General features: G+C 71.9%; 143 protein-coding genes, 2 tRNA genes and 2 pseudogenes. 102 read left to right on the top strand and 45 right to left on the bottom strand.

Annotated features, from left to right (window positions below; translation table 11 throughout):
* Window positions 1-857 precede the first annotated feature (857 nt).
* The 5 genes from rplU (at window position 858) to ABEA93_RS27280 (ending at window position 4,897) form a co-directional block, all read left to right on the top strand.
* Window positions 858-1,172 carry a 50S ribosomal protein L21 gene (gene rplU / locus ABEA93_RS27300; RefSeq protein ID WP_345678451.1) on the top strand — a complete coding sequence of 105 codons (315 nt, stop codon included), beginning with the start codon at window positions 858-860 and terminating at the stop codon, window positions 1,170-1,172.
* Window positions 1,173-1,177: 5 nt separating this feature from the next.
* A complete protein-coding gene (gene rpmA, locus ABEA93_RS27295) occupies window positions 1,178-1,432 on the top strand; it encodes a 50S ribosomal protein L27 (RefSeq protein WP_345678439.1) in 255 nt (84 codons plus the stop codon).
* A gap of 87 nt (window positions 1,433-1,519) precedes the next feature.
* Window positions 1,520-2,962, top strand: a complete 1,443-nt coding sequence (obgE, locus tag ABEA93_RS27290) for a GTPase ObgE (RefSeq protein ID WP_345678438.1) — start codon at window positions 1,520-1,522, stop codon at window positions 2,960-2,962.
* 64 nt (window positions 2,963-3,026) lie between these two features.
* Window positions 3,027-4,157: a glutamate 5-kinase gene (gene proB, locus ABEA93_RS27285; RefSeq protein WP_345678437.1), complete on the top strand. Its 1,131-nt coding sequence runs from the start codon at window positions 3,027-3,029 to the stop codon at window positions 4,155-4,157.
* A gap of 137 nt (window positions 4,158-4,294) precedes the next feature.
* Window positions 4,295-4,897: a hypothetical protein gene (locus tag ABEA93_RS27280; RefSeq protein ID WP_345678436.1), complete on the top strand. Its 603-nt coding sequence runs from the start codon at window positions 4,295-4,297 to the stop codon at window positions 4,895-4,897.
* A 22-nt stretch (window positions 4,898-4,919) separates the two neighbouring features.
* Here ABEA93_RS27280 and ABEA93_RS27275 read toward each other — a convergent pair whose 3' ends face one another.
* Window positions 4,920-6,506, bottom strand: a complete 1,587-nt coding sequence (locus ABEA93_RS27275) for a fatty acyl-CoA synthetase (protein ID WP_345678450.1) — start codon at window positions 6,504-6,506, stop codon at window positions 4,920-4,922.
* Window positions 6,507-6,764: 258 nt separating this feature from the next.
* On the opposite strand from ABEA93_RS27275, the gene ABEA93_RS27270 reads away from it, so the two are divergent.
* The 4 genes from ABEA93_RS27270 to ABEA93_RS27255 all read left to right on the top strand — a co-directional run bounded on the left by ABEA93_RS27270 (window position 6,765) and on the right by ABEA93_RS27255 (window position 11,096).
* Window positions 6,765-8,027: a glutamate-5-semialdehyde dehydrogenase gene (locus ABEA93_RS27270; protein WP_345678435.1), complete on the top strand. Its 1,263-nt coding sequence runs from the start codon at window positions 6,765-6,767 to the stop codon at window positions 8,025-8,027.
* 77 nt (window positions 8,028-8,104) lie between these two features.
* Complete coding sequence (locus ABEA93_RS27265; protein WP_345678434.1) at window positions 8,105-8,665, top strand: SCO2584 family spore wall biosynthesis protein; 561 nt, start codon at window positions 8,105-8,107, stop codon at window positions 8,663-8,665.
* 70 nt (window positions 8,666-8,735) lie between these two features.
* Complete coding sequence (locus ABEA93_RS27260) at window positions 8,736-9,959, top strand: SCO2583/SCO2584 N-terminal domain-containing protein (RefSeq protein WP_345678433.1); 1,224 nt, start codon at window positions 8,736-8,738, stop codon at window positions 9,957-9,959.
* Between the two features lie 75 nt (window positions 9,960-10,034).
* Window positions 10,035-11,096 (top strand): SCO2583 family membrane protein, encoded by a 1,062-nt coding sequence (locus ABEA93_RS27255; RefSeq protein ID WP_345678432.1) that lies wholly within the window; start codon window positions 10,035-10,037, stop codon window positions 11,094-11,096.
* 2 nt (window positions 11,097-11,098) lie between these two features.
* Here ABEA93_RS27255 and ABEA93_RS27250 read toward each other — a convergent pair whose 3' ends face one another.
* A complete protein-coding gene (locus tag ABEA93_RS27250; protein WP_345678431.1) occupies window positions 11,099-12,304 on the bottom strand; it encodes a M48 family metallopeptidase in 1,206 nt (401 codons plus the stop codon).
* Window positions 12,305-12,673: 369 nt separating this feature from the next.
* Here ABEA93_RS27250 and ABEA93_RS27245 point away from each other — a divergent pair, with 369 nt between their 5' ends.
* Entirely contained in the window at window positions 12,674-12,844 is a 171-nt protein-coding gene (locus tag ABEA93_RS27245) for a hypothetical protein (protein WP_345678452.1), read from the top strand.
* Between the two features lie 155 nt (window positions 12,845-12,999).
* Entirely contained in the window at window positions 13,000-14,367 is a 1,368-nt protein-coding gene (locus ABEA93_RS27240; RefSeq protein ID WP_345678430.1) for a TerD family protein, read from the top strand.
* 21 nt (window positions 14,368-14,388) lie between these two features.
* Here the strand turns inward: ABEA93_RS27240 and ABEA93_RS27235 are convergent, their stop codons facing one another.
* From ABEA93_RS27235 to ABEA93_RS27220, 4 genes are all read right to left on the bottom strand, one after another.
* Window positions 14,389-14,661, bottom strand: a complete 273-nt coding sequence (locus ABEA93_RS27235; protein ID WP_345678429.1) for a hypothetical protein — start codon at window positions 14,659-14,661, stop codon at window positions 14,389-14,391.
* A 153-nt stretch (window positions 14,662-14,814) separates the two neighbouring features.
* Window positions 14,815-15,027 carry a hypothetical protein gene (locus ABEA93_RS27230; protein ID WP_345678428.1) on the bottom strand — a complete coding sequence of 71 codons (213 nt, stop codon included), beginning with the start codon at window positions 15,025-15,027 and terminating at the stop codon, window positions 14,815-14,817.
* Window positions 15,024-15,761, bottom strand: coding sequence for a hypothetical protein (locus ABEA93_RS27225; RefSeq protein WP_345678427.1), 738 nt, complete (start codon window positions 15,759-15,761; stop codon window positions 15,024-15,026). The genes ABEA93_RS27230 and ABEA93_RS27225 overlap by 4 nt, the downstream gene beginning before the upstream one ends.
* 127 nt (window positions 15,762-15,888) lie before the next feature.
* On the bottom strand, window positions 15,889-16,263 hold the full coding sequence (locus ABEA93_RS27220) for a hypothetical protein (protein ID WP_345678426.1): 375 nt from the start codon (window positions 16,261-16,263) through the stop codon (window positions 15,889-15,891).
* A 195-nt stretch (window positions 16,264-16,458) separates the two neighbouring features.
* Here ABEA93_RS27220 and ABEA93_RS27215 point away from each other — a divergent pair, with 195 nt between their 5' ends.
* The 5 genes from ABEA93_RS27215 to ABEA93_RS27195 all read left to right on the top strand — a co-directional run bounded on the left by ABEA93_RS27215 (window position 16,459) and on the right by ABEA93_RS27195 (window position 20,940).
* Window positions 16,459-16,917, top strand: a complete 459-nt coding sequence (locus tag ABEA93_RS27215) for a helix-turn-helix domain-containing protein (protein ID WP_345678425.1) — start codon at window positions 16,459-16,461, stop codon at window positions 16,915-16,917.
* 162 nt (window positions 16,918-17,079) lie between these two features.
* Window positions 17,080-17,697, top strand: a complete 618-nt coding sequence (gene nadD, locus ABEA93_RS27210; RefSeq protein ID WP_345678424.1) for a nicotinate-nucleotide adenylyltransferase — start codon at window positions 17,080-17,082, stop codon at window positions 17,695-17,697.
* Window positions 17,694-19,712: an LCP family protein gene (locus ABEA93_RS27205; protein ID WP_345678423.1), complete on the top strand. Its 2,019-nt coding sequence runs from the start codon at window positions 17,694-17,696 to the stop codon at window positions 19,710-19,712. Before nadD ends, ABEA93_RS27205 begins: the two co-directional genes overlap by 4 nt.
* A gap of 176 nt (window positions 19,713-19,888) precedes the next feature.
* Window positions 19,889-20,299: a ribosome silencing factor gene (rsfS, locus tag ABEA93_RS27200; RefSeq protein ID WP_345678422.1), complete on the top strand. Its 411-nt coding sequence runs from the start codon at window positions 19,889-19,891 to the stop codon at window positions 20,297-20,299.
* Window positions 20,296-20,940, top strand: coding sequence for a histidine phosphatase family protein (locus tag ABEA93_RS27195; RefSeq protein WP_345678449.1), 645 nt, complete (start codon window positions 20,296-20,298; stop codon window positions 20,938-20,940). Before rsfS ends, ABEA93_RS27195 begins: the two co-directional genes overlap by 4 nt.
* 60 nt (window positions 20,941-21,000) lie before the next feature.
* On the opposite strand, the gene ABEA93_RS27190 is transcribed toward ABEA93_RS27195, so the two are convergent.
* Entirely contained in the window at window positions 21,001-21,666 is a 666-nt protein-coding gene (locus ABEA93_RS27190) for a helix-turn-helix transcriptional regulator (protein WP_345678421.1), read from the bottom strand.
* A 108-nt stretch (window positions 21,667-21,774) separates the two neighbouring features.
* Between ABEA93_RS27190 and ABEA93_RS27185 the strand changes: the two genes are divergently transcribed.
* The 7 genes from ABEA93_RS27185 to ABEA93_RS27155 all read left to right on the top strand — a co-directional run bounded on the left by ABEA93_RS27185 (window position 21,775) and on the right by ABEA93_RS27155 (window position 26,964).
* Window positions 21,775-22,911, top strand: a complete 1,137-nt coding sequence (locus ABEA93_RS27185; RefSeq protein WP_345678420.1) for an LLM class flavin-dependent oxidoreductase — start codon at window positions 21,775-21,777, stop codon at window positions 22,909-22,911.
* Between the two features lie 208 nt (window positions 22,912-23,119).
* Window positions 23,120-23,875 (top strand): glucose 1-dehydrogenase, encoded by a 756-nt coding sequence (locus tag ABEA93_RS27180; RefSeq protein ID WP_345678419.1) that lies wholly within the window; start codon window positions 23,120-23,122, stop codon window positions 23,873-23,875.
* Between the two features lie 215 nt (window positions 23,876-24,090).
* The gene (locus ABEA93_RS27175; protein ID WP_345678418.1) at window positions 24,091-24,870 is read left to right on the top strand and encodes a glucose 1-dehydrogenase; all 780 of its coding nucleotides are present in this window, start codon (window positions 24,091-24,093) and stop codon (window positions 24,868-24,870) included.
* A 1-nt stretch (window position 24,871) separates the two neighbouring features.
* The gene (locus ABEA93_RS27170; RefSeq protein ID WP_345678417.1) at window positions 24,872-25,822 is read left to right on the top strand and encodes an alpha/beta hydrolase; all 951 of its coding nucleotides are present in this window, start codon (window positions 24,872-24,874) and stop codon (window positions 25,820-25,822) included.
* Window positions 25,823-25,893: 71 nt separating this feature from the next.
* Window positions 25,894-26,667: a glucose 1-dehydrogenase gene (locus tag ABEA93_RS27165; RefSeq protein ID WP_345678416.1), complete on the top strand. Its 774-nt coding sequence runs from the start codon at window positions 25,894-25,896 to the stop codon at window positions 26,665-26,667.
* Between the two features lie 104 nt (window positions 26,668-26,771).
* A tRNA-Ala gene (locus ABEA93_RS27160) sits at window positions 26,772-26,844 on the top strand.
* 47 nt (window positions 26,845-26,891) lie between these two features.
* Window positions 26,892-26,964 (top strand) — tRNA-Ala (locus ABEA93_RS27155).
* A gap of 334 nt (window positions 26,965-27,298) precedes the next feature.
* Here ABEA93_RS27155 and ABEA93_RS27150 read toward each other — a convergent pair.
* A complete protein-coding gene (locus ABEA93_RS27150) occupies window positions 27,299-28,072 on the bottom strand; it encodes a FadR/GntR family transcriptional regulator (RefSeq protein WP_425585111.1) in 774 nt (257 codons plus the stop codon).
* Window positions 28,073-28,245: 173 nt separating this feature from the next.
* On the opposite strand from ABEA93_RS27150, the gene ABEA93_RS27145 reads away from it, so the two are divergent.
* The 8 genes from ABEA93_RS27145 (at window position 28,246) to ABEA93_RS27110 (ending at window position 38,536) form a co-directional block, all read left to right on the top strand.
* Window positions 28,246-29,604: a glutamine synthetase family protein gene (locus tag ABEA93_RS27145; RefSeq protein WP_345678415.1), complete on the top strand. Its 1,359-nt coding sequence runs from the start codon at window positions 28,246-28,248 to the stop codon at window positions 29,602-29,604.
* Between the two features lie 52 nt (window positions 29,605-29,656).
* Complete coding sequence (locus ABEA93_RS27140; RefSeq protein ID WP_425585110.1) at window positions 29,657-31,033, top strand: aldehyde dehydrogenase family protein; 1,377 nt, start codon at window positions 29,657-29,659, stop codon at window positions 31,031-31,033.
* A 57-nt stretch (window positions 31,034-31,090) separates the two neighbouring features.
* A complete protein-coding gene (locus ABEA93_RS27135; protein WP_345678414.1) occupies window positions 31,091-31,855 on the top strand; it encodes a 3-oxoacyl-ACP reductase in 765 nt (254 codons plus the stop codon).
* 79 nt (window positions 31,856-31,934) lie between these two features.
* Window positions 31,935-32,657, top strand: a complete 723-nt coding sequence (locus ABEA93_RS27130) for a gamma-glutamyl-gamma-aminobutyrate hydrolase family protein (protein ID WP_345678413.1) — start codon at window positions 31,935-31,937, stop codon at window positions 32,655-32,657.
* Between the two features lie 118 nt (window positions 32,658-32,775).
* Window positions 32,776-33,408: a lysoplasmalogenase family protein gene (locus ABEA93_RS27125; protein ID WP_345678412.1), complete on the top strand. Its 633-nt coding sequence runs from the start codon at window positions 32,776-32,778 to the stop codon at window positions 33,406-33,408.
* Window positions 33,409-33,745: 337 nt separating this feature from the next.
* A complete protein-coding gene (leuS, locus tag ABEA93_RS27120) occupies window positions 33,746-36,631 on the top strand; it encodes a leucine--tRNA ligase (protein ID WP_345678411.1) in 2,886 nt (961 codons plus the stop codon).
* A 303-nt stretch (window positions 36,632-36,934) separates the two neighbouring features.
* On the top strand, window positions 36,935-37,534 hold the full coding sequence (locus ABEA93_RS27115) for a hypothetical protein (protein WP_345678410.1): 600 nt from the start codon (window positions 36,935-36,937) through the stop codon (window positions 37,532-37,534).
* A gap of 156 nt (window positions 37,535-37,690) precedes the next feature.
* Window positions 37,691-38,536 (top strand): DegV family protein, encoded by an 846-nt coding sequence (locus ABEA93_RS27110; RefSeq protein WP_345678409.1) that lies wholly within the window; start codon window positions 37,691-37,693, stop codon window positions 38,534-38,536.
* A gap of 77 nt (window positions 38,537-38,613) precedes the next feature.
* Here ABEA93_RS27110 and ABEA93_RS27105 read toward each other — a convergent pair whose 3' ends face one another.
* Window positions 38,614-39,063 carry an SgcJ/EcaC family oxidoreductase gene (locus ABEA93_RS27105; protein WP_345678408.1) on the bottom strand — a complete coding sequence of 150 codons (450 nt, stop codon included), beginning with the start codon at window positions 39,061-39,063 and terminating at the stop codon, window positions 38,614-38,616.
* 167 nt (window positions 39,064-39,230) lie between these two features.
* On the opposite strand from ABEA93_RS27105, the gene ABEA93_RS27100 reads away from it, so the two are divergent.
* The 4 genes and pseudogenes from ABEA93_RS27100 to holA all read left to right on the top strand — a co-directional run bounded on the left by ABEA93_RS27100 (window position 39,231) and on the right by holA (window position 45,068).
* Window positions 39,231-40,220, top strand: a complete 990-nt coding sequence (locus ABEA93_RS27100; RefSeq protein ID WP_345678407.1) for a sigma-70 family RNA polymerase sigma factor — start codon at window positions 39,231-39,233, stop codon at window positions 40,218-40,220.
* A gap of 141 nt (window positions 40,221-40,361) precedes the next feature.
* A complete protein-coding gene (locus ABEA93_RS27095) occupies window positions 40,362-41,636 on the top strand; it encodes a helix-hairpin-helix domain-containing protein (protein ID WP_345678406.1) in 1,275 nt (424 codons plus the stop codon).
* A pseudogene (locus ABEA93_RS27090) lies at window positions 41,633-43,786 on the top strand (ComEC/Rec2 family competence protein); the annotation flags it as partial. The gene ABEA93_RS27095 and the pseudogene ABEA93_RS27090, both read left to right, overlap by 4 nt.
* A gap of 304 nt (window positions 43,787-44,090) precedes the next feature.
* Window positions 44,091-45,068 (top strand): DNA polymerase III subunit delta, encoded by a 978-nt coding sequence (gene holA, locus ABEA93_RS27085; RefSeq protein WP_345678405.1) that lies wholly within the window; start codon window positions 44,091-44,093, stop codon window positions 45,066-45,068.
* Between the two features lie 352 nt (window positions 45,069-45,420).
* On the opposite strand, the gene rpsT is transcribed toward holA, so the two are convergent.
* The 3 genes from rpsT to ABEA93_RS27070 all read right to left on the bottom strand — a co-directional run bounded on the left by rpsT (window position 45,421) and on the right by ABEA93_RS27070 (window position 47,056).
* Window positions 45,421-45,687, bottom strand: a complete 267-nt coding sequence (gene rpsT, locus ABEA93_RS27080; protein ID WP_345678404.1) for a 30S ribosomal protein S20 — start codon at window positions 45,685-45,687, stop codon at window positions 45,421-45,423.
* Window positions 45,688-45,815: 128 nt separating this feature from the next.
* Window positions 45,816-46,133 (bottom strand): antibiotic biosynthesis monooxygenase family protein, encoded by a 318-nt coding sequence (locus tag ABEA93_RS27075; RefSeq protein ID WP_345678403.1) that lies wholly within the window; start codon window positions 46,131-46,133, stop codon window positions 45,816-45,818.
* Window positions 46,130-47,056, bottom strand: coding sequence for a phosphotransferase family protein (locus tag ABEA93_RS27070; protein WP_345678402.1), 927 nt, complete (start codon window positions 47,054-47,056; stop codon window positions 46,130-46,132). The genes ABEA93_RS27075 and ABEA93_RS27070 overlap by 4 nt, the downstream gene beginning before the upstream one ends.
* A gap of 86 nt (window positions 47,057-47,142) precedes the next feature.
* On the opposite strand from ABEA93_RS27070, the gene lepA reads away from it, so the two are divergent.
* From lepA to hemW, 3 genes are all read left to right on the top strand, one after another.
* Window positions 47,143-48,999: a translation elongation factor 4 gene (lepA, locus tag ABEA93_RS27065; protein WP_345678401.1), complete on the top strand. Its 1,857-nt coding sequence runs from the start codon at window positions 47,143-47,145 to the stop codon at window positions 48,997-48,999.
* A gap of 419 nt (window positions 49,000-49,418) precedes the next feature.
* A complete protein-coding gene (locus ABEA93_RS27060) occupies window positions 49,419-51,314 on the top strand; it encodes an AMP-dependent synthetase/ligase (protein WP_345678400.1) in 1,896 nt (631 codons plus the stop codon).
* Between the two features lie 157 nt (window positions 51,315-51,471).
* The gene (gene hemW, locus ABEA93_RS27055; RefSeq protein ID WP_345678399.1) at window positions 51,472-52,692 is read left to right on the top strand and encodes a radical SAM family heme chaperone HemW; all 1,221 of its coding nucleotides are present in this window, start codon (window positions 51,472-51,474) and stop codon (window positions 52,690-52,692) included.
* Between the two features lie 65 nt (window positions 52,693-52,757).
* On the opposite strand, the gene ABEA93_RS27050 is transcribed toward hemW, so the two are convergent.
* From ABEA93_RS27050 to ABEA93_RS27025, 6 genes are all read right to left on the bottom strand, one after another.
* Window positions 52,758-53,078, bottom strand: coding sequence for a type II toxin-antitoxin system PemK/MazF family toxin (locus ABEA93_RS27050; protein WP_345678398.1), 321 nt, complete (start codon window positions 53,076-53,078; stop codon window positions 52,758-52,760).
* 23 nt (window positions 53,079-53,101) lie between these two features.
* A complete protein-coding gene (locus ABEA93_RS27045; RefSeq protein ID WP_345678397.1) occupies window positions 53,102-53,347 on the bottom strand; it encodes a hypothetical protein in 246 nt (81 codons plus the stop codon).
* A 55-nt stretch (window positions 53,348-53,402) separates the two neighbouring features.
* On the bottom strand, window positions 53,403-55,382 hold the full coding sequence (locus tag ABEA93_RS27040; protein ID WP_345678396.1) for a dynamin family protein: 1,980 nt from the start codon (window positions 55,380-55,382) through the stop codon (window positions 53,403-53,405).
* A gap of 55 nt (window positions 55,383-55,437) precedes the next feature.
* Window positions 55,438-58,035 (bottom strand): dynamin family protein, encoded by a 2,598-nt coding sequence (locus ABEA93_RS27035; RefSeq protein WP_345678395.1) that lies wholly within the window; start codon window positions 58,033-58,035, stop codon window positions 55,438-55,440.
* A 286-nt stretch (window positions 58,036-58,321) separates the two neighbouring features.
* On the bottom strand, window positions 58,322-60,049 hold the full coding sequence (locus tag ABEA93_RS27030) for a hypothetical protein (RefSeq protein WP_345678394.1): 1,728 nt from the start codon (window positions 60,047-60,049) through the stop codon (window positions 58,322-58,324).
* The gene (locus ABEA93_RS27025) at window positions 60,046-62,298 is read right to left on the bottom strand and encodes a dynamin family protein (RefSeq protein WP_345678393.1); all 2,253 of its coding nucleotides are present in this window, start codon (window positions 62,296-62,298) and stop codon (window positions 60,046-60,048) included. The genes ABEA93_RS27030 and ABEA93_RS27025 overlap by 4 nt, the downstream gene beginning before the upstream one ends.
* 427 nt (window positions 62,299-62,725) lie before the next feature.
* Here ABEA93_RS27025 and ABEA93_RS27020 point away from each other — a divergent pair, with 427 nt between their 5' ends.
* The 3 genes from ABEA93_RS27020 (at window position 62,726) to ABEA93_RS27010 (ending at window position 65,661) form a co-directional block, all read left to right on the top strand.
* Entirely contained in the window at window positions 62,726-63,544 is an 819-nt protein-coding gene (locus tag ABEA93_RS27020) for a hypothetical protein (RefSeq protein ID WP_345678392.1), read from the top strand.
* An 80-nt stretch (window positions 63,545-63,624) separates the two neighbouring features.
* The gene (locus ABEA93_RS27015) at window positions 63,625-64,410 is read left to right on the top strand and encodes a hypothetical protein (protein ID WP_345678391.1); all 786 of its coding nucleotides are present in this window, start codon (window positions 63,625-63,627) and stop codon (window positions 64,408-64,410) included.
* A 363-nt stretch (window positions 64,411-64,773) separates the two neighbouring features.
* Complete coding sequence (locus ABEA93_RS27010) at window positions 64,774-65,661, top strand: phenylalanine 4-monooxygenase (RefSeq protein WP_345678390.1); 888 nt, start codon at window positions 64,774-64,776, stop codon at window positions 65,659-65,661.
* Between the two features lie 105 nt (window positions 65,662-65,766).
* On the opposite strand, the gene ABEA93_RS27005 is transcribed toward ABEA93_RS27010, so the two are convergent.
* The gene (locus ABEA93_RS27005; protein ID WP_345678389.1) at window positions 65,767-66,615 is read right to left on the bottom strand and encodes a DUF3097 domain-containing protein; all 849 of its coding nucleotides are present in this window, start codon (window positions 66,613-66,615) and stop codon (window positions 65,767-65,769) included.
* A 20-nt stretch (window positions 66,616-66,635) separates the two neighbouring features.
* Entirely contained in the window at window positions 66,636-67,313 is a 678-nt protein-coding gene (locus ABEA93_RS27000; RefSeq protein WP_345678388.1) for an MBL fold metallo-hydrolase, read from the bottom strand.
* A 182-nt stretch (window positions 67,314-67,495) separates the two neighbouring features.
* Between ABEA93_RS27000 and hrcA the strand changes: the two genes are divergently transcribed.
* The 5 genes from hrcA (at window position 67,496) to ABEA93_RS26975 (ending at window position 71,988) form a co-directional block, all read left to right on the top strand.
* Window positions 67,496-68,512 carry a heat-inducible transcriptional repressor HrcA gene (gene hrcA / locus ABEA93_RS26995; RefSeq protein WP_345678387.1) on the top strand — a complete coding sequence of 339 codons (1,017 nt, stop codon included), beginning with the start codon at window positions 67,496-67,498 and terminating at the stop codon, window positions 68,510-68,512.
* On the top strand, window positions 68,513-69,640 hold the full coding sequence (gene dnaJ, locus ABEA93_RS26990; protein WP_345678386.1) for a molecular chaperone DnaJ: 1,128 nt from the start codon (window positions 68,513-68,515) through the stop codon (window positions 69,638-69,640).
* Window positions 69,641-69,737: 97 nt separating this feature from the next.
* Window positions 69,738-70,769: a nitronate monooxygenase gene (locus ABEA93_RS26985; RefSeq protein WP_425585109.1), complete on the top strand. Its 1,032-nt coding sequence runs from the start codon at window positions 69,738-69,740 to the stop codon at window positions 70,767-70,769.
* Window positions 70,770-70,823: 54 nt separating this feature from the next.
* Window positions 70,824-71,564, top strand: a complete 741-nt coding sequence (locus ABEA93_RS26980) for a 16S rRNA (uracil(1498)-N(3))-methyltransferase (protein ID WP_345678385.1) — start codon at window positions 70,824-70,826, stop codon at window positions 71,562-71,564.
* Window positions 71,565-71,625: 61 nt separating this feature from the next.
* Window positions 71,626-71,988 carry a histidine triad nucleotide-binding protein gene (locus tag ABEA93_RS26975; RefSeq protein ID WP_345678384.1) on the top strand — a complete coding sequence of 121 codons (363 nt, stop codon included), beginning with the start codon at window positions 71,626-71,628 and terminating at the stop codon, window positions 71,986-71,988.
* A gap of 20 nt (window positions 71,989-72,008) precedes the next feature.
* On the opposite strand, the gene ABEA93_RS26970 is transcribed toward ABEA93_RS26975, so the two are convergent.
* The gene (locus ABEA93_RS26970; protein WP_345678383.1) at window positions 72,009-72,329 is read right to left on the bottom strand and encodes a VOC family protein; all 321 of its coding nucleotides are present in this window, start codon (window positions 72,327-72,329) and stop codon (window positions 72,009-72,011) included.
* Between the two features lie 196 nt (window positions 72,330-72,525).
* On the opposite strand from ABEA93_RS26970, the gene ABEA93_RS26965 reads away from it, so the two are divergent.
* The 15 genes from ABEA93_RS26965 (at window position 72,526) to ABEA93_RS26895 (ending at window position 90,058) form a co-directional block, all read left to right on the top strand.
* Window positions 72,526-73,440, top strand: coding sequence for a ribonuclease Z (locus tag ABEA93_RS26965; protein ID WP_345678382.1), 915 nt, complete (start codon window positions 72,526-72,528; stop codon window positions 73,438-73,440).
* Between the two features lie 76 nt (window positions 73,441-73,516).
* Window positions 73,517-74,629, top strand: a complete 1,113-nt coding sequence (locus ABEA93_RS26960; RefSeq protein ID WP_345678381.1) for a M48 family metallopeptidase — start codon at window positions 73,517-73,519, stop codon at window positions 74,627-74,629.
* Between the two features lie 237 nt (window positions 74,630-74,866).
* Window positions 74,867-76,957 (top strand): PhoH family protein, encoded by a 2,091-nt coding sequence (locus ABEA93_RS26955; RefSeq protein ID WP_345678445.1) that lies wholly within the window; start codon window positions 74,867-74,869, stop codon window positions 76,955-76,957.
* A gap of 5 nt (window positions 76,958-76,962) precedes the next feature.
* Complete coding sequence (ybeY, locus tag ABEA93_RS26950) at window positions 76,963-77,442, top strand: rRNA maturation RNase YbeY (protein WP_345678380.1); 480 nt, start codon at window positions 76,963-76,965, stop codon at window positions 77,440-77,442.
* Between the two features lie 102 nt (window positions 77,443-77,544).
* Complete coding sequence (locus ABEA93_RS26945) at window positions 77,545-78,861, top strand: hemolysin family protein (protein ID WP_345678379.1); 1,317 nt, start codon at window positions 77,545-77,547, stop codon at window positions 78,859-78,861.
* A gap of 238 nt (window positions 78,862-79,099) precedes the next feature.
* Window positions 79,100-80,479 (top strand): hypothetical protein, encoded by a 1,380-nt coding sequence (locus tag ABEA93_RS26940; RefSeq protein ID WP_345678378.1) that lies wholly within the window; start codon window positions 79,100-79,102, stop codon window positions 80,477-80,479.
* Window positions 80,480-80,600: 121 nt separating this feature from the next.
* Complete coding sequence (locus ABEA93_RS26935; protein ID WP_345678377.1) at window positions 80,601-80,942, top strand: cytidine deaminase; 342 nt, start codon at window positions 80,601-80,603, stop codon at window positions 80,940-80,942.
* Between the two features lie 43 nt (window positions 80,943-80,985).
* The gene (gene era, locus ABEA93_RS26930) at window positions 80,986-81,948 is read left to right on the top strand and encodes a GTPase Era (RefSeq protein WP_345678376.1); all 963 of its coding nucleotides are present in this window, start codon (window positions 80,986-80,988) and stop codon (window positions 81,946-81,948) included.
* A gap of 455 nt (window positions 81,949-82,403) precedes the next feature.
* Window positions 82,404-84,170 carry a 2-isopropylmalate synthase gene (gene leuA, locus ABEA93_RS26925; RefSeq protein ID WP_345678375.1) on the top strand — a complete coding sequence of 589 codons (1,767 nt, stop codon included), beginning with the start codon at window positions 82,404-82,406 and terminating at the stop codon, window positions 84,168-84,170.
* Window positions 84,171-84,338: 168 nt separating this feature from the next.
* Window positions 84,339-85,247: a TauD/TfdA dioxygenase family protein gene (locus ABEA93_RS26920; RefSeq protein ID WP_345678374.1), complete on the top strand. Its 909-nt coding sequence runs from the start codon at window positions 84,339-84,341 to the stop codon at window positions 85,245-85,247.
* Between the two features lie 199 nt (window positions 85,248-85,446).
* The gene (locus tag ABEA93_RS26915) at window positions 85,447-86,067 is read left to right on the top strand and encodes a TerB family tellurite resistance protein (protein ID WP_345678373.1); all 621 of its coding nucleotides are present in this window, start codon (window positions 85,447-85,449) and stop codon (window positions 86,065-86,067) included.
* Window positions 86,068-86,378: 311 nt separating this feature from the next.
* Entirely contained in the window at window positions 86,379-87,131 is a 753-nt protein-coding gene (gene recO, locus ABEA93_RS26910) for a DNA repair protein RecO (protein WP_345678372.1), read from the top strand.
* A 68-nt stretch (window positions 87,132-87,199) separates the two neighbouring features.
* Entirely contained in the window at window positions 87,200-88,084 is an 885-nt protein-coding gene (locus ABEA93_RS26905) for an isoprenyl transferase (protein ID WP_345678371.1), read from the top strand.
* A gap of 64 nt (window positions 88,085-88,148) precedes the next feature.
* Window positions 88,149-89,240 carry a permease gene (locus ABEA93_RS26900; protein WP_345678370.1) on the top strand — a complete coding sequence of 364 codons (1,092 nt, stop codon included), beginning with the start codon at window positions 88,149-88,151 and terminating at the stop codon, window positions 89,238-89,240.
* Window positions 89,237-90,058, top strand: a complete 822-nt coding sequence (locus ABEA93_RS26895; RefSeq protein ID WP_345678369.1) for a TIGR03943 family putative permease subunit — start codon at window positions 89,237-89,239, stop codon at window positions 90,056-90,058. The genes ABEA93_RS26900 and ABEA93_RS26895 overlap by 4 nt, the downstream gene beginning before the upstream one ends.
* A 27-nt stretch (window positions 90,059-90,085) precedes the next feature.
* On the opposite strand, the gene ABEA93_RS26890 is transcribed toward ABEA93_RS26895, so the two are convergent.
* From ABEA93_RS26890 to ABEA93_RS26870, 5 genes are all read right to left on the bottom strand, one after another.
* Entirely contained in the window at window positions 90,086-92,506 is a 2,421-nt protein-coding gene (locus ABEA93_RS26890; RefSeq protein ID WP_345678368.1) for a hypothetical protein, read from the bottom strand.
* Between the two features lie 218 nt (window positions 92,507-92,724).
* On the bottom strand, window positions 92,725-93,141 hold the full coding sequence (locus ABEA93_RS26885; protein WP_345678367.1) for a Fur family transcriptional regulator: 417 nt from the start codon (window positions 93,139-93,141) through the stop codon (window positions 92,725-92,727).
* The gene (locus tag ABEA93_RS26880) at window positions 93,138-94,100 is read right to left on the bottom strand and encodes a metal ABC transporter permease (RefSeq protein WP_345678366.1); all 963 of its coding nucleotides are present in this window, start codon (window positions 94,098-94,100) and stop codon (window positions 93,138-93,140) included. The genes ABEA93_RS26885 and ABEA93_RS26880 overlap by 4 nt, the downstream gene beginning before the upstream one ends.
* Complete coding sequence (locus tag ABEA93_RS26875; protein WP_345678365.1) at window positions 94,097-94,876, bottom strand: metal ABC transporter ATP-binding protein; 780 nt, start codon at window positions 94,874-94,876, stop codon at window positions 94,097-94,099. Before ABEA93_RS26875 ends, ABEA93_RS26880 begins: the two co-directional genes overlap by 4 nt.
* Entirely contained in the window at window positions 94,867-95,835 is a 969-nt protein-coding gene (locus ABEA93_RS26870; protein ID WP_345678364.1) for a metal ABC transporter substrate-binding protein, read from the bottom strand. Before ABEA93_RS26870 ends, ABEA93_RS26875 begins: the two co-directional genes overlap by 10 nt.
* A 130-nt stretch (window positions 95,836-95,965) precedes the next feature.
* On the opposite strand from ABEA93_RS26870, the gene ABEA93_RS26865 reads away from it, so the two are divergent.
* Window positions 95,966-97,348, top strand: a complete 1,383-nt coding sequence (locus tag ABEA93_RS26865; RefSeq protein ID WP_345678363.1) for a glycine--tRNA ligase — start codon at window positions 95,966-95,968, stop codon at window positions 97,346-97,348.
* A 142-nt stretch (window positions 97,349-97,490) separates the two neighbouring features.
* Here ABEA93_RS26865 and ybiA read toward each other — a convergent pair whose 3' ends face one another.
* Entirely contained in the window at window positions 97,491-98,117 is a 627-nt protein-coding gene (gene ybiA, locus ABEA93_RS26860) for a riboflavin biosynthesis intermediates N-glycosidase (RefSeq protein WP_345678362.1), read from the bottom strand.
* A 191-nt stretch (window positions 98,118-98,308) separates the two neighbouring features.
* Here ybiA and dusB point away from each other — a divergent pair, with 191 nt between their 5' ends.
* Complete coding sequence (dusB, locus tag ABEA93_RS26855; protein WP_345678361.1) at window positions 98,309-99,496, top strand: tRNA dihydrouridine synthase DusB; 1,188 nt, start codon at window positions 98,309-98,311, stop codon at window positions 99,494-99,496.
* A 464-nt stretch (window positions 99,497-99,960) separates the two neighbouring features.
* On the opposite strand, the gene ABEA93_RS26850 is transcribed toward dusB, so the two are convergent.
* Together ABEA93_RS26850 and ABEA93_RS26845 are read right to left on the bottom strand one after the other, a co-directional pair.
* Window positions 99,961-101,130, bottom strand: coding sequence for a CobW family GTP-binding protein (locus ABEA93_RS26850; RefSeq protein ID WP_345678360.1), 1,170 nt, complete (start codon window positions 101,128-101,130; stop codon window positions 99,961-99,963).
* 41 nt (window positions 101,131-101,171) lie between these two features.
* Window positions 101,172-102,158 carry an AraC family transcriptional regulator gene (locus tag ABEA93_RS26845; RefSeq protein ID WP_345678359.1) on the bottom strand — a complete coding sequence of 329 codons (987 nt, stop codon included), beginning with the start codon at window positions 102,156-102,158 and terminating at the stop codon, window positions 101,172-101,174.
* Window positions 102,159-102,239: 81 nt separating this feature from the next.
* On the opposite strand from ABEA93_RS26845, the gene ABEA93_RS26840 reads away from it, so the two are divergent.
* From ABEA93_RS26840 to ABEA93_RS26830, 3 genes are all read left to right on the top strand, one after another.
* Window positions 102,240-103,085 (top strand): NmrA family NAD(P)-binding protein, encoded by an 846-nt coding sequence (locus ABEA93_RS26840; protein ID WP_345678358.1) that lies wholly within the window; start codon window positions 102,240-102,242, stop codon window positions 103,083-103,085.
* A 273-nt stretch (window positions 103,086-103,358) separates the two neighbouring features.
* Entirely contained in the window at window positions 103,359-106,094 is a 2,736-nt protein-coding gene (gene ppdK, locus ABEA93_RS26835) for a pyruvate, phosphate dikinase (RefSeq protein ID WP_345678444.1), read from the top strand.
* Window positions 106,095-106,259: 165 nt separating this feature from the next.
* A complete protein-coding gene (locus ABEA93_RS26830) occupies window positions 106,260-106,928 on the top strand; it encodes a TetR/AcrR family transcriptional regulator (RefSeq protein WP_345678357.1) in 669 nt (222 codons plus the stop codon).
* Window positions 106,929-107,111: 183 nt separating this feature from the next.
* Here ABEA93_RS26830 and ABEA93_RS42190 read toward each other — a convergent pair.
* Window positions 107,112-107,483: pseudogene (locus ABEA93_RS42190) on the bottom strand (peptidoglycan DD-metalloendopeptidase family protein); the annotation flags it as partial.
* An 813-nt stretch (window positions 107,484-108,296) separates the two neighbouring features.
* On the opposite strand from ABEA93_RS42190, the gene rpsB reads away from it, so the two are divergent.
* The 6 genes from rpsB to rlmN all read left to right on the top strand — a co-directional run bounded on the left by rpsB (window position 108,297) and on the right by rlmN (window position 114,331).
* Window positions 108,297-109,211, top strand: a complete 915-nt coding sequence (gene rpsB, locus ABEA93_RS26825; RefSeq protein WP_345678356.1) for a 30S ribosomal protein S2 — start codon at window positions 108,297-108,299, stop codon at window positions 109,209-109,211.
* A 177-nt stretch (window positions 109,212-109,388) separates the two neighbouring features.
* A complete protein-coding gene (gene tsf / locus ABEA93_RS26820) occupies window positions 109,389-110,222 on the top strand; it encodes a translation elongation factor Ts (protein WP_345678355.1) in 834 nt (277 codons plus the stop codon).
* A 159-nt stretch (window positions 110,223-110,381) separates the two neighbouring features.
* Window positions 110,382-111,146 (top strand): UMP kinase, encoded by a 765-nt coding sequence (gene pyrH / locus ABEA93_RS26815; RefSeq protein ID WP_425585114.1) that lies wholly within the window; start codon window positions 110,382-110,384, stop codon window positions 111,144-111,146.
* Window positions 111,147-111,182: 36 nt separating this feature from the next.
* Window positions 111,183-111,740: a ribosome recycling factor gene (gene frr, locus ABEA93_RS26810; protein ID WP_345678354.1), complete on the top strand. Its 558-nt coding sequence runs from the start codon at window positions 111,183-111,185 to the stop codon at window positions 111,738-111,740.
* 152 nt (window positions 111,741-111,892) lie between these two features.
* Window positions 111,893-113,110 (top strand): phosphatidate cytidylyltransferase, encoded by a 1,218-nt coding sequence (locus ABEA93_RS26805; protein ID WP_425585113.1) that lies wholly within the window; start codon window positions 111,893-111,895, stop codon window positions 113,108-113,110.
* A 117-nt stretch (window positions 113,111-113,227) separates the two neighbouring features.
* A complete protein-coding gene (gene rlmN, locus ABEA93_RS26800) occupies window positions 113,228-114,331 on the top strand; it encodes a dual-specificity RNA methyltransferase RlmN (protein WP_345678352.1) in 1,104 nt (367 codons plus the stop codon).
* Between the two features lie 677 nt (window positions 114,332-115,008).
* On the opposite strand, the gene ABEA93_RS26795 is transcribed toward rlmN, so the two are convergent.
* Window positions 115,009-115,824 (bottom strand): ABC transporter ATP-binding protein, encoded by an 816-nt coding sequence (locus ABEA93_RS26795; RefSeq protein WP_345678351.1) that lies wholly within the window; start codon window positions 115,822-115,824, stop codon window positions 115,009-115,011.
* Window positions 115,825-115,997: 173 nt separating this feature from the next.
* Here ABEA93_RS26795 and ABEA93_RS26790 point away from each other — a divergent pair, with 173 nt between their 5' ends.
* Window positions 115,998-116,843, top strand: coding sequence for a tyrosine-protein phosphatase (locus tag ABEA93_RS26790; protein ID WP_345678350.1), 846 nt, complete (start codon window positions 115,998-116,000; stop codon window positions 116,841-116,843).
* A gap of 151 nt (window positions 116,844-116,994) precedes the next feature.
* Here the strand turns inward: ABEA93_RS26790 and ABEA93_RS26785 are convergent, their stop codons facing one another.
* The 4 genes from ABEA93_RS26785 to ABEA93_RS26770 form a co-directional block, all read right to left on the bottom strand.
* Window positions 116,995-118,371 (bottom strand): NAD(P)/FAD-dependent oxidoreductase, encoded by a 1,377-nt coding sequence (locus ABEA93_RS26785; protein ID WP_345678349.1) that lies wholly within the window; start codon window positions 118,369-118,371, stop codon window positions 116,995-116,997.
* Window positions 118,368-119,024: a pyridoxamine 5'-phosphate oxidase family protein gene (locus ABEA93_RS26780; protein WP_345678348.1), complete on the bottom strand. Its 657-nt coding sequence runs from the start codon at window positions 119,022-119,024 to the stop codon at window positions 118,368-118,370. The genes ABEA93_RS26785 and ABEA93_RS26780 overlap by 4 nt, the downstream gene beginning before the upstream one ends.
* A gap of 154 nt (window positions 119,025-119,178) precedes the next feature.
* Window positions 119,179-120,573, bottom strand: a complete 1,395-nt coding sequence (locus ABEA93_RS26775; protein WP_345678347.1) for an aspartate aminotransferase family protein — start codon at window positions 120,571-120,573, stop codon at window positions 119,179-119,181.
* On the bottom strand, window positions 120,558-121,049 hold the full coding sequence (locus ABEA93_RS26770) for an Lrp/AsnC family transcriptional regulator (RefSeq protein ID WP_345678346.1): 492 nt from the start codon (window positions 121,047-121,049) through the stop codon (window positions 120,558-120,560). The genes ABEA93_RS26775 and ABEA93_RS26770 overlap by 16 nt, the downstream gene beginning before the upstream one ends.
* A gap of 239 nt (window positions 121,050-121,288) precedes the next feature.
* On the opposite strand from ABEA93_RS26770, the gene ABEA93_RS26765 reads away from it, so the two are divergent.
* Both ABEA93_RS26765 and ABEA93_RS26760 read left to right on the top strand, forming a co-directional pair.
* Entirely contained in the window at window positions 121,289-122,725 is a 1,437-nt protein-coding gene (locus tag ABEA93_RS26765; protein ID WP_345678345.1) for a gamma-aminobutyraldehyde dehydrogenase, read from the top strand.
* 267 nt (window positions 122,726-122,992) lie between these two features.
* On the top strand, window positions 122,993-124,204 hold the full coding sequence (locus ABEA93_RS26760) for a polyamine ABC transporter substrate-binding protein (protein ID WP_345678344.1): 1,212 nt from the start codon (window positions 122,993-122,995) through the stop codon (window positions 124,202-124,204).
* Here ABEA93_RS26760 and ABEA93_RS26755 read toward each other — a convergent pair.
* Window positions 124,191-125,447, bottom strand: a complete 1,257-nt coding sequence (locus tag ABEA93_RS26755) for a cation:proton antiporter (RefSeq protein ID WP_345678343.1) — start codon at window positions 125,445-125,447, stop codon at window positions 124,191-124,193. The two genes, ABEA93_RS26760 and ABEA93_RS26755, sit on opposite strands and share 14 nt — an antisense overlap.
* 195 nt (window positions 125,448-125,642) lie before the next feature.
* On the opposite strand from ABEA93_RS26755, the gene ABEA93_RS26750 reads away from it, so the two are divergent.
* The 3 genes from ABEA93_RS26750 (at window position 125,643) to ABEA93_RS26740 (ending at window position 128,662) form a co-directional block, all read left to right on the top strand.
* Entirely contained in the window at window positions 125,643-126,518 is an 876-nt protein-coding gene (locus ABEA93_RS26750; protein WP_345678342.1) for a DNA-processing protein DprA, read from the top strand.
* A 173-nt stretch (window positions 126,519-126,691) separates the two neighbouring features.
* The gene (locus ABEA93_RS26745) at window positions 126,692-127,282 is read left to right on the top strand and encodes a hypothetical protein (RefSeq protein WP_345678341.1); all 591 of its coding nucleotides are present in this window, start codon (window positions 126,692-126,694) and stop codon (window positions 127,280-127,282) included.
* A 180-nt stretch (window positions 127,283-127,462) separates the two neighbouring features.
* Entirely contained in the window at window positions 127,463-128,662 is a 1,200-nt protein-coding gene (locus ABEA93_RS26740; RefSeq protein WP_345678340.1) for a geranylgeranyl reductase family protein, read from the top strand.
* Between the two features lie 273 nt (window positions 128,663-128,935).
* Here the strand turns inward: ABEA93_RS26740 and ABEA93_RS26735 are convergent, their stop codons facing one another.
* Window positions 128,936-129,733, bottom strand: a complete 798-nt coding sequence (locus ABEA93_RS26735) for a hypothetical protein (protein ID WP_345678339.1) — start codon at window positions 129,731-129,733, stop codon at window positions 128,936-128,938.
* A 16-nt stretch (window positions 129,734-129,749) separates the two neighbouring features.
* On the opposite strand from ABEA93_RS26735, the gene ABEA93_RS26730 reads away from it, so the two are divergent.
* A complete protein-coding gene (locus tag ABEA93_RS26730; protein ID WP_345678338.1) occupies window positions 129,750-130,328 on the top strand; it encodes a hypothetical protein in 579 nt (192 codons plus the stop codon).
* A gap of 174 nt (window positions 130,329-130,502) precedes the next feature.
* Entirely contained in the window at window positions 130,503-132,629 is a 2,127-nt protein-coding gene (locus ABEA93_RS26725; protein ID WP_345678337.1) for a serine/threonine-protein kinase, read from the top strand.
* Window positions 132,630-132,689: 60 nt separating this feature from the next.
* On the opposite strand, the gene ABEA93_RS26720 is transcribed toward ABEA93_RS26725, so the two are convergent.
* A complete protein-coding gene (locus ABEA93_RS26720; protein WP_345678336.1) occupies window positions 132,690-134,303 on the bottom strand; it encodes a PucR family transcriptional regulator in 1,614 nt (537 codons plus the stop codon).
* Between the two features lie 397 nt (window positions 134,304-134,700).
* On the opposite strand from ABEA93_RS26720, the gene ABEA93_RS26715 reads away from it, so the two are divergent.
* The 7 genes from ABEA93_RS26715 to ABEA93_RS26685 all read left to right on the top strand — a co-directional run bounded on the left by ABEA93_RS26715 (window position 134,701) and on the right by ABEA93_RS26685 (window position 143,446).
* Complete coding sequence (locus ABEA93_RS26715; RefSeq protein ID WP_345678335.1) at window positions 134,701-136,197, top strand: gamma-aminobutyraldehyde dehydrogenase; 1,497 nt, start codon at window positions 134,701-134,703, stop codon at window positions 136,195-136,197.
* A 118-nt stretch (window positions 136,198-136,315) separates the two neighbouring features.
* Entirely contained in the window at window positions 136,316-137,461 is a 1,146-nt protein-coding gene (locus ABEA93_RS26710; protein WP_345678334.1) for an ABC transporter ATP-binding protein, read from the top strand.
* Window positions 137,458-138,378 carry an ABC transporter permease gene (locus ABEA93_RS26705; RefSeq protein WP_345678333.1) on the top strand — a complete coding sequence of 307 codons (921 nt, stop codon included), beginning with the start codon at window positions 137,458-137,460 and terminating at the stop codon, window positions 138,376-138,378. Before ABEA93_RS26710 ends, ABEA93_RS26705 begins: the two co-directional genes overlap by 4 nt.
* 2 nt (window positions 138,379-138,380) lie before the next feature.
* A complete protein-coding gene (locus tag ABEA93_RS26700; RefSeq protein WP_345678442.1) occupies window positions 138,381-139,175 on the top strand; it encodes an ABC transporter permease in 795 nt (264 codons plus the stop codon).
* A gap of 39 nt (window positions 139,176-139,214) precedes the next feature.
* Window positions 139,215-140,627 (top strand): NAD(P)/FAD-dependent oxidoreductase, encoded by a 1,413-nt coding sequence (locus ABEA93_RS26695; protein ID WP_345678332.1) that lies wholly within the window; start codon window positions 139,215-139,217, stop codon window positions 140,625-140,627.
* 218 nt (window positions 140,628-140,845) lie between these two features.
* Window positions 140,846-142,348, top strand: coding sequence for a CoA-acylating methylmalonate-semialdehyde dehydrogenase (locus ABEA93_RS26690; protein WP_345678331.1), 1,503 nt, complete (start codon window positions 140,846-140,848; stop codon window positions 142,346-142,348).
* A 297-nt stretch (window positions 142,349-142,645) separates the two neighbouring features.
* Complete coding sequence (locus ABEA93_RS26685) at window positions 142,646-143,446, top strand: tyrosine-protein phosphatase (RefSeq protein WP_345678330.1); 801 nt, start codon at window positions 142,646-142,648, stop codon at window positions 143,444-143,446.
* Window positions 143,447-143,549: 103 nt separating this feature from the next.
* On the opposite strand, the gene ABEA93_RS26680 is transcribed toward ABEA93_RS26685, so the two are convergent.
* Window positions 143,550-144,995: an APC family permease gene (locus tag ABEA93_RS26680; RefSeq protein WP_345678329.1), complete on the bottom strand. Its 1,446-nt coding sequence runs from the start codon at window positions 144,993-144,995 to the stop codon at window positions 143,550-143,552.
* A gap of 390 nt (window positions 144,996-145,385) precedes the next feature.
* Between ABEA93_RS26680 and ABEA93_RS26675 the strand changes: the two genes are divergently transcribed.
* A complete protein-coding gene (locus ABEA93_RS26675) occupies window positions 145,386-146,321 on the top strand; it encodes an NAD(P)H-dependent flavin oxidoreductase (protein WP_345678328.1) in 936 nt (311 codons plus the stop codon).
* Window positions 146,322-146,327: 6 nt separating this feature from the next.
* On the opposite strand, the gene ABEA93_RS26670 is transcribed toward ABEA93_RS26675, so the two are convergent.
* The gene (locus ABEA93_RS26670; RefSeq protein ID WP_345678327.1) at window positions 146,328-147,332 is read right to left on the bottom strand and encodes a phosphatase PAP2 family protein; all 1,005 of its coding nucleotides are present in this window, start codon (window positions 147,330-147,332) and stop codon (window positions 146,328-146,330) included.
* Between the two features lie 448 nt (window positions 147,333-147,780).
* On the opposite strand from ABEA93_RS26670, the gene ABEA93_RS26665 reads away from it, so the two are divergent.
* Window positions 147,781-148,329, top strand: coding sequence for an STAS domain-containing protein (locus ABEA93_RS26665; RefSeq protein ID WP_345678326.1), 549 nt, complete (start codon window positions 147,781-147,783; stop codon window positions 148,327-148,329).
* A gap of 159 nt (window positions 148,330-148,488) precedes the next feature.
* Here ABEA93_RS26665 and gabT read toward each other — a convergent pair whose 3' ends face one another.
* Both gabT and ABEA93_RS26655 read right to left on the bottom strand, forming a co-directional pair.
* Window positions 148,489-149,847, bottom strand: a complete 1,359-nt coding sequence (gene gabT, locus ABEA93_RS26660; protein WP_345678325.1) for a 4-aminobutyrate--2-oxoglutarate transaminase — start codon at window positions 149,845-149,847, stop codon at window positions 148,489-148,491.
* A gap of 166 nt (window positions 149,848-150,013) precedes the next feature.
* Window positions 150,014-152,413: a type IV secretory system conjugative DNA transfer family protein gene (locus ABEA93_RS26655; protein ID WP_345678324.1), complete on the bottom strand. Its 2,400-nt coding sequence runs from the start codon at window positions 152,411-152,413 to the stop codon at window positions 150,014-150,016.
* 225 nt (window positions 152,414-152,638) lie between these two features.
* Between ABEA93_RS26655 and ABEA93_RS26650 the strand changes: the two genes are divergently transcribed.
* From ABEA93_RS26650 to ABEA93_RS26610, 9 genes are all read left to right on the top strand, one after another.
* On the top strand, window positions 152,639-154,201 hold the full coding sequence (locus ABEA93_RS26650; protein WP_345678323.1) for a PucR family transcriptional regulator: 1,563 nt from the start codon (window positions 152,639-152,641) through the stop codon (window positions 154,199-154,201).
* Between the two features lie 151 nt (window positions 154,202-154,352).
* A complete protein-coding gene (locus ABEA93_RS26645; RefSeq protein ID WP_345678322.1) occupies window positions 154,353-155,795 on the top strand; it encodes an aldehyde dehydrogenase family protein in 1,443 nt (480 codons plus the stop codon).
* 137 nt (window positions 155,796-155,932) lie between these two features.
* Window positions 155,933-157,201 carry a 1-deoxy-D-xylulose-5-phosphate reductoisomerase gene (dxr, locus tag ABEA93_RS26640; RefSeq protein ID WP_345678321.1) on the top strand — a complete coding sequence of 423 codons (1,269 nt, stop codon included), beginning with the start codon at window positions 155,933-155,935 and terminating at the stop codon, window positions 157,199-157,201.
* A complete protein-coding gene (locus ABEA93_RS26635) occupies window positions 157,198-158,499 on the top strand; it encodes a M50 family metallopeptidase (RefSeq protein WP_345678320.1) in 1,302 nt (433 codons plus the stop codon). The genes dxr and ABEA93_RS26635 overlap by 4 nt, the downstream gene beginning before the upstream one ends.
* Before the next feature lie 269 nt (window positions 158,500-158,768).
* Window positions 158,769-159,926: a flavodoxin-dependent (E)-4-hydroxy-3-methylbut-2-enyl-diphosphate synthase gene (gene ispG, locus ABEA93_RS26630; RefSeq protein ID WP_345678319.1), complete on the top strand. Its 1,158-nt coding sequence runs from the start codon at window positions 158,769-158,771 to the stop codon at window positions 159,924-159,926.
* Window positions 159,927-160,136: 210 nt separating this feature from the next.
* The gene (locus ABEA93_RS26625) at window positions 160,137-161,678 is read left to right on the top strand and encodes an alpha/beta hydrolase (protein ID WP_345678318.1); all 1,542 of its coding nucleotides are present in this window, start codon (window positions 160,137-160,139) and stop codon (window positions 161,676-161,678) included.
* A 98-nt stretch (window positions 161,679-161,776) separates the two neighbouring features.
* Entirely contained in the window at window positions 161,777-163,282 is a 1,506-nt protein-coding gene (locus ABEA93_RS26620) for an alpha/beta hydrolase (protein WP_345678317.1), read from the top strand.
* Between the two features lie 107 nt (window positions 163,283-163,389).
* Window positions 163,390-164,235: a GNAT family N-acetyltransferase gene (locus ABEA93_RS26615; RefSeq protein ID WP_345678441.1), complete on the top strand. Its 846-nt coding sequence runs from the start codon at window positions 163,390-163,392 to the stop codon at window positions 164,233-164,235.
* Window positions 164,236-164,257: 22 nt separating this feature from the next.
* A complete protein-coding gene (locus ABEA93_RS26610) occupies window positions 164,258-164,791 on the top strand; it encodes a GNAT family N-acetyltransferase (protein ID WP_345678316.1) in 534 nt (177 codons plus the stop codon).
* A gap of 57 nt (window positions 164,792-164,848) precedes the next feature.
* Here ABEA93_RS26610 and ABEA93_RS26605 read toward each other — a convergent pair whose 3' ends face one another.
* The 3 genes from ABEA93_RS26605 to ABEA93_RS26595 are packed head-to-tail and all read right to left on the bottom strand — an operon-like array spanning window position 164,849 to window position 166,727.
* Entirely contained in the window at window positions 164,849-165,733 is an 885-nt protein-coding gene (locus ABEA93_RS26605) for an aminoglycoside phosphotransferase family protein (RefSeq protein WP_345678315.1), read from the bottom strand.
* A gap of 41 nt (window positions 165,734-165,774) precedes the next feature.
* Window positions 165,775-166,248, bottom strand: a complete 474-nt coding sequence (locus ABEA93_RS26600; protein WP_425585107.1) for a ferritin-like domain-containing protein — start codon at window positions 166,246-166,248, stop codon at window positions 165,775-165,777.
* The gene (locus ABEA93_RS26595; protein WP_345678314.1) at window positions 166,245-166,727 is read right to left on the bottom strand and encodes a hypothetical protein; all 483 of its coding nucleotides are present in this window, start codon (window positions 166,725-166,727) and stop codon (window positions 166,245-166,247) included. Before ABEA93_RS26595 ends, ABEA93_RS26600 begins: the two co-directional genes overlap by 4 nt.
* Before the next feature lie 215 nt (window positions 166,728-166,942).
* On the opposite strand from ABEA93_RS26595, the gene rimP reads away from it, so the two are divergent.
* The 4 genes from rimP to ABEA93_RS26575 form a co-directional block, all read left to right on the top strand.
* Window positions 166,943-167,473 (top strand): ribosome maturation factor RimP, encoded by a 531-nt coding sequence (gene rimP / locus ABEA93_RS26590; RefSeq protein WP_345678313.1) that lies wholly within the window; start codon window positions 166,943-166,945, stop codon window positions 167,471-167,473.
* Between the two features lie 3 nt (window positions 167,474-167,476).
* Window positions 167,477-168,511: a transcription termination factor NusA gene (gene nusA / locus ABEA93_RS26585; RefSeq protein WP_345678312.1), complete on the top strand. Its 1,035-nt coding sequence runs from the start codon at window positions 167,477-167,479 to the stop codon at window positions 168,509-168,511.
* 9 nt (window positions 168,512-168,520) lie between these two features.
* The gene (locus ABEA93_RS26580) at window positions 168,521-168,880 is read left to right on the top strand and encodes a YlxR family protein (RefSeq protein ID WP_345678311.1); all 360 of its coding nucleotides are present in this window, start codon (window positions 168,521-168,523) and stop codon (window positions 168,878-168,880) included.
* A gap of 97 nt (window positions 168,881-168,977) precedes the next feature.
* The coding region (locus ABEA93_RS26575) for a translation initiation factor IF-2 N-terminal domain-containing protein (protein ID WP_345678310.1) at window positions 168,978-169,418 on the top strand (441 nt) is incomplete at its 3' end.

The following is a 169,418-nucleotide window of genomic DNA, read 5'->3' as shown; positions in this document are numbered from 1 at the left end:
CCCCGCCGCGCGACCCGCCCCGCGGCCTCGCCGGACGCGGCCGCGGAGGGCGGCGACGGCTCGGGCGGCGCCGGCGGCGAGCCGGCCCAGGAGCCGGTCAGCGCGACGTCGGGAAGCTGAGCGGCGCCGGGCGACCGGCGACGCGGGTTGTGTGAGGCGCGGGCGCTCCCACCGGGAGCGCCCGCGCCTCATTTGCCGGTCTGATATTCACCGGTGGAAGGCCCCCTGACGGGTCCGGTTTACCACCGCGGGGGTGTGGGGTGGCGGGGGCTGTCCACAGGCTGCTGCGTGGTCGCGGGGGGTTGTCCACAGAGCTCGGTCAAGGGACGTCTTCCCGCCACCACCGCGTCGGGAGGCGGGTGTGGTCGGCCTCGCCCCCGAACCGGCCGCGCGTGCCCGCCGCGACCCGCCGGGCTGTGGGGTGGCTGCGCCGCCGTGCTGTGCGCGGCAGGCGCCCGGCGTGCCTGCCCTGCCCCGAGAAGCCGCTGCGTTGTGCGTGGCAGGGCTCCCGGCCGCCCCGGCTCGGTGCCTGCCCTTTGCCTGCCCTGACCCGAGAACAGCTCTCCCGGCCAATGCGGCGCTGTATCGCACACCGTCAGGGCCTCCCCGCCCCGGGCCGAACCCTCGCCACACCCGCCCCACCACCCCCCTCCGCCCCTGCTCCGAGCGTCCGCCCCCGCCTACCCCACCCCGGTTTGACCCGCCCGGCGAGGCATCCGTACTCTTGACCGTCGGCATGCTTATGCCACGTCTCTGAGCACCCACCTCCCGGCGGTCGCCGCCGGGGGAGGCTGCCCGGCATCGGCCGGGGTCGGCTGGCGTCAGAGACTCCGTTCGAACAGAGAGTGGGCTTCGCGGTGTACGCGATCATCCGCGCCGGTGGCAGGCAGCACAAGGTTGCCATCGGTGACGTTTTCCAGGCCGACCGGGTCCAGACCGGCCCCGGCGAGACCGTCGAGCTGCCCGTGCTGCTCCTGGTCGACGGCGAGTCCGTGACGAGCGACCCGTGGGTCCTCGCAGGTGTGAAGGTGACGGCCGAGGTCGTCGACCACACCAAGGGCAAGAAGATCGACATCCTGAAGTACAAGAACAAGACCGGCTACCGCAAGCGCATGGGTCACCGCCAGCAGCACACCCAGCTGAAGGTCACCGGCATCGAGACCGGGAAGTAGAGGACATGGCACACAAAAAGGGCGCATCGTCCACCCGTAACGGCCGTGACTCCAACGCCCAGCGGCTCGGCGTGAAGCGCTTCGGCGGCCAGCTCGTGAACGCGGGCGAGATCATCGTCCGCCAGCGCGGCACCCACTTCCACCCGGGTGCCAACGTCGGCCGTGGCGGCGACGACACCCTGTTCGCGCTCGCCGCCGGTGCGGTCGAGTTCGGCACGCGCCGCGGTCGCCGCGTCGTGAACATCGTCCCGGCGGCCTGACGCCCGAGGGACCCCCTTGCACAACCCGAAGGCGGACCGCTCCAACGGTCCGCCTTCGGGCTTTGTCGGCAACACCTGGAGGCAAACGTGACCACCTTCGTCGACCGCGTGGTACTGCATGTCGCGGCGGGCAACGGGGGCCACGGGTGCGCCTCCATCCACCGGGAGAAGTTCAAGCCGCTCGGCGGCCCGGACGGCGGCAACGGCGGCCGCGGCGGCGACGTGTCGCTCGTCGTCGACCCGAACGTCACGACCCTCCTGGAGTACCACCACTCGCCGCACCGCAAGGCCACCAGCGGCAAGCCCGGCGCCGGCGGCAACCGCAGCGGCGCCGACGGCAGCGACCTCGTGCTGCCCGTCCCGGACGGCACCGTCGTCAAGCGCGTCCACGCCGACGGCACCGAAGAGGTCGTCGAAGACCTCATCGGCAACGGCACCCGCTTCGTCCTCGCCCAGGGCGGCCGCGGCGGGCTCGGCAACGCCGCCCTCGCCTCCCCGCGCCGCAAGGCCCCCGGCTTCGCGCTGCTCGGCGAGCCCGGCACCGGCGGCGACTACGTCCTCGAACTCAAGACCGTCGCGGACGTCGCCCTCGTCGGCTACCCCAGCGCCGGCAAGTCCTCGCTGATCGCCGCGCTCAGCGCCGCGCGCCCGAAGATCGCCGACTACCCCTTCACCACGCTCGTGCCGAACCTCGGCGTGGTCACCGCCGGCGACATCGTCTACACCGTCGCCGACGTCCCCGGCCTCATCCCCGGCGCCAGCGAAGGCAAGGGCCTGGGCCTGGAGTTCCTGCGCCACGTGGAACGCTGCAAGGCGCTCGTCCACGTCCTCGACTGCGCGACCCTGGAACCCGGCCGCGACCCGATCAGCGACCTCGACACCATCGAAGCCGAACTCGCCGCCTACGGCGGGCTCGACGACCGGCCGCGCATGGTCGCCCTCAACAAGACCGACATCCCCGACGGCCGCGACCTCGCCGACCTGGTCCGCGCCGAACTCGAAGGCCGCGGACTCAAGGTCTACGAAGTCTCCGCCGTCAGCCACGCCGGCCTCCGCGAACTCTCCTTCGCCATGGCCGGGTTGGTCAAGGAAGCCCGCGACGCCGCACCGCCCGCCGAGGCCACCCGCGTCGTGCTGCGCCCGACCGCCGTCGACGACAGCGGCTTCACCGTCAAGCGGCGCGGCGACAGCTTCATCGTGCGCGGCGCCAAGCCCGAACGCTGGGTCCGCCAGACCGACTTCTCCAACGACGAGGCCGTCGGCTACCTCGCCGACCGGCTCGCCCGCCTCGGCGTCGAAGAAGCCCTGTTCGAAGCCGGCGCGCGCCCCGGCGCCGAGGTCGTCATCGGCGACGACGAGACCGGCGTGGTGTTCGACTGGGAGCCCACCATCGCCACCGGCGCCGAAATGCTCGGCCGCCGCGGCGAAGACCAGCGCTTCGACGCGCCGCGCCCCGCCGTCCAGCGGCGCCGCGACCGCGAGTCGATCGCCGGTGAATACGAGGACTTCGACCCGTTCGCCGGCGACTGACCGCCGGAAACCCCAGGTCGATCGGGAGGCCTGACTACACGTCAGGGGAGTGGGAGTACGCCGGATGTCAGCCCCGGACCGGCGCGCGGACGTCCTGTCCGCACGCCGCATCGTGGTCAAGGTCGGATCGTCGTCCCTGACCACCGCCGCCGGAGGCCTCGACGCGGACCGCGTCGACGCCCTCGTCGACGTCATCGCCGCGAAGCGCGCCGAAGGCACCGAGATAGTCCTCGTGTCCTCCGGCGCCATCGCGGCCGGCCTCGCGCCGCTGGGACTCGACCGCCGACCGCGCGACCTCGCCACCGCCCAGGCCGCCGCGAGCGTCGGCCAAGGCCTCCTGGTGGCCCGCTACACCGCCTCCTTCGCCCGCTACGGGCTGCGCGTCGGCCAAGTGCTGCTCACCGTCGACGACATGACGCGCCGCACGCACTACCGCAACGCGTACCAGACGCTCGACAAGCTCCTCACCCTCGGCGTGCTGCCGGTCGTCAACGAGAACGACACCGTCGCCACCGAGGAGATCCGGTTCGGCGACAACGACCGCCTCGCCGCCCTCGTCGCCCACCTGGCGCACGCCGACCTGCTCGTCCTGCTCTCCGACGTCGACGGCCTCTACGACGGCGACCCGGTCAAGCACACCTCGTCCCGCATCGCCGACGTCCGCGGCCCCGAGGACCTCGCCGGCGTGGAAATCGGCAAGGCCGGCCGCGCGGGCGTCGGCACCGGCGGCATGGTCACCAAAGTCGAAGCCGCCCGCATCGCCACCACCGCCGGCATCCCCGTCGTCCTCACCGCCGCCCGGCACGCCTCCGACGCGCTCACCGGCAAGCCGACCGGCACGTTCTTCCACCGCACCGGCGTCCGCGGCGCCGACCGGCTCCTCTGGCTCGCCCACGCCACCACCGCGCGCGGCCGCCTCGTCCTCGACGCCGGCGCCGTCGACGCCGTCGTCGACGGGCACAAATCCCTCCTCCCGGCGGGCGTCACCGCCGTCGAAGGCGGCTTCACCGCGGGCGACCCGGTCGACCTTGTCGACGAAAACGGCAACATCATCGCCCGCGGACTGGTCAACTTTGATGCAAAGGAACTCCCCGGACTCCTCGGCCGCTCCACCCACGAGCTGGCCCGGGAAATGGGACCGGCGTACGAGCGCGAGATCGTCCACCGCGACGACCTGGTGCTGCTGCGCCGCTGACGTGAGCGACACGGGAGCCGCCCCGTGCAGGCCCGGCGGGCCGCCCCAGGCCGCCGGAAGGGCGCTCCGTGTCACCGACGGGAGGCGGACCGGTGCAGGGACGTGGCAGGGAGCTGCCCTGGGAGGCCGCACGATCCGTGCGGTCGGACGGTGACGGCCAGGAACACGGAAGCAAGGAACGGGGCGGGAAAGAACGCGGAAGCCGCGAGCGCGGCACCCGCGACGGCGGCGACACCGGAGCACGCGAAGCCGCGCCCCGCGACATCGCCCCTCGCGACGGCACACCGCGCGAACTCGAACCCCGCGCCCTGGGCCCCCGCGACCGCGGGATACGCGGCGGCATGGGCCGCACCGGCGGCGGCCGCGAACCCGACCGCCGCAGCGAGCCCATCCGGATAGAAGAAACCCGCATGTGGCACATCACCCTGACGGTCGCGGGCGCCGCCGTACCGCAGGACGAGATCAGGCGCGCCCTCGAACAACTGGCCTACGACCACCCGTTCCTGCTCGCCGGGCGCTACGCCCCCGACCACGCCGAAATCCGGTACTGGGAAGAGGCCCGCGACCTCCAGGACGCCGCCGCCCTCGCGCTCCGCCTCTGGGGCGAACACCGCCGCTCCGCCGGACTCCCGCCCTGGGAGATCGTCGGACTCGAAGTCGTCGACCGCGGCACGTGGCAGCAGCGGGCGAAATCCCCCGGCACCGGACCGATAGTGCCGGGCGGCGTCCAACCGTTCTGAGCCGCCCGGCTCGGACCTCGGGTTACTCCTCGGCCTTCTCCTCGGCCAAGTGCGCGTAGGTGTCGCGTAGTTCGCGTTTGAGGATTTTGCCGCTGGGGTTCTTCGGGAGTGCGTCGGTGACGACGACGTATTTGGGGACTTTGAACCCCGCGAGGTGGGCGCGGCAGTGTGCGGTGATGTCGTCGGGGTCGGCCTTTTCGCCTGCTTTGAGGACGACGACGGCGGTGACGGCTTCGATCCAGTAGGGGTGGGTGATGCCGAAGACGGCGGCTTCGGCGACGGCGGGGTGGGTGTGGATGACTTCTTCGACTTCGCGGCCTGCGACGTTCTCGCCGCCGGTTTTGACCATGTCCTTCTTGCGGTCGACGACGGTGAGGTAGCCGTCGGTGTCGAGGGTGCCGAGGTCGCCGCTGTGGAACCAGTGGTTGCGGAAGGCCTCGGCGGTGCGGTCGGGGTCGTTCCAGTAGCCGAGCATGGTGTGGGGTCCGCGGTGGACGATCTCGCCGACGGTGCCGGGCGGGACGGGCCGGTCGTGGTCGTCGACGACGCGGGTTTCGACGTTGAGTCCGGCGCGGCCCGCGGAGCCGGCCTTCCGCTCCTGGTCGTCGGGTCCGAGGATCGTGGCGACGGGGGACATCTCGGTCTGGCCGTAGAAGTTGTAGAGGGCCAGGTCGGGGAGGCGGCGGCGGAGTTCGGCCAGGACTTCGACGGGCATGGCGGCGGCGCCGTAGTAGCCCTTGCGCAGCGTGGTCAGGTCGCGGGTGTCGAAGTCGGGGTGGCGCAGCAGCGCGATCCAGACCGTGGGCGGGCAGAAGAGTTTGGTGACGCCTTCTGTCTCGATCGTGGCCAGGATGGTGGCGGCGTCGGGTGCTCCGAGGATGATCGAGGTGGCGCCGAGGTAGACGTCCGGGGTGAGGAAGCAGTGCAGTTGGGCGCAGTGGTAGAGCGGGAGGGCGTGGATTTCGATGTCGTCCGCGGCCATGCCGCCGTCGACGATCGCGGTCGTGTACTGGGCGAGGAGGTTCCGGCTGGTCATGACGGCGCCTTTGGGGCGGGATTCGGTGCCGGAGGTGTACATGATCTGGACGGGGTCGTCGTCGTCCAGGTCCACGTCCGGGCACGGGGCGTCCGAGGTGCCGAGGTCGGTGAAGGGTTCCCAGCCGTCGACCGGGTCGCCGCCGATGACGGCGTGGACCTTGAGCGCGGCGGGGTCGAGGTCGGCTTCGGCGAGGGCGGCGTCGGCGGTGGCGGTCAGGTCGGCGCCTGCGATCACGCCGGTGGCGCCGGCGTGGGTGAGGACGTAGGCGACTTCGGGGGCGGTGAGCATGAAGTTGACCGGGACGGAGACGGCGCCGAGGCGGGCGAGCGCGAAGTAGGCGACGGCGAAGCCGTGGGAGTTCCGGGCGAGCAGGACGACCCGGTCGCCCTTGGCGATGCCGCGGGCGGCGAGGGCGGCGGCGGTGCGGGAGACCAGCGCGTCCAGGTCGGCGTAGGACTGGCGCAGGTCGCCGTACACGATCGCGGTCTTGTCCGGAGTACGCACCGCGGACCGGGCCAGCAGATCGGCAAGCCCGTGCCGCCGGGCCCGCACGGCGGGGGTGATGGGCATCTCCGAGGTCACGAGGCGCTCCGTTCGTCGGGTTCGTCGGGTCCGTCAGGTCTCCGCCGGGCGGGTTCCGTCGGCCGGCCGCGACGCAAAAGCGCCGGTCAACCGGCCGGGCAGGGTGCACATTGTGGTCCGGGTCACGGGCCAGCGGAAGACGTACCCGCTCCGCCCGCCGGAATTGCGTCCGCCGCGCGGCCGTGCGGCGTCTCGACAGGCGGAAAACCCTCCGGGAAAGCTCCGGCCCCTCGGTAGGCTGGCGGCATGACCAGCAGTGAATCCTCCGCCGTCCTCGCCACCGCACGCCGCGCCCGGGAAGCCGCCGCGGTGCTCGCGCCACTCGCGCGGACGCAGAAGGACACCGCGCTGCTCGCCATCGCGGACGCGCTGGTCGCCCGTTCCGCGGAGATCGTCGCCGCGAACGCGCAGGACATCGCGAAGGCCCGCGCCAACGGCACCAGCGAAGCCATCGTCGACCGGCTCACGCTGACCGACGAGCGGATCGCGGCGATCGCGTCCGACGTCCGCGACGTGGTCGGGCTGCCCGACCCGGTCGGCGAGGTCGTCCGCGGCTCCACGCTGCCCAACGGGCTCGACCTGCGCCAGGTGCGGGTGCCGCTCGGCGTCGTCGGGATCATCTACGAGGCACGCCCGAACGTGACCGTGGACGCCGCCGCGCTGTGCCTGAAGTCCGGAAACGCGGTGCTGCTGCGCGGCTCGTCGTCGGCGTACGCGTCGAACACGGCGCTGGTCGCGGTGCTGCGCGACGCGGTCGAGTCGGCGGGGATCCCGGCCGACGCCATCCAGCTCGTGCCGGGCGAGAGCCGCGACAGCGTCACCGAGCTGATGACCGCGCGGGGCTTGGTCGACGTGCTGATCCCGCGCGGCGGAGCGTCGCTCATTCGCACCGTGGTCGAAGGCTCGACGGTGCCGGTGATCGAAACCGGGGTCGGCAACTGCCACGTGTACGTCGACGCCGATGCCGACCTGCAGATGGCCGTCGACATCCTGGTCAACTCCAAGGCCCAGCGGGTGTCGGTGTGCAACAGCGCCGAGACGCTGCTCGTGCACGCGGACATCGCCGACGCCTTCGTGCCGGTCGCGCTGGCCGCGCTCAAGGACGCGGGCGTGACGGTGCACGGCGACGCGGCCGTGCAGAAGTACTCCGGCGACGTGGTGCCGGCGACGGACGAGGACTGGGACACCGAGTACCTGTCCTACGACATCGCCGCGGCCGTCGTCGACTCGCTCGACGACGCGGTGGCGCACATCCGGCGGCACACGTCGGGGCATACCGAGGCCATCGTGACCCGTTCGCAGCAGGCCGCGCGGCGTTTCGTGAGCCACGTGGACTCGACCGCGGTCATGGTCAACGCGTCCACCCGGTTCACCGACGGCGGCCAGTTCGGCTTCGGCGCCGAGATCGGCATTTCCACCCAGAAGCTGCACGCCCGCGGGCCGATGGGCCTGCCCGAGCTGACCTCGACGAAGTACGTGGTCACCGGCGACGGGCACACGCGCGGCTGACCCGGCTTTACCCGGAGCCCCGGATGCAGTAGGGCAATTTCGTTCCCCCGGGGCTGCCGCGGTAATAGTGTGGTGGAGTGCCCGATTCGCCAGGGTCGGAAAATCCGGACGGCCCGCCGGAGTTCGGGGAGAACCCCGACCACGCGGGGGACGACGTGTCCTCCGTGGTCTTCGACGAGCACTTCGTCGCGGCAGCCCTCGTCCACGAGCCGTCGGCCGCGGAGCGCATGCTCGCCTCGGCCCCGCCGACGCCTCCGCCCGGCGTCGACCCGCCCGACCTGTCCGACGCGCCGTTCCTGCTGCACCCGCCCCAGGTGGGCTGGGAGCACGACGGAACGTTCGACAGCGACCCGCTCGAGCTGCACGAGCCGACCGGCGCGGCCGGGACGGGCTGGTGGCGGCAGTCGGTGGCGTGGGTGCTGGCGCTGCTGATGGGCGTCGGGGTGGTGGCGATGGCGGTGACGGCGGTGGCGCCCGGCCGCGCCGGCAACCCCCAGGGCCCCAAGCCGACCGTCGGCCCGGCCGTCCCGGGCGGCGAACCGCTCACGAGTACGACGGCCCCGGCCACCGCCCCCGCGGCCGCGGTCGCCCCGGTTCCGTGCGTGGCGGCGCGTCCGCCCGCGGTGGGGTGCAGCTGAAACCTCGGATCGTTGTGATCCCCCTCACCCGCCTCCACTCCTTGTCGGCGCCATCCGCTAAGTTGCGCCCGTGTCTGAGCGTCAGGGGGCCGGCCGGGAGCCGGACGCGTCGGGGGAATCGTCGGATCCGTTCGAAGGGCTCGTGCTCGACGAGGACTTCGTCAAGGGTGCGGAGAAGTCCGAAGGCTCCGCGCGGGCGCGCATGCTCGCCGCGAAGTGGCGGGAGAACCCGCCGGAGCGCATCGGGTTCCGGGAGGCCGCGGACACGCCGCGGCGCCGTGGCCGCCTCCGCGGCCCGCGCACCGGCCGCGGCTCCGCCGCGCAGGACCGCTCGGACCGCACCGGCGTGAAGGTCGCCGTCGTTTTCGTCGCGGTCGCCGCCCTGCTGCTGCTCGGTTCCAACCAGGGCGTCTTCCGTGACCTGTTCGGCGGTTCGGACGCGGACGACACCGCGAGCCCGCAACTGCCGGTGTTCCCGCAGAACCGGACTGCGTCCGCCACCCCGCGGGCCCCCGAAACAGCCACCCGCGACCAGCCGTTCGCGGGCTCGCCGGCCAACGGCTACAACGACGGCGAGAGCGGCATCGTCCCGCCCGATGCCACCAAGGTCGGCGACTTCTCCGCCACCGAGGTCAAAGCCGCGCTCGACACCCACCGACGGCTGCTGGTGCTGGGCAACCTCGACGCCACGACCTTGCGCGGCGGCTACCCGCAGGGCTTCATCGACCTGATCGACCCCGTCGACCCGATGGTCGGCGAGCTGCGCGGTGCACTCAAGACCCCCACCGCGGACCACGACCCGCTGGCCTGGATCACCCGCTTCGACCCGGCGCAGGCCGAACTCGTCGGCCCGGTCGTCAAGGTCACCGGCATCATGGCATTCCGCCTCGACCAGAACGGCGGCCTGGTCGTCGAGTCGGACTACTCGTTCGTGTATCCGGTGGCCAAGCCCGGCAGTTCCGAGGTCACGCGGGTGGTGGTGCGCCGCACCTTGCAGACCCAGGTCTACAAAACCGGCACATTCCGTCAGACGCCGCCCGGCACGGCGTGGGTGTCCGGCGGCGAGGTGCGGCAGTCCGGCGGGTCCTGCGAACGGCAGTACGGGTACGTGCACCCCGCCTTCCCCTCGGACGCCAAGGCCTCCGGCGGCTGCGGGCCGCAAGGTGATCCGTACGACCGCACGACCCCGCTCCCCGGCGGCACCGGCGCGGTCTCGGTGGCGCCGCCCGCGATCGCGGCCGCGTGGCCGGAACCGCCGTACGGCGCCGGGACAGCTGCCCCACAGCTGTCCTGACCACCCGTCAGAACCCTTTCCGATCACCGTATTTCCGCAGTTCCGGGCGAGACTCGGGCGACCTACCATGGAGTCATGTCCGGTCGGGGCGAACCCCCTGATGGCCGCCTCGGGGGCGGGTCCGACGGCGAGGACGAATTCCGCGTCGTGTTCGACGAGTCGTTCGTCCGGGCCGCCGTGCTCCACGAGCCGACGGCGCAGGAGCGGATACGCACCGGGAGAGGACCCCGGCGCCTGCGCCGGATCTTCGGCGTGCCCGCGGGCACGTTCCGGGTCGTGGCGGTCGCCGTGGTCGTCGTGCTGGTGATGACAGGAGCGCTGTACTTCGGCGCGCGGCGCGGGCATCCGACGTCGGTGCGGACGTCGGGCGGGCCCGCCGTGCTGATCCGGGTGTCGCTGGTGCCGGGGGAGGGCGTCGCGGTGTCGAGCGGCCCGTACGGCACCGATCCGTTCGCCGGCACCGCCGCCGCGACCTGGCACGACGGGCGTGCCGGGATCACGCTGCCCGATCTGGCGGGCACGGCGCACTTCAGCGCCCCGCAGGTCCGCGAAACCTTCGAACTCGTCCGCGATTTCGTCAGCAGCACGCAGCTCGATCCGAACGTGTGGCGAGGCGCCCGCCCCACCGCCGCCCTCGGCGCCATGGAATCCGACCAGCGCGACCACCTGACCGCCGCGCTCGACCACCCCGCCGACGACGACCTGCACGCCGCGACCGGCTGGGTCACCCGCTTCGACCCGGCGCTGGTCTCGGCCGCGGACACCAAGGCCCGGATCATGGCCGTCGCCACCGCATCCGAGCCGCACACCGGCGAACTCCGGTTCACCGTCGACGGGATCGTCGCCTACGCGATACGCGGCCCCGGCGCCCCGGTGTGGACCCGCTTCGTCGTCCACCGCGTCTGGGAGTTCGCCGTCGACGCGGCCGCCCTGCGGCACGGCACCCTGCACGTCGTCCGCATCACCACGATCGCCGCCCCGCAAGCGTGCACGCCCGACACCGCGGCGTTCTTCCGGCCGATGGCGGCAACCACCGCACCGCCTGCCGGCACCGGCACGCCGCACCCCGGCACCGACCCGTGGCGGCTGGGCGCGGCGACCGAAGCCACGTGCGGGATTCTGGGCGCCGCGGTGTGAGATCAGGCGGTGCCGGGCCGGGACTCCCCGTCGTCGGCCGCATCCGGCGTGGCGGGCCCGGACGTCCCGCCCTCGGCGGAGCCCGGCGCAGCCGCCCCCGAGCCGTCCGAAGCCGGCCCTGCCGAGCCCGCTCCGTCCGACGAACCCGCCGCGAAGCCCGCGAACTTGTCCCGCAGCTTGCTTCCGGCGTCCGCCGCGCCGCCCGCGAAGTCGCGGAGCAGCCCGAACAGCGGGTCGGCGGTCTGCCGCACCGATTCCCGGTACGCATCGGCGGACGCCTTCGCCTCGGTCCGCACCGAGGCGTCGCGGTCGTCGTCCCGGCGCGGGTAGTCGCCTGCCATGATCTCCGCGAAGTCCGGGCCGTCCGCCCAGCGCTTCAGCTGCGCGACCCGGACGACGGGGAACGGGTGCGAGCGTCCGATCACGTTCATCAGCTTGAGGACGCTGTCGCGGACATCCGTCGCCGCGTCGTATTCGGCGGCCTGCGCGAGGAATTCGTCGGTGCTCATCTCGTGGAGCTGCGACCCGCCCGCGATCTTCATGAGCGCCCGCATCGACACCTCGGGGTCCTGCCCGACGAGCAGACCGGCGCGGTCGCAGCTGAGTTCGGACTTGCGGAACCACTCCCGCAGCCCCGCGATGAGCGCCTGGATGCCGAGGGTGCCGAGCGGGATGCCGGACAGGCCGGCCGCCAGGTTGGTGAGGATCAGCAGCATCGTCCGGTAGACCGCGTGGCCGGACAGGATGTGCCCCATCTCGTGGCCGACGACGGTGCGCATCTCGTCGTCGTCGAGGAGTTCGACGAGCCCGGTGGTGACCACGATGAACGGCTTGTCCATGCCGATCGCCATCGCGTTCGGCTGCGGGTCGAGCGTGACGTACAGCTCGGGCACCGACGGCATGTCGAGGATGTACGCGGCCTCCCGGCATATCTCGTGCAGCCGCCGGAACTGCTGGTCGCTCGTCCGCACGCTCCCGGCGAGGAACGCCAGCCGCACCGAACGCTCCGACAGCATCCCGGACAACTGCTTGAGCACCAGGTCGAACCCGTTGATCTTGCGCAGCGCGACGAGGGCACTGCGGTCGGCCGGATGCTCGTACGCCCGCGACGAGATCCCCGGGAACCGGGTGCGCTGCCGGGCGGGTGCCTTCCCCGCGCCCGCCCCCGCGCCGTCGCCGTTGCCGGGCTGCTTGGCCGTGTCGGACATGGGTCCGTCCCCCTCGCACTCGCCGCTGTTCGTCCGTCTTTCAGCGTAGGCGCCCGGCGATGGCCCGACACGGGGACAACCCTCGGCATTCGACGCGTCGTTCGACCGGACGCCGAGCGGAACCGGACCGGAAGGCGACCGGAACCCCACGGGAAACCGGCGGGAATCCGGCGGGAATCCGTGCCGGATCGGGCGGGTGGGATGGGAGTGCGCGGCAACCGATCGGGGCAAACGGTGATCCTGCGCGCGCATGTCGCGACAGGCTTCCGTACGATGGCGTGCGCGGCCGCACGGCCTGCGCGGGAACTCCGGGTTCGGGGGGACCGCGGGGGCGGCGGGGCCGCCGTCCGACGACCAGACACTTAAGGGTTGACCACGATGACCGAGCAGGCCATGACCGTCCTCACCCGCCTCGCCAGCGAGGGCGGGGAGCACGGCGGGAGTCACGAGAGCTTGAGCCCGCTCGGCGCCGGCCTCGGTGCGTTCATCACGCTGCTGATCCTGCTCATCATCACGCTGTCCTTCAACAAGGACCGCTGACCCGCGTTTTCCGCACCGCACCGGGGCCGCCGAGCGGCGGCCCCGGCTTTGTGCTGCCCGGGGACGAAACGCGCCCGGGGTTCCCGCGTTTTCGCGGCCGCCGCGCGTTATCGTTCGGGGCGGACCGGGTGGGAGCGGGACAGGGGAGGGGCGCAATGCGTACGTTCGCGATGGGCGAGAAGGCCAGACTTGCGGATCTGACCGGAGCCACCGCGCTGCGGGTCGAGGTGGCCGGCACGGCACCGGGCGCCGACATCGCGGCATTCTGCTTCGCGTTGGACGCGTCCGGGCGGATCCCCGCGGGACGGGGACCGGTCAGCACGGCGCGTCCGGCCTCGCTGGAGAGCGCGGTCGCGCTGGTCTCCGGCGGCGGCGCCGACGCGGCCTTCGACCTCGACCTCGACGCGGTCGCCGACGACGTGCACCGGCTGCTGTTCGTGATCGCCTCGGTGGGTCTGGAAATCGGCCTGCACGGCGCAAGCGTCGCCATTTCCGCGGACGGCGCAGACGTCGCCGCGTTCGCGATGCCGCCCGGCACCCTGAAGGGCCAACGGGCCCTCATCCTCGGCGAGGTCTACCGGCGGGACGGCTGGCGCTTCGGCGCCGTCGGCCAGGGCTACCGCGACGGGCTCGACCAACTGGTGCGCGACCACGGGGGCGACCCGGCGGACGTCGCGCCGGAGGCGGCCGCCGAGGTGGTCGACGCGGCCGAGCCAGAGGCTCCCGCCGTGGCCACCCCGGAGCCCCAGCCCGAACCCGAAGCGTCGGTCGCGCCCGAAGCCGAAGCGTCGGTTGCGCCCGAAGCCGAAGCCGAGGCCGTCGAGCCCGAGCCCGGCGAGCCGGAAGCCGCGCCCGCCGAGCATGCGGCTCCGGTCGAGCCGGAACCGGAACCGGAGCCCGAGGCCGCCACCCCCTCCGCCGAAACCGCCGCCGACGAACCCCCGTCCGTCACCGACGTCCCCTGCCGGATGCCCGTCCCCACCGCCGTCACCTACGAAGGGTCCGGCGACCGCATCCTGCGGATCGCGCGGCCGGTGCCCGAGGGGCCGGTCGTCGCGGAGATCACCGGCACCGGCGCCGGGAACTTCGCGGTCTGGACGCTCGATGCGGCACTCGAACAGGACAAGCTGCTGGTCAACGAGATCGGCGCCTGCCACGGCCGGATGCTGCTCGACGAGCGCGGCACGCACACCGAGCGGCTGAAGATCGAAAGCGACGGGCCGTGGACCGTCGTGATCCACCCTCCGACCGCGGCGCCGTGGTTGACCGGTCCGGTGACCGGCGACGGGCCCGAGGTGCTGCGCTGGACCGGGCCGCGCACCGTCGTCGCGATGACACACGCGGGGTCCAGCAACTTCATGGTGCGGGCCTACGCGGAAGCACTGACGCCGGGCGAGGACCCGTACCTGGCCTCGCTCGCCAACGCGATCGGCCCGTACGAAGGCGAGTCGATCATCCCCGTAGGCCCGTGCCTCCTGGAGATCGAGGCGGACGGCGACTGGACGCTGACCCCGGAGGGGTGACCGCCTCCGGGCGCGCCGGGGTCACCGCCCGGTCGCCTGCCAGACCGTGAGGCACATGCTGCCCACCGCCGTGAGCGCGGCGAGCGACGGCACCGGCCAGCGGGCGCGTTCCAGGACGTGGATGCGCTCGTCGTGTTCGGCGAGCACCTTTTCGGCCTGGTCGGCGCGTTGCAGCAGCAGCGCCAAGTCGCCGCGGGTGGTGGCGAATCCGACATCCACGCTGCGTCTCAGTTCGGCGATTTCGAACGCTATCCCGGCCGGGTCGGGTGCGGATTCCGTGGTCCTGCTGATCATGAGCCGGCCTCCTCGGGGCTCGCGGACAAAGCAAAACGGCGAAGCCGATGCCCCCTCGGTGGGCACAGCTTCGCCGCTGCCTCCAGTGTGATCGAGATCGCCGGTATTCGCAAGTGTGTTCGAATCAATGAGGCGTGGCGCGGCGGCGCGCGGTCAGCCGGGTGCCGGCCGCCGGCGGGCGCGGCGTTCCGCCCGGAACACGTCCTCCAGGCGGAACAGGTTCTCCCGCCCCCGCTTCCCCGCGGGGGCGAGATGTCCGAGCTGGACCCACTTGCGGATCGTCGCCGGGCCGACGGCGACCTCGGGGGCCGCCTCGCCGGCCGTCACCAGCGCCGGAGCCGCCGCCCCGGACGGGGCGCGGGTCACGCCGCCGCCTCGGCGAGTTCCTCCACCGCGCAGCCCACCAGCAGGGCGAGTTCGGCCCACTCGTCGCGCTCCCAGCGGTGCCGCGCGCCGGGTGCGATGTGGCAGGCGCATGTCTCGTCGTCGCAGCGGCAGCCCGGGTTCACGCACAGCACGATGTGCCGGGCCGCGAACGCCCGCAGCGACACCGAATCGCAGAGCGGGCAGCGCGGCCGGATCCGCCGGATCGGCTCGGTGTCGCCGAGGGCACGGGCGCAGCGCCGGGCCATCCGGCGGAGTTCGGACTGCACGTGCTCGGCCAGGTCGGCATCGCGTTCGACCGCGTCGAGCAGGCGCAGGACGCGGATCAGCCGCGCCGTCACGTCGCCGGCGGGCGGCGCCGGATAGCCGAGCCGGTCGTGGACGGCCTCCTCCAGTTCGGCGATGCTCGCGGTGATGTCGATGCCGGCGTCCAAGGCCGCGAGGTTCAGCGGCGCCGAGCCGTCGCCGGGCGGTGTGCGGTCGTGCTGGGCGTTCCACAGCGCCGCGGCGCGGTCCTCGGCGGCTTCCGCGGCCCGGCGGGCCAGGGCGTCCGCGGACGGGTCCGGCGCGGCGGGCGGTCGTCGACGCGGCCCGGCGGCCAACTCCTCGTGCAGCTCCGGGAATTGCCGCAGGAGCGAGTCGATGGCGCGGCGGGCGCGCCCGGTGAAGCCGTCGCTGCGCGGGGTGCGGCGGCGCGGTCGGGCGGTACGGGTCACGGGGTCCTCCTGGCGCGAGTGCGGTCGGGGGAGGGGCGGATGGCGGGTGGTCGGTGTCGTGGTCGTGAGGTGGCGGTCGTCGAGGTGCCGGTCGATGCGTCGCGGAGGAGGCCGAAGCCGCGGCGGCTCAGTTCGCTGCCGTGTCGCGCAGGCGGGTCCAGGCGGCGGTGGCGACGACGAGGGTCGTCGTGCCGTCCGGGTGCGCGGTGGCCGTGCGTACCGCGTCCAGGACGGCGCGCACGGCGCCGCGTATCTCGGCGTCGGCGTGCGCGGCGCGGGCGAGGCGGAGCAGTTCGGCGTCCAGCGCGCGGAGGGCGTCCAGCGCGCGATGGCGCGGCGCGCCCGGTCCGGGGGACGTTCCGGCGGCTCCGGCGGGGCCGTGCTCGGGGGCGGCCCGGTGGTCCGGTCCCGACTCGGGGTCTTCCGCGGGCTCCTCGGCGGGTTCGGCCGCCGCGGGGGCGGGCGACTGCCGCGGGATGCCCGGCGCGCCTGGCTTGCTCATGTCGGACACACTCTTCGATCTCGCGCCTTTATCGAACTGAAGTTCGATCGGACGTCCACGTTAGCGGTCTGCGTACCTGCTGTCCACGCAATGCGTACCGATCGGAGGGGCGTGGCGGACCGGCCGGGTACGCTGCGTGTCGACAGGTGTGCAGCCATGCGCCGGGGTGTGCGCGGGCGTCGGGGAACGGGAGCGATGAACCGTCTGAAGCGGCTCGTGGAGGGCTGGATCGACGCGGAGCCCGGGCGCAACGCCCGCAAACTCGCCGACGCCGCGGGAGTCAGCCGCACCACGGTCTATTCACTGCTCGCCCGCACCGGCCAGTCCCGCCGGATGGTCGAACGCGCCACCCTCGAAGCCCTCGCGGCCGGCATGGGCGTCCATCCCAACCTCCTCATCGAGGCGGCCCGCGACGACGCCGGGTACTGGACGGACGACAGCGGCCCGGCCGCCAATCCCCGCATCCGCGCGTTGCAGACCGCCCTCGACGACCTCACCGACGCCGAGGCGGAGGAAGTCGCCGAAGTCGCCGAGGTCGTGCTCCGGCGGGTCCTGGCCCGACGGGCGGCCGCGGGGCAACTCCCGCTCGGCGGAGTCCCGGAGCAACGCCACCGGAATGCCGCCCGCCCGGCCGGAGAACCCGCGGCGGGCTGACCCCGCGTCCCGTCCTCGGCGCCTCGACCCGGCGATTCCCGGCCACCCCGGCGGGGCCTTGCACCGGGCCGGCATCGCCCCTGCCCCGCCCCCGCCCGGCTCTCCGACACCTCGGCCCCGGGGCGTGTGCTTCCGTGAGCCTGCCCTATAGATTTGCCGCCCATGGACGATGGCACGGCACAGCGCACCAGACGCGTGGGCGTCATGGGCGGCACGTTCGACCCGATCCACCACGGCCACCTGGTGGCGGCGAGCGAGGTCGCGGGGCTCTTCGGACTCGACGAGGTCGTCTTCGTGCCGACCGGCGAGCCGTGGCAGAAAACCCACCGCGAGGTGTCGCCGGCCGAAGACCGCTACCTCATGACGGTCATCGCCACCGCGTCCAACCCCCGGTTCTCGGTCAGCCGGGTCGACATCGACCGGCCGGGCCAGACCTACACCGTCGATACACTCAAGGACCTCAGCCGGGCCGCCGGCGAGGGGACCGAACTGTTCTTCATCACCGGCGCGGACGCGCTGGCCCAGATCATCTCCTCCTGGCGCAACGCCGAAGAACTGTTCGGGCTCGCGCACTTCGTGGGCTGTACCCGCCCGGGGCACACGCTGTCCGACCCGGGTTTCCCGGACGGCGGGGTCAGCCTCGTGGAGGTGCCCGCACTGGCGATCTCCTCCACGGACATCCGCCGGCGCCAGCGCGACGGCGAGCCGATCTGGTACCTGGTGCCGGACGGCGTCGTGCAATACATCAGCAAACGAGGGCTGTACCGAGGGGCGACATGACCGGACCGGGCGAACGGCGAGGCGGGCCCTACGGCGAAGAGCCGTACCGCGACGGCACCACCGGCCCCGAGGGCTACGACCCCGCGGCCACCTACGGCACCTACCAGCAAGGCCAAGGCGACGGCTACGGCCAGGGCTACCCGCCGAACCCCGAATACGGCACCGCCGTACCCGGCCAAGACCAAGGCCAGTACGGCTACGACACCCCGGCCTACGAGAACTCCGCCTACGAGTCCCCGGCTTACGGCACCCCTTACGGGCAACAGCAGTACGACCCGCAGCAATACGCCCAGGCCCCCGGCCGGCCGCCGACCCAACCCCAGGCCCCGGGCTACGGCTACGAAACCGGCTACGACTCCGGTGCCTACGCCGCCCCGCAACCGGCCCAGCCCGGCTATGCCCCGCCGTCGGACTACGACTCCGGCGCCTACGCCCCCTACGACGGCCAGACCTACCCGGCGTCCGGCGTCCGCCCCGACGCGGCCCCGCAGGCGCCCGGCCAGGTGCCCGGGCAGACCGCCTACGGGCGCGCGCAGACCGCCGCCGCGCCCGCCGAGCCGCAGGTCCGCCGCCCCGGGTCGACCGACCCGGCTGAATCGTCGAGCACCACCGGCTCGTACCGCGTCCAGGTCGGCGGCACCGGCACCGCCGCGCGCCCGTCCACCCCGGCCGCGCCCGCCGCACCACCCCCGGCCGCTCCTCCCGCCCCGCCCATTCCGGGCCGGCCGCGTCCCGCGCCGCCCAAGGGTGCCGCGGGGCGTCCCGGCCGGGCGAACAGCGAGCGCGTCGGCTACGACGACGACGAGTTCGCGTTCGTCGACGACGAGGCCGAAGAGTCCGAAGACGTCATCGACTGGCTGAAGTTCGCCGAGACGCGCTCCGAACGCCGGGACGAACGCCGCAAGCAACTCCGCGGCCGCGCAATAGCGTTGCTCCTCGCGCTGGTGCTGGCCGGCGTGGGCGTCGGCGGCTACTTCGCCTACACGACCTGGTTCAAGGACGACGCCAAGGCCGCCCAGCAGACGAGCGGCGGCGCGGTGCTGATCCAGCTGCGCGGCAAGGACGGCCAGGCGCTCGCGAGCGCGGTGCTGGCGAACGACCCGACGCGCGGCACCGCCTCGATGATGACCGTGCCGTCGGTGACCATCGTCAACACCCCCTCGGCGGGCCCGGTCCCGCTCGGCAGCCTGATGGCGAGCGACGGCGCGGGTGCGTCCCGGGAAGCGCTCGCGCAGCTGATCGGCATCAAGATGGACGGCTCGTGGGTCGTCAGCGAGCCCGTGCTGCAAGGCCTCGTCGACATGGTCGGCGGTATCGAGCTCGACGCCGATGTGGAGGTCAAGGGCCCGGACGGGCAAGTGCTGGTGCCGCGCGGCAAGTCGAACGTGCGCGGTGCCGCGGCCCGCGCCTACGCCGCCTACCGGGTCCCGGGGGAGGCCCCCGGCCTCGGCTCCGACCGGTTCGGCCGGGTCGTCAACGGCGTGCTGCGCGGCCTCCCGCAGAAGCCCGACCTGGTCGCGAGCCTGCTGCGGAACCTCGCCAACGTGTCCGACCCGTCGCTGCCCGACGCCCGCCTGGCCGACCTCCTCACCGAGATGGCCAAGGGCGTGCAGACGCAGAAGTTCACCTCGGCGGGCCTGCCCGTGCAGCCGGACGGCATGCTCGACACCGCCGCGGCCGGAACCGTGGTCAAGAACATCCTCGGCGGCACCGTCACCGTGCCCCGCGCCGAAGGCCCCGCCCGGGTCATGGTCGGGGACGCCAGCGGCAAGAACAACGCCGCCGAGTCGGTGCGCGTCAAGATGGTCAACGCCGGCTACACCTTCGTGCCCGGCGGCCCGGTCGACGCGAAGGCGAAGCCGACCACGATCATCCAGTACAGCGACGACGCCCGACTGGAGACCGCCAAGCAGATCGCCCTCACCCTGAACCTGCCCGAGACCGCGGTCACCAAGGCCCAAGGGCAGATGCTCGCGGACATCGTGATCACGCTCGGCCAGGACTACAAGCCGTAACCGGGGCCGCGGGCGGGGCCGGGATCCGGGGGACCGGGCCCCGGCCCCGCTTGCGGCCTGCCTCATGAGGCCTCACTCGGCCTCACTCGGCCTTGCCCGGCCTTACTCGGCGGCGGCGACCCCGCGCGGTGTGAGAACCTGGAAGGCATCCTTCGTCGCCTCAGGAAAAGTTGATCGTGACCGCCACTCCCCACGCCATCGAGCTTGTCATCGCCGCCGCCGAGGCGTGTGCCGAGAAGCAAGCCACCCAGACCGTCGCCTACGACGTGAGCGAGATCGTCGGCATCACCGACGCCTACGTGCTCGCCTCGGCGCCCAACGACCGCCAGGTCAAGGCCATCGTCGACGAGGTCGAGGAGCGGCTGCGCGAACTGGGCGCGAAGCCGGTCCGCCGCGAGGGCGACCGCGAGGCCCGCTGGGTCCTGCTCGACTACATCGACATCGTCGTGCACGTCCAGCACGCCGAGGAGCGCGCCTACTACCGGCTCGAGGGCCTGTGGAAGGACTGCCCGCAGATCGAGCTGCCCGAGTCGGTGCAGCAGGTCAACCGCGACCGCGCCGCGTCCCCCGCCGAGGACGCGAGCTGAGCGCGCGCGACGCCCGCCGCATCCTGCTCTGGCGGCACGGGCAGACCACCTGGAACGTGGAGCGCCGGTTCCAAGGCCAGACGGACATCCCGCTGACCGACACCGGCGTCGCCCAGGCCCGCCGGGCCGCCCGGCTGCTCGCCGCGCTGCGGCCCGACGCGATCCTCGCGTCGGACCTGACGCGCGCCGTCGACACGGCCAACGAACTCGTGGCGCTCACGGGTCTCGAACTGGCCACCGACAAGGGCCTGCGGGAGACCTACGCGGGCCAGTGGCAGGGCCTCACCAACGCCGAGATCGAGGCGCGTTTCCCGGCGCAGTTCGCCGCCTGGCGGCGAGGTGAGCCGGTGCGGCGCGGCGACGGCGAACTGGAGACCGAGGTCGCGGACCGCGCGGTCGCGGCCGTGACGCAGGCCGTCGAGGCGCTGCCGGACGCGGGGACACTGGTCGTCGTCTCGCACGGCGGCGCGATCCGCTGCCTCATCGGCCGCATGATCGGCCTGCCGGAAGACAACTGGGGCTCGCTCGGCGCGCTGTCGAACTGCTGCTGGTCCGTCCTCGGCCCGGGCGCGCGCGGATGGCGCCTGCTCGAACACAACGCGGGGACGCTGCCCGAGCCGGTGCTCGGCGACGAGGTCTGAGCGGCGGGTCCGAGGTACTTCGAGATGTGCGGCGGCGCCGGGCCTTGAGCCCGGCGCCGCTCAGTTCTCCGGGCCGTCTCCGGCGGCGGACGACGGCGCGGCGGGTGCGGGGCCGCCGGCGCCCGAGCGGTCGGCGGTGTGTTCCTCGCCGTGCTCGTACAGTTCGTCCAGGTCCGCCAACATGCCTTCGGCCAGGTCGCGTTCGGCCTGGTAGTAGCGCTCCGCCCAGCGCAGCGCGAGCTTGGCGAACGGCCAGCGGTCCTGCGAGGCCTCTTCCGACGAATGCACTTCGGCGAGCGTGCGGTCGGCCCAATCCCGGTGCTCCGCAACGGTCTTGCGCAGCTCCTCGGGTTCGGACAGGAACCCCATCCAGACGCGCAGCACGACACCGTGCTTGAGGACCGGCGGGCCCGCGGGGCTTTCGCGCATCCAGCGTTCGAGCGCGGCGCGACCGTCGTCGGTGATCGTGTAGAGGCGCTTGTTGCGGAGTTCGTCCTGGGACGCGATGCGCGACACCGCGAAGCCGAGCTGCTCGAGGCGCTTCAGCTCCGTGTAGATCTGGCTGAGGGCCGGGCTCCAGTAGAAGTAGCGCAGCGACGCGTCGGCCCACTTCTTGAGGTCGTACCCGGAGCGTTCGCCCGGCATGGACAGCAGTCCGAGCACCGCCCACGCCGTGTTCGGCAGCTTCGGCAACGGCGTCGGATGCGGTGCGGGGGCGTCGCTCATCGGGGTCCCTCCCTTTCGTCCAACTGATTCTACGTCAGTTCACCCCTTGACGTCGCAGACTGTCATACATCTAATTGGAGTATTCCACGCGAGACTCAGGAGTACGGCATGCAGTTCTCGATGATCTTCGAGGCCCAGATGGCCAACCCGACCGCCGAGCACGAGCGGCAGGTCATCCTCGACTCGGTCGAGCAGGCCGTTTACGCCGAGGAGATGGGCTTCGACCGCGTCTGGGCCGTCGAGCACCACTCGACCAAGTGGTACTCCCACATGAGCGCGCCCGAGATCTTCCTGACCTGGGTGGCCGCGCGCACCTCCCGCATCCGCATCGCGCACGGCGCCGTGTGCATGCCCTTCAACTTCAACCACCCCGCGCGCGTCGCCGAGCGCATAGGCATGCTCGACACGCTGTCCGGCGGCCGCCTGGACGTCGGCGCGGCCCGCGGCGGCACCCTCCAGGAGACCAGCCTCGTCGGCGCGGACATCGAGACGACCAAGGCCCAGGTCGAAGAGGCGCTGCGCATCCTGGGCGCCGCCTGGCAGAAGGACGAGCTGGAGTACAACGGCGAGCTGATGCAGATCAGCCCCCACCCGATCCTGCCGCGCCCGGTGCAGACCCCGCACCCGCCGCTGTTCCTCGCGTGCAGCAAGCAGCCGAGCCTCGTCGAGGCCGCCAACATGGGCGTCGGCGCGCTCGTGCTCGGCTTCGCCGGCCCGGACGAGGTCGCGAACCTCAACAAGATCTACCGCGACGCGATCGAGGCCCGCGACGGCTCGCAGTTCGTGTCCACCGTGCAGAACAACCACCTCGTGGCGCTGTGCCCGACGATCGTCTCCGAGGACGGCGACACCGCCCGCCAGGTCGGCGCCCGCGGCCAGCGCTTCTTCGCCCAGTCGATCGCGCACTGGTTCTCCGGCGGCAAGTCGGGCATCCCGGACGAGGCCGTGGTCGACGGCGTCGACCACGTCAAGGAGATCCAGGAGGCCGCCGAGCAGCAGGTGGCCATGCTGCACGAGGCGAAGATCCCGGTGACGGTGAACGCCACGGCGACGTACAACATCAACCACGCGTACGGCACCGCCGAAGACGCGATCGGCTACGTGCAGAAGCTGATCGACGCGGGTGCGGACGAGATCATGTGCCTCATCCAGATGGGCACCGTCCCGCAGGAGGCGTGCATGGAGACCATCCGCATCTGGGGCGAGAAGGTCATCCCGCACTTCCGCGCGAAGTACGGGAACTGACCTCCGGAGCTCCGGCCGGGGCCCGACGCGAGTGCTGCCACGCGAGTGATGTGCGCGACACGCACCGCGTGGGCAACCGGCCGGAGCCGGGCGGCGACTGACGCCGCGTCAGACCGGGTCGCCCGTTCCGGTGCGGAGGACTGGAACGGGCGACCCGACCCATGTGTAATCCGTACCGACTCATGGCGTCTATGAAAGGGCCTGCCACGTGACCAGCCTGGACGGCAAGGTAGCCATCATCACCGGAGCCGCGCGCGGCATGGGCGAGGCCGAGGCCCGGCTCCTCGCCGCGCACGGGGCACGCGTCGTGCTGACCGACGTGCTCGAGGAAGAAGGCACGGCGGTCGCCGCGGACATCGGCTCCGCGGCTCTTTTCGTGCGGCACGACGTGTCGTCGGCGGAGGACTGGGCGCGGGTCGTCGCCGCGGCCGTCGAGACCTTCGGCGGCGTCGACGTGCTGGTGAACAACGCGGCGATCCTGCGGCACGCGCTGGTGATGGAGGAGACCGCGGAGAACCTGGAGCGGGTTCTGCAGGTGAACCTGTTCGGGGTCTTCCACGGGATCCAGGCCGTAGTGCCCGCGATGGTGGAACGCGGCGGCGGGTCGATCATCAACATCTCGTCGCTGGCCGGGCTGCAGGGCATTCCGCGGCACGGGGCCTACGGGGCGGCGAAGTGGGCGGTGCGGGGGCTGACCAAGACCGCGGCGCTTGAGCTGGGCGAGGACGGGATCCGGGTGAACTCCGTGCACCCGGGCGGCGTGGACACCGCGATGCTCGGCCGAAGCGTCGAGCGCGGACGCGGGAACTACCCGGCGGTGCCGCTGCGGCGGATCGGGGAGCCGGAGGACATCGGGGAGCTGGTGGTGTTCTTGGCTTCGGATGCTTCGTCTTGGATGACGGGGACGGAGTTTGTGATTGATGGGGGGTCTACGGCGGGGATTGTGCCGCCGATGCGGGGCTGACTCACGCCCTCATAGGGCCCTCCCTCCTCCCACCACTGCGGGACGAGGACCGTGTGGGAGTCCCTCCCCCGCCCCCACCGCCATCGGACTCGGCCGACCCCCGAAGTCTCACCTCGGCGGCCCCGCCCCGTCACTTTTGAAAATCCCACCCTGTGGATAACGGCCCGCCTGTGGACGAAAGCCGCCACACAAGCCCAACCCAGAAAGCCACCACCATGACCGAACTCCAGGGCCCCAACCTCACCGACAAGGTCGTCATCATCACCGGCGCGGCCGGCGGACTCGGCGCGGCCTCGGCCCGCCAGGTCGTCGCGGGCGGCGGCAAGGTCGTCATCACCGACCTGCAGGAGGAGGCCGGCCGCAAGACCGCCGACGACCTCGGCCCGAACGCCCGCTTCCACGCCCACAACGTCGCCGACCCCGCCCAGTGGCAGGCCGTCGTCGACTTCACCCTCGCCGAGTTCGGGCGCATCGACGGCCTCGTCAACAACGCGGGCGTCACCGCGGGCGGCCCGTTCGCCGAGGAGTCGCTGGAGAACTTCGAGCGCGTCATCAAGATCAACCTGACCGGCGTGTGGATGGGCATGCAGGCCGTCATCCCCGCGATGAAGGCGGCGGGCGGCGGCTCGATCGTCAACATCTCCTCCGCCGCCGGCCTCATGGGCCTCCCGTACACCGGCTCCTACTCGGCGGCCAAGTGGGCGGTCCGCGGCATCGGCAAGACCGCCGCGATCGAGCTGGCCGGCGACAAGATCCGGGTCAACTCCGTGCACCCCGGCATGATCTACACGCCGATGACCGCCGTCGTCGGCATCAAGCCCGGCGAAGGCGGCTACCCGAAGGCCCCGATGGGCCGCGCGGGCGAAGCGGAGGAGGTCGGTTCCGCGGTCGTCTACCTGCTCTCCGACGCCGCGTCGTACGTCACCGGCTCCGAACTCGCCGTCGACGGCGGCTGGACCGCCGGCCCCACCGTCCGGAACACCGTGGAAGGCTGACATGCCCCAAGACGCCCTGGCCCCGGAAGTCCGCCAGCTCATAGACATGATGACGGCGACCTTCCCGCAGGTCGGCACCCAGGTCGCGGACGCCGCCGAGGCGCGCCGCATCCTCGCCGCCGCTCCCAAATCGCCCGCCCCGCCGATCCCCGTCGCGGACGTGCAGGACCGGACCATCCCCGGCCCCGCGGGCGAACTCCCGGTACGGATCTACCGACCCGCCGGGTCCGAGGCGTCCGCCGCGCTCCCCGTCGTCGTGTTCCTGCACGGCGGCGGGTGGGCGCTCTGCGGCCTCGACAGCCACGACGGCACCTGCCGCGCGTTCGCCAACGCGACCGGCGCCGTCTTCGTCTCCGTCGACTACCGCCTGGCGCCGGAAACCCGCTTCCCGGGCGCCGCCGAAGACGCCTACGCCGCCTACTTGTGGGCCCGCGAGCACGCCGCGGCCATCGGCGGCGACCCCGCCCGCATCGCGATCGCCGGCGACTCCGCGGGCGGCAACCTCGCCGCCGCCGTCTGCCTCATGGCCCGCGACCGCGGCACCGCGCAGCCGACGTTCCAGCTCTTGGTCTACCCGGTGCTCGACCACCGGCGCGGCACCGACTCGTACCGCGACAACGCCGAGGGCTACTTCCTGACGGCCACCCACATGAGCTGGTACTGGGAGCAGTACATCGGCCCCGACGGCGACCCCGCGCACCCGTACGCGTCGCCCGGCACCGCCCCCGACCTCGCCGGGCTCGCCCCCGCGTTCGTCGTCGCCGCCGCGCTGGACCCGCTGCGCGACGAAGGCGCGGCGTACGCGGTCCGCCTCGCGGAAGCCGGCGTCCCCGCCGCATACGGCGTCTACGACGGCATGTTCCACGGCGCGATCGGCATGGGCGCCCTCGTGCCCGCCGCCGCGACCGCGTTCGCCGACGCCACCGAAGCCCTGCGCAAGGGCCTCGCGTAACCCCGCGCACCCCGCACCGGCTTTCGTGCCGGGCCCGCCGCGGCGGGCCCGGCAACCCCGAGGAGTGACCCATGGCACAGCTCACCGACCAGCTCACCGGCAAGGTCGCCGTCATCACCGGCGCCGCACGCGGCCAAGGCGAGGCCGAAGCCCGCCTGTTCGTCGCCCGCGGCGCGAAGGTCGTCATCACCGACCTGCTCGAAGAAGAGGGCGAGAAGGTCGCCGCGGACCTCGGCGACGCGGCCGTCTTCGTCCGCCACGACGTCTCGTCGCCCGACGACTGGAACCGGGTCGTCACCGCCGCCCTGGACGCCTTCGGCCGCATCGACGTCCTCGTCAACAACGCCGCGATCTACTGGACCAAGGCGTTCCAGGACGAGACCCTCGAAGGCCTCGACAAGATCTTCAAGGTCAACTTCCAGGGCGTCTTCCTCGGCATGCAGGCCGTCCTGCCGACGATGAAGGCCCAGCGCTCCGGCTCGATCGTCAACATCTCGTCGCAGTCCGGACTCGAAGGTCTCCCGTCGCACTCCGCCTACGGCGCGACCAAGTGGGCCGTCCGCGGCCTCTCCAAGACCGTCTCCCTCGAGGTCGGCGAACACGGTGTCCGCATCAACTCCGTGTACCCCGGCGTCATCGACACCCCGATGATCGCCAAGGTCGGCGTCGAACGCGGCGAAGGCAAGTTCCCCGCCGTCCCGCTGCGCCGTGTCGCCGCGCCCGAGGAGGTCGCCGAGACCGTGGCCTTCCTCGCCTCCGACGCGGCCTCCTACATGACCGGTGCGGAACTCGTCGTCGACGGCGGCATGACCGCCGGCGCGGTCCCCGCCACCGGCCGCTACTGACCGCGCTGACCTGCGGAAACGGCCGCCCGGGTATCGGTTAGGAAGTTGCCCGGTCGACCATGTAAAGTAATCCCTGGCCAGTCGGGCAACCGACTGCCGGGTGAGGGGCTATAGCTCAGCTGGTAGAGCACCTGCATGGCATGCAGGGGGTCAGGAGTTCAAGTCTCCTTAGCTCCACTCACACAATTGAATCGACCGCCGGTCTGCGTGAGGGCGGTCACCCCGGGGCTATAGCTCAGCTGGTAGAGCACCTGCATGGCATGCAGGGGGTCAGGAGTTCAAGTCTCCTTAGCTCCACTCGGGTCGAGGGCGACGTATGTCTGTTGGTGAACAGACCTCGTCGCCCCTCGTCGTTTTTTGGCGCTTCGCGCCGGTGGGGGGCTTCGCCACCCCACACCCCCCCAAAGCCCGCGTGGTCAGGGAGCGCCGGTGGCGAAGCCTGGTCACCCCAGCTCCCCACCCGGCCGGCCTGGTCGACCGGGGATGCGCGGCTGGTCTACCAGAGTCGGGACGAGTTCTGGGGGGAGCGGGCCGGCGGGTCGCCGCATTGGATGGGGCGGTTGCTGGAGATGGTGCGGTCGGAGTTGGTGGCGGCGCGGGGTGGGATGGTGCTCGACGTGCGGTAGTGCCCTCAGGCCAGGAATCCCCGGAGCAACGCCGCGGTGCCTTCGAGGTGTTCGATCGTTGCCAGCCGGGCCGCGTCCGGGTCGCCTGCGAGGACGGCTTCGACGATGGCCTGGTGCTGGACCGCGCTGTGCGCGATGTTGCGGTCGAGGACGGGTATCGCGTTCAGCAGGTCGTTGAGGCGCATGCGGACGTCGGCCGCCGCCGCGGTGAGCGAGGAGGAGCCGGCGAGTTCCGCCAGGGTGAGGTGGAAGGCGGTGTCGAGGCGGCGGTAGTCCTCGGGGGCCGCGGTGTCGACGGCGGTGAGGCGGGCGAGGAGGAGTTCGCGCTGCGCGTCGGTGAGGCCGCGGGCGGCGAGGACTTGGACGGCGCCGACTTCCAGGACCTGGCGGAATGTGAGCGCGTCGTCGAGGGCCGGGCCCATGTCCTCGGCGCGGCGGCGGGCTTCGCCGGGTTCCGGGGCGGGGAGCGGGCCGGTGACGAAGGTGCCGCCGAAGCGGCCGCGGCGGACTTCGACATGGCCCGCTTGCTGGAGTGCGCGCAGGGCCTCGCGGAGGGTGATGCGGCTGACGCCGAGGCGCGCGGCGAGGTCGCGTTCCGCGGGGAAGCGGCCGCCCGGCGGGACGACGCCCAGTTTGATCGCGGCCATCAGGCGTTCGACGGTCTCCTCGAACGCGTTGCCCGCCCGTACCGGACGCAGCACGGCATCGGCCGTCGGGTCGCTCCACCCCTCGAATGCGGATGCGGATTCGGACGCGCGTTCGCCGGCGTCGGTCGGCACTCTTCCACCCCCTCGGTTCCGCTCCGGGCGTCGGTCGGGTCGGCACCGAATTTCTTTCGGCAGTTCAGACCAATCAATGGACTGATGTTAGACCAATGAGATTGGATAGCCCGGAACGTCCGTACGAGCATGACGGACGGCCGGAGAGCGGCGTGTCCCAGGGGAGGACGGCGATGGTCCACGAGCAGCCGTACGACATGGAGTGGCTCCGCACGCAGGTCGCGTCCGGCGTGATCGACACCGTCCTGGTGGCGTTCACCGACATGCAGGGCCGGCTTCAGGGCAAGCGGCTCTCCGCCCGGTTCTTCCTCGAAGAAGTCCTGCACCACCACACCGAGGGCTGCAACTACCTGCTCGCCGTGGACATCGACATGAACACCGTCGACGGCTACGCGATGAGTTCATGGGAGAAGGGCTACGGCGACTTCGTCCTCGTCGCCGACCACGCGACGCTGCGCCCGGTGCCGTGGAACGAGGGCACGGCCATGCTCGTCGCCGACCTCCGGTGGACCGACGGGACGCCGGTCGTCGCCTCGCCGCGGCAGATCCTCAAGGCGCAGACCGACCGGCTGGCCGCCCTCGGGCAGCAGGCGATGGTCGGCACGGAACTGGAGTTCGTCGTCTACCGCGACACGTACGAGGACGCCTGGCGGCGCGCATACCGCGACCTGACGCCGGCGAACCAGTACAACGTGGACTACAGCGTCCTCGGCACCGCCCGCGTCGAGCCGCTGCTGCGGCGCATCCGCAACGACATGGCGGGCGCCGGGCTGTACGTCGAATCGGCGAAGGGCGAATGCAACCTCGGCCAGCACGAGATCGCGTTCCGCTACGACGAAGCCGTCCGCACCTGCGACCACCACAGCATCTACAAGAACGGCGCCAAGGAGATCGCCGCGCAGATGGGCATGAGCCTCACCTTCATGGCCAAGCCCAACCAGCGCGAAGGCAACTCCTGCCACATCCACCTCTCGCTGCGCGGCGGCGACGGGCCGGTGCTCGCGGGGGACGGGCCGCACGGGCTGTCCAAGGCCGGCGAGCACTTCCTGGCCGGGCAGCTCGCCACCCTGCGCGAGTTCACGCTCCTGTACGCGCCGAACATCAACTCGTACAAGCGCTTCCAGCCCGGCAGCTTCGCGCCGACCGCGGTGCAGTGGGGCGTCGACAACCGCACCTGCGCGCTGCGGCTCGTCGGCCACGGCCTGTCGCTGCGGGTGGAGAACCGGGTGCCGGGCGGCGATGTGAACCCGTACCTGGCGGTCGCCGGGATGATCGCCGCGGGGCAGTACGGCATCGACAACGAACTGCCGCTGATGCCCGCGCAGACCGGCAACGCGTACACCTCGGGCGCGGAGAACGTCCCCACCACGCTCCGCGAGGCACTCGACCTGTGGGAGAAGAGCGAACTCGCGCGCACCGTGTTCGGCGAGGACGTCCACGCGCACTACGCCAACGCCGCCCGCGTCGAACTCGCCGCGTTCGAAGCCGCCGTGACCGACTGGGAGATGTACCGCGGCTTCGAACGCATGTAGCGCCGACGAGCGCCGCCGCACCACCCCGAGAACCACGTGAGAAAGGGCCGCCATGGCCGAGATGGCCGACGACGTCTTCGACGTGACCAACCCGGCGACCGAGGAACTCGTCGCCCGTGTCCCCATGGCCGACGCCGCCCAAGTCGACTCCGCCGTACGCCGCGCCGAGGCCGCCTACCCCGCGTGGCGGGCCGTGTCTCCCGGCGACCGGGCCCGCCTGCTGCGCCGGTTCGCGGAACTCGTCGACGCGCACACCGACGAACTCGCCGCGCTGGAGGTCGCCGAAGCCGGGCACCCGGTCGGCAACGCGCACTGGGAAGTGGGCAACCTGCGCGACGTCCTGCACTACTACGCGGGCGCTCCGGAACGGCTGACCGGCCGTCAGATCCCGGTGCCGGGCGGCATCGACGTCACCTTCCACGAGCCGTTGGGCGTCGTCGGGCTGATCGTGCCGTGGAACTTCCCGCTGCCGATCCTCGGCTGGGGGCTGGCCCCCGCGCTGGCCGCGGGCAACGCGGTGGTGGCGAAGCCGGCCGAACTCACGCCGCTCACCGCGATGCGCGTCGCCGAACTGGCGCTCGACGCGGGCATCCCCGAAGGCGTGTTCCAGGTGCTGCCGGGCCGCGGCGCGGTCGCCGGGCGCGCGCTCGTCGACCACCCGGACGTCCGCAAGATCGTGTTCACCGGGTCGACCGCGGTCGGCAAGGAGATCATGGCCCGCGCCGCCGGGACGCTGAAACGGGTGACGCTGGAACTCGGCGGCAAGAGCGCCAATGTGGTGTTCGCGGACGCGGATCTGGAGAAGGCCGCGGCTGCGGCGCCGATGTCGTTCTGCGACAACACCGGCCAGGACTGCTGCGCCCGCAGCCGCATCCTCGTGCAGCGCGACGCGTACGAGAAGTTCCTCGCGTTGCTCGAGCCGCACATCCTCGCGGTACGCGCCGGCGACCCGAACGACCCCGCGACCGCCATGGGGCCGCTGGTGTCCGCGGCACAGCGCGACCGGGTGCGCGGCTACGTCCCGGACGACGCGCCGGTGGCGATCCGCGGCACGGTGCCCGAAGGCAAGGGCTTCTGGTACCCGGCGACCGTGCTGACGCCCGCGGATCCGCTGGACCGCACCGTCACCGAGGAGATCTTCGGGCCGGTCACCGCGGTCGTGCCGTTCGACGACGAGGCGGACGCGGTCCGCATCGCGAATGCCACGGCCTATGGTCTGGCCGGGTCGATCTGGACCCGCGACGTGGGGCGGGCGCTGCGCGTCGCGCGCGGGGTCGAGGCGGGCAATCTGTCGGTCAACTCGCACTCTTCGGTGCGTTATTGGACGCCGTTCGGCGGATTCAAGCAGTCCGGGCTCGGGCGTGAACTCGGGCCGGACGCGGCCGATGCGTTCACCGAGACGAAGAACGTGTTCATCGCCGACGAGTGAGCCGGTCCCCGAAGCACCCCGACCCCGCAGGACCCAGCACAACGGAGGACTCCCCCAGTGAAGCGTTTTGAAGGCCGTACGGCCGTCATCACCGGCGCGGGCAGCGGCATCGGCCTGGCCACCGCAAAGCGCCTCGCGTCCGAAGGCGCGAACGTCGTGTGCGTCGACATCGACGAGACCGCGGGCAAGGCGGCCGCGGACGCGGTCGGCGGCATCCACGTGAAGGCCGACGTCACCAGCGAGGCCGACGTCGAGCGCATGTACCAGGCCGCGTTCGACCGGTACGGCAGCATCGACGTCGCCTTCAACAACGCCGGCATCTCGCCGCCCGACGACGACTCGATCCTCACCACCGGCATCGACGCCTGGCGGCGCGTGCAGGAAGTCAACCTGACGTCGGTGTACCTGTGCTGCAAGTACGTGCTGCCGTACATGCAGCGGCAGGGGAAGGGTGCGATCGTCAACACCGCGTCGTTCGTCGCGCGGATGGGCGCGGCGACGTCGCAGATCTCGTACACCGCGTCCAAGGGCGGCGTGCTCGCCATGTCCCGCGAACTCGGCGTGCAGTTCGCCCGGGAGGGCATCCGCGTCAACGCGCTGTGCCCGGGGCCGGTGAACACGCCGCTGCTGCGGGAGCTGTTCGCGAAGGACCCGGAGCGGGCCGCACGGCGCCTCGTGCACATTCCGACGGGCCGGTTCGCGGAGGCCGAGGAGATCGCGGCGGCGGTCGCGTTCCTGGCGTCGGACGACGCGTCGTTCATCACGGCGGCGGAGTTCCTGGTCGACGGTGGGATCTCGGGGGCGTACGTCACGCCGTTGTAGGCCGCATCATGGAGCCCCGGCCGGACCGTCGGCCGGGGCCGCAGCACACGGACCGAGCAGCAGAAAGGTGGTACCGGGTATGTCGTCCCGTCGCCCCGTCATCGGCGTGACCGTCTACAGCGAGCGGGCGAAGTGGGCGGCCTGGGACACCCAGGCCACGCTGCTGCCGCAGGCGTATGTGGACCGGATCGCGGCGGCCGGCGGACTGCCGGTGCTGCTGCCGTCGGTGCCGGATGTCGGCGAGGTGCTCGACCGGGTCGACGGCCTTGTGCTGGCCGGCGGCGGTGATGTGGACCCGTCGCGCTACGCGGCCGAACCGCACGCCGAAAGCGGCTGGGTGCGCCCCGCCCGCGACACCGCCGAAATCGCCCTCGCCCGGCGGGCGCTGGAGACAGGCCTGCCCGTGCTGGGCATCTGCCGGGGGCTGCAAGTCCTCAACGTGCTGCGCGGCGGCACCCTCCTCCAGCACCTGCCGGACCGGCTGGGCAACCGCGACCACGCACCCGCACCCGGCCGGTACGGCCGCCACCCGGTGGCGCTGGAGCCGGGCAGCCGCACCGCGGAGCTGTACGGGCGCACCGACATCGATGTCGCGTCCTACCACCACCAGGCGGTCGACCGGCTCGGCGCGGGCTTGGTGGTGGCCGGGCGCGCGCCGGACGGCACCATCGAAGCCGTGGAGCTGCCCGACCACCCCTTCGCCGTCGCGGTCCAGTGGCATCCCGAGGTCGACGACGACCTGGCGCCGTTCCGTGGCCTGGTCGCGGCGATCGGGAGCCGGAACACGGCCGCGGCGTTGTGAGCCGGACGGTGGCCGAAGCCCGCGCACGACGCGGCTCGGACTCGGCCTCATCACGGTTGCGTGACGTAGTGCCGAGTTAGGCGATTTCCCCGGTTACCCCTCAGTATGGTCGCCGGTCATGACCCCCCTCGCGCTGGCGCTGCTCCTCGCGGCCGCCGTGCTCGCGGTCGTGGACTGGGGAGCCGTCGGCCGCGACGACCTCCGGACCGAGAAACGCGCCCGGCCCGCGGTCGGTGTCGCGTTGATCGCGTCGGCGGCGGTGCTCGATCCGCAGAGCCAGGCGCAGCGTGCCGCGTTCCTGGTCGCCTTGCTGCTGTCGCTGGCCCGCGACCTGCTGATGCCGGGCGGCGAGCGGCGGTTCCGGCTCGCGGTCGCCGCGTCGCTGGCCGCGCACGTCGCGTACGTCGTGGGGTTCCAGCAGGTCGGCTGGTCGTGGCTGTGGGCGGCGGCGGGCATCGTCGTCGTGCTGGTGGCGACGCTGGGCTTCGCGGTCCGGCTCGTGCTGGGCGTGCGCGCGTCCGCGCCCGGGCTGACGCTGCCGGTCGTCCTGTACATAGGCGTGCTGTCGGTGATGGTCGTCGCCGCTTCCGCGACCGGGCAGCCGACCGCGGTCGCGGGGGCGTTCCTGTTCTACTGCGCGGACATGCTCGCGGGCTGGAACCGGTACCGGGAGCCGACGCCGTACGCGCGCGTCACGATCGCCGCCGCGTACCACCTCGCCCAGATCCTCCTCGTCGTCTCCCTCACCTGACCGGCGACGCGCGAACCCGCCGACCCGCCAAGCCGCCGAGCCGCCGAGCCGTGCCCCGGGCCGACCCGCCCGGCCGACCCGGGGATATCCGCCGGTCGGCCCAGGGCCCTGCGGTACCCTGTCCCCATGCGTGCCGTCCTGCTGCTTACCGGGCCGCGCTGAGCAGGTCGGGCGGCCGGTCGTCGGACCGCCGCCCTCCTCGGCGCGGCGACCCCTCCTGTGCGAGGGGTTTTTCCATTTCCGGACCCCGGAGTCTCCGGATCCCCGGACCGTTCGAGTTGCCCGGTAACCCGCTGACGCGGCCGCGCTGCGCAAGCATCCAGGAGCCCTGAGGACGATGACCGAGACCACGCAGGCCACCGAGCCGACCGAGCCTTTCCGCTACACGGCCGCCATGGCCGGCGACATCGAGCTGCGCTGGCAGGACCGGTGGGAAGCGGACGGCACTTTCGAGGCGCCCAACCCCGCCGGGCCGATGGCGGAGCCGGCCAAGGTCGCGGGCCGCGAGAAGATGTTCGTGATGGACATGTTCCCGTACCCGTCGGGTGTGGGCCTGCATGTCGGCCACCCGCTGGGCTACATCGCCACCGACGTGTACTCCCGGTTCAAGCGCATGACCGGCTTCAACGTCCTGCACACCCTGGGCTACGACGCGTTCGGCCTGCCCGCCGAGCAGTACGCCGTGCAGACCGGCACGCACCCGCGGATCACCACCGAGGCGAACATCGCCACGATGCGCCGCCAGCTGCGCCGTCTGGGCCTGGGCCACGACCCGCGCCGGTCGATCTCCACCATCGACCCGCAGTACTACCGCTGGACGCAGTGGATCTTCCTGCAGCTGCGGAACTCCTGGTACGACACCGAGGCGGACGGCGGCACGGGCCGCGCCCGGCCGATCGCCGACCTGGTCGAGCAGTTCGAGAAGGGCACCCGCGGGGTCCCCGGCGGCGGCGTGTGGGCGGACCTGCCGCGTGCCGAACAGGCCAAGGTGATCGACGGGTTCCGGCTGGCCTACCTGTCCGAGGCGCCGGTCAACTGGTGTCCGGGCCTGGGCACCGTGCTGGCCAACGAAGAGGTCACCGCCGAAGGCCGCAGCGAGCGCGGCAACTTCCCGGTGTTCAAGCGGAACCTGAAGCAGTGGATGATGCGGATCACCGCATACTCCGACCGCCTGATCGACGACCTGGACAAGCTGGACTGGCCCGAGCCGGTCAAGCTGATGCAGCGCAACTGGATCGGCCGGTCCGAGGGCGCGCACATCGACTTCACGTTCGCCGGGCACGCCGACGACCTGAAGGTCCGCGTGTTCACGACGCGTCAGGACACCCTGTTCGGCGCCACCTACATGGTGCTGGCGCCCGAGCACGAGTCCGTCGACGCGATCGTGCCCGACGCGTGGCCGGCCGGGACCCGCGACGAGTGGACCGGCGGGTACGCCACGCCGGCCGAGGCCGTCGCCGCGTACCGCGCCGAGGCGGCCGCCAAGACCGAGGTCGAGCGGCAGACCGAAGGCAAGGACAAGACCGGCGTGTTCACCGGCGCGTTCGCGGTGAACCCGGCGGGCGGCGGGCATATCCCGGTGTTCATCGCCGACTACGTGCTGGCCGGCTACGGCACCGGCGCCATCATGGCGGTGCCCGCGCACGACCACCGCGACTTCGAGTTCGCCCGCAAGTTCGGCCTGCCGATCCGCTGCGTCGTCAAGCCCGACGACGGCCGCGCCGACGACCCGGCCACGTGGGACGACGCGTTCGTGTCGAAGACCGCGATGCTGGTCAACTCGACGGCGGGCGACTTCACCCTGGACGGCCTGGACGTCGCCGACGCCAAGCGGGCGATGGACGCGCACCTGGCCGAGCACGGCGTGGGCGCGCCGACCGTCACGTACAAGCTGCGCGACTGGCTGTTCAGCCGCCAGCGGTACTGGGGCGAGCCGTTCCCGATCGTCTACGACGAGGACGGTGTCGCGCACGAGCTGCCCGAGTCGATGCTGCCCGTCGAACTGCCCGAGATCGACGACTACCGGCCGCGCACGTTCGACCCGGAGGACGGCGACACCGAGCCGGAGACGCCGCTGTCCCGCCGCGCCGACTGGGTGAACGTCGAGCTGGACCTGGGCGACGGGCCGCGCATGTACCGCCGCGAGACCAACACCATGCCCAACTGGGCGGGTTCGTGCTGGTACGAGCTGCGTTACCTGGACCCGACCAACGACGACGTGCTGGTCGACCCGGAGAACGAGCGCTACTGGATGGGCCCGCGCACCGAAGGCGCGTCGGGCGGCGTCGACCTGTACGTCGGCGGCGTCGAGCACGCGGTGCTGCACCTGCTGTACTCGCGCTTCTGGCACAAGGTGCTGTTCGACCTGGGCCACGTCTCGTCGTTCGAGCCGTTCCACAAGCTGTTCAACCAGGGCTACATCCAGGCGTACGCCTACACCGACGCGCGCGGCGTGTACGTCCAGGCCGACGAGGTCACCGAGGAGGACGGCAAGTTCTTCCACGGCGTCGAAGAGGTCAACCGCGAGTACGGCAAGATGGGCAAGTCGCTGAAGAACTCGGTGACGCCCGACCAGATGTGCGAGGAGTACGGCGCGGACACGCTGCGCCTGTACGAGATGTCGATGGGGCCGCTGGAGGTCTCGCGGCCGTGGGATACCCGCGCGATCGTCGGCTCGTACCGCTTCCTGCAGCGCCTGTGGCGCAACATCGTCGACGAGGAGACCGGGCAGGTCCGGGTCGTCGACGTCGAGCCGGACGAGGCCACGCTGCGTGCCCTGCACAAGGCGATCGACGGCATGCGCCGCGACCTGGACGGGCTGCGCTTCAACACGGCCATCGCGAAGGCGATCGAGCTGAACAACCACCTGACGAAGCTGGACGCGGTGCCGCGTTCGATCGCCGACCGGGTGGTGCTGATGGTGGCGCCGCTGGTGCCGCACGTCGCCGAGGAGCTGTGGGCGCGGCTGGGCCACGAAGGCTCGCTGGCGCACCACGACTTCCCGGAGGCCGACCCGGCGTACGTCGTCGACGAGACGGTCACCTGCGTCGTGCAGATCAAGGGCAAGGTCAAGGCCCGCCTGGAGGTCCCGCCGGCGATCGGCGAGGACGACCTGCGCGAGCTGGCGCTGGCCGACGAGGCCGTGCGGGCGGCGCTGGGCGGCGCCGCGGTGCGGATGGTCGTGGTGCGGCCGCCGAAGCTGGTGAACATCGTTCCTGCGTGACCGCAGTGACGGGCGTGCCCGAAGTGCCGGCAGTGCCGGTGGTGACGGCGGCGGCCAAGGCGGTGGAGTGAGGGCGGAGGGCGGTGCGGCCGGGAGGCGGCGCCGCCCTCCGCGCCTCCCGGGCCGGTTCCGGCGGGCCGCGGCGGTGGTTTCCGGCAGCCGTTTCCGGTCCGTGTCCGGGTGATTTCCGCAGTGTGACGATCGCCCGGGAACGGGCGGATTTCGTCCGGCACGGACGTCCGGCCCCCCGGCGGCGCTAATGTTGAGTCATCGCGGGCGGCGACCACTGGGAGGAGACCAGCCGTGTCACTCGCCTCCGACGGCGCGCAGGCCGTCGCACTCGTGCTGGGGGCGGGCGTTGCCGCCCTTTTCGTGCTGATCGGTGTGGTGGTGATCTTCGCGGTGATAGTGCGGCGTGCAGTCCGACGGCGGATCGACCGGCACGCTCCGCGGATCCGCGGGCTCGTCGACGACGCCGCGTCCAAGGCCCGGGCATACACCCGTCCGGGCGGAGTCGGCGAAGCGGCCCGGCTGCGCGGTGCGGTGCGCAAATCGCTGGACCACACCCGCCGTGTCCTCGACGCCGGTTACGCGCGCGACGCCCAACTCGGCGAGGCGCGGCAACTCCTCGACCGCCTCGAACGCTTCGCCGCCGGCCTCGACACCGACCTGCGCATGCTCGAACGCGAACCCGACCCGGTCCGCGTCGACCGCGAACTCCCGCAGCTCCGCGAACGCGCCGAACGCGTGCAGCATGCCGCGGGATCGCTGCGCTGGGCCGCGCAGGACCGGGAACGCGACCTGGCGCACGACGAACTCGACCGGCTCGGCCGGGACGTCGACCAGGAAGTCGCCGCCCTGCGGGAGACGTCGCAGGCGGCGAAGGAGGCCCTCGGGCCCTGAGGCGGCGCGCCCGGCCGCGGCCCTGGCCGACCGGGCGGACCGTTCCGTCGTCCGGCTGGTTTCCTTGTCCCGGGGCTCGACCGGCCTTGTGTTCGGCTTGTTTGCTCGTCTCGTGTCCTCGTCCTTGTCCCTTCGGCGACGGGTAGCTTCACCTCCATGACGACCGATGTCGCGATCGTTACCGATTCCACGGCGTACCTGCCCGACGAGGTGGTCGAGCGGCACGGCATCGTCGTGGTGCCGCTCAAGGTCGTCCTGCGCGGGCGGCCGCTCGACGAGGGCACCGAGGCCACCCCGGCGGGGCTCGCCGAGGCGCTGCGGCAGAAGCGGGTGGTGACGACGTCGCGTCCGGCACCGGAGACGTTCGCCGAGACGTACCGGAAGATGGCCGCCGAGGGCGCGCGCGAGATCGTGTCGATCCACTTGTCGTCGGAGCTGTCCGGAACGTACGAGGCGGCGCTGCTGGCGGCCCGCGAGGCGCCGGTGCCGGTGCGCGTGGTCGACTCGCGCACGGTGGCGATGGCGATGGGCTTCCCGGTGCTGACCGCGGCGGAAGCGGTCGCCGACGGGGCCTCGGCCGAGGAGGCCGCCGCGGCGGCGGAGAAGCGGGCGGGGGCCACGCAGGGCTTCTTCTACGTCGACACGCTCGAATACCTGCGGCGCGGCGGCCGCATCGGCGCCGCCGCGGCGCTGATGGGCGCGGCGCTCGCGGTGAAGCCGCTGCTGCACGTCACCGAGGGCCGGATCGCGCCGCTGGAGAAGGTCCGCACGGCCGCCCGCGCGATCAGCCGCCTGGAGGAGATCGCCATCGAGGCGGCGGGGGAGGCGCCGGTGGACATCGCCGTCCACCACCTCGCCAGCCCGGAACGTGCCGACGCTCTGGCCGAACGCCTGCGGGAACGGCTCCCGAGGCTGGGGGAGTTGCACGCCAGCGAGGCCGGGGCGGTCATCGGCGCGCACACCGGGCCGGGACTGCTGGCCGTGGTGGTGTCGCCGCGCTAGCGGGGCCGAACGGCTTGCCGCGGCGCCGGTCCCACGCGGGGACCGGCGCCGCGGCATGGTCGGGCGCCGCGGGATGGTCAGGCGGCGCAGTTGTGGTACGCCGCGACGAGCCAGGTGCCGTCGTCCGCGCGCTCCAGCGCCCAGGTCACGAGCACCCAGCGGTCGTCGGGGACATCGGTCTCGCCCGCGAACACGACACAGCTGCGGCCGACGACGACGGCCGCGTCGCCGCGCCCGCCGAGGAACCGCACGCTGCCGATCTCGTCGCGGACGGTCGACCCCTTCAGCGGGCCGGCGAACCCGGCGGCCATCGCGGCCCGGATCTGCTCGCGGCCGTTGCGGAACGAGCCGGGCAGGGTGGCGGTGGCGTCGGGGGTGTAGACGGTGACGAACGCGTCGGCGTCGTTGGCGGCCCAGGCGGCGTAGACGGTGTCGATGACGGCGCGGACCTGCCGCTCGGGGGTCGCCCGGGCGGTCGCGGTGGCATCGGCGGTCTGGGCGGTCCGGGCGGTCTGCGTGGCGGTCATGGCGGGCTCCTCGGCTCGATTCCGGATGGTGCGCCTGTACCTACCGCCGGGGTCCGCGGAATTCATCGCCGCGGCCGCCGCGATTCACCGATGACTTCCGGGCCGGTCGCCGGTACATACGCATTCAGGCGTCGACGCACTCCGTCACCGCACCGAGAGAGGCAGGCATGGCCACCATCAGCAGCGATCCCACCGGCGTCCCGGATCCCGCCGCCGAGTTCGCCCGCCGCACCGACCCGTACCGCCGGGAACTGCTGGCCTACTGCTACCGGATGCTCGGCTCGGTGCACGACGCGGAAGACCTCGTCCAGGACACCCTGCTGCGCGCCTGGCGCGCGTACGACCGCTACGACGCGACCCGGGCGGGCATGCGCACGTGGCTGTACCGGATTGCCACGAACGTGTGCCTCACCGCGCTGGACACCCGCAGGCGCCGCCCCCTGCCCAGTGGCCTCGGCGCCCCCGACGAGGACCCGCTGACCCCGCTGAACCACGCGCCCGAGGTCCCGTGGCTCCAGCCGATGCCGGACGCGTGGCTCGCCGACCCCGGCCAGGTCGTGGCGTCCCGGGGGACGCTGCGCCTCGCATGGGTCGCCGCGGTGCAGTACCTGCCCGCGCGGCAGCGCGCGGTGCTGATCCTGCGGGACGTCCTCGAATGGTCGGCCGCCGAGACCGCCGCACTGCTGGAGACCACCCCGGCCGCGGTCAACAGCGCCCTCCAACGGGCCCGGGCCCGGCTGTCCACGGCAGGCCTCGCCGAGCACGAGGTCGCGGAGGCCGCCGCCGACCGCGCCGTGGTCGACCGCTACGCGGCGGCGTTCGAGAAGGCGGACATCGAGGCGCTCACCGCGCTGCTCGCGCACGACGCGATCCTGGAGATGCCGCCGGTCAGCACGTGGTTCGTCGGACGGGACCGGTACGCGGCGTTCATGGGGTGGGTGTACGGCGCCAACGGGACCGACTGGCGCGTCGTGCCGACGGCGGCCAACGGGAGCCCGGCAATGGCCGCGTATGTGCGGACCGGGCCCGGCGACGATGCGGCGTACCGGCTGCACACCCTCCAGGTGTTCGACGTGGCCGAGGGGCGGATCGTCCGGAACACGGTGTTCCAGGACCCGGAGGTGCTCGCGTTGTTCGACCTGCCGGCTCACGTCTGACGCCTGACGCCTAACGCCTGATGTGCGATTGCGCAAATGTGTTGTCCACAGGGTGAATTCGGGGGCGGGGTTATCCACAGATCCGGGATTTCGGGCAGGAAAAGGGGAATTCGCCGGGGTGCCTCGACCTAACGTCGGGGCATGACGAAATCCACGAAGTTCTCCGGTGCCGCTGCGAACACACGTGTGCTGTCGCGGTTGGACGGCCTGTTCGCCGACGATGCCGCGCGGCGCGAGGCGCGGAGGGAGATGCGGGCGGGCGTGCCGCCGGACCGGCCGCCGGACGACGCTCCACCGGGTCGTCGGCTGCTCGCGGGGGGCCACGCGGGGACGCCGCCGCCGTTGGCCGACGGGTCCGGCGTGAACCGTGCGGAGGCGCACCGACCTGCGCCTGCCCGACCCGGCTCCGTTCCGCCGGACTCCGTCCTCCCCGCACCCGTTTCGCCCATGCCCGTCCGACCTGACCTCCTGCCGCCCGCACCCGGCCGAACCGACCCCGGTGCGGTCGAAGACGGCGCCGCGTGGGAGGGGCTGTTCGCTCGGCCGTCCGATCAGGACGCCTCTGACGCCTCTGGCACCTCGGTCGGCGCGGCCGGCGCGGCCGCCGTGGTCAGCGACGGGCAGGACACCGCCCGGCTGCCCGCAGTCCCGCTCCGCGGTCGGTTCGCCGACGCCGTCGCCGACCGGATTCCGCCGCACCTCAAAGCGTTGCGGGTCGGCATGGACCGGCGGGCGGTCGCCGCCGTGGCGGTGCTGGCGCTGCTGGCGGTCGTGCTGGCCGGGGCCGGGTGGTGGCGGGCCCGTCCGCAGGCGGTCGCGGTGCCGCCGGTGGTCGGGGCCTCCACCCGGGCGACGTCCGGCCCGGGTGCGGAACGGGCCGGCGTGGCACCGGGGTCCGGCTCACCCGCGGCCGCCGTGGTGGCCGGTGTCGAAGCGAGCGCCGTGCCCGCCGCGCCGTCGAATGTCTCGGTGCACGTCGTCGGCAAGGTCGCGCGGCCCGGTGTCCTCGCCCTGCCCGCCGGTTCCCGGGTGGACGACGCGCTCAAGGCGGCCGGCGGGGCGCTGCCGGGGACCGACCTGTCCGTCCTCAACCTCGCGCACGTGCTGGTCGACGGCGAACAGATCCCGGTGGGCGTGCCCGGTGCCACGGCGCCGCCGCCGGTGCCTGCCGTGGTGCCCGGACCGGCTGCCGCGGGCGCGGGTGGCGGCAAAGCGGCGGCCGGCGGCGTGGTCGACCTCAACACCGCGACCGCCGAACAACTCGACGCCCTGCCCGGAATCGGCCCCGTCATGGCCGCCCACATTCTCGATTGGCGCCGCGAACACGGACGTTTCACGTCGGTCGACCAACTCCGGGAAATCCGCGGCATCGGGGCCCGTCGCCTGGAGGAAATCCGTTCGAAGGTGCGGGTATGAACGGCCGTGGGGACGGCACTTCCCCTTTCCGGGCCTCCTCGGAACCCGGGAAAGCGAAGGAGAAAGCCGAAAACGCCCTCGATCTACGGCTGGTGCCGGGCACGTTCGCCGCCTGGGCCGCGGCGTGGGTGGCGGTCGACGCGCCGGCCCGAACCGTCCGGCTCGTCGTCGGGGCATGCCTGCTCGGCGCCGCGGTGCTCGCCCGACGCGGGTGCGGACCGGTGCGGGCCACGGCGGCCGTGGTCCTGGTGTGCCTGGCGGCGGGCAGCGGTTCCGCCGCTCTGCTCACGTCCGGCGAACGTGCCGGACCGGTGCCCGGGTTGGCCGCGGAGGGCCGTACCGCCACGATCCGGTTCACGGTGACCGACGACCCGGCGGCCGTCGCCCCGAAAGTCCGGGGCGACGCGCGGGGCGGGGGATCCGTGCGGGTGCGGGTCCGCGCCGACGAAGTCACCGTGGGGGCCGGCTCGGCGGGCAGCACACATACCCGCACGCCCCTCAGCATCCTCGCCCCGGCCTCTCCCGCCTGGTCCGGCCTCCTGCCCACCACCCGGGCCGAAGTCGCCGGGCGGCTGGTGCCCGCCCGCGACGGCGGCCCCGACGCCGCGCTCCTGCTCGTCCGCGCCGCCGAGCCGCGGATCCTCGCCGACCCCAGCGCCCACCAGCGCTGGGCCGGTCACCTGCGCGAACGCCTCCGCGCCGCGTGCGCCGGGCTCTCGCCGACCGCCCGCGGACTGCTCCCCGGCCTGGTGGTCGGGGACACCCGGGCGATCCCATCCGACCTCCTCGACGATTTCAAAGCCACCGAACTCACCCACCTCACCGCCGTCTCCGGCACGAACATCACGATCCTGCTCGGCGCCGCGCTGCTCGCCTTCCGCTACGCCGGCGTCCGTGGCCGCGCTCTCCCGCTGCTCGGCGCGGGGGCGGTGCTCGCCTTCGTCGTGCTCGCCCGTCCCGATCCCAGCGTGCTGCGCGCCGCGGTCATGGGACTGGTCACCTTGGCGGCGCTGTTCACCGGGCGGCGCAGGCACGGTCCTTCGGCACTCGCCGGGGCGGCGCTCGTCCTGCTGCTCGTCGATCCCGGACTCGCGCGCAGCTTCGGCTTCGTGCTGTCGGTGCTCGCCACGGGTGCGCTGCTGCTCCTCGCGCCCCACTGGACACGGGCGTTGGTGCGGCGCGGCTGGCCGGTCAAGGTGGCGGCGGCCGTCGCGGTGCCGTGTGCCGCGCAGGCGGTGTGCGGGCCGGTCGTGGTGACGTTCACCGACCGGGTCAGCCTGGTCGCCGTGCCGTGCAATCTGCTGGCCGAGTTCGCGGTCGTCCCGGCGACCGTGCTCGGGTTCCTGGTGCTGCTCGTGGCGCCGGTGTGGCCGAGCGCTGCCGCCCTGCTCGCGCACGTGGCGGCGTGGCCTGTCGCGTGGATTGCCGCGGTGGCGCGCACCGGTGCGGGCGTGCCCGGCGCGACGGTCGGCTGGCCGGGCGGTCTCGGCGGGGGCATCGCCCTCGCGGTCGCGACGTTCGCGCTGGTCCCCCTGGCGCGGGTGACGGCGCGGCGGCCGCTGGGCCTCGTCGCGGTGGCGGGCCTCCTCGTGGTGATGCTGCTCCGGCCCGCGGCGGTGGTCAGGCCGTTGACCGGTTGGCCGCCGCCCGGCTGGCATCTGGCGATGTGCGACGTCGGCCAAGGCGACGCGCTCGTCCTCAACGCGGGTCCGCGGACCGCGGTGGTGGTGGACGCCGGTCCGGATCCGCGGCCGGTCGACCGCTGCCTGGGCGAACTCGGCGTCCGCGGCATCCCGTTGGCGATCCTCAGCCACTACCACGCCGATCACGTCGAGGGCCTGCCCGGTGTGCTGCGGCACCGCGCGGTCGGTGCGGTGGCGGCCACACCGGTGGCCGAACCGGCAGGCGAGGTCGCCCGCGTGCGCCGCTGGACGACGGCCGAGGGTGTCCCGCTGCTGGCCGCCGAGTACGGCGAGGAACGCGTCGTCGGCGACCGGGTCCGGCTCCGCGTCCTCGCCCCGCACGACCCGGCCGGGGTGCGCCGGCTGCCCGGATCGGTGCCGAACAACGCGAGCCTGGTGGTGCTCGCCGAGGTGTCCGGCGTGCGGGTGCTGCTCACCGGCGACGTCGAACCGGACGCCCAGCGCCTGCTGCGTACCGAGACCGCCGGCCTGCGCATCGACGTGCTCAAGGTGCCGCACCACGGGTCGGCACACCAGGACCCGGCCCTGGTCCTCGGTCTGCGTCCGCGCATTGCGCTGGTGTCGGCGGGACGCGGGAACCCGTACGGGCACCCGGCGCCCGCCACCACCGCGCTGCTGGCCGCGGCCGGGGCCGTGGTGCCGCGGACCGACCGGGACGGGAGCGTCGCGGTGAGCGGTCCGCCCGCGGCGCTGCGGGTGGTCGCCCGCGGCCGGGACCGGGTTGTCGCGGCGGCGTGCGATGCTGTCCGGGATGGCCAGGAAATCTGCAGACGACCCGCTCGCCCCGGTGACCCTCGTGGTCGGCCCGGAGGAACTCCTCGTCGACCGGGCGGTGGCGGTGGTCACCCGTGCCGTGCGCGCGGAGGACCCGGACGCCGACATCCGCGACCTCGCCCCCGGGGCGCTCCAGCCCGGCATGCTCGCCGAGCTCGCCAGCCCGTCGCTGTTCGGCGAACGCAAGGTGATCGTGGTGCGTGCCGCGCAGGACCTCGGCACGGACGTGGTCAACGAGATCAAGGGCTACCTGGCCGCGCCCGCCGACGAAGTCGTGCTCGTCCTCACCCACCTCGGCGGGCCGAAGGGCAAGGGGCTGCTGGATGCGGCGCGCAAGGCGGGCGCCCGCGAGGTCGCGTGCGCGAAGGTCACCAAGGCCGGCGACCGGCTGGCGCTGGTGAAGACCGAGTTCCGCACCGCGGGCCGCTCGGTCACCGAGGACGCGGCCCGGGCCCTGGTCGAGGCGGTCGGCAACGACCTGCGCGAACTCGCCGCCGCGTGCAGCCAACTCGCCGCCGACACCGAGGGCGTCGTCGACGAGGAGACGGTGGCCCGCTACTACACGGGCCGTGCGGAGGCGTCCAGCTTCGACGTCGCCGACAAGGCCGTGGAAGGGCGTACCGCGGAGGCCCTGGAGCAACTCCGCTGGGCGTTGTCCGTCGGGGTGGCCCCGGTCCTGGTGACCAGCGCGCTCGCCCAAGGCGTCCGCAACATCGCCCGGCTCGGCGGCGCCCCCCGCGGTGCCCGCCCGGCCGACCTGGCCCGCGACCTCGGCATGCCCCCGTGGAAGATCGACCGCGTCCGCCAACAGCTCCGCGGCTGGTCCCCCGACGGCATCGCCCGCGCCCTCCGCGCCGTCGCCGCGGCCGACGCCGCCGTCAAGGGCGGCGGCACCGACCCGGCCTACGCCTTGGAAAAGGCCGTCGTGACCGTGGCCATGACCCGCAACACCTGACCGGCGGGGCAGCATACGGCTCGGCGGCCCGGCCGGTCGACTTCGGCACCACCTTGCCCACCCCGCCACGACAGGTCCTGGTCGTTGCCCGCACCCCGTCCGCGGCTCGGCCGTCGTCGCGCTCCGGTTGGCCGGTCGGGCGTCCCGACCGGCCCGGATCGCCCGGCGTGCCCACCCGTCCCGGCCCACACGGTCATGTCCCGGCCAGACCCGGCCCCGCGTCACGCCCCACCCCGACGCGGCTGCTTCTCCCTCGCCGTTCCCCGAACGCCAAAAACGCCGCCCCCGCCCGAATTGCTTCGGGGGAGCGGCGTTCCCGGGTGCCACAGAGACCGGCGGACCGGCCGGAAGGTCAGGCCTGGAGGGAGGAGACCTTCTTGGCCAGCGCGGACTTCTTGTTCGCGGCCTGGTTCTTGTGGATGACGCCCTTGCTCACGGCCTTGTCGAGCTTCGCGTTGGCCTCGCGGGCGAGCACGGTCGCCTTCTCGACGTCGCCGGCCTCGACGGCCTCGCGGGCCTTGCGCACGGCGGTCTTGAGCGCCGACTTGACCGCCTTGTTGCGCTGGCGGTCCTTCTCGTTCGTCTTGATCCGCTTGATCTGGGACTTGATGTTAGCCACGGTAGAAAGAGCCTCGTCTTGTCGGACGTGAGTTGTCCACGTCGGGGTAGAGGGCCCTCGGTGAACTGACGACTGGTTGCGCGGCTGAGACAGTGGCACACGCAGTGGGACAGGCTACCAGGGGCCGATCAGGCCCCCCAAATCGGACCTGGGGCCCAACCCGCCGCCGTGAAGTGCGTGACCTCGGGGAACGGATCGTAGAAATGGTGCAGCAGCTCGCGCCAGCGCCCGTACTCGGCGGAGCCGCGGAAGCCCTCGGTGTGGTCCTCCAGCCGCTCCCACCGCACCAGCAGAAGGAACCGCGACGGGTGCTCGACGCACCGCTCGAGCCGCAGGTCCACGAAGCCTTCCCGACCCTCGATGAGCGGGCGGGCCTCGGCGAACGCGGCGAGGTACTCGTCCTCGCGGCCGGGCAGGACGTCGAGCAGCGCGTGTTCGAGGATCATGACCCGTCATCCTCCCGGGCCCGCCGCAGCCACACCAGCGCTTTTGCCGCCCGCGCCGCCTCGTAGGCGCGCAGTCCGGGCGCATACGGCGGCGCCGCCAACCGGGCCGCGTCCGTCCAGTGCCCCGCCGCCCCGGCGAGCAGCCCGCACAGCGCCTCGTGCGGGACGTCGTAGTCGGACAGGAACCACTCCGGCAGCGCGGTGACCCCCGGATCGCGCAGGCAGAACAGCAGCGCGTCGACCCACGCCGCGCCGCGCGCCGGCCGCGTCCAGTCGACCGCGACCGCCTCCCGCGCCGCGCGGCCGCGCACGAGGACGTTCCCGGGATGCAGATCCGTGTGCAGCGGCCCTTCACCCTCCGCGGCGGAAGCCCACCGCCGCTCCAGCGCCCGCAGCTCCCCGAGCCGCCCCGCCGCCCACGGGTCGAGCCCCGGCGGCGGCTCCGCCGCCACCCGCGCCCACCCCGACGCCAGGTGCCCGAGCGCCACCCCGGCCGGCGGGATCCGGGCCGACCACGCCGCCGGATACTCCGCGGAGGCGAGCCGTGTGAGCAGGTCCCGGCAGGCCGCCAGGTCGGCCGGGTCGCTCAGGTCGGCCTCGCCGCCGGGAACGTCGGCGAACACGTCCTCGAAGAGCAGCACGAACCACCCGGCGGCGTCGAACGACGCCAGCAGCCGCGGTGCGGGGAACGCGTCCGGCATGCGCGTGCCGAACCACGCCTCGACGTCGTACTGGGCGGCGATCGGGTGGTCCTCCGGGCAGCCCTTGAGGAAGACGCGGCGCCCGTCCGCGAGCGCCAGCCGGGCTGCGACGCCGCCGCTGAACCCGCCCGCGCGGTCCTCCGCGGACACCGCGGCCGCGCCCGACCGGGATGCCGCCGCGGCACGGACCTCGGGTGGAAGCGACCGGTACTCGACACGCATGGGACGATGATGGTCTACATGCCCCGCGCGCTTGCCCGCGTGCGACAGCAGTCCCCACGTCAACGACCGAGAACCTGGAAGCCTGCGTGCCCGCGACCCCCGTGAACGTGCCGGAGCCCAGCCGTACCGACCCGGCGCTGATCCGCAACTTCTGCATCATCGCCCACATCGACCACGGCAAGTCGACACTCGCCGACCGGATGCTGCAGATCACCGGCGTGGTCGACGCACGGCAGATGCGGGCGCAGTACCTCGACCGGATGGACATCGAGCGCGAGCGCGGTATCACCATCAAGTCGCAGGCCGTGCGGCTCCCGTGGACCGCCGAGGACGGGCGCACCTACGTCCTCAACATGATCGACACCCCCGGCCACGTCGACTTCACCTACGAGGTCTCGCGCTCCCTCGCCGCCTGCGAAGGCGCGATCCTCCTCGTCGACGCCGCGCAGGGCATCGAGGCGCAGACCCTCGCCAACCTGTACCTGGCGCTGGAGAACGACCTCCAGATCATCCCGGTGCTCAACAAGATCGACCTGCCCGCCGCGCAGCCGGAGAAGTACGCCGAGGAACTCGCGCACATCATCGGCTGCGAGCCGAGCGACGTGCTGCGCGTGTCCGGCAAGACCGGCGAGGGCGTCGCCGAACTCCTCAACGAGGCCGTGCGCCTGGTTCCCGCGCCGGTCGGTGTCGCGGACGCGCCCGCCCGCGCGATGATCTTCGACTCTGTGTACGACTCGTACCGCGGCGTCGTCACGTACGTCCGTGTCGTCGACGGCCAGCTCAACAAGCGCGAGCGCATCCAGATGATGTCGACCGGCGCGACCCACGAGCTGCTGGAGATCGGCGTCATCTCGCCGGAGCCCAAGCCCGCGGACGGGCTCGGCGTCGGCGAGGTCGGCTACATCATCACCGGTGTGAAGGACGTCCGGCAGTCCCGCGTCGGCGACACCATCACCAGCCTGCACAAGGGCGCCACCGAAGCGCTCGGCGGTTACAAGGACCCGCGCCCGATGGTGTTCTCCGGCCTGTATCCGCTCGACGGATCGGACTACCCGGAGCTGCGCGACGCGCTCGACAAGCTGCAACTCAACGACGCGGCACTGGTGTACGAGCCGGAGACGTCCGCGGCCCTCGGCTTCGGCTTCCGCTGCGGCTTCCTCGGTCTGCTCCACTTGGAGATCATCCGCGAGCGCCTGGAACGCGAGTTCGGCCTCGACCTGATCTCCACCGCGCCGAGCGTGGTCTACCGCGTGGTGATGGAGGACGGCACCGAGCACACGGTGACCAACCCGAGCGAGTTCCCCGGCGGCAAGATCTCCGAGGTGCACGAGCCCGTCGTGCGGTCCACGGTCCTGGCGCCGAGCGAGTACGTCGGCGCGATCATGGAGCTGTGCCAGTCCCGGCGCGGCAGCCTGCTCGGCATGGACTACCTGTCCGAGGACCGCGTCGAACTGCGGTACACGCTCCCGCTCGCGGAGATCGTCTTCGACTTCTTCGACCAGCTGAAGTCCAAGACCCGCGGCTACGCGTCGCTGGACTACGAGCCCACCGGCGAGCAGATGGCCGACCTCGTCAAGGTCGACATCCTGCTGCAGGGCGAGGCCGTGGACGCGTTCAGCGCGATCGTCCACAAGGACAAGGCCTACAACTACGGCGTCGAGATGACGAAGAAGCTGCGCGAGCTGATCCCGCGCCAGCAGTTCGAGGTGCCGATCCAGGCGGCCATCGGCGCGCGCGTCATCGCCCGCGAGAACATCCGCGCGATCCGCAAGGACGTCCTCGCCAAGTGCTACGGCGGCGACATCTCCCGCAAGCGCAAGCTGCTGGAGAAGCAGAAGGAAGGCAAGAAGCGCATGAAGATGGTCGGCCGCGTCGAGGTGCCGCAGGAGGCCTTCATCGCCGCGCTGTCGACCGACTCGGACGGGCCCAAGAAGGAGAAGTAAGCCCGCACGCAAGCCCGGCCGCGTCGTCCGCACGACGCCCGCGCCGCACAGGAGTCCGCCCGCCGACCGGTATCCGGTCGGCGGGCGGTGTCCGTTTGCCCGGGGCGAAGCAGGCTGCCGTTCATCGGCCTTGGGCCTGCGAGGAGGGAAGGCCCCGGTTTTCCAGCGCGAGGATGATTAACCCGACAAGTCCGACTCACACCCGCCGTTCGTTTATCGGGCACCCTTGGAATGGCGATGGCGCCGGGGTCCGCGGCCTCCGCTACTACCGCGTAAGGGCCCGCCGGACTATGTTGACCGATCATCAATAAGCGTGACGCAGGGCACAACCACCGCTCCACCACACCGCTCCACCACACCGCGCCGCCGTGAAACCGCTCGGCGGCGTGACCCCACACCCCAGGGTCTCGGAGGCCGCCGTGAGCGAAACCCTTGACGCGATCGAGAACCGCCCGCCGTCCATCGCCGTGGACTTCGTCGCCCGGGTCCGGGACACACCCGACGCGGTGGCCTACCTGTTCCCGCGCCCGCTGCCGGACGGCGGCGAGGAATGGGCGTCGCTGACCTGGGCGCAGACCGCGGAGCGCGTCGACGCGATCGCCGCGGGGCTGGTCGCCCTCGGTGTGGCACCGACCGACCGGGTCGCGATCATGTGCCAGACCCGGATCGACTGGATCCTCGTCGACCTCGGCATCGTGTGCGCCGGCGCGGCCACGACCACCGTGTACCCGTCGACCAACGCCGACGAGGCCGCGTTCATCCTCGACGACTCCGGCAGCACCGTCGTGGTCGCCGAGGACGCCGCCCAGGTCGCCAAGCTCCGCGCCGAACGCGAACGCCTCGGCGCGGTCCGCAAGGTCGTCGTCATCGACCCGGAAGGAAGCCGCGAGGCCCCCGAGGACGCCGGGGACGCCGGGGACACCGAAGGCGACGACGACTGGGTCGTCACCCTCGCCGACCTCGAAGCCGCCGGAACCGCGCTCCTCGGCAAGGAACCCGACGTCGTCGAACGCCGCATCGCCGGCATCGAAAGCGACCAGCTCGCCACGATCATCTACACGTCCGGCACCACCGGCCGCCCCAAGGGCGTCCGCATCCTGCACGACAGCTGGTCCTACCAGGCCGCCGCCCAGGCCACCATGGCCTTCAGCGACGGCAACGACCTGCAATACCTGTGGCTGCCGCTGTCGCACTGCTACGGCAAGGTCATGATCTCCGGCCAGCTGCGCATCGGCTTCCCCACCGCCGTCGACGGGCGCATCCCGAAGATCGTGGAGAACCTGCCGATCGTCCGCCCCACCTTCATGGCCGCCGCGCCGCGCGTGTTCGAGAAGGTCTACAACACTGTCGTCACCCGCGTGAAAGCCGAAGGCGGCGCCAAATACGCCATCTTCACGTGGGCGGTCGGCGTCGGCCGCCGGCACGTCCGGGCCCGGGCCGCCGGGCACCGCCCCGGCCTGCTGCTCGACCTCCAGTACAAGCTCGCCGACAAGCTGGTCTTCGCCAAGCTGCGCGAGCTGTTCGGCGGCCGGATGAAGGGCTGCATCTCCGGCAGCGCCGCGCTGTCCGACGACGTCGCGGAGTTCTTCGAAGCGATCGGCGTCCCCGTCTTCCAGGGCTACGGCCTCACCGAGGCCACCGCCGGGAACAGCGTCAACCGCTACGGCGAGAACCGCCTCGGCACCGTCGGCCGCCCCCTCCCCGGCACCGAGATCCGCATCGCCGACGACGGCGAAGTCCTGGTCCGCGGCCCGGCGGTCATGGCCGGCTACCACAACAACCCGGACGCCACCGCCGAGGTCCTCGACGACGACGGGTGGCTGCACACCGGCGACATCGGCGAACTGGACGCGCACGGCTCCCTGCGCATCACCGACCGCAAGAAGGACCTCATCAAGACGTCCGGCGGCAAGTACGTCGCCCCGTCCGACGTCGAGGGGCGCTTCAAAGGCATGTGCCCGTACGTGAGCAACGTCATCGTGCACGGCAACAACCGCAACTTCTGCTCCGCCCTGATCACCCTCGACGCCGACGCGATCCGCGGCTGGGCGGACACCTCCGGCCTCGCCGGCCTCGAGTACGCCGACCTCGTCGCGCACCCCAAGGTCCAGGCGCTGCTCGACGGCTACGTCGCCGACCTCAACGCCGGACTCCAGCGCTGGCAGACGATCAAGAAGTACGCGATCCTCCCGCGCGACCTCAGCGTCGAACACGGCGAGCTGACCCCGTCCCTCAAAGTCAAGCGCGTGGTCGTGGAACGCGAGTACGCGGCCCTCCTCGACGCGATGTACAAGGGCACCCTCGTCGAGACCTGACCTGCCCGAACACCGCCGCACCGCCGCACCTCCCGCCCCGCGGGCCCCGCCGGCCACACCGGCGGAGTCCGCGGGGGCGCCGCGCACCGGACCGGGTTCCTGACCGGGTTTCGGGCCGGGTTTTGGGCCGCGCCCCGCCGTGGGGGACACTGGGCCGATGCCTTCCGCACTTCCCGACGGCCTGCCCGCGCCCCTCGACGGCTCGCTGCCCGCGTCCGCCACGGCCGGCGACGAGCCCCGGCCGTTCGGGTTCTACGTGCACGTGCCCTACTGCGCGTCACGCTGCGGCTACTGCGACTTCAACACGTACACCGCCGCCGAGCTGGGCGGCGGCGCCTCCCAGGCCGGGTACGCCGACGACGCGATCGCGGAGGTCCGCCTCGCCCGCGGCATCCTCGGCGACGCCGACCGGCCCGTCGAGACGGTCTTCTTCGGCGGCGGCACCCCCACCCTGCTGCCCGCCGCCGAACTCGGCCGGATCCTCGCCGCGATCCGCGACGAATTCGGCCTCGCCGCCGACGCGGAGATCACCACCGAAGCGAACCCCGAGTCGGTCACCCCCGCCTATCTGGAGACGCTGCGCGAGGCGGGCTTCACGCGCCTGTCCTTCGGCATGCAGAGCGCCCGCACCCACGTCCTCCACGTGCTCGACCGGCACCACACGCCCGGCCGCGCGCAGGAGTGCGTCGCCGAGGCCCGTGCGGCCGGCTTCGACCACGTCAACCTCGACCTGATCTACGGCACCCCCGGGGAGACCGACGACGACTGGCGGGCGTCCCTCGAAGCGGCCCTCGCCGCCGGACCCGACCACGTGTCCGCGTACGCGCTGATCATCGAGGACGGCACCCGCATCGCGAGCCGCATCAAGCGCGGCGAACTCCCGTCCCCCGACGACGACGCCCTCGCCGACCGCTACCTCATCGCCGAGGAACTCCTCACCGCGGGCGGCCTCGGCTGGTACGAGGTCAGCAACTGGGCCGCCAACGGCGCCGGCCGCTGCCGCCACAACGAGCTGTACTGGACCGGCGCCGACTGGTGGGGCGCGGGCCCCGGCGCGCACAGCCACATCGGCGGCGTCCGCTGGTGGAACGTCAAACACCCCAAGGCCTACACCGAGCGCGTCACCGCGGGCCACTCCCCGGCACAGGGCCGCGAGATCCTCACCGAAGAGGACCGCCGCATCGAACGCATCCTCCTCGAACTCCGCCTCAAGGACGGCGCCCCGCTGTCCCTGCTCAAGCCCGAGGGCATGGCCGCGGCGGAACGTGCGGTGAAGGAACGCCTGTTGGACGAGGACCGCTTCGCGGACCGGCACGCCGTGCTGACCCTGAAGGGCCGCCTCCTGGCCGACGCGGTGGTCCGCGACCTGGTGGACTGACACGCGAGCCGACGGCCACGCGAGCATCGTTCGCACGACCGCCACCGGTCTACTCGGCTCGGTGGTCAGATGTCGATCATCAGCCGCAGGTAGACGCGAATATCCTCGGCTTCCTTGTCGGAGACCTTGCCCAGCGGCCGGCCGACGAGCCGCTGTTCCGAGATCGTCCGGATATCGTCCGTCCGCGCCCAACTCGGCCGCTGCAGCCCGGACCCCTCGGAGTCCACGGCGACATGATGGGGCAACCCGCGACTCCGGGTCGTCAGCGGCACGACGATCGCCATCTCGGTCGGGAACTCGGCGAACAGCGCCGAAGACACGACGACCACCGGTCGGCGGCCCGCTTGCTCCGAGCCGACGACCGGTGACAGGTCGGCCATCCACACCTGCCAGGGCTTCGACCGCCGGCTCACCCGTCGCCTCGCAGTCCGTCGCCGGCGACGCCGTCCCACTCGCCCAGTTCATCCTGGTATTCGGCCCACGCGACGGGATCCGCCTGCAGCCGCTCGTACGACCGGAGTATCGCGGCCTTGCGGTGTTCCGTCAGAAGGTGCTCCAAGGCGGTGTTCAACGTGACACCGCCGAGGTCCTGCTCGGCGACACGCGCCAGGTCGTCCCGGACATCGGCACGAACCTTTATCGTGGTCATCGTCATACCCTGGAGTATACCGCCGGGGGTGCCGATGGGCGGCCGGGCGGCCCAAGGCCTCCTACAGCGCCACGTCCATGATCAAGTCCGCGAGCTGCTCGTCGATCCGGTTCAGCTCCGACGAGTAGCGGCGCAGGTCGGCGCCGGTCTTCTTGGCGTCCTCCTCGCCCTGCTCCTTGGTCTTCAGCGCGTGGCCGACCTCGTCGCGGATGCTCTTGATCTCCGAGTCGAGACCCTGCGCGATCGCGTCGCGCATCACGCGGAGCTGCTTGGTGATCTCGTCGCCCAGGTTCTGCACATCGACGTCGGCGCGGCCGCGGAGTTCCTCCACGACCTGTTCGGCGACCTGCTCCTTCATCCGCTGGTTGGCCTTGTTCAGCTGCAGAGCGCCGCGGAACAGGTTGCCGCCCAGCAGCATCGCGAAGATCGCCACCGGGCCCAGGCCGACCATGACGGCCAGCGCGCCCACCGCGATCTGCGGCAGGAGCGTGGTGAGCATGGTGCGCAGGCTGAACTTCCCGCCGCTCAGGGCGGTACCGGGGTCGAGGACGAACGAGACCGCGTCCGCGAGGAGGCGTTCCAGCGGTGCCGCGTTCTTGTCGGACACCTTGAGCATCTGCGTCTCGGCCTCGGCCGGGGTGAGCGAGGCGCGGATCTCGTCGATGCGGGTGACGAACTGCTTCACGTCGTCGTCGATCGACCGCTCCAGGTCCTCGACGCGGCGCTGCAGCAGCGGCTTGAGCTCCTTCTCCTGCCACTCGGCGAACGCGACCTGGATGCGGCCGGAGAGGTGGTCGGAGATCTCCCGGACCGCCATCTCCATCTTCTCGCGCGCCTTGAACGGGTTGGCGCCGAGCTTGTTCTCCGGGTCGTACTCGCGCGCCCACGTCGGGACCTGGCCCATCACGCGCTGCATGAACCGGCGGCCGGCGTCCTCGACTTCGGCCCGGGTCTCGCGCAGGTGGCCTTCCATCTGGGCGACGATGACCCGGCGGTTCTGCTCCAGCCGGTTCAGCGGCACCTGCACGCGCTCGTAGGTGGAACGCAGTTGGTCGACGTTCTGGTTCAGCAGCGTCTCGCGGCGTTCGATCTGCTCGCGCGCCTCGATCAGCAGGTACTTCAGCTCGCGCGCGGGGGAGAGGATCTTCGCCCGGCCCCGGTCCCGGGTGAGGAAGTCCTCCAGCGCGCGCTCGAGTTCCACCATGCCGGACTCGCCGACCAGCGCCGGGTCCTCCTTGCGGCGGCCGTTCAACGCGGCGCGCGCGTTGACGAAGAACACCCGGTCCGGGCGGGAGACGTAGGGGCCGAGGCGCTTGCGGATCTCCCGCTGCACGTCCTCGCGCTCTTCTTCCTCGACCAGGTTGATCTTGTTGCCGACGTAGAACACGTCCTCGTGGCCGCGCGCCTTGACGTGCACGTCGAGGAACAGCTGCTCGCTGCGCGACATCGCGGCCTGGCAGTCCACCACGAACACGAGCACGTCGGCCTGCTCCAGATACGCGAGCGTCACGCGCTCGCGCTCCGGCGCCTCGTTCAGCCCCGGCGAGTCCACCACCACGACACCGTTGCGGCACAGCTCCAGCGGCCAGCGCACCACCGCCCGCTGGTACGGGTTCGGGGTGTTGTCGTCGTCCGCGCCGATCGTCACGTAGTCGACGATCTCCTCGACGCCGATCGGAATCGGGTCGCCCGCGCTGCCGTCCGCTTCCAGGGGGTAGATGAGGGCCGAACGCTGGTCGGCCCACATCACCTCGTTGATGATCGCCGTGCACGGCCGCGCGAACGACGGCAGCACCTTGTCGCCGAGCATCGCGTTGATCACGGTGCTCTTCCCGCGCTTGAACTCGCCGACGATCATCACCTTGAACGCCTCGGACGCGGCGCGCGTGCGCACCGAAGCGAGCTTCTTCACCCCGCTGCCGATGGACAGTCCGGAGATGATCGGGGTCAGCCGGTCGATCAGCTCGACCAGCGTCTCCTGCCGGGCGCGCCACGCGCTGTACCCGCCGTTGGAGCGCCGCATCACCGGGTTGTCGTCCACTGCTCTCCTGTCCCTCCGCGCTGGTCCCCGCGGATCATACGGTGATCGGGCCGAACTACTTCCGGACGGTCTCACCGTCGATCAATGCGCCGACCCCGGTCAGCAATTCCTGCGTAGCGGAAAACAGCCGCTGCCAGTCCGGGCCGCCCTTGCCCTGCGAAGTCAGCGCCGCCAGCCGGTCCTTGCGCCACGCCTGCTGCCCGCGCACCGCCTCGTCCATGACCCCCGCGTACAGCGTGTGCAGCCGCTCCGACACCTGCTCGGCGAACCCGGCCAGCACCTGCTCGACGGCCGGCGCCAGCGCCTTCGACGCCTGCGAGCGCTGCCCGTCGGTCAGCGAACCCGACTTCACCTCGCCCAGCACCATGCCGCCCACCGACGCCGCCATACCGGCACCCATCGGCATCGACAGCCCGCCGGTCAGCGGAATCAGCAGCATGCCCAGCACCGCGATGCCGCTCGGCCCGATCCGCCACGCCAGCTTGCGGCTCTTGAGGTCCTTCAACCCCAAGTCCTCGGCCTCGTGCAGCTCGAACTCCGTCGACAACTGCTCGGCCTTGTCCACCTTGTGCAAGGTGCCCTTGCCGAAGTGCTTCTTCATCTGTGCGTCGAGCCACTGCAAGTCGCCCTGCACACTCGCGTGCAGCTGGCCCTCGTACTTCTTCGCCAACCCGGTCAGCTCGCGGCGCAGCCGGAACGGCAGATCCCGCTCCCACCACGTCTTCGGGTCCGGCGTGCGCTCCATCTCGTACGTGAGGACCCCCAGCAGGTCCTCCTGCGACTGCGCCAAGTGCTCGCGGAACTTCTCGGCGGTCTCCCCGCGCCGCCGCTGCAGCTCGACGCGGACCTTGCCCCACTCGGCCGTCATCTTGTCGATCTGCACCTCGGCCTCGTCGGCCGCGCGGCGCCGCTCCTCGTCGCCGAGCGCCGCGTCCGCGACACCCTGGCGCGCGAGTTCCGCCATCTCCTCGAGCAGCCCCAGCAGCTGCCCCGCGGTCTGCCGGGCCCGCATCGACCGGCGCCCGCCCGACGACGCGTACTCCTCCAGCCGGCGGCGCACCGACGCCAGCGGCGCGGCGTCCTCGCGGTGCGGGCCCGCGAGCACCTCCAGCACCGGCGAAATGCGCCGCACCCGGCCGCCGAGGTAGTCGACGATGTCCTCGCGCTCGTCGTCGTCGACGGTGTCCAGCTTCGACACCACCACGGTGATCCGCGGCACGTGCCGCGAGATGACCTCCTCCTCCAGGAACGAGGTCTCCGAAATGCCCAGCGGCTGACTGGCCGACACCACCATGAACACCGCGTCGCTCGCCGCGACCGTGCGGCGCACGAGGTCCTGCGCCTTCTCGTCGTCGGCGCCCTCGCCCGCGTTCACGCCCGGCGTGTCCACGATCTCCACGTCCAGCCGGGCCAGTTCCGGATCGGTGACGAGCACCCGGACACCGACCAGCGCGCCGTCGCCGGAACGCTGCGCTTCCTCGTCGATCTGCTGCCACGTCGACGGGACGGCAGGCCGCACGTCGGACTTGCCGTTCGCGTACTGGAGTTCGATGCGCTCCTCGGGACCCGGCGCGACCACGACCGGCACCCGCGTGTGCCGGCCCTCGGGCACGACCTTCGCGCCCAGCAGCCGGTTCACCAGCGACGACTTGCCGCGCCCGAACTCGCCCACGACCGCCAGCCGGAAGCCCGGCCGGCGCATCCGGGTGCGCAGCCGGTCCACCTCGGTGCAGATCTGCCCGAGACCGAACTCCTCGGCCAGCTCGCGGGTGCGGGAGATGGGATCGGACAACGCGGCACCCGACGTCTCGGCCGGGCCGCCGGTCACCCCGGACGTGCCGGGAGCCGCGAGCCGGGCGGGACGGGGTGCCGCGGCGGCGGCCCGCTGGGGTGGGACGCCCGCCGAGGACGGGCCGTTCGCGCGCGCCGGGGCCCCCGCCCCCTGCGGCGCGCGAGCGGCCGGGGCCGCCTTCGGCGCAGCGGGACGCTGCGCCGCGGTCCTCGACGGGCCCGGTAGACCGGAGACCCCGGCCTCGGCCGAGGCACCCGCGGCGGCGCGCGCCCGCGCCTCGCGGCCCGCGGCCGACTGGCCCGGCGCGGCGGCGGCCTGCAGCCAGCTCCGCGTGCTGGGCACCAGCACGTGGTAGATCGGGTAGGCGGCGCGCGGCAGCACCTGCGCGTAGGCGCGGGTGAGCAGCTTCAGGTCGCGCTCGACGGGCTCGGACACGAACCGGGTCAGCGTCTGGAAGAACCGGGCGCGCGCGGCGAGCGCCTCGGCCTGCATCGACAGGTTCCAGGTCGCGCCGGAGCCCGCGGCCTTCGCCAGCATGGCGGCGGCGGCCTCGTGCTCGGACAGGGTGACGGTCTGCAGCACCTTCTGCGACGGCCACGCCCACTGCACCGCGGCCCACGCCGGGGCGACGTCGATGACGGGCGCCTGCGGTTCGCGGCGGCCCACGGCGAGCAGCGCGGTCAGCGTCCACTGGCCGTCGACCCGCTCGGGCACCGGCGGCAGCGCTATCGAGGCGGGCTTGAGCCAGCCCTTGAGTTCGGCGCTGCGGTGGATCCCGCCGAGGAGCCCGGCCACACCGCCCTGGCGGCGCGGCTGGGCCTGGGCGACGCGGGCGTTGACGGCCTCACGGTCGATGGTCACGGAGGTTGTCCTCTCCAGGTTGTTCGGGAGGTTGTTCGGGGTCTGCCTGGCGACCTGCCGTCCGACACGAGTGTCGGCGTGGGGTGCCGGCGCACCGGCCGTCCGGGGACGACGCGCCGCCGGAGCGGTACCGGACGCCCCGGGATTGCGGTCTCGGCAGGGTGGTTCGGGTGGTTCGGGTGATTCCGATGCCTCGGGTGTCCCGCGTGCCCCGGGTCCGGCGGCGGTGGTGCCGGGCGGGCGCCCACCCGGCACCACCGCCTACCGGACTACGGTGCTAGCGAGTTCAGCGGCCGGTCGGCTCGCCGGTGTGCGCGATGACCGCCTGGTTGTCGCCGTCCGCCCACGCGTTCGCGAAGTCCTCGACGGCGATCGCCTGGGTCTGGCCCTCGGGCCACGTCGGGTCGTTGACGATGACGAACGCGTGGCCGTTCTCGTCGACGTCGATGCCGGTGACCCACACCGAGTTGAGCGCCGGCGGGTTCTGCTCGATCGGCTCGCCGGTGGCGACGTCGCGCAGCGGGTCGGCGGTCTCGTTGGTGTCCACGACGGCGATGACCTGGTCGCCGTGCTCCAGCGCGTCCATGAGGGTGTTCATGTCGGCGCCGTACACGGTCTCGGTCTCGATGCCGTGCAGCTCCAGGTAGCTGCCCACCTGGGTGTTGTACATGCCGGCCTCGGGGTCGTAGATCCCGGCGTTCTCCGCCTCCTGGACCGCGGAGGTCTCGTTGTACGGCTCGCCGGTGATCTTCTCGACGATCGACGCCTCGACGCTGATCGGACCGTGCGCCGGGTCCTCGACCGGGTGGAAGAAGGCGCCGTCGGACAGCGGGGTGCCCGCACCGTCGAAGTCGGTGACGTCGAAGGTCGGGGCGTAGTGCGCGACCTCCATGGCGTCGTACGACTGGTACGGGGCGTCGTAGGACTGGTCCCACCCGGTGTATGTCGTGTCGTAGTTCGTGTCGGGCGTGTAGTCCACCTCGGCAGGCGCGTAGCCGTCGTTGTTCTCGATGACGGTGGTGTCCGAGGCCGAGGCGTAGACGTCCTGGTGCACGTCGATGTGCGTGCTGTTGTCGACGTACACGTTCTGGTACGAGTCGTAGTGCGAGTCGCCGTAGCACGGGTCGAACTGGACGTCGTACGAGTCGCCGTACACGTTGTCGTCGTACGGGTTGTAGCCCGGCTCCTGGTACGGGTCGTAGCCGGGGTCGTAGCCGTCCTGGCCGAACGGGTCGCTGTAGTCGTACTCGACCGGCTGGTAGTCGGCCGGGTCGTAGCCGGTGCCGTCCTGGACGTCGCTCGGGCCGTCGTACGGGTGGCCGTTCTCGGCGTAGTAGTGGTCGTAGTTCGGGTCGGACGGGTCGAGGCCGACGTTCGGGTCGTTCGGGTCGTAGGCCGGCATGTCGCCGCCCTGCGGCACGTCCAGCGGGTCGACGTACGGCTGGCCCGTGGTCGGGTCCAGCAGCTCGCCGTTCGCGTTGTACTCGTCGCCGGTGACCGGGTCGACGTAGTGGCCGGTCGACGGGTCGAACTCGGAGCCGCCGCCCTGCGGGTTCCACTCCTCGGTGCCGTCGTTGACGTCGGCGTCGAGGGTGTCCGGGGCCTGGGCGCCGTACGGGTCGTTCGCGGCGTCGATCTGGTCCTGCACCCACGGGTCGGCCGAGGTGCCGGCGGCCGGGTCGGCGCCGAAGTCCTGGGTGCCGGCGGGCGCCGCGTCGAGCGGGTTGCCCGACGGGTCGAGCGCGGCCTGGTCCTCGGTGGCCGCCGGGTCGTACGACGGGTCGTCGTAGGTCGGCAGCTCCGGCGCGTCCGGCACGGAGTCGTACGAGATGTCCGACGCGGGCATGTCGTCCGGCAGGTTGGGCGACAGGTCGTCCATGCCCTGCTCGACGCTCCACAGCTGGTCGTTGACGCTCTGGTCGTCGAAGCCCGTGCCGTCGTGCGACATGCCGTCGTCGTACCCGGTCTGGTCCAGGTCCGAGTTGTACGCGTCTTCGCTGAAGTGGTCCGTCATGTTCGGGATCCCCCCCGAGTCGTGAGCCGCTCGCGCTGCCTCGTGATGGTCGCGCGCCGCTGCTCGGTCTGCCTGGTGGCGTCGTGCAAAAGATTCCTGCGTGCCGTGAGGATGCCCTCGCGGCGTTCGTACTCCGTGACCAGCTCGTCGACGGTGTGCGCGTACGTGGCCCGGTACTGCTCCACGTGCTCGCGGACCGTCGCCGCGTAGTGCTCGGTCGCGGAGAGGATGGCTTCGTCGATCTGCCGTGCGAGGCCGTCCGCGACCGTCTGGAGTGTCTGATGCATTTCGGCCCGTGCGTGGTTCCGCAGTGCGTTCATGTCCGTCGACGACATCGAGTCGGCGATACGGGCCGCGAACGCCCCCAGCCCACTGCGCGGTTGGGGCGGCGGGCCGTAGTTCGGCGCCGACTGGCCGGGCATCGGCGGCGGCGGAATGCTCGGCGCCCCCGGGGGAGGCGGCGGGGGGTAGGAGTGGATTCCGCCCGAATTGGGGCCGCCGTATTGCGGAGAATGCCCGGATGGGTACGCGGGATAGGGCGCCGAGCCGGGCAGCCGCGGCGGCGGCATGTTCGGCGGCACGCTCCCGCGCCGCGGCCCGGTGGGCGGCGGCATCGACGCGAACCACTGGTCCACACCGGACCCGATCGGGCCCGATCTTGTTGCCTGGCCGCGAACCGCCCGTATCTGTTGTGTGACACCCGAGACGTTCGATTCGTACGCCCGCAGGGCGTTCGACGCGAGCACCGTCCCGGACACGATCGTGACGTTCGTCCGTATCTGCACGACGGCGGTCTGGTCGAGCTTCGCGTACTCGGCCTCGAAGGCGGCCTCCACGGCCCCTTCCGCCTCGCGCGCGCTGTCCGCCAGCGCCGACGTCACCGCCTTCTGCACGACGTCGCCGATGCGCGGCAGGTCGCGCCGGATCAGGTCGGGCACGTCCGCACGGATCACCCGGCGCATGTCGTCCGGCGTGACCGCGGTGTCGATGGCCGTGTCGATCGACCGGCGCGTGTACTGCTGCCACTGCGCGGCCATCGCCCCTACCGCACGCCGCGCGTTCTCCGCGCCCGCGTCCACCAGCAGGGCGCCGCGTGCCGCGTGCCGTTCGCCGAACGCGGCCAGGTTCGGGATGCGGTTCGCGTCCAGCTCGGCTTCCTCGGCCGCCAACCGGCGCTGGGCGTCCTCGAGTTCGCCGCCCAGCTCGGTGAGCACGTCCTCCATGAGGCGCAGCAGGTGGTCGGACACGGCGATGATCCGCTGGCGCTGCATCTGGTCCCGCAGCGTCTCCAGCGTCGCCGGGAACATGTCCGCCCAGTACTCCTGTTCCGGCCCGAGGAGTTCCCGGCCGGTGGCGCGGCGCAGCACGGCGTCGGCGGCGACGCCCTGCACGACGACGTCGTCGAGACCCAGCAGGCGCGCGAACCGCTTGCGGACGTGGCCGAGCAGGTCGTCGTGCTCGTCGTCCTCGACGTGGTCCATCTTCGTGACGAGGAAGATGCAGCGGCGCAGCAGCCCGGGGTCGAGCGCGTCGGTGAGGAACGCGGTCAGCGACGTCGAGGCGGGGGAGGCGGAGGGGGTGAGCACCGCGGCCAGGTCGGCTTCGGTGCGCATGACCTCGCTGGTGATGTCGGTGTGCCCGACCTCGGCGTTGGTGCCGGGGGTGTCGATGATGACCAGCCCGTCGCGCAGCGGCGCGGCGGGGTGCCGGACTTCGAGGTACGACAGGTGCGGGGCGAACCGCTCGTCGGCGGTGAGCAGCGACAGGATCCCCGCGGTGTCGTCGGGGACGGTGGCGTCGGGCGCGAGGTGCAGCAGCATGCGGCCGAGGGGGCTGTGCGGGCCCGCGGCGCGGCCGGTGGGGTACTGGTAGCGGATCCCGTCGAGCCGGAACCGGACTTCGAGGGCGAATTCCGGCCCGTGCGTGATGCGGGTCGCGGCGGCGGTGGTGCGCAGCGCGGACGTGGGGAGGAGGTCCTGGCCGAGCAGGGCGTTGATGAAGGTGCTCTTGCCGGCCGAGAACTCACCGATGACCGCGAGGTAGTAGCGGTCGTCGTGGAGGCGTTCCTCGACGGCGTGGATCCGCGTGGTGAGTTGGCCGAGCCGGGCCTGGTCGGCGACGATGCGGCGCACCAGGCGCAGTGCGAAGTCCAGGTGGTCCGAGACTTCGGTCAGCGCTTCGATTGTGTCGCGGCGCTCTTCGCGCGCCGCTTCGGACCGGTTTCCGCCCGGCCCATGAGTTATCCCCACGTGCATGGCTCCCCCCAGAGTGGGGCCAGTCTCTCGACCGCCGGGCGTCGCGTCAATGCGGCGGGAGGGGAGCGGGCGCGCGGGGGGCGCAACGCGCGTCGACCATGCCGTACGCAGGTCGTTCCTCGCCGCCGAACTCGCTTCCGACGGGCGGTGGGAGCGGCCTTCGGGCATCGGGTTCATCGGGTTCTTGATCGTGCAGGAATGTTTCTTCGTCACCCGCACCGTAAGCCAGCTTGGGGTGGCGGGGGTTTCTGTTTCCCGTGGGATTGGCAAAGAACATGCCAAAGAACGGTTGCGGGGCGGTTGCTGGTCTTTCCCGAGGGCTTTCCCCCAGGTCGGAGCGGGTGCGGGCGGCTACGATCCGGGCAATTGACCGCGGGTCAATACATCCCCCGGTGTTTCCCCCCTTCTGCAAAGGACTTCGATGCGTTCCGCACGCGCGCGTTTGGTCGGTGCCGCCTTGGTGCCGCTGCTTCTCGCGGCCACGGCCTGCAAGTTCGGCTCGGACGACAAGAAAGACGACACGAAGGCGGACAACGCGGCGGCCTCGACCACCGCCCCGGCGTCCGCACCCGCCGCCCCGTCCGCCGAGGCACCCTCCGGTGCGGCTTCCGGCAACCCGGGCGGCGACGGCAAGGCGCTCACCGCCGCGCAACTCCAGACCGCCCTGCTCTCCGCGAAGGAACTCCCGTCCGGCTGGAAGACCGCCGCCGGCAAACTCCCCGCCCCCACCGCGCAGACCGTCACCCCCGCGGGCTGCCAGCCGGTCTGGGACCTGGTCTTCGGCGACCCGAAGAAGCAGCCCACCGCCAAGGCGGGCGCCACCCTGACCGGCCCCGGCGGCAGCTACCAGGTCTCCCTGGCCGAATTCGCCCCCGGCGTCGCCGAGAAGCTCTTCGCCGACACCGCCGGCGCGGTCAAGAACGACACCACCACGGACTGCCTCGCCTACAGCGCCAAGAACGCCAAGGGCGACATCACCTCCGTCGAGGGCGGCACCCAGGACGCCCCCAAGCTCGGCGACGCGTCCCTGAAGCTCCTGGTCGCCTACGGCCCCAAGGCGTCCATGGACAACCCCTCCAACGCCAACCCGGCCGGCTACGTCCAGTTCATCCGCGTCGGCACCGCGATAGCCGCCGTCTACGTCGTCAGCGACGTCAACGTCGGCATGTTCCCGAAGGACTTCCCGGACGACCTGGTGAAGACCCAGGTGGACAAGCTGACCGCGGCGAAAAAGGGCTGACCCGCGCCCCGGCGTCGGTGAGCGGTGCGGCATGATCCGGACTCGACCACTTGCCTTGTCCGGCCTTCCCGGGGAGTCTCATGCGCGCCGCTCGCCATGCCGCAACAGCCGCCGCACTGCTGGCGCTTGTGATCGCTTCCGCCGGCTGTTCCGGCGGCGGCAACGCGGCAGGCAGGGCGGCCGGCGAGTCGGCTGACAAACCCGCGCAGGGGCAGCCCGTCGCGCCTGCGGCCGGTGCGCCTTCGCCGGCCGGCTCCGCGCCGGCCGGGGAGCCGTCCACGGCCGCGGCTTCGGCACCTGCGGCGGGCAAGGACATCGACCCGGCGAAGGTCCCCGACTTGCTGGTGGCCAACGCCGACCTTCCTTCCGGCTGGAAGACCGGCTCCGCCGTCTTGACCGACGACACCGGCACGGCGAACCCGGAGAAGTGCCAAGCCGTTGCCGACCTGCTGCAAGGGCGCAGTGCCGCCGTGGAGCCGGTCGCAGCCGTGCGCACCGGGCTGCAAGACGGTTCCGCCAAGGGCTCGCTGCGCGCGATCGGCATCCGCGCTTACACCGACGACGGCGCCGCCAAGCTGATGGCCGACGCCGCGGCCGCCCGCCCCGGCTGCGCGACGTTCCGAGCGGTCGACTCGCAGGGCGAAGAAGCCGAATACCACCTCGCCCCCGGCATCCCGCCGAAACTCGGCGACGAAGGCTTCGCCTCACTGGTCACCACCAAGGCCGGCAGCAAGAGCTACACACTGCCCGCCACCTTCATCCGGGTCGGAAACGTCATCGTGAGCTTCATGGCTTATGAAGGCTCGTTCCCCGACGACGTCATGCGCGCCCAGGTCGCCAAGGTCGTCGCGGCGCGGAAGGCCTGACGCCTTCCGGCCCGGCTCCCCGCGCGTCCGGGCCACCTTTTCCGTGGTGGATCTTGCTTCGGCCGCCCGTGCGGGTATGCGATGGACGCAGTCGAGGCGATCCCTCGCAGATGTGCCGCTGCGCGGGGCCGGCGGGTGCCTTCACGGGTGCCGGCGGGGTCCGGTCCGGGGGCGTTGCCGGAGCCGTCACCCACGGCATACGGGCGCATACTGGACATAGCGGGTCGCGTGGTGATCCCCGCGCGCCCGTGGGCGGCGCCGCTGTGCGGTGGTCCTCACCCGTCGGCCGACGCCCGGTCGCCCGGCGGATACCGGTTCCGTCCGGACCCGATCGGTCCTGTCCGGCCCCGCGAGGAGGCGGCGATGTTCGAGGAAGCGCAGTACCTGGCCCCGGTGACCCGGCGTGCCGACGGCAGCATCGAAGTCGAGCTGTCGCGAAGCCACCCGGGGTTCGCCGACCCGGTGTACCGCGAACGGCGCAACCGGATCGCCGAGCTGGCGCTGCGCCACGTGCCCGGCGAGCCGATCCCCGCCGTGGAGTACACCCCCGAGGAACACGAAGTGTGGCGGATCGTGTCCGCCGAGCTGGCCGTGGCCCACCGCGAGCTGGCCGTCGCCGAGTACCTGCACGGCTGCGAGCGCCTCGCGCTGCCGAAGGACCGCATCCCGCAGCTGGAGGAGGTCAGCGACTGGCTGGAGCCCCTCACCGGCTTCCGCTACCTGCCCGCGGCCGGCCTGGTCGAGCTGCGCGAGTTCTACGGCACGCTCGCCGACTCCCTCTTCCACTCCACGCAGTACATCCGGCACCACAGCGTGCCGCTCTACACCCCCGAGCCGGACGTCGTCCACGAGGTCATCGGCCACGCCAACGCTCTTGCCAGTGACCGGTTCGCCGCGCTGTACCGGCTGGCCGGCGAGGCCGCGCGCAGGGTGGAGACCCGCGAGGCGCTGGAGTTCGTGTCCAAGGTCTTCTGGTTCACGCTGGAGTTCGGTGTGATGGCCGAGGGCGGCGAACTCAAGGCCTACGGCGCGGGCATCCTGTCCTCGTACGGCGAGATCCGCGAGTTCCGCCAGATGGACATCCGCCCGCTCGACCTGGCCGCCATGGGCACCACCACGTACGACATCACCCACTACCAGGACGTGCTGTTCCGCGCCGAATCGATGGCGCATCTCGAAGACGTCGTCGGCGCGTTCTGGGCCACCTGCGACGACGACGCCATCGCGCGCCTGGCGCTCCCGGTGTCCTGAACCGATGTCCTGAACCGGTGTCCAGAGCCGGTGTCCTGAACCGGCGTCCCGAAAGCGCAGAATCCGGCCGCGCTCCGCAGCACAAGAAACGCGGGGCGCGGCCCGTCACTCCTCCGACGGCGCCGTCACGAAGTCGATCAGCTCCTCGACCCGCCCCAGCAGCGCCGGCTCCAAGTCGCGGTACGAGTGCACGTGGGACAGGATCCACCGCCACGTCTCGCCGGTCGACGACGTCCGCCCCAGCGCCGCGTTGATCCCCGTCTTCCAGTCCGTCCCGCGCGGCACCGACGGCCACGCGTCCACGCCCAGCACGGACGGCTTGACCGCCTGCCAGATGTCCACGAACGGGTGCCCCGCCACCAGCACATGCGCGCCGAACGGGCCCGCCGCGACCTCCGCCGCGATCCGGCTCTCCTTCGACCCGGGCACCAGGTGGTCGACCAGCACCCCCAGCCCGCGGCCCGGACCGGGAGCGAACTCGCGTACCACCGCGGGCAGATCGTCGACGCCTTCGAGGAACTCCACGACCACGCCCTCGATCCGCAGGTCGTCGCCCCACACGCGCTCGACCAACTCCGCGTCGTGCTTGCCCTCGACGTAGATCCGGCCCGCCCGCGCCACCCGCGCCTGATGCCCCGCCACCACGATCGACCCCGACGCGGTGTGCGTCTTCCGCCGCGGCGCCGGCTGCCCGGCCCGCGGCCGCACCAGCGTCACCACCGCACCGTCCACCAGGAAGCCCCGCGGCTCCATCGGGAACACCCGCAGCTTCCCGTGCCGGTCCTCCAACGTGACCGTCAGGCCCTCGGGGGTCTTCTCCACCCGCACCACCGCGCCGCAGAACCCGGTCCCGGCCTCCTCGACCACCAGGTCCCGCTCCGCCTCCACCTCGGGAACCGGCTTCGGCTTCTTCCACGGCGGGGTCAGATCCGGCCCGTAACTCCTGCTGCGCATGGCAGCGAACGCTAGCGGGCTCAACCCCCGTCGACGGGGTCGCCGCGCCGCGCCTTCACGTACTCCCATTGGCCCAGTACGAACTCCCGGTCCACCGGCTCGCCGTGCCCCGGCACCACCACCGACTCGGGCAGTTCCAGCAGATGCGCCAACGTGCCCGGCCACTCCGCCGGGAACGAATCCGGGCCGTACGACGGCGGCGCCGACTCCTCCACCAGATCCCCGGCCAGCAGCACCCCCGCCTCCGGCACCCGCACCACCACATCGCAGCCGGTGTGGCCGCGGCCCGGCGCGTAGAGCAGCGCCTCGGCACCGCCGATATCCAGCCGTACTTCACGGCCCGCATCCACCAGATGCGTCGGCGCGACGATCCGCACCGCCGCCATGTCCTCCGCCGGCATACCGAACCGGACCGCGTCCGCCCGGCCCTCCTCGCCCCACCGCGCCAAATACGCGGGCAGGCCCGTGTGACCCCACACGTCCGCGTCCGGAAAACGACGCAGCACCTCCGCATTGCCGTAGCAATGGTCGAAGTGCCCGTGCGTATTCACCACCGCCAACGCGCGCGCCGGCAGCCCGTCCCGCTCCAGCACCGCCGCCAATCCGTCGAGCAGCGCCGCGGTCTCCCGCTCGTACGAGCCGGTGTCGACCAGCACGAACCCCGCACGCCCCGCGACCGCCGCCACATTCAGTGCCAAAGCGGGCACCCGGGCGACATACAAACCCGCCCCGAAAGACCGCCACGACGGGCTTTCGTCATGTTCCGCGTGTACCATCCGTCGACCCTTGCACAGACGGCAGGGTACGGACCCGACGACACCGCCGTACACTGGCACTCCGACAAGAGGAGTGCCAAGGCCAGGCCAGGGAGGTGCGCACGGTGCTGGACGACCGCAAGCTCGACGTGCTGCGCGCCATCGTGCAGGACTACGTCGCCACCCAGGAGCCCGTCGGCTCCAAGGCGCTCGCGGAACGCCACAACCTCGGAGTGTCCCCGGCCACCATCCGCAACGACATGGCCGTGCTCGAAGAAGAGGGCTACATCACCCAGCCCCACACCAGCGCCGGACGCGTCCCCACCGACGCGGGCTACCGGCTCTTCGTCGACCGGCTCGCCGGCATCAAGCCGCTGTCCACGCCGGAACGCCGCGCCATCCAGAGCTTCCTCGACGGTGCCGTCGACCTCGACGACGTCGTGGGGCGCACCGTCCGCCTCCTCGCCCAGCTGACCCACCAGGTCGCCGTCGTGCAGTACCCCTCGCTGACCCGCTCCACCATCCGGCACGTCGAACTGCTCACCCTCGCGCCGACCCGGGTCATGCTCATCCTCATCACCAGCACCGGGCGCATCGAACAACGCGCCATGGACGTGGCGGCACCCATCGGCGAGGACCTCCTCGCCGACCTGCGCGCCCGCATCAACGCCCGCGTCGTCGGCAAACGCTTCGCCGACGTCGCGCTGCTGGTCCAGGACCTCGACGAATCGTTCACCGTCGAAGAACGGCCGATCGTCGGTACCGTCCTGGCCAACCTGCTCGACACTTTGGTGGAACAGCAGGAAGAACGGGTCGTCCTCGCCGGCACCGCCAACCTCACCCGGTTCGGTCCGGATTTCCCGATGACGATCCGCCCGGTCCTCGAAGCCCTGGAGGAGCATGTCGTCCTCCTGCGCCTGCTCGGTGAAGCCACCGAGCCGGCCATGGTGGTGCGGATCGGGCACGAGAACATGCACGAGGGACTGGCCGCCACCTCGGTGGTTTCCGTCGGGTACGGCAGCGGTGACGAGGCGCTCGCCAAACTCGGCGTGCTCGGGCCGACCCGGATGGACTACCCCGGAACGATGGGAGCAGTGCGCGCCGTGGCACGGTACGTCGGACAGATTCTCGCGGAGTCGTAGTTGACCACTGATTACTACGAGGTCCTCGGTGTTCGGCGCGATGCCACGCCCGAGGAAATCAAAAAAGCCTTCCGTCGCCTGGCGCGCGAACTGCATCCGGACGTCAATCCGGACCCCAAGACGCAGGAGCGCTTCAAGGAGATCAACGCCGCCTACGAGGTCCTCTCGGACCCGCAGAAGCGGCAGATGTACGACCTCGGGGGCGACCCCCTCGGGGGCGCGGGCGCCGCGGCCGGCGGCTTCGGCGCCGGCTTCGGGTTCAGCGACATCATGGACGCCTTCTTCGGCCAGGCCAGCCAGCGGGGACCGCGCTCGCGCACCCGCCGCGGCCAGGACGCCATGATCCGCATCGAGGTGCAGCTGGAGGAGGCGGCGTTCGGCACGACCCGGGAGATCCAGGTCGACACGGCGATCACCTGCACCACCTGCAACGGCGAAGGCGCCGCCCCCGGCACCACCGCCCAGACCTGCGACATGTGCCGCGGCCGCGGCGAGGTCAGCCAGGTGACCCGGTCGTTCCTCGGCCAGGTCATGACCTCGCGGCCCTGCCCGCAGTGCCAGGGCTTCGGGACGGTCGTGCCGAACCCGTGCCCCGAGTGCGCCGGCGACGGCCGGGTCAGGGCCCGCCGCACCCTCACCGTCAAGATCCCCGCGGGCGTCGACGCCGGCACCCGCATCCAGCTCGCCGGCGAAGGCGAGGTCGGCCCCGGCGGCGGCCCCGCGGGCGACCTGTACGTGGAGATCGCCGAGGTCCCGCACCCGACGTTCCAGCGCCGCGGCGACGACCTGCACTGCACCGTCACGATCCCGATGACGGCCGCGGCGCTCGGCACCAAGGTCCCCCTGGAGACCCTGGACGGCATGACCGAGATCGACATCCGCCCCGGCACCCAGTCCGGCCAGTCGATCCCGCTGCACGGCCGCGGCGTCACCCACCTCCGCGGCGGCGGCCGCGGCGACCTGATCGTGCACGTCGAGGTCCAGACGCCCTCGAAGCTCGACCCGGAGCAGGAGGAACTCCTGCGGCGCCTGGCCAAGCTGCGCGGCGAGGAACGCCCGCAGGGGCAGTTCTCGCCGGGGCAGCAGGGGCTGTTCTCGCGGCTGAAGGACGCGTTCAACGGGCGCTGACACGCGGTAGTCGGATTCGGATGCCGTCGCCCCGCGCCCCGGAGTTTCGGGGCGCGGGGCGCGGTGGTTCCCGGGCGCCGCGACGTAGGGTCGGTCCGTGACCGTGTCCTGGCCCCTGCCCCTCGTCCAAGCCCCCATGGCGGGCGGCGCCTCCGGCCCCGAGCTGGCCGCGGCGGTGAGCGACGCCGGAGGCCTCGGCTTCCTGGCCGCCGGCTACCAGACCGCCGCCGCCACCGCCGCCGACATCACCGCCCTGCGCGGGCGCACCGACCGGCCTTTCGGCGTCAACCTCTTCGTCCCGGGCGAGACCTCCGAGGCCGTCGTCACCGACGAACTCCCCGCCTACCGCACGCGCCTGGCGGCCGACGCCGACCGCTACGGCGTCGCCCTCGGCGACGTGCCCGCGCACGGCATCGACGACGACTGGAACGCCAAGGTGGCGCTGCTCCTCGACGACCCCGTCCCCGTCGTCTCGTTCACCTTCGGCTGCCCCGCCCCGGACCTCCTCGCCGCCTTCCGCGACCGCGGCACGCTGACCGCCGTCACCGTCACCGCGCCGTACGAAGCCGGCCTCGCCGCCGCGGCCGGCGCCGACCTGCTCGTCGTCCAAGGCACCGAAGCCGGCGCCCACCAGGGCCGTTGGGACAACACCGGGCCGATCGGCGAGCCGTACGGCCTCCTCACCCTCCTCGCGCTCGTCCGCGAACTCACCGGACTGCCGCTGATCGCCACCGGCGGCCTGATGACCGGCGCGCAAGTCCGCGCCGTCCTCGCCGCGGGCGCGGTCGCCGCGCAACTCGGCACGGCGTTCCTCCGCTGCCCCGAGTCCGGCGCGCCCGCCGCGCACAAGGCGGCCCTCGCCGACCCGCGGTTCGGCGAGACCCGGCTGACCCGGGCGTTCTCCGGACGCCCGGCGCGCGGTCTCGTCAACGCGTTCGTCGAGGCGCACAGCGCCGAAGCGCCCGCCGCATACCCGGAAGTCCACTACGCGACCGCACCGATTCGCCGCGCCGCGGCCGCCGCCGACGACCCCGCCGCGATGGCCCTGTGGGCCGGCCAGGGCTGGCGGCTCGCGCGCGCCGAACCCGCGGCGGACGTGGTGGCGCGGGTGACGGCAGACTTGGGCTGAGTCTTCGGAAGTCCTCCGAAGCCTTCCGAGAACCTTGCAGAAAGAGCCCCCACCGTGAGCGCACCCGTTTTCCTCACCGGCGACCCCGCCCTGCGCACCGCGCGCCGGGTCGTCCTCGACGGAGCCGAGGGACGGCATGCGGTCACCGTCCGGCGGATCGCCGTCGGCGAGGAGGTCGTGCTGACCGACGGGCAGGGCCTGTCGGTGCGCGGCACGGTCGCGGTGGTCGAGGGCAAGGACACGCTGTACGTCGACGTCGCGGAGCGCGCCGAAGAGCCGCCGCCGACGCCGCGGATCGTCGTCGTGCAGGCGCTGCCGAAGGGCGACCGCGGGGAGCTGGCGGTCGAGACGATGACCGAGGTCGGCGTCGACGTGATCGTGCCGTGGGCCGCGTCGCGCTGCATCACGCAGTGGAAGGGCGGGCGGGGGGCGAAGTCGCTGGCGAAGTGGCGGGCCACGGCGCGGGAGGCGGGCAAGCAGGCCCGCCGCGTGCATCTGCCGGACGTGACCGAGCTGATGACGACCCGTCAGGTGACGGGGCTGCTGGGCGGGGCCGCGTTCGCGGGCGTCCTGCACGAGGAGGCGGCGGAGCCGCTGGCCACGGCGGAGTTGCCGGGCGACGGCGATCTCGTGCTGGTCGTCGGACCCGAAGGCGGCGTCTCGCCGGAGGAGATCACCGCGTTCACGACCGCCGGGGCGGCGCCCTACCGGCTGGGGCCGACGGTGCTGCGGACGTCCACCGCGGGCGTATCGGCCGCATCGGTCCTGCTGGCCCGCTGCGGCCGCTGGTCCTGACCGGCCCGCGCGGCGCCAGCCGATAGCATCGCGCCGAACCTGCACTCACTAGGAGGCACGCATGGCGGCTGGGGAACCCCAGGCGGACTGCCTGTTCTGCAAGATCGTGGCCGGTGACGTGCCCGCCACGGTCGTGCACGAGACCAAGGACGTCGTCGCGTTCCGCGACATCAACCCGCAGGCGCCGACCCACATCCTGGTGATCCCGCGCGCCCACTACCCCAACGCGGGCGACCTCGGCGCCAACGCACCCGACCTGGCCGGCACGCTCCTCGCCGAGGCCGCGTCGGTGGCGGCGGCGGAGGACATCGCGGACAGCGGCTACCGGATAGTGTTCAACACCGGCGCCGGCGCGGGCCAGACGGTGTTCCACGTGCATGCGCACCTGCTGGGCGGGCGCGGGCTGAGCTGGCCGCCCGGGTAAGCCCGAACGACCGGGGCCGGTCACGGCGGTGGCGGTGCGGGACGCGCCGCCACCGAGACCTCCACGATCCGGCCGTCCGGGTCCGTCACCTGGAACCGCTCGCCGGCCGCCCGCCCTTCCGCCGCGGACACGGTGAAGCCGAGCCGGAGCGCCCCGGTCTCGCCCCGCGCACCGGCCGGGTACAACTCCACGACCAGCCCGCCGTCCAGCACGGCCGCGTAGTGCACCGGTCCGCGCCCGTGCTGCTCGCGCACGAACTCCAGCCCGAGCGCCGCGTAGAACTCCCGGCATTCGTCCACCCGCGCGCTGTAGAGCACCAGCAACGCCATCCGCCCCGTCACGCGGCGCACCCTACATCCCGAAGTCTGCCGCGCGGTCGTCCCGCCCGCGGCACCTCGCCCACAGCCTGTGGACAACAGCTCCCGCAGGCCAACACGTCACCCACAGCCGCCCTCAACCGCCTTCGGTTGACCGGCCATCTCCTGGCACGCCCCTCCCCGCAAGCCTTCCGCCCCCGCATCGTCGAAAATAGACCCCATGTCCCCACGCGAACTCCTCGTCCTGGGCACCGCGAGCCAAGCCCCCACGCGGCACCGGAACCACAACGGCTATCTGCTGCGCTGGGACGGCGAAGGGCTGCTGTTCGATCCGGGGGAGGGCACCCAGCGGCAGATGGTCCACGCCGGGGCGGCCGCGACCGACATCACCCGGATCTGCGTCACGCACTTCCACGGCGACCACTGCCTCGGCCTGCCCGGCGTCGTGCAGCGGCTCAGCCTCGACCGCGTGCGGCACGAGGTCACCGCGTACTACCCGGCGAGCGGCCAGGCCTATTTCGACCGCCTGCACCACGCCAGCGTGTTCCACGAGACCGCCGTCCTGCGCGAGCACCCCGTCGCCGGCGACACCGCGACCGTGCCACTCGACGCCTTCACGCTCACCGCGAGCCGCCTCTCCCACCCGGTCGAGTCGTACGGCTACCGCCTCGCCGAACCCGACGGCCGCCGCATGCTCCCCGAGCGCCTCGCCGAATACGGCGTCACCGGCCCTGCCGTCGGCCGCCTCCAACGCGAAGGCTCCGTCGACATCGACGGCAAGCTCGTCGTCCTCGACGAGGTCAGCGAAGTCCGCCGCGGCCAGAGCTTCGCGTTCGTCATGGACACCCGGCTCTGCGACGCCGTCTTCGAACTCGCCGACGGCACCGACATGCTCGTCTGCGAGTCCACCTTCCTGCACGAGGACGAGGCCCTCGCCGAAGCCCACGGCCACCTCACCGCCCGCCAAGCCGGCGCCGTGGCCCGCGAGGCCCGTGCCCGCCTGCTCGTCCTCACCCACTTCTCGCAGCGCTACACCGACCCCCACGCGTTCGTCGACGACGCCCGCAAGGAATTCGACGGCCCCATCCACGTCGCCGCCGACCTCGACCGCATCCCCGTCCCGAAACGCCGCTGACCGGCCCCCTTCCCCAGCCGTCGCATCCACCCCACACTTGGCTCCGCGGACGCCCGGGTCCGAGGAACGAGGGGGCATGAACGCCGTACTGCGCGCGAGTCTCGCGTTCGTCCTGCTCGCAGTGCTCTACCTCGCACTCGTCGGTGCCGCCGCCGCGGTGGCGTACGCCGGCTCCCGCATGGTGCTCGCGGGCGGCGCCTGGGCATGGGGCGGCGGCGCCGTCTTCGCCTTCCTGACCGCCCTCGGCATCGCCGTCCTGGTGCGCTTCGCCCGCCCGACGTTCTACGCCCGGCCGACGAGCCTGCGCGTCACCCGCGCCGAACAGCCCGAGCTGTGGAAGCTCGTCGAGGAAGCCGCCGAGGCCCTCCGCACCCGAGCGCCCGACGACGTGCGCCTGCTCCCCGACGCCAACGCCGCCGCCCACGAAGACACCCGGTTCTTCGGCCTCGCGTCCGGCCGCCGCACGCTGTACGTCGGCACGCCGCTGCTCCTCGCCCTCACCCGCGGGCACCTCCTCGCCGTCCTCGTCCACGAAATGGGCCACTACGCGGGCGGCCACACCCGCCTTGGCACCCTGACCACCCGCTGGCGCACCGCCATGACCCGCCGCTTCGAAGGGCGCCGCGCCACCGCCCGCCTGTGGGTGCCTCTCGACGCGTACGCGAAGCTCACCCTCCGCCTCACCCTGGCGTTCGACCGCCGCCAGGAATACGAAGCCGACGCGGCCGCCGCCCGCGCCGTCGGCAAGCACGAGACGATCGCCGCGCTCGGCGAGGTCCAGGCCGTCGCCGCCGTGTGGGACACCTTCCTCGAGCGGCTGCGCGCCGCACTCGACATCGGCCACGCCCCCAAGGACGTCTACGCCGGCTTCACCCGGCTCCTCGCCGAGCCCGGCACCCGGGCCATGCTCGACACCTTGCGGGCCACGCCGCCCGAGCCCGTCCGCGGCCCGTACGACAGCCACCCCCCGCTCGCCGACCGCCTGGCCGCCCTCGCCCTCCTGCCCGACACCGGCGCGACGCCGCCCGCGGCCGACACCCCCGCACGCGACCTCCTCGCCGACCCCGCGGCCACCCTGCGCGCCGGCCAGGAGGCCTTGCTCGCGGGCCACCGCGACGACAAACCGCGCCTCGACTGGGACGTCCTCGACCGCGTCGTCGCCCGCGCCGGGACCGCGGCTCCCGCGTGATCACCGGCCCGAAAACCTCAAGAGCGTGTCAAGGGCGAAGGGATACCATTGCCAAAAGGAAAACCCGTATCCCGAGTCCCGGAAAGTAGGCGTGATCAGGCCGTAAGGCCGCCCATGGCTTCCACACGACACGCTCGCGGCGATGCCGGCAACGCCGCCGAAAACGCCGCCACGACCCCGCAGGCCGCCGAGGCCACGCAGGCTCAGGCCAAGATCGTGATCCCGGCGAAGCATCCGATGGTCGCGCTGCTCGGCTCGGGAGACTCCTTCCTCCGCGTGATCGAGGACGCGTTCCCGACCGTCGACATCCACGTCCGAGGCAACGAGGTCACCACCACCGGCCCCGACGAGGACGTCGAACTGGTCAAGCGCCTCCTCGACGAGATGATGCTCGTGCTGCGCACCGGCCAGCCGCTCACCGCGGAAGCCGTCGAGCGCTCGATCGCGATGCTCCGCTCCGGTGCCGACACCGCGCCCGCCGAGGTCCTCACCCTCAGCATCCTGTCGAACCGCGGCCGCACGATCCGTCCCAAGTCGCTCAACCAGAAGCGCTACGTGGACGCGATCGACCGCCGCACCATCGTCTTCGGCATCGGCCCGGCCGGCACCGGCAAGACGTACCTCGCGATGGCCAAGGCCGTCCAGGCGCTGCAGATGAAGCAGGTCAACCGCATCATCCTCACGCGTCCCGCCGTCGAGGCCGGCGAACGCCTCGGCTTCCTCCCCGGCACCCTGTACGAAAAGATCGACCCGTACCTGCGGCCGCTCTACGACGCCCTGCACGACATGATCGACCCCGACTCGATCCCGCGCCTGATGGCCGCGGGCACGATCGAGGTCGCACCCCTGGCCTACATGCGCGGCCGCGCGCAGCCCACGTTCACCAAGGTTCTGACGCCCGAAGGTTTCCGTCCGATCGGCGACCTCGAAGTCGGTGACCTGGTCATCGGATCCAACGGCGAGCCCACGCCGGTGCTCGGCGTCTACCCGCAGGGCGAGAAGGACATCTACCGGGTCACCGCCCAGGACGGCTCCTGGACGCTGGCCTGCGGCGAGCACCTGTGGACGGTCCGCACCGCATCCGACCGCCGCCGCAACAAGCCGTGGCGTGTCCTGGAAACCAAGGACATGATCGGCAACCTGCGGGCAGGGCATGCCCGCCGCTACGAGCTGCCGATGCTGACTGCCCCGGTCTGCCTTCCCGAGCGTGACGTCCCGATGGACCCCTACGCCCTGGGCTTGCTGCTCGGCGACGGCTGCCTTACCGGCTCCACCACCCCGTCGTTCGCTACGGCCGACCCGGAACTCGCGGAGGCGTTGGATGCCGCGCTGCCCGGGGTTCAGCTGCGGCACCGCGGCGGCGTGGACTACGTCCTCAACCGGGTCAAGGCTCCCGGCGACGTCGTGACGCTGGCCAACCCGGTCACGGAGGTCATGCGCGGGCTGGAACTGCTCGGCGCGCGCTCGCATTCGAAGTTCGTGCCCGACGTGTACCTGCAGAACTCGGCCGACGTGCGGCTGGCCGTTCTGCAGGGCCTGCTCGACTCCGACGGCGGTCCGGTCGTGCAGGAGGGCCGTACCTGCCGGATCCAGTTCACGACGACGTCGATCATGCTCCGGGACGACGTGGTCGGACTGGTGCAGTCGCTGGGCGGTGTCGCCTATACACGTCGGCGCCGGGCGATCGGCCGCAAGCCCGGCCTGGCCAAGGGCCGCCCGGTTCCGTACCGGTACGACGCGCACATCGTCGACATCCGTGTGCCCGAAGGCATCGAGCCCTTCCGCCTGACGCGGAAGAGCGACGCCTACCACGCCGCCGGGGGCGGCGGCCGTCCGATGCGCTTCATCGACAGCATCGAACCGGCCGGCCGCGAGGAGGCGGTCTGCATCCAGGTGGCGGCCGAGGACTCGCTGTACGTCACCCAGGACTACCTGCTCACGCACAACACCCTCAACGACGCGTTCATCATCCTCGACGAAGCCCAGAACACCTCCGCCGAGCAGATGAAGATGTTCCTCACCCGCCTCGGCTTCGGGTCGAAGATCGTCGTCACCGGTGACGTGACGCAGGTCGACCTCCCGAACGGGACGGAGAGCGGGCTGCGCGTCGTGCGGCGGATCCTGGACGGGGTCGAGGACATCGAGTTCTGCCAGCTGAGCAGCCAGGACGTCGTCCGCCACCAGCTCGTCGGCCGGATCGTGGACGCCTACGGGCGCTACGACGCCGAGCGCGACGCCCGGGACGTGCCGCGTTCGCGCGGGCGTCGCGGTCAGATCCACAGCACCACCGGCAACGGCAACGGCAACGCAGAACGGGATGTGAACTGACGGCCATGTCCATCGACATCGCCAACGAGTCCGGCTACGGGCTGGACGAGCACCGCATCGTGGACGTGGCACGGTTCACGCTCGACCGGATGCGGATCCATCCGCTGGCCGAGCTGTCCGTCGTCATCGTCGACGAGGCGGCCATGGAGCAGCTGCACATCCAGTGGATGGACCTGCCCGGCCCCACCGACGTCATGTCCTTCCCGATGGACGAGCTGCGTCCCGGGAAGGACAACGAGGACCCGCCGCAGGGCCTCCTCGGCGACGTCGTGCTGTGCCCCGAGGTCGCGGCCCGGCAGGCGAAGACCGCCGGGCATTCGACCGACGAGGAGCTGCAACTGCTCACCGTGCACGGTGTGCTGCACCTGCTCGGCTACGACCACGCGGAACCGGACGAAGAGCGCGAGATGTTCGGCCTGCAGGCCGAGATCCTGCGCGCCTGGCGGGAGCGCGGCGCGGCCGGCCCGGCCGGGGCGGACGGATGAGCCGCGCCGATTCGCCGGGTCCGCATAGCCGCGCCCTCGCCGCGGCCGCCGTACCGGTGACCGCATCCGGCACGGCAACGGCGGTCGCCGACGGGGGCAGCGGTGTCCTCTGACGAGGTCTTCCGGTTCGTCGTCGGCGCGGTGGTGCTGACGGTCGTGGCCGGGCTGTTCGCGTGCCTGGAAGCCGCTCTCGCGCGGCTTTCCCGGCCGCGGGTCGAGGAACTGGTCCGCAACGGTCGCCGCGGCGCCGGGCGGCTGCTGACCGTCGTGCAGGATCCGGCGCGGTACGTCAATCTGGCGCTGCTGGTCCGGGTCGCCTGCGAAGTGTCGGCGAGCGTGCTGATCACCGTGGTGTTCCTGGACGGCTTCGACGCGACGTGGCAGGCGGTCCTCGCGTCGATCGGCGTGATGGTGCTGGTGTCCTACGTCGTGGTCGGTGTCTCGCCGCGTACGGTCGGCCGCCAGCATCCGATCTCGGTCGGTATCGCGGGCGCGCCGGTGCTGATCGTGCTGGCCCGGATCCTGGGGCCGATTCCGCCGCTGCTGATCCTGCTCGGCAACGCGGTGACGCCCGGCAAGGGCTACCGGGAAGGCCCGTTCGCGTCCGAGACGGAGCTGCGGGCACTCGTCGACCTGGCCGAGAAGGAGTCGCTGATCGAGGACGAGGAGCGCAAGCTGCTCCACTCGGTCCTCGAACTCGGCGACACCATCGTCCGCGAAGTGATGGTGCCGCGCCCGGACATGGTGTTCATCGAGCGCCACAAGACGGTCAGCCAGGCGCTGCGTCTGGCACTGCGCAGCGGCTACAGCCGAATCCCGGTGATCGGTGAGAACGAGGACGACGTCGTCGGCATCGTCTACCTCAAGGACTTGGCCGAGCATGCCGCGGGCCAGGACGACCGGTGGAACACCGAGCCGGTGTCGAGCGTGATGCGGCAGGCGACGTTCGTGCCGGACAGCAAGCCCGCCGACGACCTGCTGCGCGAGATGCAGGCGAGCCGCACGCACATGGTGCTGGTCGTGGACGAGTACGGCGGCACCGCCGGGCTGGTGACCATCGAGGACATCCTGGAGGAGATCGTCGGGGAGATCACCGACGAGTACGACCGGGCGACGAACCCGGTGGAGGACCTGGGCGACGGCCGGTTCCGGGTTACCGCGCGGCTGCCCGTGGACGAGCTGGGCGACCTGTTCGGTTTCGAACTGGACGACGAGGATGTGGAGACGGTCGCGGGCCTGCTCGCCAAGCAGCTCGGCCGGGTGCCGATTCCGGGGGCGACCGTGGAGGTGGAGGGCCTGCGCCTGACCGCCGACCGGCCGTCGGGGCGCCGGAACCAGATCGGCACCATCGTGGTCGAGCGGGCCCCGGAGGGGGAGCACGGGCGGAGCGGCGACAGCGGGGCGCACGCGGAGCACTGAGCGCCCGTACGGGGGAGCGGGCCACGCCGTGGTCACGGCCGTACGTGCCTTGTCCCCGGATTGTGCCGTCCGCGTAACAGGGGTCGGTTTCCGGTAATCGGGCCCCTAAAGTCGTGCCCACATCAACGGCACCGCCGCAGCGCGCCTGGCACCAGGGGGGTTACGGGCAGCGCATCCGCGGCGGCGGGCCGCTTCATCACGCACACCGCTAACTGGGGGGTTCACGGTGCGTACCCGTATGCCGCGACGCGCGGCGATCAAGGCCGTCGTTCCGCTGACCGCAATCGCGCTGGTCGGTTTGACGGCTTGTCAGAAGTCCGCCGACGACGCGAAGAGCACGCCGTCGGCGTCCGTCTCGGCGGACGCCGGAAAGAACGACGTGAACGCGACTCCGCCGACCGACGACCAGCTGAGCGCCGTCCTCCTGGACGGCAAGGACATTCCGGCCGGGTTCAACGGCGGCAAGGTCAAGAACGACCGGTCCGACACGTCGGGCGAGACCGCCGCGCCGGCCGAGTGCGGGGTGCTGGCGGGCATCGGCAGCCCCGACCCCGTGGGCCACGCCGAGCGCTCGTACGCCACCGGCGGCAACGACCCGGAGTCCGACGACTCGATCCGGGTCAGCATGTCCAGCGCGCCGCGCGACCAGCTCAAGAAGCAGCTCGACGACGCGGTCAAGGCGCTCAAGACCTGCACGGTCTACACCGTGTCGCAGGGCGCCGACGCCATCACCTTCACGGTCTCCGACGTCAAGAACGCCCCGTACGGCAAGGACAGCCTGAGCTACCGGGTGACGGTCGCCGACGCGTCGCAGCGGGCCATGGGCACCGCGGTCAACACCCTGGTCCTGAAGGGTGCCACCGGCCTCGCCGTGACGTCCTTCGCGTCGCCCGGCAAGGGCGACCCGGCGGACGGCGCCGCGTTCGTGAAGGCGCAGAGCGCCAAGCTCGACGCGATGCCGAAGGGCACCGGCGGTTCGTCGGTCAAGCCGAAGACGCCGACGGCGAAGCCGTCGTCGTCCTCGGCGTCGGGGAACAAGAACCAGCCGTCGACGGACGCGCTCACCGCGGCGCTGCTGACCAAGCAGGAGATCGAGGCCGACTACTCGGCGGACGGGGCGCCGTCGACGGAGCGGCCGACCGACTCCGGGGCGGTGGTCTCCGACCCGAAGTGCGCGCGCATCACCGACGATTCCGTGGGGCGTTCGTCCACCGGGTACGTCGACCAGACCTACGAGAAGGCGCCCGCCGCGGGCGGCACGTCGACCGAGGCCGTGATCATCTCGTTGGCGAGCCAGTCGCACCCGTTCCTCAAGCAGGAATTCGACGGCTACGTGACGGCGCTCAAGGCGTGCGCGTCGTTCTCCGAGACCAAGATCGACGGCTCGGTGGACCAGTACACGATCACGGATGTGACCGTCGGCAACTACGGCACCGACTCGGTGTCCTACCGAGTGCGGGACGACAGCAAGGACGGCCGCGCGTACGTGTTCATCGTGGTGTCCGTCCAGGGCACCGTGTTCACGCAGATGGCGTCGGTGTCCGGCACGGGCCCGGCGGTCGAGCCGACCAACATGTTCACCGGCCAGCTCGACAAGGTCGCCGCGCTGACCCGATGACCCGCTGACACACGGCACGCACCCGACCGCCCCGGGCGTACGGAACTCCCGTACCCCCGGGGCGGTACTGTGCCCGGGACGCACCGACGAAGCACCCGGCAGGAAGCAGGAATCAGGCACCATGGCCGACATCGCCCCCGAGGACGCCAAGATCGTCACGCTGGCCCGGTCCACCCGCGCCCGCAACCGGACGGCCGAGGGCGCAGCCGTCCGCGACGAGACCGGCCGCACGTACGTCGCGTCGACCGTCGACCTGCCGTCCCTGAAGCTCTCCGCGCTGCAGACCGCGGTCGCGATGGCGGTCGCGGGAGGCGCGCGCGGACTGGAGGCCGCGGCGATCGTCGGCGAGGCCGCGGAGGTCGCCGACACCGACCTGGCGGCGGTCCGCGACCTGGGCGGCGCGGGCACCCCGGTGCTGCTCGCCGGGGCCGACGGCACCGTTTCGGCCACCACCCCGGCCTGACCGGCGGACCTGCGGGTCCGAGCGGGTTCCGGACTAGGGGAGAATGAAACCCATGAGTGATCGCACCACCTCCGCCGGCGCCGTCGACGTGCCTGTCCACCGCAGCGGCTTCGCCTGCTTCGTCGGCCGCCCCAACGCGGGCAAGTCCACGCTTACGAACGCGCTGGTCGGCACGAAGGTCGCGATCACCTCGGGCCGTCCGCAGACCACCCGGCACACGGTGCGCGGCATCGTGCACCGTCCCGACGCGCAGCTCGTCCTGGTGGACACACCCGGCCTGCACAAGCCGCGCACGCTGCTCGGCCAGCGCCTCAACGACCTGGTCCGCAGCACGTGGGCCGAGGTCGACATCATCGGGTTCTGCCTGCCCGCGGACCAGAAGGTCGGCCCGGGCGACCGGTTCATCGCGAGCGAGCTGGCCGAGATCCGCAAGACGCCCAAGGTCGCGATCGTCACCAAGACCGACCTCGTGGACAAGAAGACGCTCGCCGAGCAGCTGATCGCCGTGCAGAAGATGGCGCAGGACCTCGGCTTCGAGTGGGCCGAGATCATCCCGGTGTCGGCGGTGTCCGGCGCGCAGGTGGGCCTGGTCGCCGACCTGCTGGCCGACCTGCTGCCCGAGGGTCCGCCGCTCTATCCGGACGGCGAACTCACCGACGAGCCCGAGCAGATCATGGCCGCCGAGCTGATCCGCGAGGCCGCCCTGGAAGGCGTCCGCGACGAACTCCCGCACTCGTTGGCCGTCGTCATCGAAGAGATGATCCCGCGCGAGGACCGGCCCGCGGAGAAGCCGCTGCTGGACATCCACGCGTACCTGTACGTCGAGCGGCCGAGCCAGAAGGCCATCGTCATCGGGGCGAAGGGCTCGCGGCTCAAGGACGTCGGCACGCGTGCCCGCAAGCAGATCGAAGCGCTGCTCGGCACGCCGGTGTACCTGGATCTGCACGTGAAGGTGGCCAAGGACTGGCAGCGCGACCCCAAGCAGCTGCGCCGTCTGGGCTTCTGACCTGCGGGAATTCGCCGAGGGAGGGTGCGGGCACGGAAAGGCGCCGCCCTCCGGGGGGAGGTGAGGGCGGCGCCCGTGTCTCTCCGCCCGTCCATTCTGACCCGGATGCGTGTAAAGGGCACGTGAACGAGCGTGAACGTGGCGCGTGCCACACTCCGCACCGGGCGTGGGATGTGACTCCCGTCCGGGGACTCGGGTAAGGTGCTGGGCATCATGCGTCAGTGGCAGCTTCTTCTTAGCCGCCGCGGCGAGGGCTCGCCCCGCTAGACCGCCAGGGCCGGCCTCCCTCGCCGCGGGGTTGAGGCATTGCCTGATTCGGTTGTACGCGCCGGCCAATTTGCGAGTCCGCTTCGCGAGTCATTCCGCGAACCCGTCCGCAGAGCCCATCCAGAGCACGCCGACAAGCCGACGCGTTGCGAGCCGCAGCGCCGACCACTCCTCGAGGAGCCTGCCGCATGTCCGCCATCCGCCGCGCCACCCCCGTCACCGCCGCCACGGTCGCCCAGCAGCCGTCCGGGATGCCGATCCACAAGTACACGCCGTTCCGCGGCGTCGAGCTGCCCGACCGCACCTGGCCCTCGAAGACCATCACGACGGCGCCGCGCTGGCTGTCCACCGACCTGCGTGACGGCAACCAGGCCCTGATCGACCCGATGAGTCCGGCCCGCAAGCGCACCATGTTCGACCTGCTGGTACGCATGGGCTACAAGGAGATCGAGGTCGGCTTCCCGGCCGCTTCGCAGACCGACTTCGACTTCATCCGCAGCATCATCGAAGACGGCGCCGTCCCCGAGGACGTCACCATCTCGGTGCTGACCCAGGCCCGCGAGGAACTGATCGAGCGGACCGTCGAGTCGCTGGTCGGCGCGAGCCGCGCGACCGTCCACCTGTACAACGCGACCGCGCCGATCTTCCGCCGTGTGGTCTTCAACGTCGACCGCGACCAGTGCAAGGCCATCGCCGTCGACGGCACCGCGCACGTCATGCGGTTCGCCGAGAAGCACCTGGGCGACGAGACGGTCTTCGGCTACGAGTACTCGCCGGAGATCTTCATCGACACCGAGATGGACTTCGCGCTGGAGGTCTGCGAGGCCGTCATGGACGTCTGGCAGCCCGAGGCCGGCCGCGAGATCATCCTGAACCTGCCGGCCACCGTCGAGCGCGCCACCCCGAACGTCTACGCCGACCAGATCGAGTGGATGAGCCGGAACCTGACGCGCCGCGAGCACGTCGCGGTGTCCGTGCACCCGCACAACGACCGCGGCGCGGGCGTCGCAGCCGCCGAACTGGCCGTCATGGCGGGCGCGGACCGCGTCGAAGGCTGCCTGTTCGGGCACGGCGAGCGCACCGGCAACGTCGACCTGGTGACGCTGGGCATGAACCTGTTCAGCCAGGGCATCGACCCGATGATCGACTTCTCCGAGATCGACGAGATCCGCCGCACCGTCGAGTACTGCACCCAGCTGCCGGTCCACCCGCGCCACCCCTACGCGGGCGACCTGGTCTACACCGCCTTCTCCGGCTCCCACCAGGACGCCATCAAGAAGGGCTTCGAGATGCTGGAGAAGGACGCCGCCGAAGCCGGCAAGGCGCGCGACGAAATGCCGTGGGGCGTCCCGTACCTGCCGATCGACCCGATGGACGTGGGCCGCACCTACGAGGCCGTCATCCGGGTCAACAGCCAGTCCGGCAAGGGCGGCGTCGCGTACGTGATGAAGTCCGACCACAAGATGGACCTGCCGCGCCGCCTGCAGATCGAGTTCTCCCGGATCATCCAGGGCAAGACCGATGCCGAGGGCGGCGAGGTCACCCCGGCGGCGATCTGGGCCGCGTTCCAGGACGAGTACCTGCCGACGCCGGACGCTCCGTGGGGCCGCCTGGCGCTGCGCACCCACCAGACCGCGTCGGTGGGCGAGGACAAGGACTCGCTGACCGTCGAGATGGTCGTCGACGGCGCCGCGGCCACGCTGGACGGCATCGGCAACGGCCCGATCGACGCGTTCGTCCGCGCCCTGGGCGGCATCGGCTTCGACGTGCGGGTGCTGGACTACACCGAGCACGCGATGAGCGGCGGCGAGGACGCGCGCGCGGTCGCGTACGTCGAGTGCGCCGTCGACGGCAAGGTCCTGTGGGGCGTCGGCGTCGACGAGAACATCGTGCGGGCCTCCCTGAAGGCCGTGGTCAGCGCGGTGAACCGGGCGGCGCGCGGCAGCGAGGGCTGATCTTCCCGCGAACACGGCACGCCGGCGGCCCCGAGGACTTCCTCGGGGCCGCCGGCGTTTCCGGGTTGCCGCCGAAAACTACGTGCCCCTTCCCTCTTTAAGTCACGTGTCTTAACCTCTCGCCATGCGCCCCCGTTCCGGCGCATCCCCTTCTCGGGAGGTCCCCGTATGACCACCATCCGCAACCGCGTCGCCGAGCGCCGCACCGCACTCGGCACGCGCGTCCTGCACCGCCTGCCCGCGGGCGAAGTCACCGCCCCCTACGAGCTGTTCGAGCTGCGGCCCTGCGGACCGCTGATCGGCGCCGAGATCCACGGCGTCGACCTGCGCGAACCTGTCGGCCCCGAACTCTTCGCCGAACTCGACCGCGCGCTGCTGGAATGGAAAGTGCTGTTCTTCCGCGACCAGCCCATCACCTCCGCGCAGCACCGCGCGTTCGCTCAGCTGTGGGGCGAGTTGGAGGTCCACCCGTTCCTCGCCCAGGGCGACGTGCCGGAGGTCGTGCGGTTCGCCAAGGACGCCTCGATGGTCGGCGTCGAGAACATCTGGCACACCGATGTCACGTGGCGCGCGGAGCCCGCGCTGGGCTCGGTGCTGCGCGCGGTCGAGGTGCCCGAGTTCGGCGGGGACACGCTGTGGTCCGACTTGGCCGCGGCGTACGACAACCTGCCCGCGGACGTGCGGGAGCGCATCGACGGGCTCACCGCCGTCCACGACTTCGCGTTCTCCTTCGGGATGTCCATGGACGCCGAGCGGTTCGCCGCGATGCGGGCCGAATTCCCGGCCGTGGAGCACCCGGTCGTGCGCACCCACCCGGTGACCGGGCGCAAGACGCTGTTCGTCAACGAGATCTTCACCGAGCACATCGTCGGACTGCCGGACGACGAGAGCGAAGAGCTGCTGGCGTACCTGTTCAAGCAGGCGAGCTACCCCGAGTACCAGGTGCGGTTCCGGTGGGCGGCGGACTCGGTCGCGATCTGGGACAACCGTGCCACGGCGCACTACGCGGCCAACGACTACCACCCGGACATCCGCGTCATGGAACGCGCGGCGATCCTCGGCGACCGCCCGTTCTGACCCGGGGCGGCCGTGCTCGGCCCCGCCGCGGCCCCGCCCGACCCCGCCCGGTTCCCTGCTCTTCCGGGCGGGGCCGCGGCGGCACCCACGAAGTAGGTAGCTCTATGTGCCTACTTGATGACGCGTGGTGAAAACTGTGCCACCATCGAACGCGGAAGCGCGTTGGCGCGTCGCGGCCGAGGTGCAGGGGAGCCACGCCATGGTGGTCATCGTGGGGGTCCGGCAAATCCGGACGGTGCTCGACGACGGCGAGTTCTTCTGCCCGGAATGCGGTGGTGACCGCAGATACCAATACGGCGTCGGCAGACGGTGGTTCATGCTCGCGGGGCTGCCGATGTTCCCCGTGTCGAAAGCCCTCGGCAGCGTCAAGTGCGCGGTGTGCCGGATCGACTTCGCCCGCGCGGTCCTGGTCGTCCCCACCGCGCGGCGCCTCACCGGACTGCTGCGCGAGGCCACCCGCTCCCTCGCCGCCGCCGCCCTGGTCGCGGGCGGCGAGTCGTCCCCGGCGGCCCGCGCCGCCGCCGTCGCGGCCGTCCGCGACACCGGCCTCGGCGCCTACACCGACACCGTCCTCGACGCGGACCTGCGCGCCTACGACCCCGACGACGACCCCGACGACTCCCTGGACGCCCTCGCCGACCACCTCGCCCCCGAGGGATGCGCCCGCCTCGTCGCCGTCGCCGCCCGCATCGCCGTCGCCGACGGCCCCTACCGCACCCTCGAACTCGACATGCTCCTCACCGCGGGCAACCGCCTGGGCCTCACCCGCCCGGAAATCGACCGCGTCCTGGACGAGGCCGCGGGCCACATGCCGCTGTAGGACGGGGGGAGGGGGGTGGTGGGGCCCGGGCAGCCGATGTCACGGCTTCGCACCCCACCCGCACCCCACCCGCGCGCCGCCTGCGCAGGCTGTTCGCGCCTCTGCCCCGCGCCTTGGCCCGCGCGGTACCTCCCCTTGCCGCGCCACCCCATGCCCGCCGTCGCGCGGGCCATCACGCGCCACCCCTCGCGAATCCGCCCACCTCCCCTGGTCCTCCCCGGGTGTCGCGATCGGTCCCACGACACCGCGCCCGTCGAGCGCTTCGCCGTCGCGCGGTCCGGAGCGTCGGACCCCGGGTCGATAATGGGTGCGTGAGTCTCTACCGTGACGAGGGTGTCGTGCTGCGTACCCAGAAGCTGGGCGAGGCCGACCGGATCATCACCTTGCTCACCCGGGGGCACGGGCGGATAAGGGCCGTGGCGCGCGGGGTGCGGCGGACCAAGTCGAAGTTCGGCGCCCGCGTCGAACCGTTCGCGCACGTCGACATCCAGTTCTTCGCCAAGGGCAGCGAATTCCCCGGCCGCGGGCTGCCGTCGATCACGCAGGTCGAGACGCTGTCCGCGTTCGGCGGCGTGCTCGTTGCCGACTACCCGGCCTACACCGCCGGCACCGCGATCCTGGAGACCGCCGAACGCCTCACCGACCACGAGGGTGAACCGGCGCTCCAGCAGTACTTGCTGCTCATCGGCGCGCTCCGGACCCTGGCCGGCGGGGCGCACGAGCCCGCGCTGGTCCTCGACGCCTTCCTGCTGCGCTCGCTCGCGGTCGCCGGATACGCCCCCAGCTTCGGCGACTGCGCCCGCTGCGGCCTGGTCGGACCGCACCGGTTCTTCTCCGTCCAGGGCGGCGGAGCCGTGTGCGGGGACTGCCGTCCGGCCGGATCCGTCGTACCCTCTCCCGAGGCCCTCGATCTGCTCGGCGCGCTGTTGACCGGCGACTGGGCGGGCGCCGACGCCACCGCACCGCGGGTCCGGCGCGAGGGCAGCGGCCTGGTGGCCGCATATCTGCAATGGCATCTGGAGCGGGGTATCCGCTCGCTGAAACTGGTGGAGCGTTCATCGTGAGTCAGGCACGCGGCCGATTCGGACTGCCCATCCTCCGGAGAAGGGCGAGGCCCGCCGCCCGGTCGGGCGTGCGCCACCCGCACGAGTACCGCGACCCCAAGCCGCACGCGGGCGGCGTCCAGCCGCCGGTCTTCCCGGCCGACGCCGTGCCCCGGCACGTCGCGCTCGTCATGGACGGCAACGGCCGCTGGGCCAAGGAGCGCGGGCTGGCCCGCACCGACGGGCACACCGCGGGCGAGGCGTCGCTGTTCGACGTCGTCGAGGGCGCCGCGCAGATCGGCGTCGAGTACATCTCGGCGTACGCGTTCTCCACCGAGAACTGGAAGCGCTCGCCCGAAGAGGTCAAGTTCCTCATGGGCTTCAACATCGACACGATCCACCGCCGGATCGACGAGATGGACGAGCTGGGTGTGCGCATCCGCTGGTGCGGGCGGCGCCCCCGGCTGTGGAAGAGCGTCATCAGGGAACTCGAGATCGCCGAAGAGCGCACCAAGGACAACACGCGCCTGACGCTCGCCATGTGCATCAACTACGGAGGCCGCGCCGAGATCGTCGACGCGGCGGCTGCGCTGGCGCAGGACGTGCGCGACGGCAAGGTCGACCCGAAGAAGATCGACGAGTCGCTGTTCGCGAAGTACCTCGACGAGCCGGACATGCCCGACGTCGACCTGTTCATCCGCTCGTCGGGCGAGCAGCGGACGTCGAACTTCCTGCTGTGGCAGTCGGCGTACGCCGAGATGGTGTTCGACAACGTGCTGTGGCCGGATTTCGACCGCACCCACATGTGGAAGGCCGTCGAGTCGTACGTGGCCCGCGACCGCCGCTACGGCGGCGCGCTGCCGAACGTCGTCTCCACGGCGTCCGGCGAGGCGCCCGACACCGCCCCGGCGGCGGCCGCGGACGGTCCGGACGGCGCCGAAGCGGAAGCTCCCGTCGAGTCGAAATCCCGGTAAACCCAGGGCAAAACGCGCCACGCGCGGGTGAATGTGCCGGTGGCACGGGTCTTTGGATGCCAGCATGAACCGCATGTCCGAGCAGACCATGCCTCCCCGAGGCGCGCCCCCGAGCGGGTCGGCGCCGCCCGCCGCCACGGCCCCAGGGGAGCCCGCCTCCGAGCGGCCCGAAGGCATCGGGGCCGCCACCGCCGCACGCCGGCCGTGGCGGCCCGGTCAGCTCGAACTGTTCGTCGCCGGACTGTTCTTGCTGCTGATCGGCCAGACGTGGATCACCGACCGGCTCGACTCCCGCGCGATCCAGGCGTGGAGCACGGTCTTCGTCGCGATCGCCGTGCAGGCACTGCCGTTCCTGGTGCTCGGCACGGTCATCTCCGCGGCGATCACCGCGTTCGTCCCGCCGTCGGTGTTCACCAAGGTGCTGCCCCGCAACCAGGCCCTCGCGGTGCCGATCGCGGGTGCGGCCGGCGCCGTGCTGCCCGGCTGCGAATGCGCGTCCGTGCCGGTCGCGGGCGGCCTGATGGCCCGCGGCGTGGCACCCGCGGCGGCGCTCGCCTTCCTGCTCTCCGCGCCCGCGATCAACCCGATCGTGCTGACCGCCACCGCGGTCGCCTTCCCCGGCCGGCCGGAAATGGTCGTCGCCCGGTTCGCCGCATCGCTCGCCACGTCCGTGGTCATGGGCTGGCTGTGGATCCGCTTCGGCAAGACCGAATGGCTGCGCATCCCGCGCCGCTTCACCGAGCCCGGCTCGGGATCCCGCTGGGAGGACTTCCGCACCGGCATGCAGCACGACTTCCTGCACGCGGGCGGGTTCCTCGTGGTCGGTGCGACCACCGCGGCGACGCTCAACGTGACGGTGCCGAAGGACATCATCAACGCGGTGTCCGGCCACTGGTGGTTCGGCATCGTCGCGCTGGCATTCCTCGCCGTCGTTCTGGCGGTGTGCTCGGAGGCCGACGCGTTCGTCGCCGCCTCGCTGTCCGGCTTCTCGCCGACCGCGAAGCTGGCGTTCATGGTCGTCGGCCCGATGGTCGACGTGAAGCTGATCGCCCTGCAGTCCGGCACGTTCGGCAAGGGCTTCGCCGTCCGGTTCTCCACGGCCACCTTCGTCGTCGCCGTGGCCACCAGCATCGCCGTGGGGTGGTGGCTCCTGTGAAGCGCGACGTCCAGTCCGTCGTCCTCGTCCTGATCGGCGCCGCGCTGCTGCGGATCTCGCTCGGCGGCGAAATGTACCTGCGCTACGTCAAGGCCGGGCTGCGGCCCGCCCTCATCGCCGCGGGCGCGATCCTGCTGCTGGTCGGCCTGATCGGCGTGGTCCGCGACGGAATCCTGCGCAAGCACGAACAGCCCGCGGGGGAGGAGCACCACCGCGACACGCACGGGCACGAAGACCACGCCGGGCACGAAGGCCACGAGCACGCCGGAGACGACGAGCACGCCGCTTCCGGGGGCAGCCACGGCCACGACCACAGCCAAGGCCCGCGCGTCGCCTGGCTGCTGTGCCTTCCGGTGATAGCGCTGTTCCTCATCGCCCCGCCGGCGCTCGGCTCCTACACCGCGGAGCGCTCCGACAACGTGGTCGCCAAGCCCGCCGCCAAGACCGTCGACGCGGGCTTCCCGGCGCTGCCCCCGGGCGACCCGCTCGACATGACCATCGGGGACTACAGCGTCCGCGCCGTGTGGGACACCGCCGACACCCTCAACGGCCACAACGTGCGGCTCACCGGCTTCGTGACGCCCGGCGCCAACGGCACCTGGTACGTGACCCGCCTGGTCATCAGCTGCTGTGCCGCCGACGCGACCGTCCGCAAGGTCGAGATCCACGGGATGGCCGCGCCGCCGACCGACGCCTGGGTCCAGGTCACCGGCACGTGGCTCAAGTCGGACGGTCCTCCGGCGTCGGAAAGCACCATCCCGGCGCTGACGGCAACGAAGGCCGACCGGATTCCGACGCCGAAGGAACCGTACGAGTAAGGCGCCACCGCGTCCCGGCGGGGCAGGTCACTTCGACCGTTCCCAATACGGGCCGACTCCGCGGTCCTGGTCAGGGCGGAGGGAACCGTTGACCGACCCGCCGGGAGCCGAGGAGGGCCACGGTTCCGGCTGTGCGCGCCGGAGGGGCGGCTTGGTCGGCGAAACGGCGCGGATGCCCTGAGCGGCGGCTACGGCGGCGAAGTGCGCCGGGTCCGCCGACGCGGCCGTGTTGCGAACCGGCCGCGGCTCCGGCGGACCCGGGGCGTGTGGGGGCGAATGGTCGACGCCGGACGGTGAGGGCACCGCACCGGATGCTCCGCCCTCTTCGTCCTCCAGGAGGATCTCGCGACGTATGGCGAGCAGGTCCGCGGGGATGTCGAAGTCCGGCGCCGGGCGTCCTTGGACGAAACGCTGCTGGGCGATCGCCTCCCTTCCGATGGCGGAAGACATGACGTTCGTCGTCACCGTAGTGAAGAACGCCCCCTCCTTGCGGTAGCGGTCGCGTGCCGTCCCGTAGGCCTGCAACAGGGTCCCTCGCTTGCGGTCGGCGCCGCGGCCTAGTGCTTCCGCGGGAGTGCCGGTCTGTTCGGGTGTCCGCTCTCGGTCGGCTTCGTAGGCGGCGAGCCGACGGCCGCTTTCCACCCATTTCTTGCGGGTTGCCGCGACGCGGGATTGCAGGGTGACGATTTCGCGGGCGATGCCTGGAGAGTTGACCCTCATCCGGTTCTCGGCCGCGCTGATGGTCGCGGCCGCCGCCACGAATTCCGCCGACGGCGTCCAGCCTCCCGACAGCGTCCGGGCCACCTCGACGTCCGTCTCGGTGACCGCCACCGTTTCGACGGCCGTGTGCGCGGAATCGCGCTCGGGCGCCGGATCCTGCGGCGGCACGGGGGCCGCCAGCCCGTGGCGGTCGACGTGGTCGTCGACGAGCCGGGCCAGCACGTGCACCGGTGGTACGGGTTTGCCCATCGCGGACAGCACCCTCTGGGCAGCGCGAGCGGTGATCTGCGAGTCGACACGGACCCATCCGCTGCCGTCGTCCTCCAGTCCTCGCAAGAAGTCGATGAAACCGGACTCGAAATCCTGGGCACGGCGCGCCGCAGCGAGTCGCTCCGTGTCCACCGGCCCGATCATGTCGGTCCAGGTATCCAGGATCACCGCGCTGTGGCCGGGCAGTTGGTGGAGCAGGCGGCGCAGGTCGTGGTCGGCGTTGCCGATGCTCATAAGGTCGGCATCGATGAACTGGTACCAGAGCTCGGCGACGGTCTTGGCCATCTGGTTCACCCCCATCGGGGACAGCAGCGCCGCCGCGACGTCCCGACGGCTGCGACCTGCGAAGGGATCCGGCTTCGGTCGCGCGTCCCCCTTCGCCACATGCACGGCGTTCCGGTTGAACAGCCGCGTCCGCTCGTCGCGGGTGCGTTCGTCGGGCAACGCCGAGAAGCGCTCTGGAGGACCCGCGGGGTTGAGGTGCGCGTCCCACTCCGCGAGGGACGAGCGGAGGGTGGCCTCGAGCTCGGCGACGGAGGCTCCGAGTGACGCGGGGTCGATCGACAGGTCCGCCATGGGCAGCCGCCGTTGCAGGCCCCGCATATGTCCGAACACTTCCTCCGCGAGTCCGACCGGCATCGGGCTCCCGTCGAAGATGGCTCCGAAGGCGTCGACCATGCGCGGATGCGTGATGATCGTGTTGCCGCGGCTGGGATCTCCGAACTGGACAACCACGTCGGGCCCATACGGGTCGGAGGGCGTCAATTGGGGAAGAAAGGCGTCCAGTTCCTCGTGCGTGGTCGGTAGGCCGATCTTCTTGGCCAGCTCCGGCGCGCGGTCCACGACGATGTCCAGGAGTCGGTGCAGATTGGCGAGCTGCGCGTTCTCGAACACCGGCGCGCCACGCAAGGGGAGCGGATAGGCGCTTTGACGCGTCTGGGCTTCGTAGTACGCGCTCTGCTGGTCGGCGAGACTGTTCCAGCGCCCGGGATCGTCCTCGCGCATTTTGTCTGCCGTGATTCGCAACTGCTGGAGCTGGGCGACCAGTCCCTTGACTGCGAAGGGCGTCACCTCGGCGGCCGGTGGATAGAACCGGGGCAAGGCGCCGGCCTCCCACGCATGGGGCACCGTGATGAGGTCCACCGACTTGGCACCGACGACGTAGGTGCGAAGTCTCTTGGGTGCCGACACGGATGCATCGGCCTGGTTGCCCCCCAGCAGGGCGGCGACCTCGGGCAGCCCCGGCGGCAGACTGACCAGGTCGTAGCCGTCCTGGCAGTCCCGGGGTATGCGCACGACCGCGTAGCCACTGTTCTCCCGGTAGGTGCCGGTTTCCGTGGCCTTCGTCGGCAGCTTGCCGTGCAAGAGGGGCTCGGAGACCGGCAAACTGAACGCGGCGTAGCTGGCGCCGTTCCGGCGCTGATACTTGTCGAGGCTCTCCGCAAGCCTTGCCACCACAGCTTTTGCCTCCAGCCGTGAGCGCCCCGCCGCACCGGTCGGCCCGGTCCGCGAAAGCCGACGAAGGTCCGGGGGCGAAACACGCTCGTCCTGCGGACGGGTGCGAGCCGGGGAACTCTAACGGCTTTCGGCTCCCGACGGCATGCCGTCGGCGGGAAAACGGAGAACAGCGCTCGGCGGCCGGGCGGCCTCGTCTCCGAGCGCCTTCGGAGCGTGACTCAGCCCCGCGCCGCCTGTGTGCAAGGCCCGCACGTGCCGAAGATCTCCAGTTCGTGGGAGACATCGGTGTAGCCGTGTTCGGCGGCGATGCGGCCGGCCCAGCGCTCCACAGCGGGGCCTTCCACCTCGACCGTGCGGCCGCAGGCGCGGCAGACCAGGTGGTGGTGGTGTCCGCGGCTGCAGCGCCGGTAGACGGCTTCGCCGTCGGGGTTGCGCAGGACGTCGACCTCGCCGGCATCGGCCAGGGCCTGCAGCGTGCGGTACACCGTGGTCAGGCCCACCGAGTCGCCGCGCTGCTTGAGCAGGTCGTGCAGGTCCTGGGCGCTGCGGAAGTCCTCGACCTCGTCGAGGAGGGCCGACACGGCGGTGCGCTGCCGTGTGGATCTGCCGCGGGCCGGGCTGTTCGCGGTGGTCACCGGGGCTCCTCCTCCGATTTCGGCGGCTGCGGGGACGTGTCCCGCCCCGACATTGTGCCGGACGACGCCGAGGTGCTGCCGGTGAGCAGTGTGGCGTGCGCCACCTTCAGATCGTCTTCGGAGGCGGGGATGTCGGTGGCGCGGCCCCGGGCGCGGCGGGCTTTGAACGGTGCCACGACCACCCCGACCAGGACGAACAGGCCGATGGCGAGCAGCACGATGGTGGCGCCGGGCGGTGCCTCCACGTAGTAGGTGAGGGCGGTGCCGGAGACCGACACCACGACGCCCACGCCGATCGCCACGGCCGCGGTGACCGCGAACGTGCGGGTCAGCTGCTGGGCGATCGCGACCGGCACCACCATGAGCGCGCTGACCAGGAGCAGGCCGACCACGCGCATCGCGACGGTGACGGTGACCGCGGCGGTCACCGCGATGAGCAGGTTGAGCGCACGGACGGGCAGCCCGGTGACCCGGGCGAACTCCTCGTCCTGGCAGACCGTGAACAGCGGCTTGCGCAGCCCGATGGTGACCGCGAGGACGATGGCGGCGAGGACGGCCATGACCCGGAGGTCTTCCGGCGAGACCGTCGTGAGCTGTCCGAACAGGTAGGCGTTGAGGCTGGCCCCGCCGCCCGCGGATTGGCTGGCGAGCATGACGCCGCCCGCGATGCCGCCGTAGAACAGGACGGACAGGGCGACGTCGCCGCTGACCTTGCTGCGTTCACGGACGAGTTCGATGACGATCGCGCCCGCGGCGGCGGTCAGCACCGCGAACAGCACCGGCGACTGGCTGAACAGCAGGCCGAGTCCGACGCCGGTGAGCGCGATGTGGCCGATGCCGTCGCCCATGAACGCCTGGCGGCGCTGCACGAGGTAGACGCCGACGGACGGTGCGGTCATGCCGACCAGCAGCGCGGCGAGCAGCGCGCGCTGCATGAAGTCGTAGTGGAGCAGGCTCACGTCAGCAGTCCCGAGGTGGTGTGGTCGTCGGCGTGCGGGTGCACGTGGTCGTGGCCGGGCAGCGCGTGCTGGCCGAGGGCCTGGGGCGGCGGTCCGTCGTGGCAGACGCAGCCGTCGCGCAGCACGACCGCGCGGTCGATGAGGGGCTCGAGCGGTCCGAGTTCGTGGAGCACCAGCAGGACCGCGCGGCCTTGTTCCTTCTGCCGGCGCAGGGTGTCGGCGAGGACTTCCTGGCTGGCCAGGTCGACGCCCGCCATGGGCTCGTCCATGATCAGCAGGTCGGGGCGGCGGGCCAGGGCGCGGGCGATGAGGACGCGCTGCTGCTGGCCGCCGGACAGGTCCGCGACGCCGTCGCCGGCCCGGTCGCGCATGCCGACGGCGTCGAGGGCGTCGTCGACGGCCGTGCGGTCGTCGCGGCCGAGGTGGAACATGTGGCGCCGGGTGAGCCGTCCGGACGCCACCACTTCGCGGACGTTGGCCGGGACGCCCGCCGCGGCGGTGGTGCGCTGCGGCACGTAGCCGATACGCGACCAGTCCTTGAACTTGCCGTACGGGGTGCCGAACAGGTCGATCCGGCCGCCGCTCAGCGGCACCAGGCCGACGAGCGAGCGGACGAGCGTGGACTTGCCGGAGCCGTTGGCGCCGAGCAGCGCGACGACTTCGCCGGGCGCGACGGCCAGGTCGACGCCGCGCAGGACGGCGCGGCCGCCGAGGGCGGCGGTGCCGCCGGTCAGCCGGACGGCGGGGGCGTCGGCGTGGGGGGTGTTCACTGGCATCCGAGTGCCTTCCGCAGGGCGTCGAGGTTGGCGCGCATCACGGAGAAGTAATCGGCCTTGGACTCGTCCTTGATTCCCTCCAGGGGATCGAGGACGGCGGCGGTGGCACCGGTGTCGCGGGCGAGCGCCTCGGCGGTCTTGGGACTGGCGAGGGTTTCGAAGAAGACGGTGGTGACGCCGCGGTCCTTGACGAGCTTCTGCAGGTCGGCGATGCGCGCGGGGGAGGGCTCGGAGTCGGGGTTGACGCCGGTGACGCCGATTTCGTCGATGCCGTACCGCTCGGCGAGGTAGCCGAAGGCGGCGTGGCTGGTCACGAACTCGTGGCGTTCGCAGCTCGCGAGGCCGGTTCTGAACTCGTTGTCGAGCCCGTCGAGCTGGGTCTTCAGGTCGGCGGCCCGGGCCCGGTAGTCCGCCGCGTGGGCCGGGTCGGCCTCGGCGAGGGTCTCGCCGACGCCGACGGCGACGGTGGCCAGCCGGGTCGGGTCGAGCCAGATGTGCGGGTCGCCGCCGCCTTCCGCGGAGTGGTCGTGGCCGTCTCCGCCGCCGTGGTCGTGCCCGCTGTGCCCGTCGACCTCGTCGCCGTGCTCTTCGAGGGGGCTCAGCTCGCTCGCTTCCACGACGTGGTCCGGCTTCTCCAGATGCACGGCCTTGTCCACGGCGGGCTGCAGGCCCTTCAGGTACACCATCACATCCGCATCGGCGACGGCCGCGACCTGCTTGGGCTGCAGCTCCAGTTCGTGGGGTTCGGCGCCCGGCTTGGTCAGGTTCGTGACGCGTACTTCGGGGCCGCCGACCTGCTGCGCGACGAACTTCAGGGGGTAGAACGCGGCGACCACGCGTACCGAGCCGCTGCCGGTTGTGCTGCCCGCGTCGTCCTTGGCACCGCATGCGGTCAGCAGCAGCGCGGAGACCGCGGCGAGCGCGGTGAAGGACACGGGGGCAGCCCGGCGTATGTTCATGACAATCATTCTCAACTTAACTGACAATGATTGTCAATTGCGGAATCTTTGGGGGCGACCGGTACCCCGGACCGCCGGTACCCTGTGCGAACACCGTCACTGACCGCATCGTCGCACCGAAGAGAGCATCGTGGCCGCCGACAAAATCGAGACCATCGTCAGCCTGAGCAAGCGCCGCGGGTTCGTGTACCCGTGCTCCGAAATCTACGGCGGCCAGCGGGCCGCCTGGGACTACGGACCGCTCGGTGTGGAGCTGAAGGAGAACATCAAGCGCCAGTGGTGGCGCGCGATGGTCACCTCGCGCGACGACATCGTGGGTCTGGACTCGTCGGTCATTCTCGCCCGCGAGGTGTGGGAAGCATCCGGCCACGTCGAGGCGTTCGTCGACCCGCTGACCGAGTGCACCTCCTGCCACAAGCGGTTCCGCGCGGACCACCTCGAAGAGGCCTACGAGGCCAAGCACGGCCGCCCGCCGGCCAACGGCCTCACCGAACTCAACTGCCCGAACTGCGGCACCAAGGGCGCGTTCACCGAGCCCAAGATGTTCAACGGCCTTCTGCAGACCTACCTGGGCCCAGTCCAGGACGAGTCCGGCCGCGCCTACCTCCGCCCGGAGACCGCGCAGGGCATCTTCGTGAACTACAAGCTGGTGCAGGACAGCGCCCGTAAGAAGCCGCCGTTCGGCATCGCGCAGGTCGGCAAGAGCTTCCGCAACGAGATCACGCCGGGCAACTTCATCTTCCGCACCCGCGAGTTCGAGCAGATGGAGATGGAGTTCTTCGTCAAGCCGGGCGAGGACGAGCAGTGGCACGAGTACTGGCTCCAGGAGCGCTGGAACTGGTACACCGGCCTCGGCCTCCGCGAGGAGAACATGCGCTTCTTCGAGCACCCGAAGGAGAAGCTGTCGCACTACTCGAAGCGGACCGCGGACATCGAGTACCGCTTCCAGTTCGGCGGCAACGAGTTCGGTGAGCTGGAAGGCGTCGCCAACCGCACCGACTACGACCTCAGCACGCACTCCAAGCACTCCGGCACCGACCTCTCCTTCTTCGACCAGGAGACCAAGGAGCGCTGGATGCCGTATGTCATCGAACCGGCAGCCGGCGTCAACCGCGCCATGCTCGCGTTCATGATCGACGCGTACAGCGAGGACGAGGCGCCCAATGCCAAGGGCGTCATGGAGAAGCGCGTCGTCATGCGCCTCGACCCGCGCCTCGCCCCGGTCAAGGCCGCGGTCCTGCCGCTGTCCCGCAACACCGACCTGTCGCCCAAGGCCCGCGGCCTCGCCGCCGACCTGCGCCAGTTCTGGAACGTCGACTTCGACGACGCGGGCGCCATCGGCCGCCGCTACCGCCGCCAGGACGAGATCGGCACGCCGTTCTGCATCACGGTGGACTTCGACACCCTCGAAGACAACGCGGTCACCATCCGCGACCGCGACACCATGGGCCAGGAGCGCGTGGGCCTCGACCGGGTGCGCGAGTACCTGGCGCCGCGGCTGATCGGCTGCTGACCTTCACGTGCCACGCCGAGCGGCCCGCTCCCCCTCCGCGGGGGAGCGGGCCGCTCGGTTTTTGCGTTGCTCGGTTTGCGTTGCCCGGTTTGCGCTGCGGGCAGGCCTGAGGGGGCGGGCTGCCCGGCTTGTGCGCGGATCGTCAGGCGAGGTCTTCCGCGGACGCCAGCCGGGCCCGGGCCTCCATCAACGCGAAACCCAGCAGGTTGAGGCCGCGCCAGCTTTCCGGACGGTCGGCGTTCTCGTTCCGCGCGCCCAGCCCGATGCCCCAGATGCGGTCGCGAGGGCTCGCCTCGACCAAGACGCGGCTGCCGGTGCCGAGCAGGAACGCCCGCAACGCCGGATCCTGCCCGAACTTCGCGACATTGCCTTCCACCACCAGCTCGAAGCGGCCCGCCACCCACGTCGCCTCGTCGAAGCCGCGGACCTCCCGGCCGACTGCCTTGGCCTCCTTCGGATGCGCGGCCTTGACCGCGCGCTTCTCCGCCGTCGCGTCCCCGAACATCCGGGCCTTGCCCGCCATCATCCAGTGCTCGGCGGTCGCATAGGTGACGCCGTCGACAGTGAACGGGGACGGGTACCACTGGCTCAGACACCCCGCGCCGACCGATCCGTCGGCCTGCGGCTGGTGCCCCCAGAAGTGCAGGAACTTGACGCGCTTCCCGGTGCCCGTCAGGGCGAGCAGCGCGGCGACGTCCCGGGGCTCGGGGGTGCTCGCCGGTTCGGGGGTGCTCGCCGGCTCGATCGATGCGGATTCCGTGCTGGTCATGTCACGTCCCCAAGTGCCCGGTGCGGTCAGGTCCCGACCAGCCTGGCAGCGGCCGGGCGGAGCGCGCCACCGGTTTTTCTCGATGTGAGGACAACCTGCCCCGAGGGTGGCCCCTGTGCATATCCGGCAGCCCCGCCGCCCGCTTGCGCGACAATAGGGAAACCCGTCCGCACGACCTGGAGCGATCCGCCATGACCACCACCGGGACGACCGACGCCGAGACCGCCGCGGCGACGGACTTCGCGCCGCTGCGCCTCGGCCGCACCGAGGTGTGGCCGCCGGTCGTCCTCGCGCCGATGGCCGGAATCACCAACGCCCCGTTCCGCACGCTGTGCCAGGAGCAGGCCGAATCCGTCACCGAGTCGCGGCCGGCCGGGCTCTACGTCAGCGAAATGATCACCACGCGCGCCCTCGTCGAACGCGACGACAAGACCATGCGCCTGATCCGCTTCGCCGCCACCGAACGCCCGCGCAGCATCCAGCTCTACGGCGTCGACCCGGACGTCGTCGGCCGCGCCGTCGCGATGATCGTCGACGAGGACCTCGCCGACCACATCGACCTCAACTTCGGCTGCCCGGTGCCCAAGGTGACGCGCAAGGGCGGCGGATCCGCGCTCCCGTACAAGCGCAACCTGCTCCGCGACATCCTGCGCGCCGCGGTCAAGAACGCCCGCCACCTGCCCGTCACCATGAAGATGCGCAAGGGCATCGACGACGACCACCTCACCTACCTGGACGCGGGCCGCATCGCCCAGGACGAAGGAATCACCTGGGTCGCCCTGCACGGCCGCACCGCCCAGCAGCACTACGGCGGCACCGCCGACTGGTCGTCCATCGCCCGCCTCAAGGAAGCCGTCGACGTCCCGGTGCTCGGCAACGGCGACATCTGGGACGCCGACGACGCCCTCCGCATGCTCCGCGAAACCGGCTGCGACGGCGTCGTGGTCGGCCGCGGCTGCCTGGGCCGCCCATGGCTCTTCCGCGACCTCGTCTCGATCTTCGAAGGCAGCGACCACCGAGCCCGCCCCACCCTCCGCGAAGTCACCGGCGTCATGCGCCGCCACGCGGAACTCCTCGGCGACTGGATGGGCGAGGAACGCGGCGTCACCGACTTCCGCAAGCACGTCGCCTGGTACACCAAGGGCTTCTCGGTCGGCTCCGAAGCCCGCCGCGGCCTTGCCATGGTCGGCAACCTGAGCCAACTCGACGACCTCATCGCCACCCTCCACCTCGACCAGCCCTGGCCCACCGGCGCCGACGGCCCCCGCGGCCGCACCGCAGGCGGCAAGAAGGTCGTCCTCCCCGAGGGCTGGCTCGACGACCCCGAATGCGCGGTCCCGCCGACGGAGGACGCGGAGACGGACCACTCGGGGGGCTGAGGCGCGGTCCGGAGGCTTTGGCCGGAGTCGGGCCGCTCGGGCGACGGGCAGGTGTGCCGGACGGCTGAACGGACGCGCTGCCGCGCGCGAGCCTGGGCGGAGGCGGCCGCGGCACAGCCGGTCCGGAGCTGTTCTCCGGGCGCCGCGGCGAACTGCCTGGCCGATCGGGGCGTCGGACCGGTCGAGCAGCGTCCATAGGCGGTTTGCCGGGCGGAGCCAGGCTGGTCCGGGGCCGGGTGGACACCGGGCGGTGGGCTGCGCTGCGTTGCCCTGCCACGGCCGCCACGCGGCGGAAGCTCAGGCCGCCGTGCGGCGGCGGTCTCGAACGTGCGGGCCGCGCGCGTCGCGAGCGCCCGCCTCCCCAAGCGAGCCCCGTCCGCTTGGCCCGAATCTGCCGCGCACGGTCGGCCGAACTCCGGTGGAGGGCTTGGATCTTGCCTGGCCGGGGCGGAGCCGCGGAGCGGTCAGTCGGCGTAGGCCTCGACCTCCGCGGCCGACAGGTCCGGGTCGGTGCCCGGCGTGTCGGACTCGCGGGCTGCGGCGCGGTCTTCGGCTTCGCGGCCTTCGAGATGGCGGCGGATTCCGGCCATCGCGATGTCCGGGTCGGCGACCGGGCCCGCGCTTTCCGCCAGGGTGCAGGCGGCGAAGCCGTCGCGGAGGGCGGCGGCATCGAAGCCCGCGCCGATCGCGACCAGGGTGGTGGTCGGCTGCTGCCCGCGCGGCCAGCCCGAGCGGGTGTAGGAGAGGTGGCGTCCGACCAACTGCAGGGTGTAGCGGTCGGGGCGGCCGGGGAGCGCGAAGCGTACGAACCCCTTCATGCGGTACACACCCGGGAACCCGCGTTCCATGAACGCGGCGAACGCCCGCGGGTCCAGCGGCTCCGCGGACTCCAGGTTGAGCGTGTCGTAGGCGCTGTGCAGGTGGTCGGCGTGGGCGTCGTCGGCTGCGTCGGTGCCGTGGTCACCGTGGGCTTCGTGCGTGGCCGCGTCGCGGAGCAGGTCGTCGAAGGACAGCTGCCGGGCCCGCGGCACGGTGCGCGCGCCGTGGGGAGCCGCGTCGAACAGGAGCGCGGGGTCGATGCGGCCGCGCAGGGACGGCACCACGGGCGCGCCGGGGGCGAGTTCGGCCAGAGTGGCGTGCAGCGCGGCGCGTTCCGCCGGGTCGAGCAGGTCGTCCTTGTTGGCGACGACGAGGTCGGCGTAGTGCAGGTGGCGGTCGATTTCCGGGTGTTCGGCGCGGGTGGCGGCGAAGTGGGCACCGTCGACGACCATGAGGAGTCCGGCGTACCGGATCCGCTGGTGGCGGCTGGCCAGCACCATCTGGACGAGTTCCACCGGCTCGGCGAGACCGCTGGCCTCCACGACGATCACGTCGGGCTTGGTGCGTGCGAGGCGGCTGAACATGCCGTCCAGGTCGGACGTGTCGAGCACGCAGCACAGGCAGCCGTTGCCGAGCGACACCATCGAATCGACCTGTGCGGACACGAGCATCGCGTCGATGTTCACGGATCCGAAGTCGTTGACGACGACCGCGATCCGGGTGCCGTCCGCGTGCCGCAGCAGGTGGTTGAGCAGCGTGGTCTTGCCCGCGCCGAGGAACCCGGCGACGAGGACGACCGGGATGCGCTTGCCCACGGGATGCCTTTCGTCGGTGCTGTGCGTCGCCGACCATTCGATCAGACGCGGCGGTCGTCGGCGGACGGTGCCGGGGGTCGGCCGGTCGGACCCGGGTCGGGGCGGCGCCGGTGCGACGGAGTGACGCCGTGGGCGCGTTTGAAGGCGACGCTGAAGGCGAACGCGTCGGTGTAGCCCACGAGTCGGCCCACCGCGCCGACGGTGGCATCGGTGTCCCGGAGCAGGTCGGCGGCGAGGGTCATCCGCCAGGCGGTGAGGTAGGTGAGCGGCGGCTCCCCGACCAGGGCGGCGAAGCGCGCGGCGAACGCGGCACGGGACAGGCCGGCCTCGGCGGCCAGCGCGGCGACCGTCCACCGGCGGGCGGGCTCCTCGTGCAGGGCGCGCAGCGCGGCGCCGATCGCAGGGTCGGCGGTGGCCCGGTACCAGGCGGGCGGGCGCGCGTCCGGGGCGGCCCACCACGCGCGCAGCGCCAGGACGAGGACGAGGTCGAGCAGGCGTCCCAGGACCGCGTCCTGCCCGGGCTCGTCGTGGGCGGTCTCGGCGGCGAGGAGGTCCAGGGCGGCCCGGGTACGCGGCCCGGCGGGCACGACGGCGAGGGGCGGCAGCGCGGCCAGCACGCGCTCGCCGACCTGGCCGTGCAGGTCGTAGCTGCCGCGGAGCACGGCGTCGGCGCCGGACCGGCCGTCCCCGTACGTCCGAGGCGCGAGGCTGCGGCGCACCCGGTCCGCCGCTTCGCTGCCGTCGACGGAGAGCTTGCGGCCGTCGCGGATCACGACGAGGGGCCGGGTGGTGGGCGCATCGGAGATGGTGTGCGGCGCGGGGCCGCGGACCAAAGCGATGTCGCCTTGTGCGAGGCGGGTGGGGGAGGCGTCGTCGACGCCGACCCAGGCGTCGCCGTGGAGCGCGGCGACGAGCGAGAGCAGCGGCGGGTCGGCGAACGTCAGCGACCACGGTGGTCGCTGGATCAGTTGCCGGACGGCGGTGTGCGAGGCGCGGGCCCGGTGCAGTAAGTCGCTCAGGACGTCCACAGGGCGACGTTAGACGATGGCAAAGGGAACCGCGACTATCACCTATGGATCGTCTGGCCGGTGTGGAGTTCGCTGGTGGCCATGAATACGACCCTTGTCCTCGGCGGCACCGGAACGACCGGCCGCCGCATTGCCCGGCGACTGCGGGAGGCCGGACACCCGGTACGGACCGCGTCGCGCACCGGCGGCGACGTCCGCTGCGCACTCGGAGAACCGTCGACGTGGGCGGCGGCGCTCGACGGGGTCGCCGGGCTGTACGTGCTGGAGCCCGACCTGCGGACGGGCCTCGACCCGAGCGTACGGATCCCCGGACTGGTCGAGGCCGCGGCCGCCGCGGGGGTGCGGCGGGTGGTGCTGCTGTCCGCGCACGGCGTGGGGGAGGCGGACGACGGGCGTCCGCTGAAGGGCGCGGAGGACGCCGTCCGCGCCTCGGGCATGGACTGGACGATCCTGCGGCCCGGCTGGTTCGCGCAGAACTTCAGCGAGACGTTCTGGCGTCCGGCGGTCCTGACGGGAACGCTGGCGCTGCCGACCGGCGACGGACGCACCGCGTTCGTCGACGCGGACGACATCGCCGAGGTCGCCGCGGCGGCTTTGACGGATGTGCGGCATGCGGGGCGGATCTACCAGCTCACCGGCCCTCGGTCGCTCGGCTTCGCGGAAGCCGTGGAGATCATCGGCAAGGCCACGGGCCGAACCGTCCGGCACGTCGACGTCACGGCGGAGGCCTTCGTCGAGCAGCAGGTTGCCCACGGGGTGGCTCCGGACGTCGCAGCCCGGCTGTGCGGCCTGCTGGTGGCGGTCCGCGACGGGCTCGGGTCGGGGGTGTCCGACGGGGTGCGCGAGGCCTTGGGGCGGCCGGCCCGGGGATTCGAGCAGTTCGTGGCGGGGGCGGTGGGGGCTTGGAGCGAGTCGGACTTGCCGTGAACAGCTGGGGGCCCCACCCCCCTCCCCCAACCCCCTGAGAATGCCCCACCCCCCATTCCCGGGTTCTCCGCAAACCGCTCGCCGCGCCAGACCGCCCCCCTTGGCGTGATCCTGGTCTCAAGGCGTGCCCGGTCGGCTGGGCTGGGTACGCTCCCCGCCATCAGGGCAATCGGGCCGTGCGACTTCTGCCGGTGTCAGGCGCGGGGGCCCCTCACCCCCGCACGGTGGTCATGCGGCCCACCGTCGTGCGCGAGGGGGATACCCGTGCCGAACATCCCGAAATTCGTCTACGCCTTCGCCGAAGGCAACAAGGACCTCAAGGACCTGCTCGGCGGCAAAGGCGCCAACCTGGCCGAGATGCACAACCTCGGCCTGCCGGTGCCGCCGGGCTTCACGATCACCACGGACGCCTGCCGCGCCTACCTGCACGCGGGCGAGGAGCCGACCGGGCTGCGCGAGCAGGTGGATGCGCACCTGGCCGCGCTGGAGAAGCGCATGGCGCGGCAGCTCGGGCAGCCCGACGACCCGCTGCTGGTGTCGGTGCGTTCCGGTGCGGCGTTCTCGATGCCGGGGATGATGGACACCGTCCTCAACATCGGCCTCACCGACGCCTCCGTCGCCGGGTTGGCCGCGCAGGCGGACGACGAGCGGTTCGCGTGGGACTCGTACCGGCGGCTCGTGCAGATGTTCGGCAAGACCGTGCTCGGCATCGACGGCGACCTGTTCGAGGAGCGGCTGGAGGCGGCCAAGCAGGCCAAGGGGGCGGCGACCGACGTCGACCTCGACGCGGACGATCTGCGCGCCCTGGTCGGCGAATTCCAGGACCTGGTCGCCGAGCACGCGGGCGTCGCGTTCCCGCAGGACCCGCGGACGCAGCTGGACATGGCGGTCCGCGCGGTCTTCGCGTCGTGGAACGGCGAGCGGGCGCGGCTGTACCGCCGCCAGGAGCGCATTCCGGACGATTTGGGTACCGCGGTCAACATCGTCGCGATGGTCTTCGGCAACCTCGGCCCCGACTCCGGCACCGGCGTCGCGTTCACCCGCGACCCGGCCACCGGGCAGCCCGGCGTGTACGGCGACTACCTCGCCAACGCGCAAGGGGAGGACGTCGTCGCCGGCATCCGCAACACCGTGCCCCTGGCCGCGCTCGAAGAACTCGACAAGACCTCCTACGACCGCCTGCTCGACATCATGCGGATCCTCGAAGACCACTACCGGGACCTGTGCGACATCGAGTTCACGATCGAACGCGGCACCTTGTGGATGCTCCAGACCCGCGTCGGCAAGCGCACGGCGGAGGCGGCCTTCCGCATTGCGGCGCAGCTTGCCGACCAAGGGCTGATCGACGCGGACGAGGCGCTGTGCCGCGTCACCGGAGCGCAGCTCGCGCAGCTGATGTTCCCCCGCTTCGCCGCCATCGGAGAGGACAGCCCCGACGGGCCCACCGCGATCGCCCGCGGCATCCCCGCCTCGCCGGGCGCCGCCGTCGGGCGGGCCGTCTTCGACCAGGCGACGGCGGTGGCCTGGGCGGCCCGCGGCGAGCACGTGATCCTGGTGCGGCGCGAGACCAACCCCGACGACCTGGCCGGCATGGTCGCCGCGGACGGCATCCTCACCAGCCGCGGCGGCAAGACCTCGCACGCCGCGGTCGTGGCCCGCGGCATGGGCAAAACCTGCGTGTGCGGCGCCGAGGACCTCGACGTGGACGCGCGCGCCCGCCGCTGCACGGCGCCGGGCGGCATCATCGTCGCGGAAGGCGACGTGATCTCGGTGGACGGCATGACCGGCCGCGTCTACGCCGGGGCCGCCCCCGTCGTGCCCCCGCCCGTCGTCGACTACTTCGAAGGCCGCATCACCGCGGACGACGACACCGACGGCCTGGTCGCCGCCGTCGCGCGCATCCTCGGCCACGCCGACCGGCGCCGCCGCCTGCGGGTCCGGGCGAACGCCGACACCGGGCCCGACGCGCAGCGCGCCCGCCGCTTCGGCGCCGAAGGAATCGGACTGCTGCGCACCGAGCACATGTTCCTCGGCGAACGCCGCAAGTACGTGGAACGGCTCGTCCTCGCCGACTCCGACGACGGCCGCGCCGCCGCCCTCGACGCGCTGCTGCCGCTGCAGCGCCAGGACTTCGCCGAGGTGCTGGAGGCCATGGACGGCCTGCCGGTGACCATCCGGCTCATCGACCCGCCCCTGCACGAGTTCCTGCCCGACCTCACCGACCTGTCGGTCCGCGTCGCGGTCGCCGAAGCGCTCGGCGACCCGGTCGGCGAGGAACGCGAACTGCTGGACGCCGTCCGCCGGTTGCACGAGCAGAACCCGATGCTCGGGCTCCGCGGCGTGCGCCTCGGACTGGTCATCCCCGGCCTGTTCGCGATGCAGATCCGCGCGGTCGCCGAGGCCGCGGTCGCGCGCATCCGGGCCGGCGGCGACCCGCGCCCGGAGATCATGGTCCCGCTGGTCGGCGCGCTCCGGGAGCTGGCACTCGTCGGCGACGAGGCCCGCACGGTGTTCGCCGAGGTCAGTGCCGAATCCGGCACCGAGGTGGCGTTCCCGGTCGGCACCATGATCGAGCTCCCGCGTGCCGCGCTCACCGCCGGCCGGATCGCCGAGGCCGCCGAGTTCTTCTCGTTCGGCACGAACGACCTCACCCAGACCACGTGGGGTTTCTCGCGCGACGACGTGGAGGCGTCGTTCTTCACCGAGTACCTGGACGCGGGCATCTTCCGGGTGTCGCCGTTCGAGACCCTCGACCGCGGCGGCGTCGGGCGACTGGTGGCGCTGGCCGTGGCCGAGGGCCGGGAGACCCGCCCCGGTCTCGGGCTCGGCGTCTGCGGCGAGCACGGCGGCGACCCCGAGTCGGTGCGGTTCTTCCACGACACCGGGCTCGACTACGTGTCGTGCTCGCCGTTCCGGCTCCCCGTCGCCCGGCTGGAAGCCGGCCGCGCCGCGGTGCTGGGTACCCCCGACGGGGCCGGAAGCGGCGGATCGGGCGGCGATACGCGATGACACCCGAGTGACGGCGGGCGGGCGGAGTGCCCCGGGTGCTCCGCCCGCCCGCGGGGCCGAAGCGGGGCGCGGAACGGGCCGGACGACGGGTCGGCGGTGGCCATTTCGCGTCTCGGGCACGGAAGGCCTTGGGGCCCGGGCGGGGGCACGTTCTACAGTGATCTCGTGCCGAAGATACGTGCAGCCTCCGTTGCCGAGCACCGCGCCATGCAGCACGCCGCCCTGCTCGATGCCGCCCGTGCGCTCCTGGACGAGGGCGGTTTCGCCGCGCTGACCTTCCCCGCGCTCGCCGAACGCACCGGGCTCGCCCGCTCCTCGGTCTACGAGTACTTCCGGTCGCGCGCGGCCGTCGTCGAGGAACTGTGCGCGGTCGACCTGCCCGCCTGGGTCGCCGAGGTCGAGGACGCCATGGCGGCCGTCGACGACCCGGCCGGGAAGATCGCCGCCTACGTCCAGCGGCAGCTGGAACTCGTCGGCGACCGCACCCACCGGGTCGTGGTGGCCATCTCCACCGGCGAACTCGACGCCAACGCCCGTGAGCGGATAAGGGCCGCGCACGGCCGCATCGTCGAACTCGTGGTGAACGCGCTCGACGACCTCGGCCACCCCGATCCGATGCTCGTCGCCTCGCTCGTGCAGGGCATGGTCGACGCGGCCGTCCGCCGCATCGAATGCGGTGCCGACGGGGCGGAGGTCACCGCGGCCACCCTCGGGCTGGTGCTCGGCGGGGTCGCGGAGATCCGGCTGCCGGGGGCGGTCGAGGAGTCGTCCGAGGATGCCGAGGGCGCTGCGGACGGCGCCGAGGGCGCGACGGAGACCGAAGCCGCGGTCTGAGTCCGGAGTGCCGCGAGGACGTGCCGAGGCGCGTCCGGCGGTGGCCGGCCGGGGGCGGGACGGCAGGGGGCCGTGCGGCGGATAGAGCCGCACACGGCCACGGTGCACCAGCCCCGACGGGTCGGCGTACTTCGGCGCGCCCTGGGCGGCAGCGCCCGAAGGGCCGACGATGAGGCCCCAGTGCAGGCACACGTCGGCACAGTGCAGGGGCTGCGCGGCGACCGTGCCGATCGGGGTTCCCACGTCGACGGTCTGACCGGGGGAGACGGTGGACGCGACCGGTTCGTAGGTGGTCAGCAGATTGCCGTGCCGGATGCTGACGACGCCCTGGCCGGCAATTGCTCCGGCGAACGCGACGATCCCGGCACCCGCCGCGCGCACCGCCTGTCCGGCGGCCGCGGCGAGGTCGGCGCCGCGATGGCCGGGCAGCCAGTCCCGCTCCGGCGGCGCGAACGGCCGCACCACCACGGGCCGCGGATCGAGCGGCCACACCCACCGCCCCGACGGCGACGCCGCCCCGACCGGATCCGGCCGCGACCGGGCGGGCGCGGCCATCAGCGCGGGTAACCCGGCTGCGGTGCCGAACAATGCCCCCGCGGTCACGGCGGCAACGGCAAGCAGGCGACGGCCGCCGCCTGCGGCGGCATGGTCTGGCCGACCCGACCCGACGAAGTCGTCGGCGCCCGCCAACGGGGTCCGGGTCTCGGAACGGCCTGCGGGGGCCGGGGGCTGCGTGGTCATGCGGGAGAGATTGCCCGGGAACGCAAACCGCTGCCGATCATTGCCGTGAAAGCTGTGGAAAGACGTTTCTTCACCGGGATATCCACAAATGGTGTTGCAGGGGAGCCGCGCGACAGGGCAGCCGACGGACCGGTGGCACTGCCCGGACCACGCACGACGCCAGGGGCGGACCTCGGCCGGGCCGAGACGTGGCGCACAAGCCGAGACGCGACCAGGTGCACGAGCCGAGAGGCGACCAGCGGAGAGGCGAGCCGCGGCCGGCGAGAGTCCGATGACCGGGGGAAACGCGGCTGGGTGTCCCCGTTGGCTCCCCCCTCTTTCCCACCCGATTTCCCGTCCGAGTGGCGTCCCCGGCCGCGGGTCGCTCCCCCGTTGGCCGGTCCCGTACACTTTCGACAGCGGCCCGGCTCTCCGGGTCGACTTCGCACGCCCACCTTCGGGTCTCCCGGCGAACCGTCGGTCACACGGTGACCAGGCGAAACGCCGTCGGATCCGGTGGGACACCTCTCGGTCCGGGTGCCTGGCCCCCGGCGCGGTGTCACGGGCGTCAGGCGCACCGGCACCCGCCGGTGCGGACAACCGAGCAGGCCCCGCGGTTTCGCGGGGCGTACCACGAGGAGTGCGGCCATGGCCGTCGTCACGATGCGGGAGCTGCTGGAAAGCGGCGTCCACTTCGGGCACCAGACCCGTCGCTGGAACCCGAAGATGAAGCGCTTCATCTTCACCGAGCGCAACGGCATCTACATCATCGACCTGATGCAGTCGCTGGGCTACATCGACCGGGCGTACGAGTTCGTCAAGGAGACGGTCGCGCACGGCGGCACCGTCCTCTTCGTCGGCACCAAGAAGCAGGCCCAGGAAGCGATCGCCGAGCAGGCGACCCGCGTCGGCATGCCGTACGTCAACCAGCGCTGGCTGGGCGGCATGCTCACCAACTTCTCGACGGTCCACAAGCGCCTCCAGCGCCTGAAGGAGCTCGAGGAGATCGACTTCGACGACGTGGCCGGCTCGGGCATGACGAAGAAGGAACTCCTCGTCCTCAAGCGCGAGAAGGACAAGCTCGACAAGACCCTCGGCGGTATCCGCGACATGCAGCGCGTGCCGTCCGCGGTGTGGATCGTCGACACCAAGAAGGAGCACATCGGCGTCGGTGAGGCGCGGAAGCTCAACATCCCGGTCGTCGCGATCCTCGACACCAACTGCGACCCGGACGAGGTCGACTACAAGATCCCGGGCAACGACGACGCGATCCGCTCCGTCACGCTGCTGACCCGCGTGATCGCCGACGCGGTGGCCGACGGCCTGATGTCCCGTGCCGGTGCCTCCGCGGCCGACACCAAGGCCCCCGAGGTCGCCGCCGGCGAGCCGCTCGCCGAGTGGGAGCTGCAGCAGCTGAAGGGCGAGAAGGCGGAAGCCGCCGCCGAGCCGGCTGCCGAGGCCGCCCCGGCCGTCGAGGCCGAGCCGGTCGCCGAGGCCGCTGCCGAGGCCGAGGTCCAGGAGTCCGCCGTGACCGAGAAGGCCGTCGAGTCCGAGCAGTCCTGACGCCGTGACGCGGGGGGTACGCCGGTAAGCCGAGCGTGCCCCTCGCGTTCGTGCGGGCGGCGGCCGGAACGCGCCGGGCTCGGCCCGGCGCCGGATTCCGTGGCCCCGCCACCGCGCGGATCCGCGCAAAAACAGAAGACCACCGCGAGACGACACGCGAGAAGAAGAGATCTGACAATGGCGAACTTCACCGCCGCGGACGTCAAGAAGCTCCGCGAACTCACCGCCGCCGGGATGATGGACTGCAAGAAGGCCCTGGAAGAGGCGGACGGCGACCTGGACAAGGCCGTCGAGATCCTCCGCGTCAAGGGCCAGAAGGGCGTCACCAAGCGCGAAGGCCGCTCGGCCTCCAACGGCGCGGTCGTCGCGGTGCTGGACGGCACCCAGGCCGGTGTGCTGCTCGAGCTGAAGTGCGAGACCGACTTCGTCGCCAAGGGCGACAAGTTCATCGCCGTCGCCAACACGATCGCCGAGCACGTCGCGAAGACGTCGCCGGCCGACCTCGACGCGCTGCTGGCGAGCGAGATCGAGGCCGGCAAGACCGTCCAGGCGTACGTGGACGAGGCCAACGCCACGCTCGGCGAGAAGATCGTCCTGGACCGCTTCGCGCAGTTCGCCGACGGCTACGTCGCCGCGTACCTGCACAAGACCAGCCCGGACCTGCCGCCGCAGGTCGGCGTGCTCGTCGAGCTGTCCGCCGAGAACGCCCAGGTCGCGAAGGACGTCGCGCAGCACATCGCCGCGTTCGCCCCGACCTACCTGACCCGCGACGAGGTCCCGGCGGAGATCGTCGAGAACGAGCGCAAGGTCGCCGAGGCCACCGCCCGCGAAGAGGGCAAGCCGGAGGCCGCGCTCTCCAAGATCGTCGAAGGCCGGGTCACCGGTTACTTCAAGGAGAACGTCGTCCTCGAGCAGGCGTTCGCCAAGGACAACAAGAAGTCGGTGCAGAAGATCCTGGACGAGGCCGGCGTCTCGCTCAAGCGCTTCGCCCGCTTCCGCGTCGGCGTCTGAGCGTCCGACCAGCCGTTTCGGGCATAACCCCGGAACACGAGCGACACCAGCGGTAAACAGGTGTCCGGGGCCGGAGCACCGGCCCCGGAAACCGGGAACGACGAGGAGGCCACTTCCGTGGAGGGACCCGTGCAGGAAACCGAAACGGGGGCGGCCCCTTTGTCGTCCGAGCCGACGACCGGGGCGACCGGAGACATCGACGCGCAGGCGTACCGGCGGCGCGTCCTGCTGAAGCTGTCCGGCGAGGCGTTCGCCGGCGGCGGCGGACTCGGCGTCGACCCGGACGTGGTGCAGGGCATCGCCCGCCAGATCGCCGAGGTCGTGCGCCTTGGCACCCAGGTCGCCATCGTCATCGGCGGCGGCAACTTCTTCCGCGGCGCCGAACTCCAGGTCCGCGGCATGGACCGGGCCCGCTCGGACTACATGGGCATGCTCGGCACCGTGATGAACTGCCTTGCCCTCCAGGACTTCCTGGAGAAGCTCGGCATCGACACCCGGGTCCAGACCGCGATCACCATGGGCCAGGTCGCGGAGCCGTACATCCCGCGCCGTGCCGTGCGGCACCTGGAGAAGGGCCGCGTGGTGATCTTCGGCGCGGGTATGGGCATGCCGTACTTCTCCACCGACACCACCGCCGCACAGCGGGCCCTGGAGATCGACGCGTCGGCCATCCTCATGGCCAAGGGCGTGGACGGCGTCTACGACTCCGACCCGAAGACCAACCCCGGCGCGGTCCTGTTCGACGCTTTGGACCACGCCGAGGTGCTCGCCCGCGAGCTGAAGGTCGCCGACGCCACGGCCATCAGCCTGTGCATGGACAACAAACTGCCGATCGTCGTGTTCAACCTGCTGGTCGAGGGCAACATCGCCCGCGCCGTGCGAGGTGAGAAGATCGGCACCCTGATCAGCCGGACCAACGGCTGAGCCACGGCGACACCGGACCGGGACAGGAGCCGAGACGTGATCGATGAGACCCTCCTCGAAGCCGAGGAGAAGATGGAGAAGGCCGTCTCCGTCGCCAAGGACGATTTCGCGGCCATCCGCACCGGGCGTGCGCACCCGTCGATGTTCAACAAGATCGTCGTGGACTACTACGGCGCCATGACGCCGGTGAACCAGCTGGCGTCGTTCGCCACGCCCGAGCCCCGCATGGTGCTCGTGACGCCGTTCGACAAGGGCTCCACGAACGCCATCATCAAGGCGATCCGCGACTCGGACCTCGGCGTCAACCCGACCGACGACGGCAAGGTCATCCGCATCGTCTTCCCGCAGCTGACCGAGGAACGCCGCAAGGAGTTCATCAAGGTCGCCCGCGGCAAGGCCGAGGACTCGCGGATCTCCATCCGCGCCGTGCGCCGCAAGGCCAAGGAGACCCTCGACAAGCTCGTCAAGGACGGCGAGTCCGGCGAGGACGAGGTGCGCCGCGCCGAGAAGGAACTGGACGACACCACCCACCGGTACGTCGTGCAGGTCGACGAGCTGCTGAAGCACAAGGAAGCCGAGCTGCTCGAGGTCTGATGAACAACTCCACCTGGGGCGGCGCTCCGGAGCCCGACTCCGGACCCGGCCCGTTCCAACCGTACGACCCGTGGGCGGGCCAGGCCGTGCAGGCGCCGGACCCCTACGGCACACAGGACGCGGACGCGCTGCGTACCCAGGTGATCCCGGCGATGCCCGCCGACCCGGCGGGCATGGCCGCGAGTGCGCCCGGGCCCGTCCCGGGCGGTCCGCCCGCGGACGATTGGGCGGTCGGCGGCGACGCCGGTTCCACCCGGGCGCAGCAGCACCCGGGCGCCGCGGGCGGGGTAGACCCCCACGGTGGCGTGTACGGCGACGGATTCGGCGAAGCGCCCGGCACGGGCGACACGGGTGGTGCGGACACTGCAGACGACGTTCAGCACACCGCGTACCTGCCGGTCGCGGATCCCGGCGTGCGCCCGCCCGCCGATCCCGGCGCCGTGCCGCCCACGCCTCCGCAGCCCGCGCGCCCTCCGGTGTCCGCGGGGACGCTCGTGACCGACCGGCCGGAGCACTCCGGCGGCGAGTCCGGACGGCCTGCCCAGCCGAAGAAGAGCCGGGCGGGCCGCAACCTGCCCGCCGCGATCGGCGTGGGCGTCGGCCTCGGTGCGGCGATCGTCGTATCTCTGCTGACGGTCCCGGTGATCTTCGTCGGGATCGTGATTCTGGCCGTGCTGATCGGCCTGTGGGAGCTGTCGGGTGCGCTGAAGCGCGGCCACGGCGGCGCGGGCGCGGCGAACGTGCCCCTGGTGCCGTTGGGTGTCGGCTCGATCGCGATGCTGATCGCGGCCTACGCGCGGGGACCCGAGGGGCTCGGCATCGCCACAGCGCTCACCGCGCTCGCGGTGATGATCTGGCGGATGACCGAGGGGCCGGAGGACTACCTGCGGGACACCGCGGCCGGTGTCTTCTCGGTGTTCTACCTGCCGTTCCTGGCGTCGTTCGCGGTGCTGATGCTCGCCGACGACGACGGGGCCAAGCGGGTCCTGGTCTTCTTCCTTGCCGTGGTGTGCAGCGACACCGGCGCGTATGCGGCAGGCGTGCTGTTCGGCAAGCACAAGATGGCGCCGACCATCAGCCCCGGAAAGACCTGGGAAGGCTTCGCCGGCGCGGTCGCGACCTGCGCGGTCGCGGGGGCGCTGTCCCTGACGCTGATGCTCGACGGCCAGTGGTGGCAAGGCGCGCTGCTCGGTGCCGCCGTCGCGGCCACCGCGGCGCTCGGCGACCTCGTCGAGTCGATGATCAAGCGCGATCTCGGCGTCAAGGACATGGGCGACCTGCTGCCCGGGCACGGCGGTGTGATGGACCGGCTGGACTCGCTGCTGGCGTCCGCGCCCGCGGTGTGGCTGCTGCTGGAGATCTTCCTCTAGGCGCGGCGGACGGGACAGACGCGGCAGGGGCGGCGGACGCGGCGCGGGGCGACGGCGGACCGGGCTCGGCGTGCGGCGGCAAAAGCACCCGTTCGGACCTGCGACACTGGATGAATCATGCCCAAGCCAGGAGAGCTGACCTTCGCCGCCCCGCGCCGCGCCAAGCCGCCGCGCCACCTTGCCGACCTCTCGCCCGACGAGCGCCGCGAGGCCGTCGCCGCGCTCGGAGAGAAGCCGTTCCGCGCCGGGCAGCTGTCCCGCCACTACTTCGCCCGGCTCGCCGACGACCCGGCGCAGTGGACGGACATGCCCGCCGCGCTGCGCGAGCGGCTGGCCGGCGAACTCATGCCCGAGCTGATGACGTCCGTCCGCGACATCGCGTGCGACGGCGGCGCGACCCGCAAGACGCTGTGGAAGCTGTTCGACGGCACGCTCGTCGAGTCCGTCCTCATGCGCTACCCGGACCGGGCGACGATGTGCGTGTCGTCGCAGGCCGGCTGCGGCATGAACTGCCCGTTCTGCGCCACCGGCCAGGCGGGGCTCACCCGCAACCTGTCGACCGCGGAGATCGTCGAGCAGGTCGTCGCGGGCGCTCGCGCGCTGCAGCGCGGCGACGTGCCGGGCGGGCCCGGCCGGGTCAGCAACATCGTCTTCATGGGCATGGGCGAACCGCTCGCCAACTACAAGGCGGTCCTCGGCGCGGTGCGGCGCCTCACCGACCCGTCCCCGGACGGGCTCGGCATCTCGCAGCGGTCGGTCACCGTCTCGACGGTCGGCCTGGTGCCCGCGATGCACAAGCTCGCCGACGAGGGCCTGAGCGTGACGCTCGCGCTGTCGCTGCACGCCCCGGACGACGAACTGCGCGACACCCTCGTGCCGGTCAACACCCGCTGGCCGGTCCGCGAGGTGCTGGACGCCGCGTGGCGGTACACGGACCAGACCGGGCGCCGCGTGTCGATCGAATACGCGCTGATCAAGGACATCAACGACCAGGCCTGGCGCGCCGACCTGCTCGGCAAGCGGCTGCGCAACCATCTCGCGCACGTCAACCTGATCCCGCTCAACCCGACCCCGGGTTCGAAGTGGACGGCGTCGACGCAGGAGCGCCAGGACCAGTTCGTGCGGATGCTGGAGGCCCACGGGGTGCCGGTGACCGTCCGCGACACCCGCGGCCGGGACATCGACGGCGCGTGCGGGCAGCTCGCGGCCGCGGAAGTCTGAGCCGCGGAAGTCCGAGCCGGACGGCACGCACGCACTCGGCGGCACACCCCGCCAAGGGGCCGGTGCAGCACCCGAAAAACGCCGGAAAACAACACAGCCGGACCGCCGTGGCGTCCCCTTCCACGGCGGCCCGGTCGTGTTTCCGTCACCGGGGCCACGCACTGCCCGGGACGTTCTCGCCGGACCTGGCCCGCATCCTGCCCGCGGGCGGTCTGGTCGCGCCGCCTCCACCGAGGTCCCGTCCGGGGGTGACAAGAGTCCGGCGGGGCGGCACTGAGTCAACTGTCGCGCACGGGACCTAAGAGGGCGATAAGCGTCCCCAGGAACCTCGCAGGAAGATCACGGCGACGCCCTCGCGGACCGGCCGCCGGGTCGCCAGGACCACGTCGGCCGCCGCCGCTCCGACCGGCACGACCGGCAGGGTGGTCCCCGTGGCGACCGCATGGCCCGATACCGGGACGCGCGGCCGGTTGCGCGGTCGTGCCGAGTACCAGGACAGCCGCCGAGACCGGTCCGACGAGGGCGTTTCCGGCGGTAGCGCAGGCCGTCGCGCACAGCGGCAGGACCGTGCCGACGGCGGCTACGAGTGCCGTGCTGGGCCAGGCGCGCGTGGTCCGCGGGTGTTCCCGAACGCAGATTGCCGAGCACGATGCGGATCACCGGGCGCTCCGGCCGCGTCAGGCGTCGGTGCGCACCGGGGCGGGGCGTCCGTCGCGGAGTTCGAGCGTCCGGTCCGCGTGCCGGGCGACCTGGGGGTCGTCGGTGGCGAGCACGAGCGCGATGCCGTGCGAGCGCGACGCGCTGACCAGGATGCGCATGAGGTGGTCGAGTTCGGCGCCGTGCAGGCCTAGTCCGGGCTCGTCGGCGAAGACCACGTCGGGCCGGACGACCAAGGCACGGGCGACGGCGATGCGGCGCAGCAGTGCGGGCGGCAGTTGGTGCGGACGTTGGTCGGCGTGGTCGAGCACGTCGAGGCGGCCCATCCAGTGCCGGGCGGCGGCGAACGCGGTGCCGCGGGTGCCGGGTTCGAGGAGCAGCGGCAGCGCGACGTTCTCCAGCACGGTGAGTTCGGGCATCAGCCGGGCGCGGCCGTCGAGCATGCCGAAGTGGGTGCGCCGGAGTTCGCCGCGGGCCCGGTCGCCGAGGGTGTGCAGCGGGCGGCCGTTGAACCAGACTTGGCCCGCGTCGGGGGCGATCACCCCGGAAAGGACGGCCAGCAGCGCGGACTTGCCCGCGCCGGTGGGGCCGGTGACGGCGAACGTCTCGTCGGCGCGGATCCCGACGGACATGCGGCGCAGGATCGTCGCCGGTCCGCGGGTGACGGTGACGTCGTGCGCGCGGAGCACGTCGTTGTCGGGATTGCGGGTGCCGTCTTCGGCGACGGCGAATCCGCGGTCCGGGGTGTGCGGGACGGCGGATCGCGCGCCCGCTCCGGCCGTCCGGGGCGGCGGTGTCGCACGGGGCGAAAGGGCCGGCCGGGGTGAAAGGGCCATAACGTTACCTCCGGGACAGGACTGTCCGCCCCCGTCCCGTGCAGTGCAACGAGCCGCGCCGACACGAGGGCACGGCCGGGCCCGGCACTGGTCCGGACGAGTGGATGCGGCGATGATGGCCGCCGGGGGTCTCCGGGGCGGAGGCCCGGGTGCGGGGGAGGAACGGGGAACACATGCACGACGTCGCCTGGCTCGATCTGCCCGACCAGCTCAACGCGCGCGATGTGGGCGGACTGCCCGTCGCGGGCGGCCTGCGCACCCGCTCGGGGGTGCTGATGCGTTGCGAGACGCCGGACTTGCTGACCGCCGACTCGGTCGCCCGGCTGGTGTCCGACTACGGGGTACGGCACGTGTTCGACCTGCGGTCGATCGGCGAGGGACTGCCGGTCGCGGATTGGCCGGGGATCGCCCGGCACCGGCTGCCGTTGCTGGGGAGGCGCGCGGGCACGGCCGCCGAGGAAGCGGCGAACGAGGCGGCGACCGAGCCCGGGGCGGCGCCCGCGGGGGTCGGCGACATATCGTCGGGCCAGGTCGATGTCCTCGGCGAGGACACGGACTTGGACCTGGCGACGGTGGACGTGCACGGGGCCGGCCGGCTCTACCTGGCGATGGCCGAGCGCGGCCGTGACGCGTTCGCACGGGCGCTGGAGCTGCTGGTGAACGACGCCGCGGGCCCGACGCTGGTGCACTGCACCGCGGGCAAGGACCGCACCGGCGTGCTGGTCGCGCTGCTGATGTCCGCGGTCGGCGTGGACCGGGCGGCGATCGTGGCGGACTACGCGGCCACGCGCATCCACATCGACGAGATGTTCCGGCGCATCGACGCCATCGCCAACCAGCCGCGGCTCAAGCCCGGGACGCCGGCCGCCGCGGCGCTGCGCGACGCGGCACCCGAGTCGATGGAGGCGTTCCTCGACGCGGTGCTGGAACGCTACGGCAGCGCGGGGGAGTTCTTCGTGAAGGCCGGGGCCCGACCGGAGTGGCTGGAGCTCTGGCGGGAGCGCTTCGTCGCGGCCTGACGGTTCGCGGCCCCGACGGTTCGAGCCTGACGGATCACGGCGTCACGGCGTCACGGCGTCACGGCGCCACCGGGTGCGGAACGTGCGACGGCGCGGCAGGGGGTTCCCTTGCCGCACCGTCGCAGTACGGTCCCGTGACCGTTGCCGGGCCTCAGTGCCCGAGGAACCGTCCGAACGCGTGGGCGAGCTTCGAGTTCTTCCTGGTGCGGGCTTCCTCGCCGTCGGCGGCTGTCATGACGCGCAGGCCGATGTTGGTACCGAGCCAGCGCAGCGGCTCCGGCTCCCAGCGCGGCGACCGGTGCTGCACCCACGGGAGCCGGGTCAGGTCGGTGTACTGGTCGCGGATCAGGTCGGCCAGGGTGCGGCCGGCCAGGTTGGTGGTGCCGACGCCGTCGCCGACGTAGCCGCCCGCCCAGGCGAGCTTGCGGTGCCGGTCGATGCCGCAGCTCGCGAACCAGTCGCGTGGGACGCCGAGCGCGCCGCCCCACTGGTGGCTGATCGGCACATCCGCGGTGACCGGGAACAACTCGCGCAGCACGCGTCGCAGTTCGGCGAACACGTGGTCGTTGCGGTCGTACTCGGGGCGGACCTTCGAGCCGTAGTGGTACGGCGCGCCGCGTCCGCCGAACGCGAGCCGCCCGTCGGAGGTCCGCTGCCCGTAGACGATCAGGTGCCGGAAGTCGCTGAACGTCTCCCGTTCGGCGAGCCCGATCTCGTCCCACATGTCCTGCGGGAGCGGCTCGGTGGCGATCATCAGCGAGTACACCGGTGCCAGGTCGCGGCGGAAGCCGGGGAGTTCCGGGGTGTAGCCCTCGGTGGCGCGGACCACGACGTCGGCGCGGACGGTGCCGTAGGGGGTGACCGCGGCGCCGTCGTCGATCAGGGTGACGGGGGTGCCTTCGTAGATCGCGACGCCGCGGCGTTCGACGGCCTCGGCGAGGCCGCGGGCCAGCTTGGCGGGCTGGATGGCGGCGGTGTGCGGGGTGTAGACGCCGCCGAGGACGTCGGCGGCGCCGACCCGGGCGCGGGCCTCGTCGGCGTCGAGGTAGCGGAAGTCCTCCTTGCCGAAGCCCCACGCGTGCTGGTCCTCGACCATGTCCCAGGCGCGGCGGGTCTGCACGTGGGTGCGGGCGAGGATGACCGTGCCGCCCTTGGTGAAGCCGCAGTCGATGCCCTCGGCTTCGACGACCCGGCCGACCTCGTCGACGGTGGCGTTCATGGCGCGCTGCTGGGCGATGGCCCGTTCGCGGGTGCTGGTGCGGGCGACCTTGGCGAGGCTTGCCGGGAACAGCGCGGAGCACCAGCCGCCGTTGCGGCCGGACGCGCCGAAGCCGGCGAATTCGCGTTCCAGGACGGCGATGCGCAGGCTCGGGTCGGCTTCGGCGAGGTAGTAGGCGGTCCACAGGCCGGTGTAACCGGCGCCGACGATGGCCACGTCGACGTCGAGGTCGCCGGACAGGCGGGGCCGCGGCGTGACGTCCTCGTCGAGGGTGTCGAACCAGAGGGACAGATCGCGGTAGCCGGTCACCGGCGCCACGTCCTCACGTACTCGGGAACCGGCAGCTCGAAGCGCAGGTCCGGGGCGGGAATCGGATCGTAGAACGTCTCGCCGAGGGGGACCGTTCCGGCCCATATCGGGGTGTCGAGGTCGTCCGCGTCGTCGTCGGGGTGCCCGGCGGAGATCTTGACCGAGGTCTCGTCGAGGGGCAGCGCGAGGACCAGGGTGGCGGCGAGTTCCTTCGCCTTGTGGGCGCGCAGTTCGGCGCGGCGGCCCGGCAGGAGGTGGTCGGTGAGCGTGTCGAGCGCGGTCGTCTTGGCGTCGCCGTCGAGGACTTCGCACACGCCGAAGACCATCGCGCTGCGGTAGTTCATCGACGACTCGAACGCGGAGCGGGCCACCACGAGGCCGTCGAGAAGGGTGACGGTCAGACACGTCGGGGCGCCCGCGGCGAGGCTGCGGAACAGGCGGCTGCCGGTGGAGCCGTGGATCAGGACGCGGTCGCCGTCGCGCGCGTAGGCGACGGGCAGCACGTAGGGCCGGCCCTGGTCGTCGCTCACCGCGACGTGCGCGACGAGGGCGGCGTCGAGCACGCGGTGCAGCACGTCGCGGTCGGTCACCGCCTTCTCGCCGAGGCGCCGGACGCGGGTGCGGTCGGTGGAACCGGGGGAGGGGAGTGCCACGGGGCCTTCTCTCGGAAGCGCGGGTACGACTGTGCCGTCGGCGCGGCCCACGGAGGGGCGCGCCGACGGCACAGTGTGAGGGTTCGTCAGTATTGCCGGGGAGTGCTGCGGACCGCGGCGAAATACGCGGTCCGTGGACGAACCTCCGCGCGGATCAGAGCTTGGTCCACGCCTCGGTCAGCACCGAACGCAGGATCTGCTCGATCTCGTCGAACGTCGACTGGTCGGCGATCAGCGGCGGCGACAGCTGGATGACCGGGTCGCCGCGGTCGTCGGCGCGGCAGTACAGGCCGGCGTCGAACAGCGCCTTCGACAGGAAGCCGTAGAGGACGCGCTCGATCTCGTCGTCGTTGAAGGTCTCCTTGGAGGCCTTGTCCTTGACGAGTTCGATGCCGTAGAAGTACCCGTTGCCGCGGACGTCGCCGACGATCGGCAGGTCGAGCAGCTTCTGCAGGGTGGCCAGGAAGGCGCCCTCGTTCTCGAGGACGTGCTTGTTCAGGCCCTCGCGCTCGAAGATGTCCAGGTTGGCCAGCGCCACCGCCGACGAGACCGGGTGGCCGCCGAAGGTGTAGCCGTGCAGGAACATCTCCTCGCCCTTGTAGAAGGGCTCGGCGAGGCGGTCGGAGACGATCATCGCGCCGATCGGGCTGTAGCCCGAGGTCATGCCCTTGGCGCAGGTGATGATGTCCGGCACGTAGCCGAACTTCTCGCAGCCGAACATGGTGCCCAGGCGGCCGAAGGCGCAGATGACCTCGTCCGACACCATGAGGACGTCGTACTTGTCGCAGATCTCGCGGACCCGCTGGAAGTACCCGGGCGGCGGCGGGAAGCAGCCGCCGGCGTTCTGGACCGGCTCGAGGAAGACCGCGGCGACGGTCTCGGGGCCCTCGTTGAGGATCTCGTACTCGATCTGGTCGGCGGCCCAGCGGCCGAAGGCCTCCGGGGAGCCGTCGGCGAGGAACTCCGGAGCGCGGTAGTGGTTGGTGTTCGGCACCCGGAAGGTGGACGGCACCAGCGGCTCGTACGGAGCCTTCAGACCCGGCAGGCCGGTGATCGACAGGGCGCCCTGCGGCGTGCCGTGGTAAGCCGTGGTGCGGGAGAGCACCTTGTGCTTGGTCGGCATGCCCTTGAGCTTGAAGTAGTGCTTGGCGAGCTTCCAGGCGGACTCGACCGCCTCGCCGCCGCCGGTGGTGAAGAAGACCTTGTTGAGGTCGCCCGGCGCGTAGTTCGCCAGGCGCTCGGCCAGCTCGATGGCCTTCGGGTGGGCGTAGCTCCACACCGGGAAGAACGCCAGCTCTTCGGCCTGCCTGCGGGCCACCTCGGCCAGCTCGGCGCGGCCGTGACCCGCCTGGACGACGAAGAGGCCCGCGAGGCCGTCGATGTACTTGCGGCCGTTGGCGTCCCAGATGTTGACGCCGTCACCCTTGACGATCGTCGGAACGGGCGCGTTCTCGTACGACGACATGCGGGTGAAGTGCATCCACAGGTGGTCGTACGCCTTCTTCGAAAGGTTGGCGGTGTCGAGCTGTTCGGTCATCGAGTACCCCATGTGTAGGTCTGCTTCCGGAGCTTGAGGTAGACGAAGCTCTCGGTGCTCCGTACTCCGGGGATTGCTCGGATCCTCTTGTTGATGAGGTCGAGCAGGTGGTCGTCGTCCTCGCAGACCAATTCCGCGATGAGGTCGAAGGAGCCCGCGGTGATGACGACGTAATCAACCTCGTCCATCGTCGCAAGGATGTCCGCGACCGGCTCGATATCGCCCTCGACGCGCAGACCGACCATCGCCTGGCGGTGGAAGCCCACCGTGAGCGGGTCGGTGACCGCGACGATCTGCATGACGCCCTGGTCGAGCAGGCGCTGTACGCGTTGGCGCACCGCCGCCTCGGAGAGGCCCACGGCCTTCCCTATCGCGGCGTACGAGCGGCGTCCGTCCTCCTGGAGCTGCTCGATGATCGCCTTGGACACGGAGTCCAGCGATCCGCCGTTGTTCCTGTCTCGACTGGCCACGTCGTCACTCTGCCTCATGGATCGGGTCTTCCGCAAGGGAATCCGTTGACTTTGGTCGTGATGGCAACTGATTCAGTTGTCCTGTCGGGGTCATGCTGATGATCCCGACAGATTTGGGGTTACTCTTGGCGCGAAGACGGCAGGTTCCGCGCGGGCGCGCGGAGCGACCACCCGGATACCGCAACGTCACGGCATCCTCCCGCGCCGTCCGGGCCGGCGTACGACCACTCCGGTGAAGTCCAGAGGAGACTGGGGACATGAGCGAACTGCGGACCCTGCGCAACTTCGTCGACGGAAAGTTCGTCGACGCGATCGACGGCCGGACCATGGACGTCGTGGACCCGGCCACCGGCGAGGTGTACGCCACCGCGCCCCTCTCCGGTGCCGACGACGTCGACGCGGCGATGGCCGCGGCCGCCAACGCCTTCGAGACCTGGCGGGACACCACCCCCGCCGAGCGGCAGCGCCTGCTGCTGAAGATCGCGGACGCCTTCGAGGCCCGCGCCGACGAGCTGGTCGCGGCCGAGTCCCGCAACACGGGCAAGCCCGTCGCGCTGACCGCCTCCGAAGAGGTGCCGCCGATGGTGGACCAGATCCGGTTCTTCGCGGGCGCCGCGCGGATGCTGGAAGGCAAGTCGGCGGGCGAGTACATGGCCGGCCACACGTCCTTCGTCCGGCGTGAGCCGGTCGGCGTCTGCGCCCAGGTCACCCCGTGGAACTACCCGATGATGATGGCGGTGTGGAAGTTCGCCCCGGCCATCGCCGCGGGCAACACCGTCGTCCTCAAGCCGTCGGACACGACCCCCGACTCGACCGTCCTGATGGCCGAGATCATGGGCGAGATCCTCCCGGCCGGCGTGTTCAACGTGGTCTGCGGCGACCGTGAGACCGGCGCCGCGATGGTCGCCCACAAGACCCCGGCGATGGCCTCCATCACCGGCTCCGTGCGGGCCGGCATGGCGGTCGCCGAATCCGCCGCCAAGGACCTCAAGCGCGTCCACCTGGAGCTGGGCGGCAAGGCCCCCGTCGTCGTCTTCGCCGACGCCGACGTCCCGGCCGCGGCCGAGGGCATCGCGGGCGCCGGCTACTTCAATGCCGGCCAGGACTGCACCGCCGCGACCCGCGTCCTGGTGCACGAGGACGTCCACGACGACTTCGTCGCCGCCCTCGCCGCCGCCGCCAACGGCCTCAAGACCGCCGGCCCGGACGTCGAGGACGCGGACTTCGGCCCGGTCAACAACGCCAACCAGCTCGCCCACGTGGCCGGCTTCATCGAGCGCCTCCCGGCGCACGCCAAGGTCGAGGCGGGCGGCCACCGGGTCGGCGAGAGGGGCTTCTTCTACGCCCCGACCGTCGTCTCCGGCCTGAAGCAGGACGACGAGATCATCCAGAAGGAGGTCTTCGGCCCGGTCATCACCGTGCAGAAGTTCTCCGACGAGGCCGAGGCGATCGCCAACGCCAACGGCGTCGAGTACGCCCTCGCGTCGTCCGTGTGGACCAAGGACCACGCCACCGCGATGCGCCTGGCCAAGAAGCTCGACTTCGGCTGTGTGTGGATCAACACCCACATCCCGCTGGTCGCCGAGATGCCGCACGGCGGCTTCAAGCACTCCGGCTACGGCAAGGACCTGTCGGCGTACGGGTTCGAGGACTACACGCGCATCAAGCACGTGATGTCGTTCATCGAGGGCTGAGCTTCCGGCTCCGACGGGAGCCGGTCTGCTTGTCGCGACGCCGCCCGGGCCTTGTGGCCCGGGCGGCGTCGCCGTGTCCCGGCCGTTTCCGGGCTGTGTCCGGGGCCGGGACCAAGCTGTCAAGGCGGCCGCGTCACGGCTGACACCCTGCGTGTTGTTCCCCCTTTGCGGAGAGCGGCAGGATGCACCAGGCCCGGTGTGCCGTCTCCGCCGGGCCCGGCCCGCGCAACCCGCGAACGCCGCAGCACATCGAACGAGGAGCCCCGCATGATCCGCGACCGCGCCCTGCCCGCTTTGCGCATCGGCGGCCGGAGCGTCGACCGGCGGGCCTTCCTCCGCGGCGGCGGTGCGCTCGCCGCGGCCGGGACCCTCGCCGCGTGCGGCGTGCCGTCCGCCTACGTGGCCGAGGACAAGCGCACCGGCACCGACAAGAGCGCGACCGAGAAGCGCGTCCGCTTCTCCAACTGGGCGCTCTACATCGACGTCGACGAGGACGACGCGGAGAAGCACCCGACTCTCGACCAGTTCACCGACCAGACCGGCATATCGGTGAAGTACACCGAGGAGATCAACGACAACGACGAGTTCTTCGGCAAGATCCACCCGGCCATCCAGGCCGGCAAGGAACCGGGCCGCGACCTCATCGTCATCTCCGACTGGATGTGCACCCGCTTCGTCGGCCTCGGCTGGGTCCAGAACCTCGACAAGGCCAACCTGCCGAACGTGCAGGCCAACCTCGCCGAGACGCTGCGCAGCCCCGGCTACGACCCGAACCGCGACCACACCGTGCCGTGGGCGTCCGGGATCACCGGCATCGCGTACAACAAGAAGCTCGTCGGCCGCGAGCTGCGGCACGTGAGCGACCTGTGGGCGAAGGACCTCGCCGGGCGCGTGACGCTGTTCTCCGGGTTCATGGAGGCCGTGACGCTGCTCATGATCGGCGAGGGCGCGGACGTCACGGCGTTCACCGAGAAGGACGTCGACACGGTCATGTCGCGCGTGCAGAAGCTCGTCGACCAGAAGCACATCCGCAGCTTCACCGGCAACGACTACACGTCCGGCCTGGCGTCCGGCGACGTGCTCGCGTGCATGGCGTACTCCGGCGACGTGCTGCAGCTCCAGCTCGACAACCCCGACATCGAGTTCGTGGTGCCCGAGGAAGGCGCCGAGCTGTGGTCGGAGAACCTGATGATCCCCAACCGGGCATCGCACAAGGCCAACGCCGAAGCGCTGATGAACTTCTACTACGACCCGGAGGTGGCCGCCGAGCTGGCCGCGTCCGTGCAGTACATCTGCCCGGTGCCCGCGGCCCGCGAGATCCTCGCCAGGAACGAGGACAAGGAAATCGCGGAACTCGCCGAGAACGAGCTGATGTTCCCCAGCGACGAGACCCAGGCCCGGCTGCACACCATGCGCGAGGTCGGCGTGGACGAGAGCCGCGGGTGGGAGAAGACGTGGGGCGGGATCATCGGTCTCTGAGGATTTCGTCCTCGGGATCGCCGGTGTCGTCGCTTCCGGGTTGCCCCTCGCCGGTGCCGGGTGCGGCTTCCCGCCGCCCCAGCGCCAGCTGCGGGAAGATCAGCACGGAGAGCATGCCGGCGCCGACCATCGCGGCCGCGGAGCCGGACCGCAGGTAGTCGTTCTCCACGGCGATCGTCGTGATCACCACGATCAGCGGCAGCGCGGTACTCGCGAAGAGCGCCAATTCGCGGCTCTCGGGGGCGAGTTCGCCGCGGCGTGCGGAGATGTACGTCGGCAGGCCGCGCACCGCGAGGAACAGCAGCAGGAAGACGGGGATCCGCGCCAGCAGCCCCGGGTCGTGCAGGAGCGCGTCCAAGTCGAACTTGACGCCGCTCATCACGAAGAAGATCGGCACGAGAAACCCGAACGCGATCGCGTCCAACTTCGCCGACACTGTCTCGACGAGACGCTCGGGCGCGTCGGCCAGCGCCAAGCGCAGCACCAGGCCGGCGGTGAACGCGCCGATCAGGTTGTCCAACTCCAGCCGGTCGGCGAACCAGACCAGTAGCACCATGACGAGCATCGCCAGGCGGATGGCGAGCTGGCCGCTGGAGTACAGCGTCTTGACCACCAGCCGGTCCAGCCACCGCGGATTCGGCTTGACCGCCAGCCACACGCACACCGCGGCCAGCACCGCGAAGATCGCCAGCGCCGCCACCGTCGCCCCCGGATGCCGCCCGCTGAGCAGCAGCGCGATCGCCACGATGGGCGCGAACTCGCCGACCGTCCCGATCGCCATGACGTGCGCCCCCAGCGGCGTCGGCAGCAGCCCGGCATCCCGGATGATCGGCAGAAACGTGCCGAGGGCGGTTGTGGTGAGCGCCAACCCGACCGAGATGCCCGTCGTCGACGGATCGTGAAACGGCAGCGTCATCGCCAACCCGGCCGCCAACCCCAGCCCGAGCGACACAAACCACACCCCGACCGCGCTCCGGAGCGGGGCCCCTTTGATCCGCGGCACGTCGATCTCGAACCCGGCCAGGAACATCAGCATGACCAGCCCGAAGTCCGACAACGCCACCAACGGCTGCCCATCCGGCGCCACCCACCCGAACACCGCCGGCCCGGCCAGGATCCCGAACACAATCTCCACCACCACCAACGGCACCCGCATCCCCCAACGCTCCAACCCGGCCCGCGCAATGGGCGCGAACGCAAAGAGCGCGACGACCACGACCAGGTCGGCGGTGTCGAGGGTCATGGAGGCTCCGGGGGGTGGGGCGTGACTGCGTGATGCGACGTTATGGTGCCGAGGCAGTAGGGCGATTGGTGATCATATGGAAAGAAATGTGTGCACGGTTGATGGCGCGCCAGACCTACCCGGCGGTTGCACAGGGTTACCGAGTCAACAAGGCGTTCGCCCGGCTGTGAGGGTGCGGGTTCCTATACTTGCGCCATGGACCAGGACCTGGAACGCGCCGCTCTCGTCGCACTGCTGCGACAGGCGGACGGCCCCTGGTCCGAGGTCACCGACCGGATCGAGAACGCGGGGAGTGCGCGCGAGGTCCTGGAAAGGCCCGACGGCCAGGGAGCCCTGTTCGCCACCGAACCTGCCGTGGACCTCGACGAGATCGTGGCCGAGATCTGCGCGTGGGAGCGCGAGGGCATGCGGCTCGTCACGATCCTGGACGAGGACTACCCGCTGTATCTCCGGTTGGTTCACCAGCGCCCTCCCTTCCTGTTTCTGCGCGGCGCGGTCGCCGAAGACGATCTGCGGGTTGCCGTCGTCGGCACGCGCACACCCTCGGCGCAGGGAGTCGCGCACGCCCGTGCGATCGCGGGTGGTCTTGCGGAACGCGGCGTTACCGTGGTCTCCGGCCTGGCCGCCGGTGTCGACACCGCGGCCCACACCGCCGCGCTTGCCCACGGCGGACGCACGGTTGCCGTCGTCGGGACAGGGCTCCGCCGCTGCTATCCGGCACAGAACGCCTGTTTGCAGCAGGAGATCGCGACCCGTGGACTGGTCGTCTCCCAGTTCTGGCCGGACGCACCGCCGTCCAAGACGTCGTTCCCGATGCGCAATGCGGTCATGAGCGGATACAGCCTCGCGACCGTGGTGATCGAGGCGGCATACCGCAGCGGTGCCCGCATGCAAGCCCGCCTTGCCCTCGAACATGGGCGCCGGGTCTTCCTCATGCGATCCTTGATGACGCACGAATGGGCACGCGACTACGCTGCGCGACCGAACACCACCGTGATCGACGGGCCCGAGGATGTGTTCCGGCGTATCGACTCGCTCGTTCCAGCGGCGGGCGAACTGACCTGGACCTAGGCGGATTGAACACGCGTGACAACAGTCGGGGAACTGTCCGCACGTTACGCCAACTCCTTGTCCATCCGTTGGTGTCCAGGCCCGGCGTGTGTCAGGTCTGCCGGGGCCCTGCCAAGACGGAGTACGCGACCTGCTGGCCCTGTCGCGAGGCGCGGAAGATCCTGGGGGCGGGAGTGGCCGATGCCGTGATCCCGGTCAGCCTGGCCCTCAAAGGGGAGCAGTACGCCAACGAGCTTTGGCGCTACAAGAACGCCGCGGGGCCTCAGCAGCAGTACTTCCGGACCGGACTGGCAGCCGTTCTTTGGCGTTTCCTCGACCGTCACGAGCGATGCATCGCCGACCACTGCTCGGTTCCGGCGCTGAGGGTGGTGACGACCGTGCCCAGCACCAGCGGCCGGGTCGACCACCCTTTACGCACAATGGTCTCGGTCATGGTGGGCGCCACCCGTGACCGCTACCGCGACATGCTCATAGCCGCGCCCAATGCGTCCGAACTCGGCCGTACGGCCTCCTCGTTGCGCTACACATCCGAGGCCCTGCGTGACGAGAGCGTGCTCCTCGTGGACGACACGTGGACTACCGGAAACCATGCTCAGTCCGCGGCATCCGCCCTCAAGGCTGCGGGTGCCGGCAGGGTGGCCGTCGTTGTCCTCGGGCGCCATCTCAACACCGACTTTGGGGACACGGCCACTCACGTCGAGCGGGCACGCCTCCGTCAGTTCTCCTGGGAGTCCTGCGTGCTGTGCAACCCGCATTCCGGGTGAGCCGCGGTCGCCTGGCCTTTCCATCGTCCACTTGGTCCGATCGACTGCGGCTTGCCATGCAGCGGCAGCTTGGCCGCTCGCTTTTGCTCACATTGTCCAGCTGCGGACATTCCCCCCCCCCACGCGTGGGAGCCGTGCCATGACTCGATCCCAACCCCCGCGCCACTAGGCTTCTGACCCATGACGACCACCCCCCTGCCTGCGTCCGTCGAGCCTGCGCGTGGTGAGGGTGGGTGGGATGTCGTCGTGATCGGGGCGGGGCCTTCGGGGGCTTCGGCGGCGTTGGCGGCGGCTGCGGCCGGGTGTCGGACGTTGTTGGTGGAGAAGGCCGTGCTGCCGCGGTACAAGACGTGCGGTGGGGGGATCATCGGGCCGTCCGCTCAGGCGTTGCCGGCCGGGTTCCGGCTGCCGGCGAAGGATCACGTCAAGGCGGTCACGTTCACCATGGACGGGCGCTGGTCGCGGACCCGGCGGGCGCGGCGCGGGGCGCCGGTGTTCTCGTTGGTGAATCGGCCCGAGTTGGATGCCGCGCTCGTCGACGAAGCGCGGAAGGCCGGGGCCGAGGTGCGGGAAGACACCACCGTGCAGCGGCTGGAGCAGGACGGGGACGGGGTCGTGGTGACGCTCGTCGGCGGCGAGACGCTGCGGGCGCGGGCAGTCGTGGGAGCGGACGGGACCGGGCGTACGAGCACGTACGTCGGCGTCGTCTTCGACCAGGTCGACCTCGGTCTCGAAGCGGAGATCCCCGTGCCGGCCGAGGTGGCCGCGCACTGGCGCGGCCGGGTGCTCATCGACTGGGGGCCGGTGGCCGGTTCGTACGCATGGGTCTTCCCGAAGGGCGACACGCTGACCGTCGGGGTCATCTGTGCGCGCGGCAACGGCGAGGCCACGCGGGAGTACCTGCGGGACTTCGTGGCGCGGCTCGGGCTCGCCGGTTTTCGGCCTTCGGTGTCGTCCGGGCATCTGACGCGGTGTCGGGCGGACGGGTCGCCGTTGTCCCGCGGGCGTGTACTGGTCGCGGGTGACGCGGCCGGGCTGTTGGAGCCGTGGACACGCGAAGGGATTTCGTTCGCGCTGCGGTCCGGGCGGGCCGCGGGGGAGGCCGCGGCGGCGGTGGCGGCCGCAGCCGACGACGCGGGGGTGGCCGACGCTGCGGACGCGTACCGCACGGGCATCGAGGCGACGCTCGGGCGCGAGATGCGCGCCGGGCGGATCATGCTGGCCGCGTTCGCGCGGCATCCGAAGGTGTTCCACACGGCGGTGACGATGATCCCGAAGGCGTGGGGCGCGTTCGAGCGGATAGTGCGCGGCGACCGGACGCTGGCGGACTACGTCGAGCGCCGCCCGATCCGCCGCGTCCTGGACCGCCTCGCCCGCTGAGGCACATGGCGGGGAGCGGGGCCGGGGGAGCGGGAAGTGCGGGACAAGGGGGCGCCCAGCCGCACGAGTCTCGGCGCGGCTTGGCCGCCGATTCCAGAGTCCCTCTGCCACCACACCTGCAATAAGGCCGAGCCCGCTCGCACGAGTCCCGGCCCGGCTCGCCAGCCGATCCAACGCCCCCGGCCATTACACCCGCATCCCACCCCCCCACCACGCAGGACGGGCCGCCGGATCCCCGGCGGCCCGTCCGCGACTCGGCGTCGTGCGCCTCGCTCACGCCTCCAGGTCGCGACGCCTCCGCATCCGGGTGAAGCCGACCATCGCGGTGCCCAGGATCAGCAGGCCGAGCGCACCGCCTGCCATCGACAGGCCCCACGGAACGAAGCCGGTCTTCGGCAGGCTGCCGGAAGTGCCGGAGCCACCGGTGTCGGTCGAGCCGCCACCTGAGCCCCCGCCGACCGCGTTGGGCCCGTTCCCCCCGTTGCCGCCGCCTGCCGTGCCACCCGATCCGCCGGCCGACCCGGCTCGCGAACCGCCGCCGGAGCCACCGGAGTTGCCTCCGCTGCCGGGGGCGATGGTGAAACCGATGACGTTCGGGTCGTTGCTGCCGAATGCCAGGCGCAGCGGGCCGTCCTGGCCGAGGACCACGTCGAGGTTCGTCGCGCCCTGCGGGACCACGACGACGCAGAACGTGGAGATCAGCGCGCTGTCCTCGAGCGGCAGCCGGACCGCGGCGCGGGCCGCACGGGGTTCGTCGGCGCGGATGGCCGGGGCGTACTGCACCGTGGCCGTCCACGACCGCTGTTCGCCCGGCTTCAGCTCGGGCAGGGTGCAACGGAACGTCGTGCCCCAGGCGCTGCTCAGCGGCTTGGCGGGCACGCAGCCGGGCACGTCCAGGATCTTCAGCTCGTTGGTGCTGAACGCGTAGACGTCGCGCGCCGGCTGGGTGCGTTCGGTGCTGTTGCCGACGGTGAACGGGATCGACCCGATGCCCGTGGTGCCGTCGAAGGTGATCTGCCGGGAGATACCGACGCCGTACGTGTGCGGCTGACCCGACGGGCTCGGAGACACCGAACCGCCCGTCCCCGTGGGCGACTTGCTGGGCGTCGGCGTGGATGTGGTCTTGGACGGGCCCGCCGACGGACTGGCGGACGGGCTCGCCGAAGGCGATCCGCTCTTCGTCGGCCTCGTCGTCGACGGCTTCGGTGAACCGGACGGTGACTCGGACGACTCCCCCCCACCCGGTTTCGACGTCGACGAAGACGGCGACCGCGACGAAGATGGCGACCCGCCATGCCCCGGCTTCGATGTCGACGCGGACGCCGACGGCGACTTGCTGTGCCCGGTGTGCCCGCCGGACCCCTCCCCGCCGGATCCCTCGTGCCCGCCGGACCCTTCGTGGCCGCCGGACCCCTCCCCGCCGGCGCCGATGCTCACCGAGACCCCGACCCCCACCCCGGTCGTGGACCGCCCGCCGGACGTCGACGGGGCGCCGAGCGCGAGCCCGGCCTGCAAGGTCAGCGCCAAACCGATCGGGAAAGCGACAACAACTGCCACCTTCCGGCCGCTTTCCGATCGGATCGCGGAAGCGAACGATCGAATGGGTGGTTGCGCTCGCAATGATCGAAGTGTGCGTGGGATGTCCACGCGCAGCCCCCTCCGCTGAAATGGCCGGATGACCGATCCTGGAATGTGATCCTTTTATCGCCGGTCATTATCCGTCGGCCGTGTCGCCTTGTTTTACCATGGACCGCCGGAAATTCTGACGGGGTTCCCAGGGTGTGGCTTCACCCGATCGAGGGTCGATCGCGGGGCCGCTTCCGGGGGCTGGGGGTGGGCGATGCCGGGCGGGTGGGCGAGCGGTGAGGGCGGGCACGTGGTCGGTGGCCGATATCGGCTGGTGGGGGTTATCGGCAGTGGCGGCATGGGCACCGTGTGGCGGGCCCATGACGAGCTGCTCGACCGGCCGGTTGCCGCGAAAGTCCTGAATATCAGTTTCGGCCACGGGGCCGAGGATCAAAATCGCCGCGAGCGGTCGCTGCGGGAAGCGCGCGCCACCGCGCGAATTAATCATCCGAATGTCGTGCGGGTGTACGACTATGTCGAGGACGACGACCGCCTGTGGATCGTCATGGAACTGCTCGACGCCCGTTCCCTCGACACCGTGCTCGCCGAGGACGGCCCGCTCACCCCGCGCGACGCCGCCGCGATCGGCGTGCAGATCGCCCGCGCGCTGCGCACCGTGCACCAGCACGGCGTCCTGCACCGCGACGTGAAGCCGGGCAACGTGCTGATCGAAGCCGACGGCCATGCCGTGCTCACCGACTTCGGCATCGCCGCGCTGGAAGGCACCAGCGGGCTGACCGGCACCGGCGCCATCGTCGGATCGCCGGAGTTCATGGCGCCCGAGCGCATCGAGAGCGACGACGCCGGACCGGCCTCCGACCTGTGGTCGCTCGGCGTGACGTTGTGCGCGGCGGTGACCGGGAGTTCGCCGTTCCGCCGGTCGACCCCGGTCGCGACGCTCGCGGCCATCGTCATCGCGAAACCCGAAGTGCCGCCGGAGACCGGCCCGATGGAGCCGCTGATCCGCGCGCTGTTCGGCCGCGACCCGGAGACGCGTCCGGTGGCCGCCGAGGTGATGGCCACCCTCGAAGCCGTGCTGTCCGAGGACGCCCGCCGGCATGCGGCCGATCCGACCGTGGAAGTCACCGCACGGACCGGAAGCCCGGCCGGAAGCCCGACGGGGAGCCCGACCGGCAGCCCGACCGGGAGCCCCGCAGGCCCCCCGCCCGGCCGCCTGATGCCCGACGCGCCGCTGCCCGAAGTCCCCGGCACCGGCGGGGTGCCGGGCATCGCGGCCGCCGCGACCGAAGTCGTGTCGTTCGGCGGCGCGGGCGCCGCATCGCGGGCTCCCGCCGGGGCCGCCGCGCCCGGAGCGGTCGACGCGCCGGGAGCGAACCGCGGGACCTCCGACGTGCTCGACGCCGATGCCACGGTCAGCGCGGCCGCGGCGCCGACCGACGTGCTGCCGCGGGTTCCCGCACCGCCGCCGAGCGGCACCGGGACGAACGGCGGCACCGGCACGAGCGGATCGGGCGCCACCAAGCCGCTCACGTCCGCCGGTCTCCCGGACGGTGGATCACCCGGCGGACCCGACTCCGGGCCGGGCGACGCCCCGGGCAGCGAGCCGGGCGGCGGCGGACCCGACCGCCCCGCCCGTGCATGGTGGCGCCGCCGTGTCGTGGTGCTGCCCGCCGCGGCGCTGGCCGTCGCGGCGGTCATCGCCACCGCGGTCCTGTCGTCGGGCGGCGACGGGGAGAAGAACGACGTCGGAAAGTCGTCGAGCCCGGCCCCGACGAACGCCGCGCCGGCCACGGCGGCGACGAACCCGCCTCCGACCAAGGCGGCTTCGGCCGCACCGACGTCGCCCGCGTACCCGGTGGCGGCAGCCTCCGCCGCCCCCGCCGGGACACCGGTGAACACCGCCACCGAGAACGGCCGCTTCTCGTGGCCCGTCCCGCAGGGCTGGAAGCGCAACGAGCAGGACCAGACCGTCGGCTACACCGACCCCGCGGGCCGCACGACGCTGTACGCGCGCACCGCGTTCCAGCAGACCAACGACCTGCTCGGCGTCTGGCGCGACCGCGAGGGCAAGGCCACCGCGGTGCTGGCGAACTATCAGCGCGTGCTGTTCGAGGAACGCACGATCCGCGGGCAGCGCGGCGTGGTGTGGGAGTCGACGTGGACCGAGGCGGGTGTGGCCCGCCATGCGATCCTCGCCGCCTACATCGCGAACGGCGTGTACGTCGAGGTGGACGTCTTCGCCGACGAAAGCACCTGGCAGCGCGACGAACCCCTGTTCCAGTGGGCGCTCCAGAGCATCACGCCCGCAGGGAACACCGGGAACACCGGGAACACCGGGAACACCGGGAATGCGGGAACCGGCGCGACCCAGGCAGCCTGAACCGCAAGCGCGACCGGGACCACACGAGCGAAGGGGGCGGCCCACCGCCGCCCCCACCCCTCACCGCCGCAGCGCCTCCAGCCCCAGCAACGCCACATGCAGCGACAGGCAGCTCTCCACCTGGTCGAGGTCCACAGCCAGCACCCGTTCGATCCGGTGCAGCCGTTCGTAGAACGACGGCCGTGACAGGTGCGCCGCGTCCGCGGCCGCCGACTTGTTGCGGCCGTTTTCCAGGTACACGCCGAGCATCTGCACCAACTGAGTGCCGTGCTGCGCGTCGTAGGCCAGCAGCGGGCCCAATTCGCGTTCCACGTAGGTCTGCAGCCGTGCGTCGTCGCGCAACAGGTGCAGCAGGCCGCGCAGCCGCACGTCGGGCAGCCGGTAGAACGGCGCGCCGCCGCCCTGGTGCAGCGCGGCGTCGGCGACCTGGGTGGCTTCCAGCAGCGACCGGCGGGCGTCGCGGACCGCGCCGACCGACGATCCGACCGCGATGACGATGTCGGCGGCGAAGTCCGGCGCCAGCTTGCGCAGCGCGGCCGAGAAGCCCTCCAGCGCGGCGTCTTCGGTGTCCTGTGCGCCCAGCGCTATCAGCAGCCCGACGCTGTCGTCGTCGAGGCCGCCGACCAGGGCCTGGACCCGGCGTTCGCGGACCGCGGCCGCCGCGGTCTCGGTGAAGTCCCGCAGCCGGGCCTGCGATTCGAGGGCCGCGGGGGTGACACCGCGGCGCAGCCGCAGCACCACGCCGACCAGGCGGCGGCCTTCCAGGTTCACGCCCAACGCGCGGGCGCGCAGGGTGACTTCGGCGACGGTGTAGGAGTGCGTGAGGATGCCGGACAGCAGGGTGCGGTGGGTCTGGCGTTCGAGGCTTTCGCGGTCGCGCACCACGAGCCGGTTGAGGGCGAGGGTGGAGGCGGCGCGTTCCAGGAGCATGCTCTGCTGCTGCGGGGGAGCGGTGCCTTCACCGACCAGGATCAGCCGGCCCCAGTCGTGGCCGCGAGCGCCGACCATGGTGACCAGCCAGCCGGTGCGGTCGTCGAAGCCGGTCCGGGAGGCGAGGCGGACCTGCCGGGAGCGGTTCTCCCAGTGGTCGAGCAGCGATTCCGGGCGCATGCCGGCGGCGTCGTAGGCGAGGACCTGGTGGGCGAGGTTCTCCAGCACGACCGGGCGGCCGGACATACGGGACGCCTGCCGGACCACGTCGGCCGGCTCGGCGCCTTCGACGGCCAGCTCGTTGAACGCCTGGTGCACCGCTTCGGAGGCCTGGAGTTCGGCGAGCTGCGCGTCGATGATCAGGCCGTGCACGGCCTCCGTGATGCCGACGAAGTGCGTCTCGTGGCGGAGCGTGACCACCGGGAGGCCGACCTGTTCGGCGGCGGCGACCAGCGCGCGCGGCAGCTGGTCGGCGTACCGGCGGCCCAGCTCGATGACCAGGCCCGCGGCGTCGACCTGGGCGAGGTCGCGGACGTAGCGTTGGAGGCCCTCGCGGTCCTCCGGCAGGGCGATGCCGGTGGCCAGGATCAGCTCGCCGCCGCGGAGCAGCTTGGCGGCGTCCGGCAGCTCGCTGATGTGCACCCAGCGCACCGGCCGGGACAGGCCGCGTTCACCGGCAACGACCTGGGGCATGCCGCGGCGGACGGCATCGAGCGCGACGACGTCGGCGACCGTGGGAAACACCTGTACTACCTCCGCAAACTGTAAATGCGCAGGGGCGCACCACTTCCATGGTGGCAGGTTTCTCGGGGATACCCGGCACCCGCCCTACGTGTCCCCGCTACCGCAAATCCGGCACCCCGGCCTTCCGATGTGTAAATCTGCCCGGCCCTGGCCTGTCGCCGTGGCAGTTGCGGCACCGGGTGCCGGGGAGGCATCGTCCTACGCTGACGCGGAACACGTGCCGATCCGATGGATCCATCAGCCAGAATGGCATCAGACGACGGAATCCATCGAGCAAGGCGGTCGATTCTGAGGAGACCATCCGTCCAGGTGGTCCAGGATCGCGCCGGGTTGGGCTGTTTGAGACCGGCCCCTGCCGGATTCGCGCACGGAGTCAACCGAGCCTCTGGAGGGCCGCATGCAGGACTTCGCCGAAGGTCACCAGTTCATTGGGGGCCGGTTGCGGCCCGGATCGTCCGGCGAGACGTTCGACGTGACCAACCCGGCCAACGGGCAGGTCGTCGAATCCGTCACGCTCGCGAACACCGCGGACGTCGACAGCGCCGTCGCGGCCGCCACGAACGCGTTCCCGGAGTGGTCCCGGGCCACCCCGGCGGACCGCGCGGGCGCCCTCAACCGCCTCGCCGCGATCCTCGAAGAGCGCGCCGCCGAGTTCGCCGCCGTCGAGACCGCGCAGGCCGGCAAGCCGATCCGGCTCACCACCGAGTTCGACGTGCCCGGCACGATCGACAACGTCTCCTACTTCGCGGGCGCCGCGCGCAACCTCGAAGGCAAGGCCTCCGCCGAGTACAGCGCCGACCACACCTCGGCGATCCGCCGCGAGGCGATCGGTGTCGTCGGCTCGATCGCGCCGTGGAACTACCCGCTGCAAATGGCCGCCTGGAAGATCCTCCCGGCCATCGCCGCGGGCAACACGATCGTCCTGAAGCCGGCCGAGATCACCCCGCTGACCTCGCTGATGTTCGCCCAGGCATGCGCCGACGCGGGCATGCCCGACGGCGTCGTCAACGTGGTCACCGGCAAGGGCCGCACCGTCGGCGAGCACCTCATGGCGCACCGGGACGTGTCCATGATCTCGTTCACCGGCTCCACCGGGGTCGGCAAGCGCGTCGCCGAGGTCGCCATCCAGACCGTCAAGCGCATGCACCTCGAACTGGGCGGCAAAGCCCCGTTCGTGGTCTTCGACGACGCCGACCTGGACGCCGCGGTCCACGGCGCCGTCGCCGCGTCGCTCATCAACAGCGGCCAGGACTGCACCGCGGCCACCCGCGCCTACGTGCAGCGCCCGCTGTTCGACCGCTTCGTCGAGGGCGTCGCCGACCTGTACGCCGCGGTCCGCCACGGCGACACCATGGACCCCTCCACCGACAACGGCCCGCTGGTCTCGCGCCGCCAGCAGGAGTCCGTCGCCGGCTTCGTGGACCGCGCCCGCGGCTACGGCGCCAAGATCGTGGTGGGCGGCGAGGCCCCCGGCGGGGCCCTCGCCGACGGCGCCTTCTACCGCCCCACGCTGGTCACCGGCGTGGCCCAGGACGCGGAGATCGTCCAGGACGAGATCTTCGGCCCGGTGCTCGTCGTGCTGCCGTTCGACAGCGACGAAGAGGGCATCCGCCTCGCCAACGACACCCCGTACGGCCTCGCGGCCTCCGCGTGGACGCGGGACGTGTTCCGGGCCGGACGCGCCACCCGCGAGATCCAGGCCGGGTGCGTCTGGGTCAACGACCACATCCCGATCATCAGCGACATGCCGCACGGCGGCTACAAGGCCTCCGGCTTCGGCAAGGACATGTCGCAGTACTCGTTCGACGAGTACACCAACGTCAAGCACGTGATGTACGACATCACCGCGGTTGCCGAGAAGGACTGGCACCGCACGATCTTCGGAGACCGGTAATCGTCCGTTTGCGCCGCTGATACGCCCGGCCGGGCCGGCCGGGCGTGCCACGGTGATGTCCCCGGCACGCAGGCCCGCCCGCCCGGCGCGGGCGGTCCTCGTGCTGCCCAAAGGAACCATGAACGAGCAGCAGCGGGCCGGCGCCTCCGGCGACGTCAATCTGGTGGGCCTGAGCAAGAGCTTCGGCAGCAACACCGTCGTCCAGCCCCTCGACCTGACGATCCCCGCAGGGTCCTTCTTCGCCGTCCTCGGTGCATCCGGGTGCGGCAAGACGACCACGCTGCGGATGATCGCGGGCCTGGAACAGCCGAGCAGCGGACAGGTGCTCATCGGCGGCCAGGACGTGACCGGACTTCCGCCCTACAAGCGGCCGGTCAACACCGTCTTCCAGAACTACGCCCTGTTCCCGCACCTCACGGTCGCCGAGAACGTCGCGTTCGGCCTGCGCCGCAAGGGCCGCAAGGACGTGGCCGCGCCGGTCGCCGAGATGCTGGACCTCGTCCAGCTGGGCCACCTGGCCGGGCGCAAGCCCGCCCAGCTCTCCGGCGGCCAGCAGCAGCGCGTGGCGGTTGCCCGCGCGCTCATCAACCACCCGCAGGTGCTGCTCCTCGACGAGCCGCTCGGCGCGCTCGACCTCAAGCTGCGCCGTCAGATGCAGCTCGAGCTGAAGCGCATCCAGACCGACGTGGGCATCACGTTCGTGCACGTCACCCACGACCAGGAAGAGGCCATGACCATGGCCGACACCATCGCGGTCATGAACGGCGGCGTGGTCGAGCAGATGGGTTCGCCGACCGAGCTGTACGAATCGCCGCGCACCAAGTTCGTGGCGAACTTCCTCGGCCAGTCGAACCTGCTCGATTCCCGGGTCACCGGCACGAGCGACGGCTACCTGACGCTGGACGTGCGCGGCACCCGCATGGCGCTGCCGAAGGCGCGGGCCGCCGCGGAGGACGACCTGCTCGTCATGGGCATACGCCCGGAGAAGATCTCCATACGCCACCAGGACGCTGCGGACGCCGTCAAGGGAACCAAGGACGGCGGCAACCGCAACGCGCTCGGCGGCGGCGTCATCGTCGACTCCAGCTTCATCGGCGTGTCCACGCAGTACACCGTGCGCATGCCGTGGGACCAGGAACTGACCGTGTTCGAGCAGAACATGGAACGCGACGCCCGCCTCGTGCCGGGCGCCCCGGTCGTCCTGGACTGGAACCCCGACCACGGCTTCGGCCTCGCGCCGGAACCGGCGGAGGTTCCGGCGTGAGCGCGATTCCGCAGAAGGCCGCAGGTGCGGGGGGTGAGCTGAAGGACCCGCCCAAGCGCGGCCGGTGGGTGCCGTACGCGCTGCTCGCGCCCGGCATGGTCTGGCTCGTCGTCTTCTTCCTGATCCCGATGCTCGTGCAGGGCGGAACCTCCCTGCAGACCGGCGGTCTGGAGAAGGGCTACGAGTTCACCTGGCATTGGGGCACGTACTGGGACGCGTTCCAGGACTACTACCCGCAGTTCCTGCGCTCGTTCGGCTACGCCGCGGCGGCCACGATCCTGTGCCTCGTCATCGGCTACCCGCTGGCCTACGCGATCGCGTTCAAGGCCGGCAAGTGGCGCGGCATGTGGCTGGTCCTCGTCATCGCGCCGTTCTTCACCAGCTTCCTGGTGCGCACCCTCGCGTGGAAGACGATCCTCGCCGACAACGGCATCGTCGTCGACGTCCTCAACACGCTGCACTTCACCGACGTCACCGCGACGCTCGGGCTGACCGAGGGCGACCGCGTGCTGGCCACGCCGCTCGCGGTGATCTGCGGACTGACGTACAACTTCCTGCCGTTCATGGTGCTGCCGCTGTATGCCTCGCTGGAGCGCATCGACCCGCGGCTGCACGAGGCGGCCGGCGACCTGTACGCCAACCCGCGCACCACCTTCACCAAGGTCACCTTCCCGCTGTCGCTCCCCGGCGTCGTGTCCGGCACGCTGCTGACCTTCATCCCGGCGTCCGGCGACTACGTCAACGCCGCGTGGCTCGGCTCGCCCGACACCGGCATGGCGGGCAACGTCATCCAGACGCAGTTCCTCCGCGTGCTCGACTACCCGACCGCGGCGGCACTGTCGTTCATCCTGATGCTGCTCATCGTGCTGATGGTGTCGGCGTACATCCGCAAGGCCGGCACGGAGGACCTCGTCTGATGATGCGCTGGCTTCGCAACAACGCGGTCACCCTGTTCGGCATCCTCGCGCTCGCGTACATGACGCTGCCGAACCTGGTCGTCCTGCTGTTCTCGTTCAACAACCCGAACGGCAAGTTCAACTACACCTGGAACGGCTTCACCCTCGACGCGTGGAAGGACCCCTTCGGCGTCGCGGGCATCAAGGACTCGCTGATCACCTCGCTGGAGATCGCGGTCCTGTCGACCATCGGCGCGACGGTGCTCGGCACGGCGGTGGCGTTCGCGCTCGGCCGCTACCGCTTCCGCGGGCGCGGCTTCACCAACACGCTGCTGTTCCTGCCGATGTCGATGCCCGAGGTCGTCATGGGCGCCTCGCTCGGCACGCTGTTCCTCAACATGCGCATCTCGTTCGGCTTCTGGACGATCCTGATCGCGCACATCATGTTCTGCCTCAGCTTCGTGGTGGTCGCGGTCAAGGCCCGCGTCCTGGGCATGGACCCGAAGCTGGAGGAGGCCGCACAGGACCTGTACGCGTCGCCGACGCAGACGTTCCTGCGCGTCACCCTGCCGATCGCGGCCCCGGGTATCGGCGCGGGCGCCTTGCTCGCGTTCTCGCTGTCGTTCGACGACTTCGTCATCACGAACTTCAACTCCGGTGACACCGTCACGTTCCCCATGTTCGTGTGGGGCGCGGCACAGCGGGGTACCCCGCCGCAGATCAACGTGATCGGGTCGGCGATGTTCTTCATCGCCGTCGCGATCGTCATCGTCGGCCAAGCGCGGACGAACCGAAAAGCGAAGCAGAAAGCTTCGTGAAGTAACCTCCGAAAATCCTCGAAGAGTGGTGGAAAACCGATGGATCCCGCGACCTCTCTGGATCCCACCCGGTCCCTCGCGGACGCCGCACCCGTGCCGTTCTGGCTCGACGACCCCGCCAAGCCGGCAGCGCTGCCCAAGCTGATCGACGACGAGCACTGCGACCTCGCGGTGGTCGGCGGCGGGTACTCCGGCCTGTGGACGGCCCTCATCGCCAAGGAGCGCAACCCGTCGCGCGACGTCGTCCTCGTGGAGGGCAACGAGATCGGCTGGGCGGCGTCCGGGCGCAACGGCGGCTTCTGCGCCGCGAGCCTCACTCACGGATTGTGGAACGGTCTCGACCGGTGGCCCGACGAGATGGCGCAGCTCGAGCGTCTCGGCGGGATCAACCTCGACGAGATCGAGGCGGCCGTGAAGCGGTACGACATCGACTGCGCCTTCGAGCGCACCGGTGAACTGGCCGTGGCCACGGCGGCCTACCAGGTCGATGACCTGCGCGAGAGCGTCGACATCGCCCGGAAGTACGGCGCGGACCAGGTCTTCCTCGACCGCGACGCCATGCAGGCCGAGGTCAAGTCGCCGACGTACCACGCGGGCGTCTTCGACAAGGACGGCTGCGCGATGGTCAACCCGGCCAAGCTCGCGTGGGGCCTGAAGGCCGCGTGCCTGAAGCTGGGCGTGCGCATCTACGAGTACACCCAGGTCGACAGCATCGCCGCGCACGGCGCGGGCATGGTGCTGGAGACCGGCTACGGCCGCCTCTACGCCGGCCGGGTCGCGCTCGGCACGAACGTGTTCCCGAACCTGGTCAAGCGCCTGCGCAACTTCGTCGTGCCCGTCTACGACTACGCGATGATGACCGAGCCGCTCACCCCCGAGCAGCTCGACTCGATCGGGTGGAAGAACCGCCAGGGCATCGGCGACAGCGCCAACCACTTCCACTACTACCGGCTGTCCGAGGACAACCGGATCCTGTGGGGCGGCTACGACGCGGTCTACGACTTCAACCAGAAGGTGTCGGCGGAGCACGACCAGCGCCCGGCCACGTTCCGCAAGCTGGCGGGGCACTTCTTCGAGACGTTCCCGCAGCTCGAAGGCCTGCGCTTCACCCACACGTGGGGCGGCGCGATCGACACGTGCAGCCGTTTCAGCGCGTTCTATGGCACCGCCTACAAGGGCAAGGTCGCGTACGCGATGGGCTACACCGGCCTCGGCGTGGGCGCGACCCGGTTCGGTGCCGAGGTCATGCTCGACAAGCTGGACGGCAAGTCGACCGAGCGCACCGAGCTGAAGATGGTCAAGACCAAGCCGATCCCGTTCCCGCCGGAGCCCGCGCGGTGGATCGGCATCGAGCTGACGCAGCGCGCGCTGACCCGGGCGGACGCCAACGAGGGCAAGCGCAACCTGTGGCTGCGGGCGCTCGACAAGGCGGGCATGGGCTTCGACAGCTGAGGCTGCCCGCCGCGGGGTGACGCCCGAGGGGCCGGGTACCGGTCTGTTCGACGGTTTGTAAGGCGAACGGGTCAACGGCCGACAGGGTGCAGGTTGAGTCGAGGGCCGGTGGCGAAGAGACTGGCGTACATAGGGTGCGGCCTTATGACGAGGCGCCCCGTTGTATGACATTTCGCCGCCGGCCCTCGTGCCTGGCTGCCGTTCCCGGAGGCCTCCCCTTGAGCAAGCACGTAACCCACTGGATCGGCGGCGCCGCGTGGACCGGCACGGCCGAGCGTCGCGGCGACATCTACAACCCCGCCACCGGCAAGGTGACCGGCACGGTCGACTTCGCCTCGGTGACCGACGTGGACCAGGCGGTCGCCGCCGCCACGCAGGCGTTCGGCACGTGGCGCAACGCGTCGCTCGCCAAGCGCGCCCAGGTGCTGTTCAGCTTCCGCGAGCTGCTCAACGCGAAGAAGGACGAGCTGGCCGCGATCATCGTCGAAGAGCACGGCAAGGTGCACTCCGACGCGCTCGGCGAGATCGCCCGCGGCCAGGAGGTCGTGGAGTTCGCGTGCGGCATCCCGCAGCTGCAGAAGGGCGGCTTCTCGGAGCAGGCCTCGACCGGCATCGACGTCTACTCGATCCGCCAGCCGCTCGGCCCGGTCGCGATCATCTCGCCGTTCAACTTCCCGGCGATGGTCCCGATGTGGTTCTTCCCGATCGCCATCGCGACGGGCAACACGGTCGTCCTCAAGCCGTCCGAGAAGGACCCGTCGGCCGCGAACTTCCTCGCCGACCTGTGGAAGCAGGCCGGCCTGCCGGACGGCGTGTTCAACGTCGTGCACGGCGACAAGGTCTCCGTCGACCGTCTGCTCGAGCACCCGGACATCAAGTCCGTGTCGTTCGTGGGCTCGACCCCGATCGCCAAGTACGTGTACGAGAACGGCACGGGCTACGGCAAGCGCGTCCAGGCGCTCGGCGGCGCGAAGAACCACATGCTGGTCCTCCCGGACGCCGACCTCGACCTGGTCGCCGACGCCGCGGTCAACGCCGGCTTCGGTGCCGCGGGCGAGCGCTGCATGGCCATCTCCGCGCTGGTCGCCGTCGAGCCGATCGCCGACGAGCTGATCGGCAAGATCAAGGAGCGCGTGGCCGGCCTGCGCGTCGGTGCGGGCTGCAACGCCACCTCCGACATGGGCCCGTTGGTCACCCGCCAGCACGCCGACAAGGTGATCTCCTACGTCGAGGCCGGCGTCAAGGAAGGCGCCGAGCTGGTCGTCGACGGCCGCACGCACGCCATCGACGGCGACGACACCACGGACGGCTTCTGGCTCGGCCCGACGCTGTTCGACAAGGTCACCCCGGAGATGTCCGTCTACACCGACGAGATCTTCGGCCCGGTGCTGTCGGTCGTCCGCGTCGACTCGTACGACGAGGGCCTGGCGCTCATCAACGCCAACCCGTACGGCAACGGCACCGCGATCTTCACCAACGACGGTGGCGCGGCCCGCAAGTTCCAGAACGAGGTCGAGGTCGGCATGGTCGGCATCAACGTGCCGATCCCGGTGCCGGTGTCGTACTACTCGTTCGGCGGCTGGAAGAACTCGCTGTTCGGCGACACCCACGCGTACGGCCTCGAGGGCGTGCACTTCTTCACGCGCGGCAAGGTCGTCACGCAGCGCTGGCTCGACCCGAGCCACGGCGGCATCAACCTCGGCTTCCCGACGAACAGCTGAGTCGCCGCATGTGCTGTGACCCCGAAGTGACTCCGCGCGGCTGATCCACCCTTCCCGCGGATTCCAGGAGCCCCGCCGGACGCCAAAGGCGTCGTCCGGCGGGGCTCCGTCGTATCCCCCGACGCGGTTACCATACTCAGGCGTATGGAGCCGGGGGCGGATCCCGCCGAAAACGCCGGACGTTCGCGTAGTGCGGCCGTTCCGCTTGCACGGGCCCGATGGCACCATGCCGTGACAACCCGTCAGATGATCGGCCCGCCGGGAGCCGCACCACCCGGGCGGGTGAGAGGAGCACGTGTGGGCCAGCAGCACGCGGATGCCGAGGACGGCATCGCGGCCCTCGAAGGCGTCCGCAACTTCCGCGACATCGGCGGTCTCCCGACCGCCGACGGCCGCCGGATCCGGGCCGGGCGCTACTACCGCAGCGGACACCTGGCGAAACCGACCGACGCCGACCGCAAGGTCCTCGACGGCCTCGGCATCCGCCTGATCGTCGACCTGCGCTCGCCCGCCGACATCGAACTCGACGGCGCCGGCCACCTCCCCGACGGCGCCCGCCGGATCAACCTGCCGATGACCGACCCCGCGCGGCACTCGGACTTCTGGTCGGACATCAAGGGCGGCGACCCGGTCGTCATCCGCGACCGGCTCGGCGACGGCAAAGCCGAGGCGATGATCGGCCGCGACTACCGCGACCAGGTGGTCAGCCGCCGCGACAACCACGCGGCGCTGCTCGACGCGCTGCTCGCCGACGGCCTCCCCGCCGTCGTGCACTGCTCGGCGGGCAAGGACCGGGCCGGCATCGCCGCCGCGCTCGTGCAGCGCATCTGCGGCGTCGCGGACGCCGAGATCGTGGCGAACTACCTGGAGAGCAACGACCCGGCCAAGCGCTACGCGCCCAACGCCGACAAGGTCGCCATGCGCCCGGAGATCGCCGAACTGTTCGCGCCCTTCCTGGAGGTCCGCGAGGAGTACCTGCGCGGCGCGCTGGAGGTCATGGACACCCACTGGGGCGGCTTCGACGCCTACCTGGCCGAGGGGCTCGGCTTCGGACCGGAGAAGCAGGCGCAGTTGCGCGCGCTGATGGTCGAGGGCTGATTTCCGGCCACGTTCCCGCTGCCGCGCCTCTGCCGTAAAATACCCGGAAATGCCCGTAGGGCCCGGCGAGTTCGTCTCGCCGGGCCCTACGCGTTCCTGCGGATCAGCTCTGGTCGGCGCCCTCGTCGGCGAGGGTGATGACCCAGCGGCTGTGGCGGCGCGGGTACAGGTACGCGCCCCAGTAGGCGGCGGCCGCGGCGATGATGCCGAGCGTCACGTACACGGCCTTCGGCTCGTCCTTGAACAGCTCGACCATGATGTAGACCAGCGCGCCGATCAGGACCACCGGCACGGCCGGCCACAGCGGCATCCGCCACGCGGGCGTGTGCTTGTGGTGCGCCCGGCGGGCGGCCAGCGAACCGGCGGCCACCAGCAGGTAGAGCAGCGTCACGGCGACGCCGGTGACCGCGTTGAGCAGCGTCAGGTCGACGAAGCACAGGACGGCGCCCGGGATGCTCACCGCAAGGGTCGACACCCACGGCGAACCGAAGCGGTTGACGGTGCCGAACGCCTTGTTGATCGGCTCCGGCCAGGCCCGGTCGCGCGCCGATGCGTACAGCACGCGGGAGTTCTGGATGACCATGACGATCGCCGCGTTGATGATCGCGAGTGCGATGCACAGGCTGATGAACGTCGCGACGCCGTGGTTGCTCCAGCCCTCGATGAGGGTCGGCAGGTCGCCGTCGGTCAGCGCCTTCATGTCGCCGCCGGCCAGCGTGATGGCGATCGTCGGGATGATGAGGATCGCGGCGCCGATGCCCAGCGTCCACAGCACGGTGCGGGACACGGTGCGGCGCGGCTGCTCCATCTCCTCGGCCAGGTAGACCGCCGTGGAGAAGCCCTGGAGGGCGAACAGCGCCATCGCCAGGCCGGAGATGAGGATCGCGGTCGAGACCGGGCTCATGCCGCCCGACTCGGTCAGCGTCTTCGCGTGCACCAGGTCGCCGACCGGGCGGTCCGTGTTGCCGAAGCCGAGGAACGCGACCATCGCGGCGGCGATCACCTCGAGGCCGAGGAAGATGCCGGTCACCCACGCGTTGGCGCGCAGGTCGAGCAGACCCATGACCATCGCGCCGATCATGACGAGCGCGCCGGCCCACTTCAGGCCGTTGTCGTCGAGCGAGACGATCGAACCTATGTAGTCGCCCGTGCCCATCGCGATGATGGGCGGCACGACCATGACGACGATGCCCGCGACGATGAACGCGATCCAGGCCGCGAACCGGCCCATCAGCGTGCCGACCATCGCGTACTCGCCGCCCGCGCTCGGGACCATCGTTCCCAGCTCGGAGTAGCAGAACGCGACACCGACGCACAGCAGCGCGGCGATGATCAGGACGAGCGGGGTGCCGGTGCCGAGGTCGGCGTACATGCCGGGCACGATGACGAACAGCGACGAGGCCGGCGTCAGACAGGACAGGGTGAGCAGAGTGCCGCCGACGACGCCGAGAGACCGCTTGAGCGGCTTCGGCGCGCCGTCGTGGAGCTGGGGCCCGACGGAGGCTTGGGGGGTACCCGCATCGACCGTGGGGAGTGTTGCTTCAGCCATGGGCGCATTCCTGATCCAACAGGGGGTGCGAGTATCGCCTCCGGGACGGGAGCAAGACGGGGCCGGAGCGAGCGACGCTGATCGGCGGCCGGGTCTGCAAGTTGCTGCGTAATGAAAGCTCCCGTTCGCCTGGGCGTCAAGATGCCGTCAACAACTGATTCCGAAGGCTTCCGCCTGACCCGACGTCAGTTTCCTTTGTCTCAGGCCGTCGACGCCCAAGGAATCCGCAGTAGTTGATGCGGAAATTTTCCCGCAGTGTGAGACCTCCGTTACCGGTGTGATACCGGAGGCTGAGCGGTTGTGTTCCGGGTGTGACCGGCCGGTGGCGGAACGGGATCGCCCGGGCAGTGGATCTTCAGCCCGCGGGCCCGTCGCGGTACGGTCCGCGCCATGGCCAACCGCGTCCTCGCCCACACCGGCGCCCGCTACCCGATCGTCCAGGCGCCCATGGGCTGGATAGCCCGCTCCCGCCTCGCCGCCGCCGTCTCCCGGGCGGGCGGCCTCGGGATGATCGAGACCTCCTCCGGGGAGGTCGACGCGTGCCGCGCGGAGATCGACGCGATGGTCGCGGAGGGGCTGCCGTTCGGGGTGAACCTGCCCCTGATGTTCCTGCGCGACGACACCCTCGTGCGGTACGTGGCCGACGCCGGGGTCCGGTTCGTCACCACGTCGGCGGGCAGCCCGACGCGCTACCTGCCGATGCTCAAGGAGCACGGCCTGACGGTGTACCACGTCGTCCCGTCGGTACGCGCGGCCCGCAAGGCCGTGGAAGCGGGCGTCGACGGCCTGGTGGTGGAAGGCGCGGAGGGCGGCGGGTTCAAGAACCCCGACGAGGTGTCGCTGCTGGTGCTGCTGCAAGCGGTCCGGGCGCTCACCGACCTGCCGCTGATCGCCGCGGGCGGGATCGTCGACGGCCGCGGCATGGCGGCGGCGTTCACGCTCGGCGCCGAGGCGGTGCAGATGGGGACGCGGTTCCTGTCGAGTGCGGAGAGCCCGGTGCACGGGAACTACAAGCAGGCCGTGGTGACGGCCGACGAGACCGGGACCGTGGTGGTGAACCGGTCGGGGAGCCCGACGATGCGGGTGCTCAAGACGGACTACTCGAGCGGCCTCGCGGCCGCGGGCGGACCGGCGGGCGGGTCGCTGGCGGCGGTGAAGCGGCTCTACTTCGAGGGCGACATGGAGGCGTCGCTGGCGTCGGCGGGGCAGTCGGTCGGACTGGTCGACGCGGTGCGGCCGGCGGGCGAGATCGTCGAGGAGACGATGCGCGGGTTCCACGCGGCGCTGGAGGAGACGGCGAAGCGGGCGGGGGAGCTGAGGACGTAGCGGCGGTCAGTCGGTGGCGCGGGTGCTGCCGGTGCCGCCGGTTTCCGGGGCGAACGTTTCTGCCGCCGGACGGTCGACGGGCGTGAACCGCGCGGCCGCCCACAACGCCACGCCGCAGAGCGTCCAACTCGCCAGCACGTCGCCGAGCCAGTGGTAGTCGCACCACAGCAAGGCGAAGCCGACGAGCGCGCACAGCACGACCGCCCCCGCGTAGACCCGGCGCCGGGCCCGCGGGCCGAGCACCGTCCCGAGCAGCAACGCCGCGGCGCCGAGACAGATCGCGGAGGTGGCGGTGTGCCCGGACGGGAAGAAGCCCCACTCGCCGCGCGCGATCTCGTGCTCGCCGGGGCCGGGCCGGGCGATGACGATCTTCCCGCCGATGACGATCGCGGATACGGCGCCGACGGCCGCCGCGACGGCGACGTAGAGGCGGGTGAGGGCCGCGGTGCCGGGGGATGACGGGGTGGCGGGGGCGGGTCCCCGTGGTGACGCCGGGGGCAGGGCGGCCGAGGCTTCCGCCCGCGGCGCCTGGTGCGGCTCGGTGGCGGCCACGGCTGCGTCGCCTGCCTCCGGCCCGCGCGCGTCCGTGGGCTGTTCCGTCTCCGCGGCCATCGCCCGGCGGTGCGCGATCCAGCCCGTTGCCAGCGCGCACACCAGCAGTACCGAGCCGGCCTGCAGCGGGCCGCCCAAGTCAGCCAGCGCGTGCATCGGGCCGTCGAGCCACGACAACCCCTGCGTCGCCGCCAGGTCGCGCATGCCGTCGCGGACCGCACTGTCCAGCGGGATCAGCGGTCCGGCAGCGGCGAGCACCTGGACGGTGAGGAAGACCAGGAAGGCGAGCAGCAGGCCGGGGACCAGCAGCGGGCGGCGGACCGGGGAGGGCCGCCGCCCCGGGACGGGGGGCGTTGTCCCGGGGCGGCGGCGGCCGGCTTGCTCAAGGCCGGCCTGGGGTCGGCCGGGCCCGGAACGGGGGGGTGTGCCGGGTCCGGCATCTGGGGTCCTCGCGTGCATCTCACTCGAAGATACGTGGAACGGGCGCGCCCGAGTTCCCGATTCGCGTCCTTCGACACAATCCCTGCACACCTTCTCCACGCCCTTCGCGCTGTGCGTCCTTGCTTGGCCGTCGTCCCCGTGCCGCCGCGGCTGCGGGTACCCGGCCGGACCGGTGCCGAAAGCCGCCTCCGGACCCTCCCTGTGATTCCCCCTGGTTCCCCCTGGCGTGCCGTGGCGGATCTCTTGCCTCCCGGGCTCTGGCGTTGTCAGCCGCTGTGGATGTACGGTGTCAGCCCCGGATTGTGAGCGGCGTCACAGCACGGGCTAACCGGTTCTCCGCACGACGGAGGCCCGGACCGACGAGGGGGCACACCGGGCGTTGAACCGCCCGAGGTTGGGCGACGTGACGTCAGCGCACGGTCCTCCGAGCCCGCCCGCCGTCGGTTCGCAAAGGTAGGGTTCCAAGGTGGTTGAAGAGTCCGGCTATCCCACACACCGCGCCACGCACCACACAGCACCGCAGGTGCCGTCCTCCGCGACACCTGCCGCGTCGGCCCGCGCCCGCCGCTTCACGACGGCGTACACCCCGCTGCGCGACGCCCGCTTCACCGAGCCGCGCGGCACTCCGCGCCCCGCCCACCGCGAGCACCATGCGGGCGCCGACACCGGCATCGGTGTGGTGATCACCAGCGACCGCCAGCTCCGCGTGGTCCGCACGGCGAAGCCGCGCGGCATCCGCCTGGACGGCGAAGTCGACTTGGCCAACGTCGAGATCGTGCGGCAGTCGCTGCGTTCCGTGGCCCGCGACGGCGCCGACGTGATCGTCGACGTGCACCGCCTCGCCTTCATCGACGTCGCGGGTCTCCGCGTCGTCGTCGAGGGCGCCGCGGAACTCGCCCGACGCGATGCCCGCCTGGTCCTCGTCGGCGCCTCCCGGCAGATGCTCCGCATTTTGCGGCTGTGCGGCTGGGACGCGGTCGACGGGCTGCACATCGGCGAGCCCGGCACCACGTGACGTGCGGTTGCACCCAGGGCGTGGAGCCCGCGGCCGGCCCGGTTTTCGGCGCCCGTACACAAAATCCGTGCGAGAGCGGCATCGGCAAGGCCCGGGAACGACCGCGGCCGCGGCCCCCGAAGACGGTAGGGGGCCGCGGCCGCGGGTGTGCGCCGGACGTCAGGCGGTGACCTGCGCGATGGCCTTCTCCAGGATGTCGAGGCCCTCGACGAGCAGGTGCTCCGGCATGACCAGCGGCGGCAGGAAACGCAGCACGTTGCCGTAGGTGCCCGCGGTGAGGACCAGCAGGCCCTCGGCGTGGCAGGCCTTGGCGATGGCGCCGGCGTAGTCCGCGGCGGGCTCCTTGGTGCCGGGCTTGACCAGCTCGATGGCGATCATCGCGCCGCGGCCGCGGACCTCGCCGATCGCCGGGTTCTTCTCCGCGATCGTGTTCAGGCGGCCCTTCATGACCTCGCCGATGCGCTGCGCGGCACCGTTGAGGTCGTGCGCGCGCATGGTCTCGATCGCGCCGAGCGCCGCGGCGCACGCGACCGGGTTGCCGCCGTAGGTGCCGCCCAGGCCGCCCGCGTGCGCGGCGTCCATGATCTCGGCGCGGCCGGTGACCGCGGCGAGCGGCAGGCCGCCCGCGATGCCCTTGGCGGTCGTGATCAGGTCCGGGACGATGCCCTCGTCGTCGCACGCGAACCACTCGCCGGTGCGGCAGAAGCCGGTCTGGATCTCGTCCGCGACGAACACGATGCCGTTCTCGCGGCAGAACTCCACGATCTTCGGCAGGAAGCCCTTGGCCGGCTCGATGAAGCCGCCCTCGCCCAGGATGGGCTCGATGACCACGGCGGCGACGTTGTGCGCGCCGATCTGCTTGGTGACCGCGTCGATCGCGGCGGCCGCGGCCTCGTCGGCGCAGTTCTCCGCACCGGTCAGCCAGCGGAACGGGTACGCCACCGGCACCCGGTAGACCTCGGGCGCGAACGGGCCGAAGGACTCCTTGTACGGCATGTTCTTCGCGGTGAGCGCCATCGTCAGGTTCGTCCGGCCGTGGTAGCCGTGGTCGAACACGACGACCGCCGTGCGCTTGGTGTAGGCGCGGGCGATCTTGACCGCGTTCTCCACCGCTTCGGCACCCGAGTTGAACAGCGCGGTGCGCTTCTCGTGGTCGCCCGGGGTCAGCTCGTTGAGCTGCTCGGCGACGGCCACGTACGAGTCGTACGGGGTGACCATGAAGCAGGTGTGCGTGAACCGCTGGAGCTGCTCGGTCGCGCGGCGGACCACGGCCTCGGCGCTGTTGCCGACGCTGGTCACGGCGATGCCGGAGCCGAAGTCGATCAGCGAGTTGCCGTCGACGTCCTCGACGACGCCGCCGCCGGAACGGGTGACGAACACCGGCAGGGTCGTGCTGACCCCGCGGGCCACGGCCTTGTTGCGGCGCTCCATCAGCTCGACGGACTTGGGGCCGGGGATGGCGGTGACAAGCCGGCGCTCCTGCGGAAGCGACGGCCCGCCGGGCTGCGAAGCGCCCATCGAGGTCTCCTTGTGACGGGAAGGCGGGTATGACCGCAGGCTAGGTCGGTTTCGGGGCGCCGTGCATGCGCCACACCGGTGAAGTGGGTCGGGTCGACCTGGCCGCGGTGGACAAGTCGGCGGCGTGTGCGGCCGACCGCCTCGACGCGGCTCCGGCCCGGCCCCGCTACTTGCCCAGTTCGACCAGCACCGGCCCGGTGCGCTCGCCCTCGCGGGTCGTCAGGCTGCACAGCGCGTGGCGGGCGCCGAGTTCCCCGGTGATCTCGGACGGCGACCACCGGTACCGCTCGACCTTGCGCACCGTCACGCTCTCCGAACCGCCCGCCGCCTTCTCCCCGAACAGCGCGCCCATCAGCGCGAAGCGGGTCTTGCGCAGCAGGCCGCCCTCCGGCGCGCCCTTGGTCACCGACGTCTCCTCGACCAGCCGCTTGCCCCAGTGCTGGGCGAACGCCTCCGCATCGCGGGGACCCGCGCCCGGCAGGACGGCCTTGCAGCCGACCGCACCGAAGACCGTCGCTCGCAGCCGCGGCGCGAAGTCGTCCATCGAGCGCACCGCCAGCACCATTCCGGCGTTGCGGCTGCGCAGCCAGGCCATGCCCTGCGCGGCGTACTCGTCGACGAACGCGCCCGCGCCGTCGGCGATCAGGCAGGTGAACACGCCGTCGTCCGCGGCGGACGTGTCGCGTGCCGCGGCGGCTTGGACGAACTGGCCGATGAGGAGCCGGCCGACGATGCGCGCCGCGTCCGGGTAGGACGCTTCGTTCAGCGCCACCCGCACGCGCACCGGGCGGTCGATGTGGCGCATCGCGAAGCGCTGCCGGGACGGGTCGAACAAGGCGGCCACACCGGGACGCTCCAGCACCGACAGGCGCTGCACGACGGCGCGCGCGCCCTCGTCGGCCCGGGCGAGCGTGCGCAGGCCGCGTTCGAACTCGCCGGCGCGGCCCGCCGCCTCGAGGGCGGTACGGAGCGCGTCGACCGCGTCGGCGTGGCCGTCGAGCAGGTCCAGGAGGGCGGCGAAGCCGGGGTGGCGGCCGAAGGCCGCGACGTAGGCGGCGATCGCCTGGTGCAGCGCGCTGCGGGCGGTGTCGCGCAGCCGGGCGTCGTCCTCGTCGCCCAGTGCCGCGGTGGCGAGCCGGTCCGCGGCCTCCTCGGCCGTCGCGGAACCGCCGTACGGGTCGATGCCCCACGCCGAGTCGGGGTCGCCCAGCACGATCTCGATGTCGTAGGCGCCCTTGCGGGCGAACGCGGCGCCCTTGGCGTCGAGCACCACCACGGACGCCGCCCCGGCCAGCGCCGACAGGCTCAGCGACTCGACGACCGGCCGCAGCAGCGCGTCGGCCTCGCCCGCGGTGGACGGGCCGACGACCACCATCGACGTGCCGAGCACATCGGGTTCCAGCGCGAATCCGACCGCGCGCACCGGTGCGGTGTTGCGGTCGCTGTCCGCCGCTTCGCCGACCTTGACCTGGCCGGTCATCAGGTCGTGCACGGCTTCGCGGGGCTTGAGGTCGCGGGCGCCGGAGCCGTGCGCGCACGCCCCCGCGCCGCGTTCGCGGACCTCGTGGGCGACGTCGTCCAGGAAGTCGAAGTCGCCGCCGCTCGCTTCCAGAACCCGGCGGAGCCGCAGATAGTCGACGTCGCCGAGGCGGCCGAGGTCGGCTTCCTCGTCGAGCCGGTTCGCGGCGCCGACGAAACCGGCGTCGCGCAGCTCGGGCCACAGGTCGTCGTCGGCCGGCGCGGCCGTCTCGGCGGCGTCGTCGGGGTCCGCCGGTTCGGCCGGGCGCGGCTTGGCGAGGTAGGGCCGCAGCACCTCGGGCCAGCGCCCCCAGTAGGCGGCGGCCGCCAGGAACGCCGCGTTGTAGACGATGCGGATGAGCCACTGCAGCTCGTGCAGGGTGTGGCGGCTGTCCGGGAACGTCTGGAGGAGGAGCCACACGAACGGGCGCTGCAGCATCGCCCAGGCGACCAGGCCGGCCAGCAGGAAGGTCCCGGCGCGGCGCCACTGCTCGGCCGTGGGCTTGCCGTTGGCCTCGGCCCGGGTCTCGAGCCGTTGCAGGAGCGGCGCGAGGTAGGGCAGGAGCAGTTCGTGCCAGCGGCCGACGTACGCGAAGAAGCCGATGCAGGCGACCCAGAACAGCGAGGCGAACAGCGGCCACAGGAACTCGGGGATGACGTTGATGACGATCCACGAGTACACGAGCACGAACCAGCGGAACGCGATCGCGGACAGCAGCAGCCACAGCACGGCACGGCGGATCAGCGCCCCGTCGGGGCGGCGGCGGGCCCGGTCGTCGAGGGCTTTGAGCTTGAGCGCGGCTTCGTCGCGACCGTACGCGTACACCCCGGGCGCGTCGCGGAACCGCGGGGCGAACACCCAGGACCGCAGGTCGGATCCGGGCTGCTTGACGAGGGACGCGCTGCCCGGACGGGCGGGGTGCGGCACGGCACCGGCCGGCGGCGGCGCGAACGCCGGGGCTTCCGCGTCGGGGTCCTGCCACCACTGCCCGGCGGTGTCGGTCGTGGCCCCGCTCTCCGGTCCTTGGGCGCCCCGTCTGCGTTCCACGTCCATCCCGTCACCGCCGCGTCGATTCCCGCACCAGGAAACGCACTCAATGTAGTGGACCGTTGCGGAGGAGTGATGATCATTCCGCATGGCGACACGCGGCTGCTGCCGCGACTGCGCCGCCGCGGCACAATGGAGGAGTCCTCGTGCTCCACTTCGGCCCAACGCCGCCGCTCCCGACGGGGCGGCGCCGCAGGCCGCCGCTTCGCCGTCAGGAACCGCGCCATGCCTCCCACGCTCGACCAGCTCGTCCGCGCCCCCGCGCTCGACCTGCTGGTGCTGGCCGGGGAACGCAACCTCGACCGGCAGATCCGCTGGGTGCACACCAGCGAACTCGCCGACCCGACGCCGTACCTCGAAGGCGGCGAGCTGGTCCTGACCACCGGCATGAAGATCGGCCGGTCGTCCGACGAACGCCGCGCCTACGTCGAACGCCTCGCCGAAGCCGGCGTCGTCGGCCTGGGCCTCGGCATCGGCCTGACGCACACCAAGGTCCCCGCCGCCGTCCTGGAAGCCGCCGAGGAACGCGGTCTGCCGGTGTTCGCCGTGCCGCGCCCGACGCCGTTCATCGCGATCAGCAAGATGGTGTCCTCGGCCCTGGCCGCCGACCAGTACGAGACCGTCACCACGAGCTTCACCGCCCAGCAGGAACTCACCCGCGCGGTCCTCGGCCGGGAAGGCACCGCGGCCCTGATCCGCCGCCTCGCCGCCCGGCTCGGCGGCTGGGCCGCGCTGTACGACGCGTCCGGCACCCCGGTCCACGTCAGCCCGGCCCCCGCCCGCTCCCGGGCCGCCGCGCTCGCCGAGGACGTCACCCGGCTGCGCGGCCTGTCGGCACCCGCCTCGGCCTCGCTGCAAGGCTCCGGGCCGCACGGCGAACGCGTCGTCCTGCAGTCCCTCGGCGCGGACCGGCGCATCCGCGGCTTCCTCGCGGTCGGCTCGGAGAACCCGCCCGGCGCCGCCGACCGCCAGATCGTCGCCTCGGCGACCTCGCTGCTCACCCTCGCCCTCGAACAGTCCCGGGCGCTGCACGCCGCCGAGGGGCGCATGCGCACCGCACTCCTGCGCATGTGGCTCGGCGACGCGGCCGACCTCGGCGGCGACGACGCGGACGGCGGCCTGGTCCGCGCGATCGCCGCCGACCTGGGCACCCCGCTGCCGTCCGGCGACGTCGTCGTGGCCTCCGCCCGCGGCCCGGAAGCGGCCCGGCTCCCCTTCGCCGAGCGCGCCGCGGCCCTGGGCACCGACGTGTTCACCGCCGACTTCGACGACACCGTGGTGGTCGTCGCACCGGCCCGCCTCGCCGAGGGGGATCCGGCCGCGGTGTGGGAGCGCGCGGCCCGCGACCTGCCCGGCATCGTCGTCGGGGTGTCCGGCACGGTGGCCGCGGACCCGGCCGGCGTCGCGGAAGGGCACCGGCAGGCCCGGCAGGTGTACGGCATCGGCGTGCGCGGCGACCGCACCGTCAGCGTCTACGGCCAAGCCGCCGCCTCCCTCCTGCCCCTCCTCGGCGGCGACGCGGTGCGCGCCTGGGCCGAGGAACTCCTCGCCCCGCTGCACGCGCACGACGCGGGCGGCCGCGGCGACCTCGTCGCGTCGGTCCGCGCGTGGCTCGCCCGGCACGGCCAGTGGGACGCCGCCGCGGGCGACCTCGGCGTGCACCGGCACACGCTGCGGTACCGGATCCGGCGTGCCGAGGAGATCCTCGGCCGCCGCCTCGACGACCCGGACGTGCGGGCGGAACTGTGGCTCGCGCTGCGCGCGGCGGGGGAGCCGGAGCCGTCCTGACCGGCACCGCCGACCGGCTGGCCATTCCGTAGCGTTCGCCGAGCCGGATTCCGCCGCAGTGGACAAAGCCGCTCCCGCGCGCCCGCCGTACCGTGAGGGACAACGGCGCGGCCCTGCGCCGATCCCGTACGCGCAGCAGCATGGAGTTCCCGTGACCACGACCCACGCGTTCTGGCTGGCCGGTCGGCAGGCGACCGGCGAGTCCGCCTTCGACGTCACCCACTCCTACGACAACAGCCTCGTCGGCCGGGTCAGCGTGCCCACCGACGCGCAGGTCGAGGAAGCCGTCGCCGCGGCCTACGCCGTCCGCGACGAGTTCTCCGGCCTGCCCGCGTACCGCAAGGCCGCCGCGCTCGACCACGTGGCCAAGCGCCTCGCCGAGCGCACCGAGGAGATCGCCCGCCTGATCACCGCCGAGAACGGCAAGCCGATCAAGTGGGCGCGCGGCGAGGTCGGCCGCGCCGTCTCGGTCTTCCGCTGGGCCGCCGAGGAAGCCCGCCGGTTCAACGGCGAGGGCATGCGCCTCGACACCGACGCCGGCGGCACCGGCCGCTACGCGCTGGTCCGCCGCTTCTCGCGCGGCGTCGTGCTCGGGATCGCGCCGTTCAACTTCCCGCTGAACCTGGTCGCGCACAAGGTCGCCCCGGCCATCGCGGTCGGTGCGCCGATCATCCTCAAGCCGGCCCCGGCCACCCCGATCAGCGCGCTGGTGCTCGGCGAGATCCTCGCCGAGACCGACCTGCCCGCCGGCTCGTGGAGCGTCCTGCCGGTGCCGAACGACAAGATGCCCGCGCTCGTGCAGGACCCGCGCCTGCCGGTCATCTCGTTCACCGGCTCGGGCCCGGTCGGCTGGTCGATTCTCGACTCCGTGCCGCGCAAGCACGTCACCCTCGAACTCGGCGGCAACGCCGCCGCGGTCGTCCTCGCCGACTACGCGTCCGACGCCGACCTCGAATGGGCCGCGACCCGCATCGCGACCTTCTCGAACTACCAGGGCGGCCAGTCCTGCATCTCGGTGCAGCGGGTGATCGCCGACGCCGCCGTCTACGACCGCCTCGTCGAGAAGGTCGTCGCCAAGGTCGGCGCGCAGGTCACCGGCAACCCGTCCGACGACACCGTCGACGTCGGCCCGCTGGTCAGCGAGGACGCCGCCAAGCGCGTCGAGTCGTGGGTCGACGAGGCCGTCGCGGGCGGCGCGAAGCTGCTCGCCGGCGGCAAGCGCGAAGGCGCGACCTACGCGCCGACCGTCCTCACCGACCTCCCGGACAACGTCACCCTCGCGTGCGAAGAGGTCTTCGGCCCCGTCCTGACCATCGCCAAGGCCGACGGCACCGACGCCGCGTTCGCCGCGGTCAACGCCTCCAAGTACGGCCTCCAGGCGGGCGTCTTCACGCACGACCTGCAGACCGCCTTCCGGGCGCACAAGGAACTGGAGGTCGGCGGCGTGGTCATCGGCGACGCCCCGTCCTACCGCGCCGACCAGATGCCGTACGGCGGCGCCAAGGAGTCCGGCGTCGGCCGCGAGGGCGTCAAGTACGCGATGGACGACTTCACCTACGAGCGCGTCATGGTGCTCACCGGCCTCGACCTCTGATCGAGTCCCCCCTACGACGGGCCCGGCGACCTGGGGTGGGTTGCGCCGGGCCCGTTTGCCTTTCCGGACGGGCCGCCCGACCGGTTGCGCGGCCGGGCGGGCGACGGGAGGGCATCCGCGCCCGCCACAATGGTGCGATGGACTCCCTGGCCGACCCGTACGCCCCGTTCTCCGATCCGTCCCGGCCCGCCGCACGGCGCGACGTCGTGCTGCTCGGCTCGACCGGTTCCATCGGGACTCAGACGATCGACGTCGTCAAGGCGAACCCCGACCTGTTCCGCGTCGTGGGCCTGTCGGCCGGCGGCGGACGCGTCGACCTCCTCGCCGCCCAAGCCCTCGAACTCGGCGTCGAGGTCGTCGCCGTCGCGCAGGCCACCGCCGCACAGGACCTCCAGCTGGCGTTCTACGCCGAGGCCAAGCGCCGCGGCTACGCGACCGGCGAGTACCAGGTCCCGCGGATCCTGGCGGGCCCCGACGCGGCCACCGAACTCGCCGCCCACCCGTGCGACGTCGTGGTCAACGGGATCACCGGCTCGATCGGCCTGGCCCCCACGCTGGCCGCCCTCAACGCGGGCACCACGCTGGCGCTCGCCAACAAGGAATCGCTCATCGTGGGCGGCCCGTTGGTCAAGGCCGCGGCCAAGCCCGGCCAGATCGTCCCGGTCGACTCCGAGCACTCGGCGCTGTTCCAGTGCCTCCGCGGCGGCCGCTACGACCAGGTCCGCAAGCTCGTCGTCACGGCCAGCGGGGGCCCCTTCCGCGGCCGCTCGCGCGCCGAGCTGACCGACGTCACCCCCGCGCAGGCGATGGCGCACCCGACCTGGGACATGGGCCCGGTCATCACCATCAACTCCGCGACCCTGGTCAACAAGGGCCTCGAAGTCATCGAGGCGCACCTGCTCTACGACGTCCCGTTCGACCGCATCCAGGTCGTCGTCCACCCGCAGTCGATCATCCACTCGATGGTCGAGTTCATCGACGGGTCGACCCTTGCCCAGGCCAGCCCGCCCGACATGCGGCTGCCCATCGCGCTCGGCCTCGGCTGGCCCGACCGGGTGCCCGACGCCGCCCCCGCGATGGACTGGACGAAGGCGCAGAGCTGGGAGTTCTTCCCGCTCGACCACGAGGCGTTCCCCGCGGTCGCGTTGGCCTGCGAGGCGGGTGCGACGGGTGGGACGGCACCCGCGGTGTTCAACGCGGCCAACGAAGAATGCGTGGACGCGTTCGTCGCCGGGAACCTTCCGTTCCTCGGGATCGTGGATACCGTCGCGCGCGTTGTCGGAGAGCACGACGTCCGCGGGAAGGGCGAGGAAGGCCTCACACTGGAGGACGTCCTCGACGCCGAACTGTGGGCCCGCCACCGTGCGCGAGAACTTGTCGCCGAAGCTCTGGGAGTCACCCGATGACGCTGCTCATGACCGTGATCGGCATCGTCGTCTTCGTGTTCGGGCTGCTGTTCTCGATCGCGTGGCACGAGGCCGGTCACCTGGCGATGGGCAAGCTGTTCGGCGTCCGCGTCCCGCAGTACATGGTCGGCTTCGGCAAGACCCTGTGGTCGAAGAAGGTCGGCGAGACCGAATACGGCCTCAAGGCCATCCCGGCCGGCGGCTACTGCCGGCTGATCGGCATGTTCCCGCCGGACGACCAAGGCCGCGTCAAGGCCAAGAGCACCTCGCCGTGGCGCAGCATGATCGAGGAGGCCCGCGAGGCCTCCTACGAAGAGGTCGGCCCCGGCGACGAGACGCGGATGTTCTACACCCGCAAGCCGTGGCAGAAGTTCCTCATCATGCTGGCCGGGCCGGCGATGAACCTGGTGTTGGGCGTTGCGATCCTCACCGGAACGTGGATGTTCTACGGCATCAACCAGCCGAGCACCAAGGTCGCCGTCGTGACCGACTGCGTGGTGCCCGCGAGCGACGCGAGCCGCGAGTGCAAGGCCGACGACGCGGCCGCGCCCGGCAAGGCCGCCGGGCTGAAGGTAGGCGACCGCATCGTCGAGTTCGGCGGGGTCCCGGTCAACTCGTACACGGACCTCCAGCCGCTCATCCGCAAGAGCAGCGGCCAGGTCACGGTGGTCGTGGAACGCGACGGGCAGCGTGTGACCCTGACGCCGACCATCGCCCAGAACGAGATGGCGAAGCTGGACGGCAACGGTCAGGCGATAGACGGCAAGTACGTGCGGTCCGGCTTCCTCGGCTTCAGCCCCCTGATCGAGCGGAACACCCTGGGCGTCGGCGGGGTCGTCGACGAGATGGGCACGTACATCGACAAGTCCATCGAAGGCCTGGCGCGGATCCCGCAGAAGGTCCCGGCGCTGTGGGGCGCCGCGTTCCAGGGCGAGGAGCGCGACAAGGACTCGCCGGTCGGCATGGTCGGTGCCGCCCGGATCGGCGGCGAGGTGCTGGCCGCCGATGCTCCCGCGACCGACCGGATCTTCTACTTCGTGCAGATCCTCGCGATGGTCAACATCGGCCTCTTCCTGTTCAACATGCTGCCGCTTCTGCCGCTGGACGGCGGGCACATGGTCGGCGCGCTGTGGGAATCGCTCCGCCGCCGGGTCGCCCGGATGTTCCGCCGCCCGGACCCGGGGCCGTTCGACGTCGCCAAGCTGATGCCGGTGGCGTACGCGGTCGCGATGGTGTTCATCGGCTTCACGGTGCTCGTGCTGATCGCCGACCTGGTGAATCCGGTCAAGGTCACATAACCCGCGCCTGACCTGCGCCGACACCGGGCCCGCACTGCCGCGCAGTGCGGGCCCGGTCGTTTTCGGACACCCGCGGTGATCGCCTTCCGGGCCGGACCAGCCGGTTGTCGCAACGCTATGTGCCGGTACTGCAACAGATTCGCTCGGTAGGGGACGCCTTTACGCGGTTGCCTGGCGCGTGCCGTAGCGTTGGTGATCGGCTTCCGTGCCGACTGCGTCGGCGACGGGCCGCGCACTGTTCGTCCGACCTACCCGGGGCTGAAGCAGCTATGACCGCGATCACGCTCGGCATGCCGTCCGTACCCAACCGGCCGATCGCTCCGCGCCGCAAGTCGCGGCAGATCATGGTCGGCAACGTGCCCGTGGGCGGCGACGCCCCGGTCTCGGTGCAGTCGATGACCACCACGCTGACCTCCGACGTCAACGCGACCCTCCAGCAGATCGCCGAGCTGACCGCCTCGGGCTGCCAGATCGTCCGCGTCGCCGTCCCGTCGCAGGACGACGCCGACGCGCTGCCGGACATCGCCCGCAAGTCGAAGATCCCGGTCATCGCGGACATCCACTTCCAGCCGAAGTACGTGTTCGCCGCCATCGACGCCGGCTGTGCCGCGGTGCGCGTCAACCCGGGCAACATCAAGGCGTTCGACGACAAGGTCGGCGAGATCGCCAAGGCCGCGTCCGACGCCGGGGTGCCGATCCGGATCGGCGTCAACGCCGGCTCCCTCGACAAGCGCCTGCTCCAGAAGCACGGCAAGGCCACCCCCGAGGCGCTCGTCGAGTCGGCGCTGTGGGAGTGCTCGCTGTTCGAAGAGCACGGCTTCCGCGACATCAAGATCTCGGTCAAGCACAACGACCCGGTCGTCATGATCGAGGCGTACAAGCAGCTGGCCGCGCAGTGCGACTACCCGCTCCACCTCGGCGTCACCGAGGCCGGTCCGGCGTTCCAGGGCACCATCAAGTCGTCGGTCGCCTTCGGCGCGCTGCTGTCCCAGGGCATCGGCGACACCATCCGCGTCTCGCTGTCCGCGCCGCCGGTCGAAGAGGTCAAGGTCGGCGCGCAGATCCTGGAGTCGCTCGGGCTGCGGCAGCGCGGCCTGGAGATCGTCTCCTGCCCGTCCTGCGGCCGCGCCCAGGTCGACGTCTACAAGCTCGCCAACGCGGTCACCGCGGGCCTCGACGGGCTCAAGGTGCCGCTGCGCGTCGCGGTCATGGGCTGCGTCGTCAACGGTCCGGGCGAGGCCCGGGAAGCCGACCTCGGCGTCGCGTCCGGCAACGGCAAGGGCCAGATCTTCGTGAAGGGCGAGGTCATCAAGACCGTCCCGGAGTCGAAGATCGTCGAGACGCTCATCGAGGAAGCCCTCATCATCGCCGAGCAGATGCAGAAGGACGGCGTGATCTCCGGCGAGCCGATCGTCGACATCAGCTGAGCCCGGTCGGCCGCGGCCGACCGAGGCTGACGCGGCGTCGGCTCAGGCCTCGCGCGGCGGCGCTCTCCAGTAGTTCCCCAGTCCACCCGATCGGGCGTTTTTCCGCCCCGGTCGGGTGGACTGTTCGTTGTTCCCCTTCATCCGCCCGCGGCGGCTGCCGATCATCGGCCGAGGAGGCCGCGCACCCGGCGTCGGCGGGAGGGGGATGCTGTGCCACGCGTCGTGACCAAGAGCCTTGCGGTGGCGGCTGTCGCGGCGGCGCTCGCGGCACTGGGCATCGCCGGTCCCGCGGTCGGCACCGACGGCAGTGACGGCACCGCCGCCGCCGGAGGTCCCGTGCCCCGGGTCTCGCCCGGGCTCGCCTGGGGCGCCTGCCCCGCCGACCTGTCCGGCACGCTGCGCTGCGGCACGCTCGCCGTCCCGCTCGACCACGAGCACCCCGACGGCCGCACCACCACGCTCGCCGTCTCGCTCGCCCAGGCCACCGGCCGCGGCCCCAAGGCGGGCACCATCCTGGTCAATCCGGGCGGGCCCGGCGGGCGGGGCATGTGGCTGGCCGCGGCCGTCCAGCAGCGGCTGCCCGCCGACCTGCGCGACCGGTACGACATCGTCGGCATCGACCCGCGTGGCAACGGCCACAGCTCGCCCGTGCAGTGCGTCGACACCGCGGTCTTCGACCAGGCGCCCAAGCCCGACCCGGTGCCGCGCACCGAGGCCGACAAACAGCGGCTGCTCGACCGGGCGCGCACGTACGCCGAGGGCTGCGCGGCCCGCGGCGGGGACCTGCTGCCGCACATGAGCACCGCCGAGAACGCCCGCGACATGGACGACGTCCGCGCGGCGCTCGGCGAAGCGAAGGTGTCCTACCTCGGCTGGTCCTACGGCACCTATCTGGGCGCCGTGTACGGCCAGTTGTTCCCGCAGCGGGTCGACAAGCTGATCCTCGACAGCATCGTGGACCCCAGCCCGCGCGGGATCTGGTACGGCGTCAACCTCGACCAGGACATCGCCTTCCAGGACCGCTGGCGGGAGTTCACCCGCTGGGCGGGCCGGCACGACGACGTGCTCAAGCTCGGCGCGGACGCGGCCGCGGTGGAGGCCGCCTTCGGCCGGGTGCTCGCCGGCGTCCGCGCGGCCCCGGCCGGGGACATCGGCCCTGCCGAGGTCTACGACATGGTCACCACCGCGATGTACGACGACGACCAGTGGCGCGATCTCGCCCTCGCGTTCGCCGGTTACCTGGCCGGAGACCCGGCGCCGCTCGGCAAGCTCTACGAGCCGCCGAGCGCGGTGCAGGCCAACATGACCGCCGTCTACACCGCCGTCGAGTGCAACGACGCGCCGTGGCCCCGGGACTGGTCGGTCTGGAACCGCGACGCCGACGCCCTGAACCGCGCCAACCCGATCCTCACCTGGCCGAACACCTGGCTCAACGCGCCCTGCCTGTTCTGGAAGACGCCGCCGCGCACGCCGCTGCCGATCGACGGGCGCGGCCTGCCCGGCGCACTGCTCGTGCAGGCCGAGAACGACGCGGCCACCCCGCTCGCCGGCGGCGTCGCGATGCACCGGGCGCTGCCCGCGTCGCGGCTGGTCACGCTGCGCGGCGAGGGCAACCACGGCGTGCTGATCTTCAACCCGAACGACTGCGTGTCCGACGTCGCGTGGGCCTACCTGCGGGACGGCACCCTGCCGTCGGCGGACGTGGTGTGCGCGGGCGGACCCGAACCCGACGCGCGAGAGGCGAACCAATGAGGGGCGGCAGCACGGGGAACGCGGCAGGACGACCGGAGCGGGCACCGGGGGCGGGCACAGCCTCCGCGGCCGGGGCGCGGCGCCGCGGGATCGCCGTCGTGCTCGCGGCGCTCGCCGTGGCCGCGTCGGCCGCGGCCGCGCCCGCCGACACCCCCGCGCCCCAGCCCGCCCCGGAGCACGCCGCGCCCGGCGTGCAATGGGGCACCTGCCCGCCCCGCACCACGGCGGGGGAGCGCTGCGGGACGGTGGCGGTGCCGCTCGACCACGACCACCCGGGCGACCGGACCCTGCAGATCGGCGTGTCCCGTTCGCCCGCGACCGGCAGCGCGGCGGAGCGCCAAGGCGTGCTGCTGATCAACTTCGGCGGGCCCGGCGCGGGTGCCGTGGGGTCGGCCGCGGCGTTCGCCCGGCTGCTGCCGGACCCGGTGCGGCGGGCGTACGACGTCGTCGGCTTCGACCCGCGCGGCCGCGCCACCAGCACGCACGTCGACTGCCTCGACCTGGCGACCTTCGCCCGGGCGCCGAAGCCCGACACCGCGCTGACCACCGCCGCCGGGCAACAGGCCATCGTCGACGCGGCCCGCGTCTACAGCGACGGATGCAAAGCCAAAGCGCCCGACCTGCTCCCGTACCTGACGACCCGCCAGATCGCCGACGACATGGACGCGATCCGCACCGCGTTCGGCGAAGACAAGATCAACTACCTCGGCTACTCGTACGGCACCTACCTGGGCGCCGTCTACGGCCAACGGCACCCCGACCGGGTCCGCCGCATGATCCTCGACAGCATCGTCGACCCCACCCAGGTCTGGTACGGCACCGGCGCCGGCCAGGCGCACGCCTTCTGGCTCCGCTGGCGCGACTGGGCCGACTGGACCGCCCGGCACGACGCCGCATACGGCCTCGGCACCACCCGCGACGCCGTCCTCGCCGCCTGGAACCGCACCCGCGAAGCCCTGGCCGCGAGCCCTGCCGACGGCGCCCTCGGCGGCACCGAGTTCGACACCCTGACCATCGGCGGCCTCTACAGCGACCGGCAGTGGCCCGCCCTCGCCCAAGCCGTCTCCGCGTACGCCCAGCGGTCCGACGCGGGCCCGCTGCGCGACCTCAAGGGCGCGGCCACCGCCGACGACGAGAACTTCGACTCGGTCTTCCAGACCGTCACGTGCGCCGACGCCCCCGCGCCGGCCGACCCCGCGGTGTTCGCCCGCGACACCGAGGACCTCGGCAGGAAGTACGGCTACCTCGGCGCCAACATCGCCTCCGCGGGCGCCTGCCTCTCCCTGCAGAGCAACACCCTTCCGCCCACCGTGATCGACGGCAAAGGCCTGCCGCCGGTGCTGCTCATCCAGGGCACCCGCGACCCGGCCACGCCCTACACGGGCGCCGCGCACATGCGTGCGGCGCTCCCGTCGGCGCGGATGCTGACCGTGCAGGGCAGCGGCAACCACGGCCAGTTCATCGGCGGCGGGCCCTGCGTCGACGACGCGGGCTCGGCCTACCTGGTGCACGGCACGCTCGCCGACGACGCGAGCTGCCCCGCGCTCCCCGAGCCCGACCCGGGGACGCGCGCACCGCGCGGAGCGGTGCCGCCGGTGCGGTGACGGACCCGGCCCGGACCCCCTCGGGTACGCCCGTGTCCCGGCGGGTCCGGGCGGCCCGGGTACCCGTACTCTGGTGAGGTGATCCGCATGATGGCAGGGTGAGGCCCGTGCTTGGCTCGGTTTCCTCCAAGGTGCTCGACGGCACCGATCTGCCCGCGGTGCTGGAAATCCTCGACCGCGACCCGGTGACGAACGTGTTCGTCGCTTCGCGGGTGTACGTCGCCGGTGTCGACCCGTGGCGTCTCGGCGGCGAACTCTGGGGCTACTACGAGAGCGGCAGCCTGACCTCGCTGTGCTACGCGGGCGCCAACCTGGTGCCCGTCGAAGCCGGCCCCGAGGCGATACGGTCGTTCGCCGACCGCGCCCGCCGCCAAGGCCGCCGCTGCTCCTCGATCGTCGGCCCCGCCACCGCCGCCGCGAACCTGTGGGGGCTCCTGGAGCCCGTCTGGGGCCCGGCCCGCGAGGTGCGGCCGCGCCAGCCCCTCATGGTCGCCACCGAGCCGTCCGCGACGGTCGCCCCCGACCCGCTCGTCCGCCGGATCCGCCGCGACGAAGTCGACATCGCCATGCCCGCGTGCGTCGCCATGTTCACCGAAGAAGTCGGCGTGAGCCCGCTGGCCGGCGACGGCGGCGCGCTCTACCGCGCCCGCGTCGCCGAACTCGTCGGCGCCGGACGCGCGTTCGCCCGCATCGAGGACGGCAAGGTGGTCTTCAAGGCGGAGATCGGCGCGGTCACCCCGCACGCCTGCCAGATCCAAGGCGTCTGGGTCGCGCCCGAACGCCGCGGCGAAGGCCTGTCGGAGATCGGCATGGCCGCCGTCCTCGACTACGCGCTGCGCGAGATCGCCCCGGTGGCCAGCCTGTACGTCAACAGCTTCAACCTCCCCGCGCGCGCCGCGTACAAGCGCGTCGGATTCGCCGAGACGGGCGCGTTCATGAGCGTCCTGTTCTGACCACGCGATAACGTTCCGCGCCATGGAATGGACGTGCCGGCTCATCGACCTCGGCGACTTCGCCGTGGAAACCGTCGAGGTGCAGGCCCTCGCCTTCGGGCTCAACGACGACGAGATCGCGGTCCGGCAGCGGATAGTGCACCGGCACGCCGGATTCCCGGGCATCCGCGCCCTCGGCGCCTTCGCCCCGGACGGCAAGCTCATCGGCTTCGGCTACGGCTACCCGAACCTCAAGGACCAGTGGTGGTCGCTCGTCATCGAGCCCTACCTGGCCCGCACCGGCAACGCCGACTGGCTCGACGACGCCTTCGTGGTGGGGGAGTTGCACGTCCTGCCGCGCCGGCAGGGCCTCGGCATCGGCCGCACTCTGCTGAGCCTGCTCTGCCAGGGCCAGGAACGCACCCGCATCCTGCTGTCCGCGGTCGACGACGACACCCCCGCACGGCGGCTGTACTACGGCGTCGGCTTCCGCGACCTCGCCGTCCCGGTGCTGTTCCCGGGCAACGCCCGCCCCTACACCGTGATGGGCGCCGAACTCCCGCTGCTCATCGAATGACCGTCGCATGACCGCGGGCGGCGGCGACCGGAAACCGGTGCGCCGGGCCGGGCTCGGCTACGCGAGCCACTCCGCGACCGACAGCAGGTCCTCACCCGTCGAGTCGTGCACCGACAGGCACCACAGCCCCAGCGCCAACGCCTGCACCAGCGCCCAGCCGCGCACCCGCTCCACGTCCAGATCCAACGAGTTCGCCAGCCACGTCACCCGCCGCCGGACGACCGCCTGCGGCCGCGTCTCCGCGACCACCGTCATCAGCCGGTCCCGCACCAGCGGCCCCAGGTCGAACGCCGGCTCCCCGAGCATCGGCCGCGGGTCGATCGCCAGCCACTTCGCCCGCTCGCCCGCCAGCACGTTCCCGTGGTGGCAGTCGGTGTGCAGCACCACCGTCTGCTCCTGCGAGCCGGCCAACTCGGTGCACAGCGACACCGCCTCGTCCAGCAGCGCCTTCGGGCACGGCTCGCCCAACTCGGCGAACCGGCGCGGCATCGACTCGGTCCAGTACCCCGCCCGTTCGGCGACCAGGTCGATCGGCGACCCCTCCGGCGCGGGCACCCACAGCCGGCGCAGCACCTCGACGGCTTCCAGCATCGCCCGGTCCTCGGGCAGCGACCGCAGCGACACGTCCGGCTGCAGCCGCTCCAACAGCAATGCGCCGCGCGCGGGTTCGGCCTCCAGGAGGCGCACCGCACCGCGGCCGTCCCATATCGACAGCGCGTCCGCCTCGTGCGCGGTGTAGCGGTCGACGAAACCCAGCTTCAGCGTCGCCGGCGTGCCGTCCGCCCGCCGCACCAGAAACGTGAGGCTCAGCGCGCCGCCCGGGAGCACCAGGCGCTCCGGCTCCAGCTCCCAGCGCGCCAGGAACTCGGCGGCGGCCTCCGGGAGTCCGGCCAGCCACGGCCGCGCGGCCTCCTCGCCGCACCAGCGCAACGCGGTGCGCACGAGTCTCGCGGGCACCTCCACAGGACTGCCGGCCGCGCCGGTCACGAGGCGCGCCCCGACGGGGACGCGGGGGTATCCGGCAGCCCCGGGAACGGCACACTCGACCCGCGCCAGGCCGCTCCCGCCACGGCGGCGTCCTGCAGCCACTTCGCGGCCGTCACCCGCGTGTCGCCCGACGCGGCACCGACCAGGTCCACCAGGTGCGCCGCGACGCCTTCCTCCAGGTACACGGCCAACCGCCCCGCGTCCGCGGGCGTGTTCACCGGGAACGGCAGCGCATACGCCGCCGCGGCGGCATGCGGCACCGCACCCTGCTTCTCCACCTGCTGCGCCAACGCGTCGCGGCGGGCCCGGTGCGCGTCGTACGCGGTACGCGCCGAGGTCTGCTGCGCGCCCGTGGACTTGGCGCCGACGACGCCGTAGCCGTAGACCGCGGCGTGCTCGGCGTCCAGCGCCGACTGCATCGCCCGGACCAGCGGCGACTCGGACGACGAAGGGGACGGAGACGTGCTCACGACGGGCTCCCCAGGCTTCTCGCGTGGACGGTCTGACTCGCCGAGATCGACGCGATCGTCCGCGCCAACTGCGGGCCGACGGCCGGAAGATCCGCGATCCGGTCGTCCGCGGCCCGCTGCTCGCGCGCGGCCAGGTCGGCCACCGCGGCCTGCTCGGTCGCCGGCACCGGCTCGGGCGGCGCGGACGGCGGCACGGTCGGCCGGGTCCCGCCCAACGCGGCCAGATGCCGGCCCACCTCGTCGGAATAGGGGCGCAACCGGCCCGCGAGTGCCGGATAAGCGGCGATCACCGCGTCGTACCGGTCGAGCAGTGCCACGGCCGCGGCCCGGGCCCGCACACGGGCCTGGTCGTCCGCTTTCCTTTGGTCCGGTCCCGGCCCCGAACCGCCCCCCGAATCGCAGGCCGCCGCACCCAGGCCCAGGGCGAGAGCGCCGAGGCCGGCCAGGACGGTCCTGCGCGACGGCCCCGCGTCGTGCATTCGTTCGACTCCCGCTGATCGTCCGGTCGAATGGGCCGCGCAAACGGCGCGGATGCTGACGGACGCTATCGCATCCCCGAGGGCGCGGACGGGCGCCCGACCGCGCGTGCACGCGAAGTGTTGCCGACCGGATACTGTTGTCACTCTCAGCGGCCCGGGAGCGGGCCCGCCCGAAGATTCGCGACAACAGCACACGCAGCCGAGGAGTCATCCGGATGAGCACCACCCAGAAGGACCGGCTGCGCGAGTTGCTGGAACCCGTCGCCGCATCTTCCGGTGCCGATCTGGAAGACGTCTCCGTCAGCCCCGCGGGCAAGCGCCGCGTGCTGCGCGTGGTCGTGGACGCCGACAAGGGCGTGGACCTGGACGCGGTCGCGACGATCAGCCGGGCCGTCTCCGAAGCACTCGACGCCTCCGACGTGATGGGCAGCATGCCCTATGTCCTGGAGGTCACCACCCCCGGCATCGACCGTCCGCTGACCGCCGAGCGCCACTGGCGCCGCAGCACCGGTCGCCTGGTCGAAGCCGCGATGGCGGACGGCGGCAAGGTCGTCGGCCGTATCGTCCACGCCGACGCCGACGGCGTCGACCTGGACGTCGACGGCAAGCCGCGGCGCCTCGCCTACGCCGAGATCGCCAAGGCCACCGTCCAGGTCGAGTTCAACCGCAAGACCGATGAGCCCGTCGCGGACGGCACCGACGCCGACGCCGACGACGAGGACGACGACATGAACGAGGAGGCGTAGGACGTGGACATCGACATGAGCGCCCTGCGCGGGCTCGAACGCGAGAAGGAAATCAAGTTCGACCGCCTGGTCGAGGCGATCGAGTCGGCGCTGCTCACCGCATACCACCACACCCCGGGCAGCCAGCCGCGCGCCCGGGTGGAGCTGGACAAGGCCAGCGGCCACGTCACGGTGTGGGCGGCCGAGACCGACGAGGCCGGCCAGACCACGCGCGAGTACGACGACACCCCGCACGACTTCGGCCGCATCGCCGCGACCACCGCCAAACAGGTGATTCTGCAGCGCCTGCGGGACGCCGAGGAAGAAGTCACGTTCGGCGAATACGCCGGCCGTGAGGGCGACATCGTCTCCGGCGTGGTGCAGCAGGGCAAAGACCCGCGCAACGTGCTGGTCGACCTGGGCAAGATCGAGGCGATCCTGCCCGCCGCCGAGCAGGTCCCCGGCGAGCGCTACGAGCACGGCCTGCGGCTGCGCGCCTATGTGGTCACCGTCCGCCGCGGCCCCAAGGGCCCGTCGATCGGCCTGTCGCGCACCCACCCCAACCTGGTGCGCAAGCTGTTCGCGCTGGAGGTCCCGGAGATCGCCGACGGCTCGGTGGAGATCGCCGCGATCGCCCGCGAGGCCGGCCACCGCACCAAGATGGCGGTCTACTCGACCCGTTCCGGCCTCAACGCCAAGGGCGCCTGCATCGGCCCGATGGGCGCGCGCGTCCGCGCGGTCATGGCGGAGCTGCACGGCGAGAAGATCGACATCGTGGACTGGTCGGACGATCCGGCCACCATGGTCGCCAACGCATTGTCACCCGCCCGGGTGAGCCATGTGGAGGTCGTCGACCTCGCCGCGCGCTCCGCGCGGGTGACCGTGCCGGACTACCAGCTGTCCCTCGCGATCGGCAAGGAGGGCCAGAATGCCCGCCTCGCCGCCCGCCTGACCGGGTGGCGCATCGACATCCGGCCGGACACCGAGGGCGACCCCGGAAGCGGTGACGGAGGCCCGGGCGGAAGAACGCCCGAGCCGCGCGGCGGCCGGGAGCGGTAGACTGAGTTGATGTCTGGTCGGACGCGGGCTAGCGCATGCCCTCCTACACGTAAGCGACAGGCCCTGCCGAACCTGGCGGGCCCCGTGCGGACGTGTGTGGGATGCCGAGCCCGAGCCGCCAAGACCGACCTGGTGCGGGTCGTCGCGGTCGAGGGCGCATGCGTCCCCGACCCGCGCGGCACCATGCCGGGGCGCGGAGCGCATCTGCACCGCGACCCCGACTGTCTTGCCCTGGCGGAACGCCGCAAAGCGTTCCCTCGGGCGTTGCGCGTGGTCGGGCCGTTGGACACGGCCCGTTTGCACGCGTGCGTGGCCCCGGAAACCCAGGGCCGCGGATCGGAACAGCAGTACCTCGCGAGTTGGAAGTAGGTCGAGATTGCGATGAGCACTCGATGAGTACGCGATGAGTACGTACATGCGGTAGCGACGGTCCGGCGGACGACCACCCCGGACCAGAAGGAGCGAAGTGGCTAAGGTCCGGGTATACGAACTCGCCAAGGAGTTCGGAGTCGAGAGCAAGGTCGTCATGGCCAAGCTCCAAGAACTCGGTGAGTTCGTCCGTTCGGCGTCCTCCACGATTGAGGCGCCGGTCGTACGCAAGTTGACTGATGCATTCAAGAAGGACGGCGGGCCTTCCGCACGTCCCGCGGCGCGCAAGCCGGCCGGCGGCGCGCCCGCACCGGCGGCATCCGGTGCCCCGTCCCCGTCCGCCGCGCGTCCGGGGCCGCGCCCCGCGTCCGGCGGCGCCCCGACCCCCGGTCCGCGTCCGGCAGCTCAGCCGGGCCCGCGCCCGGCCGACGCCCCGGCCGTGCCCGGCAGCCAGCTGCCCGGCAGCGGTCCGCGTCCGGCTGCTCAGCCGGGCTCCGGCCCGCGCCCGGCCGGCGCGCCGGCCCCGGGGGCCCGTCCG

This window comes from Yinghuangia aomiensis (assembly GCF_039542225.1).
GTDB classification, from domain to species: Bacteria; Actinomycetota; Actinomycetes; order Streptomycetales; family Streptomycetaceae; genus Yinghuangia; species Yinghuangia aomiensis.
The sequence above is the reverse complement of the archived record's forward strand: the minus strand, read 5'-3'. Positions and strand labels throughout refer to the sequence as shown.

Excerpts from the sequence above, each read along its gene's own strand:
- ABEA93_RS27240 (WP_345678430.1), top strand. The coding sequence starts at position 13,000 with ATGCGTACGTTCGCGATGGGCGAGAAGGCCAGACTTGCGGATCTGACC.
- ABEA93_RS27110 (WP_345678409.1), top strand. The coding sequence starts at position 37,691 with ATGACGACCGATGTCGCGATCGTTACCGATTCCACGGCGTACCTGCCC.
- holA (WP_345678405.1), top strand. The coding sequence starts at position 44,091 with ATGGCCAGGAAATCTGCAGACGACCCGCTCGCCCCGGTGACCCTCGTG.
- ABEA93_RS26610 (WP_345678316.1), top strand. The coding sequence starts at position 164,258 with ATGGAATGGACGTGCCGGCTCATCGACCTCGGCGACTTCGCCGTGGAA.
- gabT (WP_345678325.1), bottom strand. The coding sequence starts at position 149,847 with ATGGGCGCTTCGCAGCCCGGCGGGCCGTCGCTTCCGCAGGAGCGCCGG.
- ABEA93_RS26595 (WP_345678314.1), bottom strand. The coding sequence starts at position 166,727 with ATGCACGACGCGGGGCCGTCGCGCAGGACCGTCCTGGCCGGCCTCGGC.
- ABEA93_RS26955 (WP_345678445.1), top strand. The coding sequence starts at position 74,867 with ATGGTCGCGCTGCTCGGCTCGGGAGACTCCTTCCTCCGCGTGATCGAG.
- ABEA93_RS27075 (WP_345678403.1), bottom strand. The coding sequence starts at position 46,133 with ATGATCCTCGAACACGCGCTGCTCGACGTCCTGCCCGGCCGCGAGGAC.
- ABEA93_RS27045 (WP_345678397.1), bottom strand. The coding sequence starts at position 53,347 with ATGACGATGACCACGATAAAGGTTCGTGCCGATGTCCGGGACGACCTG.
- ABEA93_RS26900 (WP_345678370.1), top strand. The coding sequence starts at position 88,149 with ATGAACCGCATGTCCGAGCAGACCATGCCTCCCCGAGGCGCGCCCCCG.
- ABEA93_RS27175 (WP_345678418.1), top strand. The coding sequence starts at position 24,091 with ATGACCGAACTCCAGGGCCCCAACCTCACCGACAAGGTCGTCATCATC.
- ABEA93_RS27215 (WP_345678425.1), top strand. The coding sequence starts at position 16,459 with ATGAACCGTCTGAAGCGGCTCGTGGAGGGCTGGATCGACGCGGAGCCC.
- ABEA93_RS27020 (WP_345678392.1), top strand. The coding sequence starts at position 62,726 with ATGCGTTCCGCACGCGCGCGTTTGGTCGGTGCCGCCTTGGTGCCGCTG.
- hemW (WP_345678399.1), top strand. The coding sequence starts at position 51,472 with ATGCCTTCCGCACTTCCCGACGGCCTGCCCGCGCCCCTCGACGGCTCG.
- ABEA93_RS27205 (WP_345678423.1), top strand. The coding sequence starts at position 17,694 with ATGACCGGACCGGGCGAACGGCGAGGCGGGCCCTACGGCGAAGAGCCG.
- ABEA93_RS26965 (WP_345678382.1), top strand. The coding sequence starts at position 72,526 with ATGTCCCCACGCGAACTCCTCGTCCTGGGCACCGCGAGCCAAGCCCCC.
- dusB (WP_345678361.1), top strand. The coding sequence starts at position 98,309 with ATGACCACCACCGGGACGACCGACGCCGAGACCGCCGCGGCGACGGAC.
- ABEA93_RS26935 (WP_345678377.1), top strand. The coding sequence starts at position 80,601 with ATGGCCGACATCGCCCCCGAGGACGCCAAGATCGTCACGCTGGCCCGG.
- ABEA93_RS26725 (WP_345678337.1), top strand. The coding sequence starts at position 130,503 with ATGCCGGGCGGGTGGGCGAGCGGTGAGGGCGGGCACGTGGTCGGTGGC.
- ABEA93_RS26750 (WP_345678342.1), top strand. The coding sequence starts at position 125,643 with ATGGACCAGGACCTGGAACGCGCCGCTCTCGTCGCACTGCTGCGACAG.
- ABEA93_RS27190 (WP_345678421.1), bottom strand. The coding sequence starts at position 21,666 with ATGAGCGACGCCCCCGCACCGCATCCGACGCCGTTGCCGAAGCTGCCG.
- proB (WP_345678437.1), top strand. The coding sequence starts at position 3,027 with ATGTCAGCCCCGGACCGGCGCGCGGACGTCCTGTCCGCACGCCGCATC.
- ABEA93_RS26840 (WP_345678358.1), top strand. The coding sequence starts at position 102,240 with ATGAATACGACCCTTGTCCTCGGCGGCACCGGAACGACCGGCCGCCGC.
- ABEA93_RS27165 (WP_345678416.1), top strand. The coding sequence starts at position 25,894 with ATGGCACAGCTCACCGACCAGCTCACCGGCAAGGTCGCCGTCATCACC.
- ABEA93_RS27250 (WP_345678431.1), bottom strand. The coding sequence starts at position 12,304 with ATGTCCGACACGGCCAAGCAGCCCGGCAACGGCGACGGCGCGGGGGCG.
- rpmA (WP_345678439.1), top strand. The coding sequence starts at position 1,178 with ATGGCACACAAAAAGGGCGCATCGTCCACCCGTAACGGCCGTGACTCC.
- ABEA93_RS27140 (WP_425585110.1), top strand. The coding sequence starts at position 29,657 with ATGGCCGAGATGGCCGACGACGTCTTCGACGTGACCAACCCGGCGACC.
- ABEA93_RS27270 (WP_345678435.1), top strand. The coding sequence starts at position 6,765 with ATGACCAGCAGTGAATCCTCCGCCGTCCTCGCCACCGCACGCCGCGCC.
- ABEA93_RS27170 (WP_345678417.1), top strand. The coding sequence starts at position 24,872 with ATGCCCCAAGACGCCCTGGCCCCGGAAGTCCGCCAGCTCATAGACATG.
- ABEA93_RS27005 (WP_345678389.1), bottom strand. The coding sequence starts at position 66,615 with ATGCGCAGCAGGAGTTACGGGCCGGATCTGACCCCGCCGTGGAAGAAG.
- ybiA (WP_345678362.1), bottom strand. The coding sequence starts at position 98,117 with ATGACCAGCACGGAATCCGCATCGATCGAGCCGGCGAGCACCCCCGAA.
- ABEA93_RS27100 (WP_345678407.1), top strand. The coding sequence starts at position 39,231 with ATGGCCACCATCAGCAGCGATCCCACCGGCGTCCCGGATCCCGCCGCC.
- ABEA93_RS26770 (WP_345678346.1), bottom strand. The coding sequence starts at position 121,049 with ATGAGGCAGAGTGACGACGTGGCCAGTCGAGACAGGAACAACGGCGGA.
- ABEA93_RS27070 (WP_345678402.1), bottom strand. The coding sequence starts at position 47,056 with ATGCGTGTCGAGTACCGGTCGCTTCCACCCGAGGTCCGTGCCGCGGCG.
- ABEA93_RS27105 (WP_345678408.1), bottom strand. The coding sequence starts at position 39,063 with ATGACCGCCACGCAGACCGCCCGGACCGCCCAGACCGCCGATGCCACC.
- ABEA93_RS26710 (WP_345678334.1), top strand. The coding sequence starts at position 136,316 with ATGAACGAGCAGCAGCGGGCCGGCGCCTCCGGCGACGTCAATCTGGTG.
- era (WP_345678376.1), top strand. The coding sequence starts at position 80,986 with ATGAAACCCATGAGTGATCGCACCACCTCCGCCGGCGCCGTCGACGTG.
- ABEA93_RS27095 (WP_345678406.1), top strand. The coding sequence starts at position 40,362 with ATGACGAAATCCACGAAGTTCTCCGGTGCCGCTGCGAACACACGTGTG.
- ABEA93_RS26940 (WP_345678378.1), top strand. The coding sequence starts at position 79,100 with ATGCCGCGACGCGCGGCGATCAAGGCCGTCGTTCCGCTGACCGCAATC.
- nadD (WP_345678424.1), top strand. The coding sequence starts at position 17,080 with ATGGACGATGGCACGGCACAGCGCACCAGACGCGTGGGCGTCATGGGC.
- ABEA93_RS26870 (WP_345678364.1), bottom strand. The coding sequence starts at position 95,835 with ATGAACATACGCCGGGCTGCCCCCGTGTCCTTCACCGCGCTCGCCGCG.
- leuA (WP_345678375.1), top strand. The coding sequence starts at position 82,404 with ATGTCCGCCATCCGCCGCGCCACCCCCGTCACCGCCGCCACGGTCGCC.
- ABEA93_RS26680 (WP_345678329.1), bottom strand. The coding sequence starts at position 144,995 with ATGGCTGAAGCAACACTCCCCACGGTCGATGCGGGTACCCCCCAAGCC.
- ABEA93_RS26795 (WP_345678351.1), bottom strand. The coding sequence starts at position 115,824 with ATGGCCCTTTCACCCCGGCCGGCCCTTTCGCCCCGTGCGACACCGCCG.
- ABEA93_RS26700 (WP_345678442.1), top strand. The coding sequence starts at position 138,381 with ATGCGCTGGCTTCGCAACAACGCGGTCACCCTGTTCGGCATCCTCGCG.
- ABEA93_RS26695 (WP_345678332.1), top strand. The coding sequence starts at position 139,215 with ATGGATCCCGCGACCTCTCTGGATCCCACCCGGTCCCTCGCGGACGCC.
- ABEA93_RS26805 (WP_425585113.1), top strand. The coding sequence starts at position 111,893 with ATGCCCGCCGACCCGGCGGGCATGGCCGCGAGTGCGCCCGGGCCCGTC.
- ABEA93_RS27185 (WP_345678420.1), top strand. The coding sequence starts at position 21,775 with ATGCAGTTCTCGATGATCTTCGAGGCCCAGATGGCCAACCCGACCGCC.
- ABEA93_RS26715 (WP_345678335.1), top strand. The coding sequence starts at position 134,701 with ATGCAGGACTTCGCCGAAGGTCACCAGTTCATTGGGGGCCGGTTGCGG.
- leuS (WP_345678411.1), top strand. The coding sequence starts at position 33,746 with ATGACCGAGACCACGCAGGCCACCGAGCCGACCGAGCCTTTCCGCTAC.
- rpsB (WP_345678356.1), top strand. The coding sequence starts at position 108,297 with ATGGCCGTCGTCACGATGCGGGAGCTGCTGGAAAGCGGCGTCCACTTC.
- ABEA93_RS26975 (WP_345678384.1), top strand. The coding sequence starts at position 71,626 with ATGGCGGCTGGGGAACCCCAGGCGGACTGCCTGTTCTGCAAGATCGTG.
- dxr (WP_345678321.1), top strand. The coding sequence starts at position 155,933 with ATGGACTCCCTGGCCGACCCGTACGCCCCGTTCTCCGATCCGTCCCGG.
- ABEA93_RS26790 (WP_345678350.1), top strand. The coding sequence starts at position 115,998 with ATGCACGACGTCGCCTGGCTCGATCTGCCCGACCAGCTCAACGCGCGC.
- ABEA93_RS26775 (WP_345678347.1), bottom strand. The coding sequence starts at position 120,573 with ATGGGGTACTCGATGACCGAACAGCTCGACACCGCCAACCTTTCGAAG.
- ABEA93_RS26580 (WP_345678311.1), top strand. The coding sequence starts at position 168,521 with ATGTCTGGTCGGACGCGGGCTAGCGCATGCCCTCCTACACGTAAGCGA.
- ABEA93_RS27125 (WP_345678412.1), top strand. The coding sequence starts at position 32,776 with ATGACCCCCCTCGCGCTGGCGCTGCTCCTCGCGGCCGCCGTGCTCGCG.
- ABEA93_RS26670 (WP_345678327.1), bottom strand. The coding sequence starts at position 147,332 with ATGCACGCGAGGACCCCAGATGCCGGACCCGGCACACCCCCCCGTTCC.
- ABEA93_RS26650 (WP_345678323.1), top strand. The coding sequence starts at position 152,639 with ATGCCTCCCACGCTCGACCAGCTCGTCCGCGCCCCCGCGCTCGACCTG.
- tsf (WP_345678355.1), top strand. The coding sequence starts at position 109,389 with ATGGCGAACTTCACCGCCGCGGACGTCAAGAAGCTCCGCGAACTCACC.
- ABEA93_RS26875 (WP_345678365.1), bottom strand. The coding sequence starts at position 94,876 with ATGCCAGTGAACACCCCCCACGCCGACGCCCCCGCCGTCCGGCTGACC.
- ybeY (WP_345678380.1), top strand. The coding sequence starts at position 76,963 with ATGTCCATCGACATCGCCAACGAGTCCGGCTACGGGCTGGACGAGCAC.
- rlmN (WP_345678352.1), top strand. The coding sequence starts at position 113,228 with ATGCCCAAGCCAGGAGAGCTGACCTTCGCCGCCCCGCGCCGCGCCAAG.
- ABEA93_RS27130 (WP_345678413.1), top strand. The coding sequence starts at position 31,935 with ATGTCGTCCCGTCGCCCCGTCATCGGCGTGACCGTCTACAGCGAGCGG.
- ABEA93_RS27030 (WP_345678394.1), bottom strand. The coding sequence starts at position 60,049 with ATGACGGACCACTTCAGCGAAGACGCGTACAACTCGGACCTGGACCAG.
- ABEA93_RS27145 (WP_345678415.1), top strand. The coding sequence starts at position 28,246 with ATGGTCCACGAGCAGCCGTACGACATGGAGTGGCTCCGCACGCAGGTC.
- ABEA93_RS26635 (WP_345678320.1), top strand. The coding sequence starts at position 157,198 with ATGACGCTGCTCATGACCGTGATCGGCATCGTCGTCTTCGTGTTCGGG.
- ABEA93_RS27275 (WP_345678450.1), bottom strand. The coding sequence starts at position 6,506 with ATGCCCATCACCCCCGCCGTGCGGGCCCGGCGGCACGGGCTTGCCGAT.
- ABEA93_RS26765 (WP_345678345.1), top strand. The coding sequence starts at position 121,289 with ATGAGCGAACTGCGGACCCTGCGCAACTTCGTCGACGGAAAGTTCGTC.
- ABEA93_RS26755 (WP_345678343.1), bottom strand. The coding sequence starts at position 125,447 with ATGACCCTCGACACCGCCGACCTGGTCGTGGTCGTCGCGCTCTTTGCG.
- rimP (WP_345678313.1), top strand. The coding sequence starts at position 166,943 with ATGAGCACCACCCAGAAGGACCGGCTGCGCGAGTTGCTGGAACCCGTC.
- ABEA93_RS27255 (WP_345678432.1), top strand. The coding sequence starts at position 10,035 with ATGTCCGGTCGGGGCGAACCCCCTGATGGCCGCCTCGGGGGCGGGTCC.
- ABEA93_RS27010 (WP_345678390.1), top strand. The coding sequence starts at position 64,774 with ATGTTCGAGGAAGCGCAGTACCTGGCCCCGGTGACCCGGCGTGCCGAC.
- ABEA93_RS26760 (WP_345678344.1), top strand. The coding sequence starts at position 122,993 with ATGATCCGCGACCGCGCCCTGCCCGCTTTGCGCATCGGCGGCCGGAGC.
- ABEA93_RS27015 (WP_345678391.1), top strand. The coding sequence starts at position 63,625 with ATGCGCGCCGCTCGCCATGCCGCAACAGCCGCCGCACTGCTGGCGCTT.
- ABEA93_RS26915 (WP_345678373.1), top strand. The coding sequence starts at position 85,447 with ATGGTGGTCATCGTGGGGGTCCGGCAAATCCGGACGGTGCTCGACGAC.
- ispG (WP_345678319.1), top strand. The coding sequence starts at position 158,769 with ATGACCGCGATCACGCTCGGCATGCCGTCCGTACCCAACCGGCCGATC.
- ABEA93_RS27220 (WP_345678426.1), bottom strand. The coding sequence starts at position 16,263 with ATGAGCAAGCCAGGCGCGCCGGGCATCCCGCGGCAGTCGCCCGCCCCC.
- ABEA93_RS27235 (WP_345678429.1), bottom strand. The coding sequence starts at position 14,661 with ATGATCAGCAGGACCACGGAATCCGCACCCGACCCGGCCGGGATAGCG.
- ABEA93_RS26675 (WP_345678328.1), top strand. The coding sequence starts at position 145,386 with ATGGCCAACCGCGTCCTCGCCCACACCGGCGCCCGCTACCCGATCGTC.
- ABEA93_RS26960 (WP_345678381.1), top strand. The coding sequence starts at position 73,517 with ATGAACGCCGTACTGCGCGCGAGTCTCGCGTTCGTCCTGCTCGCAGTG.
- ABEA93_RS26920 (WP_345678374.1), top strand. The coding sequence starts at position 84,339 with ATGACCACCATCCGCAACCGCGTCGCCGAGCGCCGCACCGCACTCGGC.
- ABEA93_RS26740 (WP_345678340.1), top strand. The coding sequence starts at position 127,463 with ATGACGACCACCCCCCTGCCTGCGTCCGTCGAGCCTGCGCGTGGTGAG.